The following is a 199,716-nucleotide window of genomic DNA, read 5'->3' as shown; positions in this document are numbered from 1 at the left end:
AGAACCACCAAGATCAGATCCACCGTTCATCTGACAGACCCTTGGAGTGCGCGTCACGCCTCGTTCCGATCGCGAAAGGCACCTGATCAGGCGACTTCAGAGTCGGCCTTTGTCGACGGCAGTCGAATACTGAGCAGGGCGCGGCCTTGGGTTCGAGCATTGGTCGCAACATCCTCTGTTAATAAGGATCGGGTGAAGATGGGACGACCGGGCCGTAAGCGGCGGTTTGCGCTGAAGATGAGTATTGGAAGATGTTGGCCTCGGGAGTAGGCACCGTGGAGGCGTGTCGACGGCTGGGGATCTCCCGGACGACCGGCTACTACTGGCGGTCGCAGCGTGGTGGCCTGGCGCGGACGGCGCTACCGGAGGACTCCCGGTCTGGCCGGTATCTGTCGCTGCTCGAACGAGAGCGTATCGCCGTGCTGCGCGGGCAGGGGGTGCTCGATGCGTGAGATCGGACGCCGGCTCCGGCGCGCGCCGTCCACGATCTCGCGGGCTCGCGAAGCCCACGGCGGGGAAGGCCGCATCCGCTCGGCCCGCTTCCCGGCCCGCAAGAGCCTGGAGGAGTTCGACCTCAACCACCAACGCTCGCTCAAGCGGGACACCATCACCCACCTCGGCACCCTCGATTTCATCACCGGCAAGGACAACGTGGTCTTCCTCGGAGCGCCCGGCACCGGCAAAACCCACCTGTCGATCGGGCTCAGGATCCGAGCCTGCCAGGCCGGGCACGGGTCGCCGCCTGGCCGAGCCTCACCACGCCGGCCGCCTGCAAACCGAGCTCGTCAAGCTCGGCCGGATCCCACTGCTCATCGTCGACGAGGTCGGCTACATCCCTTCGAAGCCGAGGCCGCGAACCTGTTCTTCCAACTCGTGTCCAGTCGCTACGAACGTGCCTCGCTGATCGTCACCAGCAACAAGCCCTTCGGCCGCTGGGGCGAGGTCTTCGGCGATGACGTCGTTGCCACCGCCATGATCGACCGCCTCGTCCACCACGCCGAGGTCGTCTCACTGAAGGGAGACAGTACCGGCTCAAGGACCGAGACCTCGGCCGCGTCCCAGCGGCCAGCAAGACCAACGACTAATGAACCACCGGGTGGGCCAACATTCGCCCGGAACAGACGGGGCAGGATTCAGGCGGCGTTGACAGCACATGCCTCATCTGCGGCGCCCAGTGGTGCCCGCTGCGGGGCGGGACATCAGACCGGGCCACGTGCGGCTCCCAAGAGTGCGTCACCGCGCTCCGTGCGCAGCGCCGCCACAGCCAGCGGATCACACCGGAAAGACCGCGAACCTGACCAGCTCGAGCGGCAGCAGCGCCGACCTAGCCGCCGTCCTCAACGTTCTGCTTCAGCGAGGAAGACAGCATCGCGTCAGCGGGGCCGCCATCGCCGGGAGTGAGACTCCATGCCAGGCTGCCCTGGACGTCGCGTGCCGCGACGGCCAGGTCCTGCAAGGGGACAGTCGGGCCATCCGAAGGGGTTCTCAGGCAGGCGAGAACGATGGCGAGGTAAAGATCGTCATCCTGGAGCGAGTTCGTGCCGTTCCTGGACTACGACGCCGAGATCCGGCGAGTCATTTGCGGCACGAACGCGATCGAATCGGTCAACTACCGGCGTGGGATCCGCGCACGCGGCCACTTCCCGACCGAGCAAGCCGCCCTCAAGTGCCTCCACCGCACCACCAGGTCACTGGGCCCGACCGGCCGAGGCAAGGCACGATGGGCCATGCGGTGGAAACCCGCGCTCAACGCCTTGGCCATCACCTTCGAAGGCCGCATCACCCCGANTCAAGTGCCTCCACCGCACCACCAGGTCACTGGGCCCGACCGGCCGAGGCAAGGCACGATGGGCCATGCGGTGGAAACCCGCGCTCAACGCCTTGGCCATCACCTTCGAAGGCCGCATCACCCCGAGCGCGAACTAACCAATCCCAAGATCGGATCCACCGTTAATCGGACACTCCCATATCGAAGACCCGTGCGCCGGTCCAGCTCTGGTGACGATATGGGTGTCCTGCGTGGCGGAGCTGCCCTAGTACGACAGTAACTTCTGCCTCAGTTGCTACTGCGCGTGTGATGTCTCGCGGGTGATGTCGGGGGCTTCTCCATTTGGACCGACAAGGTGGCAGGCAACGAGGTGGTGCCCCTGGCCGCTGATTTCCCTGAGCTGTGGTTCTTCGATCCGGTTGCGTTCTTGTACTACGGGGCATCTGGTGTGGAAGGAGCAGCCGGTAGGTGGAGCGACGGGGCTGGGGATGTCACCGGTTAGGACTATGCGCTGCCGGTGCCTCTGTGCCTTCGCGTCGGGGACGGGTACCGCGGACAGCAATGCTTGGGTGTAAGGATGCTTGGGATGGACGAAAAGTTCCTTCCGTGGCGCCATTTCGACGATCTTGCCCAGATACATCACCGCGACGCGGTCGCAGAGGAACTCCACGGTTGACAGATCGTGTGCGACGAACAAGCAGGAGAAGCCGAGTTCCGCCTGGAGATCCTTCAGCAGGTTCAGGATCGATGCCTGGACGGAGACGTCGAGGGCCGACACTGGTTCGTCGGCGATCAGCAGCGGCGGTTGCACGCTCAGGGCTCTGGCGATCGCAACCCGCTGGCGTTGCCCTCCGGACAGCTCGTGGGGGTAGCGGTGTCGCAGCTCCGGCCGCAGCGCCACCATCTCGAGCAGCTCGGAAACCCGACGTTCCAGTTGGCTTCCGTCGACCAGGTTGTGCATCCTAAGCGGTTCCCCCACGATGCGCCCGATCGGCATCCGGGGGTTCAACGATGAGTAGGGATCTTGGAAGACCATGTGCATCTTCCGGCGCAGTGGCCTGACGCGGCGCCGGGGCAACCGAGTGATGTCGGTTCCCTGCAGTGTGATGGTGCCGGCGGTGGGTTCCAGGAGCCGGAGGATGCATTTGCCCACCGTCGACTTGCCGCTGCCGGATTCTCCGACGAGGCCCAGCACCTCGCCGGGCGCGATAGAGAACGACACGCCGTCGACCGCGTGGACGATCTCCTTGCTCGACCTCAGCCCGCTGTCCACAGGGAAGTGTTTCTTCAGGTTGTCGACCTGGAGGACAGGAGCAGTCACGAGTACGTCCTCTCGTCGCCGGGATGGAAGCAGGCGACGGCGTGCCCTGGCCGTACGTCTCGCAACTCCGGCAGCTCGGAAAGGGTGAGTTCGTCCGCCCGGGAACAGCGAGGCGCGAAGGGGCAGTGGCTCGGAGGTGCGCTGAGCGAGGGCACCATTCCTGGGATCTCGGCCAGGCGATCCCGCTCACCGTTCGGCTGCTCACGCAGGCGGGGAACCGCGGCGAGCAGGCCCATGGTGTAGGGATGCTGGGGGTGTTCGAACAGTTCCTCGGCCGTGGCCTCTTCAACCTTACGCCCGGCGTACATAACGATCACCCGCTCGGCGACGTCGGCCACTACGCCGAGGTCGTGTGTGATCAGCAGGATGGCGGTTCCGAGCTTGTCGCGCAGGTCCCGCATCAGGTCGAGGATTCCCGCCTGGATCGTGACATCGAGTGCCGTGGTGGGCTCGTCGGCGATCAGGACCTTCGGATCGCAGGAGACCGCCATGGCGATCATCACTCGCTGGCGCATGCCGCCCGACAGCTGGTGCGGGTACTCGTCGACACGGCGCTGTGGGGCCGGGATGCCCACAAGGTCGAGCAGCTCGATCGCGCGGTCACGGGCCGCACGCCGGGACAGGCCCTCGTGATGTCTCAGGACCTCCCCGACCTGCCGGCCTACCGTGAACACGGGGTTGAGGGACGTCATCGGCTCCTGGAAGATCATCGACAGCTCCTTCCCCCGGATGCTCCGCAGCTCCTTGCGAGGCAGCGTCAACAGATCCCTGCCCTCGAGCGCGATCCGTCCCGAGATCGCGGCGGTGGAGGGAAGGAGCCCGAGGATGGACATCGCAGTCACCGACTTGCCGCACCCCGACTCGCCGACGATCGCCAGGATTTCGCGCTCCTCCAGCGCGAACGAGACGTCGGACAGGGCCTGGACGGGATTGTCCTCGGTACGGAAGCGCACCGACAGCCCCGAGACGTGCAACAGTGTCATGTCAGAGCCTTCGGGTCGAGCACGTCACGCAGTCCGTCGCCGAGCAGGTTGAAGGACAGCGTGGTGAGGAAGATCGCGATCCCCGGGAACAGCGCGAGCCAGGGGGCCTGCGTGATGAAGGACTGGGCCGACGAGAGCATCACGCCCCAGGAGGGGGTCGGCGGTTGCACACCGAGCCCGAGGAAGGACAGCAGGGACTCGCCAATGATCGCCGTCGGTATGGTGACCGTTGCCTGGACCAGCAATGGGCTGACGGTGTTGGGCAGGATGTGGCGCGTGATGACGACGCGGTCGGTCGCCCCATCGGCGACGGCCGCGACCACGTAGTCCTCCTCTCGCAGGCCGAGCACCTCGCCCCGGGTGACGCGGACGAAGGCAGGGACGGCGGCGATGCCGAGCGCGAGCGTCGCATTGGTCAGAGACGGTCCCAGGATCGCGGCGAGTCCCACGGCCAGCACGAGAAAGGGGAACGAGAGGAGCAGGTCGGTGAAGCGCATGATCACCGGATCCCAGCCGCCCCGGAAGTAGCCGGCGATGAGGCCCAGCGGAACCGCGACCGCCATCGCGAGCAAGGTCGCGACGACCCCGGCCTGGATCGATGCGCGGGCACCCCAGATCACCCGGGACAGGACGTCCCGCCCCAGCTCGTCGGTTCCCAGCAGGTGAGGCCCTCCGGGCTGCGCCAGGGCTGCCCCGAAGTTCTGCGCGTCGGGGCTGTAGGGCGCCACCAGCGGCGCCAGCAGCGCGATCAGGATCGCGGTGATCGCGAATGCCAGGCCAGCTACAGCGGGAGGGCGCCTGAGGAACCGCTGGCGCAGCCTGACCCTCCGCCGCGTTCGCCAGCCGACGACCTCGATCGGCGCGCTCATGTCGCCGCCCCCGTGATCCTGATCCTCGGGTTCAGCAGCGAGTAGACGATGTCGACGACGAAGTTGACCAGAATGTACCCGGCCGTTGTGACGATGATCGCTCCCTGGATCACCGGAAAGTCCCGCTGGAACACGGCGTCGACGATCAGCTTTCCAAACCCGGGGATGACGAAGATCTGCTCGGTCACCACCGCTCCCGAGATCAGCGCCCCGAGTTGCAGCCCAACGACGGTGGTGACGGTAATGAGACTGTTGCGCATCGCGTGGGAGGCGACAACGGTGAACTCGCCGAGCCCCTTGGAACGCGCCGTCCGGATGTAGTCCGCGGTCAGGGACTCCACCATGGCCGAACGCATCTGCCGCATGACGACGGCCGTGAACGCGGTACCGAGCACGAACGCCGGCAGGACCATCCGCATCAGGTTCCCTATCGGGTCCTCCAGCGGGGAGACGTAGCCGGAGGCGGGGAAGATCGGAAAGTAGATGGCGAGGCCGAGGATCAGCATCAGGCCGAGCCAGAAGTTCGGAATCGACAGGCCGAACAGCGCGATGCCGCTGCTCGTGTGGTCGATCCAGGTGTCCTTCTTGACCGCGGCCAGCACGCCTGCGGGAATGCCAAGAACGACCGCGACCAGAACACTGAGTACCGAGAGTTCGATCGTGATCGGCAGCTTGCTGAGCAGGATGTCGGTGACGTCGATGCCGGTACGAATCGACTCACCGAAGTCCCCCTGCAGGGCTAGTGTGAGCCAGTTCCAGAACTGCACCAATATGGGCTCGTCGAGGCCGTACTTGGCCCGGATGGCCGCCAGCGACTCCGGGTCCCGCTCCTCGCCGGCGAGCGCCAGCGCCGGATCGCCGGGAAGGGCGCGTACCCCGGCGAACACCACGACGGCGGCCAGGAACAGGACCACCAGCGACGCGCCAGCGCGCCGGAGTAGATACCTTCCCATCTGGGGACCTATCCCTGCTCGGCTGCGAAGCCCGCATTCGTGACGCGGATAAGGCCGTCCCCGAAGTATTCCAGTCCCACGATCTCCTGAGCAGCTCCTAGGAACAGATTCTCGTGGTAGAGGTAGATGATTCCCCGCACCTCGCTCGCGCGCTCGACCGCCTGGCGGTAGAGCTCCTTCCGCTCCTCCGTGCTCTGGGCGGCCCGCGCTTCATCGAGCAGCCGATCGATGTCCGCGTCGTTGGTCCCGGCCCAGTTCAACGATCCCGAACTGTGCTGGAACTGGTGAACGTTCTGGTCTGCGTCGATCCGCCCCGACCAGCCGATCCGGAACGTGTCGAAGTTGCCGGCCTCGGCCTCGTCGAGCGCCGCGGCGAACTCCGTCGGGCGGACCGTGACCGCGAAGCCCGCTTCCTTCGCCATGGACTGGATGACCTCACCCACACGCACCTCCTCCGCGTTGTTCGCGGTGATGAGCTCCACCGGAATCGGGGTGGGGATCCCGGACTCCCGGACCAGTCGCTTCGCCGCTTCGACGTCATGCGGGGTGCACTCGAAGCCCTCAACGGCCCATGGACTGGCCGGCGACAGGGGGGTGCAGCCCGGGGTGTGCCTACCGTCGAAAACGATCTTGTTGAGCGCGTCGCGGTCCAGCGACAACTCGAAGGCCTCTCGCAACTTCTCTTCAGAGGCCAGCGGCGTGCCTGGCTTGGTGAATGGAGGGCCGACCCCGTCGCCGTTACCGATGTTGACCGTGATGCCCTGGTATCCGATCGAGGTCGTCTCGACCACCTGGAAGTTGGCGTCGTTCTGGATGGTGGCGACGTCCGTGGGGGCGACGTCCTCGGCCACGTGTATGTCGCCGGAGCGCAGGTTGGACAGCCGCACGTTCGGCTCGGCGATGGTGCGGTAGACGACCCGGTCGAGGTTCACCTTGCCGGCGTCGTAGTAGTGCTCGGATTTCGTCACCACGATCCGGTCCTGCGCCTTGCGCTCGGCGAAGGAGAACGGGCCGACACACACCGGCTCGTCCGCGAAGTTCTCCCCCAGCTTGTCGAGCTGGGCCGGCGACATGATCATGCCGGCACGGTCCGCGAGGGCGGCAGTCAGGGGGGCGAAGGGTTCGGACAGCCCGATCTCGACCGTCGTGTCGTCGACGACCCTGACCTCCTCGATGGGGGCGATCTCGCTGGCGCGGGCCGACCCCGAGATCTCGCGGTGCCGGTCCAGGGACCTCTTCACGGCCTCGGCATCGAAGTTCGTACCGTCGTTGAAGGTGATTCCCTCCCGCACCGGGATCCGAACGGTCAGCCCGTCGTCGGACACGTCGGGCAGGTCGGCGGCCAGCTGGGGGACGACCTCCAGGTTCTCGTCCACGTCGTAGAGCTTCTCGCAGATGCTGGAGAAGACGATGCGGCCGACGAAAGTTCTGGCGAGCGAGGGGTCGAGCCGGTCAGGTTCCTCCGAAAGAGCCACGACCAGGTCGCCGCCCTTCCTGGCCTGCCCCGTTCTGGGGTCCTCGGTTCCCCCACCCCCGTCCTGCCCCACGGGGCTGCAGGCAGCGCCAAGCAGTGCGGCGACCGCGAGCGTCGCTAGCGAAAGCCTGTGCTTGGTCATCACGAGCCTCCCGTCGTGCTGAAGGGGGTGTGCTCCGCTCGGTAGGCGGCCGCCTGCTCTCGGAAGCGGACGTGGGTGCCCCGATAGGGGTCGTGGTCGCTCGGAAGGTATTCCTTGGCGATCTTCGCCACCACCGAGTACGTCGGATTGCACACGTTGGCGATCGGTGTCAGGGCGAGCTGGGAGACCAGCTGGTAGGCATCGAGCCGGTCGAGCCCGCATCGGCTGCCGACCTGCGCGACGAGGTCGACGTGTGCGACGCGGAACGCGTCCTCCAGGGGTTTGGCCGACCCGACCGTCATGATGTGGGTGTCGGACTCGATGCGCGGCCATGGGGTGGGCGTCCCGGCGATCAGGTCGACCACGACGACCGTGTCCATTGCAGACTCCAGCGCGGTGCCGCACGACTCGCCCTCGCCCTGGCGCCCGTGGCCGTCGCCGAGCGCGAACAGCGCTCCCTCGACGTTCACTCCGAAATAGACGGTCACGCCCGCACGGACCTCAGGTGTGTCCATGTTGCCGCCGTGGGAGCCCGGGACGATCGCCGAGCGAGCCTCCATCCCGGCCGGGGCGACACCGACCGTGCCGTGCATCGGGTCGAGCGGCATGACGACCTCGCGGCCCCCGCTGCGGGGCCGGTACGTCGCGGTTCGTCGGGCTCGATCGAGCTCGTACATCCACACGACCTCGGGGAGCGGATCCTGCAGCGTGGCTGTTTCGTGGGTCGAGGTGAGCGCGCCGAACAGCGGCACAGTGGTCGACGCGGCGTAGTCGCGGGAGGGCTCGATACTCACGAAGTGCAGGGCCAGGGTGTCACCTGGCTGCGCGCCCTCGACATAGAAGGGACCGGTCTGCGGGTTGAGGAAGGGGAACTCGCACACCCGTGACACCAGGTCTGTGGCCGCGCGGACGTTGCCTCCGTAGCAGTCTTCGGTCCACAGCTCGACCACATCGCCTGGGCGCAGTCGCGCCACAGGGGGACAACCACCGAAGGTCCACGAGAACTGGTCCGGGGTTGGCTGATAACGGACCACCGGCAGGTCGCCGCTGCGATCACGGACCGCCTCGCTCATGGCGCCTCCTGGTTGCCGCTGGCTTCTACCGCGTCCTTACTGCAATCCGTCCAGAGTAAGTAGTTTCTGAGGAAAATTATCCTGCGGAAAATACCAGGGCCTTGTCAAGATGTCACGCCGCGGGAGCGCCGAATCCTGCGACGACGCGGAAGTCCAGCCCGTCGGCGTGGGCGAGGTACGCGGTCTGAGGCACGTGCCGGTTAGCGATGTACACGCGACCGCGCGCGCCATCGGCGCAGGCTCCTTCGGCAGCGGCGTCGAATGCCGCTGGATGCAGCGAGCCCGCCCGCGCCGCGACGGCTGCGAGGACACCCACGCCCTCGTAGCAGGACTCAGCGTGCGCGCTGGTTACCGGGGCATGGGGGCCGAAAGCGGCGGCATAGCGCGCGTCGAACGCGAGACTGGCGTCGGTGGCCAGTGTGGGGAAGAACCCCATGGTGGTCCACAGCTCTCCGCTGTCGTCACCACCCAGCCCGAGCAGGGTGTTTTCCTCGAGACAGGCACTGAGTCGCAGGACCCTCCGAGCGAGGCCCGCGCCGCACGCCGCGCGGTGGAACCGCACGAGGTCGTCGCCGATCAGGTTGAGCAGCAAGGCATCAGCTCGTCGGGAGACGAGCCGCGTCAGTGGGCGGTCGAAGTCGGACGCGCCCAGCGGCAGCAACTCCTCCCCGACCACGGTCGAGCCCAGCTGGTGAAGCATGCGCCCCGCGAGCGCGTGCACGGCCCTGGGCCAGCGGTAGTCGCTACCGAGGAGGAACCATCGCCGCGCCCGCCGGTGTTCGACCAACCAGGCCAAGGCAGGGCCCAGCTGCCGGCCAAGTGTCTCCCCGGTGCAGAGCAGGCCGAGGCGCTGCTCCCCGCCCTCGTAGGGCGGCGTGTAGACATAGGGCACCAGACCGGCCACGGCGTCGGCGATCGCGACACGTGCCGCGCTGGTGTGCATACCTACGACCGCGTCGACCTCCCCGGCACGCACCAGCCAGTCAACCTCGCGCGCCACCTCGCGCGGCGCGCGCCCGCCGTCGACTCGAACGAGGTCGAGAGGACGACCCAGGATCCCGCCCCTGGCGTTCACCTCGGAGCAGGCGAGCAGCGCGCAGTTGAGGCTGGCTGGCCCCATCAGGCCCAATGGGCCGCTACTCGGTGTCACGAGGGCCGCGCGCACACTGCCCGACGGCCCGCCGGCAGCGCGGGAAAGCAACTCTTCACCCGTCACGGAGGGGAGGAAGGCGCCAAGACCACGATGACCGAGCGTCTCCTGAGCTGCCATCGAAGCCCCTATCCAGGTGCGAGCGGTCTACGATAGTACGGGTGGACCAGGTCGACGTCGAGGAGATGAGGGTATGATCGCGACGCGTAATGAACCCCTGGTTTCCCTGCTGTCGCGGGTTGCTCGCGACCTTCAAACGGAGCTGACCGACCTCCTGGCCCCCTACGACGTCAGTGTCGACCAGTGGCGCATCCTCGACGTGCTCGGAGACGGGCAGGGGCGGCCGATGGGAGAGCTTGCCGGCGCCACATTCCTGCACGGCCCCACCCTGACCAAGGCTTGTGACCGGCTCATCGAGCGTGGCCTTCTCTACCGGCGTCCCGACGAGTTGGATCGTCGGCGCGTGATCGTTGACATCTCCCACGACGGCCGCCGACTCCTGCGCACCCTGACGTCGCACGTCGTAGCGCAACAGCAGCGACTCGAGGCTGATCTCGGAACCCAGCAAGCAGCCCTGGTCGACGCCTTGCGGTGCCTCGACCCGCTGACCGTCGAGTCGCGGATGGAGTAGCCGCCATCGGTGACGCCTGAGACGTTCCTTCCTGAATGAACCCGGCCGCGCGTATGTTCGCCAGGACATTGGTCCATGAGCTTTAAGGTCCGGGTGGCCGAGAGGGCCCCAGTTGCTCATGGATGGAGCCCTGCGGGCGGACGCGAATGGCCCGCAGCCTGATGCCCGTACTGCAACGAGCCCGCGACCCCGAAGGGTTCGCTCTGCTGCGCAAGATGTGCGCTGCGACTCGGGTATCTCCGTGGCTAACGGCAGTATGGCGTCGGGGATCGGGGTGATGGTGGCCGCCAAGGGCGGCCTGGTCCGCGATGTCACCGTCGGCGACTGCGTCGAACTGCTCGATACCCAAGCCGCGGGCCAGCAATTCACCGGCTCCGGCATGGTCTGCTTCTACCGGCTGCTGCACACGACGAGGGTCTTTCCCGACGACGCGCCACCCAGCATCCGGATGTTCCGCTCACCAGGACAGCTCACCTGCGACGAGCTGGTCGATCGCTACCAGATCGCCTGCCGCCCTATCCGCGACCTGCTGGTGGACTATCTGCGGGAACGCCAGCCCGCGATGGACTACAGCAAGCCTCAACCTAATCAGCGGGTTCGGGGTTCGAGTCCCTGATGGCGCACCATCATCCCAGGTCATCCGCCTGGGTTTCATTGTCTGCTTGCTCGCCTTCTTCTGGCAGGCTATTCCCTTGCGGCTCCGTTTTCACTGCCGCGCCTGGTCACCTCTCGTGAGTGTGCAGCCGAGTTAGAACACTGTTACGCACTCACGACCGGCGACCTGCAGAAACAGTGCGTCCTACTCCGCAGGGCGAGCGAGATGCGTACCGGCCGTAGCCGCTACAAGGCTCGCGCGAGCCGGTTGGCCATCAACGAGACCAGCCGGGCCGGCTCGCGGACCTCACCGCCCTCGGCGAGCAACGCCATGCCGTACACGAGCTCGGCCGATTCGGTCAGCCCCTCGTCCGCGCCGTGTTCCTGGTAGGCCCTGCGCATCTCGCCGACCAGCGGGTGATCCGGATTGAGCTCCAGGATGCGCTTGACCCGGGGCACCTCCTGCCCCATCGCGCGGTACATCTTCTCCAGCGTCGGGGTCATGTCCTGGGCGTCGCCGACGATGCAGGCCGGTGAGCTGGTCAACCGCGACGAGAGGCGCACCTCCTTCACGTCGTCCTGCAGCGTCGTCCCCATCCAGGACAGCAGGTCGGCGAAGTCCTCGCGCTGCTGGGCGCGCTCGGTGCCCTCCTGCGCGTCGTCCTCCTCGGAGAGATCCACCTGCCCCTTGGCGATCGACTGGAACCTCTTGCCGTCGAACTCGCCGACCGCGTCGACCCACATCTCGTCGACCGGGTCGGTCAGCAGAAGCACCTCGATACCCTTGTCCCGGAAGGCCTCCATGTGCGGCGAGTTCTCGACCTTCGATCGGGACGGCCCGGTGAGGTAGTAGATGTTCTCCTGGTCGTCCTTCATTCGCTCGATGTACTGGCGCAGGGTCGTCTGCCGCTCGGCATCGGCCGTCGAGTCGAAGGAGGCGATCTCCAGGATCGCTTCCTGGTTGTCCGGGTCGCTGACCAGGCCTTCCTTCACCGCCTGACCGAACTGCCCCCAGAAGGTCCGGTAGCGGTCGTCCTCGGCGTCGCGCATCTCCTTCACCGTGGACAACACCCGCTTCACCAGACGCTTGCGCATCATCTGGATGTGCCGGTCCTTCTGCAGGATCTCCCTGGAGACGTTCAGCGAGAGGTCCTGCGCGTCCACCACTCCCTTGACGAAGCGCAGGTACTCGGGCATCAGGTCTTCGCAGTCCTCCATGATGAACACGCGCTTGACGTAGAGCTGAACGCCGCGCTTCGCGTCCCGCATGAACAGATCCATCGGTGCATGCGAGGGAATGAAGAGTAGCGCCTGATACTCGAAGGTACCTTCCGCTCGCATGTGGATGGTTTCCAGCGGGTCGGCCCAATCGTGGCTGATGTGCTTGTAGAACTCGCGGTACTCGTCCTCGCCGACCTCGGCCTTCGGCCGCGCCCACAGCGCCTTCATCGAGTTCAGGGTCTCGGTCTCGGTGACCGTCCGCGTGGTCTCGCCCTCGGTGACGGTGCGCTGCACGTCCATCCTGACCGGCCAGGAGATGAAGTCGGAGTACCGCTTGACGATCTCCCTGAGGGTGCCCGTCCTCGTGTAGTCGTGCAGCGAGTCCTCGTCGTCGGCCGCCTTCAGGTGCAGTGTCACCGCGGTGCCCTGCGGCGCCTTATCGATCGTCTCGATGGTGTAGGTGCCCTCGCCGGTGGACTCCCAGCGCGTGGCGGTCTCCTCACCCGCCCTGCGGGTCACCAGCGTCACCTTGTCGGCGACCATGAAGCTGGAGTAGAAGCCGAGCCCGAACTGGCCGATCAGCTCCTGCGCCGCCGCCCCCGCCTGGGTCTGTTTCAGCTCCCGCAACAGCTCCGCGGTACCCGACTTGGCGATGGTGCCGATGAGGTCGACGACCTCCTCGCGGGACATGCCGATGCCATTGTCCCGCACGGTCAGTGTGCGCCGCTCCACGTCCGGCTCGAGCCGGATGTGCGGATCCGAGATGTCGACCCCGAGGTCCTTGTCCCGAAACGACGCGAGACGCAGTTTGTCCAGCGCATCCGAGGCATTGGAGATGAGCTCCCGCAGGAACGTATCCTTGTTCGAGTAGATCGAATGCACCATCAGCTGCAGCAGCTGACGCGCTTCAGCCTGGAACTCGACTGTCTCTGCCTGCGAACTCACTTCAGCTCCCACCCGAAACACGACTCCGTTCAGACAACCGCGTGGCGACCAAGGCGTGGCCATTATAGGAGCCGGGTCGGCGTTGATCTGGTTCGTGGTGGTGTCGACTCCTCGGTGGTCCGGGCGCGCGACACCGGGCCTCCCCCGGACCGTCACGTCCCGCAGGTGTGATGGTCGCGGTGTCGGCTTCCCGTGTGCTCCGATGTCGCAGCGGGGCAGGAAGCTCGCTGTCCGAGCGCGCCCGGTCAGCCCACTCGTGCCTCCGCGACGCGATCGCGGATCTCCGCCGTCTCGGCGTCGTCGGCGTCGAGACGGCTCCTGGGCACCTTGGCGAACTCCAGGAAGTGTGAGAGAGGCCCGTCGTGAGTGAGGTGGAGCTCGTGCATGGCCCTGGTGCACGCGATGTAGAGCATGCACCTGTCCATCTCGTTGGCGTAGTTCTGCTCGTCCACGTGCGGGACGATCACGGTGTCGAACTCCAGTCCCTTCGAGATGTGCGCTGAGGTGACGACGATGCCGCCTTGCGAATGCTGTGCTGTCGTAGTCGAGGAAGGTCAGCTCGACACCGGCCTCTGACAAGGCGCGATGGAGTTTTTCCGCCTGAGCGGCGGTCTTGCAGATGATGCCGAGGGAGCGGTGATCGCTGTGCGTGTGCTGCTCGATGAGGGTCAGGATCTGTGCCTCCTGGCCCGCCGGTCTGCGCAGGCGATGATCTGAGGTGACAGCCCATGGCGCGCGAGCGGGACGAGCTTGTCGTTCCTGGAAATGTTCTGGGCGAAATCCGTGATCTCGGCCGTGGAACGGTAGCTCTTGCACAGCTCCAGACAGTCGGCCTCCGGGAACATGCCGTGGATTGTCGACAGTGACGACGAGCTGAACGGGTTGACCGACTGGTTGGAATCTCCCCAGAATTGTCATCTGGCAGGAGAAGAGCCTGCGTAGCGCCGCGTACTGGATGGGCGTGTAGTCCTGCATCTCGTCGACCAGGAGGTGGCGGATGTGGCCGTAGCTCTCCTGTCGCGAAGTTCTGATCATGGTGTAGATCAGCGGGAACACGTCGGCGTACTCGATCTCCTTCCGGCCGCGCGGCCTGAACAAACCACGGCGGGCAGGGTCGGCGTAGAACGCCTTGTACATCGCGAGCGCGTCCTTGTCGGGGAACATCGCGCGGACCTGCCTGCGGACGCTGGCGGTGTCGGCGGCCGCCCACTTGCCGCCCCGGTCCAGAACATCGTGCTTGAGCTTGTGCGCAGCGGCATTGGCGACGCGGTCGAGCCGCGTGAGGACCGGAACGGTCGGTGCCTCGTGGAAGATGTCCGCAACCCATTCAGCCGAGAGTCGTTTGTGCTTCCGCTCGATCTCCCCAGGGGTGAACTCCTCGTGCGCGCGGGAGGTGATCCAATCGTCGAGACAGGTGACGAACTCGGGCGTCGCCTTGTAGCGCGTACGCTCGGCCGCCGCCTCGTCGACCTGGTCGAGCAGCTTGACCACCTGTTCGCTGAACCTCTCGTAGTCGGTGACCTTCGCGAGGAACCTGCCGGCGATCGTGTCGAAGTCGATCTCCGCGACCTGCTCCTCACCCAGCTCGGGAAGCACGTCGGCGATGTAGTCGCCGAAGACCTTGTTGGGCGAGAGGATCATGACGTTGTCGGAGGAGAGGGTGTCCTTGAAGCGGTAGAGCAGGAATGCCACCCGATGCAGAGCGATCGACGTCTTCCCTGAGCCGACCACACCCTGCAGGATCAGTACCTGCGCCATCTCGTTGCGAATCACAGCATTCTGTTCTCGCTGGATGGTCGCGACGATGTTCTTCATCCTGTCATCGGCGGACTGGCTCAGCTCCCGCCGCAAGACCTCGTCACCGATGTTCAGCGCGCTGTCGAACATGTACTCCAGGCGCCCACCCCGGATCTTGTACTGGCGCTTGCCCGTGATCTCACCATGGGCAAAACCCCCCGGCGTCTCGAAGAACGCCTCCCCCGACTCGAAGTCGTAGTAGAGACTGGACACCGGGGCCCGCCAGTCATGGCTCACGATCTCCTGGGTCTCCGGGTCCGAGAAATTGTGCACACCGATGTAGTGGGCCCTGGCCCCCGTGTCGCCCGTCGGGTGAAAGTCGACGCGACCGAAGTAGGGAGACTCCAGCAACCGTTCGACGCGCCTCCGGTACATCACCGCGTGCTCAGCCAGCCGGGTCGACATGTCCACCGCACCGCGATAGTTGGCCTTCTCGGCAAAGTCCATGTCACGCAGGTTCGTCCACAGGTGCGCCTTCTGCTCTTCGATGGTCGCGGCGGACTTGTCGATCTCCCCGATGAGGCACTCCAGCTCCGTCGCCAGCAGATACACCACCTCGGCCAGACGCCGGCGCTCCTGCTCCTCATCTCCTGCCTGCGCGTCCGTCAATGCCACCTCCCGTTCGAGCATCCATCCCCGCCACATACCGCAGAAACTACTGTAACGTTAGGGTAGAGTAGCTGGCACGGATGCGGCGCCGGCCGGTGCACCCGCAGAGACATCACGGTCCTCCGTTCGTCGTGTGGAATAGGTGTCGGCGACCGGGCACCACTCCGCGGGATGCGCCTCACCGACAGGTAGATCCGGCGGCCCCCGCAACGCCGCGAACACAACCGGCCTGGCGTGGCTGCTGGATCGCCGCGTCGAGTACGCGGTTCAGCCGACCCGGGTGGAGCGCGGCGCCTGCTGTGCGAGCCGTTCCCGCAGCATCTCGGCGAACCCCTCCGCCTCCTCGAGCTTCGCGCTCAACTCGGCACAGCGCCGCTCGGCGGTGTCGGTGAAACCGCGCAGCCGTTCGCGCTGCTCCTTGCTTGGCTTGCGCGACTTGGCCGCACCGGCGGTTGCCGGGTACAGCAACGCCAGCAGTTCGCGCATCTCGTCGAGCTGGAAGCCCAGCGGCTTCATCCGCTTCGCGAGCCGCAGCCGCGCCACATCGGGCTCGGTGTAGAGCCGGAAGCCGCCCTGGCTGCGCGCGCTCGGCGTGACCAGCCCGGCCTCCTCGTAGTAGCGGATCGTTCGCAGTGACAGGCCCGTGCGTTCGGCAACCTCGCCGATCTGCATGTGCTCGCTCACCTGCACCCTCACCTTCTCGACACCGATCCCGCCAACGGGACCGGTCCCACCGCCGTCCGGCGGACGTGCCGACCGTCACGACGACCCTACCCTCACGTGAAGGTAGAGCCGTCAGGCGTGGCAGACACCCGGCGTGCCGCACTCTACCGCGACGTCAGGGTATGGTGATGTCCGTGGAAACGGCGTTCGGCGACACCGATGACTCGCGACGACAGAGCCGAGGGCCTGCTGCTGGGCGTGGCCCTCGGTGACGCACTCGGCGCACCACTCGAGGGCGCACCACAGGTGGCGGAAGCCGACATCCTCGCCGACGAGCGGTCGACCCGGCGGCTGGTGCACACCGACGACACCGCGCTGACACTGGTGCTGGCCCGGCACCTCGCGCAGCGCCGGGACACGACCGGCCTCGAGGAAGATGTTCTCGCGCACGAGTTCGCGCAGGCGTGGAGCGCCGAACCGTGGCGCGGCTACGGCGCCACCGTGACCCAGGTGTTCCAGTTGCTCAACACCGGCGTGCCGTGGCAGCAGGCCACGCGCACGTTCTTCGACGGCGAGGGCTCCTTCGGCAACGGCGCCGCCATGCGCGTCGCGCCGATCGCGCTGGTCGGCGCAAGCCCGCACGACACCGCCGAACTCGCCCGGCGCAGCGCGGTCGTCACCCACGCACACCAGCACGGCAAGGACGGCGCCGCCTGCCATGCGGTCGCCGCCTACCTCGCGTTGACCGGCGACCCCGCTCGACCACTCGAGGTCACCCCATTCCTGCAGAACCTCGCCAGGGTGGTGCGGTCGCGGCCCTGGCACGAGAAGTTCGACCGCATCGCCGAACTCGCCCACCGCGGCGCCGACCCGGACCACGCCGCACGTGTCCTCGGCAACGATGTCTCCGCCCTCGGCTCGGTACCGCTGGCCCTGCTCGCCTTCCTCCACAACCCGGACGACCCCGCCGCCGCGATCCGGTACGCCCTGCGCGGTGGCGGTGACGCCGACACCATCGCCGCCATGGCAGGCGCACTCGCCGGCGCCCGCAACGGCGCGGGCAGCCTCCCTCAGCAGTGCGTGCGCCGACTGGAGGCCAGGCAGGCCCTGACCGAACTCGCCGGCCGCCTCGCCTGACCCGCCCCGACTCGTGAGTGCGTACACGAGTTCTAACTCGTGTACGCACTCACGAGCGCCGGACGAGCCCCGATCCTGGCGTGCGAAGGTCAGTGGCGTCAGGAACGTGCCCGCCGTGCCGCGCCGAGGCCGCGGGTGATGAACGCGTACATCTGCTCGACACCTCGTCTGGCATCTCGCGCGGCTCGGGGCCGTCTCAGCGAATCCACGCACAGACGATGTCCGCAGAGAACACGACAGGATCCGGTGACGCCGATGAAAAGCCCGTGGCCCGGATCAGCTCACGCTGGTGCTCCCGGAACAACACCCCGAGTGGTGCCGCCTGGCGGAGCCGAGGGGAAGGCGGAATCGGCGGCCTCCGCAAGGTCGAGCAATCGACGTCCCGTGTTCACCGGATGCTCTCGCGACGCAGCTACAGTCGGCGTGTGGAGTTACGCCACCTGGTTTCCTTCCTCGCCATCGCCGATGAACTGCACTTCGGCAGGGCCGCCGCGCGCCTGCACCTGGCACAGCCGTCGCTGAGCCACCACCTCCGCCGGCTGGAGCGCTCGGTCGACGTCGAACTGGTGTCCCGCAACTCGCACGAAGTCAAGCTGACCCCGGCGGGCGAGGCCATGGTCGACCTCGCCCGCGACATCGTGTCCCGAGTCGAGCGCGCGGGCCAGGCCGCCCGCGCGGCCGCCGCGGGACGCGCGGGTACCCTCCGGATCGGCTACAACTTCCCGGCGGGCCAACGCGCGCTGCCGGCCGCGCTCACGACATTCGCGGCGAGCCATCCGGCCGTCGATGTGGACATGGTGGAGCAGCGCACCGGCCCGCAGCTCGCCGCGCTCGGCGAGGGCAAGCTGGACATCGCGATGGTGTACGGCAGGCCGAACGCGCCGACGATGCGCAGCAAGCGGCTGCTGCGGGTGCCGCTGGTGGCGATCGTGGGCACGCGGCATCCGTGGGCGCGCCGCGAGCGCGTGCCCTTCGGCGAGCTGGCGGGCGAGCCTTGCGTGCTCTTCCACCGGGCTCAGTCGTCGGCCATGTACGACACGATCCTGTCGGCCGCGCAGGCCAGTGGGATCCGGCTCACGGTGGCCGAGGAGGTCGACGATCCGGGTGCGACCGCCATCCTGGCCGCCATCAAGCCGGTCGTCGGGTTCGCGTCGGCGCCGAGGGGCAAGGTGGCCGCGCGTGGCCCCCGCACGGCGGCGGTGGCGCTCTACGACCCGGTGCCGCTGCTCGACCTGTACGCCGTATGGCGGGCCGAGCCCGGCCCGCTGGTCGAGGCGTTCCTGCCGTGCCTGCCCGGTGAGGACGCCCCCGTCACTTGAGACCCGACCGCACGAACGCGTTCACGATGTGCCGCTGCAGCACCAGGTACAGCGCGAACACCGGAAGGCAGGCCAGCCCTGCCGTGGCCATCAACGGGCCCCAGTCGTTGCCCTCGGTGCCCATGAAGCTGCGCAGGCCCAGCTGCACCACGGCGTTGCTGCGCTGCAGCACCATGGCAGGCCAGAAGTACTCGTTCCACGCCGTGATCGCCAGGAGGATGCCCAGCGCGGCCAGCGCCGGGCGCAGCGCGGGAACCACGACCGTCCACAGTGCCGTCCACGACGACCGGCCGTCCATCCTGGCCGCGTCGAGCAGCTCCTTGGGAAAGCTCTTCAGATGCTCCCGCAGCAACAGCACGCCCAGCGCCGAGCACAGGTTCGGCACGATGACACCGGCCAGCGTCTCCAGCAGGCCCAGGCGGGCCAGCAGCACGTAGTTCGGCAGCATTGTCGCCTGGAACGGCACCAGCCAGGTGCCGACGAACAGCAGGTAGATCAACCGCTGCAACGGGAATCGCCACGCCGCGAAGGCGTAGGCCGCGAGCAGGCCGACCAGCAGCTGCCCGAACGCGCTGAGCACGGCGACGATCCCGGTGTTGAGCAGCATCGCGGCGACGTCGTTCTTCTCCAGCGCGTCGGCGTAGTTGTCCGTGGACAACGGCCACGGCAACGGAGACAACTCGCTGACGTCCCCGGGCACGCGCAGCGACGTCGCGTACAGCCAGTAGATCGGGAACACGCACAGCAGGCTGAGCAGCCCCAGCACGAGATGCCCGGCGATGCGGTGCACGCTGCTCGGCCCGCCGACCGGCTCAGTCGTCATGGTGACTCAGCCTTTCCGCCAGCCGCGTCAGCAGTGCGGCGACGACGATGAAACCGACGAAGAACAAGACACCCGCGGCGGCCGCCAGTCCCGCATCGTGGCTGCGGAAGCCGTACTCCCACAGCAGGTAGTAGAGGTTGGTGGTGGACCCGGCGGGTCCGCCCTGAGTGAGCGTGTCGATGAGCGGGAACGTCCACTGCGCCGACAACAACACGGTCATCAGCGCGAGGAACGCCAGAGTCGGCGACAGCAGCGGGAGCGTGACCCACCGGGTCACCTGGCCGCGCGAGGCACCGTCCACCTGGGCGGCGGCCGCGTAGTCCGGGTTGATCCCGGCCAGACCGGCCGTGACGACGAGCACCGCGAAGCCCACCACGTGCCAGCCGGTGATCACGATGATCGCCAGCTGCGCCGTGCCCGTGGTGTTGAGCCAGTTGACGCCCGTGCCGAGCACCCTGTTGACCGCACCCGCCGACGGGTCGAGCAGCCACTGCCACACCGCGGCCCCGGCGACCGGCGCCACGAGCATCGGCGCGAACACCAGCCCCCGGTAGACGGCCTGCGCCCGGCCACGCACGCGGCCCGCGAGCAGCGCCACGACGACCGGGATCAGCACGGTGAACGGCAGCATGCCGGCGATCACCACCGCCGTGCGCCCGACCGACGCCCCCAGCTCCGGCGCGGTCAGCAGCCGCTCGTAGTTCGCCGTGCCCACCTCCACCATCGGCGTGCTCGGCACCAGGTTCCAGGAGTGGAAGGACAGCACGAACGTCTGCGCCAGCGGCTGGTAGGTCCACACGACGAGCAGCGTCAGCGCGGGCGCGAGGTAGAGGTAGGGCGGTGCGCCCCTGCGCAGCCTCGTCCACAGCCGCACGCGGGAGGCGGGTGCGACGCCCGCCTCCCGCGGCCTCGGCTGCGCGACTTCCACGAATGTCCCGCCGGCCCCGCTCACCATGCGCCGACGACCTCCCGCACGAGCCGCAGGCGGTCGGCCTCGTCCACGTCGTACACCTCGTCGGCCCGCGACATCGGCACCGCCGTGGCGACGATGTCCTCGCCGAAGACGTCGATGCGGCTGAACGCCGCGTCGGCCCCCGCGCGGAGCCTCCCTCGCGGCGGCACCGCCGCCACGCCGTAGGCCATGGCGGGGCCCACCCACACCGGGACGCCGGCGAGCGCGCCGCAGCCGGCGTGGTGGGCGTGGCCGGAAACGACGAGCCGGACGTCACTGCCGTCGAGCACCTCCGCGAGCCGCTCGGCGCCGCGCAACCGCAGCAGGTGCACGGTCGGCACCGGCGACGGCAGAGGTGGGTGATGCACCACGAGCACGCTTCCCCACGGCGCCGGCTTCGCCAGCACGTCGGCGAGCCACTCCAACTGCGCGGGCGAAAGGTGCCCGTCGTGCCTGCCCGGTTCGCTGCTGTCCAGCACCGCCACCCGCAGCCCGCCGACCATCCGCACGTGGTCGCAGTCGCGGTCGGACCTTGGCTCGCCGAGCAGCTCCGCCCGGAACGCGCCGCGCTCGTCGTGGTTGCCCATCGCGTAGACGACCTCGGCGCCGAGCCGTTCCGCGGCGGGCTCCACGATCTCCCGCAGCCTCCGGTAGGCGGCCGGGGCGCCGTTGTCGGTGAGGTCACCGGTAAGCAGCAACCCGTCGACCGGCCCCGCCGAGGCCTCGATCATCTCCACCGCGGCAACGAGATTGGCCGTGGTGTCGACGATGTCGTGCATCAACGTCCCGGGCGGCAGCAGGTGCGTGTCGGTGAGCTGGACAAGCGAGAGATCCGGCCGGGTGCCGTCGTTCACCGGCCGCCTCCCGGCAACAGCTTCGACAGCTCGCCCTGCTCGGCACGCAGTGTCGCCTCGGCATCGGCGCCCTGGAACACCACGTTCTCGACCGCCTCCATCATGCCGTCGCGGATCTGCAGATAGCTGGTGCCCGGCATCGACACCCATGGCTCGAGCCGCCCCAGCTGCTCCAGGTTGGGCTCCAGGTAGGGGTTCTGCTCGGCCCAGCTCTTCAGCCCGTCCGGGTCCTCGACCAGCCCGGTGCGCAGCGGCAGGTAGCCGATCTTGGATGCGATCGTGGTGTAGGCCCGCTCGCTGGTGAGAAACTTGATCAGTTCCCACCCGGCGCGCTGCTTGGCCTGGTCCGCCGAAAAGACGAACAGCGCGGCTCCGGAGTTGGTGGGCACGGCCTGCGTGCCCTCGAAGCTCGGCATGGCACCCGCGCCCAGCTCCCACTCGTCCCCGGCGCCTTTGAGGAAGGTGCCCTGGATGGCGCTGGACTCCACGATCATGCCGAGATCACCCCTGGCGAACGCCTCGACGGCCTGCATCTGGGTGAGGTTCGGCATGGCGCCGCCCTTGACCATGTCCTGCATGGTGCTCACAACCTCGACGACGGGCTGCTCGGCGAAGGTGAGCTTCGAGCGGTCCTGCGAGATCACCCGGCCACCGTTGGAGCGCACGATCGACTGGAAGCACCAGTCCTTGGCCGCCTTGGTCAGGCAGTCCACGTAGACGCCGTCCTTGCCGGTCCTGCCCGCGACGGCCTTGGCCGAGTCGCGGACCTCGGACCACTTGGCGGGCGCCTGCTCCGGGTCGAGCCCGGCCTGGCTGAACAGCTGCTTGTTGTAGTAGAGCATCGGGGTGGAGAACACGAACGGCACGCCGTACGTCTTGCCGTCCCAGTCACCGAGCTTGCGCGCGGCCTCGGCGTAGGGGTATTCCTCACCGTCGAAGTTGGCCTGCACGGCGTTCTCGCCGACCAGGTCGTCCAGGGCCTTCGCGCCGAGCTGGTTCACCGTGAAGTCCAGGTCGGAGAAGCCGAGCTGCACGACGTCGGGCGGGCTGCCCGCGGTGAGCTGGCTCTGCAGGCTGGAGATCGTGTCGGTGGCCGGGTTGGCACTGTTGCCCTGCGGCTTCTGCGCGGTCACCGAGATGTTGGGATGTTCCTTCTCGAACGCGGCGATCAGCTCGTTGAACGTGTCGGTCCACGCACCGGCCTGGCCGAAGTTGTAGCTCTCGAACACGATCGACACGCGCTGGTCGGCACCGAGTTCGGGCACGGGGCCGGTGTTGCCCTCGGAGCCCGCGTCGCTGCTGCCGAGCCCGCAGGCCGCGGTGACCAGGGCGAGCATCGCCGCGGCGCCTGCCGCGAACAGGGACCTTCTCATCGGGATTCTTCCTTTCTGGTGGTACGTCGGTGCTTCGTCAGGCCGGGGCCGTGACCGAGGCGGGGCGCCAAGCCAGCCTCCGGCCGCTGCCGGGGGCGAAAAGGTGCAGGTACCGCGGTTGGGCGGCGAGATGGACGCGGTCGCCCACGGCGACGCCGAGCGGCCGGGGGCCGCGCACGGACACGCGGCTCTGCCCGGCCAGGCAGTGGGCGACCTCCTCGCTGCCGAGGTTCTCCACCGCCGTGACCACCGCGTGCAGGTCACCGCGGTCGGCGGTGGTGAGGGTGAGGTGTTCGGGCCGCACGCCGAGCAGCACCGGCCGCTCGGGCACGTCGGCGTCGATGCCGAGTGGCACTTCGAGTTCGGGGCCGTGTGCGGCGAGCGTCCCGCAGGCGGAGCGCACGGTGGCCTCGACGATGTTCATCGCCGGGGAACCGAGGAAGCGCGCGACGAACACCGAAGCGGGCTCGTCGTAGACCTCCGAGGGCGTGCCGAGCTGTTCGAGCCGTCCTCCGTCGAGCAGCGCGATCCGCGTCGCCATCGTCATGGCCTCGACCTGGTCGTGGGTGACGTAGACGACGGTCGCACCGAGCCTGGAGTGGAGTTCGGAGATCTCCGACCGCGTGGTGGCACGCAGCTTGGCATCCAGGTTGGACAGTGGCTCGTCCATCAGGAACGCGCCGGGATCGCGCACGAGTGCCCTGCCGAGTGCCACCCGCTGCCGCTGCCCGCCGGAGAGCTCCTTCGGTCTGCGGTCCAGCAGCTCGGTCAGCTCCAGGGTTGCGGCGACGGCCGCCACCTTCGCCTTGATGTCGGTCCGCGACCATTTGCGGGCGCGCAGCGGGAACCCGATGTTGCGGGCCACCGACAGGTGCGGGTAGAGCGCGTAACTCTGGAACACCATCGCCAGGTCGCGCCGCTGGGGCGGGACGTGGGTGATGTCGGTGCCTCCGAGCAGCACCCTGCCCTGCGAGGGCGGCAGCAGCCCGGCGATCATGCGCAGCAGCGTGGACTTGCCGCAGCCACTCGGGCCGAGCAGCACGAGGAACTCTCGGTCGGCCACGTCCAGCCACACGTCGTCGACGGCGGTCACCGCGCCGAAGCGGCGCGTCAGACCCTCCAGTTGAATCCGGCTCACCGCGACAGCGCAGCAGCCGTGTGTGGCCGTGCGGTGAACGGCCGATGTCATCGAACGTGCGCTCGCCGGACCACCAGCCTTGACCTGCGGGAGTACTGTGCCACGTGGACAGTCGACGGGCCTGCGATCGGATAACCCGATCGGCCGATAGAGCCATCGGCTCTTGGTAGAGCCGAGTACAAGCGGCGCGGTACCCGCTCGGGACACGCACACGATGCCGGGCGCTGTTTCGATGAACTCACCGAACGCGGCGTACCGTTCGGCGACGAGCGCGCCGTCGTGGAGCAGCTTCGCCGCACCCAGGAACGGCCGGACGTCCAGCTCCTCGATCACGGCCGCTACGTCCTGGCGAGTAGCCGCGACGGTGCTCGAGCTCAGCCTGCCGAGTGGTACAGCCGGGACAGTACGGCGAACGGGTCGGCGGCGCCGCCGTTGCCCACCGCGACGATCCGGCGGGTGAGGTTGAGCTCGGTGTCTGGCGCGATCTCCACCGGCAGCATGCTCATCACCCAGTTGCCCGTCGCCGCGGTCAGCAGTCCCGGTGGGTTCGTGTCGTAGATGAGTCCGTAGGTCTGCGGGCTGCTTCCGGTCATGCCGATCCACGGCTCGGCCGGCGCGTACTCGTGAGGGCTGCCGTAGGGCGTGGTGATGGTGCCGTGCCCGGGGACACCACTGCGCTGTCCCCCACCGTCGTGATCGATCGCGTCACCGACCCATGCCGAGACCGGGCTGTCGCCGGTGTTGCGGAACACCGACTCGGCGACCACCCAGGAGGTGCCCGGCAACAGCGTGTACGTCGTCGTCACCGTCAGTGCCGGGAAGTCGGTGGACGCGCCGGTCGCCCGGACCACCGCACGCCGCGTGCCCGCCTCGGCCACGTCGACGCGTTCGTGACGAACGCTGACCTGCTGCCAAGCCTCGGTGCCGGTGGGCCGTACGGCCGAGGCGTAAGCCACGTTGATCCAGTCCAGCTGGTCGGTCTGCCCGCGCCGGGCCATGTCCAGCACCTTCCCTCGCGTGGTGCCGAGCAGCTGTCCGTCCTCGCTCACGACCGCGATCGCCATCGCCAGCTCCGCGTTCTCGATGACGATGTCCGCCTCGCGCGCCTCGACGAGGGCGCCGGCAAGCCGTTTGCCCGTCCCGGCCAGAGCTCCGGTGACGCGCGGCAGCGCGAGGTCCACCCGCTCCAGTCGTCCCTCGGCCAGTGCGACAGTGCTGCCGGCGGTCTGGTAGCAGCCCGCCGTGGCGGTGATGTCGTAGGTACCGGCGGTAACGAGTAGCCGGTACCCGCCGTCGGCGTCAGTGGTACTGGCGCTGATGACGGTTCCATCGCTTGTGCGCGCCTGGACGACGACGTTCGCCAGCGGCGCCTCGTCAGTGCCGTCGGTGACCCGCCCCGCGATGCCGTCGCCCGCGCCGTCCACCCGGCGCGCCCCGGCCGCGCCGTCGGCGACGACGAAGGACGCCAGGGTGAACGCGGGCGCGGTGGAGCCGGCCGGGTCGTTGACGACCCGGATGTCCGTTCGCCACCGATCGGGCGTCACCGTGCAGCGGGTGTAGCCACGGTGGTCGCCGTCGAAGAACTTCACATGCGGGTTCGCTCCGAGCGCCGCGGCCACGCTGTCGCGCCAACCGCAACCGGAGCTGATCGACGTGCCGACGAACTCGGTCGCCAGCGTTTCCGAGGACGGATCGGCGAAGTCGGCCTTGAGGTCGTTGACCCACGACGAGTGCCAGTCGCCGGACAGTACGACCACATTGGACGGTCGACGACCGGCGATGAAGGTGAACAGGCGTTCGCGGGCGGCGGCATAGCCGTCCCATTGGTCATGGTTGATGCTCACGCCATCACCTGTGTCGTAGTCGTAGAACGCCATGATCGTCTGCTGCGCGATGGCGTTCCACCGTGCCTTGGAACCGGCGAGGATGTCGAACAACCAGCGCTCCTGCTCGGCTCCTGTCATCGTCCGCGCCGGGTCGAGCGCATCGGGATCGCGGGGGGCGATGAAGCGGCCGTCGGCCTGGTCGGTGCGGTGCTGCCGGGTGTCGAGCAACGTCAGCGAGAGCAGGTCGCCGAAGGTCAGCGACCGGTGCAGGGTCATGTCCGCGCCCGTGGGCCGGGCAGCGACGCGAAGTGGCAGGTGCTCGTAGTAGGCGTGGAAGGCATTCGCCCGTAGCTCGACGAAATCCGGTGTCGAGTCCTGCGGGACGTCCCCGGCCCAGTTGTTGTCGACCTCGTGGTCGTCGAAGGTCGTGATGAAGGGAAATGCCGCGTGAGCCGCACGGAGGTCCGGGGAGGTCTTGTACCTGGCGTGCAGGATCCGGAAGTCGGCGAGCGTCCGGGTGGCCGCGCCCTCGTAGACGTAGTCGCCGACGTGGACGACGAAGTCGAGGTCGTCGGTGGCCATCGTCCGGTACGCCGCGTACCGGCCGCCGATCCACGCCTGGCACGATGCGAGTCCGAACGTCACCTTGTCCACCGGGGCGCCGGGTGCGGGCGCCGTTCTCGTACGGCCGACCGGGCTCACCTCGTTGCCCGCGAGGAACCGGTAGAAGTACTCCCGGCCCGGCTGCAGCCCCGTGATCTCGGGGTGCACGCTGTGCCCCAGCTCCGGGGTGGCCTCAGCGGCGCCGCGGCGCACCACGCGCGTGAACCGCTCGTCCTCGGCCACCTGATACCGCACCCCGAAGGACTCCTGCGGCATGCCGCCGTGGCCGTCCGCCGCCAGCGGGTCGGGAGCCAGCCGGGTCCACAGCACCACACCGTCCGGCAGCGGATCGCCGGAGGCGACGCCCAGCGTGAACGGGTTGCCTAGCGCGGGAGGAAACGCGTGTGCGGTGCCGCTGTGCACCGCGCCGGTGCCGAGCAGGAGCGCGGTGGTGCTCACACCGCTGATCTCCAGGAACCGCCTGCGATCGAACTGCCTTCCGCGGTGACGTTCAGACATCGAATCCTCCTGCCGGGCGTTCGGGTCCGTCGGCGGAGGACCCTGCCCTCGTCAGGCATCGCGCAGGTGTCGCCCAGGCCACTGTGGAGTGAAACCTCGGCGCGGCGTTGCGACGTCTCCCCGGCTCTCAGGCACTCCCGAGGTGATCCCCGGAGCGTTCGCCGTCACCGCCGCCGATGGTCGCGGCCCAACGGTCCATCAGGATCGGCAGCCCGGTGAACTTCCAGAAGTGCAGCGAGACATACCCGTCGCTCATACCCGACCCGGTGGCCAGCTCCTTCCGGTACACCGTGTCGTCCCGCTCCACGATCCCGTCCAGGCCGACTCCCACGATCTCGGCGAAGGTTCTCTCCAAGAGGTCGCGAGCGGCGAAGAAGCCGGGCGGCATCTCCTTGCCGCGCAGCCGCTCCCGCATCGCCTCCCACACCCGGGGATCCCCTCGCAGACCCCAGGTCAGGGGCCTGCGAGCGAACAGCTCGTCGACAGTCATCCCACCCGCTCCGAGGTCGTCGGCCCGTTCGAGGTTCCGCGATCATTCCAGGCCCGGGATTCGGCTGTCGATCAGCTGAACGCGGCGTCGAACATGCCGGGCTCGTAGGAGCCTCCCTGCTGGTGCACGATCACGGCGAGCCGGTTGGCCGCGTTGATCAGGGCGACCGCGGAGACCAATGCGGCGATCTGGTCGTCGTCGTAGTGCTTGCGCACCCGGGCCCAGGTCTCGTCGGACACGCCATCGTGGGCGTCGGCCAGCCGGGTGCCCTCCTCGGCGAGCGCCAGCGCGGCCTGCTCGGCCTCGGTGAACACGGTGGACTCGCGCCAGGCGGCGACCAGGTTGAGCCGCACCGCGGTTTCACCGGCGGCCGCGGCCTCCTTGGTGTGCATGTCGATGCACCAACCGCAGCCGTTGATCTGGCTGGCGCGCAGCGCCACCAGCTCCTGCGTGGACCTCGGCAGCGGCGACTGGGCGATCACCAGGCCGGCGTTGGCGAACCGCTTGCCGAACTTCGCGGCGATCTCGTTGTCGAACATGTTGAATCGGGCATCCATGACTTCGTCCTCACTCGTGGTGTTGCACTGGACGAACACCAGACACCGGCGACCCGATCCGTGTGACAGCGTCATCGGTGATGTGAGCCACAACACGGATTGCAGGCGTCCCGGTGTCACACAACGGCGCGGTCCGGTGTCTGGTGGGTGGCAGAGTTGCAGCGCAGCCGAGAGTGAAGCGAGGTACCCATGGCCGGCACATCGCGGACCGCGCCCGACGACCGCGGCGGGGACGAGGGCCAGGACGACTGCTCTGATACCGCCACCGAGGCGTTCCTCACCCACCGCAACCTGCTGTTCACCGTCGCCTACGAGATGCTCGGCTCGGCAGCCGACGCGGAGGACGTCCTGCAGGAGACCTGGTTGCGGTGGGTGGGCGTCGATCTCGGCACCGTGCAGAATCAGCGTGCGTACCTGGTCCGGATCACCACCCGCCAGGCACTCGGCAGGCTGCGAGCGCTCGGCCGCCGCAAGGAGTCCTACGTCGGCTCCTGGCTGCCCGAGCCGCTGCTCACCACGCCCGACGTGGCCGAGGACGTCGAGCTTGCCGACAGCGTCTCGATGGCGATGCTGCTGGTGCTGGAGACACTCGCGCCGACCGAGCGAGCGGTGTTCGTGCTGCGCGAGGTGTTCGCTCTGGCCTACGACGAGATCGCGGAGGCCGTCGACAAGACCCCGGCCGCGGTCCGCCAGATCGCCCACCGGGCACGGGCACATGTCGCCGCCCGCCGACCACGCGGGGTGGTTTCCGCGGCCGAGGCCCGGGACGCCCTGGACGCGTTCCAGCGGGCGGCCGCGACCGGCGATCTGCAGGGCCTGCTCGACATCCTTGCGCCCGATGTCGTCCTGCTGGGTGACGGTGGCGGAGTCAAGCAGGCCGTGCCGCGCCCCATCGTGGGGGCAGACAAGGTGGCCCGCCTGCTGGCCGCCGGGCTGGGCAGGATCACCGCGGAGTCGCTGCGGCCAGCACAGGTCAACGGCTACCCGGCGCTGATTCTCCAGCTCGATGGCGAGATCGACACCGTCCTGGCGGTGCGCATCGACGACGGTCTAGTTACCGGGCTCTACGCCGTGCGCAATCCCGAGAAGCTGTCACATATGGAGAAGGAGACCGCCCTGCGTCGCTGAGTCCCGCAGCCTCTCGGCTCAGCCGGGCGCGATCGATGGCGGACCGCTGCCCAGGCACGCCGAGAATCCGCGCGTCAGTTCAGCTTCGCCGCCCGAGTTGATCCAGCCCGCGCACAGCATCGCCGAAGACAAGGTCCAGGACGGCCTCACTGCGCTGAGCGTCGGCGCCTGCGGCGATGATCGTCTGCACCGCCGGATAGCCGCGCAGCCCGACCTCGGTCGGCCGCCCAGCGGAGATGATCGTGTAGACCTCGCGGACCGGGTAGGTGTGGACGGCCCTGACCTGCTGGGCAAGCTCGTCGGCGGCCGCGCCCTCCAGGAGATCGCCGATCACGCCCTCGTTGCGCACCGCCAGCTCGATCCAGCCAAGGTAGGTCTCGTCGCTGGGCCATTGGTGCGGCACACCAGGCGAGGCCATCACCGACTGGTCGTAGGGAGGAAGCGGCTCGACCCGCAAACGCAGGACACCCGGATACTCGCTCCACGGACGTGCGAGCTGCTCGGTCAGGTAGCGATGGAACGCCTCCGCCGACGCGGCTCCCGCTCTCGGAACGAAGCAGAGTACGAAGGTCGGCACCGGCGGAGGGCCCTGCATGACGGGTCGTCGACGAGGTCGACGAACGTGCGGCCGCTGCCGGGAGCCGACAGCTGGGCACCGATGCGGCCGATGAAGTTGTGTGCGTCGTCGGGAATGGTCTCCCTCGGGAGCGGATTCCTGCCGAACGCGACCAGGTCGGCCTCGGACAGGAAGAGCCCGTGCGGCATGCCCTGAGGCTGAGCCACCTCCGGCGCATCGAAAGAGACGCCCTGGACTGCAGGCCAGAGATCGGGACGGTTGGCCGCAAGGCGCAGCTGCCGGTACTGCCAAAGGCCCGGAGCGCGGGCGAACATGATCCCGTGTACGTCGCGCCAGTAGGCCTCGCATACGTCCTGCGGGATATCGGCGCGCCACCAGCAGAAGGCCGTCAAGGCGAGTTCGGCAGCGTTCTCAAGGTCGGCCGTGCGCACCACGTCGAGCGATTATTCGTTGTCCAGCGCAGGCTCCGCAAGCACCATTTCCGCACGTGCGGATGCGGGCTGCTCTGTGCCGCCTCGTGCCCGCGACGCACATCAGCCGAGCAGGAACGTCACGACCGCCCCGTCCTTGTCACACAGATAGCGGAGAGCCGACGCTCCGGCACGCTCGGAGCGGCAGGAGAAGCCGTGCACCTGGCCGGGCTCCGGCCCGCCCTCCTTCACCGCGGCGGTGGCGATGTCGCGGGCAACCTGGCAGCCAGTGTCCTTGGCCCGGATCGAGCCGGCGTGGTGCAGTGGGTCGATGTTCACGTCCCTGCATTCGCGCCCGAACCCGGCGAAGGCACGGGGATGCGCGACGTCAACGGCGAGTCGCGGAGGATCGGAAAGTTCCTGGACACGGAACCCGAGGCGCGTCGCCGCTCCGATCCCCCACTTGGTCACCGCCTCGAAGCCGCCGCGAACTTCACCGCGGCGATCGCGGGCAGGTCCGGCCGCAGCGTCGTCCGACCGTCGTAGGAGCGGAGGGTCTGGCCGTTGCGGAAGATGATCTCGAGAGACTGGTCGCCGGGGATCTCGACGCGTCTACCCGACCCGGGTTCGTCCAGCTGGTCGTAGCTGACCTCGTAGGCCGGCCGGCCGCCGCGGAACTCGAAGACAGCTCGGTCGAAGGTCGCGTGCCGGCCCACCCGGACGTCGGCCAGCCGAGCGGTTCGCTGGGTCGTACCCTGGCCCGACTCCTTGGCGGCACCGATGGGCGGCGCCGGCTCACCGTCCTGCCGGGGCGCCGTACCGCCCGGCGTCGTGGTCCCCTCCGCGTCCCCGGGCGGTGTGGTGGTCGCGGTCGGCGAGCCGTTCTCCGTGGGGCGCTCGTCACCGGGCGCGGTCTGGCCGCCTCCGTCGCCGCACGACGCGAGCGTGACCACCGTTGCCGCCCCGACGGCTACCAGGCTCCGACCGGGACGGCGCCGACCGCGTCGCCGGTCGAGGTCCCGAGATCGCATCCTGACTCCGATTCGGTCCTGGGCCTTCGGCCCTGGCTCCGAGATCCCTTACACCCGTCATCGCGTGCCCGTGACGAGTGCCACCCAAACACCTGCCGCGCATCAAGTCGTCCGGTCCTTCCACTGGCCCGACACACCCGCCAGGATCAGCCAGGGCTCGATCACCAGGTTGATGCCGACGTGCGCGACGATGGCCGGCAGGACGTTGCGGTCCCCCACGACGTACGTGATCGCGAGCAGGGCGCCCAGTACCGCGGTGGACACGACGACCGGCAGCACGATCGCCAGCTCACCGCGCAGCAAGACCCACGCGGCGTGCGCCACCCCGAAAACCACGGCCGAGAGCAGGACCTGCCAGACGACATGCGTTCCCCAGGAGGGGAGCAGGTCCATCAGCTTCTGCCGGAAGACAACCTCCTCCACGATCCCACCGACGATCGCCGTGCACACGGCGATCGCCTTCAGCGGGGACAGCTCGAACTTGTGCCGTTGACGAACGGAACCGCCGCCAAGGTGTAGAAGGTGTAGCCGACCGCCGTCAGCGCGGCCAGAAGCCAGGCGAGAGGGATGTCGAGCACGCCGTCGGTGAATCCCAGCGTCTCCCTGGCGAAACGAGCGGGATCGGGCCACATCCAGAACAGGATGACCGCGGTCAGTGCAACGTTTATCGCCGACAACACCAGCGCGGTCCGGCGCCGGTTCCGGGCTGATTGGTCCACCTGGTCCACGGCACTCCTCATCACACCGGCTCACCTCGAAGGCGGGCGCTCGTGAGTGGCGACACGAGTTAGAACTCGCGTAGGCACTCACGAGCGGCTAGCGCTGGTCGCCGAAGTCCTCCGGGTCGGCTTCCTCCAGCGCGGCCCGGAAGTCCGCGATCTCCGCTTCCCGTTCCCGGGTTTCCATCGCCGCGGCCGGGTCGCTGGTGTCGACCACGTCGATCTCCACCGCCGCCTCGTCGAGCACGGCCTCCTCGACCTCGACGGGCGCGTCGGCCCGCACGGCGATGGCGATCGCGTCACTGGGCCGCGCCGAGACGCGGGTACCGCCTTCGAGCACCAGGTCAGCCACGAAGGTGCCCTCGTGTAGACCGGTCACCTCGACACCGGTCACCGCACTGCCCAGCGTGTGGAGCACCTGGCCGATCAGCTCGATCGTGCTCGGCCGTACGTTCTCGACACGCTGCGCCGCCTCCATCATCGCCGTCGCCTCGGGGGCGCCGACGGCGATCGCGAGCCATCGGCGTTCACCGTAACTCTCCCGGAGTAGCACCACCGGCGCCGAGTCGTCAGGCAACATGGCGACTCCTTGGACATCGACCGGAATCACGACACTCACCCGCGCTCTCGCCTGGTCGGACTCTGCTGCTGCCCTGGGTACCCAGCCGCCGCTGAGCGTCAACGTCGGCCCGAACGACGCCGTGACGGCCGCTGCGCCAGCCGTTGCCGGACTGCCCACGAAGATACGCTGATTCTGCCCTCGCTTCATTGCCGACAGGGCCGGAATGTGCTGTTGTGTTTGGGCCACGCCGCCGCGGGAAACCGTACCCGGTCCTGGCCGGGAACGGACCCACGAGCCGCACAGCGAGGAGACACGATGACGAACGGGGCGGCGAGCCGGCACACCGCTCGCTGCAGGTTCTGCGGCCGTCCACCCGCCCCCGGCCAGCACCGGCTGCCCGGGCCCCTCGGCCCGATCTGCATGGAGTGCGTTCAGGCGGGCCTGTATCTGGTCGGTGACGGCGAGGAGCGCGTCAGCCACGGCGGTACCGACCTGGTGCGCGTGCAGTCGTCGGCCGAGACGGTGTGCGAGTTCTGTGGCCGCGGTCAGCGGCACTCGTTTCTCGGCGTGCGCCGCTCGCTGAGGCGCATGCGGTGTCGCCAGCTCGGCTCGGTCATCTGCGTGGACTGCCTCGACCGCGGCGGCGACCTGCTCAACCGGGCACTGCGGCAGTGACGGCATGTCCGTTGTAGACGGCCAGCGCCGCCGGACCTCAGCGTGCGACGGAAAGCGCGACGCGGAATCCGACGTCGTCGACCCGGAAGGTCGGGTGGCTGCGGCGGCGCACCGATGCACGGCAGCTCCAGTGCTCGTCGAACCACCCGCCACCGCGCAGCACCCGATAGTCCGGGTGGTCCTCGGCATCGAAGCTGTCCCAGCACCACTCCCAGACGTTGCCCAGCATGTCGTACAGGCCCCATGCGTTGGGCTGCCTGCCGCCCACGTCGTGCATCCGCTCGTGCGAGTTGCCGCGGTGCCACGCGATCTCGTCGAGCGGCCCGTGCCGCGCGCCGGTCGTACCGGCACGGCAGGCGTGCTCCCACTCGGCCTCGGTCGGTAGCCGGTATCCGTCGGCGGACACCTCCCACTCGACGTCCTCGGCGCCGGCCCGCAAGCGATATGCGGGCACCAGCCCCTCGCGCCGGGACAGGGCGTTGCAGAAGCGGACCGCGTCCCACCAGGAGACGCTTTCGACGGGCGACCGATCGTCGTGCGCCGCGCTCGGCCGAGTGCCCGTGACCTGCGCGTACAACGCCTGGGTGACCGGAACGGCGGCGAGCCGGTACGGCGCGAGATCGACCGGCCAGCTGCGCCGGGTCCGCCGGTCCGCCAGCGTCACCCGCCCGGGCGGGACGGCGATCATCCCGCTCCCCGCGCCCACGTCCATGGACGAACGATCATACCGGCCCCGAGCACGGCGACCGAGCCGTGAATCGCCGGCCGCGGAGCAGTCCGCGTGCGGCCACCAGCACGATGCCCGCCGCGGTGATCGAGCCCGCGGCGACGGGAACCCAGTCGCCCCAGCGAACGTAGGGAGTGGTCCCCTCGTACACCGGCACGTCGACGACGAAGGTCCCGCGCTCGTCCGGCGGCATCCAGGCCAACCGCCTGCCCCGGGCGTCGAACGCCGCCGACGTGCCACTCTGCTGCACCAGCACGGCGGAACGGCCGGACTCCACCGCCCGGATCGCCTCGACACTCGCCTGCTGCGGCTGCGCCCAGCTGCCGTGGAACGACGTGAGCGAACCCTGCACCACGGTCACGTCGGCGCCGAGGCGGACCAGCTCCCGGCGCAGGTCAGGAAAGATCGACTCGTAGGAGATCAGCGGCCCCGCCCGTACACCGCCGACCCACAGCAGCACCAGCCGGTCGCCGGGTACGCGGTCCTCGTCGGCGATCTCGGTTCCCCGGAGCAGCTCGCCGAGCAGCGGGCGCATCGGCACGTACTCACCGAACGGCACCAGCCGCTGCTTGACGTACGTCCCCGACAACCCGTCGGCGCCGTACTGCCGGGTCGTCTTCCGGACCCGGCCGTCCGGTGCCCGGGCGTCGACGTTCACCAGCACGTCGCTGCCCACGGCCTCGGCCACCTCCCGCAGCCGGGCCACCGCGCCGGGCCGCCGCGCGGGGTCGAACTGCATGCTGCTCTGCCCCCACACCACGACGTCCTGACCGGCACCTTCGGCGCCGCGGGTCAGGTCCAGATGCGCGGCGAAGCGTTCGTCGACGTCATGGACGACCCCCGGCTGCACCCCGAGCACGCGGACACTGTTCGTCGCCGCCGGTTCCGGGCGGAGCAGCCCGTAGCCGAACATCAGGGCGACGGCGACGACGGCGAGGCCGCCCCCGCAGAGCCGGGCGGCACGGCCGGCGCCGGGCAGGACCACGGTGGCGATACCGACGTTGACGGCGACCAGCACGAAGCTGAGCAACCACACACCGCCGAGCGAGGCGACCGCCAGCACCGGCCGCACCTGCCATTGGCTCGTGCCGAGGACGCCCCAGGTGCCGCCGAGAGGTGCCCAGGAGCGCAGCACCTCGACCGTGACCCACACCGACGGCAGCACGAGCACCGCCAGGGCCACGCGCGCCGCGGACGGTTGCCGCAGCAACCGGTGCGTCGCCAGGCCGAACGGCACCCACACCACACCGGCGACGAGGGCCACCAGGAGCGCGAGGATTCCCGTGTACGGAAGCAGCCAGTGAAAGAACGTCAGGAAGAAGCCCGCCGCCGTCGACGAGCTCCGCCAGGTGGCCTCACGGTGGGAGCCCGCGCACGCGCACAGCAGGACCAGCGGGACGAGCCCGGTCCAGCCAAGCCACCACACGTCCGCGGCAGGAAAGGCCATCGCCAGCACGCCCCCGGACGTCGCCGCGAGCCCGCGCATCGCCCATCGGCGCGCACGCACGGCTCCGGACATGCCGGCACGCTACCCACCCGGCCCGCTGAAGCGCTCACGGAACGCGGACACGCGTGCACGGAACGCGGACACGGCACGGCGGGTCAGCGGTGGCCCGACGGCAGTACGCGGCGTTCGAGCCAGTCGGCGACGGCGCCGCTCAGGGTGCTCTCGTCCGTGGTTCGCGGGTCGACGTTGTCGGCGTGCAGCTCCAGCACCGGAATGCCCGCCCGTTCCAGTGCCCGGGTCGTGAAGTGGCTGCCGCGTGCGTCGTCGGAGACCAGCTGCACGGCGCCGTCGATGCCGTGCAGGCGGGCTTCCTTGACGTACCACTCCGAGGACCAGGGGGGCGTGTAGAGCTGGTCGGAGAACGCGGCGAAACGCGCGGCGAGGGCGCGCAGCGGGTCATCGCCGTAGCGCTGGTAGCCGTCCGCCGCGATCCCGAGATACATCGACCATACGAACACCGCGCCGTACTCGCGCTGGAAACGCTGGTAGAAACCCATGTCGAACCAGAGCCCACGGCCTACCCACATGAGCCGGGCCCGCTCGTCCGGACACACGGCCGCGCCGGTCGCCGCCCGCTCGGCGACCTCGTCGTGGAAGGCCCGGGCGGCGTCGCGTGCCCAGGCTGTTCCGCGGTGCCACTGCGGGAGCATGACGCCGGGCACGTTGGCCATCACGTCGACCGGACACGGCCTGGTGGTGGCGATGAGGTCCCGCGAACGCCGGTTCCACTCCGCCTGCTCGTTGACCAGGCTCATGACCTCACGGAACCGCGACTCGGAGAAGGCGCGGCCGGTGTGCATCTCCAGAAACCGGATCAGCCCGGTCAGCTCGCCGACCATGAGGTCCAGCCGGTCGCTGCCGATCGCCTCCTCCCAGTGCTCGGGCATCAGCTCCCACCAGTTCGGCGGGGCCTCGCAGGCCGCCCCGCTCTCCAGCGCGTAGAACGTGGTGCCGGGGAGCTCCTCCCACACGTCGAAGACCTTCCGGGAGGAGTCACCGGTGGTCTCGGCGAGCACGATCGACGGTCTGGGAAGCCCGCCCCAGGGGGCGGACTCGGGGTCGGGATCGAAGGCCGACGCCAGCGCGGTCGAGCTGTACTGCTCGGTGTAGTCGGGATACCCGCGTGCGCGCAGCAGCTCCAGGTGGGCGGTGGTGCGGCGCTTGGCCGCGACGATCGAGGCCCACCACTGGTTGACCACATACGGAATGCCCATCGTGCGGAGGATCTCCTGCGGCGCGTCCGCGTTGACGACGGCCAGCGGCGTTCCCCGGGCCACTTCGGCGCGGAGATCGGCGAACCACTGCCGCTGGTGGCTCCTCGCCGCGTCGGTGGCTGCCAGCCTGGTGCTCATCGGGCGATGTCTCGCTGTGCCGTCGCCTCGCCGAGGGCGAGGCGGAGCGCATCGACATCGACGACGCCGTACGGTTGCCGTTCCAGCAGCACCGCCGGAAGCCCGGCTTCGGCGCGCTGCCGCGGGAAGTCCCACGGCGGGCCGGGATCCTGCACCCGGCAGTAGCTCAGCAGGATCTCCGCCCTGGATGCCGCGGCGGACGAAGCCGTGTGCGCGGCACGCCGCCGGATCGAGGCACGCGGACCGGTGGGGCCGTTGTGCTGGTAACGCTCCGCGAGGGCGAGTTCGGTGGTTCCGCCGACGGGTCGGTGGAACAGCAGATCGCCCCAGTCGTGATCCTCACCGACGACGAGCAACCCGGCCCTCTCCAGCGCCGCGTACACGTCCGGACCGTCGTGACTGCTGCCGGTGACGAACACGCGGTCGCCCGTGGCCACGGGCAACCGGCCGGCCTCGTCGAGCAACCGCTCCAGCAGTTCGATCGCCCGCGGCACCGGCAGCACGGTCGTCGCGGCGACGACGCCGAGCGCCTGCACACCGGAGAGGCGGGCAGGCTCACGGCGGCGCAGTTCCGAAAACCGGCTCAGCAGCCCGCGTAGCCGATCGTGCGCGGCGATCGCGGCGGCCAGGTCCGCGTCGCGGATCGGCTGCCCGGCCAGCTCAGCGATCCACGCCCTCAGCTGCGCGACCTTCGCGAGGACGTACCCGGTGGTGGTGCGGTGCGGCAGATGGAGCACGTCCACCAGGTAGGCGGGCGGCAGCGCCTGCTCCGGCTCCAGCCGCCGCAGCTCCCGGACGGCATAGAACAGCCGCCTCGATGCCTCACAGTCACTCGACACGATCAGCGCGTCCAGGTGGCCGTAGCCACCTTCGAGCAACGTGCTCAGCACCGACCGTGCCACCGGGTCCACCCCGGTCCCCAGGTACCGGTCGCCGAGCGCCGCGTCCGCGCCGGGTGTTCCGGCCAGTCGCACCGGCAGCATCCCAGCCGCCGTCAGCAGCTCGACCGGAACGTCCGCACCGACGTATCCGGCCACCGCGCGGCCCGCGGCCGACCAGCGGCGCGCGGCCGACGTCCGGTCGGCGGCGTGGTCGAGCAGCTGCGCGAGCGCGGCGGGCATGTTCGTCCTCCCGGTCGTCTGGTCGGCTCGGTCTTCTGGTCAGCCCGGTCAGATCACGGAGTTCGCGGCCAGCGTGGCGATCCGCTCGGCGCTGTAGCCGAGCAGGCCGCCGTACACGTGGTCGTTGTGCTCACCGAGGCGTGGTGCGGGCCGGTCGAGGCCGGCTCGCGCGGCGGAGAACCGGATGGGCACCCCGGTCGCGGACAGCCCGTCGACAAGGCCGTACTCGGGATGCAACAGGGGGACCACCTCCTCGCGCCGGCGAACCAGCGGATCACCGACGGCATCGCGCGGTGTGCGAACGGGCGCGGCGGGCACTCCCTGCCCGGTCAGCGCATCGAGCACCTCCGCGACCTGTCTTTCCGCGCACCAACACCCGATCAGCTCGTGCAGCTCGTCGGCGTGACGGACTCGCCGGTCGCGGGTGCGGAACCGCTCGTCGTCGATCAGGTCGTCGCGGCCCATCGCGCGGAGCACCCCGTGGGCGAAGGCGTCGACAGGGGCGCAGAGCGCGACATGCCCGTCCGCAGCGGCCAGCACCCCGAACGGGGCCAGGCGCGGAACGGTCTGCCCGGTGCGCTGCGGGATGCCCACCGCGTCCAGCGCTTCGAACGGCTCGCACGCCACGAAAGAGGTCAGCGCGCCGAGCATGGAGACGTCGACGTGCTGACCTTCGCCGGTGCGGTCGGCCTGCAACAGCGCGGAGACCGTGCCGATCACGGCGAACAGTGGAGCGAGGAGGTCACCGATCGGCAACCCGGAGCGCACGGGGCCGTCGCCGGGCTCGCCCGCGGTCATCATGATGCCGCTGAGCGCCTGGATGATCGTGTCCATCGCCTTGCCCGACCCCGGTCCGCCCTCCGCGCCGAACCCACTGATCGAGGTGTAGACGATCCGCGGATTCAGCTCGCGCACGGCCGGATAGTCGATGCCCAGCCGCTGGGTCACGCCAGGGCTGTAGTTCTCGACGACGATGTCTGCGTCGCGGACGAGATCCGCGAACACACCCTCGGCTCGCGGGTGTTTCAGGTCCAGCGTCACGCCGAGCTTGTTCCGCCCCCGGGCCAGGATCGACACCGAAAGGTCCGTGTCTTCCTCCCTGGCGAGGCGGAGACCCGCACGGCCCAGATAGGGAGCGTTGCCGCGCGCCGGATCCCCGCCGGCCGGATTCTCCACCTTGATCACCGTGGCACCGAGGCCGGCGAGCAGCAGCGTCGCGTACGGCCCGGCGAGGGCGGTCGTCAGGTCGATCACGGTACGACCTGCGAGCGGCTGGTCGGTCATGGGCTCCCCTCGGCGGGCATACCGGCGTCCGACACTCACTCGACAGCATCGGCGTCATAACGAAGACGATCGTTACATCATTTGACTACTATTTCAACCATGGCGTACGGCGAGGAACTGCTGAAGTGGCGGTACCGTGTGCGTCGTACGACAGGCAGTATCCGAACCGGCGCCTCCGGTAGCTCCGAGACCGCCACCGACGAAGGCCACGGCAACGCATGACACCGACCCCGTCGCATCGCCGCTCCAACGGCGCGAAGCCCCAGCAGATTCTCACGTCGTTGCTCGGCGACTTCTGGTACTGGCGCGAGGAGCACATCCCGTCCGCGGCGCTGGTCGACCTGCTCGGCGAGTTCGGGATCACCTCCGCGGGCGCCAGGACCGCGATGCGCAGGCTCGCCGCCAGGGGCCTGCTCACAGTCGAACGCAACGGCCGGACGACGGCCTACGGCATCCCGCCCCGGACCGTGGCCGTGATCGTCGAGCACGCGTACCGCATGCTGACCTTCGGCACGTCGACGCCGCAGTGGGACGGAATGTGGACCGTGGTCGCGTTCTCGGTACCGGAACAGGAACGCGCCCTGCGCACGGCGCTGCGGGCACGGCTGCGCCTGCTGGGCTTCGCCGCGCTCTACGACGGCGTCTGGGTCACGCCGCACGACAGGTCCGAGGCCGCCGCGGAGACGTTACGCGAGCTCGGAGTCACGACCGCGACCGTGCTGCGCTCCACCGCCGTGTGGCACAACCCGGAGGCGAGCGGCCCGGGTGAGGCGTTCGACCTGCACTCCCTCGCCCGGAGGTACCGGCGTTTCGCCGACCACTACGAGCCGCTGCTCGAACAGGTCGACGCGGGCCGGATCGGCCCCGCGGAGGCGCTGCGCACCCGCACCGAACTCGGGGCCGAATGGCGCGAGTTCCAGGACCTCGACCCGAACCTGCCCGCCGAGCTGCTGCCCGCGGCATGGGCACGCGAACGTGCGCAGCGTGCCTTCATCCGGATCTACGACCGGCTCGGTCCCCTTGCCGAGCTGAGGTTCCGGGAGGTACTTGGGCGGACCGCCCCCGAGCTGGCCGAACTCGTGTCCCGGCACGACCTGGACAGCGTGACCGAACTGCTGCACACCCTCGCCGAACGGCCCCAGGGCGACACCCCGTTCGAACGTGCGACCGAGGCCCGCAGGCTCACCGAGGCTGAACGCGCGTCATCCTGAGGGGCCAGCCCTGGCGGCCGAGGGTGCGTCTCGATCCAACCCGATAGGCGTCAAATTGTTGACGACCGACATCCGTTCGGCGATAGTGTCGGTGCCACATCCACTCGCGTTGCTCTTGCCGCCAACGCTCAAGGAGGGACCGGACATGGACGTCCAGTCCACGAGAAAGACGCCGGACCCGGTCGTGCGGGTCGAGCACCTCGCCAAGCGCTTTCGTCGCAGGGACGGCTCGACCGTCCATGCGATCGACGACGTCTCGTTCGAGGTGCACGCCGGTGACTTCGTCGTCCTACTCGGGCCGAGTGGCTGCGGCAAGACGACCCTGCTGCGATCGATCGCGGGGCTGGAGACGCCGGACCAGGGAACGATCAGTTTCGGCGACCGGGTGCAGTTCTGCGCGAGACGGGACATCAACGTGCCGCCGGAGCGGCGGGGCATCAGCATGGTCTTCCAGTCGTACGCGCTGTGGCCGCACATGACCGCGTTCCGCAACGTCTCCTACCCCCTGGAGAGTCGCAGGTCCGGCAGGAAGCACAAGCCCACGATCGCGAGCCGGGTCCGCGAGGCACTCGAGCTGGTGGGGATCCCGGAGCTGGAACAGCAGTACGCCGCGCAGATGAGCGGTGGCCAGCAGCAACGGGTCGCGCTGGCGCGCGCGCTGGTCAGCAACGACTCGCTGGTCCTGTTCGACGAGCCGCTCTCCAATGTGGACGCCAAGGTCCGCGAGCAGCTGCGCATCGAGCTCCTCGCACTGCAGCGGGAGCTGGGCTTCGCGGCGATCTTCGTGACGCACGACCAGTCCGAAGCCATGCAGCTCGGCAGCAGGATCGCCGTCCTCCAGGAGGGCCGGGTGGCGCAACTCGCGTCGCCGCTCGATGTCTACACGAAGCCGGCCAGCCGGTATGTCGCGAAGTTCATCGGAACGATGAACGAGGTGTTCGGCCGCGTCACCGCGATCAAGGCGGAAACGGCGGTGGTGGACACCGTGCTCGGCGAGCTGACGGGGCGGATCGGCGCCGAATCGGTCGCGGTGGGCGACAGGGTGGCCGCCATGTGGCGCCCGGAGAGCGCCACGGTCTCCACTTCGGACCCTGTCGCGGCGAACCGCCTGCGCGGCGAGCTCAAGGCCTCCCTGTTCGTGGGCACGCACACCGAGCAGGTCGTGCACGTGGACGGCCGCGATGTGCACGTGCTGGTGCCCGGTGCCGACGTGCTCGGCTCCGGCAGCGATGTCTGGGTCGAGGTGTCCGATGTCGACATGCTGGTGCTGCCCGCGGAGGACGCATGACCGCCCCGGCGCAGGCCCGCTCACCGCTCGGCAGGGCGGGCAGGCGCCTGCGCTCCCGGACGCCCCGGCCATTCGAGGCGACCAGCCTGGTGATCGGCCTGGTACTGATCGCCATCGTCATGGTGCCGCTGCTTCGGATGCTCGTCGGCATGTTCTGGGTGGACGGCGAGCTCACCACGCGCCCGATCCGGCGCACGCTTGCGGCGCCCGGACTTGCCGAACTGCTGCTCAACACCGTCATCGTCGTGGTCGCCAGCAGCGCGATCGCGTTGGTCGTCGGGGTGGGGCTGGCGTGGCTCAACGAGCGGACCAACGCGCGGATGGGGCTGCTCACCGACTCGCTGCCACTGCTGCCGTTCCTGCTGCCACCGGTCGCGGGTGCCGTCGGCTGGGTGATGCTGCTGTCGCCTCGCGCCGGACTGCTGAACGACTGGATCCGGGGAGCCCTTTCGGTCGTGGGCATCTCCGTCGAGGACGGCCCGTTCGACATTCACAGCTGGTACGGCCTGATCATGGTGTACGCCTTCTACGCCGTGCCGTTCGTGTTCATGAACGCCGCGGCCGGCTTCCGCAATCTGGACTCCTCGCTCGAGGAGGCGTCCCGGCTCAGCGGAGCGGGCATGCTCCGCACCCTGCGGCGGGTGACCCTGCCCGTGGTGGCGCCGAGCCTGGGAGCCGGTGTGCTGCTCAGCATCTGGTTCGGCGCCGGGATGTTCTCGCTGCCCGCGATCGTCGGCACCCCCGCCGGGATCGAGGTCCTCTCGGTGCGCATCGTCGAGCTCCTCACCTTCACCTATCCGCCGGACACCGAGGTCGCGGTCGGGCTGAGCGGGTTCGTGGTCGCGTTCGTCGGCCTCGCCTACTGGCTCCAGTTCCGCATTCTCCGGCGCGGCAGACATGCGGTGGCCTCCGGCAAGGGCGGCGCTGCCCGGCGCATCGACCTGGGTGCCTGGAAGTGGCCGATGCGCGCGCTGGTGCTCGGCTACGTGCTCGTTTCGACCGTGCTGCCGATGGTGGCGCTCGCGCTGGTCTCGCTCAACGGTTTCTGGACGCCGGACATCGCGTGGGGCGAGCTCAGCCTGACCGCGCTGCGCGACGCGGTCCTCGACGACCCCGTCACCCGCGAGGCGCTGGCCAACAGCCTGGGGCTCGGCGTCGTCGGCGGGCTCGTCGGCATCCTCGGGGCCGCGGCGGTCGCCCTGTACGTCGCGCGCAGGCGCGGCCTGCTCTCCGGCGCGGTGGACGCGGGGATCAAGCTGCCCGCCGCCGTGTCGAACATGGTGATCGCGGTGGGCATCCTGCTGCTGTTCGGCGGCCCGCCTTTCCTGCTCTCCGGCACGCTGGCGATCCTGTTCATCGGCTACCTCGCGCTGTACCTGCCACAGGCTTCGGTGGCGGCCGACGCCGCCGTCAGCGGTGTGGGCGGCGAACTGCCCGAGGCGTCGGCGGTGTCCGGCGCGAGACCGTTCCGCACGTTCCGCAAGGTCTACCTGCCCCTGATGACGCCGGGCCTGGTCGCGGGATGGGCGCTGCTGTTCATCCGCATGGTCGGCGATCTGACGGCTTCGGCGATCCTGGCAGGCACGGGGAACCCGGTGGTCGGCTTCCGCATCCTCGAGGTCTTCACGAGTGGTTCGTACGCGCTGCTCGCGTCGCTGTCCACGGTCCTGGTCCTGGTGACCGGCCTGGTGCTGGCCGCCGTGCTCGCCTACACCCGGCGCTCCTCGCGGCTGGGCGTCTCCGCCAGCGTGGGCGGTGTGTGATGCGGGCGGTGCTGCTGGGAACGAAGGGCGGGCCACGTCTGCTCGCAGACCGGTGCGGACCCGGGCAGCTGATCGAGCAGACCGGCCACACCGTCCTGGTGGACGCGGGCGAGGGCGTGGTGCAGCAGATCGTCCGTTCCGGGCGCAGCCTGGCCGATCTCGACGCCGTCTTCATCACCCACCATCACTGCGACCACAATGTCGCGCTGGGCAACGTCCTCATGGGCTACTGGGTCAGCGGCGGAAGCCGCCCGCTCACCGTGTACGGACCGCCACCGCTCGACCGCGTCGTCGAGCGGATCCTCGCCGCCCACGAGTACGACATCACCACCCGCGTCGCCGACGAGGGCCGGGTCGACCTGCGCGAGCTGGTACGGGTACGAACACTCGGTGACTCCGGTGACTCCGGTGCGTCCAGGGTCGAGACCGGCCCGCTGACCGTGACGGCCGTGCCCGTGTCACATCCGCCGGTGCACGCGCTCGGGTACCGCTTCACCGGCACGGCCCGCGGCTCGTCGATCGTCGTGTCGGGAGACACCGCCCCGTGCCGTTCGCTGGTCGAACTCGCGCACGGAGCCGAACTGCTGATCCACGAGGTTCTGCACCCTGACTTCATCCGTCCCGCCGCGTCCAACACCAGGTGGGCCGATCTGGAACGTCACCTGCTCACCTCACACACCAGCGTTTACGAGCTCGGCGCCGTCGCGGCCGCCGCGGGAGTCGGGACGCTGGTGATGACCCATTTCGTCCCCGCGACCGGCGTGGAGCCGCGGCGGTGGCTGGAACCGGTACAGGAGCGGTTCGGAGGCCGGGTCCTGCTCGGACACGACCTGATGCACATCGACACCCACAGCGTCAACACCCACAACGTCAACACCCACAACGAGGTGGAGGAACCCCATGAGAACCATCACTGAGCGCGTCGTCCCGATAGCCGCCTGCGCCGTGCTCGCTGTCACGTTGAGCGCGTGCGGATCCGGATCCGCGGGCACGGGAAGCGCCGAGGTGACCGATCCGGCTCTGCGCGAACTCGTGACCGCCGCCCAGGAGGAGGGCCGGCTGACCCTCTACGGTGTCCCGGACGAGGCCGTGCTGCGCACGCTCGGCAAGGAGTTCACCGAGCTGTACGGCGTCGAGGTCGAGCCGGTGCGCCTGGTGTCGTCCGATCTGTCGCAGCGATTCTCCTCCGAGGCCGACGCCGGAGCACCCGCCAGCGACGCGATCCTGCTGACCTACTCCGAGTTCTACCCCGACGCGCTGGCCAGCGAGTGGCTGGTCCCGATGTCCTCGGCGGGCATCCCGGACTACCCGGGCGACTATCCGGACAAGTACGTGAAGGACGACGCGAACGTCCCGGTCGTCAGCCTCGTCCCGACCAGCGCGGTGTACAACACCGACGAGGTCGCCGAGCCACCGACCTCCTGGGAGGACTACGCCGACCCGCGGTACAAGGGGCGGATCTCGGTGGCGGATCCGGCCACGTCACCGGCGAACCTCGCCTTCTGGCAGCTGATGCGCGAGACCTACGGCGACGACTTCCTCCGCGGGGTGGCCGCGAACGACCCGACCTGGCAGAACAGTGCGGTTCCCGGTACCCAGGCGGTCGCCGCGGGCGAGGACGTGCTCGGCCACCCTGGTGTGGAGGCGATCGTGCGCAATCTCCAGCAGTCCAACGCGCCGGTCGAGACCACGATCCCCGGCCCCACGACCGGGCCCGAGATCGCGCTCGGCCTGACCGCCGATGCCCAGAACCCCAACGCCGCCAAGCTCTTCGCACACTTCCTGCTCTCGGAGGAGGGCAGCACGCTGCTGGCCGAGTCCTCCGGCGCCGGCTCGCCGTACGGCGCGGGCCTGCCCGAAGGGTTCGCGGTTCCCGAAACGGTTTCCGACGAGCAGGCCCAGGAGATCAAGCGGCTGCTCGGGTCCCCCTGAGCGCCGAGCACGCCTTCCCGACACGGCCGCAGAGGAGTTGCCGACGATGGATCCTGAGTTGACCGACGACCGGGTGACCGCGAAGCGGGACCTGACCGACGACTTCGACCCCAAGGCTCCCGAGACGTTCACCAGCGCGCACGAACTGTACGCGGAGATGCGGAAACGGTGCCCGGTCGCGCACAGCACCGGTTTCGACGGCGGGTTCTGGGCGTTGTTCCGGTACGAGGACGTCGACCGGGTGCTGCGCGACTCCGGCACGTTCACCACCTCGGTGCAGAACACGGTGCCGAAGTTCGCGTTCACCGGCAGGCGGCCACCGTTGCACCTCGACCCTCCGGAGCACACCTCGTACCGGCGCGTCATCAACAGGTTCTTCACCCCGACCAAGATGCGTGCGCTGGGTCCGCGGGTGCGAGAGCTCGTCGTCGAGCAGCTCAGCCCGCTCATCGACGCGGGTTCCGGGGACATCTCGGTGGACTACGCGCAGAAGTTCCCGGCGATGGTCTTCGCCGAGTTCTTCAACCTCCCCCGCGAACTGGCGGCCCTGATCAAGGAGATCAGCGCGTCCTACGTCGCCGCGATCGTCGCTGTCGACGACGCCACGGTGAAGCGGCTCAGCGGGCGGTTGTACGAGATCGCGCAGGCGGTCATCGACGAACGCCGTTCCTCCCCGATGGCCCCGGAGGACGACCTCACGACGGCACTGATACACGCGACACACGACGGCGAGCCGTTGCCTGCCGACATGGTCCTCGGCTGTGTGAGGCAGCTTCTCGTCACCGGGATGGTCGCGCCGAGCGTGTTCATCGGCAACATGTTCGTCCATCTCAGCGAGGACCGGGAGCTGGCCACGGCGTTGCGGGCGGACCCGGCCCGGATCCCCGCCGCGGTGGAGGAGTTCCTCCGCCTGTACGGCCCTTACCGGGGCATGGCGCGCACGGCGAGGGAGGACGTCGTGTTCGGCGGGCGGCTGATCAAGGCGGGAGAACCCATCGCACTGGTCTATACCTCGGCCAACCGGGACGAGCGGATCTTCCCGGACGGCGAGAAGTTCGTCTTCGACCGCCCGAACCTCAACGAGCACATCTCGTTCGGCGCGGGCGTGCACAGCTGCCCCGGTGCGCCGCTGGCTCGCATGATGATGGTGATGACGCTGGAGGAGGCGCTGGCACGGACCAGTGACTTCGAGGTCAGCGGGCCGATCACCATGGCCAAATGGGCGGAGTGGGGAACGAACTCGGTCCCGATGCGGTTCGTCCCCGCCGCCGCGACGGGCGGGGAGGTGCCGTGACCGGGCCGGGTCCGCGACCGTCGCCCGGAGACGACTTCGACCCGGCGCGCAGCCAGGCGCCCGAGGACGTCTACGCCATGTACGCCCGGCTGCGAGAACGCTGCCCGGTCGCCTACAGCAGTGCCTACGGCGGTCACTGGGCACTGAGCCGCTACGCCGACGTCAGGGCCGCGGCGAGCGACGCGCAGACGTTCATCTCGTCGGTACGTGCCGTCGTACCGAGTGATCCGAGAGGGCTGCGCCGACCTCCGCTGAACTTCGACGCCCCCAGGCACACGCCGTACCGGCGAGCTCTCGACCGGACCCTCCAGCGGCAACGGGTCGCCGGTCTCGAAGGCAGGCTCGGCGCTCACGCGGCGCGTGAGCTGGAGCCGATGCTGGCCAGGGGCGGCGGCGACGTGGCGCAGGAGTACGGCGCCCGGTTTCCCGCCTGGGTGACGGTGGAATGGCTGAACCTGGCCCCGGACATCGCCCCCGTCCTCGCCGACCGCGCGACCCGCTGGGTGAACGCGTGGCGCGAGGAGGATCACGCGGCGGTCAACGAGCACAGCGAGCACATGTACCGGATCGCCCGTGACCTCGTGGCCGCCCGCGAACGCGAGCCGTTGCCGGTGGGCCAGGACCCGGCCAGCTCGTTGCTCGCCGAGCGGCACGACGGTGCGCCCCTCGACCGCGAGCAGATCGTGGGCGCCCTGCGGCAGTCACTGGTGGTGGGCATGGTCGCGCCGCCGATCCTGCTGGGTTCCATCTGCGCACATCTGTCCGCCGACCCCGCGTTGCAGCGGCGACTCAGGTCAGACCCGGCGCTCCTTCCGGACGCGGTCGAGGAGTTCCTGCGGCTCTACACCCCGTATCGCGGGTTCGCGCGAACCGTGTCGCACGAACAGGTCCTGCACGGCCGCACCATCCGCCCGGGCGAGCCGGTGACGTTGTCCTATGCCTCCGCGAACCGGGACGAGACCGTGTTCGACGAGCCCGGCACCTTCCGGCTGGGGCGGTCCAACATCCGGGAACACCTCGCCTTCGGCCGGGGACGGCACCGCTGCGCGGGAATGCCGCTGGCCCGCCTGGGAATCCGCGTCGCGCTGCGCACCCTGCTCACGCGCACCCGGCATTTCGAGCTCGCCGGCGAGATCGAGGGCGCGCGCATGCCGGAGGTCGGCGCGGTGTCCGTTCCGCTGACGCTGCGCCGCGCCGCCACCGAGGCCCACCCGGCTCGTGAGTGCGCACACGAGTTCTAACTCGTGTGCGCACTCACGAGTCCCGGCCCTAACCTCCTGTTACGTCACGGTAGGATTCCGCCGTCATCGGTGCGCACGGCAGGGAGGACGGATATGACGGCCGACGGAGGACCACCGCGCTTCGGCACGGTCCCGGCATACAACTCCGCCTACCCCGGACAGCCGATTCCCGTTGAGCCGAATGAGCGAAACGGCCTCCGCGGCTACCACGCCGCGATGACCGGCGTGGAGGACGACATCACCGGCGCGGGCGTCTCGCTCACCGTCGACTTCCTTCCCGGCGGCGCACCGACGCCCGACGAGCCCGACCGGCTGGGCAACGTCGTCGCCACGCACTGGGGCCAGGCCCCGATCATCGTGCTCGCCGAGGCCGTCTCGCTCCGGGACGCCTGGAAAGCCGTCATCGGCAGCTGGCCTGCCCGGCTCTCCGAAGCCATCACGGCCGTCGCCGCCCTCCCGTCCTACTCCGGAACGGATACCTGAGCTCGGCGAGCGAGCCCGGCCGCGTACGGCCGCCCGCGCACGTGCTGCGAACCCGCCCCGGCTGCACCAGGATTGGCTGGGCGGCCGCGCCATGCCCGGCGCGCGGCGCGAAACCGAAGGGACGGAAGGGATGCTCGACGTCGGCGCGATCACGTGGGCCGTCACGATCGGCCTGATCATCGCCCTGCTTGCGGTGGACCTGCTCCTGGCGGCGGCACGCCCGCACCGGGTCGGCTTCGGCGAGGCGACCGCCTGGTCGGTGTTCTACATCCTCGTGGCCATCGGTTTCGGTGTGTGGTTCACTCTCCAGCACGGCGGTGACTTCGGCACCGAGTACTTCGCCGGCTACCTCATCGAGAAGAGCCTCTCGGTCGACAACCTGTTCGTCTTCGTCATCATCATGACCACCTTCGCGGTGCCGCAGGAACACCAGCACAAGGTCCTCATCTTCGGTATCGCGCTCGCGCTGGTGATGCGCGCGATCTTCATCGCGCTCGGCGCCACCCTGCTGGCGCTGTTCTCGTTCATGTTCCTGCTCTTCGGACTGCTGCTGATCTACACCGCGGTGCAACTCTTCCGGCATCGCGACGAGGAGCCGGACGTCGAGGACAACGTCGTGGTGAAGGCCTCACGCCGCTTCCTGCCGGTCACCGACGACTACGTCGGCGGAAAGCTCTTCGCCCGCGCCGGGAACCGCAGGCAGGTCACGCCGTTGTTCATCGTGCTGATCGCCATCGGCAGCGTCGACCTGCTGTTCGCGCTGGACTCGATCCCCGCGGTCTTCGGCATCACCGAGGAGCCCTACATCGTCTTCACCGCGAACGCGTTCGCCCTGCTCGGCCTGCGAGCACTGTTCTTCCTGGTGAAGGGACTGCTCGACCGGCTGGTCTACCTGTCCACCGGGCTCGCCCTGATCCTGGCGTTCATCGGTGTCAAACTCCTGCTGCACTGGGCCCACGTCGACATCGACGAGAGCGTCCCGGAGATCTCCACCCCGGTCAGCCTCGTGGTGGTCGCCGCCATACTCGCCGTCGTCACGGTCGCGAGCCTGATCAAGACCCGGCGTGACCCCACGGCGAAGGCTCACCCCGGCTCCCTGCGGGCACACCCCGGCAAGGCCGGACGGCGCGCCGACGAATCCGATCCGGACCGCTCGGCCGGGCGGTGAACCGGGCCGGCCCACGAGACTGCCACCACATACGGTTGCTGATGTAGACCCGCTACGCGCAGATGACGACGTCCGCGGGCACGCACGCGAGCTACCATCACCGCGTGGTGACCGCGATCCGCCCGCGCACCCGGACACTCCTGGTCGACGTGGCTCTGGCCGTTCCGCTGGGGGCGGTCATGGTCGGCCCCCACTACGGATCCCCGGACAGGGCGGGCGGCCCGGCCGGTGCGATCGCGTTCACACTGATCGGGCTCGCGATCGCCGCCCTGCCCATCCGGCGCCTGCTCCCGCTCGTCGCGCTGGGAACGGCGACGACGGCCTCGGCCGCCCACCTCGCGCTCGGCTACCCGGACGGTCCGATCTTCCTGGCCGTTCCGGTGGCCATCTACGCGGTCGCGGCCGGGCACGGCATCCGGCGGTCGCTGCCCGTATGCGCGGCGAGTGCCGTCGTGCTGACGGCCGCCGACCTCGCCGACTCGCCGCGGTGGTGGGCGGAGTCGGGGCCGGTGGCGGAGTGGATGGTGGTCTTCGGACTGGCTCCCTGGGCGATGGGCACCATCATCCGGATGGAGCGGGAGTCGGCGCGGGCGGCGCAGGCCGAAGCGCGCCGGGAACGCGACTACCAGGAGCGCCTGCGCACCGCGCACGACGTGCATGACATCGTGGGCCACGGGCTCGCGGCGATCAGCATGCAGGCCGGGGTGGCGATGCACGTGCTGGATCGGTCGCCCGAGCGGGCCAGGGAGATCCTGATGACGATCAAGGCGAGCAGCGGGGACGCGCTCGACGAGCTCCGATCCACGCTCGCGGTGTTCCGCTCCCCCGACGACGAGCGGGCGCCCGCACCCGGCCTGGACCAGCTAGGAGTCCTGGTGAACCGGACCGCCGAGGCCGGGCTGCCGGTCCAGCTCGAACGCGTCGGCGAGCCCGGCCGGCTGCCGGTCGGCGTCGAGCTGACGGCGTACCGGATCGTGCAGGAGGCGCTCACCAACGCGCTGCGCCACGCCGGGCCGGCCACCGCGACCGTCCGGATCGGGCACGCCCCGGACGCGTTGACCGTCGAGGTCGTCGACACCGGCCAGGGCCGCGACAACGGCAGCAGCAGCAACGGCACCGGTGACGGCCAGGGCATCGCCGGGATGCGGGGGCGGGCGGCGGCCGTCGGCGGCACGCTGGAGGCCGGGCCCGGCCCCACCGGCGGGTTCGCCGTTCGCGCCCGGCTGCCGGTGGCGGGGCGACCGTGATCAGGTTGCTGGTCGCGGACGACCAGGCGCTCGTCCGCATGGGAGTGCGCGTACTGGTCGAGGGCGAGGACGACATCCTGCTGGTCGGCGAGGCCACCGACGGGGAACAGGCGCTGGAGCTCACCCGCGCGCACCACCCTGACGTGGTGCTGATGGACATCCGGATGCCCGTCCGCGACGGCATCGACGCGCTGCGCGAGATCGTCGCCGACCCCCGGCTGACCGGTACGCGGGTGGTGATGCTCACGACGTTCGAGCTCGACGAGTACGTCTTCGACTCGCTCGCCGCCGGCGCCTCCGGCTTCCTCGTCAAGGACGGTGAGACGGCCGAGCTGCTGCACGCCGTGCGCGTGGTCGCGGAGGGCGAGTCCCTGCTGTCCCCTTCGGTCACCCGCCGGGTGATCGCCGAGTTCGCCACGGCACCGCGGCACCGGGCCGACCCGCACCCGGGGATCCGCACCCTCACCGAGCGCGAGGCAGAGGTCGCCGGGCTGGTCGCCGAGGGAATGTCCAACACCGAGATCGCCGACCGGTTGTTCCTCAGCCCGGCCACCGTGCGAACCCACGTCGGCCGGGCCATGCTGAAGCTGGAGGCACGGGACCGGGCACAGCTGGTCGTCTTCGCGGTCCGGTCCGGGCTGACGAGATAGCACTACGCCGAGCCGCGTAGCGCGCATGCGCACTCCCGCCGATGCCAGGCGTACCCCGGCACGGCCAGCATCTGCACCGTGAACGATCAACCGGGAGCCGGCCGATGACAACGGCGATCAGCTGTGCGAACGTCAGCAAGCGCTACGGCGACGTACGCGCCGTCGACGGGGTCTCCTTCGAGGTCCACGAGGGCGAGATCTTCGGCATGATCGGCCCCAACGGCGCAGGCAAAACCACCCTCATCGAGTGCGTCGAGGGCCTCCGGGAGCGCGACGGCGGCACGGTCGAGGTGTTCGGGATGGACCCCGAGCGGCACACCCGCGCGATCCGCGAACGCACCGGCATCCAGCTCCAGTCCGCCGCCCTGCCCCAGCGCATCAGGGTCGGCGAAGCCCTGGACCTGTTCGCCGCGTTCTACCGGCGGTCCACCGACTGGCGCTCGCTGCTGGCCCGCCTCGGCCTGGAGGGTAAGGCCCGGTCCTACGTCGAGAGACTCTCCGGTGGTGAGCGTCAGCGCGTCTTCATCGCGCTCGCACTCGTCAACGCCCCGGAGCTGGTGTTCCTCGACGAACTCACCACCGGCCTCGACCCACAGGCGCGGCTGGCCATCTGGGACGTGATCCGCGACATCCGTGACGGTGGCACGACCGTCTTCCTCACCACGCATTTCATGGAGGAGGCGGAACGGCTCTGCGACCGCGTCGCGCTCGTGGACCACGGCAGGATCGTCGCGCTCGACACCGTGCCGGGACTCATCGCGTCGCTCGGCGCGGAGAACAGCATGAGCTTCACCCTCGACGGGGCCGTTCCCGCCGAGCGGCTGAAGGCAGTGGACGGGGTCACCAAGGTGGAGCAGGTCGACGGAAGGGTCGTCATTCACGGCAACGGCGCCCGCTTCCCGCACGGGGCCCTGAGCGTGCTCGCCGAGGACGGCCTGTGGGCACAGGACCTCCGCACCCGGCAGCCCACTCTCGAGGACGTGTTCCTCGCGCTCACCGGCCGCGAGCTGCGGGAAGGGGAAGCCGGATGACGGCCGTCGGCAAGCTCGTCGCTGTCCAGGCCAGAAGGACCCTGCGCGAACCCGCCGCCGCCTTCTTCATGGTCGCTTTCGCCCCCCTGTTCGCGCTGCTCATGGGCCTCGTCTTCGGCAACGAGCCGCAGGCGGAGTTCGGCGACCGCGGCTACATCGACGCCAACCTGGCGAGCTTCCCCGCCATCGTGCTCGCGATCGTGAGCTTCGTCCTCGTGCCGATCGACATCGTCAGCCAGCGGGAGAGCGGGGCGCTGCGCCGCTTCCGCGCCACACCGCTGCGGCCGGTCGGCTACATCGCGGCCGACGTGCTGGTGCGCTTCGCGATCTCCCTGCTCAGCATCGCGGCGATGTTCGCGCTCGGGATGCTCGTCTTCGGTGCGCGGCCGGCAGGAGACCTGGCGAGCGTGCTGCTCGCGGCCGTCCTCGGGGTGCTCGCCTTCCTCGCGGTCGGCTACGCCCTCGCCGCTGTCATGCCGTCCCAGGGCACGGCACAGGCGTTCGGCAACGTGCTCGTGTACCCGCTGATCATTCTCTCGGGGGCCGCCGTCCCCACGGCGGTGCTGCCGGAGGGCGTGCGGCAGGTCGCGCAGTTCTCGCCGCTGACCCAGCTCGTGGAACTGCTCCGGGGCCTGTGGGCGGGCCAGCCGTGGGCCGAGAACTGGGTACCGCTCGTCGTGCTGCTCGGCGTGCTCGGTGCCGCGACCGCGGTGGCCGCCCGGTTCTTCCGCTGGGAGTGAACCTGAGTCACTCAGGCTCAAGTTTGGGAACATGTTCGTGCTCAACCACGTTGTGACGGATGAGGACCCGCGAAGAGGCGGGTCGTCGGAAACCGTGACATCGCACCGATACCGCGGAGGTGATCGTTATGGCGCTGCCCGCTGTCCGGTCCTCCGGTTCCGTGGGTCGCTGGGACCCGTTGCGTGAGTTCGAGGACCTCTACAGCCGACTGGGCCAGTGGATGGACTCGATGACCGGCACCGTCGAGGAAGGCCGGCGAGCCTGGTCGCCGCTGGCCGACATCGCCGAGACGGACGGCGCGTACCTGGTCGACGTCGAGCTGCCCGGCGTCAAGCGCGAGGACGTCACGGTCGACCTGACCGGCCGGGAGCTGACGATCAACGGTGAGCGCAAGGAGAAGGAGCGCCAGGGCTGGTTCCGGCACCGCACCCGCCGCACCGGGCAGTTCCACTACAGCGTGACGCTGCCGCACGACGTCGACGCCGACAGGATCGACGCGACGCTCGCGGACGGGATCCTGACCGTGCGCGCGCCCAAGAGCGACGCGGCCAAACCACGCCGCATCACCGTCACCGGAGCCTGACGCCTCGCCGCGGCGAGCGCGTTCGCCGTGGCCGCGGAACCGGCCTCCGAACGCGCTCGTCGCGGCACCGGAACACGGACCAGCGAAACGAGTGACCGCCCGCGGAGCCGACCATGAGCACATTTCCCCTTGGAAAGGACCTGGCCAGACTGCCGGAGCCGTGCACGCGGGCGTGGCGTTCGACAACGCCAGGGCCGTTCACGACAGCCGTCGCCTGGTGGCGCAGTTGGGTACCGCCCCGCACACGCGGCAGACGATCGGCCAGGCGGAAGGGTTGCTCATGCGCCACCTCGGCTGCGACCGCCGCGAGGGCTTCGCGTTGGTCGACGCCCATGAGCAGGGCGATCGCCCGGCCGCACTGACCCGGTTCGACGTTCCCGATGAGCGGCCCGTCTACTCAGGACGGTGGTCCGGACCGCGCTGAGCATCCGCTGCCGAGGGATCGCGGCGGGCGTCCCCGCGGGAGGCTCCGGACCGGACATGCAACCAGGCGGCCACGGCGAGCGTCATCGCGCCGAGGAACACCAGGCCGAAATCGAGGGTGACCAGCCCGAGCAGGACGGCGGCACCGGCCAGGACGTCCAGTCCCGCCCGTGCGAGCCAGGACAACGGCCCCTTCCGCGACAGCACACCGTGCCCGAGCTCCTGTGCCAGTAGCGGATCGTCCGCCTCGAACCGCTGCTCGATCCTGTCCAGCTCACGACGCTCGTACTGACTCAGCATCACTGCTCCTGCGTTCGCTCGTCCGAGCCCGGAGTCGGGCTAGGGCGCCAGCCCGTGCCGCACCGGATCCGGGTCCGTCACCGGCGAACTGTCCCGCAGCTCGATCAACGCCAGCCCGCTGTGCTCGTCGAAGCGCCGCGCGACCTGTGCAGGCGACTCGGTCACCATCACCTCCAGCGTCGGACGCACCGCGGCCTCCCGCAGATGACCGCCCCGGGTGCTGCCGTCCCGCAACCCGAGTACCGCGTGCGCATGCACCTGCCAGTCACCGTCGGGAGCACGCACGATGTCGCCGACCAGCGACAGCACCTCCGCCTGCTCGTCCACCGGAATGTCCAGGTAACGCTTGCTCTCCACGTCGAAGTAGGCGAGGGTGCTCCGGCTGAACCCGCCGATCGCGGTGAACGAGGCGGCCTCCAGCCGCTGCTGCCGCGCGAACACCCGCAAGGTCTCGACGACCGGGTCATCGACGGCGGCCACCACCACGTACGTGCGGGGAGGTCCATCGCCCAACGTCTGAAAGTCAGCCACGACACTCACCAACCCGACATCCGGGAATACCTTTTCGTGGACTGCCCCACGAGCACCCCGGGCAAACCCGGCGGCAGGTATCGGATGCGCGGATCCGCCGTTTGAACACGGCGGCCGCGAGGAACTACCTGGAACATGGGTATAAGGCGCAAGCAGGCCCCGGCCGATCGCTGGACGGCGCCGATCGGCGCGGGTGTCGTCGCCGGTCTCCTCGGCACCGCCGCGATGACCGTGTCCAGCACGGTGGAGGCGAAGCTCAGCGGGCGAGGGTCGAGTACGACGCCCTCCGACGCCGCGGGCCGGGTCGCCGGTGTCGAACCTCGGGACGAGTCGGGTGAGCAGCGGTTCAACAGCCTCGTCCACTGGGCGTACGGCACCGGCTGGGGCGTGTTCCGCGGCCTGCTCGACATGGCACGCGTCCGCGGCCCGGCCGCCTCGCTCGCCCACTTCGCCGCCGTCTGGGCTGCCGAGCAGGCCGTTCTGCCCGCGCTCCGCGTCGGCTCACCGACACCGGCGTACGGGGCGAAGGCCACCGCGACGGACGTGCTGCACCATGCCGTCTACGCCACGGCCACCGGGCTGGTCTACGACCGGCTGCGCCGCGGCTAAGCTGTGTCCGAGAAGCGCGCGATCGACGAACCCGTCTACGGACCATGACGTGTCAGTGATCGGCGCCCTGGACGGTCGGGCGGCCCGCAGCCGCGTTCGCGAGGCCTCCGGTCCCGGGCGCGCCACGCATCACCGCACACAGACACCTTCTTGAACACGCCCTGAGCGACGCCGCTCCGAGCGATCCATCACGAGATTTTGCGGTTTCCGCAAAGAACTTTGTCAGGCTGCCGCCGCGCGGGCATGGTCGAGCTCGGAGGTGGTCACGGTGACCCGACAGGAGACGATCGTTCCCGGTGGGCGGTACGACGTGGTGGTCCTCGGCGGCGGTGCCGCCGGGCTGAGCGCGGCACTCGTACTCGGCCGCGCCCGGCGCTCGGTGGCGGTGGTGGACAGCGGCAATCCGCGCAACGCACCCGCCGCCCACATGCACGGCTTCCTTTCCCGCGACGGCACGCCGCCAGGGCGGCTGCTGGAGATCGCCCGCCAGGAGGCGGCCGGCTACGGCTGCGTGATCGGCACCGGTCAGGCGCTCGCGGCGGTGCGGGTTCCCGACGGCGGGTTCGCCGTCGACCTCGGCGACGGCGACACCGTGTACGCGCGCAGGCTGCTGGCGGCCACCGGGATCGTCGACGAACTGCCGGATGTCCCCGGGCTCGCCGCCCGCTGGGGGCGTGACGTACTGCATTGCCCCTACTGCCACGGCTGGGAGGTCCGGGACCAGCGGATCGGTGTCCTGGCCACCGGGCCGATGAGCCTGCACCAGACCATGCTGTTCCGGCAGTGGACCGACAACCTCACCCTGCTGCTGCACACGGGCCCGCGCCCCACCGAGGAGGAACTCGAACAGCTGGCCGCACGTGGTGTCACCGTCGTGCCCGGCGAGGTGGACTCGCTGGAGACCGCCGGCGACCGGCTCATCGGGGTCCGCCTGCGCACGCGCGAGGTGATCGCACTGGACGCGCTCGTGGTCGCGCCACGCTTCGTCCCACGCGCGGCCGTGCTGGGCACGCTGGGGCTCGAACCTGCGCCGCACCCGGCCGGCGTCGGCGAGTACATCGCCGCGGACGCGACCGGTCTCACGACGGTGCCCGGGGTATGGGTGGCGGGCAACCTCGCCGATCCCGCCGCGACCGTTCTGCAGGCGGCGGCGTCCGGCGCCAAGGCCGCAGCCGCGATCAACGCCGACCTCGTCGCCGAGGACACCCGGCTCGCCGTGCGGGCCCACCGAGCCCCCTTCTCACCCGCCGCCGAGGCCCGCAACTGCGAGGAGGTCGCGGGCGGGCGCAGGCATGGCATCTGAGCGAGAGGACGCCACGATGGACGAGCAGTTCTGGAACGAGCGGTACAGCAGCCGTGACCAGCTCTTCAGCGGCGCACCGAACGGGGTGCTCGTTACCGAGGTGGCCGGCCTGCCACCGGGTCAGGCGCTCGATGTGGGCTGCGGTGAGGGCGGCGACGCCCGCTGGCTGGCCCGGCGGGGCTGGCACGTCACCGCGGTCGACATCTCCCGGGTCGCCCTCGAACGTGCCGCCGGAGCCGGGAACGGCAACCCGGCGATCGCGTGGACCCACGCCGACCTGACCGTCACACCGCCCCCGGCCGGCACGTTCGACCTGGTGTCGGCACAGTACTTCCCGATTCCGCACCAGGAGCACCACACGGCCGTCCGTGGCCTGCTCGCCGCGGTGGCGCCGGGCGGCACGCTCCTGGTCGTCGGCCACGACCCGGCCGACCTGTCACCCCCACACGAGCACGGCTCCGATCCCGGCGACTACTACCATCCCCGGGAGATCGCCGCGCTCCTCGGCGACGACTGGACGATCGTTGTCGACGAGACCCGCCCGCGGACGGCACCCGCTCCGGAGGGCACCCGGCACACGCGCGACACGGTTCTCCGAGCACGTCGCCGGTGACGTGCTCGGAGAACAGCGTCGTCCACCCGGGGACGCGGCACGCGGGTGACATGGGGGAACGGGGACATCGATGACGCAGCAGTTCGACCGCAGGGCCGCGCTCGGCCTACTGCTCGCCACGCCGCTGCTCGGCGCCTGCGGCGCGGCACCGGCGGCATCGCCGGACCCGGTGGCCTCCCCGGCACCGCCGGAACGCGCCACAGCGGCCGCCGCCCGGCTCGCTGAGCTGGAGCGAACGCACGACGTGCGGCTGGGCGTGTTCGCAAGGAGCCTGGCGAGCGGGGCGACCGTGGTGCACAGGGAGAACGAGCGGTTCGCGATGTGCTCGACGTTCAAACCGCTCGCCGCCGGGGCACTGCTGCGAGCGCACCCGCTCCGCACGGGGTTCTTCGATCGGCTGATCCGCTTCACGAGCGACGACCTCGTGGAGTACTCGCCGGTCACCGAGACGCGGGTGGGCACCGGCATGACGGTGGCGGAACTGTGCGAGGCGGCGATCACGCGCAGCGACAACACCGCGGGCAACCAGTTGCTCGAGCTGCTCGGCGGGCCGCGGGCGGTGACCGGGTTCGCCCGTTCCATCGGCGACTCGGTGACCAGGCTCGACCGCTGGGAGACCGAGCTGAACAGCGCACTGCGCGGCGACCCGCGGGACACCACCACGCCCGCCGCGATCGGGACGAGCTATCGCGCACTGGTGACCGGCGACGCGCTCGGCGCCGCCGAACGTCGCAGGTTCACCGACTGGCTGCTCGCGAACACCACCGGCGACGACCGGATCCGCGCCGGCCTGCCGCAAGGGTGGACCGTCGGCGACAAGACCGGCTCCGGCTCGTTCGGGACCGCGAACGACGTGGCGGTGGCCTGGACGGACACCGGCACGCCCATCGTGATCGCGGTGCTGTCCGACGCTTCCACGGAGGACGCCGAGGCACAGGACGCACCGATCGCCGCCGCGGCCCGCGTAGTGGCGGCCGAGCTGGGCTGACGGCGTGTCCGCGCCCTGTGCACGCGCGACGTGATCGTACGGCGCGGACACGTGTGCGTGGGGTAGCCACTCACGAGGGGGTGGCGACGGCGCGCGGGTTCAGGTTCACCCGCCGCAGCAGTTGCGCGTTGAGGGCGACCACCACGGTGGAAAGGCTCATCAGCACCGCGCCGACGGCCATCGGCAGCACGAACCCGGCCCAGGCGAGCACACCCGCGGCCAGCGGGATCGCGGCGAGGTTGTAACCGGCCGCCCACCACAGGTTCTGCACCATCTTCCGGTAGCTCGCCGCCGAAAGGGTCCGGGCCGCGACGACGGCGCGCGGATCGTCGGAGGCGAGCACGATGCCCGCGGACTCGATCGCCACGTCGGTGCCCGCGCCGATCGCGATGCCCACGTCGGCGCGGGCGAGCGCGGGTGCGTCGTTGACCCCGTCCCCGACCATCGCGACGGTTTGCCCCCGCCGCTGCAACTCGGTGACGGCCGAGTCCTTGTCCTCCGGTAGTACCTCCGCGAACACCTCGTCGATGCCGAGGTCGGCGGCGACCGCCTCGGCCACCTGCCTGGCATCGCCGGTGATCATCGCGACCCGCACGCCGAGCCGGTGCAGCGCGTCCACGGCGACGCGCGACTCCGGCCGCACCTGGTCCTCCAGCGCCAGCGAGCCGAGGACCTCCGCGCCACTGAGCACGTGCAGCACCGCCGAACCGCGCGCCGTCCAGGCGTCGACGCGTGTCCGCAGCTCGGCGGGGATCTCGGCGCCTCGCTGGCGGAGCAGCGCGGGACCACCCACCGCGATCGCCCTTCCGTCCACAGTGGCCTCGACACCGCGGCCGGCCATGGAGCGGAAGGCGGTGGCCGTGCGCGGCGGCACGGCCCGTTCGGCCGCGGCGCTGACGATCGCGCGGGCCAGCGGATGCTCACTGTCCGACTCCACCGCGGCAGCCGTCGCCAGCAGCGCTTCCTCGTCCCCGTCCGCGGCCGCGACGCCGGTCACCACGTGCTCGCCCCTGGTCAGCGTGCCGGTCTTGTCGAACAGCACCGCGTCGACGACGCGCATCCGCTCCAGAGCCAGCCGGTCCTTGACGAGAATGCCGTTGCGCGCGGACTTCGCCGTGGAGATCGAGGTCACCAGCGGGATCGCCAGCCCGAGCGCGTGCGGGCAGGCGATGATCAGCACGGTCACCGATCGCACGACGGCCGCGTCGGCGTCGCCGAGCAGGGACCACGTCAGCACCGTCACCGCGGCGACCGCGACGGCGACGTAGAACAGCAGTGCCGCCGCCCGGTCCGCCAGCAGCTGGGTCCGGGAGCGGGACTGCTGCGCCTCGGCGACCAGCCGCTGGATCCCAGCCAGCGCGGTGTCGCCGCCCACGGCGTCCACCCTGACGCGTAGGGAGCTGTCGGTGGAGACGCTGGCCGCGATCACCCGGTCCCCCGGCCCTCGCGGCACCGGGGTGGACTCGCCGGTGAGCATCGACTCGTCGAGGTCGGCGGCGCCCTCGACGATCGTGCCGTCGGCCGGAACGCGGGCGCCCGGCCGGACGAGCACGACATCGCCGACGCCGAGCTCGCCGATCCGCACCGTCCGCACGGAACCGTCCGGCAGCACGCGCTCCGCCTCGTCCGGGAGCAGTTCAGCCAGCGCCGCCAGCGCGCCCTGCGCCTGCCCGATGGCACGCATCTCCATCCAGTGCCCGAGAAGCATGATCACGATCAGCAGGGAAAGCTCCCACCACACCTCCACGGCGAACAGGCCGAGGCTCGCGGTGAGGCTGGCGACGTAGGCCACGGAGATCGCCATCCCGATCAGCAGCATCATGCCCGGTGCCCGCTCCCGCACCTCCGCCACGGCGCCCACCAGGAACGGCCAGCCGCCGTAGGCGAAGATCACCGTTCCGAGGACAGGGGCGATGAGCTCCGAGCCCGGGAACGCCGGTGCGGTGTAGCCGAGCCACATCTGGATCATGTGCGCGTAGAGGACCACCGGAACGGTCAGCACCAGGGAGAGCCAGAACCGGTCCCGGAACATCGCGGGCGAATGCCCCGCGTGCTTGTCGTGGCCGCCATGCCCCGCATGCGCTTCACCTCCGGCGTGCCCGGCGTGGTGCGGTGCCTCGTGGTCGTGCGTGGCCACTGGACTGTCCTGCCCGTCCATGACGCGCCTCCTCGACTTCTCACATACCCCTGGCGGGTATATCGACGTGAGTATGTTACCCCCTAGGGGTACTAGCGGCAAGTCAGTGCGAATGCCCGTCCGGGTGCTCTTGCGGGGTCGTCGGCTCCGTGGATGACGGTGCGGTCCCGGAGCCGGGTGGCCGACTGGTTCCGGGGCCGGTCGTTCCGTGGTGTTCCGAGCCGCCCTCGTGGTGGCCGGTGCTTCCCTCGTGCTCACCGGTGCCGCCGTGTCCCGTGCCACCGTGCGAATGGTCGAGCGCTGCCACCACCCCGGGCGCCATCACCGCAGCGATCAGCATCGCCGCGCCGGCGAGGGCGAACCGGTAGCGCCACGGGCCGAACGAGGAGGCTCGCGCGCGCGGCTGCATCCCCCACGCGCCGGTCAGCACGACGGCGAACTCCAGCAGTGTCGCGAGGATGCCCGCGGGACCGACGGCCTCCGGCTCACCCGCGTGCGGACCGAACGGCATGCCCACGGCGCGCGTCACGGCCCACAGTGCGATCGCGCCGAGGTGCACCGCGACACCCGCGCCGATGACACCGCGGCGCGACGAGCGCAGCAGCACCGCGGCCCAGCCGAACTGGAAGAGCGCCAGGGCGGCGAAGAACACGCCGGACCACACCCATTCCCGCCAGTGATCGGGGATCACCGCGAGATGGATCAGCGCCGCGCCCGCCGAGGCGAACGCCGCGACGACCGTGGCCAGCCGGATATCGGTCTTGTGTTGCATGTCGAGACTCCTTGGTCGGTAGCGGATCCTGGTGACTGCCGGCTGCGCCGGAAGTCACGTCTAGACCCGCATCACCCGGAGTTCCCGCACGAGATCGGGCGGGGCACGCGCTCCGGCGGCACGCGCGCCGGCACCGGACGGGAACGGCGGCGCGGGGACCGCGACCGGGTGCGGCCAGCCCGCCACGGCTCCGGCGGTGCCCTGGCCGCCGTCCCGTGAGCAGAGATAGCCGCAGGAACCGTCGCCCGCGGAGTCGTGGTGCTGCGGCGGTTCGTGCGGCTGGTGCGGCTCGGACGAGGCATGGCCGGCCGGGGACGGATCGGCATGACGGAGGTAGGCCGCGCCGCCGTCCGCGTGCGGGCCGAGCAGATGAGCGACCAGCATCAGCGCGGCCACGCACGGTAACCAGGCCCGGCGCCGCGGCGTGGCGCCGACTGCCTGGCGTGCCGTTCGTCGCATGAACCACCGTCTGGCTCTCGATGTCGCCCGGAGATGCTACCCGCGCCCGGCCGGTGGTCACCGCCGCCGCCGCCGAGCGGGCCCTCGACCTCGTCTCCGGCCGCCGGTGACCGAGCACCAGCGCGGCGTGGCGGCCGTGTTTGCCTGATCATTCGGGGATGACCGGAATCACCGCCGAGCCAGGAGACCGGGTCGCGTTCGTCCTCTCCGGGGGAGCGAGCCTGGGCGCGATCCAGGTCGGCATGCTGCACGCCCTATACGAGCGCGGTATCGCTCCCGACCTCCTCATCGCCACCTCGGTGGGCGCGCTCAACGCCGCGTTCATCGCCTCACGGCCACCGACGGTCCGCACGGCGACGACCCTGACCGACGTGTGGTCGGGGCTGCATCACCGCGACGTCTTCCCGCTCAGCCCCTGGACCGCCCTGCTCGGCCTGCTCGGCAAGAGCGACCATTTCGTGTCCGCACGCAGGCTGCGGCGAATGGTGAAACGGCGGCTGGAGTTCGACTCCCTCGACCGCGCCCCGACCCCGCTGCACGTGATCGCGACGGACCTGCTCACCGGCGCGGAACGCAGGCTCTCCGCCGGGCCCGCCGTCGACGCCGTGCTGGCCAGCGCGGCGCTGCCGGGCGTCTTCCCGCCCGTCCGGTTCGGCGACCGGCGGCTCATCGACGGCGGCGTCACGAACAACACGCCGATCTCGCAGGCCCTCGCCCTCGGCGCCACCCGCGTCTACGTGCTGCCGACCGGCTATGCCTGCGCACTGCGCCGTCCGCCGGGCAGCGCGCTCGGCGTCGCCGCACACGCGCTGTCCCTGCTGATCCAGCAGCGCCTTGTCAACGACATCCAGCGGATTCCCGACGGTTTCCCGATGATCGTCCTGCCGCCACCGTGCCCGCTGGCGGTCACGCCGGCCGACTTCTCCTACTCGGCGGAGCTGATCCGCCGCAGCCTGGCGGGCAGCCGGGCCGTTCTCGACCTCGCCGGTGCCGCCGACGCTCCGCGCACCGTCGTTCCGGACAACATGCGCAGCCCGTATCACGAGCATCCCGGGTGAGCCGGGACGGTACTCGATACGACATAGCGGTAGTAGGCTCGAGCCGTGGGTCGCTCGGAGCGTGGTGCCGTCCTCGGACCGCTGGAGTCCGAGGTGATGAACGTGCTGTGGGGAGCGGGCGAGGCGCTGCCCGTGCGCGCCGTGCTGGACGAGCTGAACCGGGAACGAACCGCGCCGTTGGCCTACACCACGGTGATGACGGTGCTCTCCCGGCTGGCCGACCGGGGGGTCGCACGCAGGCGGCGCGCCGGACGCGGCTACGTCTACCAGGCGGAGCTGGGCAGCCCGGCGGATATCGCGGTGCGGCAGCTGCTGGACGACTACGGGGACGCGGCGCTGGCGTCGTTCGTCGACCACGTCGACGGCGACGAGCGGCTGCGGTCCCGGCTGCGCCGGCTGGTGGACGAGCCATGACCAGGGATCGGCCGCTGCTCGTCCTGCTGGCCGCCGCGGCGGCCAGCTACCCGGCACTGGTCCTTGGCTGGTGCGTGGCCGCACTGCTGGGCACGGTGCCTGCGGCACGTGAGCTCTGGCTGGCCGGGCACCCGGGCGCACTGGCAGCGGCGCTGCTCGTCCTGATGGCGGCGGTCGCCGTCGGCAACGCCGCTCGCGTGCTGGTCCGGGGCCTGTGGCAGACCTGGCGGTTCCACCGCTGGGTCGCGCGCCGGCGAGTGCCGCCCTCCGGCCGGGCGCACGCGGCACTCGCCGGGTGGGACGCGGTGGCGCCGGTCCGGCTGGTCGGCACGCGGCAGCCGCTCGCCGCCACCGCCGGGCTCTGGCGGCCGTACGTGGTGATCAGCAGCGGTCTCGTCGCCGAGCTGGGCGGCGCCGAGCTGCGTGCCGTGCTGGCGCACGAGGAGGCACACGCGCGTCGCCGCGACCCGTTGCGGTTGCTGCTGGGCCGCGCGCTCGCGGCTCATTTGTGGTTCCTGCCGCTGGCCGCCGAGATGTGCGGTCGCGCGCGCCGCGGGTACGAGCTGGCCGCCGACCGCCACGCCGCGGACCGGTGCGGGCGGGCCGCCGTGGCCGGCGCCCTGCTGCGGCTGGTCTCGGCGCCCATGTCCACGGCGAGTACCGCCGCGTTCGCCGACCCGGGGTTCCTGCGGGCCCGGGTGAGCCAGCTGGAGTCCGGGCAGCCACCCCGGGCGGGCGCCCTGCCCAGAGGACGGACCGCACTCACGATGAGCGGCGCGCTGGCCTTCGTGCTCACGGTGAGCGGTGCGTGGATGGTCATGCTGCTGACCTGTCCCGGCATGGCCGGGCTCTGACACCGGCGTTTGTGCTGGTCACCGCTCGTGAGTGGCTACGCGAGTTCTAACTCGCGTGCGCACTCACGAGGCATCAGGCGTTGAACCGCTTTCGCGAAGCCTGCGCATGGGCGAGGCGGCGCAGCGTGGCCAGCAGGGCGTCGCCGAACACCGTGCCGACGACGGCGCCCTCGACGATGGCCTCGGTGGAACCGCGGCGCGCGAGGGCGCCGACATCGGCCTCCGCGACCTCCTCGGCGGCTGCGAAGTAACGGTCGAGCGCGTCGAGCACCCAGTCGTGACCGACCTCGCGGAGCGTGCAGAGCACGCTGACGAGCGCCTCGATCAGCGGTGACTCCGGGAACAGCTCCCAGTCGCGCGCGACCGCCGCCGCCTCGATGCGCTCCATGGCCCACGCCCGGTCCTCGTCGCTCACCTCGCTCTTCAGCACCGGCAGGCCGTGCTGGGCGAGGCCGAGGACGTCGTGGGTCGATGTCGCCGGATCGTCGATCGCGGTGAGCACCTCGCGCACGGCCGCGACGGAGAGCCCGCCGATCTCCAGCAGGGCGCGGACGAGCTTCAGGCGGCGGACGTGTGTCGCGTCGTATCGCGCCTGGTTGGGGCTGGTGAGCTCACCGGGCGGAAGCAGGCCCTCGCGCTGGTAGTACTTGATCGTCGCCGCCGCGACACCCGACTCCCTGCTCAGCTCCGCCATCCGCATACGTTCGCGTTCCTTTCCGTGGACAGGCCGGTATGGATAGTGTAGCTTCTCATTTTGGATAGTGGAGCTATCCATTCAGGAGGCCGACATGACACCCACGAACGTTCCCGGCGGCGCCGTGCTGCCGCCCCGCTCCGCCACCCGCCGAGCGGTACGCCACTACGTCGAGATGTCCATCGCCATGGGCCTGGGCATGGCGATCCTCGGACCGCTGGTCCGGTGGGGATTCGCCGCTGCAGGCTGGTCGGCCGCGTTCGGTCACCCGGACCTGCGCGCGATGATCATGGCGACCGAGATGGCCGTCGCCATGGCGGGCTGGATGTGGTTCCGTGGCCACGGCCGGGCATTCGTCACCGAGATGACCGCGGCGATGTACCTGCCGTTCGTGGTGCTGCTCGTGCCCTACTGGGCAGGCATCCTCTCCGGCGGCGGGCTGATGGCCGCCGGGCACGCCCTGATGCTGGCGGCCATGGCCGCCTCGGTGTACCGGCACAGGCACGAGCACGCCGGAGCCTGACACCGGCACTCAGGGGCACATACCGCCCATCATCGAGCCACCCGCCGCCGCCATCGCGACGAACCCGGTGCTCAGCAGCAGTCCGGTGAGGAGCACCGCGAGCACACCGAGCCGCGGCCACCCGCGTGCGACGGGCTCCGGCCCGCGCGGCGGGGCCGGATCGGCCGGCAGGTCCGCGACGAGCGCGGCGAGGTCACCGGCCGTGCGAGCCGCGTAGGCGTCGGCACTGCGCTCGGAGAACTCGGCGAGCGACAGCCGCCCCTCGGCGGTGTGCTGCCGCAGGATGCCCACCACCTGTTCCCGGTCGACATCCGATACGCGCAGATGTGGTTCCATCAGTAACCTCCTCGGCGGGGTCACGGCTTGCGGGCCGCGAGCCGCTCGATGATGCCGAGCTTGAAGCGCTCGTGCCGTTCCACGCTGAATCCCTTGGCCCGCACATGGTTGATCGGCCGCCTGCGGAAGTTCTCCCCGCCGATCGGAATCATGACCAGTTCGAGCACCCGCTGGGCCGCCCGGACAGGTGCAGAGGTGCTGACCACGTGGTCGGCCAGCAGTAGGAGGCCGCCCGGCCGCAGCACCCGCCACATCTCGTCCACGGCGATCCGGTCGTCGGGGATCGCACACAGCGAGAAGGTGCTCACCACGGTGTCGAACGAGTCGTCCGGGAAGTCCAGCCGCTGGGCATCGCCCTCGTGCAGGTCGGCCGCGCGGCCGGTCTCCCCGGCCCGGCGACGGGCGTGCTCCAGCATCGCCGGGCTCAGGTCGACGCCGGTCACCCGCACGTCGTCGGGATAGAGAGGCAGGTTCAGGCCGGTGCCGACCGCCACCTCGAGCACGCTGCCGTTCGCCTGGCCGCAGATCCACTGCCGGGTGTCGCCGAAGAACTTCCGGTCGGCGAAGGTCATCTGCTTGTCGTAGGAGCGTGCGTGCTTGTCCCAGTAGCGCCGCAGGCGCGCCAGGTCCTTCGCCGCCGAAGACACCGGCCTCATCTCCTCTCACAGACTGACATCTGCCACACTACTACTTTCAGGTAGTAGATTCGACCCGGCGGGTGGCGGCGACCGCTCCCGCCCCGGGTCGGCCGGATCCGGAGGAGAAGGCGATGGCGGCATCGTCCGCGAGAACGAGAGTCGGACTGCGCCGCGGGCCGGCGCTGGCGGCCGCGGTGCTGCTCCTCGGCGCGTGCGGCGGCGAGCAGCAACAGGACGGCCACGGCGGCGAGCACGGCGAAGGGCACGGCGAGGGTCCCGGTGCGGTATCGCTGGCCCACGTTCACGGGCTCGGCATCAACCCCGCCGACGACACGCTGTACGTGGCGAGCCACCACGGCCTGTTCCGGGTCACCGGCGACACCCCGCCCGAGCAGATCGCCGGGCGCACCCAGGACTTCATGGGGTTCACGATCACGGGCCCCGATCACTTCCTCGGCAGCGGCCACCCCGGTCCCGGCGACACGGAACAGCCCGCCCACCTCGGGCTGATCGAGAGCACCGACGCCGGCCGGACCTGGCAGCCGGTCTCCCTCTCCGGCGAGGCCGACTTCCACGCCATGGAGGCCGACCACGGCCAGGTCTACGGCTTCGACAGCGTCTCCGGCCAGATCATGGTCAGCACCGACAAGGAGACCTGGGACCGGCGCGCCCAGGTGCAGGTGGCCGACCTCGCGGTGTCTCCCGACGAACCGGGGCACCTGCTCGCCACCACCGAGCAGGGTCCCGCACGCAGCACCGACGGCGGCCGCACCTTCACCCCGGTCGACGGCGCCCCGGTACTCGTCCTCCTCGACTGGCCCAGCACCGGCCGTCTCGTCGGCGCCGGCCAGGACGGACGGGTACACACCAGCGACGACGGCGGCCGGACCTGGACCGCGCGCGGCCAGGCGCCGGGCAGTCCGCAGGCCATCACCACGCAAGGCGAAGCCGGCATCTACCTCGCCACCGACAACGGCATCCACCACTCCGCCGACGGCGGCCGGAACTTCACCCTCTTCCAGCCGCTCTGACCGGCGGGGAACCGGCTACCCCGTGGTCGACTCGGTGGTGTCGATGACGGTCTCCGACCGGAGTGTGCGATGCACCGGGCACTTGTCGGCGATCTCGAGCAGCCGCCGCCGCTGCGTCTCGTCGAGATCGCCGTCGAGCCGGATCACCCGGTCGATGTGGTCCACCTTCCCGGCGCGGGTCTCGCAGTCGGCGCAGTCGGCGGCGTGCCTGTGGGAGTGCCGCAGCGACACGGTCACGCTCTCCAGCGGCCACTGCTTGCGCCGGGCGTACATGCGCACGGTCATCGACGTGCACGTCCCCAGCGCGGCCAGCAGCAGGTCGTAGGGCGAGGGACCGGTGTCGGCGCCGACGGGTGCGGGCTCGTCGGCTGCCAGCACGTGCCTGCCCGCCGTGACGTGCTGACCGAACGGCCCTGCGCCGCTCTCGGCGACCCGCACGAGCCCTTCCGGCGGTTGCTCGGCGGCGGGTTCGGCCCCGGACTCGAAGACGTAGCGGCCGGCCCAGGCGGCGAGCACGGTGGCGACATAGGCGGCGTCGGCGCTCCGGGTGAGCAGGTGGTCGGCACCGTCGATCGCGACGAACGACTTCGGATGCCGGGCGGCGTCGAAGACCTGCCGCGCGTTGTCCACCCCGACCAGTTCGTCCACGGGCGAGTGCAGCACGAGCAGCGCCGCGCCGAGCCGGCCGATGCGTTCGGCCTGCGGCTGCGCGGCGGCGTCGTCGAGGAAATCCCGGCGAATGCGGAACGTCCGGCCAGCCAGGCACACCTCGGCCGCACCACTCCGCTCGATCTCCTCGGCGCTCTCGCCGAGCAGCCGCTCGACGTGCGCCGGGTCGGCCGGTGCGCCGATCGTGGCCACCGCGCGGACCTCGGGCACCTGCTCGGCGGCGGCCAGCACCGCCGCGCCGCCGAGGGAATGGCCGATGAGCAGGGCCGGCGCGGCGAACCGCGACCGGAGATGGTCCGCGGCACGTACCAGGTCCGTGATGTTGGAGCTGAAGTCGGTGTTGCCGAAGTCGCCACCGGACTCCCCCAGCCCGGTGAAGTCGAAGCGCAGCACCGCGATGCCGGACTCGGTCAGCGCGCGCGAGACCCTGGACGCCGCCACGGAGTCCTTGCCGCAGGTGAAGCAGTGCGCGAACAGCGCGTATGCCCGCGGTGCCGTCTCCGGCAGGTCCAGGCGCGCTGCCAACGGCATGCCGTGCGCCCCGGTGAACTCGATCTTCTCGCTACGCCCCGTCATCGGCACCCCTGTCGGTAAAACTGGCCGGCCCCATCGTCGCACCGGGAGCCGTGTCGAGTTCGGCGGCGGCCGTTCGTCCTTGCGGCAGGACGGTCAACCGAAGGGAGAACGATCATGGAGACGATGGAGTCCTACCGGCACGCACAGGACGGTTTCGATGCCGTGCTGGCGGCGGTTCCCGCGGACGGGTGGGACAAGCCCTCCGCATGTGCGCAGTGGACGGTGCGCGACGTGGCAGGCCACGTCATCTGGGGCCAGGAGCAGCTGCGGCACTGGGCGACCGGTCAGGAGTACACCGGCACCACCGGGGCTCCGGGAACACCACATCCGGGTGAGCTGACGGGCGACGATCCCGTGGCGACCTGGCGGGCCGCTCGCGCACGTTGCGCCGAGACGCTCACCGATGAGGCGCTGGGCCGGACCGTGTCGATCACCGGGCTCGGGGACATCCCGCTGGCCGGGGTGGTGACGCTGCTGGTGACCGACCACCTCGCGCACACCTGGGACATCGGGCACGCGCTCGGTCTCGACGTACGGCTGGCCCCCGAACTGGTCACCGGCTCGTTCGCGTGGGCACGCGCGAACATGGTCCGGGCACCGGGCTACTTCGGACCCGAGCTGACGCCACCGCCGGACGCCGACGAGCAGACCCGCTGGCTGGCGTTCCTCGGCCGCGCGTGCTGGGAGCCGGTGACCGCCTAGGGCCGGTCGGGCTGCGACAGCGGCAGCGTCAGCCGGAAGCAGGCGCCTTCGCCGAGGGCGGTCTCCAGCTCGACGTCGCCGTCGTGTGCCCTGGCGAGGGAGCGGGCGATCGCGAGCCCGAGCCCCGTGTGGGCGCCGCCCGAGCGGTTCCGGGAGCGATCGGTCCGGTAGAACCGGTCGAAGACGCGGTCCGCCTGCTCGGCCGTCATCCCCGGGCCCTCGTCCGCGACCTCCAGCACGGCGCGGCCGCCGGCCGTGCCAATGCCGATGCGGACGGGGGTGCCCGGTGGGGTGTGGGCGGCGGCGTTGCCGACGAGGTTGGTGACGACCTGTCGCAGCCTGGCCTCGTCGGCGTGGACCGGGGCGGGGCCGGGCGCGCCGCTGCCGCCCGGCCCGGTGAGCTCGACCGGCCGGGACGGGTCGAGCGCGCGCAGATCGTGCCGGGCGTCGCCCGCGAGGGTGCGTAAGTCCATCGGGGCCCGGTCGAGCTGCCCTTCGGGCGCCTCGTCCAGCTGGGCGAGCAGCAGCAGGTCCTCGGTGAGCGCGCTGAGCCGGGTGGCCTCGCGGTCGATGCGGTGCATCGCCTCGTCGACGTCGGCCCGCTCGGGCAGCGCGCCCATCCGGTACAGCTCGGTCGAGCCCTTGATGCCGAAGAGCGGGGTGCGCAGCTCGTGACTGACGTCCGAGAGGAAGTTGCGCATCCTGGCCTCGGACGCGGCCCGGTCGGCGAAGGCCTGTTCGAGCTGGCCGAGCATGGTGTTGAGCGACGTCGCGAGGTGCCCGATCTCGGTGCTGGGCGGGGCGAGCCCGGGTACGCGCCGGGTGAGGTCCCCTTCGGCGATGGCGGCCGCCGTGTGCTCGATCCGGCGCAGCGGCCGCAGGCCCCGGCCGAGGGCGAACCAGCCGACCGCCGTCAGCAGGACGAGCAACACGGCGCCGCTGACCAGGCTGCTTGTCCGGAGCCGCGCGATGGTGGCGTCGGCTTCGGTGAGCGGCGCGGCCGCGATCACCGTCCCGCCCCCTCCGGTGGTCGGCCTGGCGACGGCCCGCCAGCGTCCCGAGCCGTCCGCGGCGCGCAGGTCGACGGCTGCTCCGTCGGCGGGGACCGCGCGCAGCTCGTCGCGCGGCGGCAAGGTCGCGCTGTCCAGCCGGGAGGAATGGACATCTCTCACCACCGCGCCCTCCGCGTCCAGGTACACCACGTACGGGGTGCCGATCAGGTCGAGCGCGGGATCGACGACTTCGGGGTGGGCGGCGGCGTCGGTGATCTCGGGCGGCCCGGTGACCGGCACGCGGGAGACGAGCGCGGTGAACGAGCGCAGCTGGCTGTCGATGCGGTCGAGTTGGTAGCGCTCCAGGTGGTCGGAGACGAGCGCGCTGACGAGGCTCAGTCCGGCCAGCAGCAGGCCGGTGGTGAGCAGCAGCAGCCTGGCCCGCAGCGAGAACCGGCTCAGCAGGCGCCTCACCGCCGGGACTCGCGCAGCACGTAGCCCACGCCGTGCACGGTGTGGATCAGCTTGGGCTCCTCGGCGTCGACCTTGCGCCGCAGATAGGAGATGTAGGTGTCGACGATGCTGGCGTCACCGCCGAAGTCGTACTGCCACACCCGGTCGAGGATCTGCGCCTTGGACACCACGCGCCCGGCGTTCTCCATCAGGTAGCGCAGCAGCCGGAACTCGGTGGGGGTGACGCGGACGGGCTGCCCCGCCCGCGTCACCTGGTGCCCCTCGGCGTCGAGGGCGAGCGGGCCCACCGTCAGCACGTCCGACTGGTGGCCCGTGGTGCGGCGGAGGATCGCGCGGATCCGGGCGATCAGCTCCTCCAGGTCGAAAGGCTTCGTCACATAGTCGTCAGCACCGAGGGAGAGCCCGGTGATCTTGTCGGCCTGACCGTCCCGGGCGGTGAGGAAGAGGACGGGCACCGGCCCGCTACGGCCCTCCGGCCGCTGCTCACGCAGCCGCCGGACCACCTCGAAGCCGTCCATGTCCGGCAACATGACGTCGAGCAGCACCAGATCGGGAGGCTCCGCGGCAGCCGCGGCGACGGCCTCGGTTGCGGTCGCTGCCGAGGTCACCCGGAATCCGGCGAAACGCAGCGTCGCGGAGAGCAGCTCACGGACGGTGGCCTCGTCGTCCACCACCAGCAGCCGCTCGGCACCTCCCCGGGGTGTCATCGCCTGTCCTGATCGTTCCATGTCGGCCAGGCTACGGAAGCCCGGCTCCGGAACCCGTCGACGAGCAGGCTTCCGGCGAGGCCCGCCACGGCGCCGCCCGCGAGTCCTGCGCCCAGAGCGAGCAGCGGGTTCGCCGCCACCTGCGCGTCGAGGACGGGGAGCGAGAAGCCGAACGCGTTGATGCCGAGCCCGGCGGAGACCCGGGACAGCAGCGCCATGGCGGCCAGTACGGCACCCACCACCGGGGCGAGCCGCACGGCGAGGTCCGCGGCACGGCGCAGCGGGCCGCCGGGCCGACCACCGGCGCTGGCGGCGGCGCTGGCGGCGACGATGGCGCAGCCCAGCAGCGCGGCACCGGACACCCAGATCAGGGGCCCGCCCGGGGACAGCGGCCCGGCACCGTCCAGCACGCAGGAGAGCATGCCCTCCGAGCTCACCGTCCACGGCACGCCGAGTCCGAGCAGCAGGGCGCCGAACACCGCCAGCGGCAGGACGAGCAGGACGCCACCGGCCGCAGCGGCGCCGCCGGATGCCCACGCGACGAGCAGGCCGACGACGGTGATCCCGCCCATCAGCCACAGCACCGCGCGCAGCCCTGCCGCGGCGACCCGGAACCGCACTGCCAGCCAGCACACTCCCACGACGGCGAGCGCCCAGCCCACCGCCGCCGCCGACGCCGGGCCGACGGCCACGGAGAATCCGGCATCGAGCGCGCCGAGAGGCCCGCCTCCGCCGAACGGCAGGCCCCCTGCCGCGGGAACCCCGCCCTTCGAACAGCCGGGCACCCCGAGCCCACCACCCGCCGCCGATGTCCCATCCGGCAGCCGGAACGTCACGGTTCCCCGCGCCGCCCATGCCACCATCGCAAGCCCCGCCGGAAAGGTGGCCGCTGCCGCCGCGCCGCGGACGAGCAAACCGTCCCTGCCGCGGCGCAGCAGTAGCGCCCCCAGCACCACCGCACCCACCAGGGAGACGCCCAGCGGCATCACGTGGACGCCACCCTGCACGGTGACGGGGAGCCCGCCGGCCGGCACCGCGCCGAACTTCGCCGAACCGCCGACCGCCAGCGCGACCACGGCCGCCGTGAGCGCGCCGAGCCCGCCGATCCGGTCGGCGTCGAGCAGGGACAGGCCGGCCGCGGCGATGCCTGCCATGGCGAGCAGGGCGGCAGCCGCCGCGGCCAGACCCTCGTACACGTCCCGTGGCGTCACCCGCACGTGCATCACACGTCGCGGCGGCGGAAGACGACGAACGCGGCGACCAGAACGGCGGCGACCCCGAGGCACATCCCACCCAGGTTCAGCCAGGGGTGCGGGTAGTCGGGGTCCGGGACCGTCGCGAGAACCGCGACCGCACCCTGGCTCGGCCAGAAGTCGAAGAGACCCTGGAGCCACGAGGGGAACAGGCCCGAGACGGCGGGTAGCAGGAAGACGATCCCCACCAGGGTGGCGAGCGCTCCCGCCGTGGCTCGCATGATCGTGCCGAGACCGATCGCGAGCAGCGCGATCGCCGAGAGGTAGAGCCCGCCACCCGCCACGGCGGAGAGCACACCGGGATCGCCGAGCCCCGCGTTCGGCACGTCCTGCACGGCGAGCAGCGCCTGTCCGGCGAGGAAGGCGGCGAACATCAGTGCCTGACCCGCCACCACGGCGACGGCGGTGGCCACGACGACCTTGGCCGCCAGCAGCCGGTGCCTGCGGGGCGTGGCGGTGAGCGACGTCTGCATCAGGCCGGTCGCGTACTCGGAGGTGACGACCAAGATGCCCAGCACACCGATGATCAACTGGGCGACGATGTAGGTCCTCAGGCTGAGGTTGGTCGGATCCCACGCCTGCCGCTCCGCGGCGGTGAGGCTCTCGTACTCCTGCGCCAGGGAGCTCATGGAGAGGAGCGTGATGCCGAGTCCGACCACGAAGAGGCAGGCGAGCGTGTACCAGGTGGAACGCAGGCTGCGGAGCTTGATCCACTCCGCGCGGAGCGTGTTGGCGAAGGTCACGTTGGACGCGGTGGACATGTCGGGCACGGTGGCGAGCGAGCTCATGCGGTTGTCCCCTGGTACTCGACGCTGTCCCTGGTCAGTTCCATGAAGGCGTCCTCAAGCGAGGCCCGCTGCGGGGTGAGCTCGCTGAGCGTGACGCCGTGGTAGGTGGCGAACTTGCCGATCTCCTCGCTCGTCATGCCGGAGACGACGAGCGAGGACTCGGGCCCTTCTCGCACGGTGGCCCCGCCAGCGGTCAGCCGGAGCGCGAAGGGGCCCGGGTCGGGCGTGCGGACGAGCACGGTGCCCTCGCTGCTGGCGCGCAGGAACTCGCTCATGCTGGTGTCGGCGATGAGCCGGCCCCGGCCGATGACGACCAGGTGGTCGGCGGTCTGCGCCATCTCGCTCATGAGGTGGCTGGAGACCAGCACCGCCCTGCCCTCGCGGGCGAGCGAGCGCATGAAGTCCCGGATCCAGCGGATGCCCTCGGGGTCGAGCCCGTTCACCGGCTCGTCGAAGATCAGCACCTGCGGGTCGCCGAGCAGCGTCGCCGCGAGGCCGAGCCGTTGCCGCATGCCGAGCGAGAACCCTCCGGCCCGCTTGCCGGCCACGCCCTCGAGTCCCGTCCGGGCGAGCACCTCGCCGACCCGGCGCCGGGGGAGGCCGTTGCTCACGGCGAGCGCGAGCAGGTGGTCGTACGCCTTCCGGCTGCCGTGTACGGCGCCCGCGTCGAGCAGCGCGCCCACCTCGGTCAGCGGTACGGGGAGGTCGCGGTAGCGGCGGCCGCCGATGGTGACGGAACCACGGGTGGGAGCGGCCAGCCCCAGGATCATCTTCATCGTCGTGGACTTGCCTGCGCCGTTCGGGCCGAGGAAACCGGTCACGTGCCCCGGTTCGACGGTGAACGACAGGTCGTCCACCACTGTGTCGGGCCCGTACCGCTTGGTCAGTCCCTGTACTTCGATCACTGTCATGGGTGCGATCGTGCCGAGCCGGACTGGCCGGTTTCTGGGAGCTTCTTGGCGAATTCTGAGAATCCGGCGCCCCGGCCGTGCACCAGCGCACGGCTGCCCGCCGCCACGGCAGCCCACGCACAGGAAACCCCAGGACCGACCCAGCCAGAGCTCGTGAGTGCGCAGACGAGTTCTAACTCGCGTAGGCACTCACGAGCCTGCCTGCGCGCCGCCGCCCGCCGCCTCGATAACGCCGTGGACGGCCCGGCCGATCCGGTCCGCGGCCTGGTCCGGATCAGGCTGGCCGGCATCGAGCCAGGCGATCACCGCTTCGAGGGTCATCGTGGGCAGCAGCCGGGCCGCCCACCGGGTCCACGGCCCGTCCGGCAGGACCATGCTGAGGTTGCGGTGGGTCACCTCGGCCGAGCCCTCGTTGAACGAGTCGATCAGATCCCGGAACTCGGGCTCCCTGGCGGCGTGGCGGAACAGCAGCCGGAACCCCTCCGGGTTCTCCGCGGCCGCGCGGACGAGCGCCGGGATGCTGGTCTCGTCGAAGTCGTCGGCCCCGACGGCGTCGAGGAGCCGGGTGCGGGCCCGATCGAGAACAGCCCGGTACAGGTCGGCCTTCGAGTCGAAGTGCCGGTAGAGGATCACCCTGGTGACGCCGGCCTCCACCGCCACGTCTTCGAGGTTGGTGGCGGCGTACCCGCCCCGGGCGAAGGCCCGGGTCGCCGCGTCCACGATCTGCGCGCGCCGCTCGGCGCGGGCCATGCGCCGGGCGGGCCGGTGCTCCGCCGTCATCACACCCCCTTGTTTACGGCAGAGTGTACATCTACGGTTGTTTACACCGCTGTGTACAACCGCCTGTAAATCAGAAGGGGGCCATGATGCGCACGCCGATCCAGCTGCCCTTCGAACAGGGGCATCCACTCGAGGTCCCGCCGCTGCTGCGGGAACTCCGCCCTGGAGGCACGATCCACGAGGCCCGCACCGCCGTCGGCCACCGGGCCTGGCTGGTCACCGGCTACGCCGAGGTGCGACGGCTGCTGAACGACGACCGGCTCGGCCGTTCCCACCCCGCCCCGGACCAGGCCGCGCGCACCGGTGAGTCGGTGCTGTTCGGCGGCCCGGTCGGCGCCTTCGACACCGAGCAGGCCGACAACGCCCGGATGCGCTCGCTGCTCCAGCCGCACTTCACCCCGAAACGGATGCGCGCCCTGCGACCCCGGGTCGAGGCGCTCACCACGCGACTCCTGGACGAGCTGGCCGAGCAGCCGCGACCGGCGGATCTGCACGCCCTGCTCGCGCTTCCGCTGCCGATCCTGGTGATCTGCGAACTGCTCGGCGTGCCCTACGAGGACCGGGACACCTTCCGCGCCTGGACCCAGGAGGCCGCCGACATCCGGGACCGCGCCCGCTCCGAGCGCGGGCTGGCCGAGCTGTTCGGCTACGGCAGGCGCCTGGTCGCCCGCAAGCGCGAGCAACCGGGGGACGACGTGATCTCCCGGCTGTGCGCCACCGAAGGGGTCGCCGACGACGAGATCGCCGTGCTTTCGATGGCGCTGCTGTTCGCCGGCCACGAGACCACCGTCGTCCAGATCGGACTCGGCGTCCTGCAACTGCTGACCGGTCCCGGCCAGTGGCAGGCGCTCGTGGACGATCCCGGACTGCTGCCGGGCGCGGTCGAGGAGCTACTGCGGGCACCGGTCAAGACGAACGGCGGTATCCCCCGCTACGCCAGGACGGAGCTGGAGATCGCCGACGTCACCGTCCACAAGGGAGATCTCGTGCTGCTGGACAACGGTGCCGCCAACCACGACCCCGCCGTCTTCACCGACCCCTATGACGTCGACATCACCCGCCGGGCCGGCGGCCACCTCACGTTCGGGCACGGCCCCCGCTACTGCATCGGGGCGCCGCTGGCCCGCATCGAGCTGCAGACGGTGTTCGGCGGGCTCGCCTCGCGCTTTCCGACGCTGCGCCTCGCCGAGCCGGTGGAACGGTTGCCGATCCGCCGCGACGTGCTGACCGGCGGGCTGGCGCGGCTCCCGGTCAGCTGGTGAGCGTGCGATCCCCTCCCCGCCCGGGGCTCCCGCGGTGTCAGTCGTCGTCGGCGGCGAGCCGGCCGAGCGCCGTCATCAGGCTGCCGGGCCTGGGCAGCTGCCCGAGCACCGCCTGCTCGACCTCGCCCACCTTGCGCGCGATGCGGTCGTGCTCGGCCCGGCCGCGCGAGCTGAGGTACACGCGCACCTTGCGCCGGTCCTCCGGGTCGATCTCGCGGTAGGCGGCGGCCGCGGTGACCAGCCGGTCGACCACGCGGGTCAGCGTGGGCCCGGTCGCCATGGTCCTCGTCGTCAGCTCCGACATCGTGAGGCCGCCCTGGGTGGCGAGCGCGTGCATGACCAGCCACTGGTCGAAGGTGACGCCCTCGGGCCGCAGTACCTGCTCCACACGCGCGGTCACCGTCCGCGCCGCCCGTGTCAGCGTGCTGCTCAGCCGCATCCCGGCGGCGTCGCGTACGTCCATGTGCACGTGTCCTCACCCTTGCGCGAGTTCAGTTCCGATTGTAATACTTTCATCTGGAACTGCTTCAGTCGACGGGGAGGCGACCCGGCGTCCGTTCGGAGTCCTCATGGCAACCGGCCTGGCCATCGATGAGCGCGGTCGCACCGATGTCTGGCGCGTCGCGATGGTGATCCCCCTGCAGGGGCCCGCCGGCCTGTTCGGACCGTCCTGCGAGGCGATCACCGATCTCGCCGTGTGCGAGCTCAACGAGGGCGGCGGGATCCTCGGCCGCGAGGTCGCCGTCGAGCTCGTGGACGGTGGCGCGCCACCTGCCCAGGTCGCCGCCGAGCTCCGTGACCTCGTCGATCGCGGCGCGGTGGACGCGGTCAGCGGCTGGCACATCTCGTCGGTGCGCCACGCGATCGCCCCGGTACTGGCCGACCGGGTGCCCTACGTCTACACCTCGCTCTACGAAGGCGGCGAGCGCAGGCCAGGGGTGTTCTGTTCGGGTGAGACGCCGCGCTGCCAGATCGCACCGGCGCTGCGCTGGCTGCGGGACAACGTGGGTGCCCGGCGTTGGTTCGTCGTCGGCGACGACTACGTCTGGCCGCGCGGATCGACGGCGGCCGTCCGCCGGTACGCGCACGAGTTCGACCTGCGGATCAGCGGCGAGGCCTTCGTCAGCCTGGGTACGGCGGACATGGGCCACGTGGTCGACCTGGTACAGCGGACGCCGTGCGACGGCGTGCTGATGCTGCTGGTCGGGCAGGACGCGGTCGAGTTCAACCGGTGCTTCGCCGCTCGCGGCCTGCACGAGCGGCTCGTACGGTTCAGCCCGCTGATGGAAGAGAACATGCTGATCGCCAGCGGCGCGGGCGGCACGAGGAACCTGTTCGCCGCGGCCGGTTACTTCCGCTCGCTGGTGTCGGCGGATGCGATGGACCTGCTCGGCTCGTACGTGCGGCTGCACGGCCCGAGCGCACCGCCGCTGAACAACGCCGCGGAGTCGTGCTACGAGGGCCTGCGCGCCCTTCATCAGCTCGCCCACCGGGCCGGAACCGCCGATCTTCGTGAGCTCAACGCCGCGGTCGACGGCACCGCCTACCACGGACCGCGCGGCACCGTGGAGTTCCACGGCCCGCAGGCCGCGCAACGCGTGCATCTCGCGGTGGCCGACGGCTACGAGTTCGACGTCGTGACCCAGCTGTAGCCACCGCGCCCCCTCGCACCCCTTGACCGCAGGCCTCCACCCACTTACTTTCACATGAAAATAGACCATGTGAAAGCGATTCGGTCGGTTCCCGGGAACCACGGAGGCCACGATGAACAACGTCGGTCTGCTCTACGTCGGCGCGGTCCTGCTGATCAACGGGCTGATGCTGCTGGGCCGCGTGCCCGCCCGCTCGGCGGGCGCGCTCAACCTCTTCGTCGGCGCCCTGCAGTGCCTGACACCGACCGTGCTGATCGTGCAGGCAGGCGGCGACACCGACGCGATCCTGGCGGCTTCCGGGCTCTACCTGTTCGGCTTCACCTACCTCTACGTGGGCGTGGCGAACCTGGCGGGCCTGGAACCGGAGGGCGTCGGCTGGTTCTCGCTGTTCGTCGCTGCCTGCGCCGTCGTGTACGCCGCGCTGTCGTTCTGGCGCGACGGCGACCCGGTGTTCGGCGTGATCTGGCTCGCGTGGTCTCTACTGTGGACACTCTTCTTCCTCGTCCTCGGACTCGGCAGGCAGCGGCTGACCCGGTTCACCGGCTGGACGGTCGTCCTGCTCAGCCAGCCCACCTGCACCGTGCCCGCGTTCCTGGCCATGACGGGTGCCTACCGGTCGAACACCACCACCGGCCTGATCGCCGCGGCCGCCGCCGTGCTGCTCGTCGGCGTGGCCGCCCTGCTCGCCTCCCGCCCGCGCGAGGTCCCTTCCGCGACCGCGCGCGCCACCGCCCCCGCCTGAACACTCCACGCAACCGTCACCACAACCGAAGGAGAGCCCCAATGCGACACGGTGATATTTCCGCCAGTCCCGACACCGTCGGCATCGCGGTCATGAACTACAAGATGCCGCGCCTGCACACCAAAGCCGAGGTCCTGGACAACGCCAACCGGATCGCGGAGATGGTCGTCGGCATGAAGAGCGGCCTGCCGGGCATGGACCTGGTCGTGTTCCCGGAGTACTCGACCCAGGGGATCATGTACGACCCGGACGAGATGTTCGCCACCGCCGCGACCGTCCCCGGGGAGGAGACCGACATCTTCGCGGCCGCCTGCAGGCAGGCCCGCACCTGGGGCGTCTTCTCGATCACCGGCGAGCAGCACGAGAGCCATCCGGACAAGCCGCCCTACAACACGCTCGTGCTCATCGACGACCGCGGCGACATCGTGCAGAAGTACCGCAAGATCCTGCCGTGGTGCCCGATCGAGGGCTGGTACCCGGGTGACACGACCTACGTCACCGAGGGACCCAAGGGCATGAAGATCTCGCTGATCATCTGCGACGACGGCAACTATCCCGAGATCTGGCGCGACTGCGCCATGAAGGGCGCCGAGCTAGTGGTGCGCTGCCAGGGCTACATGTACCCGGCCAAGGACCAGCAGGTGCTGATGGCCAAGGCGATGGCGTGGGCCAACAACTGCTACGTCGCCGTCGCCAACGCCGCAGGTTTCGACGGGGTGTACTCCTACTTCGGGCACTCCTCGATCATCGGCTTCGACGGGCGCACGCTCGGCGAGACCGGCGAGGAGGAGTACGGCATCCAGTACGCACAGCTCTCGCTGTCGGCGATCCGGGACGCGCGCAGCCACGACCAGTCGCAGAACCACCTCTTCAAACTGCTGCACCGGGGCTACTCGGGCGTGCACGCGGCCGGTGACGGCGACCTCGGTGTGGCGGACTGCCCGTTCGACTTCTACAAGCTGTGGGTGACCGACGCGCAGAAGGCGCAGGAGAACGTTCATGCGATCACCCGCGACACGGTCGGGGTGGCGGAGTGCCGGGTCGGCTCGCTGCCGGTCGAGCAGGTGCGGGAGGCGTGAAGGGAGCCGGCAACCGAGCGGAGTGCACGCGATGCCGTACCTGACCGACAGGTATCACGACCAGAACCGGCACCGGCGGGAGGCCGCCGCCCCGGCGCCCGCGGACGTGGCGGCCCGGCTACGTGGCCGGGTGCTGGGCCAGGACCGTGCGGTGGACGCGGTCGTGCGTGCCGTGGTGCTGGCCCGCGCGGGTACGCACGACCCCGATCGGCCACTGGCCAGCCTGTTGCTGGTCGGTCCGACCGGGGTCGGCAAGACGGAGCTGGTGCGGCGGCTGGCCGCGGAGCTCAGGTCCGGCCCGGACGATCTGTGCCGGGTGGACATGAGCGCGTTCGCCCAGGAGCACTACGCCGCCTCGTTCACCGGCGCGCCGCCGGGCTACGCCGGGAGCAAGGAGGCGTTCAGCGTCTTCGACCGATCCACTGTGGAGGGAGATCCGTACACGCCGGGCATCGTGCTGTTCGACGAGGTCGAGAAGGCGCACCCGACCGTGCTGCGCGCCCTGCTGCACGTGCTGGACACCGGCGTGCTGCGGCTGGCCAGCGGCCAGCAGATCATCTCCTTCCGCAACAGCTTCGTCTTCCTGACGTCCAACCTTGGCTCGGCGGAGCTGGCCCGGCGCCGGGCGGCGTGGTGGCGCAGGCTCCACCCCGGTGGCGAGCACGAGGTGATCTCCCGCGCCCTGACCCGGTTCTTCGACCCGGAGTTCCGCAACCGGATCGACGAGGTCGTCGAGTTCACCGAGATCGGCTCGGCCACGGCCGTGGAGATCACCGGGCTCGAGGTCGAGCTGCTGCGCCGCCGCCTGCACCGGCGCGGCGTCCTGCTGGACGTCGAGGACGCCGCGGTCCGGCTGCTCGCGCGGCACGGCTTCGACCCCGTCTACGGCGCGAGAGCCCTCCGCCGCTGCCTGCGCACGGAGCTCGCCGCCCCGGTCGCCGCCGAGCTGCTCCGCGTCCGGCCCGTCGGCACCGACCCGGTACACGTGACCGCGCGCGTGTCGGGCGAGCGGCTGGTCGTCCGCGGGGACCCGGTGTAGCGGGCAGAAACACTCACAGGGTCCGGTACATGATGTGCAACCCGACGTATCCGTGCACGGGATGCTCGAACCCCTCGGGCACCGTCGCGATGATCTCGAAACCGAGTGAGCGCCACAGGGCGACGGCGCGGGTGTTGGTCTCCACCACGGCGTTGAACTGCATCGCCAGGTAGCCGTCGGCGCGCGCGAGGTCGAGGACGTGCTCGCCGAGCGCGCGGCCCACGCCGCGCCCGGCGTGTCCTGGTGCGACCATGAAGCTCGCGTTGGCGACATGCGCGCCCGGTCCCCGCTGGTTGTGCCCCAGCTTCGCCGAGGCGATCACGGTGCCGTCCTCCTCGACCGCGACGACCGTCCGGCCCGGCGGATCGACCATCCAGATCGCACGTGCGTCGTCCTCGCCGAGGTTCCGGGGCAGCGTGTAGGTCTCCCCGGTGGCGGCCACCTGGCGCACCAGCGGCCAGATGACGGCCCAGTCGCCGGGGCGGGCCTCCCTGAAGCGCATGCGGCCATTGTGCCTGGCGTCAGGCACTCCGCCCCCGGTGTTCGGCGACGGCGGCGCGCACGGCGGGCGCCACCTCCTCGGCGAAGGTCCGGACCTGGCCGACGTCGTCCCCGTCGGTGCCGAAGACGAAGGTGTCCATCCCGTGCTCGACGGCGAACCCGGTCAGCTGGTCGACCCACTGGCTCACCGGCCCCTCCAGGAAACCGGAGGCCCCGGAGCCGGTGATCTTGCCGAAGACGTTGTAGATCCGCTGGATCCGGGCGGGATCCCGGCCCGCCTCGGCGGCGGCGGTGTCGATCCGGTCGTGCTTGTCGGCCAGCGCATCCGGCGGTACATAGCTCGCCGACGGCACCCAGCCGTCGGCGCTGCGGCCGACCTCGGCGAGCAGGCGCGGGCCACGCACCCCGAGCCACAGCCCGATCGGGTGCGCGGGCCGCGGGCCGGGATGCACGCCGGAAAGCGGGTAGAACTCGCCTTCGTGGCGCACGGCGCGTTCGTCCGACCACATCAGCCTGATCACCCGCACGGCCTCGATCAGCGCGTCGGCCGCCTGCCGCGGCGAGCGCACGGGGCCGCCCATCGCGCCGATCGCGTCCCAGAACCCGCCCGCGCCGAGCCCGAGCTCGAAGCGTCCGCCGGAGAGCACGTCCATGCTCGCCGCGGCCTTGGCCAGCATCGCCGGTGGCCGCAGCGGCAGCACGGCGACGTCGGGGAACACGCGCACCCGCTCGGTGCGTGCCAGCACGGTCGCCATCAGCGACCACGTGTCGAGGAACCGCCGCTGGTAGGGATGGTCCTGGATGCCGATCAGGTCGAGCCCCCCGCGGTCCGCCGCCTCGGCGATCTCCAGGATCCGCTCCACCGAGTCCGCTCTCGGTGTCGGGAAGACGCCGAACTGGATGTCGCGCCCGTAGTCGGTCATGGCTGCTCCCCTCCCGGCGCCGACAGCGCGGCGCGCCGTCCGGCGTGGGTCGGCGCGCCGGGCACGTGCGCCGGACGCTTGGCGTCGAGTTCCTTCCGCAGTACGGGGACTACCCGCTCGCCGAGCAGGTCGAGCTGCTCCAGCACGGTCTTCAGCGGCAGCCCGGCGTGATCGACCAGGAAGAGCTGCCGCTGGTAGTCACCGAAGCTCTCGCGGAAGGTCAGCGTCTTGTCGATCACCTCCTGCGGGCTGCCCACGCTCAGCGGCGTCTCCGCCATGAAGTCCTCCAGCGAAGGTCCGCCACCGTAGACCGGGGCGTGGTCGAAGTACGGCCGGAACTCGGCGACGGCGTCCTGCGAGCGCTCACGCATGAACACGTGCCCGCCGAGCCCGACGATCGCCTGGTCCGCGGCGCCGTGGCCGTAGTGTTCGAACCGGCCGCGGTAGAGGTTCACCAGGCGGATGAAGTGCTCCTTGGGCCAGAAGATGTGGTTGGCGAAGAAGCCGTCGCCGTAGTAGGCGGCCTGCTCCGCGATCTCCGGGCTGCGGATCGAGCCGTGCCAGACGAAGGGCGGCACGCCGTCCAGCGGGCGCGGCGTCGAGGTGAAGCCCTGGAGCGGCGTGCGGAACCGGCCCTCCCAGTCGACCACGTCCTCGCGCCACAACCGGTGCAGCAGGTGGTAGTTCTCGATCGCCAGCGGGATGCCCTGGCGGATGTCCTGGCCGAACCACGGATACACCGGCGCCATGTTCCCCCGGCCCAGCATCAGGTCCACCCGGCCGTCGGCGAGGTGCTGGAGCATCGCGAAGTCCTCGGCGATCTTCACCGGGTCGTTGGTGGTGATCAGCGTCGTCGAGGTGGAGAGGATCAGCCGCCGGGTACGGGCGGCGACGTAGCCCAGCATCGTGGTCGGCGAGGAGGGCACGAAGGGCGGGTTGTGATGCTCCCCCGTGGCGAAGACGTCGAGCCCGACCTCCTCGGCCTTCTGCGCGATGGTGACCATCGCCTTGATCCGCTCCACCTCGGACGGCACCCGCCCGGTCGTCGGATCCGCGGTGACGTCTCCGACGGTGAAGATCCCGAACTGCACGACGGCTCCTCAACTAGTTCAACGCTCAACTGATGAGGGCAACCGTATCCCACGGCCGGCTATTCCGGTGCCGGCCCCGCGCCCAGCTTCGCCAGGTAGACGGTGTTCGCCGCGTCGCGTTCCTGCAGCGGGTTGGCGAAGCCGACGACCTCGGCCCGCACCTCGGTGAACGTCCGGGCGAGCGCGGCCGTGAACTCCTCGTCCGGCGGGTCGTTCGACCAGAGCGCGAAAACCCCGCCGGGATGCAGGAAGCCGGCCAGCCGCCGCAGGCCCGCCGGTTCGTAGAACTCCGCGTGACCGGGATGCAGCACGTGCCGCGGCGAATGGTCGATGTCGACGATGATGGCGTGGAACCGCCTGCCGGTGGCCGCGGGATCGAGTCCCGCGGGCGAGCGGAGCAGCGCGAAGAAGTCGCCGTGCACGAGGCGGCAGCGTGCATCGGGGGTCAGCTTGGCTCCGGCCGGTATCAGCCCTCGCTCGTGCCACTCGATCACCTCGCCGAGCGCCTCGATCACGACGAGCGAAGCCACGTCCGGGTTCTCCAGCACCGTCTGCGCGGTGTAGCCGAGACCGAGGCCGCCCACCGCGACCTCGGGCGCCGGTTCCGCCACCTCGGCCAGGGCGAGCCGCGCCATCTCCACCTCGGCGACGGTGAACAGGCTCGACATCAGGAAGTCGTCGTCGAGCTTGATCTCGTAGATCTCCTTGCCGACAGTGGGATCCCGGCGGCGGCGCAGGACGAGCTCGCCCATCGGCGTCGGCCGCCAGTCGAGTTCCTGGAAGCGGGCGCTCACCCGGTCGCCCTCATGCGCATATGCATCCCCGCACGGTAGCCGCCGCCAAGGGCCGTCACGTAACCGCGGCGCACCCGGACAGGCCGTCACGGAGGTCACAGCAGGTAGCGACTTACGGTCCCCGGGAGGATGACGAGGCGAACCAGGTCCGCGGCCAGCATCCCGGCGAGGTCGTCGGCGCGGGCCGGGTCGTCGAGGTCCCAGTAGCGAGCGGCCAGGCGGGTGCACAGGTCGTATGCTCCGTCGGGTTCCACCGTGGTGCGGCCGGCGACCGACAGCCAGCGTTCGCGTTCACCCACCGGGGCGGCGACGACGATCGAGGCGCGGGGGTCGCGGCGTAGGTGCCGCACCTTGGGCGAGTCCGGGCCCGTGAACAGTTCGATCGTGCCCTCGGCAGTGGCCTCGAACCACACCGGCCGGGGCTGCGGCGGCAGTGGCCCCCGGCTACGGACAGGAACCCGTGCAGGGGGCGCCGGAGGAACTCGAGGTCCTGGGTGGTCAGCGAACTGGCGTCGGTGCTCATGACGCCGATTGAACACGGCCGGCTCGGACAAACCCATAGGTGAGAAGCCGGATCGCCTGTGTGTTCGTCTAACCTCGCTAGGGTGGACGTCTTCAGTGACCTGATCCGCGGGGTGCGCGCCCACGGCTCGTTGTTCGGCAGCTCGACCCTGTCACCGCCCTGGGCACTGCATTTCGTGGACGGCGCGCCGCTGACCCTGTGCACCGTCCTCACCGGGGCGGGCTGGGTCGTGCCGGAGAACCGTCCGCCCGAGCCGCTTCGCGCCCGGGAGACGATCGTCGTACGCGGCCCTGCGACGTTCACCTTCGTCGACGAGGTCGGCACCCAGGCCGAACCGATCGCGTGCGGCGAGCACTGCGCGACGCCCGAGCAGGGCGGGACCCGGCACCGGCGCGGCTGGAACGACCGCGGTGGAGACGGCGGTGACGTCGCTGGTGCGACGACCCTGATCACCGGCGCCTATCCGGTGCGCGGCGAGATCAGTCGCCGACTGCTGGACGCGCTGCCCGTCGTGCTGCGCGTGGACGCCGGGGGCACCGCTGACGCCGTGCTGGACCATCTCGCCGACGAGGCCGCCGTCGACACGCCGGGCCAGCAGGTGGTGCTCGACCGGCTGCTGGACTGGATGCTGGTCTGCACGCTGCGCGAGTGGTTCGACCGGCCGGGCGGCGAGCCCCCGGCCTGGTGGGCCGCCCAGCGGGACCCGGTGGTCGGCGACGCGCTGCGCCTGCTGCACGCCGAACCGGCGGCGCCATGGACGGTCGCCGCACTGGCCGAGCACACCGGAGTGTCGCGTTCGACGCTGGCCAAGCGGTTCGCCGACCTGGTCGGCGAACCGCCGCGGACCTACCTCACCCGCTGGCGCATGACGCTCGCGGCGGACCTGCTGGTCGAGCAGGAGGCCGCAACCCTCGCGCAGATCGCCCGCACCGTGGGTTACTCCGATCCGTTCGGGTTCAGCGCGGCGTTCAAACGGGTCCGGGGCGCCAACCCGAGCGAGTTCCGAAACAATCAGGTGCAGGGCACTAGAACACCACCGCGTTCAGAACCGGGATCAGGTGCTCCTCCTCGTAGTCGAGGTGGTCCTCGAGTTCGGTCGTGAGCCGCTCCACCTCGGTGAGCACCACGGCCGGGTCCGCGTCCTCGGCGGCGACGAGTTCCTGGAGCTCGTCGAGCAGCCGTTTGATCGCCTGGTGCTCCTGACGCAGCCGCACCAGGGTCGCCGCGAGCTCCGGATGGTGCTCGTCGAGGAAGGGATACATCTGACCGTCCTCGACGGAATGGTGGTGGTGCAGGCCCTCGCACACGGTGAGGCAGTTGATCCGCAACTGCGCGCCCAGCCCAGGGCCCGACGCGGCGACCTCCTTGCGGATCAGCGTGAGCTCGTGGCGGAACGCGTCGTGGATGGTCTTGAGCGCGTCGCCGAGCGGCTCGGCGTTCGGCCCGCCTTCGAGCGGGTTCAGTGCGACCACCGGGATCGTGCGGGTCGTCCTGGCCTGGTAGTCGGCCCATCCCGGGTCGGCCTCGGCCGCACGGGCGAAAACGCGGTCGCGTTCCTCCCCCTCCAGCACCACCGCCCCCGCCCGGAAGGTGAACACGCCGGTCTCCACGGTGACCTGCGGATCGGCGAGCACGTTGTGGTACCAGGCCGGATGGTGCGGCGCACCGGCGGCGGAAGCGATGACGAGCAGTCGCCCGCCGCCGTCGTGCAGGTAGCCGAGCGGGACGGTGCGCTGCGCGCCGGTCCTGGCTCCGGTGGTGGTGAGCAGGAGTAGCCGAGCTCCCTCGAAGGGGCCGCCGACGTGCCCGCGGTTGGCGCGAAACTCCTCGATGATCTGCTGGTTGAAGTCGATGGACATGCTGTTGTTCTGCTCCAGGGGTGGGTGCGGCGACGGCGCGCGGCAGGGGTGGAAGGCGAGAGGCACGTGGCGTCGGCAGGCGCCGCCGGGCGCGCGGGAAAGACACGCGCGCACGGGAAAGTCAGAAGAGCACTGGAGAATCAGGAGAGAAGGGCGGCCCTCTGGCCCGCCTGGCGATCACGCCGTGGCCGGGTAACCCACTCGCTCATGGCACTCGGCCGACCCGGCAGTCACGCGGCAACACTAGCACGAACCTCGTGAGTGCCTACGCGAGTTAGAACTCGGGTAGGCACTCACGAGGTGACGGGGAAGTGGCACGCGACGCTGTGGCCGGGCGTGATCTCCCGCAGCACCGGTGCCTCGTCGGCACACCGCGCGGCCGCGCGCGGGCACCGGGTACGGAACCGGCAGCCGCTGGGCGGCGAGATCGGCGACGGCGGCTCGCCGTGGATGCTCAGCCGCGCGCGATGCCTTGCCGCGGACGGATCCAGGTCCGGGATCGACGCCAGCAACGCGACCGTGTACGGATGCAGCGGGGTCCGGTACAGCGTCTCCGCGGGCCCGATCTCGCACAGTTGCCCGAGGTGCATCACGGCGACCCGGTCGCTGACCTGTTTGACCAACGCCAGGTCGTGGGAGATGAACAGATAGGACAGACCGAGCTCGCTGCGCAGCTGCTCGAACAGGTTGAGCACCTGCGCCTGGATCAGCACGTCGAGCGAGGAGACCGCCTCGTCGCACACGATCAGCGCCGGGTCCAGCGCGATCGCCCGCGCGATCGCCACCCGCTGGCACTGCCCGCCGGAGAGCTCGTGCGGCCGCCGCCTGCCGTAGCTGTCCGGGTTCAGCCCCACCAGATCCAGCAGTTCCCGCACCCGCCGTGCGCGGGCGCCGCCGCTGCCTGCGCCGTAACCGATCAGCGGCTCGGCGACGATGTCGGAGATCCGCCAGCGCGGGTTGAGCGAGCCGAACGGGTCCTGGAACACCATCTGCATGTGCCGCCGGGCCTCCGCCAGCCGCCCGCGCTTGCAGCGCACCAGATCGGTGCCCTTGAAGTGCACCTCACCCGACTTCGGCCGCGGCGCCTGGATGATCGAGCGCGCCAGCGTCGACTTGCCCGAACCGGTCTCCCCCACCACGCCGAGGGTCTCGCCGACGTTGATGTCGAACGACACCCCGGACACCGCGTGCACCACGCCGCCCTTGACGCCGCCACGGCCGCGCACGGTGAACTCCTGCACGAGCTCGCGCGCCCGCAGCAGCGGCTCACGCTCGTCCACAATGGTCATCGCTGGTCACCGTCCTCCTTCTTCCGCCGGGCCGCCGACCTCACAGGGATGCCAGCACGCCCACCAGTGACCGGGTTCGTGTTCGGCGAACGGCGGCGGCTCGGCGTGGCAGTCGTCCTGCGCGCGGGAGCACCGGGGCGCGAACGGGCAGCCCGGTGGCAGCGCGGTCAGGTCCGGCGGCTGGCCGGGGGTCACCGGCAGCAGCGAGTGCGGAGTCCTTTCCAGCCGCGGAATCGCGCCGAGCAGCGCCCGCGTGTACGGCATCCGGACGTGTGAGAACAGCGTGCTCGCCGGTGCGTACTCCACCGCCCTGCCCGCGTACATCACGATCACGTCGTGGGCGTAGCTCGCCGCGAGCCCGAGGTCGTGACTGATCATGATGATCGCGGTGCCGAGCCGCTCCTGTAGCTCCAGCAACAGCTCCATGACCTGCGCCTGCGTGGTCACGTCCAGCGCGGTGGTGGCCTCGTCGGCGATGAGCAGCTTCGGGTCGGCGGCGAGCGCGATCGCGATCATCACGCGCTGACGCATCCCACCGGAGAGCTGGTGCGGGTACTCGTAGAACCTCCGCTCGGGCGCGGGCAGCCGGACCAGTTGCAGCAGCTCCATCGCCCGGTCGAACGCGGCCCGCTTGTCCACGTCGCCGTGCGCGCGCACCGCCTCGGTGATCTGCGTTCCGATGCGCATGGTCGGGTTGAGCGAGCGCGTCGGGTCCTGGAAGACCATCGCCAGGTCGGCCCCACGGTGCCTGCGCATCTCCCGCTCGGAGAGGCTCAGCAGGTCGGTACCGAGGAACCGGGCTGAGCCGCTGATCCGCGCGGTCGGCGGCAGCAACCCCATCAGCGCGCGGGAGCTGACGCTCTTGCCGGAGCCGGACTCGCCGATGATCGCCAGCATCCGGCCCGCGTGCACGTGATAGCTCAGCCCGTTGACCGCGTTCACGCGGCGGCCCTTCGCGTCGAACCGCACCCGCAGGTCGCTGACCTCCAGCAGCGGTTCCGCGCCGCCGTACACCGGGGCGGGCGAGGCGAGCTCGCTGACTTCCTCGATACTCATCGGCCGCTCCAACGGGCACGCAGGGTTTCGCCGAGCAGGTTGAACGCCAGCACGGTCAGGAAGAGCACGACGCACGGCCAGACCACCAGCATCGGCGTGGCCGAAAGGGCCTGCTGTCCCTGGGAGATCATGTTGCCCCAGCTCGGCGCGGGCGGTGGGATGCCGAGACCGAGGAAGCTCAGCGCACCCTCGATCACGATGATGATGCCCATGCTCAGCATCGAGAACGTCACCAGCTGCGGCGTGATGTTCGGCGCGATGTGCCGGAACAGCATCCGCCGGCCACTGGTGCCGGACAGCCGCGCCGCGGTCATGAACGGCTGCTCGCGCAGCCGCAGCGTGGCGGCACGGGACACCCGCGCGAACGCCGGTACCGAGAAGAACGCCAGCGCGAAGATCGTGTTCACCTGGCTCGGCCCGAGGCTCTGCGCCACCGCCAGCGTCAGCACGAGCGAGGGGAACGCGATGAGCACGTCGAGCACCCGCATGATGACCGCGTCGAGCAGGCCCCCCACGTGGGCGCTCACCGCGCCGAGCGTGCCGCCGACGATCAGACCGAGCACGTTCACCGCGACGCCCACCACGAGCGAGGCCCGCCCGCCGTAGAGGATGCGGGACCAGACGTCGTTGCCGTTGGGGTCGGTGCCGAGCAGGTGCCCCTCGGAGAACGCGGGCAGGTTCGACTCCAGCACGTCCCCGCCGACCGGGTCCGGTACCGCCGCGACCAGCGGCCACACGAAGCAGCCGCCGATGATCAGCACCAGCAGCGCGCCGGGGAAGATCAGCTCCAGATGCCGCAGCCAGCCGCGGAACCGGCCCTGGCCGGCCTCCTCGAGTAGCGCAGGCGACGCGGACGCCTCAACGATTGCCATATCGGATCCTCGGGTCGAGCACGGCGTAGAGCAGGTCCGTCACGAGGTTGGCCAGCACCGCGACCACGGCGAACACCACCACGCACGCCTGCACCACCACGAAGTCGCGGGTGTTGATGGCCTGCAGCAGCAGCTGGCCGATGCCGGGCAGCGCGAAGATCTGCTCGATGATCACCGTGGCGCCGATCAGCGTGCCCAGGTTCAGCCCGACCACGGTGAGCAGGCCGAACGAGGAGTTGCGGAAAGCGTGCCGCAGCAACACCTGCCCCGGACCGATGCCCTTCGCCCGCGCCGTCACGATGTAGTCCTCGCCCCGCAACTGGTCCACCAGGTCGCCGCGCAGGAACCGGGTGTAGAAGCAGAACAGCGGGAAGGCGATCGACACCGCGGGCAGGAGCATCGAGCGCAGGTTCTCGCCGATCCCCTGGCCGATCGGGACGAAGCCGATCGCGGGGAAGAACGCGAACTGCACCGCGAACACCAGCACCAGCAGCAGCGCGATCACGTAGTTGGCCACCGCGAGGCCGGTGATGCTCACCAGCATGCTCACCCGGTCGAACAGCCGGTTCGGCTTGTACGCGGCGAGCAGCGCGACCGGGATCGCCAGGCCGAGCGAGAGGACGAAGGCCAGCCCCACGAGCTCCCCGGTGACCGCCAGCCGCGAGCCGAGCTCGCCGGTGACCGGCTGCCCGCTGACGAGTGAGTTGCCGAGGTCACCCGTGAGTGCGCCGCCCAGCCAGCCCAGGTAACGCTGCACGGGCGGCTGGTCCAGGCCCATCTGCCGGTGCATCGCCGCGATCTGCTCCGGCGTCGCCTCCGGGCCGAGCAGCAGCTGCGCGGCGTCCCCGGGGATGAGGCTCAGCACGATGAAGGTCAGGATGCTGACACCGAGCACGATCGGCACGGCCGCGACGAGCCGTCTGGCGATCAGCCGCACGCTCGGCGAGTGCACGAGGCGGGCGACGGCGCCCGGGGCGGCTTCCCGGGCGTCGTCGGTCACCGGTTCGGTCGTCGTCACTGGCTCATCCACACCTCGTCCCACTGGATCCCGGTATTGACGAGGACCGGCGGGATCTTGGTGGTGACGCCAGGTCCGTGCACGCCTTCGGCCGCGATGTTGGTCGGGGCGAAGGCCAGGATGAACGGGGCGTAGGCCTTGTCACTGATGAGCTTGCCCGCCTCGGCGTAGAGCTCGTCGCGCTCCTGCGGCTCGATCGTGGCGGCCGCGTCGTCGAGCAGGGTGTCGAGCTCGGGATCGGCGACACCGCTGAACGGCGCTTCCGAGTCGAACCGGAAGCCGACGCCCACACCGGCCGCCGGGTCCCAGGCGCCCGCGGTCTGCAACATCGCCTCCCACTCGCCCGAGTTGAAGTTGCCGATCAGCGAGTTCAGCTCGTGCGAGTCGATGGTCGTCTTGATGCCGACCTCCTCCCACTGGCTCTGCAACGCGGTGTTGATCTGCTCGGCCACGTACTGCTTGATCGTGCCGAGGTGCACGGTCAGCCCGCCGAGCTCCTTGACGAGCTGCCTGGCCTTCTCCGGGTCGTACGTGCGGTAGCCGGGCACCGTGTCGTCATGGAACATCCCGCCGGGACCGGTGAACGTCTGGGCGGCCGGGTACCGGTTGCCGAACAGGCCCTTGCGGATCGCCTCGACGTCGGTGGCGTAGTAGATGGCCTCGCGCGCCTTCTGCTCGTCGAACGGCGCCTTCTTCGTGTTCAGCTGGATCACGTACGGCGACGTCGGCGGCTGCGGTGTCACGGTCACCTGCGGGTTGCCCTGCGCCTGGTCGATGAGCGGCGTGGTCACCATGCCCTCGAAAACCTGTGCCTGGCCGGCGAGCACCGCCTGGTAAGCGGGCTGGTCGCCGCCGACCGACTTGATGATCAGCTCGTCGAGGTAGGGCCGGCCCTGTTTGTGGTAGTTCTCGTTGCGGGTCAGCCGCAGTTCGGAACTGAGCCGGTTGCTCACGACCTTGAACGGTCCCGCGCCCACCGGCTTCATCTTGAACTTCTCCTCGCCCATCTTCTCCAGCGCCGTCGGCGAGGCGATCCAGTTGGCATTGGAGACGACCATCGAGTTGATCACGGCGGCGTAGGGCTGCGTGAACTTCAGCACCACCGTGTTGCCCTCGACGGTGATGCCGCCCTCCTCGACCAGCGGCCAGCGCGGAGCACAGGTGCAGGACGAGTCGACCGCCCGCTCCCAGTTGAAGGCGACGGCCTCCGCGTCGAACGGCGTGCCGTCGCTGAACTCGATGCCCTCGCGGATCGAGACCTTGACGGTCTTGCCGCCGTCCTCGAACTCGTAGCCGCTCGCGAGTTCCGGCTCCACGCGGGCATTGCCGCCGTCGTCGTCGGCCACCAGCTTGAACAGCCCGCTGAAGATCGCGTTCATGTGGCTGAGGTTCGCGCCGCCGGTGGTGTTCGTCGCGGGATCCAGCCCGCTCGGCCAGGAACCCGCGAAACCGGACGTCACCAGGGTGGTGAGCGAGCCGCCCTGCTGCGGCGGGCCCGCCGGTCCGGCACTCGTGCCGGCCGGGCCACCCCCGCACGCGGCGACAACGAGAATCACCCCCACGCACGCGATCAGCTGCTGAAGTCTTGTTCTCACGAGCATCTCCAGTTTCGGTAGCGCCGTTGGACCGAGGTAACATCGATGCGGCTACAGACTCCCCACTCGCTGCGGACGCGGGCAGCGACCTTTCGTGGGGTGGAAGAGAAATTCGGCCGTCGGCGCCTCGGCCGCGGGCGAACCGCGGGCGGACTCCCCGTTACGCGGCGCCCGGACCGGGCAGCACGTCGACATCGGTGGCGTGCATCGGCAGGCCACATTCCGAGCAGACCAGCTCGACGTGACCGATCCGCCCGCAGCCGTGGTGCAGGTAGCGCACCGGCGGTCCGGCCTCACCGGACAGCCACCGGTCGCCCCAGCGCACCATCACCAGCAGCAGGTCGCACAGCTCAATGCCCTTGGTGGTGAGCGTGTACTCGTACCGTGGCGGCCGGTCCGAGTACTGCCTTCGCTTCAGCACACCGCTCTCGACCAGCCACTTGAGCCGCTCGGCGAGCACCTTGCGGGAGACACCGAGGTCCTGCTGGATCTGCTCGAAGCGGGACACGCCGACATAGATGTCGCGCAGGATCAGTGGCGACCACGGCTCGCCGATCACATCCAGGGCGCGGGCGATCGAGCACGCCATGTCGCCGAACCGGGTGCGCTGCATGGAGCCAGTCTAGAACACATAGTTCCCTGAAGGAACTGATCCGTGCTACCGTCAGTCCGTTCCGCGAAGAAACCAACCTGGGAGCGGGCATGAAAAGACCCGAGGTCGTCTTTCACCACCGGCCGCGGCGTGGACCGGCTCAGGCTCGACTTCAACCTGCTCGACCTCACGCCCTACGGCAGGCAGGAACTGTGGGAGGACTCCCCGCCCGGCTGGCCGCAGGGCCCGGCGATGAGCTGGCTGAGGGCGCACGAGGAGTACGGCGACTGAGACCGGACCAGCACCCACGGACGAGGCATCCACAGAGGAAGGTAAGACCGGCCATGCCCAGAACCCTCACCACGACCGAACGCGAACAGTTCCTCGCCGAGCCGCACACCGGCGTGCTCAGCGTCGCCGCCGACAACGGACGGCCACCGCTCACGGTGCCCGTCTGGTACGCCTACCAGCCCGGCGGTGACCTCACCTTCTTCACCGGTACCGAGGGGCGCACGGCTCGCAAGACCCGCCTGCTGGAGCGGGCAGGCGGGTTCAGCTTCTGCGTCCAGCAACCACGGTCGCCGTACAAGTACGTGACCGTCGAATGCACACTCGTCCGCGCCGACCGGGCGCCCACCGCCGAGCAGGTCCGCGCCGTCGCCACCCGCTACCTGCCCGAAGATGTCGCCCGCGAGCTCGCCGAAACCGAAACCGCCGATCCGACCGGCACCTTCGTCCTGTTCACCGGCAGGCCCGACCGCTGGCTGAGCTTCGACTTCGCCGAAGACGAAGTCGAAGCTCAGCCGTGAGCGGCCCGGCGTCAGGTCATCTCGACGCTGCGCCGCCGGAACCCCGCCAGGCCGAGCACGATCAGCGCCGCGGCCAGCAGGGTGAGCACAACCAGCGGGGTCCAGGTCAGCTCGTCAGCGGGCAACTGCGGCACATGACCGAACGGCGACAGGTTGTTCATCCATCCCGGGAACTGCAGGATCTGGCCGAGGTAGCCGACGACGAAGCCGTACACCGGCAGCGCCCACGCCAGCGCCGCTCCCCGCGGCAGCCAGCCGAAGAGGGCCACCGCGACACCGGCGACGAACCACAGGGCGGGCACGTAGGCCAGCGCGGCGCCGAGGATGTTCCACAGGAAGCCGGTGTCGCCCATGCTGGATGCTCCGCTGAGGCCGAAGCCGAGTCCGAGGAGCAGGGCCATCACCACGGCGCCGCCCAGCACGACGACCAGGTGGCCGCCCAGCCACCGGCCCCGGGAGAGCGCGGTCGCCAGGACCGGTTCGGCCCTGCCTGCGGTCTCCTCGGAACGGGGTCGTAGTGCGGCCATCACCACGTAGATCGAGGCGACGATGACCATCACGACCATGACCATCGAGGCGAAGGACTCGGCGATGCTCGCGCCACCGATCTCCGCGAGGGCTTCGTTGAGGACGTCGACGCTGCCGAGCATCTCCTCCGCGTCGCCGATGATCGAGCCGTAGGAGGCACCGAGCAGCAGCATCGCGACGCCGAACCCGATCAGCAGGCCGCGGTGCAGCCGCAGCGCCAGCCCGATCGGGTGGGCCAGCACGTCGGACGCCGCCGCCTTGCCGGGCCGCGACTGCCGCAGACCGGAACCGACGTCGCGCCGGGTGCTCAGCTCGAACCCGGCGACGACGAGCACCGCCGCGAGCGCCAGCCCGAGCAGCAGTGGCCACCAGCGGTTGTCCACATAGGCGTAGGTCCGTTGCGCCCAGCCGATCGGCGAGAGCCACGAGATCGCCTCGTTGCCCACGTCACCCGAGGCGCGCAGCACGTAGGCGACGCCGATCGCCGCGAGGCCGAGCCCCGCCGCGCCGCGGGAGTGCTCGGTGATCTGCACGGTCACCGCGGCGACCCCGGCGAACACCAGCCCCATCATCGCGTGCGCGGCACCGTAGAGCAGCGACCCGCTCCACGTGATCCCCTCGACCCCGAGACCACCGAGGCCGAGCGTGAGCAGCACGGCCAGCAGGATGTTGGTCCCCGCCACCACGCTCAGGGCGGCCGTCATGTGGGCGTGCCGCCCGACGATGCTCGCGCGGACGAGCTCGGCCCGTCCGGTCTCCTCCTCGGCCCTGCTGTGCCGCACGAGCAGCAGCACGCTCATCAGGCCCACCAGGACACCCAGGAAGCCGAGCATCTGGTGGCTCAGCATCGAGCCGAAGTTGTAGTCCTGCAGGTAGTGGCTGGGGCCCGTCATCGCGAGCCCGGCCGGGGAGTTCATCGACTGGGCGGCGGCCTGCCGGGCCGCCGCGTCCGGGTACAGGTCCCCGAAGCTCTGGGCGGTGGCGACCGTGCCCAGCGTCAGCGCGGCGAGCCATACCGGGATACGGACACGGTCCCGGCGCAGCATGAACCGGATCAACGTCGCGGTGCCGGCGAGATCGTCGCGGCGGGTGGACATCTTCGGTGCGGCCCGCGGCATGGTCGTGGTGCTCACCGGCCACGTCCGTTCGTCGCCTCGGCCAGCTCCTCGCCGTAGTGGCGCATGAACAGCTGCTCCAGCGTCGGCGGCTGGCTCACCAGCGAGCGGATGCCAAGGCCGTGCAGGTGCCCGACGGCGGTGTCCAGGTGCTCGGTGTCCACATCGAAGTGAACCTTGCCGTTGCTGACCGCCACGTTGTGCACGCCCGGCAGGTCGCGCACCCCGTCGGCGGAACGGTGCGTCTCCGCCTCCACCGATGTGCGGGTCAGATGCCGCAGCTCGGACAGCGTGCCCGACTCCACGATGTGTCCCTGCCGGATGATCGAGACACGGTCACCGAGTGCCTCCACCTGCGCCAGGATGTGGCTGGAGAGCAGCACCGTGCGGCCGGCGCCCTTCACCTCGCGGATGCACTCGGCGAAGATCGTCTCCATCAGCGGGTCGAGTCCCGCCGTGGGCTCGTCCAGGATCAGTAGCTCCACATCGGACGCGAGCGCGGCGACGATCGCCACCTTCTGCCGGTTGCCCTTCGAGTAGGTACGGCCCTTCTTCGTCGGGTCGAGGTCGAACCGTTCGCACAACTCGTTGCGCCTGCGGCGGTCGAAACCACCGCGCAGCCGGGCGAAGAGGTCGATCGCCTCGCCGCCGGTGAGGGTTGGCCACAGGTTCACGTCGCCCGGCACATAGGCGAGCCTGCGGTGCAGGGCGACCGCGTCGTGCCACGGGTGGCCACCGAGCACGGTCGCGCGGCCCGAGTCGGCCCGCAGCAGGCCGAGGAGCACCCGGATGGTCGTCGACTTGCCCGCCCCGTTCGGGCCGAGAAAGCCGTGCACCTCACCCGTGCGCACGTTCAGGTCGAGCTGGTCGAGCGCCTTGGTGGCGCCGAAGGACTTGTTCAGGCCGGACACCTCGATCGCGGTGTCCCCGGCCCGGAGTTCGGCTGGTTCAGGCATGGCGGATTCCTCGTCTTCATCGTGTGACAGGGGCGGATACGCGGCGCCGGCGATGCGTGCGGAGCACGCGCCGACAGGACCGCTTCACGAGGTGGTGCCCACCGGACACGGCGCACGGTCCGGTGGGCAGGGCTACCTATCGCGGTGGATCGGAGTCCGCCTTGCGTGCCCCCGCGTGCGACGACGACAGGCGGCCAACCCGGTCCAGGGGCAGGCCCCTGGCAGCGGTGAGCGGCGTGATCGTCATGTCCCGGAATGTACAGGTCTTTCAGGATGTTGTGAAGTTAAGAAAGTGTAGAAATACGCTAGCCGTCACCCACCCGTGGGGAGCTGCCCCGGCCGAAGCGTGGGTCCACAGTGACCGAGCGACGCCCCATGCGCCGCCGCCGTGGCTCTGGCCACCTCGTCCCGCGCATAGGCTCGCAGCTCGGCCAGCTCCGCCGGACCGGATACGGCATCCCTGCGCACCCAGTCACCGCTGCCCTCCGACGTCGACCGGATCAGCGCGTAGTCCCGGTCCAGCCGGGGGTCCCGCACGATTCCGGTGCGCCCGCCCCACACGCCGTGGGCATGGATGAATGTCGGCCGCAGCTCGTCGTAGACGTGGTCGCGCAGCGCGGTCCACTGCCGGTTCGACCAGAACTCCGCGATCCTGGGTTCGGTGAGCCCTGCCAGGTCGACCACGCGCAACCGGCTGATCAGTGCCGTGGCGCCGACGTCGGGAAGCAGCAACGAGCCGCGCTCGATCCCGGCGATGTCGGCATAACCGTTGAAGGCGCGGCCGAACCGCTCGGCGACGACGCACATCGGCACTGTCGGCGCGGCGCGGAACTTCTCCGAAGCGGACGCGAAGAGGGTGCCGGACAGGGCGAGCGCGACGGCCAGGATCGCGCTGAGCACCACGCGGCCGCGGATCCCCACCTGCCGCAGGGCGGCCGCCCCCGCGAGCGCGCCGGCAGGCGCGCCGAGCGCCCAGACCGGGGTCGCGAAGCGAAGCTCCCCCATCCAGTCCGGTTTGAGCATGGCATAGGCGCCCACGGCCAGCAGCCCGGTCACCAGCAGCGGGATCATTCCGGTACGCGCCGCCGACGGCCGGGACAGCACCAGGCCGACGAGCACCGCGAAGGCGATCCCGGCGGGCGCGCCGACGTACTCGACGAGCTCCCCGCTGCGAGCCAGGTCGGCGAACTCGGGCAGCTCCTGGTTCTTGGCGACCGCCGGCAACGACAGCAGGTGACCGAACTCGAGGTATCGCCAGCCGAGGTAACCGCCGACCGGGAAGGCGAAGGCGATCGAGGACAGCAGCGCCGACCGCGCGCTCGCACCGAGAGTCGCACGCTCGCCCAGCACCAGCAGCGCAAGCGGGTACGCCAGCGCATAGATCAGGCCGTCGGGCCTGGTGAGCGCGGCCAGCGCGGCGAGCGCTCCGGCGATCACCGCGATGCCCGGCGCCGCGAGGCGCCCGTCCACGGCCGCGCGGAACAGCACCACGGCCAGCCAGGTCACGGCCAGCGCGAAGAGAGCGTTCTCCAGGCCGGAGAAGCTCCAGATCACGAAGGACGGGTTGGCCGCGAGCAGCACGCCGGCGACGAAGGTCACCACCGCCGGCCTGCTGGTGACCCGCGCCGCCGCGTAGTGGCAGGCGGCCACGATCCCGGCACAGCACACCAGCGCGAGCGCCTTCGGAAAGACCACGTAGTCGGGAACACCCAGGATCCTCCCGTGGTCGAACAGGCCGAGCAGGCGGCCGAGGGTGAGCAGCAGGAGCCAGGACGGGTTGGAGAAGCCCTCGCTCGGTTCCGCGCCGGGCTGGAGCACGGGGCCGTGCCCCTCGGCGATGCTGCGGGCGTAGGCGAACGTGATCGCGGCATCGTCGACGATCCAGTTGCCGAACCGGGACCCGTGCCAGCCGATCAGCGCCGTCGCGCCGAGAACGGCGGTGACGGCGCCGAGCCCTGGCGGACGCAGGGCAGTGCTCCTCTGCTCAGCGCTCCTGTGCTCAACGCTCCTGTGCTCAACGCTCCTGTGCTCAGCCAATCCTTCCCCTCCGGCGAGCATCAGCCGATCGTCAGCGGCACCGGCAACACTCGATGCCATGACAGCGACCGTGCTTTTCCTCCTCCTCATGATGACCGTGCTGGCCGTACTCGGCCGGGTGACCCGGCACGGCTCCGGCAACCTCCTGCTCGACCTGCGCGCGGGCCTCGGAGTGCTCCGCAGGCTCGGCGACGCCTACGCGAGCCACGTCGACCGGTACGCCCGCGCATCCGGCGGCAAGAGCTGAAAAACGGCTACGCCAGGGCCCCAGAGCCCCGTACCCTTCTGGTATGCGGTTCGAGATCCTGGGCGGGCTGGCCGTCCGGGACGGGGACACCAGTGTTCCGGTGCCCGGGGCGAAACAGCGCGCCCTGCTCGGCTTCCTGCTCGTACACCGGAACCGGCCGATCGCCGCCGAGCGGATCATCGACGAGCTCTGGGGCGCCAACCCGCCCGCGAAGGCGCTGAACGCGTTGCAGGCCAAGGTGTCCAGTCTGCGCAGCGCGCTGGCACCCGGCGACCCCGACCGCGGCCGGGCCATACTGGCCGCCCGGGACGGCGCCTACCAGCTGAACGTGCCCGTCGACATGCTCGACGCCGCCCGCTTCGCCCACCTCGTCGGCGACGGCAGGCGTGCGCTCGACGCGGGCCACACCGCCCGCGCCTACGCCCTGCTGGAGGATGCGCTCGCACTCTGGCGGGGGCCGCCGCTGCCCGAGTACCAGGACTATCCCTACGCCGTCGCCGCAGCCGAGGCGCTCACCGCGCAGTGGCTCGGCGCGGTGGAGCTGCACGCCACCGCCTGGCTGGTCACGGGCGGCAGGCCCGGCGTGCCGGACGAGCTCGCGCTCCTGCTCGCCGAGCACCCGCTACGGGAGTCGTTGCGGGCCCTGCTGATGCGGACGCTCGCCCGCCAGGGCAGGCAGAGTGAGGCGCTGACGGTCTTCCAGGAGGGCCGCCGGCTGCTGCGTGACGAGCTCGGCATCGACCCGGGCCCTGACCTGCGCGCCGCTCAGGCGGAGGTGCTCGCCCAGCCCGAGTCCGCAGGCGCCGCCACCGCGGTCCCGAGCCGGCTGCCCGCCGAATCGACCACCTTCGTCGGCCGTGTGCGACAGCGGCAGCGGCTGCGGGACCTGCTCGCCCGCGAACGGCTGGTGACCGTCACCGGTCCGGGCGGCATCGGCAAGACCAGGCTCGTGGTGCACACGCTGCACACGATCACCCAGCCCGCCGACGGGGTGTGGTTCACCGACCTGCGCGCGATCGGCGACGGCACCGACCGGCTGACCGCCGTCGCCGAGGCGACCCTGCGGGTGCTGCGCGACCGGACCGGCGCCGACCTCGGTGTCGACGAGACCGTCCGCGCCGACCCCGGCCGGGACGCGCTCACCCGGCTGTGCGACCGGATCGGCACCAGCGACCTGGTGCTCGTGCTGGACAACGGCGAGCACGTCAGCGCCGAACTCGCCGCGTTCGCCCACCGGCTGCTCGCCGACTGCCCGGGAGCGCGCGTGGTGACCACCACCCGGGTGGTGCTGGGTCTGCCGGAGGAGTCGGTGCTGCGGCTGGAGCCGCTGCCCGCGCCGGAGCCGGCCGCATCCCGCGAGGCCCGGCTCGCCTCGGAAGCCGTCGCGCTCTTCTGCGCCCGCGCCCGGCTCGACGGCGAGACCCTGTCCGAGGACGACCTCGGCCACGTGGCCGGGATCGTCCGCCGGGCCGACGGGGTGCCGCTGGCGATCGAGGTCGCGGCCGGCCTGCTGCGCGGCCTGACCCTCGCCGACCTCGACGCCCACCTGCACGCCGAGCAGCGCCTCACGCTCACCGACACCATCGACCGGAGCTGGCAGCTGCTCACGGACGAGGAGATCGACCTGCTCAGCAGGGTGGCCGTGATCGAGGGACCGTGGTGCCTGGACGCCGCACACGCCCTCGCCGCGCCACAGGCCACGCACGGCGAGGTCGTCAGCGTGGTCGCGCGCCTGGTCGACCGCTCGCTGATCAGTCATCAGCCGGAGAACACCGACCTGCCGTACCGGCTGCTGGACAGCATCCGCGCCTACGCGCTGCGCAGGCTCCGGGAAAGCCCGCACCTGCGTGAGGTCGAACTCGCGCACGCCACGTACTTCCAGGTGCTTGCCGAGCGCACCGACCGGCTGCTCCGCGGCGCCGAGCAGCCCACGGCATTCCGGCGGCTCACCGCCGTCCATGCCGATCTGGTCACCGCGATCGGCACGTTCGGCAGGCACGGTCGCGCCGCCGACGCGCTGCGGCTGGCGAGCTCGCTGGGCTGGTACTGGTGGCTGAGCGGACGGCGCCAGGACGGGCGCGTCGTGCTGGAACAGGCCATCGCCGCCGTCGACGAGCAGACGCCGGACCGGGCGGCCGCGCAGGCCTGGGCCGCTGCGCTCGCGTTCAGCGACTCCGACAGCGCGCTGCGCACGGCGGCGGCCGTGCTCGACGCGACGAGCTCCGACCACTGGGACGCCGGGCTGCGGATGGTCGCGATCCTGACCACGGACCGGCTGTTCCAGCGCGGCGACCCGGTACAGGCGCGCGCTCTGCTGGACGAGATCAGCAAGATCGCGGAGCGGTTCGACGACGAGTGGCTGACCGCCGCCGCACGACTGATGGCGGGCATCGGAGCGTCGCTGTACGGAACGCCGGGGCAGGGCCGGCACTGCGCCGAGGCCGCGCTCGCCGGCTTCACCGCGGCCGGGGACCTGTGGGGCCAGGCGCAGTCGCTGGATCTGCTGGCCGGCATCGACGAGATGATCGGCGACTACGACGCCGCCCGGCGAGCCAGGGAACGCGTCATCGAACTCGCCGACCACCTCGGGCTGGCGGACGTGCGTGCCTACCAGCTTGTCCGGATCGGCAACCTCTGCGGGCTGGCAGGCGAGCTGGACGCGGCCGAAGCGCACCTGCTGCGGGCGAGGGACCTCAGCCGTGAGCTCGGCCTGGCGAGCACGACCGCCTACGCGGTGAACGGCCTCGGCCTGATCCTGCGGCGGGCGGGCAGGCCGCACGAGGCGAAGGTGCACCATGAGGCGGCGCTGCGGCACTACCGCCGGGTCGGCTCCCCCTCAGGCGTCGCCTTCACCTGCGCCGCGGCGGGACTGGCGGCCGCCGCCACCGGAGACCTCGCCGACGCACGAACGTGGCAGCGCACAGCGCTGGCCGCCGCGTTGCGAACCGGTGACCAGCGAGCCGTCGCGCTCGCGCTGGAGGGGCTCGCGGTGGCCTGCCCGCAGCTGCCCAGCGCCGCGGTGCTGCTCGGTGCCGCCGCCGCGCTGCGCGACGCCGCCGGGGCGCCGCGGCCCGCCGGTGAGATACCCGAGGCCGACCAGGCCGCCGCCGCGGTGCGCGAGGAGCTACCGGCCGCCGCCGCACGTGCGGCGGCGGCCACCGGTGCCGAATGGGCGGACAACCTCCCCGCGCTCACCGAGCGGGTCGGACAGCTCGCGCTCGACTGACCCAGCGCCAGAGCCATCAGCGCACCGTCAGCGGCGCCGCGCACAGTGAACCGGTCAGGCAACAGAGGAGGTCGGACCATGTTCGCCGTGTATTGCCCCGAGCACGATGCCGAGGTGCTGCTGAGCCAGCGCCGGGTCAAGCGCCTGGTCAATGTCGAGCCGGGGGTGATCGCCGTCGAGCTCGTCTGCTACGACGGGCAGCTGCTGACCGTGCTCACCGGCGCCAGGGTGACGGAGGCAAGTCAGGCCGGGGCCGCCAGGGACGAGGCCGCAGCCTGATCCCGCGTCAGAGCAGGCGGAAGTCGGCGAAGTCGAACCCCGGTGAGACCACGCAGGACACGAGGACCGCCTCGGTTCCGGCAGGCCGCGCGGCCTGCCAGCAGCCACCGGGCACGAGCGCCTGCGGCCGCTCCCCCCGCTCGGCCGCCGGCCCGAGGGTCACCACCTCCGGTCCCCGCGACGGCCGTTCCCCCTCGCCGCCGAGCAGCAGGTTCAGCGGCCCGCCCCGGTGCCACAGCCACAGCTCGTCGCCGCGCACCTGGTGCCACCGCGACTCCTCGCCCGGTTCGAGCGCGTAGTAGATGGCCGTCGCGGCGGCGCGTTCGCCCGGGTAGCCGGGCGGCCGGAACGCGGCCTCGGTCCGCCACGTCTGCCGGTACCAGCCTCCCTCCGGATGCGGAAGCAGGTCGAGGGCTTCGGCGAGCGGCGGGCGGCCCGCGGGAGTCGCTGACGTCACGCCCGGCACTGTAGCGCCGCCGGTCTCACGACAGGCGCTGGGCGAACTCGACGATGTTGCCGTCCGGGTCGGCGACGTGCAGGGTCCGCTCGCGCCAGGGCCGGTCCACCGGCCCGGTCAGGATCTCGGCACCGGCCTCCCGCAGCCGTTCGGCTTCCGCGTCCACGTCGTCGACGATGAATCCGACCTCCCCGCACGGGGGGCGGCCGCCCTCCCGGCCGATCAGCTCGGGCAGCTTCGCACGCTCGAACAGCGAGAACTTGGTGTTGTCCATCGCGAACTCGACGTAGCCGTCACCTTCGATCCGCACGTCGAGCCCGATCACGTCGCGGTAGAACGTCACCGACCGGGCGAGGGACTCGACGTAGAAGATCATGTAGTCGATCCGGCGCATACCCGCACGGTAAACCCGGCGCGCGACACACGCCCGCCTCGATCGTTCCCGTCCGGCCGCCGCACCTACCGCGGAGGTGGAGTCAGCACCTTGCGCAGCTTCGCGAGGGCACGATGCTGGGCCACCCGTACCGCGCCCGGGGTCGAGCCGATGGCGCGGGCCGTCTCCTCGGCAGAGAGCCCCACGACGATCCGCAGGGTGAGCAGTTCCCGTTCCCGGCCGGTGACGTGGTCCAGCAGCCGTTTCAGGTACCGCCCGCGTTCGGCCTCGAGGCAGCGCGCCTCCGGACTCCGCTGGGGATCGGCGGTCTCCGGTAGCACGTCGCAGGCGGTCTCCCTGTTCACGCCGGAGCGCCGGTAGTGATCCACCACCTTGTTCGACGCGATCCGGTAGGCGAACGCCGTGAAGGAATGCCCGAGCGGCTGGTAGTGGGACAGCGACCGGAAGACGCCGAGGCAGGCTTCCTGAGCCACGTCGTCGGCCGAGTAGTAGGCGCCCTCACTGCCCCCGCTGCGCCCGATCCGCGCGCGGATGTACCGCACGAGCATCGGGCGGATCGTCGCGAGCAGCCGGTCCGCCGCGGCACGGTCGCCCCCCGCGGCCGCGCGTGCCAGCTCGTTCAGCGGGTCGTCGCTCGCATCCGTGGCATCGGACCGGGACCTGTGCGCCGTTGCCGAGGTCATCAGCGTCGAATGCTCCGATCGTCCGCGCCCATCCCCGATGCACGCGGTAACAGTAACCGAAACACCGGTTTCGAAAGTCGCATTGACGTAACGAACCGCGATCGCTGAAGATTCGTGAGTGCGTCACCCGCTCGCCATGGCCGTCGCCCAGCCACTGTGCGTGTCCCACGACGTCGCGGCGAACGCGGTGCGGCATGCGGACACGGTGCGCTCGGCAGGCGCCAGGGTGGTGGTCTTTCCCGAGCTCTCCCTCACGGGATACGAGCTGGCCGCCGAGGCGATCACGGCAGGCGACCCGCGGCTGTCGCCCGTCGTCGAGGCCTGTGCCGAAACGACGGCAACGGCGCTGGTCGGCGCTCCGGTCCGGGACGACACCGGCGGGCCGTACATCGCGACGCTGGCCATCGACGGCACCGGCGCCGCGGTGGCCTACCGCAAGATGTGGCTCGGCGCTGCGGAAGCCGAACGGTTCGCCGCGGGCACGGAGCCGGCCGTGCTCACCGTCGACGGCTGGCGGCTCGGTCTCGCCATCTGCAAGGACACCGGTGTCGCCCGCCACGCGGCCGACACCGCGGCGCTGGGAATCGACGCCTACCTCGCCGGCACCGTCAAGTCGGCGGAGGAGGCGGGGCTGCAGGACGAGCGCGCCCGGCGGATCGCCACCGAACACGGCGTCTGGGTCGCCGTGGCGAGCTTCGCCGGGTCGACCGGTGGCGGCTACACCCAGGCGGCGGGCCGGTCCGGCATCTGGGCCGCCGACGGCCTCGCGGTCGCCAGTGCCGGGCCGGAGACCGGCGCCGTCACGCGGGCGACGCTGCGCTGAACGCGCGCTACTTCTTGCGGCCCAGCCCCGCCAGCGCGCTACTCGCCGCCGGTTCGTCGGCGTACTCCCTGGTCGCCGGGGACTCGCGCTCCTCGGGCCGCCACTGCGGAATCCACACCACGCCCGGCTCCACGAGTTCGAAGCCGTCGAAGAAGCGGGTGAACTCCGCCCGCGTGCGCAGGTGCAGGGCGGAGCTCGCCTGCTGGTACTGCCTGCGCACCTCGGCCCGTTCGCTCTCGCCCTCGGCGGGCACCCCTTCGTCCGTCATGTGCGAGGACAGCAGGTACGACCCCGCGGGGAGCAGGTCGCGGTACTTCGCGACGATCTCGTGCGGGCCGTCCTCCGGGCTCACGAAGTACAGCACGTTCACCAGGATCAGCCCGATCGGCTGCTCGGGATCGAGGATCCCGGTGGCGAGCGCGCGCCGCCAGATGTCCTCGGGGTTGCGCAGATCGCCGTGCAGCACCGCATGCCGGTCGAGGTCGCCCTCGCGTTCCAGCAGTACCTGCGAGTGCGCGACGGCGACCGGCTCGTTGTCGACATAGACACACCGGCTGTCCGGGTTCACCGAGTCCGCGACCTCGTGCACGTTGCCGACGGTGGGTACCCCGGAACCGAGGTCGAGGAACTGGGTGATGCCCTGACGGGCCAGGTAGTGCACGCCCCTGCCGAGGAACTCGCGGCCCACCTTCGCCATCGTTCGCACCATCGGGAAGGCCTCGACGGCCTTCGCGCCGAACTCGCGGTCGATCGCCCAGTTGGCGGTACCACCGAGGAACCAGTCGTAGATCCGGGCTGGGTTCGGCCGGTCGAGGTCGACTCCCTCGGGGACGAAATCGGGCTCCCTGTCGGACATGCGCGCTCCTCGGCCTCAGTGATCACCTTCACTCTATCGGGTGGCGGAGCGTCGGCTGGAAGGGCCCGGCGAGCTTACGGCGCACGTGCCCCGGTGCGCCACCGGCGCACGTGCGCGCCGCCCCGCCTAGCAGTCTCGCAGTTCGGGGCTCTGGTTGAGGAGCTGGCCACGCGCGGAGATGAAGGCGCGGTAGTCGGCACCGTCCACAGCGGACGTACGGAAAGCCGCGACACGGTGGCAGTTCTGAAAGGCCAGCTTGACGCCGAAGTGCCGTTCGAGCCCGCCGCGGATCGCGTCCGAGGCCAGCGCACGCAGCAGCTGCCCGCGCTCGGACTCGCTCGGCGGCGGGGTGGTGTCGTCGGCGAACCCGGCGCGCCCGGTCTCCAGGTCGGCGACGACGCCGCTGATCACCTGCCAGGCGTAGGGCAGCGACTCGCGCACACAGGCGACGAACTCGGCGTCGCCGACCTCGCCGCGTTCGGCGCTTTCGAGCAGTCGGGTGGGCACGTTCAGGGACATGGACCTGCCTCCAGGCGGATCGGTGTTCGGTCGTACCGGCCCTCTCAGTGCTACTGGCGATGATCGTCATTTGCAAGACGTCCCTCCGGTTGCCACCGGGACGGACCAGCGGCATCCCGAACGGGTGAACACCGACGCCGGTGCGCGGTGATGTTGTTGCCCGGCTTGCCTGCGTTCCCGAGCGCAGCGATCTCCGGTGCTCGCAAAGGGTGAATCGCGGGCGGCGGTATGTACGAACGCCCGCACAGGCCGGGAGACTGGTCCGTGGGTGCCGGCCCGGACGGGAGGCAGCGGACATGGCCGCGACGGAACTGACCCACCAGGACTGCATCAAGCTCATCCGCTCACCGGAACGAAGCCGGACGGGAATGGTCGCCGTCGACGGCCGGGACTCCGTTCCGCTCGCCTGTTTCGTGCTGGACAACGGCGACGTGCTCGTACCGACCGGGGAGAGCCGCGCACTGTTGCGGGCCGCCGCCGGATGTCCCGTCCGGGTCGAGTTCAGCCATCGCGACCGGGACGGCCACACCGCGTGGACCGTGACGGGCACCGGCCTCGCCCGGCCGTTGCACCGGCGCGACCAGCCGAGGCCCTTCCCGCACACCACGGGTGCGCTGGCCATGCTCCAGGCGTTCCAGAACGGGATCCGGGTACGCGTCGCGCGGCTGACCGGCGTCCGGGTCACCGCCGACCCCGGCGGCGAGATCCCCGATCAGCGGACCGCCCGGGACGCGCGGCCCGGCACCGGCGGGGTCTCCGGTCACCGGCGGACAGGGACCTTGGCCCCTGGTACCGGGGACGTCACGTTGGCAAGGTCGGATACGTGACGATGCCGCCTCCCCAGGATGTCGACGCGCCGGCGGTGCAGGTCCTCCTGCGACCCGGCGTCGAACCAGGCTGCCTCGGCTCCGCGCTCGAGCATCTGCGCGCGCGGGCGGCACTCAGCCTGAGCTGGGCCGACCGGATCGAGGTAAGACTCGCCCGCGGCGCCCACCCGGCGATGCCGACCGCCCTGCTGGCCGACGCCAGCCTGCACCTGGGCGCCCACGTGATCCGGGCCAGTGGCATCGCCGCGGACCCGCACGAGGCGATCGACCGGGTCTGCGAGCGACTCGCCGCCAAGTTCGACGTCGTGCCACGGCAGCGGGATCGTGCCTTCGCCGACGGCGAGGTGGGCTGACGGCGCTCTCGGCCGCTCGGTCAGCCCCCTTCGGCGACGAGCGGCTCGAGCGCCAGGTCGGGATGCTGGCGCTGCAGGATGCGCATGGTCATCTCGTCCTCGAACAGCGCGAGCTCGGCGCCGTCCGTGCGGGTGAGCACCTCGCTGCGGCGGCCACCGTCCACCAGCTGCCGCTGTGCCGGGTCGCCCAGCCTGCGCACCGCGCGGTAGGACAACCGGTCCAGCCGCACCGGGCAGCTGAACTCGTGCTCCAGCCGGTGCTCCGCCACGTCGAACTGCATCGGCCCGACAGCGGCGAACACCGGCACCGCGTCACCCCGCAGATCGGAGCGCAGCACCTGCACGACACCCTCGGACTCCAGCTGCTCGACCCCCTTGCGGAACTGCTTGGACCGGCTCAGGTCGGCCGGGCGCGCGGTGGCGAAGTGCGCGGGTGCGAAGCTCGGGAGGCCGGGGAACCTGACCGCGGGCTTGCCCGCGTACAGCGTGTCCCCCACCCCCAGCGCGGAGGCGTTGACCAGGCCGATCACATCGCCCGGGTACGCGACGTCCACCGTCGAGCGCTGCTGCCCGAACACCTGCTGCGCGTACTTGGTGGCGAACGGCCGCCCGGTGGTCGCGTTGGTGACCACCATGCCCCGTTCGAACATGCCGGAACACACCCTGGCGAAGGCCACCTGATCCCGGTGCGCCCGGTCCATCCCGGTCTGCACCTTGAACACGAACGCGGAGAACGGCGAGTCGAGCCGCCGCGTGACTCCGTCGACGTCGACCCTCGGCTCCGGTCGCGGGGCCAGGTCCAGCAGCAGATCCAGCAGGTGCCGCACGCCGAAGTTCAGCACCGCCGCGCCGAAGAGCACCGGCGTGCCCGACCCGGCGGCGAACGCCGCAGGATCGAACTCGCCACCCGAGGCGGTGAGCAGCTCCGCCTCCTCGTGTGCCTGCAGCCAGTCGGCGCCCTCCTCGGCCTCGGCCCGTGCCGGGTCCAGCCGCTCCTCCGGCGCCACCGTGGCTCCGCCCGCCGTCCGCTGGTAGCGGATGAACGAGCCGTCGGCCAGGTCCAGCACGCCGCGGAAGTGACCGGAAACGCCGACCGGCCAGGTCAGCGGCATCGGCTGCAGGCCGATCCGCTCGACCAGCTCGTCACACAGCTCCAGCGCCTCCCGGCCGGGCCGGTCCCACTTGTTGATGAATGTGATCACCGGGATGCCCCGGTGCCTGCACACGTCGAACAGCTTCAGTGTCTGCGGCTCCAGGCCCTTGGCCGAGTCCAGCAGCATCACCGCGGAGTCCACCGCCGAGAGCACTCGGTAGGTGTCCTCGGAGAAGTCCGCGTGCCCCGGGGTGTCCAGCAGGTTGATCACCGTGTCGCGGTAGGCGAACTGCAACGCCGCCGAGGTGATCGAGATACCCCGTGCCTGCTCCATCTCCAGCCAGTCCGACACGACGCCCTGGCGCCCCGACTTGCCGTGCACCGCACCGGCCTCGGAGATCACCTCGGCGTGCAGCGCCAGCGCCTCGGTGAGCGTCGACTTACCGGCGTCCGGGTGGCTGATCACGGCGAACGTGCGGCGGCGAGCGGCTTCCGAGGCCACGTCCTGCATCGTGGCGGACGCGGTACTACCTGCGGTCACTTGACCCCTTACTGACTGTGCGCATGTATCTCAACCCTACCCTCACGTCACGGTATGTTTCTCGCGGAGCCCCGGCCGGTCGAGCCGAGCCGTTCGCGCAGCAGCCCGGCGAACTCCTCCGCCGCCGCGAGCTCGGCGCGCAGCTCCGCGCACCGCCGCTGCGCCGCGTCGGAGAACTCACGCAGCCGGCCGAGCTGGTCCTTGCGCAACCTGCGGACGTTCGGGGTGCCTGCCGCCTCCGGGTCGAGCATGCCGAGCAGCTCCCGCATCTCGTCGAGCTGGAAGCCCAGCGGCTTCATCCGCATCACGAGCCGCAGCCGCGCCACGTCCGGCTCGGTGTAGAGCCGGAAACCGCCCTGGCTGCGCGCACTCGGCGTGACCAGCCCGACCTCCTCGTAGTAGCGGATCGTCCGCAGCGAAAGGCCCGTGCGCTCGGCCACCTCGCCGATCCGCATGTGCTCGCCCACGCGACAACCTCACTTCTCCGGCACCGATCCCACCAAGGTACCGGCCGTACGCGCGGCTGCTCCGGGCGCGCGCCGCTTGAGCCAGGTCACATCGGTCGTAGATCACATCCGCCCATCATTACCCTCACGTGAGGGTACGGTTCACCGGAGTCCCTGGTCGAGCCCCATCGGAGCGGCTCCTCTTCTCCAGCTCTTCGCTTTCTCACTCCTTCTCGCGAAAGAAGATGATGTCGCTTCCCGCTGCGCTGCGCCCGAACGTCGCCCGCCCCGCCTGGCTGTCTCCCCGCGTGTTCCGCACCGAGGCCCTCTCCGGCCTGGTCGTCGCCCTCGCCCTGATCCCGGAGGCCGTGTCGTTCTCGATCATCGCGGGCGTCGATCCCCGCATCGGGCTCTTCGCCTCGTTCACGATGGCCGTGACGATCGCCTTCACCGGTGGGCGCCCGGCGATGATCTCCGCCGCGACCGGCGCGATCGCACTGGTGCTCGCCCCGCTCGTGCGGGACCACGGCGTGGAGTACCTGCTGGCCGCGGTGGTACTCGGCGGCCTCATCCAGGTGCTGCTCGCGGTGTCCGGTGTGGCGCGGCTGATGCGCTTCCTGCCGCGCAGCGTGATGGTCGGCTTCGTCAACGCGCTGGCCATCCTGATCTTCCTCGCGCAACTGCCGTACCTGATCGACGTGCCGTGGGCGGTCTACCCGCTGCTGGCCGTGGGGCTGGTCGTCATATTCGGCCTGCCCCGGCTCACCAAGGCGGTGCCCGCACCGCTGGTCGCGATCGTCACGCTGACCGCGTTCACCGTCGTCGCGGGCGTCGCCGTGCCCACCGTGGGCGACGAGGGGGAGCTGCCCAACAGCCTGCCCGTGCTCGGCGTCCCGGCCGTCCCGCTCAACCTCGAGACGCTGACCATCGTCGCCCCGTTCGCCTTCGCGATGGCGCTGGTCGGGCTGATGGAGTCGCTGATGACGGCGAAGCTGGTCGACGACATCACCGACACCCACTCGGACAAGACACGCGAGTCCTGGGGCCAGGGCGTGGCCAACATCGTCACCGGCTTCTTCGGCGGCATGGGCGGCTGCGCCATGATCGGCCAGACCATGATCAACGTGAAGTCCGGTGCCCGCACCCGCGCGTCGACGTTCCTCTCCGGAGTGTTCCTGCTCGTCCTCGTCGTCGCCCTCGGCCAGGTCGTGGGCCTCATCCCGATGGCCGCGCTCGTCGGCGTGATGATCATGGTCGCGATCGGCACGTTCGACTGGCACAGCATCCACCCGAGGACACTGCGGCGGATGCCCAAGAGCGAGACCATCGTGATGGTCTCCACGGTCGCCGTCACGGTGCTCACCCACAACCTCGCCATCGGCGTCGTCGTCGGCGTGCTCGTCGCGATGGTGCTCTTCGCGCGCCGCGTCTCCCACCTGGTCACCGTGGACAGCGTCCTCGACCCGGACGGCAGCACCAAGATCTACACCGTCACCGGGCAGCTGTTCTTCGCCTCCAGCAACGACCTCGTCTTCCAGTTCGACTACGCGAACGACCCGCCCGAGGTCGTGATCGACCTGTCCGACGCCCACGTCTGGGACGCCTCCACCGTCGCCTCGCTCGACGCCATCACCACCAAGTACGCGGCGCGCGGCACCCACGTCACGATCAGTGGCATGAACCACGACAGCGAGCAGCGGCACAACACGCTCGCCGGCAACCTGACCGGCGCACACTGAGCCACCCCGGAGCCGGCGTGCACGATGGAGGTATGCGCACGCCACGGGAGGAGCTGACCGGCGACGGGATCGTGCTGCGCCGGTGGTCGTCCGCCGACGCGACCGAGCTGCGCAGGGTCGTGTCGGACACGATCGAGACCCTCAAGCCGTGGATGCCATGGGCGGCCAACGGCTACGGGCCGCGCGAGGCCGCCGGGTTCCTGGCGCTGACCGAGCGGAACTGGGCGCAGGGCGTGTCGTTCGACTACGCGATCGTGGCCGGCGACCGGATCATCGGCAGCTGCGGGCTGATGAACCGGATCGGTGGCGCCGGCCTGGAGATCGGCTACTGGCTGCACCACGACTGGCGGGGCCGGGGCCTGGCCACGGAGACGGCCGCGCTGCTGGTGGACGAGGCGTTCCGGGTGGGCGCCGAGCACGTCGAGATCGTGCACGACGAGCACAACGAACGCAGCGGGGCCGTCCCGCGGCGGCTCGGGTTCGCGCGGCTGCACCGGCGCGCGGCGCAGGCGGCGGGCGGATCCGCGAGCAACGGCTACGTCGTCGTGTGGCGCCTGGAGCGAGCGTCGCGCGAGATCGGCGACTAGGCGCCGTGCGCTGAAGAAGAGCGGCGATCTCGCCTGCCGTTCGGGACTCGCTGTACACCTGACCCGTCACCCGAGGCCGACGTGGAAATCGCCCGGCTCATCCCCGTGCTGAACACCTCGTCCCCGTTGCCGGACGGCGCGTGAATCCGGGCGGTCGAGGGAAGTGGCGCGGCGTTTCTGACTCGCCGTAGGCATGACCGGTCGCGCCGTCACTCGGGCGGCGTTGGTGTGGTGGTGGGTGTGTGGTGTTGCGGAGGGGCTTTCGTTGAGGGTCGAGTCGTGCTGGTGGGAGGAATTCGGGGAGCCGGTCGGTGGGGTTGTGGCGGGCGTGCCACTCGGTGTGGTGCAGGATCCAGTGGTGGTGGGTGCAGACCAGCACAAGATTGTCGAGGTCGGTGCCGCCGCCGTGGGACCACCAGGTGATGTGGTGGGGCACGCACCATTTGGTGGGGCGGGTGCAGCCGGGGAGGCGCAGCCGCGATCGCGCAGCCCGAGCGCGCGGCGCTGCGCGGGTGTGGCGGAGCGGGCGGCGCGGCCGAGGTGGAGGATTTCGCCGGTGGCGTTGTAGATGGCGGGCACGATCTTGGCGTGGCAGGCCAGCCGGCGTAGCTGCTCCAGGCTGGTGTGACCGGGCAGGTCCAGCACCGCCGCACGGGTGCGCCGCTGCAGCTCTGTGACCTCGATGGTGGCGGTGAGCACGGCGTGTTCACCACCCTGCACGGTGAGCTCGTCGGCGCGGGCGGCGCAGTCGATGATCTCGGCCAGCGCGTCACCGTGCCGCTCAGCGCTGCCGCGCACATCCGGGCGCCCGTCCTCATCGCTGCCGCGGGGGCAGGCCAGCGGCCCGAACAGGCCCTCCAGCGTCGCGGCGGTCTCGGCGTCCAACTCGCCGGTGAAGCGCATCCGCCCGCTGGCAGGTAACGATAGCGCAGCTCCCGCCGCGGCCATGCCAGCTCGGCCGCCTCCCGCTCGGGATCGGCGTGCTCGTGCTGCCAGTAGCCCAGCAGCCGCCGCCCCACCTGGCGCACCGTCTCCGGCGGCGCCTGCACCGCCACCCCCAGCAGCGTCGCCTCATCACTGGCGCGCTGCGCCGCGGGCACCACATCCGGATAGCGCGCGAAAACCCGGCCGATCTCCTGCACGTGCTCCGGCCCGACCTCGCCGCGCGCCAGCGCCTCCCCGGTGGCCGCCAGCGGTGCCGGCCGCGGATCACCACCCAGCGCCCGGCCGGGCTCGACCGCGACCGCCTGCGCCACCCGCTCCCGCGCCTCCCGCCCAGACAGCCGCGCCTCCGTGCGCAGCAACGCCACCAGATCCCGATACCCCAACCTCGACGCCAGCCCCCGCCGCTCCGCCTCCCCCACCAACCGCACCGCGCGGGCATACTCCCGCCGCAACACCCCCTCCCCCTCGACCAGCGCCGCCGCCAGCTCCGCATCCGGCCACCGCCACAACGCCTCCGCGCCCAACCCGCCCAACCCGGCCAGCCCCGCCGTCTCGTCCACACCATCACTGTAGCGCGATACTCGAACAAGTATTCGATACCGATCGAGTGAATTCACCGACGGAACGATCTGTCCACAGTAGACATACGGAAATCCCGTTGTCGAAACATTTTCGGACACAACAATCACCGACCAGCTCTTGACCATTCGCATTCCCAAGTCAAAATAAGCGGTGCCGTGAACACCGGATTACGAAACATTTCGGCGCAAGTCGTCCGCCTCGCCCAATCGTCACGGAGACCGCACGATGCAGAGATCACTGAAGTCGCAACCCTTACGGCTACTGGTGTCCTTGTTCGTCCTCGCCTCGATCACCGTCGCCACCCCGGCCGCGGTGGCGAGGCCGTCCGGTAGCCCGGCCGGCGACCGGCACGACCAGAGCGGCTACATCAGCACCACCGCCAGACCCGGCCATTTCCCCTTGGTGGCGAAAGGAAAGGCCGCGCCGCTGGTGGTCAGCACGAAGGACCACACCGGCGTCGTCCGGGTGGTGGACGACCTGCAGGCCGACATCGAGAAGGTCACCGGCGTACGGCCCTCCGTGTCGAAGAACGAGGTCCCGGCAAAGCGGGACGTCGTACTCGTCGGCACCATCGGCGACAGCCCGCTCATCGACGACCTGGTGGTGCGCGGGAAGCTGGACGTCTCCGGAATCGCCGGCAAGTGGGAGACCTCGCTGCAACAGGTGGTCCACAATCCCCTGCCGGGCGTGCGGCGCGCGTTCGTGGTCGCGGGCAGTGACCAGCGCGGCACCATCTTCGGCGCCTACGACGTCTCCAAGCGGATCGGCGTCTCACCGTGGTACTGGTGGGACGACGTACCGGCACAGCAGCACGATGAGCTCTACGTCATGCCCGGAAGGCACAGCCAGGGCACGCCCGCGGTGAAGTACCGCGGCTTCTTCATCAACGACGAGAACCCCGCACTCGGCCGCTGGGCACCGGAGTACTTCGGTCCAGGGCACGCGCCCGGCCATCCCAACGGCTTCAACCACAAGTTCTACGCCAAGGTCTTCGAGACGATGCTCCGGACCAAGGCCAACTACCTCTGGCCCGCGGTCTGGGGCCGGGCCTTCGCCGAGGACGACCCGCTCAATCACCAGACCGCCAAGGATTACGGCGTGGTGATGGGCACCTCGCACGAGGCGCCGATGATGCGCGGCATCGAGGAGTGGAACCGGCATGCCACCCCCGCCAAGCGGGACGAGGACGGCGAGATCGTCGAACCCGGCCAGGATCCCTACGGCGGCACCGGCGAATGGAGTTTCCGCCGCAACGCCGAGGCGATCAAGCAGTACTGGGCCGACGGGATCCGCCGCATGATGGACGAGGACTTCGAGGGCGTGGTCACGCTCGGCATGCGCGGCAACGGCGACGTCAGCCTCCCCGACGGTGACGGCATCGGCCTGATGGAGGAGATCATCGGCACCCAGCGCGAGATCCTCGCCGAGGTCGCCGAGCAGGACATCACGAAGATCCCGCAGGTACAGACCCTCTACAAGGAAGTCCAGCGGTACTGGGACAAGGGCCTGCGTCCGCCGGACGACGTGACCGTGGTCTTCTGCGACGACAACTGGGGCAACATGCGCAAGCTGCCCGACGCGAGCCTGCCCGAGCGTAGCGGTGGCTACGGCCTCTACTACCACTACGACTACGTGGGCGGCGGCCGCAACTACAAGTGGGTGGACACCAACCTGCTGCCCAATATCTGGGACCAGCTCAACCAGGCCTACACCTCGGGTGTCGACCGGCTCTGGGTCGTCAACGTCGGTGACATGAAGAACGAGGAGATGCCGCTGCAGTTCTTCCTCGACTACGCGTGGAACCCGGACCGCTGGCCGGTGGAACGGCTCGACGAGTGGGAACGGCAGTACGCGGCGCAGAACTTCGGCCCGCAGCTCGCCAGGCCGATCGCCGACGTCCTGCACACCTACGCCAACCTGCAGTCGCGCCGGAAGCCCGAGCTGCTGAACCGGCGCATCACCGTCGACCCGACCAAGGACATCACCACCGATCCGGACGCCGTCGTCTACGACGACGAGAACACACCGTTCAGCCTGGTCAACTACCGCGAGATCGACCGGGTCACGGAGGAATGGAAACGCCTGGCCGCGCGGGCCGAACGGATCGGCAGAGCACTACCCGACAAGTACGACGACGCCTACTACCAACTCGTGCTCTACCAGGTGAAGGCGACGGCCAACCTCTACGAGCTACGGCAGGCGGAGTTCCGCAACCTCCTCTACGCCGAGCAGGGACGGGCCGCAACGAACGACCTCGCCGAGGTTACCGAGGCGCGCTTCGCCGACGACCAGGCGATGTCGGACTACTACAACAACACGCTCGCCGACGGGAAGTGGCACGGCTTCCAGACGCAGCCGAAGATCGGTTACGGCGACGTCGAACGCTACGGCCCGAACGCGCCATGGCAGCAGCCCGAGCGCAACCACGAGGCGCTTCCCGACGCGATCTACCCCGCGGTGCAGCGCATCGAGGTGCCGGAACGCGCCGAGATGGGCGTCGCCGTCGACGGATCGCGGGAATGGTGGCCACACGCCGAGTCCCGCCCGGTGCTCCCGGAGTTCAGTCCGTACCAGAGCGGGCCGCAGCAGTACATCGAGGTGTTCAACCGCGGCTCCGTCGGTTTCGACTACCGCATCGAAGCCGCGGAACCCTGGGTGCGCGTCGACAACCACCGGGGCCGCGTCGACAAGCAGGTGACCGCCACCGTGCGCATCGACTGGACACGGGCGCCGAAGGGCCGGACCACCGTGCCCATCACCGTCTCCGGGCCGGACGGCACCGAGGTCACCGTCGACGCGGTCTTGCACAACCCCGACGTGCCACGGCACCGGCTGAAGGGCTTCGTCGAGGCAGGCGGCTACGTCTCGATGGAGGCCGAGCACGCCACGCGGGTGATCAACGGCGGTGACGGCGGAGCGCACTGGAAGCACATTCCGGACCTCGGGCGTACCGGCGCGGGCATGGAGGCCTTCCCGGTCACCGCACCCCGTCAGGAACCGGGCGGCGACGGTCCCCGGCTGGAGTACGAGATGACCCTGTTCACCACCGGGCCGGTCGACGTGCACGCGTACCTGTCACCACGGAACAACGTGTTCCCGACGGACGGGCTCAAGTACGCGGTCTCGATCGACGACCAGCCGCCGCAGGTCGTCAACATCACCGAGGCCACCGGGGCCGACGACACGAGCATGAACCGGCAGTGGGAGCGCAACACCTCGGACAACGTCAACCTGACGTCGACCACCCACGAGATCACCGAGCCGGGCAGGCACACGCTGAAGTTCTGGATGGTCGATCCGACCGTCGTGGTGCAGAACCTCGTCGTGGACACCGGCGGGGTGCGGCACAGCTACCTCGGCCCGCCGGAGAGCCGCCGGTTCGGCCCGCGCTAGCGCGGCATACGTCCCCAATGCGGCATCGGGTGCGTCCAGCGCACCCGATGCCGCATTGGGGACACCGCCTGCCGGGGCTGTTCGCCCTCAGTCCGCGGTGCGGTAGTGGTAAGCGCAGAGCTCGCGGAAACCTGTCCGCTCATACAGCTGGACAGCCGGGACGTTGGCGCACTCTACCTGCAGATACATCCGGCCGACTTCGTTCGCGCCTGCCCAGCGGGCCAGCGCGGCGAGCACTTCCCTGGCCGCGCCCTTCCCGCGTGCCTGCGCAAGCGTGGCCATGCCGAACACTCCGGCCCAGCCGGTGTCGGCGACAGCGCGGCCCACCGCGACGACATCGTCGCCGATCATCGCGCAGGCGTAGGCACACGGCAGCCGGACCCGGCCGAGCAGATCCCACTCGGCGCGAGTCTCACGGCCATGGCCGTGCACGGCGTGCCAGGTGTCGAACCACGCGCGATCCGGGCGGTCGGCCAGCCGGACCCGCAGTGAGCCCACATACGCCTTCTCGAGCACCCGCGCGGTCGATGCCACCTGCAACGACATCGAGCTCAGCCGGCGATAGCCCCGGTCCGCCAGTTCCGTGTCCAGGGTTTCCGGACACGCACCCGGGCTGATCTGGAAACGCGCGGCCGCGCCTCGACCGGTATAGAATCTCTCCGCGCGGGCGACCCGGTACGCCAGCTCATCCGGACCGGCGGGGCCGTGCGGCAGCACGGTTCCCGTCCACCACGCACAGCCGGGGGAACGGCGCAGCCGCCATCCTTCGACTTCCTCGACGTGTTCGGCCGGAAGCGCACTGGCTGCCCTCTCCTGCAGGCCGCGCACCAACTCCGAGCCGCTCCCCATGGTGGACACGGGCAGATCCTGGCGCATCCCGAGCCACCCGGGAAACCGTTTATGCGCCCGCCGCCGCCGGGGACCGCCGGTTCGGCCCGCGCTGACCGGCACACGTCCCCAATGCGGCATCGGGTGCGTCCAGCGCACCCGATGCCGCATTGGGGGCACAGCCCGCCGGGGGCTGCGTGCTCACGAGCGGTCCAGCAGTTCGGCGACCGACTCCTCCAGCAGCTCGCGGAAGGCCGCGCACTCCGGCAGGTCGTGGCCGAACACCTCGCCGACGCCGAGCAGCCCGTGCACGACGGACCTCGCTTCGCGTCCGCCGCCCGCGGCCTGCCGCAGCCGGTCCGCGAGCGGATCGTCCAGCGGCAACGGGCGGCCGAGCCGGTCGCGGCCCACGGCGACGTAGACCATCCAGGCAGCCACCGCCCGCGTCGCCCAGTACGGCGTCGCTCCGGCCGCGAGCCGGTCGCGGATGGTGCCGAGCAGCCGCAGCGGCAACTTCTGCGAACCGTCCATGGCCACCTGCGTGGTCCGGTGGCGCAGCGCCGGGTTGGCGAAGCGCGCCAGGATCTCGGCGGCATAGGCGGTCGCGTCGACCCCGGCGGGGACGGTCAGCGTCGGCAGCACGTCCTGCTCCTGCAGTCCCGCCGCGGCCTCCGCGATCGCCGGGTCGGCGACGGCTCCGGCGATCGTGTCGTGCCCGGCGAGCGCGCCGAGGTAGGCCAGCAGGGAGTGCGTGCCGTTCAGCAGCCGCAGCTTCATCGCCTCGTACGGCGCCACGTCGGTGGTGAACTGCGCGCCCGCCTTCTCCCAGGCGGGGCGCCCCGCGGCGAAGTCGTCCTCGATCACCCACTGGCGGAACGGTTCGGCGACCACCACCGCCTCGTCCCGCACGCCGAGCCGGGCCCGTACCTCGGCCACGTCCGCCGCCGTGGTCGCCGGGACGATCCGGTCGACCATCGTGCCGGGGAAGCGCACCTGCTCCTCGATCCATCCGGCGAGCTGGTCGCCCTCGGCCGACGGCAGCGCCGCGCAGAAGTCGGCAACGAGGCCGCGCACGACCTCGCCGTTGCCGGTCAGGTTGTCGCAGCAGAGCACGGTCACCGGCGCGGCGGAGGAGGCGCGCCGGGCCTGCAGCCCGCGCACCAGTTGCCCCACGACGGTACGTGGCGCGCTCTCCCCGGCGAGGTCCTGCCGCACCAGCGGGTCCGTGAGGTCCAGCCGCCCCGAGCCTGCGCGCCGGTACCCCTTCTCCGTCACCGTGAGCGATACGATCCGCACGCGCTCGTCGGCGAACCGGTCCCGCAGCCGCTCGGCCTCCCCGGCCGCGAACAGGACCTCCCGCACGGAGCCGATCACCCGGCAGCCGGCCAAGTCGCGGTCCCGTTCCAGCACGGTGAACAGGCAGTCCTGCGGCCGCAGCTGCTCCACCACCGTCGCCGTGCGCTGGGTGACTCCGCAGATGCCCCAGTCGCCGGAACCGGCGTCCTCGGTGAACACCGCCTGGTGCGCCCGGTGGAAGGCGCCGAGCCCGAGGTGGAGGATGCCGACGGCCGACGGACGCGGCGCCGCGGAGACCGTGGCCTCGGACAGCCGCGGTACGGCGTCGTGAGTCATCGGGTCGCCTCTTCCACGCGAGCTGCCGAGCGTGACTCGGCCAGCGACGGCAGGTATCCCGTTCCGCCCTGCCCCTGCACGGAGAGCGCGGCCGCGGCGACGGCGATCCGTGCCGCGGCCCGCAGTTCCTCGCCGAGCGCGAGGCGCGCGGCAACGGTACCGGTGAACACGTCGCCCGCGCCGGTCTGGTCGACCACGTCCGGTGGCGGGGTCGCCGGCAGCTCCTCCACCGACTCCCGCATGCCGAGCACCACGCCGTCCGGCCCGCAGGTGAGGGCCACGGCGGACGCGCCGAGGCCCAGCACCGCGGTGGCGGCCTCGCGCGGTGACGACTCGGGGCCGAGCCCGAGCAGCTGCCGTGCTTCGCCCGGCCACGACGGCGTGACCAGCTCCGCCAGCGGCGCAAGCCGGCTCAGCGCGGCGGCCGCGCTCGCGGCGTCGGTCAGCCGTGGCCGGAAGTTCGGGTCGTAGACGAACCGCCGTGCCAGCCGGCCCGCCCGCTCGACGGCGGCGGCCGCGGTGGCCGAGATGGCACCGGTCACCCCGCTCGACACCACCACCGACGTCGCGGCGATCAGCTCCTCGGCGACGTCGGCGGGTGCCAGCGCGGAACCGGCACTGCCGGCGCGGGCGTAGGCGAACTGGCGCTCGCCTGCCGGGTCGATGTGGGTCAGGTAGACGCCGTGCTGGCCGGCCACGCGGATCAGCGCGCTCGTGTCGATGCCCAGCTCGGCGATCCGGGCGACCATCGCGTCGCCCAGCTCGTCGGCCGGGATGCGCGCCAGCAGTGCGGTGCGGGCGCCCGCGGCGGCGGCCGCGGCCGCCGCGTTGAGCGCGTCCCCGGAGAAGCCGAGCCGCAGCTGCGCCTCGTTGCGCAGCGGCAGCGGCGACGACAGCTCGACAAGCGGCTCCCCGATGACCAGTACGTCCAGTTCGGACACTGTTACTCCTTCCGGCTCACAGCGCTCACCACGGATGCATCGTGCCGTCCTCCAGCCGGTTCACCGGCAGCGAGGCGGGCCGGTACGGATACCGGGCGGCGGCGTCCTCGTCGATGTCGACGCCGAGACCTGGCTCCTCGCTCGGGTGCAGGTACCCGTCGGCGAAGTGGTACCCGTGCGGGAACACCTCGTCGGTGGCGTCGGTGTGCCGCATGTACTCCTGCAACCCGAAGTTCGGGATGCTCACGTCCACGTGCAGTGCCGCCGCCAGGCACACCGGCGACAGGTCGGTCGCGCCGTGCGAGCCGCTGCGGACGTGGTGCAGCGCGGCGAGATCGAAGATCCGCCGCAGTTGCGTGATCCCGCCCGCGTGCACGACGCTGCACCGGATGAAGTCGATTAGCTGCTCGCGGATCAGCCCGGCGCAGTCCCAGATGTTGTTGATCACCTCGCCGACCGCGATCGGCGTGGTGGTGTGGTTCCGGATGAGCCGGAAGCCCTCCTGGAGATCCGCCGGAACGGGATCCTCCAGCCAGAACAGGCCGTACGGTTCGAGGCTGCGGCCGAGCCGCGCCGCCTCGATCGGCGTCAGCCGGTGGTGCACGTCGTGCAACAGCGCCAGGCCCGGCCCGAACTCCTCGCGTGCCCGGCGGAACAGCGTGGGCGCGAAGTCGAGGTACGCCGCCGTCGACCACTCGTTCTCGGTCGGTATCGCGGCGTCGGCGGGCTCGTAGAACATCTTGTCGCCGCTCACGCCGTAGGTCGAGGCGAGGCCGGGCACCCCGCACTGCAGGCGCACCGCGCGGTAACCCAGGTCGACGAACCGCTCCACCTCACCGAGCATCTCCTCGACGGTCTCCCCGTTGGCGTGCCCGTAGACGGTCACGCCCTCGCGGCTGCGCCCGCCGAGCAGCTGGTACACCGGCAGCCCGGCCGCCTTGCCCTTGATGTCCCACAGCGCCGTGTCCACGGCCGCGATGGCGGTCATCGTCACCGGGCCGCGCCGCCAGTAGGCACCCTGGAACAGGTACTGCCAGGTGTCCTCGATGCGGTGCGCGTCGCGGCCGATCAGCAGCGGCAGCACGTGCTCGCGCAGGTACGCGGCGACGGCGAGCTCCCTGCCGTTGAGGGTCGCGTCACCGACCCCGGTGACGCCCTCGTCGGTGCTCAGCTTCAGCGTGACGAAGTTGCGGCCGGGGCAGGTGACGATGACCTTCGCGTCGGTGATCTTCATTCCGGCTCCTCCTTGACCCGTGCCACCAGCTGCGTCGGGTTCACGAAGCGCAGTGCGAGCACCAGCAGCGTCAGCATCATCGCCATGTAGACCACGGCCATCGCGTCCACCGACTGCTGCGCACGGATCCCGGCCGAGGACATCGAGTAGAACAGCGCCACGATCAGCGTCTGCGAGTCGGGACCCGCGGTGAGGAACGTCAGCTCGAACATGCCGACCGTGCGCACGAGCACGAGAATGCCCGCGGCCAGGATGCCCGGGACCAGCAGAGGCGCCAGGATCCGCAGGAACACCGACCGCAGCCCGGCACCGCACATGCGGGCCGCGCGTTCGATCGCCGGGTCGATCTGCTCGATGAACGGCGTCATGGTGAGGATCACGAACGGCACCGCGGGCACGAGGTTGGCCAGGATCACCCCGGACAGGTTGCCCGCGAAGCCGAACTTGTAGAGCACTGTCGCGAGTGGAATGCCGTAGGTGATGGGCGGCATCAGGATCGGCAGCAGGAACGAGAGGTACACCAAGCGCTTGCCGGGAAAGTCGCGCCGAGCCAGCGTGTAGGCGGCGGGCACGCCGATCAGCAGCGACAGCGCCACCACCGCGGCCGACACCTCGACCGTCACGAAGATCAGCTCGGTGATCCCGAAGTCGCTCCACGCCTCGGTGTACCACCGGGTGGTGGCGCCTTCGGGAAACCAGCCGCCGAACCACCTGGTGCCGAACGAGTTGACCAGTACCGATCCGACCACACCCAGCAAGCTGAGCAGGAAGAACGCCACCGCGCCCCACACGAGCCAGGCGCCGGGACTGGCGACGATCCTGCGCCGCGACCGCGTGCCGCCTGCGAGTCCGAGGGTCATCCCTTACCTCCCGTCGTGCCCGTGTAGAAGCGCGAGCGCCACACGAGGACCGCGGCGATCACGATCAGCTCCACCGCGCCCATGACCATCGCGATGGTCGAGGCCATCGGGTAGTCGTACTGCTCGTAGGCGGCCTGGTAGGCGGCGATCGAGATCACCCTTGTCTCCCCCGCCGGCTCGCCGACCAGGATCGCCGAGGGGAACACGCTGAACGCCAGCACGAACGTCAGGCAGAACGTGGTGGCGAGCCCGGGCGTCAGCAGCGGCAGCGTGATGTGCCGGAAGCGGTCCCACCAGCCCGCGCCCATCGTGGCCGCCGCGCGTTCGAGCGAGGGGTCGATGCCGGACAGGTACGACGAGATCAGCAGGAACGCGAACGGGAACCCGGTGATGATCAGCGAGAAGAACACGCCCCAGTAGTTGTTGATGAGGCGGATCGGCTCATCGACCAGTCCGATCTCCAGCAGGGTGCGGTTGAACCAGCCCGCGGGCCCGAGGAAGTTCAGCAGGCCCTCGGCCGTGAGCACCGTGCCGAGCGTGATCGGCACGACGAGCACGATCGTGAGCAGCCGCTTGCCCCGGAACCGGCCGCGCATGCGATAGGCGATCGGCACCGAGGCCAGCACGTTGAGCAGGGCGGCCGGGATCGCGAGGCCGAGCGTCTTCCAGATCGTGTTCCGCTGGTAGGGGTCGGTGAAGAAGCGCTCGTAGTCGGCGAAGGGGCCGCCGCCCTCCTTCGGCTGGAACGACAGCCCCAGCCCGTAGAGGAACGGGTAGATGAACAGCCCCACGATGAACACGATCGCAGGCAGGATCAGCAGCAGGTTGCGGTCGATGCCGCGCTCGGCGAGGCGATGCCGCAGCCCTGGGTCTTCTTGCCGGGGCGGCGGTGGAGCCGCCTCCGGCCGGGAGGCAACCGGTGCGCCGGTCATCCCGCCGACTCCCGCCCGGACATCGCGGGCACGCCGTCGAGCGTGGAAGCCTCTTCCGCGACGTCGCCGTCGTCCTCGGGGAAGGCGAGCAACCGGTCGACGGCGACGTCGAGCGTCACCTCGTCCCCCGGTGCCAGCCGCTGCTCGCTGCGTACGTGCAGCAGCACGCCGTCCGCGGTCCGCGCCTCCACGGCCAGCTCCCGGCCCTGGTACTCCACCACCTCCACCGTCGCGCCGATCCGGTTCGGTGCCGCCGCGCCCGTACCGCCGGTGACCACCAGGTCCTCGGGACGGACCGCGGTCAGTACCGGGGTGCCCGGAGGCACGCCACCGACCGCGGTGGCGACCAGGCTCAGGCCGCTGCCCTCGACGCGCACGCCGTCGCCCACCTTGTCCCCGGCCGTGAGTCGCAGGAGGTTGCGGTAGCCCATGAAGTCGGCGACATGCCAGTTCGCGGGCCGGTTGTGCAGGTCCTCGGGCGTACCGATCTGCTGGACCTCGCCCGCGCGCAGCACGACGAGCCGGTCGGCGAGCGACAGCGCCTCCTCCTGGTCGTGCGTCACGTAGACCGTGGTCAGCCCGAGGCTCTGGTGCAGCCTGCGGATCTCGGTGCGCATCTCCAGCCGCAGCTTGGCGTCCAGATTGGACAGCGGCTCGTCCATCAGCACCAGCGAGGGTTCCAGGACCACCGCCCGCGCGATCGCGACGCGCTGCTGCTGGCCGCCCGAGAGCTGGCCGGGCAGCTTGTCCGCGTGCTCCTGCAGCTGCACGAGCTGAATGGCCTCCTCGGTGCGGCGCGTGACCTCGCTCTTCGCCAGCCGGCGCATCCGGAGTCCGAAGGCGACGTTGCGGCGTACCGACATGTGCGGGAACAGCGCGTAGTTCTGGAACACCATGCCGAAGCCCCGCCGCTCGGGCGGCAGCACGTCGACCCGCGTGTCGTCCAGCCAGATGCTGCCCGCGGTGAGCGGCAGCAGCCCGGCCAGACAGTTCAGCGCAGTGGACTTGCCACAGCCCGACGGCCCGAGCAGCGCGATGAACTCACCCTTGCCGATCTCCAGGTCGAGGTTCTTGAGCGCATCGGTCGCGCCGAACCTGCGCCCGACGCCGCGCAGGGTCAGCGTCGCGAACTGGTCCTGTCCCTTCACTCATCCACCTTTCCCCCGCCGATCTCCCGGTCCCAGCGGTCGAAGGCCGCGACCATGGCCTTGGCGTCGATCGGGGTCTCCTTGGGGTTGTCGGCGATCAGCGAGTCGTAGGAGTCGCGGCCGAACTGGTTGATGACGTCCTGGCTGGACTGCGGTGCCATGGACAGCTCGACGTCCTTGATGGCGGGGCCCGGGTAGAAGTAGCCCTCGTCGTAGGCCTTGGCCTGCTGCTCCTTGGTGAGCATGAACTGGATCAGCTGGAGCACGGCGGCCTGCTGGTCCGCGGTCGCGCCCTTGGGCACCACCGCGTAGTGCGCATCGGTCACCCAGTGGAAGCCGTCGAGCGCGCCGACCTGGGCCTCCGCGGGAACGGTGCCGAGCGCCCGCGGGTTGATGTCCCAGCCGGTCGTCGTGACGATGATGTCGGCGGTTCCGTTGGCCAGGTCCGTCATCGTCTGCGTGGTGCCCGACGGGTAACGGTTGATGTGCTTGTCGAGCTCACCGAGGTAATCCCAGGTCTTGTCCCAGCCGTTCTCCGGGTCCTTGGGATCACTGTCGCCGAGGATGTAGGGAAGTCCCATCAGGAACGTCCTGCCGGGGCCGGAGTTCGAGGGCCGCGCGTACTCGACCTTGCCGGGGTTCGCCTCGGCGTAGTCGAGGAGTTCCTGCGCGTTCTTCGGCGGGTTCGGCACGCGCGAGGGCATGTACTCGATGAGCGGCCCCGACGGGTAGTAGGTCACGGTCACGCCGTGGTCGTCGGCGAGCTCCTGCATCTGCGCGGCGGGCTCCAGGTAGTCGTTCATGCCGGGCAGCCGGTCGGCGTGCTTGGGCAGCAGCTGCTCCCACAGGCCCTGCTCGAGCCCGGCGGCGAGACCGTCCACACCGGTCAGCACGAGTCCGATGTCCACCCGGCCCGCACCCTGCTGCGACTTGATCTTGCCGATCAGGTCGGGCGCGGGCGCCTTGCTGTAGGTCACTCGCTCGATGACGTCGGGGTTCTGCTCCACGAACTCGTCGATCATGCCCTGGGTGAGCTGGAGGTTGCCGGCGACGTCGAGGATGTTGAGCGTGACCGGGTTCTCCGGTTTCTCCGGCACCGGCCCGGACGAGTCGGCGGGATCGCCCGTGTCCGGCGCGCCGCACGAGGCGAGCAGCGCCCCGGCCAGTGCGGCCGCGATCAGGGATATGGGGCGTCGGGTCTTTCGCATCGATCGAATTCCCTTCTCTCCCGCCGGGCGGTCATCGGCCGGCGGCGAGGCTCTTACTGACGAGCGACGGCAGTGGTGTCCCGCACGAGTAGCTGGGTGGGGATCTCGCGCCGGGACGGGTTACGGGCACCGGGGTTGCCGAGCAGCTGCAGCAGCAGCTCCACGGCGGCGCGCCCCGACTGCGCCTTGGGGATGGACACTGTGGTCAGCGCCGGGCTGAACATGGCCGACATCGCGATGTCGTCGATGCCGACCACGCTCATGTCCCGCGGCACCTCGATGCCGCGTGCGGCCAGCCGGGTGAGCAGGCCGAGCGCGACGACGTCGTTGTAGGCGATCACCGCCGAGACCTTTGCGGCGACCACGAGATCCGCCGCGGCAACGCCGCCCTCGAACTGTGGCGGCACGTTCCCGATCTGCACGAGCTCGACGCCCTCGGCCTCGGCGGCCGTGCGAACGGCCCGCAACCGCTCCCGGTTCGACCAGCTGCTCCGCGGCCCGGCGACGTAGCCGACCCGCCGGTGCTCCAGCGCCGCGAGATGCGCGACCGCCTGGCGCATGCCGTCCGCGTTGTCGATGGTGACGCCCGGAACGTGCGAGCCACGCCGGTTGACCGCCACGAGTGGCGCGCAGTCGACGGCGGCTCGCAGGTCCTCGGCGCTCATCCGCGGCGAGCACAGGATGATGCCGTCGACCTGCTTGGCGAGTGCGCGCACGAGGCCGAGTTCGGCCGCGGGGTCCTCGTCGGTGTCGGAGAGGAAGACCGAGTAGTCGGCCTCGCGCGCCCTGGCCTGGATGCCCTTGACGACGTCGGGGAAGAACGGGTTCGCCAGGTCGGGAACGATCAGCCCGAGGTTGCCGGTGCGGCCGGTGATCAGGCCACGGGCGGCCCGGTTGGGCAGGTAGCCGAGCTGTGCGGCGGTCCGTAGCACCAGCTCCCTGGTGCCCTGTTCGACCAGCTCCGACCCGGACAGCGCGCGGGACACGGTGGCCGGTGAGACTCCCGCGGCCTTCGCCACGTCGCGGATCGTTACAGCCATGACCTTGGTCCCGCTTCTGTCGGCAACGTGCTTCGGTGCACGTGGTGGAGAGAGGATGCAATCGTTTTCATAGTCTTGTCAATGGGGCTGCCTCAATTCGTCTCGGTTCGCGATCTCTCTTGCCACAGCACGGCTTGCCCGGTGACCGGCGCGCATGCAACCCTTTTCATCACATCACCGCGCAACGTGGAGGATCCTCACCAGATGGCCACACCTCTCGCTCCGCACCCTGACCGGGCGCTGCCCGCGGACCCCACGACCAGGTCGGTCGCCCAACGGCTCTACGCCGAGACCCGGTCGCTGCCCCTGGTGTGCATGCACGGGCACGTCGAGGCGCAGGTGCTTGCCGACGACGAGCCGTTCCCCGACCCGGCCCGGCTGCTGGTCGTGCCCGACCACTACGTCACGCGAATGCTGATGTCACAGGGCGTCTGCCTGGAGGACCTCGGGGTGGCCCGCCGCGACGGCGGCGCCTCCGAGACCGATCCGCGCCGGATCTGGCGGCTCTTCTGCGAGCACTGGCACCTTTTCCGGGGCACACCGTCCCGGTACTGGCTCGAGCACGAGCTTTCCGAGGTGTTCGGCGTCAGCGTCCAGCCGAGCGCCGCGACCGCCGATCGGATCTACGACGAGATCGCAACCGCACTCGCCGCGCCGGAGTTCCGGCCGCTGGCACTGCTCGACCGCTTCGACATCGAGCTGATCGCCACCACGGACTCCGCGACGTCGGACCTGCGGCACCACGCGCGGCTACGCGAGAACGGCTTCGGCGACCGGGTCATTCCGACGTTCCGCCCGGACTCCGTTGTCCACATCGGACATGAGGGGTGGCGCAAGCAGGTCGAGGAGCTCGGCACACTGGCCACTGTGGACGTCTCGACCTACGACGGCTTCCTGGCGGCGTTGCGCCGCAGGCGGGAGGACTTCGTGGCGGCCGGTGCGCTGGCGACCGACCACGGCCACCTCGGTACCGACACGACACCGCTCGACGACCGTACGGCCGCCGAGATCTACGCGCGGGCCAAGGCGGGCGAGGTCAGCGCCGCCGAGGCGGACGCGTTCGCCGGGCACATGTTGTTCGTGCTCGCGGGCATGTCCTGTGACGACGGGCTCGTCATGCAGCTACACCCTGGCGTGCTGCGCGACCACCACGACGCCACCTACCGGGCGTTCGGCTCGGACAGGGGGCTCGACATCCCGGTCGCGGCCGAGTTCACCAGGGGGCTGCGGCCGCTGCTGCGGGAGTACGGGCACAACCCGGACTTCCGCATGGTCATCTACACCACGGACGAGACCGTCTACAGCCGCGAGCTCGCCCCGCTGGCCGGCGGGTATCCGGCGGTCCGGCTCGGCGCGCCGTGGTGGTTCCTGGACAGCCCCGACGGCATGCGCCGGTTCCGCGAGCTGGCCACCGAGACGGCGGGGTTCTACAACACCTCTGGCTTCGTGGACGACACGCGGGCGTTCCCGTCGATCCCGGCCCGGCACGACCTTGCCCGCCGGATCGACGCCGGCTACCTCGCGCGCCTGGTGACCGAGCACCGGCTGAGCGAGGAGGAGGCCGCCGAGACCGCGGTCGACCTCGCCTACCGGCTGCCGAAGCTCGCCTTCCAGCGCCCCGCCTCGTGAGTGGCTACCGGCGTTCTAACTCGTGTGCGCACGCACGAGTCAGAGCTGGCGGCGGACACCGGCCTCCCGGGTGACGCTGGCGGCCTGGTCGTGCAGGTCGGTCTGCATGGCACTGCGGGCCTCCCCCAGCCGGGGGAACGGGAGGACGGTGCGGTGCGCCGTGTCCTCCAGCACCAGGGCCAGCCCGCCGTAGACGCCGAGCACGAGGATGAGTGTTCCGGTCGCGGCGGACAGCAGCTCCACGACGCCGCTGCCGGTGAACTCGACGGCGGCGTTGAGTGCGTAACGGGTCGCGCCGAGCAGCACGACCGTGCCGACCACCGGCTTGCCGCGGATGCCGACCGGTACGAGCAGTCCGAGCACCAGCGCGATCAGCGCGTCGAGTGCCCCTGCCAGCGGGCTGGTCGAGTCGCCGGGTGGCGCGAGCACGGTGACGAGCGCCGCCGCGGGCCAGGAGAAGGCGATGATGCTCAGCGCGGTCGCGGCGATCGGCTCCCGGCCGAGGAACGCGAAGACTCCGGCCAGCAGCTGGGCCGGGAACACGAACACCGCCAGCAGCAGCGCCAGGTTCCGCTCCTGCCCGGAGCCGAGCAGACCGAACTGCTCCATGCTGAGCAGGCCCGAGCCGATCGCGAACGCGAAGAAGCCGAGAGGAAGCGGGCTGGCGATGGGCCGCAGCATCAACCGCGTCGCCCGCGCGACCTCCGCCTCGTCATCAGGCATGCTCCTCCACGACCATCGTCCCGTCCCGTCTCGTGAGTGCGTAGCCGCGTTCTGACTCGGCTAAACACTCACGAGCAGGGAGCAGTGCGCGGTGGCGCGGAAGCCGTCGAGGGCGGCCTGCTCGCCACCGCCGTCCACCACCACGGTGTGCTCCCGGTCCAGCGGCGTCCAGTACGAGAACGGCGCGTGCCCCACTTTGGAGTGGTCCACCAGCACATAGGACTCCCGGCCCGCGTGCAGCATGCCGTGCTTGAGCTGCGCCTGCTCCAGTGTCGGCGAGCACAGCCCGCGCTCGGCGGTGATGCCGTCGGCACCGAGGAACACCCGGTCCGGCCTGATGTACTTCAGCTGCTGCTCCACCGGCCCGCCGATGATCGCCTCGTTCGGGTACCGCAGCCGCCCGCCGAGGACGACCACCTCCACCTCCGGGCTGTCGGCGAGCGCGAGCAGCACGCTCAGCCCGTTGGTGACCACGGTCAGCCCCGGACGGTCCGCGAGGTGCCTGGCGAGCCGCCCGGTGGTGGTGCCGGCGTCGAGCAACACCACCTCTCCCTCGCCCACCAGCTCCGCGGCCGTCCGCGCCACGGCGTCCTTCTCCTCGGCGTTGCTGGCGTCCTTCTCCCAGAGCGTGCGCTCGACGCCGTGGCCGGTGTCCAGCGCGCCACCGTAGGTCCGGACGACGTGCCCGGCCCTGGCCAGCTCGGTCAGGTCCCGCCGGATCGTCGACGACGACACGCCGAACTGCTCCGCGAGCTGCTGGATGCTGCGGTCACCGCCACGGACGGCGGCGAGCAGCATCGTCCGCCGCTGGGTCGTCGTCTGCCGGGGAACGGTCACGCCGCGACCTTACGACCGCTACGACGATGCCGGCGGGTAGACCTCCCGCAGCCGCCCGGCGAACGGGGCGAGCTCGACGGCAGCGCGGAAGGCCGCGTGCATGGTGCCCGGGTCCGCCTTGCCGGTGCCCGCGATGTCGAACGCGGTGCCGTGATCCACCGAGGTACGCAGGATGGGCAGCCCCACCGTCACCGAGACGGTGCCGTGGAAGTCCACCGTCTTCGAGGCGATGTGTCCCTGGTCGTGATACAGCGAGAGCACGCCGTCGTAGCGGCCCTCGAGGCCCTGGTGGAACACCGAGTCGGCCGGGACCGGCCCGGCCACGTCGAGCCCGTCGGCACGGGCCGCCTCCACCGCCGGGCCGATGGCCACGATCTCCTCGTCGCCGAACTTGCCGTTCTCGCCGCCGTGCGGGTTCAGCGCGGCGACGGCGAGCCGCGGCTCGCGGGTGCCGAAAACCTCCAGCGCCGTGTAGGCCTCCCGGATGGCGTGCTCGATGTTCGGCTTGGTGATCTGGTCGAGTGCCTCCCGCAGGGACAGGTGGCGGGTGGCGAAGAAGATCTTCAGCCCGCGCACCCAGAACATCGTGTTGAACCGGCGGGAGCCGGTCAGCTCGCCGAGCATCTCGGTGTGCCCGAGATGCTCCGAGCCGGCCGCCCAGATCGCCTCCTTGTTGATGGGCGAGGTCACCACCGCGTCGACGGCACCGTCCAGCGCCGCCTTCGTGGCCGCCTCGATCGCCGCGACCGCGGCGGCACCCGCCACCCCGTCGACCACCCCCCACGGCAGGTCGGCCGGTGCGATGCCCAGGTCGAGCACGTCGATCACGCCGGGCTCGAACCGCGCCGCGGAGACCGCGCCGACGGGGCGGACCCCGACGTCCAGCCTGCACACGTCGACGGCCCTGCGCAGCACCGCGGCGTCCCCCACCGCCAGCGGCCGGGCGCCCTCGGTGGCCGCGGGGTCGGCGAGCGTGCGGGCGGTGATCTCCGGGCCGATACCGACAGGGTCGCCGAGGGTGACGGCCAGGATCGGAGGCTGAGTTGTCACAGCGGCATTCCTCTCTCTTGTCGTGCGATGACGCCGATCAGGTGTTCCAGGCAGGCGACCGCCGCGGCCCGGTCGCCGATCAGCCCGCCCTTGGTGGCGAAGGGCAGGCCGTCGTGCGGGCCGCCGACGAGCCGCCCGGCGACCGCGAGCGGAAGCACCTCGGCCTCGATGGCGAAACCGTCGCTGGCCAGCGCCGCCGTGGTGGCCTCGGCGATGTCGCCGCCGGTGGCGTACAGCCCGCCGAACCGGTGCTCGGCGAGCAACCGCGCGGCGGCCTCGGCCAGTACTCCCGGAATGCGCGCGGCCAGCGCAGGATCGGCCCGCTCGTGCCGCCCCGGCACGCTGGTCCGGATCCCCACCACGCGGCCGCCGGAACGCAGCAGCTCCGAAACGCGGCTCGCGATCGCGGACGCATCGAGTCCGTCCGGTGCCACGTCCACGAACCGCGCTCCCAGCAGCTGCTCGAGTTCGAGCACCTGGTCGCGAGTGGTCTCGGTGATACTGCCGACCACAGCCAGCACCGGCGGGTCCGCCCGCGCCGCGGAGCCGATGCCCAGTGCCGTCGCGAGCTGGACCGCGAATGGCCCGCTGTCGACCGAGACCCACCGTGTCCCGTCCGCGGCCCGCACCCGCGCGGCCGCCTCGGCGATCACCCCGAGATGCCGGTTCGACGTCGCGTCACAGACCAGGAGCTGCGCGTCGGCCGCCACCAGTTCGCGGACCACCGCCGCCACCCCGGCCTCGACGACGTCCAGCGGAACCTCCGCGATCGACCGCCGTGTCCCCAGCCGCAGCACCGTCGCCACCCGCGAGCACCCCACCGGGGTGAGCGGGTCCCGCGCGGCGGGGGTCTCCGCCAGCGGAACCCCGTCGACCAGGTGCAGCCCGCCGACGGTCGTGCGGCCCGCTTCGGGGAACGCGGGTACCACCAGGGCGCGCGTACCGGGTGCGGCCTCGTCGAGCAGCGCGTCGACCTCCGCTCCGACGTTGCCCCGCAGCGTGGTGTCCACCCGCTTGGCCAGCAGCGCGGGATCGGGCAGTGCCCGCACCGCCTCCCGCACGATCGCCCGCGCCCGGTCGGCCGCGCACTGCCGGGTGCCCACGTTGAGCACGACGACGTCGGCCTCCGTCGTACACGAGAGCCGGTCGAGCCCGCTGACCGCGATCGTGCGCAGCCCGGCGCGCGCGAACCGCGCACCGGTCGCGTTGCTGCCGGTCAGGTCGTCACCGATGACGAAGACCTGGGGCACAATCAGCCTCCCCGTCACAGCACCGCGCTCGCGAGCAGCACGAGCGGCAGCGAACCCAGCCACACGGCGGTGGTGATGCCGGACCACCCGCGCAGCGCGGCGACACCGTCGAGACCCGTGAACCGGGTGACCACCCAGAAGTACGAGTCGTTGAAGTAGCTGAACACCATCGAACCCGCGCAGCAACCCAGCGCCGCCACGAGTGGCGAGATACCGAGCCCGCCGACCAGCGGGGCGGTCACCGAGGCGGCGGTGATCATGGCGACCGTGCCCGATCCCTGTGCGACCCGCACCAGGGTCGCGATCAGGAACGGCACCAGCACGCCGGGCAGGTTCCACGACGCGATGGCCTCGCCCACCGCGTCGCCGACCCCCGTGTCGCGCAGCACCTGGCCGAACGCCCCGCCGGCTCCGGTGATCAGGATGATCAGCCCGGCGGACGCCGCGGCCTGCGAGAGCCAGCCGCTGACCTGACCACGGGTCGTCCACCGGGGCAGCAGCACGTACACGGCGAGCACGATCCCGATCAGCAGCGCCACCATCGGGTCGCCCACGAACGCCAGCACGGCCGCGATCGTGGAAGGTTCGTACTCGTCACCGCTCAGCACGCCCTGAGCGTTGCGGTCGATCGCGGTCGCGACGGTGTTCGCGACGATGAGCAGCAGCGGCACCAGCAGCGGCAGGAAGCCGAGGCCCGCGGACATCCGATGCGCGCGGGCCCCTTCCGGCGGGGTGCCGAGCGCGGAGACCGGCTCCTCGGGCGGCTCGGCGGTCTCGCCGAACTCGGTGGACTCGGCATGCTGGGTGGTGTCCGTGGCATCCGTGGCTTCCCCCGCGCCCGACGTGACGGAACTGTGCGCGGTGACCGGGCCGTACACCTCGGCGCGGACGTCCGGCACCACCCGCGACTCCAGCTTCGGCCCGACCCAGCGGGCATAGCCCACGACGACCGGAACCAGCACCAGCGTGAAGACCAGGCCGGCGAGGATGAGCCCGCCGAGGTTGGCGCCGAGGATGCCGGCGACCGCGAGCGGGCCCGGCGTCGGCGGCACGAGATGGTGGGTCAGCGTCATGCCGCAGCCGAGCGCGAGCGCGAGCGTGACGTAGCCGGCCCGCTTGCGGCGCGCGATCGACCGGGCCAGCGGGTTCATGATCACGTAGCCGGAGTCGCAGAACACCGGGATGGACACCAGCGCGCCCGTCCCGGCCATCGCCCACGGCTCCCGGTCCTTGCCCAGCGCCCGGACGAACGCCCTGGCCAGTGCGTCGGCGGCGCCGGAGACCTCGAGGATTTTGCCGAGGGCCACCCCGAGACCGATCACGATGCCGATGGCACCCATCGTGCTGCCGAACCCGTCGGTGATCGATTCGAGCACGTCCGTGACCGGTGCCCCGGCGACGAAGCCGGTCAGCAGCGCCGCGACGAGCAGGGCGACGAAGGCGTCGAGCCGGGTCCGCAGCACGATCACCACGATCGCGCCGATGCCCAGGACGAGCGCCGCCAACAGCTGGAGATCCACGATGATCCTCCTCTGGCGAGTTGAGCGAGGCAGTCATCATGCGCTGCCATACATGCTCAGAACAAGCATCCAGAAGAGGAAAGTTGAGAAAACTGCGCAACTACGCTCGTGAGTGCGCACGCGAGTTAGAACTCGGCTACGCACTCACGACCCGGTCGGCCAGCTTCTTGTCGAGGCTCACCCGCACCAGCGCGGCGGAGAACACGGCGAGGTCGTCCTCCGGCACCAGCTTGGTCAGCTCGTCGGCGTCCTTCGGCAGCCCGACGCGGGCGGCGCCGTCGCGTGTCTTGCGGTCGAGGAAGGGGCGCAGCTCTGGCCACACCTGCTGCGCCTCGCGGAGGAAGATGTCGACGCCGACGGGGCCCAGCCTGGGCACTTCGCGCAACATCTCACGCAGTGCGCCGATATCGCCGCCGGCCCGATCGCGCATCTTCCGCACGTCGCCGGAGTAGCGGTCGAGCAGCAGCCGCGCACCTTCGCCGAGCGCCGTGGCCGTGCTCTCGTCGTAACGGACGTAGTGGCCCCAGCCCAGCGCGTCGACCCGGTCCTGCCACGACGCCTCCAGCATCCGCTTCGGCGTGCCGCACCCGGCCGCGAACAGCTCGCGGGCGGCGGCCACCGCGATGTCCGCCTTGATCCTGGTGGAGAGCAGCACCGCCAGCACGAGCAGCCGGTACAACGACGCCGGCTTGTCCTCCAGCCGGATGCCCGCCTGGTCGGCGTAGGTCCGGCCCGCGACGTCCAGCAGCCACCGCACCCTGCGATCGGTGTCCTTGCTCATTCCCGCTGCCTACCCGGGGCCGAGCCGCGCGACACTTCCCGGCCGTGACCGGTGCCACATAAGGTGAGCGGAACACGTAACCGAGGAGGCCGGTGTTGACCATCCAGAAGTCCGTCGCGAGCGAGGCCGAGGGCCTGACCATCCCGAGACTGGTGCGCCGCAACGCCACCGAGTTCGCCGACCTGCCCGCCCTGACCTCGCTGGACATCGAAGGGGAACCCACGCTGACCTGGTCGGCGCTGCGGGAGGAGATCGCGGCCGTCTCGCGCGGGCTCGCCGATCTCGGCCTCCGCGCAGGCCAGCGCATGATCATCATGGCCCCCAGCTGCCCCGAGCACCTGATCGCCGACCTCGCGGCCACCCACCTCGGCGCCATCCCGTGCACCGCCTACGCCACGCTCAGCAGCGAGCAGGTGCACTACGTCGCGGGCCACAGCGCCGCCCCCATCGCGGTCCTGGCCGGTGGCGGCGAGCTCGAACGCTGGCTGCCGGTGCTGGACGACCTGCCGAACCTGGAACACGTGGTCGTGATGGACCGGTCCGCGATCCCGGCAGGCGACGAGCGGTTCCTCGGCTTCGCGGCGCTGCGCGACCGCGGGGCGGCCCTGCACGCCACCGAGCCGGAGGTGTTCGAGCGGACCACCGACGAGATCAAGCCCGACGACCCGCTCTCGATGATCTACACGTCCGGCACCACCGGAAACCCGAAGGGCGTGGTGCTCTCGCACCGCAACGCGATCCACGAGGCGCTCGCCGCGCACTCGCTGCACGGCCTGCCGAAGCACCTGACCAACATCGCCTACCTGCCGCTGGCGCACATCGCCGAGCGGGAGCTGTCCATCTACATCCCGGTGGTGTTCGCGGGCCACGTGCACACGCTGGCCGACCCGACGACGGTCGTCGCCGCGCTCGGCAGGGTGCGGCCGCAGTCGTTCTTCGGTGTGCCGCGCGTGTGGGAGAAGATGGTCGCCGGCCTGAAGAACATGCTCGCGAGCCAGCCCGAGGAGCGCCGGGACGCGCTGCTACGGGCGAACGAGCTGCTGCAGCGGGGCTACAAGCTGCGCAGCGCGGGCGAGGAGGTGCCACCGGAGCTCGCGGCGCGGATCGCGGAGACCGACCGTGAGGTGATGGCACCGATCCGGCAGCTTCTCGGGCTGGACAACCTGCTGCTCGCCTCCAGCGGCGCGGCCGCGCTGCCGCTGGAGGTGCTCTACTTCATCGCCGGGCTCGGCATCGAGATCCAGGAGGTCTGGGGCCTCTCGGAGACCACCGGCGCGGTCACGTCCAACACCGCGAGCGCCTTCAAGGCGGGCACGGTCGGCCGGCCGCTCGCCGACATGGAGGTACGCACCGGCGAGGACGACGAGCTGTTCGTGCGCGGGCCGATCGTGTTCCTCGGTTACCTGAACGAGGACGGGGCGATCGAGCCAGCGACCGACGCGGACGGCTGGTTCGCCACCGGTGACATCGGCACGATCGACGAGGACGGCTTCGTCACGATCACCGACCGCAAGAAGGAGCTCATCATCACCTCGGGCGGCAAGAACATCGCGCCCACGCGGATCGAGGGGTTGCTGAAGGAGCACCCGCTCATCGGCCAGGCCGTCGCGATCGGCGACGACCGGCCCTACGTCACCGCCCTGATCGTGCTCGACGACGAGATCGCACCGGCATGGGCGTCGGCACGCGGCATCGAGGCGGCGGGGTCCGCGGAGATCGCCGCACTCGTCGACCATCCCGAGGTTCGCGCCGAGATCGACCGCGCGGTCGAGGCGGCCAACAGCAGGCTCTCCAGGGCCGAGCAGGTCAAGCGCTACCGGCTGCTGGCGAAGACGTGGACTCCGGAGAGCGGCGAGGTGACCCCCACGCTGAAGCTCAAGCGCCGCGTCATCGCCGAGCGGTACCTGCCCGACATCAACTCCCTCTACGCCGGGTGACGCGGCCCGGCGTGGTCAGGCGCTGCGCAGTGGCGTGGGGGTTCCCTCCGTCCACTTGCGCAGCCGCGGTGGTACGCGCTTCTCCAGCCCGTAGGGCTCCAGATGCGCGCTGAACACCTCGTCGAAGGCGCGCTGCACGCTCTCGGTGTCCCAGACCTGCCGTTCGAGGATCGGCGCCTTGAGGTACGGCTGGCCGACCAGGTGCAGCTGCGGGCCGTTGCACCGGATGAGCTGGCCGGTGATGTCCCGCGAACCGTCGCCGAGCAGGAACAGCACCAGCGGCGCGACCCGCGACGGGGTCCGGTCCGGCGGGCAGTTGCGCAGCGAGCGTTCCGACTTCCAGACCATCCGGGTGTGCGCCAGCGGGCAGACGGCGTTGACGCGGATGCCGATCTCCTCCATGTCCAGCGCCCAGGAGTACGTCAGTGAGGCGACCGCTCCCTTGCTCGCCGCGTAGGCGCCCAGCTTGCGCTGGCCCAGCGAGGCGCCCGAGGAGATGTTGACGATCGAGCCACCGCGGCCGTGCTCGGCCATCGCCTCGGCCGCCGCCATCCCGGTGTAGATGACGCCGAGGACGTTCACCTCGATGAGCTCCCGGACCTGTCCGGGGTCGTCCTGCCACGGTAACGCTTCGTAGTTCAGCCCGGCGTTGTTCACCAGGCCGTCGATCGTGCCGTACTCGGCGACGCACAGGTCCACGATCGCGCGCGCCTGCACGGGGTCGGCGACGGTGTGCGCGCTGGCGACGGCGCGACCACCGTGGGTACGGATGTTCGCCGCCGTCCGTTCCGCCAGGTCGGCGTCGACGTCGTTCACCACGACGGCCGCTCCCGCCTGCGCCGCGTGCACGGCGAATGCTTCGCCGAGCCCCCTGCCCGCGCCGGTCACCACCACGGCCTTGCCGTTCAGCAGCATGTCCATCGTCCTTCGTCTCCCACCGCCGGCTTCGGCACAGCTCGACCGCGTGCTGCCACCGGCTCCTCCACCAGTGTTGGCCAGTGCACGCGGTTCAAACCCCCCGATAGCGGCGAGCGGTGCCTCTACTGCGCCGAACGAGTGAGCGGTGATCGGCTCCGGGAAAGTGCCCGGCGGGTCGCGAACCCGTGGCGCACCAGTCCGGTCGGCGGTGGGCACGCTCCGTGGCCCCCGTACTTTGGTCTGCGGACAGATGGCTCAACGGTCGCGGCCGTTAGTCCGATTCGGGCATGGTTCACTGTTCGGCTCCGCGTAGCCGCGGGCATACTTAACGTTGTCATAGATGTTGCGTGCGGTAATGACTCGGCACAGGTGGCCAAGACGGTGAGTAGCAGTACAGCGCCCAGGATGGGCACGGCGCTCGGCAACTCCGAGTTCCGGGCGCTCTGGCTCGCCGAGGCGCAGTCCGTCGCGGGTGACCACCTGACCACGGTCGCACTGGCGATCATGGTCTACGGCCGGACCGGCTCCGCGCTCTGGGCCGCCGCCGTCTACGCGCTGACCTTCCTGCCCGCGCTCGCCGGCGGGCTCGGGCTCGCCCAGGTCGCCGACCGCTTCCCCCGCCGGACCGTGCTCACCGTGTCCGCGCTGCTCCAGGCGGTGCTGGTCGGCAGCATGGCGATCCCGGGTACGTCGCTGCCCGTGCTGTGCACGCTCATCGTGCTGGTGCGGCTGGTCGGCGCACCGGCCAACGCGGCACAGAACGCGCTCACCAGGGAGGTATTCACCGACGACGACGTCTACCTCCGCAGCCAGGACCTGCGCGGCATCACGACGAACATCGCGATGCTGGTGGGGCTCGGTGGCGGCGGCCTGCTCGTCACGCTCGTCGGCCCGTCCTGGGCGCTCGCGCTCGACGCGCTGACGTTCCTGGTGAGCGCGCTCGTCGTCCGCCTCGCGGTGTGCTGGCGGCCGGCGGCGGGAGATCCCGCAGACGCATGGTTCGGCGCCGTCCAATGGGTCTTCGGCCAGCGCCGGCTGCGTGTGCTGCTCGCCCTCTCGTGGCTCGTCGGCCTCGCCGTGGTCCCGGAGGGACTCGCGGCGCCGCTGGCGCATCAGATCGGGGCGTCGGATCAGGCCGTCGGCTGGCTGCTGGCCGCCGACCCGCTCGGCTTCATCGCCGGCGCCTTCGTGCTGTCCCGTTTCGTGTCGGCGGAGAACCGCAGGCGGGTCATGGGGGTGCTCGCGACCGCCGCGGCGGCGGTACTGATCGCGTTCGCCGCGGAACCGAGCCTGCCGCTCGCGCTGGTCCTGCTCGCGCTCGCCGGTGGGGCGGGCGCGTACATCATCACCGTCGGTGCCACGTTCATCACGTGCGTCCCCAACGAGCTCCGTGGTGGAGCGGGCGGCGTCTACCGCACCGGGCTGCGCGTCGCGCAGGGCCTGGGCGTCGCGCTCGGTGGCGTCGTCGCGGAGTTGGTGGGTTCCGCCACCACCGCGATCGCTCTCGCCGGCGCGGTGGGAGTGATCGTCACCGTGCCGGTCGCGCTGTCCTGGGCGCGGGTACGTGTCGCACCGGACGCGGCCGCCGTCGGTTCCGCATAGCGGAGACGGTCACCGATGGTCAATCAGAAGTCACGGCCGGACAAGACGAGCACCTCCTCGTTAAAACGCGCTGGAATCCAGGATCACCGGGTTTTCAGAAATCGCGGCCACGCACGTGGAACACCTCCCGCATCAATCCACTTCGAGCACTTCGACACCGGTCCAGATCAGAAATCACGGCCCGCCACGAGACACCTCCTTCGCCACAGCAAACGAACACCTGACCTACAGTCGACAGTTCAGAAATCACGACCAGTCACCGAAAACACCTCCTTCACCTCGCCGACACGGCATGGTCACGGACTGCTGGATCAGAAATCACGACCGGACACGGGGCACCTCCAATGCGAGCGCAAGCAACCAACCTGCAGTTGTTCTAGATCAGAAATCACGACCCGACACGGGAGAACACCTCCGATCGTTTTCCGGCTTCGGGATAGACGCCCCGACACTACAGCCAGCGTCCTCGCCTACACGACAGTTCCGGTGCGATGAGATGATACTCGCTGTGGATAGCGTCCGGTTCTCGAGCGGACGCCGGATAGGTTACGCAGCCGCGGGAACGAACACATCGGGGAGGTTTGGCGAGTGCCGCTCGTACCTCGGGACCGGCCACCCCCGGCGCCTTCTGCCCCAGGTGGACGGCCTCGATCCGGCGGGCACGGCCCCAGAACCGTGACCGGCGCGGCCCCGGCCGGGGACGAAGGCGGCGCCGGCACGGACCGTGACGAGGCGGGTGGGCGGCGCCCCTGGGACATCCGTGGCTGGGCGCTGTGGCGCAGACCGAAGCGGTTCATCGCGTTCCTGATCATCATGGAGGTGCTGGCGCTCGGCGGCTTCGCCGCGGCGTTCGCCGGCACGCCGGCGCCCACCGCCGTCGACTGGGTGCGATTCGCCATCCTCGCGGTCGGCGCGACGGTTCATATCCAACTCACGCAGCGGCAGGAGGAGCGGCGCCGCAGCCGCACCAGGACTGTCCTCATCGACCTGATCGCCGTGTGGGTCTTTCCCGCGGTACTGGTGCTTCCGGCGCCGCTGGTGGTCCTGGTCGTGGTGCTGATCCGGGTGCAACGGTGGTTCACCGCGCGGCGGCCCGCGCACAACTTCGTCTTCTCGTCCATTTCGCACAGTCTCGCGGCGGCCCTCGCCCACCTCGTCTACACGGCACTCGGCCCGCATGACTGGCATTCCCTCACCGGACTCGGCTCACTGCGTGAGTTCCTCCTGGTGATCGTGGCGGCGCTGGTCTACGAGGGCGTGCAGGTGATCTACGTCGGCGGCATCCTCGCGATCAGCTCACCCCACCCGACGTTACGCAGCGTGCTGGGCAGTAAGGCCGACAACCTGCTGGAGGCCATCACCACCGGACTGGGCGCGATCACCGCGGTGCTGCTGGTCACCCTGCCGCCCGCGGTGGCGCTGATGGCGGTGGTGACCGTCGTGTTCAACCGGCTGGCCGAACTCGATCAGTTGCAGGACGACGTGGTCACCGATCCCAAGACCGGCCTGCTGAACATGCGCGGCTGGTCGGAGGCCGCCGAACGGGCGCTGAACCGGGTGAGCCGCGCCGGTGGCGACCTGGCCATGCTCATGATCGATCTCGACCACTTCAAGTGGATCAACGACACGTTCGGCCATCCGGCCGGTGACGACGTGCTGATGTCCGTGGCCGACGTACTCGGCGAGGTGACGAGGCCGAGCGACATCGTCGGCAGGTTCGGCGGCGAGGAGTTCCTCGTACTGTTGCCGGACACCGACGCGGCCGCCGCGGAGATCGCGGCCGAGCGTGTCCGCAGCACGATCGCCGGGCTGCGAATCGAGACCACGGACAAGCGGGGCGCGCGGACCACGGTGACCGGCCGGACCACGTCGATCGGTGTGGCCGTCTATCCCGAGCACGCGAGCACCATGCGGGCGCTCGTGCAGGCCGCCGACGCGGCGGTCTACGAGGCGAAGGAGAACGGCCGCAACCAGGTCCGCTTCGCCCGGCGGGGTTGAGCTACCCCGAGATCACTCCGGGGGTTACCCGGATGTCCCGCTCTCACGTGCACTGAGACCCTTGGGCCGTGCCCGAACCGACCGAGCCTGCGCCGCCTGTGCCGAAGCACCGGCGGCGTCTCACGACATCGGCCTGGCTCGCGCTGCTCGTGCTCGCGGTCACCGGGTTCGGCTTCCTCGCCTCCCGCTCGGCGGCGCCGCCCGAGCAGGGACCACCGACGGGCGACGTGGCCGCGGCCCAGCGCGCCGTCGAGGCGCTGCTGGAGCCGGAGTCCTCGGCCACCGCGCTGGAACTCCTGCCCGCGGACTTCACCGAGGTGACCGGCGTTGCGCCGGGCAGGGCGGTGGCGCGCGACGGCACGGTCCGGGCGGTGCACGTCGACGGTGGCTGTTCCACGCCCTGGGGCGACGACGACACCCGCTGGGACTACGGCACCCCGTGCAAGTCACACGACCTCGGCTACGACCTGCTGCGGTATGCCGAGCAGAAGGGACATCCGCTCGCGCCGGAGTTCCGGGCGGCGCTGGATCACCGGCTGTCCGCGGACATGCACGGCACGTGCGAGTCCAACCCGCAGAACTCCGGGCGGCTGTGCTCCGCCGTGGCCTCGCTGTACACGGCGGGCCTCGACGTCAACTCGTGGCACCAGCGCTGGGGCCCGCCGGTCGGTGAACCGATCGCGCCGATGCTCGCCGGGGTGGCGGCGATCGGCTTCCTGCTCACCTTCCGGCTGCGCGGCTGGCTGACCGCATGGCGGACCCGGCCCGCGCGGGCGGCACCGGTATCGGCGCCGGCGACCACCCCGCCACGGGGCGGCCGCTGGGCACTGCTCGCCGCGGGCAGCATCACGCTGCTGGTCCTCGGCGACGCGGGCGTGTCACTCGCCCGCTGGGCAGGCGCGGGCGACGGCTGGCTGTGGCCGTTGACCTGGCTGACCCAGCTGGCGTTCGTCTTCTTCTTCGCGGGCGGGCACGCCAACGTCGCGGGGTGGCGGTCGGTGCTGCGCGGGGGCGGCGGCTACCGCGAGTACCTGGCGCACCGGACGAGCTGGTTGCTGCGGCTGACCCTGGTGTTCGCCGTCGTGGCGTTCGCCGTACCGCTCGCCCTCGAACTGCTCGGCGTCCCGGAGGGCACGGCGGCGGAGGTCGTGCGGATCGCGCTGCATCCGCTGTGGCTGCTGGGCCTGTACGTGCTGACCGTCGTCGCCACTCCGGCGATGCACGCGCTGCACCGGCGCTCGCGGCTTGCGGGCGTGGGGTCGGCCGGCACCCTCCTCGGCGCGGCGGAGCTGTCGGCGAACCTGCTGGACTCGCCGGTGCCCCACTACGCCGCCGCGCTGGCACTGGCTCTTTTCGCGCAGCAACTGGCGTTCGTCCACGCCGATGGCCGCCGCCCGAGCACCGCACTGCTGTCGGCGGTCACGGCCATCGGCCTCGGCGGGCTGGTGGCCGGCGCGGCCACGGGCGGGGTGCCGCTGACCCTGCTCGGCACCCCGGGCACGCTCCCGGCGCTGGCCGCACCGACCGTGCCTGTGCTGCTGCTCGGCGTCGTCCATCTCGGCCTGCTGACGCTGCTCAGGGAGCCGCTCGGCCGACTGGCCCGGCGACCCGCCGTACTGCGGGGCACCGGGCTCGCGACCCGTGCCCCGATGAGCCTCTACCTCGGCTTCCTGGCCGCCATGTGCCTGCTCGTCGCACTCGTCTACCTGCCGGGCCGGCTCACCGCGGGCGGCGACTGGCTGCTGCGGCCGCAGTCGCTGCTCGCCACCGCGCTGCTCGCGGTGCCCGCCGCACTGGTGTTCTGGTGGTTCGAGCGCCACCTCGGCCACCACCCGGTGCCGCGGAACGCACCGCCGAGCGTGCCGGACCGGCTGCACCGGCCGCTGGCCCACGCCGCGGTCGCGATCGGGATCGGCTACGCGACGGTCGGGGTGTTCGGGCTCGCGCTGACGAGCTTCACCGGCACGGACGTGCTGGGGCTGGCGCTCGATCCGATCCAGAGCCTGGTGCACCTGCTGCTGGGCATGTCGCTGCTGCACACCGTGCGCATCGGTGCGAGTGCCGCCCCGAGCACCTGGCTGCTGACGGCGCTGGCTTGCGTACCACCGTTACTCTCCGGAGCGGCACAGCCGGATCCGTTCGCGTTGAGCGTCGTCGCGCATGGGGCGACCGCACTCTTCGCGGTGGCGGCAATGCTGGTGACCTCGGTGATCTCCTGGTCGGGCGGACGGATGGCACTCGGGGCGGCACGGTGAGCACCGTTACGGAGAGTGAGAGGCACGTGCGCCACGGGGTGGGCTGACCAAGATCGGCGCACGCGTATGCCACGCTACGACAACCTCCGCAAGCCGTGAAACGTCCCCGGAGGGGATCAAGGCACCGGACGAAAGGAGCCGCCGGCGTGGAGCACCCGCCGCGGAACGGGCGTGGGGACCGGCGTCCCGCGAGGCCGTGGCAGGACGACCCCGGCGGTCGCCGGGCGGGGCCACCGGCACGCGGCGGCTCCGGGGACCGTCCGCCGCCGCGCCGCACGCCGCCTCCCGCCACGCCCCCGCCGGCACGGCCGGAGCGCGCACCGGCTCGCGGGCGCGCGCCGGAGGCCGCCGGGCGGCCGCCCGCGAGCCGCAGCCGCAAGGCGCCGCCACCACCCCGGCGGCCGCGCCGCAGGTACGGCGCGAAGGTCGCCCTCGCGCTGGTGTCCGCGCTGGTGATGAGCCTGACCGGGTACGCATGGGCGGCGATGCAGGGGCTCGTCGACGGCCTGACGGTCGCCGACGTGATCGGCACGAGCGGGGGCGGCGACATGCCCGCCGACGGTGCCCGCGACATCCTGCTCGTCGGCATGGACAGCCGCACGGACGCCCAGGGCAACCCGCTGTCCGAGGAGATGCTGGCGAAGCTGCGGGCGGGCGTCGCGGACGGTGAGCTGAACACCGACACACTGATCTTCGTCCGCATCCCGAACGACGGCAGCAAGGCCGTCGCGGTCTCGCTGCCCCGCGACTCCTATGTCTCCATCCCCGGTTACGGCAAACACAAGATCAACTCCGCGTACGCGCGCGCGAAGTTCGACGCGATGGACCGGCTCAGGTCGGAAGGCGTCACCGACCAGCGCGAACTGGAGGTGCAGGGCAACCAGGAGGGTGCGAAGACGCTGATCTCGACGGTGGAGAAGCTCACCGGCGCGACCATCGACAACTACGCGTCGATCAACCTGCTCGGCTTCCACGACATCACCAAGGCGATCGGCGGCGTCGACGTATGCCTCAACGAGCCCGTGAACGATCCCTACTCCGGCGCGAACTTCGAGGCCGGGAAGCAGACGATCGCCGGGTTCGAGGCGCTCGCGTTCGTCCGGCAGCGGCACGGCCTGCTGCGCGGCGACCTGGACCGGGTCGTGCGGCAGCAGGTGTTCATGGCCGGGCTGGCCAGGAAGGTGCTCTCCGCCGGAACCCTCGCCGATCCCGGCAAGCTGAGCGATCTCATCGACGCGATCAAGAAGTCCGTGGTGCTCAACCAGGGCTGGGACATCCTCGGCTTCGCGCATCAGCTGAAGGGGCTCTCCGGCGGCCAGATCGAGTTCCGCACCGTCCCCGTCGAGAATCCGGAGTACGAGACCGGGGACGGCCTGGCCATCCAGGTGGATCCGACCGAGGTGCGCCGGTTCGTGCAGGGTATGGCCGGCGCCCCGCCGGAGCAGGAGGCACCAGCACCGCCCAACGAGCAGATCACCGTGGATGTGCTCAACGCGTCCAGCATCACCGGCCTCGCCGGCAGCGTGTCGGCTTCGCTGGTCGGGAAGGGCTTCGCCGAGGGCGAGGTCGGCAACGCGACCTCGCGGGACACCTCGCTGGTGCAGGTACCGCCCGGTGCGCGGGCGGCGGGCCGCAAGGTGGCCGATGCGCTCGGTGGCGATGTCGGCATCGAGGAGGAGCCGTCCGTGCCCGCGAGCCATGTCACGGTGCTGCTCGGCCCCGACTACTCGGCCGACGCGGCTGACAGCGCTGAGCCGGCGGCCCAGGACGACACCGCGCCGAGCGGCGGGCAGCAGGCCCAGGCCCCGCCGGAGAAGCCGCCGATCACGGCCGAAGGCGTCACCTGCGTGAACTAAGCGGCCGCTTGCAGGGTGAGCCCATTTGGAGTCTTTTGCTACTCCATTCGACTTACTCGCGCGGCTCTCGTCAAGTTTTCTACTGAACCTGCGTAAGACAGGGCTTCCCAGCGCCTTTCATTCGCGTGAAGAACGCGTGCATGGTGCCGGCACGGTCGTGGCGGCACGCGGCATCGCAAGCGGTGCAAGCAGGGGACCTGGAGTGCTGATCGACGCGGACGCCTACCAGCGGATACTGGGCGAGGAGCTGCGCAAGCTCCGGAAGAAGCGAGGATGGACGCGCAAGGAGCTGAACGAGCGCCTGCAGAGTGAGATCTCGCTGCAGACGCTCGCGACGTACGAGCTGGGCACGAGACAGTGCTCGGTGGTGCGGCTCGCCGAGCTGTGCCTGGCGATGGACGAGCAGCCGCAGGACCTGCTGGCGCGGGTGCACCGGCGGGTGTTCACCGACGAACCGGGCCGCATCCGGCTCAACCTCTCCAGGGTGGCCGCCGACGACCAGGCGGAGCTGCTGCCGCTGCGCCGCTGGGCCGAGGACCGGCTCGCGCAGACGGGCCCCGCGTCGCCTGAGGTGCAGCTCGACCTCTCCGCGATCGACCGGATGGCGGAGCTGTGCGGCATGGACACCGCGGAACTCCTCCGCAGGCTGGAGAAGCTGGGCGGCATCGCGGCGGGCGCCTGAGCCGGACGGCCACGAGGTGGCGCTCGTCAGCCCGGCCCGGCGGCCCCGGTCAGCGCAGCAACTGGAAGTCGCTGGTGCGGAGCCTGCGCGTCTTGAGCCAGTAGCGCCATGTGAAGCCGGGCCAGATCGTCCGGTTCACGCCGGTCGCGTCGAGGTACCAGCTCTTGCAGCCGCCCTGCGTCCAGATGCCCTTCTCGAGCTTGCGCTGGATGTCGGCGTTGAACTGCTCCTGCACCTCGGTGCGCACGTCGATCGCCTCGGCACCGGCCGACTCGGTGTAGCGGATGGCCTCCGCGATGTAGCGGACCTGCTGCTCGATCATGAAGACCACCGAGTTGTGCCCGAGGCCGGTGTTGGGGCCGAGCAGGAAGAACAGGTTCGGGAAGCCGGCGACGTTGATGCCCATGTGGGTCTGCATGCCCTCGACCGCCCACTTCTTGCCGAGGTCCGTGCCGTCGGCTCCGATGATCTCCAGGTGCTCGAAGGCGTCGGTGACGTGGAAACCGGTGCCGAAGATGATCGCGTCGACCTCCCGCTCCACGCCGCGGGTGTCGACGATGCTGTGCTCCTTCACCTCGGCGACGCCGTCGGTGATCACCTCGACGTTGTCCTTGTTCAGTGCCGGGTAGTAGTCGTTGGAGATCAGCACGCGTTTGCAGCCCATGACGTAGTCGGGCGTGAGCTTCTCCCGCAGTGCGGGGTCGGAGACGTGCTTGTCGATGTTCCACTTCGCGAGCTTCTGCGCGAGCTTCATGATGCGGGGGTTGCCGTTGAAGCCGATCGCGCGGAGCTCGAGCATCCAGTACAGGAAGTCGCGGTAGGCGCGCTGCGCGCCGGGCAGGCGGGCGAAGAGCCGCTTCGCCCACCGCGGCATCGCGTGGTCGGGTTTGGGCATGATCCACGGAGGCGTGCGCTGGAACACGCTCAGCTCCGCGACGTCGTCGGCGATCTGCGGCACGAACTGGATGGCGCTCGCGCCGGTCCCGACGACGGCGACCTTCTTCCCGCGCAGGTCGTAGTCGTGCTCCCACTCCGCGGAATGGAAGGACCGGCCCTGGAAGCGCTCGATGCCGGGCAGGTCCGGAATCTGCGGGATGTGCAGCGCGCCGACGCCGGAGACCAGGTAACGGCCGACGAGCTCGTCGCCGTTCGCGGTCGACACGTACCAGCGGTTCTCGTCGGTGTCCCAGCGGGCGCCGGTCATCTCCTGGCCGAAACGGATGAACCGGTACAGGTCGTGCTTGCGCGCGACCCCCCGCAGGTAGTCGAAGATCTCGGGCTGCGGCGAGAAGGAGCGGGACCAGGACGGGTTCTGCTCGAACGAGAAGGAGTACATGTGCGACTGGATGTCGCAGGCGCAGCCAGGGTAGGTGTTGTCGCGCCACGTGCCGCCGACCTCCTGCGCCTTCTCCAGGATCACGAAGTCCTCGCGCCCCTCCTTGCGGAGCTGGATCGCCATGCCGAGGCCGGAGAAGCCGGTCCCGACGATGACGACGCCGGCTTCGGTGCGCTTACCCATCTGCTGCCTCCATGCCGCAGTTACTGTTACCCAAAGTCCATCTTACCGCGAGTAGGTTACTTCCGGTAGAATAGCGTCCGTGAGCACGAGTTCCAAGACCCCGGCACGCCGCAAACGCATGCCCCGGGCCGAGCGCGAGCGCCAGATGATCGATGTCGCCGAGGCCGTGTTCGCCGAACTCGGGTACGCGGCGGCGTCGATGGACGAGATCGCCGAGCGCGTCGGTGTGTCGAAACCGATGCTCTACGAGTACTTCAACTCCAAGGAGGGGCTGCTGCTCGCCTGCATCCGGCAGTCCCGCGCAGCACTACGCACGGTGACCGAGCAGGCCGTCACCGGAGCCGTCACCGCCGAGGACGCGATCCGCCGCGGGCTGCTCGCCTTCTTCGTCTTCATCCGCGACCGCAGGCAGGCGTGGTCGCTGCTGCGGCAGGAGATGGCTCTGATCGGCACGTCGGCCGCGGACGAGATCGAGGCCACGCGTCAGCAGCAGACCGACCTGATCGCGGCGCTGATGAGCGACTACATCGACGGCTCCGACCAGCTACGGACCGAGGCACTGGCGGAGTTCGTGGTGGGCGCGTGCGAGCGGCTCGCGATCTGGTCCGAGCGGCACGAGGAGGTCACTCCCGAGATCGTCACGGGGTACGCGATGGACCTGCTCTGGGGCGGACTCGAAAGCCGGGCTCAGCACTGAGCCTTCGTGATCGACATTGCGCAGCCGGGTGGTGACCACATGCGGTCGTCCACTGAGAGTGTTCTCACGCTCAGTAGTTCCTGACGCGTTGCCGTATTGCTGTATCCATCGGTGCGATACAGAATTCAATGAGCGCCGGGACGATCCACACCCGATCGGATTGTCTTCCCGACGGCGTCATGAGGCGCCGGCGATGCGGTCTTCACTAGCGGAGCCTGCTGCTGAGGAGAGGGGTGAGACTGGTGGTTCAAGCGATCACCGCTACGTACGTGCAGGAAGACGACGACTGGACGATCACGGTCGCCGGCCAGGGCAAGGAGCTCAACGGCCGCGCCCCGGGCATCATCGCCGCCCGCGATCGCGCCGACCAGCTCGTCGAGAAGCTCGTCGCCGAGGGGGAGGGCTCGACGGTGGTGCACCTGCTCAACGGCAGCGCACTCGAGTTCACGACGGCTTACATCACGGCTCGCCTGGCCCGGCCGGAACCGGCCGCCCCGGAAGCCGGAACAGAGACCGAGACCGAGACCGAGCCTGAGGTGGCGGCCGCGCCCGAAGCCGAGGCTGCGACCTCGGCGACCTCGGCGACCTCGGAGCAGGCCGACGCGGAGGCTCCGCAGGCGGAAGACGAAGAGTCCACGCCGCAGGCGAAGCCGGTCGTGCCGAGGAAGGAACTCAGCAAGGACCCGGCCGAGGCCGAGCAGGTCCCTACCGCGCGGTCGGCCGAGGACGAGCACCAGCCCAAGGGTGAGGCGGCCGACATGGCGACCGCCTCGGGCGCGCGGCAGGCCGCCACCGGCTGACGCGTCAGCGCAGGAGCTTGCGCACCAGCAGCGCGCCGATCAGCACCCCCACGCCGATCAGCGGGTACTTCACCTTGGGGTCCTCGAACCGCGCGCGCAGGCTCGTCTTCGCGGAGTCGGCGAGCCGTTTGGGGTCCGCCTTCGTGCCCAGTTCGTCCAGGGTGGACGCCAGGGCCTCCCTGGCCTTCTCGATGTCTCGCTCGATCGTCTCCGGGTCACGGGCCACGTGTCCTCCTCCAGGCAGGCTTTCGCAGGTTGACCACGGTAGATCACCGCACCCGCCACCGCCGCACCGGCCACGCCGACAGCGGCGTCCCGCCCCGGCGCGGGCACGCGCTAGGCTGCTCCGGTCGGGCCCGTAGCCCAATTGGCAGAGGCACACGGTTTAGGTCCGTGCCAGTGTGGGTTCGAGTCCCACCGGGCCCACCTTCAGCTCCACCAGCGCGGCGTTGTGCCTGGTCACCTCTCGTGAGTGCGCACGCGAGTTAGAACACTGCTACGCACTCACGACCTGGTAGTCGGCGGTGCGGGCGGCGCCCGTGGTCCGGTATTCGAGCAGCAGCAGGCCCTGTGCCGTGGCTTCGTGCCGGACGAGTCGCAGGCCGGTCGCCGAGTTCGGGTGCGTGAGCAGACGCCGCCCCGACCCGATCACGACGGGTGCCACGACGAGTCGCAGGGTGTCGATGAGGCCCGCGGCGAGCAGTGCGTTGCCGAGCCGGGCACTGCCGTGGACCTGGAGCTCACGTCCCGGCCGCTCGGTGAACTCGTGGACGGTCCGCGTGGCGTCACCGCGGAGCACGGTGGTCGGCCGCCAGTCTCCGGTCGTGAGCGTGTTCGACACGACGTACTTCGGCAGGGAGTTCATCCGCTCGGTGAAGGGATCGCCGGGATCGGTGATCTGTGGCCAGTCACGGGCGAATGCCTCGTACGTCCGGCGTCCGAGTAGCAGGCCGTCGGCGAGGTCGAGCCACTCGGACGTGCGCCGGACGAATAGCTCGTCGAGGTACGGCACGAGCCAGCCGCCACCGCCGAAACCTTCACTCGTGTCCTCGGTGCGCGAGCCGGGACCCTGGCTCACCCCGTCGAGGGTGACGAACTGCGTCATGGTGATCTTCATCGCGTGTTCTCCGCGAACCGGGCGAGCTGGTCGGCGACGGTGCCCCAGCCTTCCGCGAAGCCCAGTTCGGCATGGTGCTTCCTCGCGGCCGGGTCGCCATGGCGCACGATGATCCGGTAGTCGGTGCCGTCCACGTGGTCGCGCAGCGTGATCTCGGCGGTCATCGTGACGGGGTCGGGATTCGCCGGACGCCACCCGCTGTCCACGGTGTTGGTGAACACGAGGCGCTCGAGCTCGTCCACCAGCAGGAAGCACGCGTCGACATGCGGGGCGAACGTGACGCCGTCCTCGCTCATCCGCGTGACGAACGCGCCGCCGGGGCGGACCTCCAAGCGGTCGACGCGGCACAATGCCGGGGCGGGTATCCACCACTGCGCCAGGCTGGCCGGATCGGTCCACGCGTCCCATACCGCCATGCGGGGCGCGTGAATGACCCGTTCGATACTGAGGTCGAGATCGGGGTTCATGTCGTGTTCCTCTCCTTGGAGTTGGTGACGAACCGCTCGAGCCGATCGGTGCGCTCACCCCAGAGGCGCCGCTGTTCCGCCAGCCAGTCCTCGACGACCGCGAGCCGTTCCCGGTCGAGCACGCAGGTGCGCACGCGACCGGACTTCGCCGTGCGGATCAGCCCGTTCGACTCGAGCATCCGCACGTGTTTCATGAACGAGGGAAGCGTCATCGTGGCCTCGCGGGCCAGTTCGCCGACACTCGCCGGGCCGCGCCCGAGACGGTGGATCACCGCCCGTCTCGTCGGGTCCGCGAGAGCGAGGAAGACCCCATCGAGCTTCGCCGAATACTGTGCCACATGGCTAAGTATCTACCTTCGCGATACTTAGCGCAAGGGCAAAGTGTTGAGTTGCGGGCCGCGCTACGCGGCATCCACAACGGACGCCGCGGCCATCAGCGTGCGCGGTCGTAGACCATGGCCATCTCGCCCAGCTCGCCGGTCTCCTGGAGCGTTAGCGTCCACTTCGAAGCCGGCAGGCCGTCATCGAACAACCGCTGCCCGCCTCCGGCGATCTCGGGGAAGATCATGAGATACAGCCGGTCGAGCAGGTCCGCCGAGAGGAGCGCCTTGATGAGGCTCGCGCTGTTGTTGACGAGGATGTCGCCCTCACCGGTGGCCCTGAGGTCGGTGACGACGTCGGCGACGGGGGCGTTCACCACGCGGGTCCGTTCCCACGGCGCCTCGGTCAGAGTGGTCGACAGGACCACCTTCTCCGTGCCGACCAGCCACTTCGCGTATCCGCGATCACGCGGATCGGCGTTCTCGTCGTCGGCGACCGATGGCCAGAAACCCATGAATCCCTCGGCATTGAGCCGGCCGAGCAGCGCTGTCGTCGCCGTCTGCCAGATGCGGTCGAGGTGGCGTCGCGCGACCTCGGTGGTCGCGTACGGGATGATCGCGCTCAGATCTCCGGGCCCACCGGGGCCGTTGTAACGCCCGTCGAGGGTGAGGTTCATGTTCGCGGTCACCCTGCGGGCGGTCGAGTTGGTCATGACTGTGGTTCCTTTCCCTTGGTCACTGCCCTGGTGGTGCGCTGGGAGGCACCGACGGCGCCGGCGAGGTTGTCGAGCACCTGGCCCCAGCCGGTTTCGATCCCGGCGATGTAGGGGACGGCCTCGACCGCCGTCTCGGTGATGCGCAGGCCGAGCCGCAGCCGGGTGCCGTTCGGCGCCGCGGTGAGCGTCAGGTCGTAGTGGCCGCTGAACGAAACCGCACCCGCCGCGTCCAACACCGAAAGGTCGAACACGAGGCGCTCAGGTTGCTTCGCGGTGTGGACCTGTCCTTCGGAGCGGTACCGCCCTTCGGCATCGCGGTACTCGAGAACGGCGCGGCCGCCCGCCCGCGGTTCGAGAGCGCAGTCGGTGACCGTCATCGGCGGCGGGGTCCACCAGGACGCCAGCAGGTCCGGGTCGACCCAGTGCCGCCAGACCACGTCCCGGGGCGCGGCCAGCACGCGCTCGAACGAGAAGGTGCGCCCGTCCGCCCACCGCTCCCGGTCCGCGACCGCGGACTCCGTCTCGATGGCAGCGCGGTAGCGCGCGATGACATCGCGCTCGCCCTCGTGAGCCTCGGTGGCCTCGACCAGTTCCCGCAGCCGCCGCGCGAGAGCCGCCAGCGGCGCCGTCTCGACCGCGTAGACGCGACGTTGCCCGAGCGGGAAGACGGTGACGAGCCCTGCGCGGGCGAGGGCCTGGAGGTGTTTGGTGGTCTGCGGCTGCCGCAGCCCGGTCAACTCGGCCAGTTCACCGACCGACCGGGGACGCTCGGCAAGGAGTTCCACGATGCGCCACCGCGCGGCGTCCGCCAGTGCTGATGCGATCTGCTCCACGGGCCGTAGTATTCACTTACAAGAATATTCTTGTCAAGGAATACCTTAGCGGAGCCGGTAGGCGTCGATGATGGTCTCCTCGACAGTGTTGCCGTCCGCGTCGCCGGCGGTCACCCGCAGCGATACCGTGTCCGCCTCCTCCGGGTGGTGCAGCACCAGCAGCGAGTTGGCGACCACCCTGGCCGGTGACCAGCTCTGGCCGCTGTCGTAGGAGACCTCGGCGCTCAACTCGGGTGGCCGCTCCGTCCGTGCGCTGCCCTGCTCCTGCATGGCGACGGGCACGACGAACGGCACGCCGGAGGGCGCGGAACCGTTGGCGTCGAGTTTCGGGAAGTACCGGACGGTCGAAAGCGGCAGCCTGGTGGGCTCGTCGGTCCGGCTCGACCGGAACGTCCAGGTCACCGCCACCCGCGTGCTCAGCCCGAACTCGGGTGCACGGCGAGCCTCGGTGGTCAGCCGGTACTCGGCGTCGTCGGGCGGAACGGTGAACGTCCCGCGGCCCGCATCCGGTTCCTGTCCGATCAGGACCCGGCCCTGGAACAGCCGGGTGTACGCCGAGGGCACGGTCGCCGAACGGCCCCAGTTGCCCGCCCCGTCGCCGAACAGCGGCGCGTCGATCTCGATCGTGTTCCTGTCGCGGATCACCCACCGGCGTGGGTGGTGGGTGCGGGGAAGGACGGGACCGAACACCGCCTGGTTGAACGACTCCCGGTAGTGGCGGGGCGGCTGGTACTGCCGGGGCGGCGCGTGCAGGCGGGACAGGGGCAGCGGCAGAGGTGTTCCGGTCTCCTCCACGTTCATGTAGCGGTTCCAGTCCACCGTGCCGTCGCCGGTGTTGTAGTACTCGGTGCGCGTGCCCGGGGCGGAGACGTCGAGCGGGACGGAGGAGCCTTCCCGGAAGGCGGTCCCGTGCGGGGACGGCGAGGCGCCCGCCACGTGCGCCATGCCCTCCTCAGGGGCGCCGTAGCGAACCTGGACCTTCGCGACGTCGTGCCGTCCGACCTCGCGGCTGAAGCCGGTCGGCACGTGTCCGTACCGGTACCAGGCCAGCCCGTAGAACTCGCCCGACGAGCCCGTCCACTGGGTGTTGACCAGCGACCTGAGCTGGTCGCGTGACAGCCGCGGACCCAGGTGTGCGGTGCCGATCCGGTCGAGCGGCCCGTCGTAAGTCACCACATCGAACGGGATTCCCAGGTCCGCGTCAGTGCGCATGAACCGGACCTGGCCGAGTTCGGCGGTGGCGTCCGGATCCGGCGGGGACACCCGGATCGGCTTCGTGCGGCGCACGTCGAGGTCGATGGTCCTGCCGCCGTCGACCGTCAGGTTCGGGTAGGCGAGCAGGTACTGCTTCCGCGGCCCGCCCGACCGGCCGGTGATCTGGCTGCGCAGCACGTAGTTCCCGACCGGCAGGCGCACGGTCGCCGTCCCGTTCTCGCCCTCGGGGGTGTGGACCTCACCGCTGTCCACGTCGACGATCTCGGTGTGGTACCTGCTGGTGGGCGTGCCGTCGGCGCCGATGTGGCGGAGAGTCAGGTCGTAGCTCTCCTTCTCCCGGTACACGGCCACCGGGGTGCGTACCGTCGACTCGCCGTCGTCCGCGACGATCGCCCCGGTGTAGTGGCCGGGGGCGCCGACGGCGGTGACGTCGCCGAGCACGGTGACGCTCGCCGACTCGCCGGCGGGGACCGTGAGCCGGGGCGCCGACGTGGTGAACAGGCCGCCGGGCGCGGGCTCACCTTCCGGGTCCTTCGCTTCGACGCGGAACTCGACGGTGGTGTCGCTGTCGGTGATGTTGGTGTAGGTCAGCGTCTCGCGGGCCGGCTCCTCGCCGGCGTGCGGCCAGCGCTGGATACCGAAGTCGACGTTGGCGGGCTCGGCCAGCAGTGGCTGGTTCAGCACACCGGCCGCATCGACCCGGCCGGAGCCCTGCTGGAACAGTGTCAGTCCTTCCGAGGGCTCGGCCGAACCGACCAACAGGCGCTTGAGCTGCTCGCGGGTGAACCCGGGATGCTGCTGCAGAGCGAGCGCCGCGGCCCCGGCGACGTGCGGGGTGGCCATCGAGGTGCCGTTGCGTACGGTGTAGTACACGTCGCTGGGCGAGGCGTCCGAGCTGAGCGCGGCCCTGATGGCCACGCCAGGGGCGGTGAGGTCGGGCTTGGGCGCACGGCGACCGGGCAGCGGGCCCCTGCTGGAGAAGGTTGCGAGTTCGTCGTTGTCATCCAGCGCGCCGACGGTGAGCGCGGCCCGCGCGCTGCCAGGGGACGTGATCGTCGACGGGTCCGGGCCGTCGTTGCCCGCCGCGACCACGAACAGCGTGCCGTGCTCGGCGGACAGGCTGTTCACGGCCTGCTCCATAGGCTGTATCTCGGGCGAGTTGTAGCCGACGATGCTCATGTTCACGATGTCGGCGCCCCGCTCGGCCGAGGCCCACTCCATACCGGCGATGATCTGGGATTGCAGGCCGGAGCCGTCGTCGCCGAGGACTTTCCCGTCGAGGAAACCGGCGTCGTGGGCGACGCCGGTGTACGTCCCGTCGGACGCGGCGCCGCTGCCCACGGCGGTCGAGGCGACGTGCGTGCCATGGCCGTTTCGGTCGTCGGTCGTCGGGGAACCGGAGAAGTTCCGCTCGGCGCGCTGCCGCCCGGCGAGGTCGGGATGGCTCTCGTCCACCCCGCTGTCGAGCACGGCGATCGTCACGCCCTCACCGGTGTAGCCGCTGTCCCAGACCTCCGGGGCGCCGATCTGCGGCACGCTCCGATCCAGTCCGGCGCGGTACCGGCCGTCCAGCCACACCTTCTCCAGTCCTTCGGCCAGCGTCGTCGCCGCACCGTCGCCGGTGATCCCGCTCCACAGCTGGCCCACGGACGACTTGTCGGCGGTCACGGCCACGCCGTTGATGCTCGACAGCCCCCGGTCGACGCTGGCACCCGGCGCGCCCTCGATCGAGGCGGAACCGTCCGCGCCGTCCGGGAACGTCACCAACAGCGGCAGGGTCGCGCGGTGCGTGTCGTCGAAGCGGGACCGGACCAGTTCCGTCACATCGAAGAGTCGTTCGTCCAGCACGCCCGCCGCTACGCGCGGGCCAGCGTCGGAGGGGAGGACGTACTGGTGCCCGTTCCGCTGGTAGGTGGAGAAGGTCACGGTCGACCTGTCCTCTCCCGGAACGATCCGCAGTACCCGGCGGCCCTCGGTGCCCGTGACAACGCGGTCCCCGGTGAGCAAGGTGACCGACCGCCGGGCGAAGTCCGCCGAGGACGGCTGCTCGGAAGCTCCCGCCTCGGGGGCCGGGTGACCGACGGCGATCAGGATCACCGCGACGAGCAACACCGCCGGTTTCCTCAGTGAGAAGCTGTTTCCACCAGGCACGACCGATATCCCAACTACGTCGACGCGGTGGTTCGGACGCTAGTGGCGGCGCGGCGACGGTCACAACCGCTGGCCGAATGGACGACGGACAGAGGCGTCGTCGTCGCTGTGGCCCGGAACCGCGCGACTCGTAATGGGTCGTCGTGCCGTTCACTGTCCTACCCCCTTGCCCCGCCGTGTCCGCCCGCCACACGCACGTGTCCGCCTTCCACGAGACCACCAGCCGGGTCGTGGAGCCGGTCCCCTCCCTATCACCGGCGGCCAGGCCCCTGCCGGGTGTCCCTGCCGCGCGGTCCGGTAGCCGGGCGGGCGGCGACCGGCGCGCCGAAGCTACGATTCGACCACCGCGACCGGGTCCGAAGGAGTGGCCGTATGCACAGGGAACCGCGGGCGCAGCCCGTCACCGGCACGACCGGCGACCCGATGCGCTGGACCGAGGTGGTCGGCCCGCTCGCCGAAGCGGGAACCTACTGGCTGTCGACCACGCGAGCCGACGGCCGCCCGCACGCGATGCCGGTGCTCGGCGTGTGGGTCGACGACGCGCTGCATTTCGCCTCGGGACCCGCCACCCGCAAGAGCAGGAACCTCGCGGGCAACGCCTCGTGTTCCATCACCGCGAGCCGGTCCGGGCTGGACCTCGTCGTCGAGGGCGACGCGGCTCCAGTGAGCGATACCCAGGTCCTGCAACGGGTGGCCGCCGCCTACCGGTCGAAGTACGGCTGGTCGCCGAGCGCGCACGAGGGTGCGCTGCACGCCGACGCCGGTGCGCCCACCGCGGGACCGCCGCCGTGGCGGGTCTACCGGGTGGAGGTCGTGAAGGTCTTCGCCCTGCCGTCCGACGGCGATTTCACGCCAACGCGATGGTCGTTCTGACGCGCACCCGGTTCGATCGCGCACCCGCTCACGGCAACTCGGGTTTCTCCGTGGCGACCGCGCCGGCACAGGCGAGGCGGAAGCCGAGCGCCATCCGCGAGGTGGTGCCGAAGCGTTGCTGGAGCTGCGCCACCACGTTGCGGACCGTACGGCTGCTCACGCCGATGCGCTCGGCCACCTGCTGATCGGTCGCACCCTGGAGCAGCAGTCGGATCACGTCGAGCTGCCTGCCGGAGAGGCCCTCGCGGACGGACTCCGCGGTGGGCCGGCGCGCCGCCGACCACTTGAACTCGAACAGCTCGCCGCACGAGCCGGCGAGCGGCGCGCGCAGCACCAGCGCACCGCCGTCCCAGTCGGCGCGGTCCAGCGACAGCACCGCGTACCGGTCGTCGAAGACGAGCATCGGCCGCAGTGGCTGCCCGTACACCCGCACCTCCAGTTGCCGTGCGATCGCCTTTTCCGCCATCGAGTCGGCGTGGGTGAGCTGCGGCCCGACCAGTAACCGGCGCTGCTTGCCCGCGCCCGCCAGAACATCGAGCAGTGGCAGGTCCGCGTGTCCCCTGCGGCTGCCACGGCCGGCGAGCGCGCCGTCCACCGATGTCACCGAGCAGGCAAGTTGCTGAACTCTGCGCAGCACCGCGGGGTAATCGGGCAGCAGGCCGACGAATTCCGTGTGCGGCGCGAAGCGGGCTTGTGCCGATGAGGAGTTCCACAAGTCGGATTCGCCTCGCATTTTTGACATCGCATCCGTAAAATGATCCGGCCACCCTTTCTAGCAGCCGCACGACAGTCGGGACAGGTCCATCCAGGCGATGTAGACCACGGTTTCATGGCCCCCCGAAACGTGCCCGTTTCGCCGTACTGAGCGGGTGTTTCGCGAATTCGCATGCAACAGCGGACGCTCGTGTCGTCACGACACCGAGGTACTTTCGACATCAATTTCCTTCGCATTTCCAGAATAGCCGTCACGTAGCCCGCCGAGCACCAGGGTCCGGTAATACGAACTGTATTCGACCAGTTCCTCGTGTCTTCCGTCCGCGACGACCTTCCCCGCGTCCAGCACCACGATGCGGCCCGCCTGTCGCACCGTGGACAGCCGGTGCGCGATGACCAGCAGCGCGCACTCCTCGGCGGCCCGGGCGATCGCCCGGGCCAGCAGCGCGCGGGCGATCGCGATTCGCTGGCACTCCCCGCCGGAGAGCCGGTTGCCGCGCTCGCCGACGGGTGTGTCCAGCCCGAGCGGCAGCCGGTCGACGAGCTCGGTGAGGTTCACCAGTTCCACGACCCGTTCGATCTCGGCGGTCCCCGCACCGGGAACCGTGTAGCAGAGGTTGTCGCGCAGCGAACCGTGCAGTATCGGCGTGTTCTGGTCCACCAGCGCGATCCGGGAACGGCAGTCCGCGCGGGACAGCTCGACGATCTCCTTGCCGTGGAAAAGGATCGAGCCACCCCCGGGGTCGTAGAAGCGCTCGGTGAGCGAGAAGACGGTGGACTTGCCCGCACCGGATCTGCCGACCAGCGCCACATGCGAGCAAGGCGGCACCGCGAACGACACTCCGCGCAGCACCGGCCGGTCGCCGTACCGGAAGCGCACGTTCCGGAACTCCAGAACCGGTGCGCCGTCACCGGTGCCGCCTGCGCGCGCGACACCGCCGTCGTCCTCGACCGGAAGGGCACCGATTTCGTGCACACGCTGCATCGCGCCCATGCCCTTCTGCACCGTCCCGATGCCCTGCAGCACCGAGGCCAGCGGCACGACCAGGTACGTGGCGTACAGGAGGAACGCCATCAGCTCCCCGAGCGATGTCGCGTCCCGCGCGACCCGCGCGCCCCCGATCAGCAGCACCAGAAGCAGCGAACCGCGCAGGGCGAGTTCGACCGCCGGGCTCATCACCGAGGTGAGCTTCGCCGCCCGGACGCCGCTCCCCGAAGCTCGGCGACCTGCGCCGCGAACCGCGGGCGGCCTTGCACGGCACCGTGCACCCGCCCGACGACGAGGAGCTCTGGGTACGCGGCGCGGCCAGGGAGATCGACGACCAGGTGGGTCGGGAGGCCGCGATCGCCGGTGCCCGCGGTGGCGCGGTGCTCGCCGCCGACCTCGCGCTGTTCGAGTTCCGCGTCACCGAAGCCGGGTGGGCGCGCTGGTCCGCCGGCCGGCCGGTCCGGCGACGGTGGCGGGCCTGACGCCGCCGGACATGGTCACTGCGGCGGGCACTCGTCGTCGTGCCGGTCGGACTCGGTCGCCGTGAAGTCGTCGGCGTGGCCGTTGGTCGCCGGGGCCTGCGCGTCGGCGTGGTCGTCCAGGCTCTCCCCCGCCTCGATGAGCATGGCGGCGAACTCGTGCTGACGCAGCACCGACAGCCTGCCGTGCCTCAGCGCATCGATCACGCTGGGTAGCTCGTCGTGCAGCGCCGCGAGCGCCGCGACCACTTCCCTCGTCTTCTCGTTCATGCAAGCTGCTCCTACCTACGTACTCGCCCGAACGGACTACCTACGCAGACGTGCGAACCGGACAGCCATGACGCGCACGAGGATTACAGGTCAGGACGGCTACATCAGGTAACGATCACATACACCTGTACCCGGACGCGGTAGCCCCATTTACACTGACCGTCCAAAGATCCCCGCGGTGTACGAGGTGACCGTGCGTAATTTCCGATTGCTCGTGCCACTGCTTGCTGTGCTCTTCGTGGTGCTGGCTCCATCCGTCGCGGCGGCACAGGGCGACGAGGTGGTGACCGGGCCGGGCTTCATCGACCGCGCCCTCCAGTCACTGCTCGACGGCATCCAGTTCGGCGCCATCATCGCGATCACCGCGGTCGGCCTTTCCCTGGTCTTCGGCACCACCCACTTGATCAACTTCGCGCACGGCGAGCTGGTGACCATCGGCGCCGTCGTCGCCTTCTTCCTCAACGTGGGCGGCCTTGGCCTGCACATCATCCCGGCCGCGCTGATCGCGGTCGTCGTCGGCGCGGTGCTCGGCGGGCTGCTGCAGCTCGGACTGTGGTCGCCGCTCCGGCGCCGCGGCACCGGGATGATCAACATGTTCATCATCACGATCGGCCTCTCGCTGCTGCTGCGGCACGTCGTGCTGGTCATCTTCGGCACGCGGCCGCAGTCCTATCGGGAGTACGACATCCAGCGGGCGTTCGACCTCGGCCCCGTCGGCATCACCCCGCGCGACCTGGCCATCTTCAGCATCTCGTTGCTGGTGCTCCTGGGCGTGGCGTTCATGCTGCAGAAGACGCGCATCGGCACCGCCATCCGCGCCGTGTCCAGCAACCGGGAGCTGGCGGAGGCCTCCGGCATCGACGTGCAGCGCGTTGTGCTCGTGGTGTGGGTCCTCGGCGGTGGGCTGGCGGCCCTCGGCGGGGTCTTCTTCGGGCTCACCGAGATCATCACCTGGGACATGGGCTTCCGGCTGCTGCTGCTCATGTTCGCGGGCATCATCCTCGGCGGTCTCGGCTCGCCCTACGGCGCCATGGTCGGCAGCTTCGTCATCGGCATCGTCGCCCAGATGTCGAGCCTGTGGTTCCCCATCGACCTGCAGAACGCATGGGCGCTGCTGGCGCTCATTCTGGTATTGCTCATCCGTCCACAAGGGATTCTCGGCCAGCGGGAACGAGTAGGCTAGGCGGTTCGCACGAAATGGACTGGGAAGTAATCCTCTCCGACGCGCTTCGGTCGGGCATCGGGCCGATCGCCGCGGTCTACGCGCTCGCCGCCATCGGGCTGAACCTGCACTTCGGCTACACCGGCCTGCTGAACTTCGGCCAGATCGGCTTCATGCTGGTCGGCGCCTACGGCGTGGCGGCCTCGGTGTCGACGTTCGGGTTGTCGCTGTGGGCCGGCGTGCTCGTCGGCCTCGCCTGCTCGGTGGTGCTCGCGCTGCTGCTCGGCATGCCCACACTGCGGCTACGGGCCGAGTACCTCGCCATCGCCACCATCGCCGCAGGCGAGATCCTCCGGCTGTTCTACCGATCGACCTGGGCCGAGCCGGTGACCGGCGGGGTGTACGGCCTGCAGCAGTTCGCGGACGACTTCTTCGACGCCAACCCCATCCCGCGCGACTCCTACGGCTTCTGGCTGATCAACTTCAGCTCGCGGGACCTGTGGGTGCTGCTGGTCGCGTGGGGACTCGTCGCGCTGTTCGCGGGCATCATGGCCCTGATGGTGCACAGCCCCTGGGGTCGCGTCATCCGGTCCATCCGCGAGGACGAGGACGCTGTGCGCAGCCTCGGCAAGAGCGTCTACGCGTACAAGATGCAGAGCCTGGTGTTCGGGGGGGCGATCGGGTCGATCGCAGGCATGATGCTGGCCATCCAGAACCAGTCGGTGAACGCCGACACCTACAACCCGGTCGAGACGTTCTTCCTCTACACGCTGCTGGTACTCGGCGGCGCCGGGCGGGTACTCGGTCCCATCATCGGATCGATCCTGTTCTGGGCCGTGCTGACGTTCTTCGACAGCGCGCTACGGCAGGCGATCGGCGCCGGGTACATCTCACCGGACGTGCTCAGCGCCGGAGAGGTCGGCGCCGTGCGGTTCGCGCTCGTCGGGCTGGGACTGATGCTGCTGGTGATCTTCCGGCCACAGGGGATCGTCGGTAGCCGGAGGGAGATGCTGCTCGATGTCCGATAACTCGGCCACCACGGCGCTGGCCGGGCTCGACTGCGAGCCCGGGGTGCGCAAGCCCGACCCCCTGCTGGTGGTCGACGGCGTGACCCGCGCGTTCGGTGGGCTCACCGCCGTGCACGTGGACAACCTCGAGGTGCAGCGCGGCGCCATCACAGGGCTCATCGGCCCCAACGGCGCAGGTAAGACGACGCTGTTCAACGTCCTCAGCGGCTTCGATCGCGCCGACCACGGCCACTGGACGTTCGACGGGCGGGACATCACCGGCCGCGCGGCACACCGCGTCGCGCGGCAGGGCCTCGTGCGCACGTTCCAGCTCACCAAGACGCTGTCGAAGCTCACGGTGCTGGAGAACATGAAGCTGGCGGCGACCGGCCAGCGCGGTGAGCGCATGGCGCTCTCGCTCCTGCCACCGCTGTGGCGGGGGCAGGAGAAGGACATCGTGCGGCGCGCCGACGAGCTGCTGGAGCGCTTCCGGCTCTCGCACATGCGCGAGGAGTACGCCGGCACGCTCTCCGGCGGCCAGCGGAAACTGCTGGAGATGGCCCGCGCGCTCATGGTGCGCCCCAAGATGATCATGCTCGACGAGCCGATGGCGGGGGTGAACCCGGCGCTGACGCAGTCGCTGCTCGGGCACATCACCGACCTGCGGGACGAGGGCATGACCGTGTGCTTCGTCGAGCACGACATGGACGTCGTGATGGGTATCAGCGACTGGGTCGTCTGCATGGCGGAGGGTAGCGTCGTGGCCGAGGGGCCACCGCAGGCCGTCGGGAAGAACCCGGCCGTGATCGACGCCTACCTCGGCAGGCACCACGACGAACCGGAGAACGAGGCTGACGATGGATGAACCACTGCTGGTGGCCGACGAGATCGTCGCCGGATACGTCACGGGTGTCGACGTGCTCCGGGGCTGCGGCGCCGAGCTGGGCGCCGGCGAGATCGTCGGCGTGATCGGTCCCAACGGCGCCGGGAAGTCCACGCTGGTCAAGGCCATGTTCGGGCTGCTGCGCGTGCGCACCGGCTCGGTGCGGCTGCGCGGCGAGGACGTGACCAACAAGCCCGCGCACGAGTTGGTCTCACGCGGCATCGGCTACGTGCCACAGCGACAGAACGTCTTCCCCACGCTCACCGTGGAGGAGAACCTGCGCATGGGTACGTACCTGCGGCCGAAGCAGTTCGCGAGCAGGACGGAGTTCGTCGAGGAACTGTTCCCGCTGCTGGCGAAGCGCCGGCAGCAGAAGGCCGGGTCGATGTCCGGCGGCGAGCGCCAGATGCTGGCGATGGGCAGGGCCCTGATGATGGAACCGGAGGTGCTGCTGCTCGACGAGCCGTCGGCCGGCCTCTCCCCCGCCTACCAGGACCAGGTCTTCGCGCGGGTGAAGGAGATCAACTCCACCGGTGTCGCGATCTTCATGGTCGAGCAGAACGCCCGCCGGTGCCTGCAGATCTGCGACCGCGCCTACGTGCTCGACCAGGGCACCAACGCCTACACCGGCACCGGCACGAACCTGCTGCACGACGAGAAGGTCATCGAGTTGTACCTCGGCACCCTCGCCAGGGTGCGCTGAGCCGAGAGGCTGTCCTCGAACCTGCTGAAGCAGACCAGACACGCTGTCTGCGCAGGTCACCGGTCGTGAGTGAGGAGCCGCGTTCTAACTCGGCTGAACACTCACGAGAGGTGACCAGGCCGCCTTCCGTGCCGGGGCACGGAAGGCGGCCCTTCCTTCAGGGGGTTCAGGCCTCGCCGGTGCTGACCTCGGTGCGCACCGTCTGTAGCTCGCCGGAGTCGTTGTAGGTGTAGACCTCGATCTCCGCCTGACCAGGCTCACCTTCCTCGACGAAGTCGAGCGGACCGCTCACACCGTCGTAGTCGATGTCCGTGCCCTCGTCGATCAGCGCCTTGCAGTCGGCGAACGACGAGCACTTCTCGCCGTCCTTGGTGACACCGTTGACCTCAGGGGCGAACGTCCCCGGGTCGTCGGAGTTCGCCTGCTCGGCGGCGAGCGCGATGATGGTCACGCAGTCGAAGACCTGCGGGGCGAACTGCAGCTCCTCGAGGTCGGGAGCGAACTCCTTGAGCTGCTTCACGTACTCCTCGTTGGAGCCCGATGCGGGCGCGGTGCCCTTCATGCCCGAGATCCGCGAGGGATCGTTCGGCGCCACCAGCGACGCCAGCTCCTCGCTGCGCAGGCCATCGGCACCGTAGACGCCGATCTGCTGCGGCCCGGCACCCGCCTCGATCATGCTCTGCAGGATCTGCGTGCCCTCCTCGAACGCGACCACGACGGCCGCATCCGGGTTGGAGTTCTTGACCTGCTGCGCGAGCTGGTCGAAGTTGGTCGCCTCGGCGTCGTAGGTCTGCGAGAGCACGACCTCGGCCCCGTCCGCCTCCAGCGCCTTCTTCGTGGACTCCATCAGGCCCTTGCCGTAGTCGTCGGCTCGGGCGACGATCGCAACCCGGTTGTGCCCGTCCTCCCGGACCACCTTCGAGAGCACGGGGCCCTGCAACGCGTCGCTCGGCGCGGTGCGGAAGTAGAAGCCGCCGTCGTCGTAGTCGGTGAACGTGGGCGCGGTGTTCGAGCCCGAGCACTGCACGACGCCGGAGCCGGTCACCTTGTCGATGAAGGCCAGCGACATGCCCGAGGCCGCCGCGCCGATCACGGCGTCGACCCCGCTCGCGAGGACGCGGTCCGCGGACTGGGCCGCGACACCTTCCTGACCGGCCTCGTCACCGGCGACGACCTCGGGGATCTGCTGCCCGAGCACCCCGCCGGCGTCGTTGATGGTCTTGATCGCGTACTTCGCCGACTGGATCTGCGGTGGTCCCAGGAAGGCGAGCTGGCCGGTCTCCGGCAGGACGTATCCCAGCTTGAGCACCCCGTCGCCACCGTCGGACGACTGCCCGCCACCTTCATCACCACCGCCACATGCGGTGACGATCAAGGCTGTTGCGCTCAGGAGGATCGCTGACCGCCAGAGATTTGACGCCCGCATATCCGCCTCCCCTCATTCCAGGAATGAATATGGGCGGCCGACCGGCGTACAGCGTACGACGTCTTCCGCCCGCTTGATCCTCAAGAGCGTAGAGGTGTCCGTACGTTCGGTGAACAGCAAATGTCCGATTGATATGTGCCGTTGACCCGCGCCCGCCCTCTGCCATCCGGATCGTCACGTGGAGTAACGTCAGGGGCGCAGTACGCCGACTATCAGCGGAGGTCGCGCCATGCCGACACGCAACCCCCTCCGCTGGCTCGCGCGCTGGGCGGACTGGTTCGAGATGCGCGGCGTCTACGTTCCCGGCGAGGACAGCCGCACGGTGGACCCGTGGCGGGACTTCGGCTGGCTGATCGTCGCCTGGCTGACCGGCCTCGCCATGTTCGTTCTCTTCTTCGCCTTCGCCGTCTGAGCCTTCACCCCGACGTGACACCCTGACGTGACATTGGTCACGGGCGGTACCGTCACGATCACGGCGAGGACACAGGCGTACACCAGGTGCGCGTCGACGCCGCGATCATGCTGGCACGTGCCCGCGACCGCCGTCAGAGTGGAGCGGGGAGGCGGCTGTCGCCACCGAACGGACCAGTTACCCACAGCGACCGGAGTAAGGAGGGCGCGGTGCGAAGAACGCCCAAGCCCATCCTGGTGGTGCTGTGCGCACTGCTCGGCGTCACCGCGTGCGGCACCTCCGCCGCGGACGACGACGCGACGACCGCACCGGCAAGCGCCTCGAGCGCGCCGACCGCCGGCAAGGAACGCACGACGACCCCCAGCGGCACGGTCGTGGACTTCGGGTCCGACCACCGGTTCAGCTCCGGCCTCGTGGTCACCGTCTCTCCGCCGAACACGTTCCGGCCGAGCGAGAGCGCCTACCCGCAGTCAGCACGGGCCGCCGCCTTCGGCATTGCCATCTACAACAACGGCGAGAAGCCGTACCGCCTCTCCAGCCTTTCGGTGACCGCCATGATCGGCGACCGGACCGCGGAGCAGGTGGTCGACGCGACCCGCGGCTACAACGGCATCGTGGACGCCGACAAGGACGTACAGCCGGGACAGACGGTCAGGGTGGTGCTCGCCTTCGCCGTGCCGGAGCAGCCCACGCCGGTGCGGCTCTGCCTCCGCCCCGACGCGGCCACGTCCACGACGGCCGTGTACGGCGGCTCGGTGTGAGCGGCCAGTACCGGCCGATAAGCTTGCCGCATGACCGAGCAGAAACGGCTTGAGCCCGGCGACCCGGCGCCCGACTTCACCCTCCCCGACAGTGCGGGGAACAAGGTCTCGCTTTCCGGCTTCCGCGGCCGGTCCGTCGTCGTGTACTTCTACCCCGCCGCGGGCACGCCCGGCTGCACCAAGCAGGCGTGCGACTTCCGCGACAGCCTCGCCGAGCTGAACGACGCCGGCTACCAGGTGCTCGGCGTCTCACCGGACAAGCCGGAGAAGCTGGCCAGGTTCGCCGAGGCGGAGGGCCTGACGTTCCCGCTGCTGTCGGACCCGGACAAGACCGTGCTCACCGAGTGGGGTGCGTTCGGCGAGAAGAAGAACTACGGGCGCGTGGTGCAGGGCGTGATCCGCTCCACGTTCGTGGTGGACCCGGACGGCCGGATCGCCAGGGCGCTCTACAACGTCCGCGCCACCGGACATGTGGCCAAGCTGCTCAAGGACCTCAAGATCGCCGGCTGAGCTCGCGCAGGTGGGGCAGCAGGGCACGCAGCGCCCGGCCCCGGTGCGAGGCCACGTCCTTCTCCGCAGGCTCCAGCTCGGCTGAGGTCCGGGTCTCGCCCTCCGGCACGAAGATCGGGTCGTAGCCGAAGCCGTGCTTGCCGCGCGGCCGCCGGATCAGCGTGCCGCGCCACTTCCCGCACACCACGACCTCCTCGACGTCCGGCACGACGAAAGCGGCGGCGCAGACGAAGGCCGCGCCGCGGCGCTCGTCGGGCGTGTCCGCGAGCTGGTCCAGCACCAGCTCCAGGTTGGCCCGGTCGTCGCCGTGGCGACCCGCCCAGCGGGCGGACAGCACGCCCGGCATCCCGTTCAGCGCGTCGACGGTGAGCCCCGAGTCGTCGGCGACGGTGGGCAGGCCGGTGGCGCCGGCGGCGTCGTGTGCCTTGGCGAGCGCGTTCTCCTCGAACGTGGCACCGGTCTCCGGCGCCTCAGGGAACTCGTCCACATCGGACAGCCCGAGCACCTCGATGTCGCCGACGCTCGACCCGACGAGGATTCGTCGCAGCTCGTCGAGCTTCTTCGCGTTGCGGGTCGCCAGCAGCAGCCTGGCCGTCACTTGGCGCCCTTGGACTTCTTCGCCGGAGCCGGCTCGGGCAGCGTCCCGGGATACGGCAGCGCCAGCGCCTCCACCTGCTTGCGCGCGAGATCCGCGCAGCCGGCGAGGGCGATGTCCAGCATCTTGTCCAGAGTGGACCGGGTGAAGGTGGCACCTTCACCGGTGCCCTGCACCTCGATGAGGGTGCCTACGTCGGTGGCCACGACGTTCATGTCGACCTCCGCGCGCGAGTCCTCCTCGTAGGGGAGGTCCAGCCGCACCCGGCCGTCGACCACGCCCACGCTGATCGCGGAGACCGCCGCGGACAACGGCTTGGGGTCGGCCAGCTTGCCGGCTGCACCCAGCCAGGTGATCGCGTCGGCGAGCGCGACGTAACCGCCGGTGATCGCCGCCGTCCTGGTCCCCCCGTCGGCCTGCAGCACGTCGCAGTCGATGACGATCGTGTTCTCGCCGAGCGCCGCCAGGTCGATACAGGCGCGCAGGGAGCGGCCGATCAGCCGGCTGATCTCGTGCGTGCGGCCGCCGATCCGGCCCTTGACCGACTCGCGGTCACTGCGCGTGTTGGTGGCCGACGGGAGCATCGCGTACTCGGCGGTCACCCAGCCGAGGCCGGAGCCTGCCCGCCAGCGGGGCACGCCCTCGCTGACGCTGGCCGCGCACAGCACCCTCGTCGCACCGAACTCGATGAGCACCGAGCCCGCGGGCCACTGCTGGAATCCGCGCGTGATCCGTACCTCGCGGAGCTGGTCGTCGTTCCTGCCGTCTTTTCGTGCCACGGGGGCAGCGTAGTCGTTCGGTTGTCGGCCGAGGGCGAACGGGCTAAGGTCCGCGCATGCGTGCCGCCGTCGTCACGATCGTCGCCGTGCTGCTGTGCGTGGTGCTCGTTCCGCCGGCAGGCGCCGAGCGGCACGGCGCGGCCGGTTGCGCCGCGACCCTCGACTGCACGGCCGAGGACATCAACCTGATGACGATGCCGGAGCGGCTGGAGTTCCTCCGTGCCCTCTCGGAGGGTCCCGCCGCGGAGATCATCCCCGGCTACACCCACCGCTGGCGCAACATCGAGGGCATCATCGGCTTCTTCCGCGATCACGGCATGGGCGCACCCGGCAGCTGGGTGTCCTATGTAGACGCGGGGATCGTGGAGGGCATCGAGCGCGGGATCGCGATCGCCGCGGGCCGTGGTGGCGGTACCTTCGGCAACCCCGGCGCCGCGCTGTGGGCGGACTACCTGACCGGGTTGCGCGAGGGCAGGCTCGCCGGCCGCTCGGCGCACGACCGGGCCTGGAGCCTCGCCGAGCAGGCCTCCACCGAGCACGGCGTGGCCCTCGCCGAGCAGGTGCACGGTATCGCCGCGACGGCCGTGGAGCGGCGCTTCTTCGGCTACTCCGAGTTCTACCGCTGGACGCTGCGTAACCGGCCGTTCCTGCTCGATGTGATCTCCCCCGGCCCTGGGCCCGGCGAGCAGCGGCAGCTCACGTTCCTGGACTGGTTCACCGACGTCGGCAACGACGTGCCGAGCCGCAGGGGCGCCGAACTGGCGCTCGACATGGCGGAGTTCGACGCCGTGGGCGGCACGGTGAGCATGCTGGCCCTCTTCCACGCCTACGCCGCCGCCCTTTCTGGACCGAGCCGCAATGTTTCCGCAGCTCACCGGTCGTGAGTGCGCACGCGAGTTCTAACTCGTGTGCGCACTCACGAAAGGTGACCAGGCACGACGCCGCGCCTGCGGGGGACCAGGACAGGCGATGAGGGCGGCCTACATGTCGTACCGGGCGCCCTGCTCGGCGAGGTCGGCGGGACCGGAGAAGGCGGCACGGGCCTCCGCGAGCACGGCCCGCCGGTCGCACCACGGCGCGACATGGGTGAGCAGCAGGCGGCCTGCCCCCGCACGCTCGGCCAGCTCACCGGCGTGCCTGCCGGACAGGTGCACCCCGGGCGGGCGGTCGGGCGCGTCGGTCCAGGACGCCTCGGCGAGCAGCACGTCGACACCGGCGGCGAGTTCGTCCAGCGCCGCGCACGGTCCCGTGTCGCCGGTGTAGGCGAACGTCGTGCCCCCGGCCGAGACGCGTACGCCGAACGCCTCCGTGGGATGCACGACCGGGACCACCCGCAGCTCGAACGGCCCGATCCGCGGCGTGCCTGCCGCCAGCGGGTGGAACTCGTAGACGTCGGAGAGGTCGGTCTCCAGCCGCTCCGACTCGTGCGGCGCGTAGGCGTTGGCCAGCCGGCGCGGGGCCTCCTCCGGCGCGTACACCGGCAGCCTGCGCGGGCGCGTGCCGTACGGCGGGTCCGGGTGGTAGCGACGCAGCACGGTCAGCGCGCTGAAGTCCGCGCAGTGGTCGGGATGCAGGTGCGTGAGCAGGAGCGCGTCCAGGTCGAACGGGTCGCGGACGGCCTGCAGCTGCGCGAACGCGCCGTTGCCCAGTTCGACGCCCAGCACGAATCCATCGGCCTCGAGCAGGTAACCGGACGCCGCCGCGTCCGGGCCGGGGACGCTGCCGGAGCAGCCAAGGATGGTCAGTCGCACGATCGACACCCTGCCACGCGGGTGGCCGTCCGCGCGCGTCACGCGGGCGTGGGAACGCCCACTCCGCCGGGAAGGCCCATGAAGCGCTGCGCCAGGCGGGTGAACGGCTCGGTGGACCCGGTGGCGACGAACTCGTGCCGCGGCGCCTCCTGCCGCGCGGCGAGCAGGTCCCGTTCGGTGAGCACGCGGACCACGTCCTTCGCAGTCTCCTCGGCGCTGGAGACGAGGGTCACGTCGGCCCCCATCACGATCTGGAGCACGCCGGTGAGCAGCGGGTAGTGGGTGCAGCCGAGGACCAGGGTGTCGACCTCGGCCCGCAGCAACGGCTCCAGGTAGCCCTGCGCGAGCCCGAGCACCTGCCGGCCCGAGGTGATCCCGCGCTCGACGAAGTCCACGAAGCGCGGGCACGCGACGCTGCTCAGCCGCACGTCCCTGGCCGCGGCGAACGCGTCGTCGTAGGCGCGCGAACGCACGGTGCCCTCGGTGCCGATGAGCCCGATCCGCCCTGAGTGCGTCGCGGCCACCGCCCGGCGCACAGCAGGCAGCACGACCTCCACGACCGGGATGTCGTAGCGCTCCCGCGCGTCGCGCAGGCACGCGGCCGAGGCCGTGTTGCAGGCGATGACCAGGGCCTTGACCCCGTCGGCGACCAGGCCGTCCAGTGCGCGCAGTGCCAGCTCGCGGGCTCGCGCGATCGGCAGCGGGCCGTACGGGGCGTGCAGCGTGTCCCCGACGTAGCGCAACCGCTCACCGGGCAGCTGGTCGGCGACCGCGCGCGCGACGGTCAGCCCGCCTACGCCGGAGTCGAAGATCCCGATGGGTGCGTCGGCGTGGCTCACGTCTGGAGATTACCGGGTGCCTTCGACTGCCGGGCACGGTCGGCCCTGGCCACGATCCACGCCGCCAGCACGCCGCCGAGAGCGCCGAAGAGGTGTCCCTGCCACGACACGCCGGGAGTGCCGGGCAGCACGCCCCACAGCATCCCGCCCCAGACGAACAGCAGCACCGCGGCCACGGCGAGCTGGCCGACGCTGCGGCTGAAGACACCCCGCACCAGCAGGTACGCGAGCCAGCCGAAGGCGAGCCCGGACGCGCCGATGGTGATGACCGACGGTGGCGCGGTGAGCCACACCCCGAGCCCACCTACCATCCAGATCGTGGCGGTCACGGCGATCCACTGACCGATGCCACCCGCCAGCGCGAGGAAGGCGAAGACCAGCACCGGAACGGTGTTGGCGAACAGGTGCGACCAGTCGCCGTGCAGCAACGGAGCCCACGCGATGCCGTCGAGACCGGCAAGCGAGCGTGCCCGGATGCCACCGTGGTCGAGGTTCGCGGGCAGCAGCACGTCGATGAGTTCGACGAGGTAGAGCAGCACCACGAACGACAGCGAGATGATGCCGGCGGCCAGCGGTCGTGGCGGGAGGATGCGCTTGGCGCGGTCGGGCCGCCCGGGGCGGGCGTTACCTGCGGGCTGCGGCTGCGTACTCACCCCACCAGGCTACGTCGCGCGCACGACGCGGTCGTCGGGAGAAAACCCTGAGATCGCCCTGAGCTCAGGCCCAGAGCTGGCCGTCCAGGCGTTCGGCGGCCTCGTCGAGGGAGCCGCTGTAGGCGCCGGTGGAGAGGTACTTCCAGCCTGCGTCGGCGACGACGAAGGCCACGTCGGCCTGCTCGCCCTTCGCCACGGCCTTCTCGGCCACCGCCATCGCCGCGTGCAGCACGGCCCCGGTCGAGATGCCGGCGAAGATGCCCTCGTTCTCGAGCAGTTCCCGGGTGCGCCGCAGCGCGTCGTACGCGCCGACGGAGAACCGGCCGTTGAGCACGTCCGGGTCGTAGAGCTCGGGCACGAAGCCCTCGTCGAGGTTGCGCAGGCCGTAGACCAGCTCGCCGTAGCGCGGCTCGGCGGCGATGATCTGCACGTCCGGCTTCTGTTCGTGCAGGTAGCGGCCGACGCCGACGAGCGTGCCGGTGGTGCCGAGGCCGCCGACGAAGTGCGTCAGCGTCGGCAGGTCCTTGAGCAGCTCGGGCCCGGTGCCGTAGTAGTGCGCGTCGGCGTTGGCCGGGTTGCCGTACTGGTAGAGCATCACCCAGTCCGGATTGGACTCGGCCAGCTCCTTCGCGCGGCGCACGGCCTCGTTGGAGCCGCCCGCCGCCGGCGAGTACACGATGCGGGCGCCGTAGGCCTGCAACAACTGCTTGCGTTCCGCCGAGGTGTTCTCCGGCATCACGCACACCAGGCCGTAGCCCTTGAGCTTCGCGGCCATGGCCAGCGAGATCCCGGTGTTGCCCGAGGTCGGTTCGAGGATGGTCGAGCCCCGCTGCAGTCTGCCGTCGCGCTCGGCGGCCTCGATCATGGCCAGCGCGGGCCGGTCCTTGATCGAACCCGTCGGGTTGCGGTCCTCCAGCTTCGCCCACAGCCGCACGTCCCGCGAAGGGGACAGCCGGGGCAGCCCGACCAGCGGCGTGCCGCCGAGCGCGTCGAGCAGGGACTCGTAGCGAGTCATGGCCGTCAGCGGGCGCCGCCGGCAACCGCGGGCAGGATCGTCACCGTGTCACCGTCCTTGACCTCGGCGTCGAGGCCGCCTGCGAAGCGGACGTCCTCGTCGTTGACGTAGACGTTGACGAAGCGGTGCAGCTTCTCGTCCTTGACCAGGCGATCCTTCAGCCCACCGTGCTTGGCCTCGATGTCGTCGATCACCTCCAGCACCGTCTTCCCGGACGCCTCGACGGACTTCTCGCCGCCGGTGTGGGTCCGCAGGATGGTCGGGATGGAGACGTTCACGGCCATGGGGTTACCTCCGCTCGGGTTTTACGACAGGTCAGACGCTCGTGTACGCGGGGGTATTCCCGCGCGCTCCGCTCAGGCGTCGGGGAGGTCGTCACTGCCGGTGTTGGCGAACATGTACGACTCGACGACCTCGACCGGCTCCTCGGTGACGACACCGTTGACGATGCGGTAGGAGCGGAAGTCGTGCTCCTCCGGGTCCCGGGTGGAAACCAGCACGTAATGCGCGAACGGCTCCTGCGCGAGCTTCACGTCGGTACGAGACGGATATGCCTCGGTGGCGGTGTGCGAGTGGTAGATGACGACGGGTACCTCGTCGTTGGCGTCCATCTCGCGGTAGAGCCTGAGCAGGTCCGCCGAGTCGAACTCGTAGAACGTCGGCGAGCGCGCCGCGTTGAGCATCGGGATGAACCGCTCCGGCCGGTCGGTACCGTCGTCCGGACCCGCGATGACGCCGCACGCCTCGTCCGGGTGGTCCCGCCGGGCGTGCTCGACGATCGCGTCCACGAGGTCACGGCGGATCCGAAGCACGCTGCACATCCTACTTCGTGGGCCAGAGGTGTTCACACCGTGAGACGAACCACTCACCACGCTCGTGAGTGGCCACGCGAGTTCTAACTCGTGTGCGCACTCACGAGGGCGCCGACGTCTCGGGCCACACGTCGCGGTACGCGGGCAGCCCGGCGACGGAGGTCGCGGCCAGCAGCCCGTGCACCAGTGCTCGCGCGAAGACCCGTGCGGCGGCGGAGCACAGTGCGTCGAGCGCGGCCGCCCTGCCGACGTCGCCGATCGGCCCCTCCGCACGCGACAGTTCGCGCGCCCCGGTGGCCAGCGCGAACACGGTGTCGCCGTCGAACATGGTGTGCGCCGGGCGCACGGCGCGGGCGAGACCGTCCTGCGCCGCGACGGCGAGCCGCCGGCACTCCGCCTTCGACAGCGCGGCGTCCACCGCGAGCACGCCGATCGTCGTGTTCAGGTCCGGGGGCGCGGCGGACAGCTCGGCGGGACGGCCCGGCCAGCGGGCGACCCCGAACTCGCCTTCGTGCTCGTGGTCCGCGGCGAACGGCTCGCCGGTGTCCAGCCGCACGGCCTCGCCGGAGGCGTTGAGCACCGCAAGCGCGCCGACGACGAACCCGTCCACCACCTCGCTGGCCGTGCCGACACCGCCCTTCAGCGAGCCGACCTGTGCGCCGGTTCCCGCGCCGACCGTTCCCTGCCCGACCGGCCCGTCCAGGGCCGCCGCGCAAGCGGCGTAGCCGAAGGAGGTGTCCGGGCGGTTGCCCCAATCGCTCCGGGGCAGGTCGAAGATCACCGCGGCGGGCACGATGGGCACCACCTCGTGCGGCTCGCGGCCGACCGGAAAGCCCAGGTCACGCTCCCCCAGCCAGCGCATCACGCCGTCCGCCGCGGCGAGGCCGTAGGCGCTGCCACCGGAAACGCAGACGGCGTTGACCCGCTGCACGAGGTTCTCCGGTTCGAGCAGGTTCGTCTCCCGGGTGCCGGGAGCGCCGCCCCGCTGGTCGACGGCGGCCACGGCCCCGTCCGGCACGAGCACCACCGTGGTGCCGCTCGCCCAGCCCGAGCCGAGCCGGTGATGGTGCCCGACGAGGACGCCGGGCACATCGGTGATCGCGTTGTGCCTCACTCGGACAGCGCCTGTACGAGGCTCTCCTGCACCCAGGTCAGCCAGTGATAGACGCCGAGATGCGGCGCGCGGGGATCGTCCTCGGGCAGCTCTTCCGGCATGTCCTCGGCGACGTCGAGCGCGGTCCCCAGCGCCAGCCGCACGTCGTTGAGCGCGGAGAGCCACGCGTCGGCCTGCTCGTAGGTGAGCCGGACGTCGCCACCCTCGGGCGGCAGCGTGCGCATCATCTCCGCGGCGACGCCGACCTTCGCCTCCAGCACCTCGGGCTCGTGCAGCGAGCGCAGCGCCGCCGCGGAGTCGAGGTCCTCCTTGCTCGGGTTGTCCGGATCCAGCCTGTGGAAGTCCGGCAGCAGGCGCGACAGGACCGGGTCGTGGGGCGACTCGGAGGGGCCGGTACGGATTCCGGTCAGCTCGCTCAGCTCGTCCTCCGGCGCCTCGTCGCCACGAGCGCGCAGCATGTCGTCGACCTGGCTGACGAGGCCGCGCAGTACGGCGGCCTCCTGCTGCTCGAACTCGGCGAGCACCTTCGCGCCCTTGCGGCGCCAGCCCTTCACGGCTGCTCCATCGTGGCCCACAGGCCGGCAGCGTGCAGCTTCGCGACGTCGCCCTCGACCTTTTCCTTGGTACCGGAGGACACCGTGGCCTTTCCCTTGTGGTGCACGTCGAGCATCAGCTTCGTGGCGTGCTCCCTGCTGTACCCGAAGATCTTCTGCAGCACGTATGTCACGTACGACATCAGGTTGACCGGGTCGTTCCACACGATGGTCTGCCACGGTCTGTCCCCGGCACCCACATCGGCACCGAGTGTCTCTTCGGCCTCGACAGGCGTGGTCATGACTCCATGGTGTCACGACCAACACAGGGGGTGGGCGCCGAGGGTTGGCCATGTGGGTGAATCCCCGCGGTCGACGAGTCGTGGCGGTGAATAGGCTGACCGGCATGGCCCCATCGGATACCGCCGGAACCAGCACCGCTCTGCTCACCGACCACTACGAGCTGACGATGCTGGCCAGTGCACTGGCCGACGGCACAGCCGAGCGCGGCTGCGTGTTCGAGGTGTTCGCCCGCAGGCTTCCCGCCGGGCGCCGGTACGGGGTGGTCGCGGGAATCGCCCGCGTTCTCGACGCCATCGCGGACTTCCGGTTCACCGACGCCGAGCTGGCCCAGCTGGAGGCCACGGCCGTGGTGGGCGGCGAGACGCTGGACTGGCTGGCCGACTACCGCTTCACCGGTGACGTCGACGGCTACCCGGAGGGCGAGCTGTACTTCCCCGGCTCCCCGATCCTCACCGTGCGCGGCAGCTTCGCCGAGTCGGTGGTGCTGGAGACGCTCGTGCTGTCGATCCTCAACCACGACAGCGCGGTCGCCTCGGCGGCCGCCCGCATGTCGAGCGCGGCGCACGGCAGGCCGATCATCGAGATGGGCGGGCGGCGTACCCACGAGCACGCCGCGGTCGCCGCCGCCCGCGCCGCCTACCTCGCCGGGTTCGCCACCACGTCGAACCTCGAGGCCGGGCGCCGCTACGGGATTCCGACCAGGGGCACCGTCGCGCACGCGTTCATGCTGCTGCACGACACCGAGGAGGCCGCGTTCCGCGCGCAGGTCGACAAGATGGGTCCCGACACCACCCTGCTGGTGGACACCTACGACATCACCGCGGGCATCGAGACCGCGGTGCGTGTCGCAGGCCGCGAACTGGGCGCGGTCCGCATCGACTCGGGCGACGTCGGGCCACTGGCCCGCAAGGCCCGCGAGCAGCTGGACTCGCTGGGCGCCAAGGACGCGCGGATCGTCGTCTCCGGCGACCTCGACGAGCACGCCATCGCCGCGCTGCGGGCCGAACCGGTCGACGCCTACGGAGTCGGCACGTCGGTCGTCACCGGATCCGGCGCGCCGACCGCGGGCATGGTCTACAAGCTCGTCGAGGTGGCGGGCAGGCCGGTCGCCAAACGCAGCGAGGACAAGGCCTCCCGTGGCGGGCGCAAGTCGGCGCTGCGCAGGCACAAGCAGACCGGCACCGCGCTGGAGGAGGTCGTTTACCGGACGGCGTCGCCACCGGAGCTCGGACCGTACGACCGCGAGCTGCACATCCCGCTGCTGCGAGCTGGACAACCGGTGGAGGACCTGCCCACCCTGGACGATGGAAGGCAACGGCTGCGCCGCGCGCTGGTGAGCCTGCCGTGGGAAGGGCTGAAGCTCTCCGGCGGCGACCCGGCCATCCCGACCACCTTCAGCTGAGCGCCCGGTCTTCCGGGCAAGAGGAGGAGGATCCATGGCTACCGCGCTGATCGTGGTGGACGTGCAGAACGACTTCTGTGAGGGCGGCTCGCTCGCGGTGGACGGCGGCGCCGGAGTGGCCGCCGCCATCTCCGAGCACATCCACTCCAGCGACTACTCGCACGTCGTGGCCACCAGGGACTACCACATCGACCCCGGCGCGCACTTCAGCGACGAGCCCGACTTCGTGCGGTCGTGGCCACCGCACTGCGTCGCGGGCACCGGCGGCGCCGCCTTCCGTCCCGAGCTGGACATCACGCCGATCACCGCCGTGTTCTCCAAGGGCCAGTACAGCGACGGCTACTCCGGCTTCGAGGGCGAGACCGACCAGGGTGAGCGCATCGCCGACTGGTTGCGTTCCCGGGGCGCCGACCGGGTGGACATCACCGGGATCGCCACCGACCACTGCGTGCGCGCGACGGCCGTCGACGCCGCGCAGGCCGGTTTCTCCGTGCGTGTGCTGGCGGACCTCACGGCCGGAGTCTCGCAGTCCTCTGTGGACTCCGCGCTGGCGGAGATGCGGACCGCGGGGGTCGAGGTCACGGGTACCCCGCGGGTCGGTTCGTGAGCGGAGGCGGCCTGCTGACGTTCGGCGAGACCATCGCCGCGTTCAGCACGGAGTCGGGCAGGCTCCGTCATGCCAGCACGGTGAGCGTCGGCATCGCCGGGGCCGAGTCCACCGTCGCCATCGGCGTCCGCAGGCTCGGCTCCCTGGCCGCCTGGGCGGGGCGGGTGGGCGCCGACGAGCCCGGCTCGCTGGTGCTGTCCCGGATCCGCGCGGAGGACGTCGACATCTCCGGCGCCAGGACCGACCAGGATGCGCCGACCGGCCTGCTGCTCAGGGACTTCCGTGCGGCCGACGCCACGCGGGTGGCCTACTACCGCCACGGCAGCGCCGGTTCCCGGCTCAGCGCCGAGGACGTCTGCGAGGACCGGGTCCGCGCCGCCGGGGTGCTGCACCTGACCGGCATCACGCCCGCGCTGTCGAAGACGGCCGCCGACGCGGTGTTCGCGGCGATCGAGGTCGCGCGGGAGGTGGGCGTTCCGGTGTCCTTCGACGTGAACTACCGGCACGCGTTGTGGCCTCCCGAGGAGGCCAGGGACGTGCTGCGCGAGCTGGTGACGAAGGCCGACATCGTGTTCGCCGGTGACGACGAGGCACGGGTGCTCGGGTTCGAAGGACCCGCCACCGAACTCGCCGCCACGCTGGCGGCGATGGGGCCCGAGCAGGTGCTGGTCAAGCTCGGGCCGCGCGGAGCCGTCGCGGAGCTGGACGGGGCGCGCTACGACGTGCCGGTGTATCCGGTGCGGGCGGTCGATCCGGACGGGGCAGGGGACGCGTTCGTCGCGGGCTATCTCGCCGACCTGCTCGCCGGCGCGCCGCCCGAGCGGCGGGTCCGCACCGCCGCGGCGTGCGGCGCCTTCGCGGTCTCCGTGGTCGGCGACTCCGACGCGCTACCCGACCGCGACGAGCTCAGCCAGCTCTCCGGAGCGGGCCGCATCCCCCGCTGACCGCCTCGCGATCAGGCCGCGTAGGGATCGCAGGTCGCGGTGCCCACGAAGATGTCGCCGCCGCCCGGGCCACCCTGCGGGAACAGCTTGATGTGCAGGGCGTGCGTGGTGAGGCTGCCGTCCGGCGGGGTCGGCGCCACGAGCTCGTTGAGCACGAGCTCCGCCATCGGCGGGTCGCCCTCGGCCCTGCCGGGGATCGTGATGGTGTGCTCCGGCGGGATCTCCGAGGGCAGCCGGAAACCGGAGACACCGCTCAGCTCGACGTAGCCGCTGCTGCCGTTGCCGGTGGTCCGGCATTCGGCGGAGAAGTTGCGCACGCGCAGCACCGGTCCGCCGAACTGCCGCAGCACCTCGGTCTCGAAGCGCCTCCCGGATGCCTTCGCCGTGGAAACGCCGTCGGCGTCGCGGGCGCACGTCGTGTCGCCGCTGCCGTAGCTGGTGTGCCTGCCCGCGCCCGAGCCGCGCGAGGAGTTCTCCGTCGGCCCCTCGACGTCACACTGCGCGATCGGCTCGGCCCGCGCGGGCGTGCCTGCGACCACGATGTCGACCGCGCCGAGCGAAGCGCCTGCCGTCGAGACCGGCTCCTGGGCCTGCGCCCCGGCCGGTGCCGCCAGCGATCCGCCGACCAGTGCCGCCGTCACCGCCGCCGTCACCGCCGTCACCGCCGACCTGCCGAACCTCGACATGCGCCACTCCTCCCAGCATCTCGTGAACCACGTTGGCCCCTCATCGACATCGGTCACCGTGCGCGGGGCCCTGACCCGGGCGGGCGTAATCCACCCGGTCGTGTGAGGTATGAGAAAGGCGACTTCCACGATCACGAACGGTGAGACCGGAGCTAGCCTGCCCGGGAATCAGCGCACAATCTGGAGGTCGTCGTGTCTTCCCTGCCCCTAGCCGCCCGCAGGCCGGTGCTGGCCGACCTGGTTCCGGGCACCCTCGTCCGCGACATCACGCTGGTGACGGCCGCCGCGGCGGTGACCGGCCTCGCCGCACAGGTGGTGTTCCCGGTGCCGGGCAGCCCGGTTCCGATGACGGGCCAGACGTTCGCGGCGCTGCTCGCCGGCGCGGCGCTCGGCTGGCAGCGCGGCGCAGCGTCGATGCTGCTGTACCTCGTCGTGGGCGCGGCCGGGGTGCCGTGGTTCAACGGCGGCAGCTCGGGGCTGACCGCCAGCGCCGGCTACGTCGTCGGGTTCGTCTTCGCGGGCGCGCTGGTCGGCGCCCTCGCCGCCCGCGGCGGCGACCGCACACCGCTGCGCACCGCCGGCACGATGGCGCTGGGCAACCTGGTGATCTACGCCGTCGGCGTGCCGTGGCTGATGGCCGCCGCGTCGTTCGACGTCGCGACGGCGCTGGGGAAGGGCGTCCTTCCGTTCGTGCTCGGCGACGCGCTGAAGATCGCACTCGCCGCGGCACTGCTGCCCGCCTCGTGGGCGCTGGCGCGCAGGTTCCGCGGCGAGGAGTAGCAGCCGAGAGCCCGGGCGGCGCTCGCCGCGCCGTACGCGGTGAGCGCCGCCCGGGGAGCAGATCAGCCCGCCCGCAGGGTGGCGAGGTCACCCAGCAGCACCCGTTGCTGCTCCGGGGTGAACGCCGCAGCGCGGACCGCGCGCCCGGCCAGGTCCCAGCGGCCCGCGTCGACGTGCCGCAGGATGGTCACGGCGTGCTGGGTCGCGATGTCCGCCTCAGCCACCAGCACCCGCACCCCGGTCACGTCGACCAGCACGTCGAACGCCGAGCTCGCCTCGACGGTGCCGCCGGGTCCGCTCGCGGTCGCGGACAGCTTGTGGGTTCCCGCGGGCAGCGTGCGCAGGTCCAGTGGCGTGCCCGGGTCGATCGGCTCGCCGTCGAGCTTCACGGTCACGGTCTCGGCGTCGCGGGCATCGATCGCGACGGCCGCGGACTCGTGGCGGCGCAGCTCGGCGCCGTCGGCCGGCGCGGCGACGGACACCGCGGGCTCGGCCGGCCGCGCCTGCTCGCTGCGCTGCCGCCAGCCGGAGAACTCCCCGGCCCGGTTGGTGATGACGGCGTCGACCCCGGCCGCGGTGAGCCGCTGCCAGCGCGCGGCGTCGTCGATCGTGTAGGGCATCACGGCGATCCCGGCCTCGTTCAGGTCCGCGACCACTCCCGGCCTGACGAGCAGCGCGTTCGCCGACGGGTTGTACGCCACGGCATCGAGCGCGCGGGCGACGGCCACCGGGTCGGCGTCCAGGCTCGACCGCAGCAGGCCGCGCGGGATCTGCGGCGCGAGCTCACGGGCGTCGCGGAGCACCTGCTCGTCGAAGCTCTGCAGCAGCACCTGCCCGGCCATGCCGCGCTCAAGGACCTCGGTGACGATCCCGCTCGTCTCGGCCCGGGTCTCCGGCCCCTTGACCTCCAGCAGCAGCGTCGAACCGGTGTCCTCGACCAGATCGAGCACCTCGCCGAGGGTCGGCACGCGCTGGCCTGCGAAGGCCGGGGAGAACCAGGATCCGGCATCGAGCCCGGTGACGTAGTCGGCGGTCAGGGCCGAGACCGCGCCGGAACCGTCGGTGGTGCGGTCGACGGTGGCGTCGTGCATCACCACCGGCACGCCGTCCGCGGTGGTGTGCGCGTCGATCTCGACGTATTCCGACCTGGCGCGGATACCGGCCTCGACGGCGGCGAGCGTGTTCTCCGGCGCGACGGAGGAGTACCCGCGGTGCGCGACGGTGAGCGGCAGCGCACCGTCGGGCCTGGTGATCGGCAGCGGCTCCAGCTCGGTCACCACCACGTCGTCGACGCTGATCCGGGCGCCGTCCGCGACGAAGCCGAGCACACCGTCCGCGCTGCGTGGCAGCTGCGTCGTGGTCAGCACGGTCTCGCCGTCGAAGCTCCAGCTCGCGCGGCTTCCGTGCACCTCGACGGCGACCCGGACGTCGCGGCCGGTGCCCGCGTCGGACGGAGCGGCCGCCGTATCGGTCACGTTCCAGGTCTCCCCGGCGGTGCGGACGGCGAACTCGATGCCGTTGCTCGCGCTCGACTGCGAGCGCATGATGGCCTGGCTCCACGGCACCGAGCCCGATGGGGCGATGTCGAGGACGATACCGGCCCACCGGCTCGCGTTGTTCACGGCGTCGAAGCGGATGGTCGCCTCGGCGCGGTAGTCGCTCAGGTGCGGGCCGAACGTGATCCTGGACCGCGCGCCAGGCTCGGTGTTGACCAGCCTGCCGTCGCTGACCTGCCACGCTCCGGCCGCCGCCGTCCAGCCGTCCGGCAGCCCTGAGCCCCCTGAGCCGTCGAAGGACTCGTCGACGACGACGTCGCCAGGGGCCGCCTGCGCGGTCGTCGCCACGGGAGCGGTGAGCAGTGCGGTTCCTGCGACGGCCAGTACGGCGCCGAGCAGCCGGAACGGAGTTCGTTGTGCCATGCGGTTTCCTTGATCGGGGGGTTCGGCGAGGCGGACGGACCGACGTTAGGCCGGGTTTCTGACCGTCCGGTGAGTGACGAATGGAACGTTCGTGATGATTCGGCGACCGGCGGGCGCCGACCGAGGGCGATCCTGACGGTGGGTGGCGGTAACGTCTGTCCCCGTGTCCGGCGATCGTTCAGCACTGCCCAGCGTCCGCGACCTCCTGGCGCACGCGGTCGACGCCGTCGGCGGCACCGAGCGTGAGGGCCAGGTGCGGATGGCGGAGGCGGTCGGCGAGACGATCCGCACCGGTGAGCATCTCGCCGTGCAGGCGGGTACCGGCACCGGCAAGTCGCTGGCGTACCTGGTGCCCGCGATCCGGCACGCGGTCGAGCGGGAGGCCACCGTGGTGGTCTCGACGGCCACCATCGCCCTGCAGCGGCAGCTCGTCGACCGGGATCTGCCCAGGCTGGCGAAGGCGCTGAAGAAGCCGCTAGGGCGGGAGCCCACGTTCGCGATCCTCAAGGGCAGGCGCAACTACCTTTGCCTGCACCGGCTCGACACCGGCGCACCGGAGGAACCCGAGGACACGTCGCTGTTCGACCCCTACGCCGTCTCGCGCCTCGGCCGGGAGGTCAAGCGCCTCCACGAGTGGTCGTCCGACACCGAGACCGGGGACCGCGACGAGCTGGTGCCGGGCGTGTCGGAGCAGGCGTGGCGGCAGGTGTCGGTCACCGCGAAGGAATGCCTCGGCGTGGCGCGCTGCCCGATCGGCACCGACTGCTTCGCCGAGCGCGCCCGCGGCGAGGCTGGCCGCGCGGACGTGGTGGTCACCAACCACGCCCTGCTCGCGATCGACGCGCTGCAGGATCACCAGGTGCTGCCCGAGCACGACCTGGTGATCATCGACGAGGCGCACGAGCTGGTCGACCGGGTGACGTCCGTGGCCACCGACGAGCTGACCAGCTCGATGATCTCCGCGGCCACCCGGCGCTGCGGCAAGCTCATCGACGCCGACGTCGCCGACCGGCTGCTGGAGTCCGGCGACGGCCTCGCGCTGGTGCTCGACGAGCTGCCGCCTGGCCGGATGGACACGCTGCCGCAGCCGCTGAACGGCGCGCTGACCGCCGTGCGCGACGCCGCCCACGCGTGCATCACCGCGCTCGGCTCGGAACGCAAGGAGGACGTCGAGGAGGCCACGGTGCGCAAGCTCGCCAGGTCCCTGCTCGACGAGGTGCACGACACGGCGGTGCGGCTGCTCGACGCGTTCGACGACGACCGGGCCGAGCAGCGCGACGTGGTGTGGCTCAGCGGCGACCAGCAGTCCGCGACCCCGCGCCCGCCGACGCTGCATGTCGCGCCGCTGGCCGTCGGCGGGCTGCTGCGGGAGCGGGTGTTCGGGCTGAGCACGGCGGTGCTGACCTCGGCCACCCTCACCCTGGGCGGCACGTTCGACACCCTCGCCCGGCAGTGGGGCCTGCCGCCCGCGGCGGAGCAGCGGCGGGCCAAGGTCGCGGGAACGGCGACGGACAAGGCCCCGCCCGGCGAGTCGGACGGCCCGCACTGGACCGGCATCGACGTGGGCTCGCCGTTCGACCACCGGCGCAACGGCATCCTCTACGTCGCCAAGCACCTGCCGCCACCCGGCCGCGACGGCCTCAGTGTGTCCACACTGGACGAGATCGCCGAGCTGATCGACGCGGCGGGCGGGCGCACGCTGGGGCTGTTCTCCTCGATGCGCGCCGCCAAGCAGGCCACCGACGAGCTGCGCGACCGCGTCGAACAGCCGATCCTGTGCCAGGGCGAGGACTCCACCTCGCTGCTCGTGCGCAAGTTCGCCGAGGATCCGCGAACCTGCCTGTTCGGCACGCTCTCACTGTGGCAGGGCGTGGACGTGCCGGGGCCCTCGCTGCAGCTGGTTCTCGTCGACCGGCTGCCGTTCCCCCGCCCGGACGACCCGGTGTCCTCCGCACGCCAGCGCGCCGTGGAGGCCCGTGGCGGCAACGGTTTCCTCACCGTAGCCGCCACGCACGCGGCGCTGCTGCTTGCGCAGGGCACCGGCAGGCTGCACCGCACCATCACCGACCGTGGCGTCGTCGCCGTGCTCGATCCGCGCCTTGCGACCGCCCGCTACGGCGGTTTCCTGCGCGCCTCGCTGCCGCCGTTCTGGCCGACCTCGGACCCGCAGGTCGCCCGCGACGCGCTGCGCAGACTTGATGCGGCCGCCCCGGCCTGAACGCCGGCAGCGGAGGGGCTTACGGTTGACGGAATTCCAACGCCGAGGGAGAAGGTTGTTGTCGCAGGACTCATCCAGCGCACGATCCCGGTCGGTCCGCGTCGACGACACCGGGGTGCGGCGCCAGTTGGCTGACGGTAGCGAAGAGTCCGTCACCTGGTCGGAGCTGTCCGCGGTGGTCGTGCGGGTCATTCCCGAGGGGCCGTGGAACGAGGACGTTTTCCTCATGCTGGCCGCCGCCGACGGCACCGGCACGGCCGTACCCAGCGGCGATCCGGCTGCCGACGCGCTCATCGAGCGGCTACAGACCCTGCCCGGCTTCGACCACGACAAGTTCGTCGAGGCGATGACCACCGACGCCGACGAGGCCTACGTCGTGTGGAAGGCCAACGGCTCGTGAGTGCCCACGCGAGTTCTAACTCGCGTGCGCACTCACGAGGGCTGGACGCGCGGGAGGTCTCGCCACTGCGCCACCACGGTCACCGTGCCCGGCTCCACCTCGGTGAACCCGGCGTCCCGGACGGCGATCACGCGGTGCCGCCGCCACACGTCCCGCGGGTCGGCGCCGGGATGCAGCGTGGCCCACTCGGCCTCGTCCGGAGTCCGCACCGCGCAGCGGTGACCGTGCCCGGCCCAGGCGGCGAGGTCGTCGGCTCCCAGCAGCGACGCCAGCAGCATCGTGGCGTGTCCCACCTGGGCGGCTCCCTTGCCGACGGTCATCGTGACCCGCGGGTTCAGCAGGAGCAGCGGCAGGCCGGCCGGCGCGGGACCGGGCTCGTCCGGCGGAACTTCGCTGCCGGAGATCTGTAGCCTGGCGACTTCCCTGGGCAGGTCGGCGACGCGGCACGGGAGCAGCGCACGAACCTCGGCACCGGCCACGCTCACCGTCACCCCTGGCAGTTCCTGCACGGCACGCCAGTGCGCACCCCTCGCGCGGCGGGCGACCTTGCGGATGTGGCCGGAGACCCAGGTGCTGACGGCCTCGTGCCATTCGCCACCCTCGGCCGAGCGCTCGTCGAGGCACACCGCCACCGCGGCACTCGCGGCCGCTTCGAGCAGCGGCGTCCGCGACGGCGGGCCGGTGCGCTCCATGCGCAGCACCAGCGGCATTGCCCACAGCTCGTCGGGCGCGGCCTCCGGGATCGCGGTCCGCTCGGCGGGCAGCCCGAGCCACTCGGCGTACCGGGCGGCCAGCGGGGCGAGCACGCTCATGGCCGGAGCAGTTCGAGGCCGTCGGCCGCGTCGGCGGCCTCGACCTCGGCCCGGGTGACACCCAGCATGAACAGCACGGCGTCCAGGTACGGGTAGGACAGTGCGGCGTCGGCGACCTCGCGCAGCGCGGGCTTGGCGTTGAACGCGATGCCCATGCCCGCGGCGGAGAGCATGTCGATGTCGTTGGCACCGTCGCCGACGGCCACGCACTGGCCGAGCGTGATGCCGAAGTCGGCGGCGAAACGGCGCAGCGCGGTCGCCTTGCCGGACCGGTCGACGATCTCGCCGAGCACGCGCCCGGTGACTCTGCCGTCCACGATCTCCAGGTCGTTCGCCGCCGCGAAGTCCAGCCCCAGCTCGTCGACGAGCCGGTCGATGATCCTGGTGAAGCCGCCCGACACCACGCCACAACGGAAGCCGAGCCGCTTGAGCGTGCGCACGGTCGTCCGCGCGCCGGGGGTCAGTTCGATGGCGTCGGCGACCTCGTCCAGCGCCGACTCGGGCAGGCCCTCCAGCAGCGCGACCCGGCGTTCGAGCGACTCGGTGAAGTTCAGCTCGCCCCGCATCGCCGCATCGGTGATCTCCCGCACCTGCGGCTCCACGCCGACGTGCGCGGCGAGCATCTCGATCACCTCACCCTGGATCAGGGTGGAGTCGACGTCGAACACGACGAGGCGCTTCGCGCGCCGCGACAGCCCGGCCCGCTCGATGGAGACGTCCAGCCCGCCGCGGGCGGCGACGTCGGCGAGCATCGAGCGCAGCTCGGTGTCCGCCTCGGGCGTGTCCTGGGTGACCGAGACATGCACCTCGAGCCCGGTGACCGGGTAGTCGGCGATGCTGCGGATCGAGTCGATGTTGGCGTTCACCGAAGCCAGCCTGCGGGCGATCGCCGTGAACGCACGCGCGGTCACCGGACGGCCGAGCACGACCATGACGTGACTGGACCCCTGCTTGCCCGGCGCGAAGGGGTCGGCACCGATGGCCGACCCGATCCGCACGTCGACGTGCATGGACACCGTCGCCATCGCCTGCTCGACGGCCTCCTGCAGGGCCTCCGGGTCGCCGTCCACGCCGGCGAGGACGCCGAGTACCAGCTGGCCGCGGATCACCACCTGCTCGATGTCGAGTACCTCGACACCGGGCTGCGCCAGCGCGGCGAACAGCACCGAGGAGACGCCGGGTTTGTCCGGGCCGGTCGTGGTGATCAGGACGGGCGTCGGGGGCACCGGCTGCTCGCTCACTGCTCGCTCGCGTTGTCCTTGTCGTGCCGGCCGGGGATCGCGGCCTCGGTGAGCACCTCTGACGGTGCGGGGCCCGTCGTCCGGTGCGGCAGTGGCTTACCGGTGAAGGTGATGTGCCCCTCGCCGTGCAGTCGCTCGACCATGTGCGGGTAGTGCAGCTCGAACGCAGGGCGCTCGGAGCGGATCCGCGGCAGCTCGGTGAAGTTGTGCCGCGGCGGCGGGCAGCTCGTCGCCCACTCCAGCGAGTTGCCGTAACCCCACGGGTCGTCGACCGTGACGACCTCGCCGTAGCGGTAGCTCTTGAAGACGTTCCAGATGAACGGCAGCGTCGAGGCGCCGAGGATGTAGGCGCCGATCGTGGAGATCGTGTTCAGCGTGGTGAACCCGTCGCTGGCCAGGTAGTCGGCGTAGCGGCGGGGCATCCCCTCGTTGCCAAGCCAGTGCTGCACCAGGAACGTGCCGTGGAAGCCGATGAACGTGGTCCAGAAATGCAGCTTGCCCAGCGGCTCGTCCATCATCCGGCCGGTGATCTTCGGGAACCAGAAGTAGATCCCGGCGAACGTGGCGAACACGATCGTGCCGTAGAGCACGTAGTGGAAGTGCGCCACCACGAAGTAGCTGTCCGACACGTGGAAGTCGATGGCGGGCGCGGCCAGCAGGATGCCGGTGAGGCCACCGAAGAGGAACGTCACGATGAAGCCGACCGAGAACAGCATCGGCGTCTCGAAGCTCAGCTGGCCCTTCCACATCGTGCCGATCCAGTTGAAGAACTTCACACCGGTCGGCACCGCGATCAGGAAGGTCATGAACGAGAAGAACGGCAGCAGCACCGCGCCGGTCGCGTACATGTGGTGCGCCCACACCGCCACCGACAGCGCCGCGATGCCCAGCGTCGCCCAGACCAGGCCCTTGTAGCCGAAGATCGGCTTCCGGCTGAACACCGGGAAGATCTCCGACACGATGCCGAAGAACGGCAGCGCCACGATGTAGACCTCGGGGTGGCCGAAGAACCAGAACAGGTGCTGCCACAGGATCACGCCGCCGTTGGCGGGGTCGAACACGTGGGCGCCGAGGTGCCGGTCGGCGAGCAGGCCGAGCAGGGCCGCCGTGAGGATCGGGAACGCGAGCAGGATGAGCAGGCTCGTCACCAGGATGTTCCAGGTGAAGATCGGCATCCGGTACATCGTCATGCCGGGGGCGCGCAGGCAGACGATCGTGGTGATCATGTTGACGGCGCCGAGAATGGTGCCGAGACCGGACACCACCAGGCCGGTGATCCACAGGTCGGCGCCCGCGCCGGGCGAGTGGATCGCGTCCGAGAGCGGCGTGTAGGCGAACCAGCCGAAGTCGGCGGCGCCACCCGGCGTGATGAAGCCGGAGATCACGATCAGGCCGCCGAACAGGTACAGCCAGTACGAGAAGGCGTTGAGCCTCGGGAACGCCACGTCCGGCGAGCCGATCTGCAGCGGCAGCACGAAGTTCGCGAAGCCGAACAGGATCGGGGTCGCGTAGAGCAGCAGCATGATCGTGCCGTGCATGGTGAACAGCTGGTTGTACTGCTCCTGCGAAAGGAACTGCAGTCCCGACTGGGCCAGCTCGCTGCGGATCAGCATCGCCATCGCGCCGCCGACCATGAAGAAGGCGAACGACGTGACCAGGTACATGATGCCGATTTGCTTGTGGTCCGTCGTGCGGAACAACCGCAGCAGGTACGAACCCTTCACCGACTCTCGCGCCGGATATGGACGCGTCGCGATCGGCTGGGGGGCTACGGCCGTCACTCCTGCCTCCTGCACTCAAACCCTGTGATGGTCACCGCCGCCACGGGCAGGTACCCCACGGCGGCTAGACGGATCGTAGCCTTCACCGTTTCCGGCCCTGCGCACCGGCTGGGAAGATCACACCGGCACCGGCCGGTGCCCCGACCTCGGCGTTCCCTCGCCATCCGGTCCGCGCCTGGTCAGCGGGCTGCCGGTGCCGCGCCGGCGTAACGTTCGTCACGGACCTCAGGGCAGCCAGTCGAGGATCGCCTTCACCACGCCCTCCGGGTCCTCCAGCGGGGTCAGATGTCCCGCTCCCGGCAGCACGACGAACGTGGCGTCCGGCAGTACCCCGGCCAGCCCCCTGGCCGCGTCCGGTGGCGTCAGCTCGTCCTCCTCGCCGACGATCACGAGCGCGGGCACGGTCGCCTCGCGCAGGAGGTCCGTCGAGTCCGGCCGGGCCGCCATCGCACGCTGCGCCCAGGCCACGCCCGCGGCGGGCTGGTCCTCGACCAGCTCCCTGGCACGGTCCACGAGGTCGGTCCGCGTGGTGCGGGTCGTCTCCCCGAGCACCTTGGGCAGCATGGCGTCGGCGAGCCAGCCGGAGATGCCCTCGGTCTCGGCCCGCTCGGCCACGGCCAGCCGGTTCTGCCGGGCCTCCTCGGTGTCCGCGGTCGCCTTCGTGTCGATGAACACCAGACCGCCGATCCGCTCCGGCGCCGCGCGCAGCACGGCCTGGGTGACGTAGCCGCCCATCGAACAGCCACCGAGCACCACCCGGTCGAGCTCCAGCTTGTCGAGCATCGCGAGCACGTCGCGGGCGGCGTCGTCCAGGCTCGGGGCGCGGTCGGTCTCGGGCAGCTCGGTCCGGCCGAAGCCGCGCTGGTCGGGGGTGATCAGCCGCGTCCGCGCGACCAGCGGCTCGCGCACGCCGTTCCACATGCGCGCGTCCAGGGGGGAAGGCATGCAGCAGCACGAGTGGGAGTTCAGCCATGCCCGCATTGTCCTCGACGGCCGCGCTCCTTTCAGTGCGCGGCGGGACCGGGCGTGGCCTCGTCAGCGGCGCCGGGTCGGCCGCCGCCGCTGCCTTGCCTGCCAGCAGGCGCGATGCCAGTGCCGCCGGTCCGCCGACGATCCGACGCCCTCCGCGGGCCAGGCCACCACGTGCGGGGTGCCGGGCCGGATCTCGTGGTCACAGCCGGGGCAGCGGTAGAACTTCGTGGCCTGCACACCCGGCACCGTGCGCACCAGCCAGTCACCGTCGGACCCCGACTCCGCCTGCGCCCAGCCGGTCGCCGCTCCGAGTGCGGGCGCGGGCGCACCGGGACGACCGCGCCGGGAGCGGTTACGTCGAGGCATGACTTCACGGTAGCGACCTACGCGCCGAAGTACGCACCGGGCGGCACGCCGACGGCACGCCGGAACGCGGCGACGAACGCGCTCGGCGCCGAGTACCCGACCCGGCGGGCGACGCCGGACAGCGGCATCCCTGCGGCGAGCAACGGCAGCGAAGCCCGCAGTCTGGCCCGGGTGCGCCAGCTGCCGAACGTCACGTTGGTGTCGCGCAGGAACAGCCGGGCGAGGGTGCGCTCGCTCGCCCCGGCCAGCGGCCCGAACTCGGCGAGGCCACGCGGATCCGCCGGGTCCGCGATCAGCGCCTCCGCCACCAGGCGCGCCCGCGGGTCCGCCGGCATCGGCACGCCAATCGGGGTGAGCGCGACCGGCTCCAGCACGTCGAACACCACCGCCTCGGCTCGCAGCCGCGGCTCGGCCTCGACGTCGCCGCTGAGGTACTCCAGCAGCTCGCGAAGCAGCGGAGAGATGCGGACCATCCGCGGCTCAGCCCACGTGATCGGGCACCGGGCCGGATGCGCGTAGATGCCCCGCAGGGCCGTCCGGCCGGACGCGCCCGTGCGGTGCACGGTGCCCTCCGGCAGCCACAGCGCCATGGTGGGCGGCAGCACCCAGTGCGCCGCGCCGACGTTCACGACGGCCGCGCCCCGCGACGCCCACACCAGCTGATGCTGGTCGTGCACGTGCCACGGGATCCAGGTTCCGTTCGGCAGCTCGAACTCGCCGAGGACCAGAGCGCCGGTGCCGACCGGCACCGGACCGGATACGTGACCGTCTGACGACACGACTTGGCAGCATAGCGTCTTCCGGACACGGCGTTGGCTTCGTAGCGTGCCGGACATGGCGATGAACCTGGTCCACCGATGGCTGTGCCGCTCCGAACGCTGGGCAAGGAAGGTCGAGCACGAGATGCTTCCCTGGACGCTCGCCGGCGTCGAGCTGGGCGAGCGGGTGCTGGAGATCGGCCCCGGCTACGGCGCGAACCTGCGCGTGCTCGTCCGGCAGGTGCCGGAGGTGACCGCCCTGGAGATCAGCGCGGAGCTCGCCGAGGGACTCCGGCGCCGCTACGGCGGCCCGGCCACCGTCGTCCACGGGGACGGCGCCGCGATGCCGTTGCCGGACGACGACTTCAGCGCCGTCGTCTGCTTCACAATGCTGCACCACGTGCCCACGCGGCAGCGGCAGGACGCGCTGTTCCGGGAGGCGTTCCGGGTGCTGCGCCCTGGTGGCACCTTCGCGGGCGGCGACGGGGTGCACGGCCTCGCGTTCCGGCTGCTGCATCTCGGCGACACTTACAACCCGGTGCCTCCCGCAACGCTGCCGGGCCGCCTGGCCGCGGCCGGGTTCACCGGTATCGAGGTGAGCACGGCGGGTGGCCGCGCGCAGCGCTGGCGGGCCCGCAAGCCGGCCGAGCCGCCACCTCAGCCGTAGGCGACCGCGAACGGCACCAGCTGCTCGGCGGTGGTGAACGAGCCGTGCTGGCCGGTCAGCGAGGACTCCAGCGGCTCGGCGAGCTCGCGCAGCATGCCCGAGCGTCCCCGGGCCGCCGCCACGACGTCGCCGATCCGCGGGCGCACGTGGTCGGCGACGCGCGGGCCGAACCAGCCGTGCTCGATCGCCTGCTCCCGCTCGACCACCCACGCGCGGGCACCCAGCCTCTCGCGCCAGGCCGCCAGCACGTCCGGTGCGGCGCCGTCCTCGGTGTAGACGTGCCGGGCACGTACCTCGCCACCGACCGCCCGCACGCCGGTGAGCAGTTCCGGTTCGGCGTCCAGATCCACGGCCGTGTCGTCCACCGCGACCATGCCGTGGTCGGCCACCACGGCGAGCAGCGCTCCCGCGGGCAGGCCGTCCACCAGGGCCTCGACGAGCCGGTCGACCTGGCGCAGCTGCATCCGCCACGGGGCGGAACCGGGGCCGTGCAGGTGGCCGAGCAGGTCCAGATCACCGTGGTAGGCGTAGCAGAAGGCACCGGCAGGGCGCAGCGCGTCGAGCGCCGCCGCGGTGAGATCACCGAGCGCGTGCACGCCGACGTAGCGACCGCCGTGGAGCACGGCACGGGTGAGCGCGGTTCCGGCGAACCGGGCGGCGGAGACCACGCGCACCTCCAGCCCCGCCGCGTCCGCGCGGGCGAACGTGGTCGGCAGCGGCTGCACCTGCTCCGGCGGTGCCGGTCCGCGCAGGTCGGCGCCGGTCACGTGATCGCACCAGGTCAGCGCGTTGAGCAAACCGACCTCGGGCAACTCGAAGGTGTAACCGGCGAAGCCGTGCTCACCCGAGGCCAGCCCGGTGCCGAGCGCGGCGAGACCGGCGGCCGTCGTCGCCGGGTACCCGACGCGCAGCGGGGTGCGACGCAGGCCACTGAGCACGGGCGCGTCGGCGGCGTGCTCGGCCAGCAGTTCCCAGCCGAGGCCGTCGATCACCAGCACGCAGGCTCGCGACACGCCGGGCAGCTCCAGCGAGCCGGAGAACCCGGGCGCGCCGAGCGCGGCGAGCAGCGAAGGCACCACCTGGCTCAGGTGCGGCGTTTCCTCGTCCACCAGCGGTAGATCCACGTGCCCAGCTTTCCACCCGAGGGCGGCCGGGCGATAATACCGGTATGCCGACCTACGCGTACCGCTGCCGGGAATGCACCGAGACGTTCGAGCTGAACCGGCCGATGAGTGAGTCGGGCGCCCCCGCACCGTGCCCCGGTGGCCACGCGGACACCGTCAAGCTGCTCACCACGGTCGCGCTGACCGGCTCCGCGAGCACCCCCACCCCCGCACCGGCCGCCACCTCGGGCGGCTGCTGCGGCGGCGGCTGCTGCGGCTAGCTACTGGGTGTAGTCGCGGAAGCCCTTGCCGGTCTTGCGGCCGAGACGGCCGGCGGTCACCAGGTGTTCGAGCAGGGGCGCCGGAGCGAACCCGGCCTCCCGGAACTCGTTGTAGAGCGTCCGCTCGATGGCCAGCGACACGTCGAGCCCCACCACGTCCAGCAGTTCGAACGGTCCCATGGGCAGCCCGCAGCCGACCTTCATCGCGGTGTCGATGTCGTCCGCGCCCGCGTAGTGCGCCTCCAGCATCTTCACCGCGTCGTTGAGGTACGGGAACAGCAGTGCGTTGACGATGAACCCGGCGCGGTCGCCGCAGTGCACCGGGTGCTTGCCGACGGCCTCGCACACCGCGTGCACGGTCGCCGCGACCTCGGGAGCCGTCGCGATGGTGCTCACCACCTCGACCAGCTTCATCGCGGGCGCGGGGTTGAAGAAGTGCATCCCGACCACGTCGCCCTGCCGGGAAGTGGCCGAGGCGCATTCGATGACCGGCAGGGAGGACGTGGTGGTCGCCAGGACCGCGCCGGGCTTCGCCACCTCGTCGAGCGCCGCGAACACGGCCTGCTTGACCGAGAGCTCCTCGGCGACCGCCTCGATCACCAGGTCGGCGCCTGCGAGCCGCTCGAACTCCACCACCGGTGCGATCCGGCCGAGCGCGGCCACGGCATCCTCTTCGGACAACCGGCCCTTCACCACGGACTTGTCGAGCGACTTCCGCACCTTCGCGACGGCGGCATCCGCCTTGTCCCCGCTGCGTGCCCGGAGCACGACGTCGTAGCCTCGCTTGGCGAAGACCTCCGCGATACCGGTGGCCATCGTGCCCGTGCCGATCACGCCGACCTCGCGCACCCGCCGCGCATCCACACCGTCCACAATAGATGGCGCGGCGGAAGCGGCGTCCGCGACCACGGTCGGCGAGTCCGGCGCGTCGTAGCTGTAGAAGCCGCGTCCGGACTTGCGGCCGAGCAGCCCGGCCGTGATCATCTGCTTGAGCAGCGGCGCGGGCGCGTGCAGCCGGTTGCGCGACTGGTGATACATCGTGTCGAGGATCTCGTAGGCGGTGTCGAGGCCGATCAGGTCGAGCAGCGCCAGTGGCCCCATCGGGTACCCGCAGCCGAACCGCATGGCCGCGTCCAGGTCCTCGCGCGTGGCGTAGCGCTGCTCGTACATCCGCACGGCATGGTTGAGGTAGCCGAAGAGCAGGGCGTTGGCGATGAAACCCGCGCGGTCGCCCATGACCACCGGCGTCTTGCCGAGCCGCCCGGCGAAGGCCACCACGTCCTCGACGACGTCCGGCTCGGTGACCACCGTCCGCACGACCTCGATCAGCTTGAGCACCGGCGCCGGGTTGAAGAAGTGCATCCCGACGACCTTGCCCGGGCGCGAGGTGTGCACCCCGATCTCGGTGACCGACAGCGACGACGTGTTCGAGGCCAGGATCGTCTCCGGCCGCGTGATCTTGTCCAGCTGGGCGAACACGTCGGCCTTCACCGCCAGGCTCTCCGGGATCGCCTCGATCACCAGGTCGGCGTCACCGAGGTCGGACAGCGACGTGCTGTAGCGGATCCGGCCGAGCAGCGCGGCCCGGTCGTTCTCGTCGAGCTTGCCCTTGCTCAGCGCCCGGTCGGTGGAATGCTCGATGTGCCCGCGGCCGCGGGCGATGCTCTCCTCGTCCAGCTCGACGCCCACAACGGAAAGACCGCTGCGGGCGAGGACCTCGGCGATACCGGCCCCCATCGTGCCGAGACCGACGACTCCGATGGTCGAGAACTCACGCGCCACGGCCTGCCTCCAGCGGTTACCGGCTAGTAAGAAGCACTGATCGTGCCACGGCAGGGCGCCACTCGGCAGTACGGAATCGAATCAGGTGGCCGGAACCGCTCGTGAGTGCGCACACGAGTTAGAACTCGTCTACGCACTCACGAGGGCTGACCAGCGCGGTCGTCTCAGGCCGGTGGCAGCTTGCCCCAGGCGATCTCGGCCAGCTCCCTGGCGACCGGACAGGGCTCGCCGCCCATCGACGCCGGGAACAGCAGCCTGACCACCGCGAACTCGCGTTCTCCCCCGACCGCGCGTGCGAACTCGATCTGCTCGGTCGAGACGGTGCACGTCGCGACACTCGACGTGGTGGCCTCCCGTACCGAACTCGGCCGCCCCGCGATGTCCTCGGCCATGTCCCCCGGCGGCTGGACCGCCGTCACGAAGTCGAGCTGCACGTTGGGTTCCTCGCCGCCGAGCGAACCCCAGGTGCACTGGTGCTCGGCGGGGTAGAGCGTCACGTCGCCGGCCGCGACCCCCGCCTTCGCCGCCACCACACCGGGCGGCAGCAACGCGCACGCGGACAGCCGAACCAGGGAGTTGTGCGGTGGCTCCCAGTGCTCGACCTCGCCGGCCCGTAGTGTCCGGGCGATGCCGTCGGCACCAGCGTGCGCGACGACGCACAACTGCTCGACGCCGAGTTCGGAATCCGAGTTCTGTGGCCGCGCCAGCACGGAGATCGCCATCTCGTCGGCGAGCAGGACCTCCAGCTCGCAGGGCATCTCGGCGCTGTCCGAGGTCTGCAGCACCCGCAGGCCACGGGGCAGGGTCCGCACCTCGCGCGCCGCTCCTCCGGCAACAAGTCGGCTGGTCGCAGCAGACCGAAATCGACCACCACGTTCTCCCGGCCGAGGGACACGGCGAGCCGGCAGTAGTCCAGCGACTCCCGCGCCAGCGGCCGCGCGGAGCCGTACTCGGCGAAGTCGCCGGCATCGGCGAGACCGCAGGGGTCCAGCGTTCGGAGGTCGCCCAGTGCGGCCGAGGTCAGTGGTCGCTCGACCCGTTCGTCCGGCACGGCGCTGCCCGGCACCGGACCGCCACATCCGCTGAGGGCGAACAGAACCACGGCGAGCAGCGCACCGGCGAGACGAGAGTCGGTCATTCCAGAGGGACGCCGCCCGGGCGGGTGCCGTTCCCTCCCCGGCACCGCTGTCACCCGGTCGTTGCCGGGAGGCGGGGAAAGGCCGGCTCCGCCGGGCCCGCGGGCGGAATGGGCGGCGCCTCCCGCGCGGAACCAGGGTTTCACCGGTCGATCCGGATCTACTCGTCGAAGTCGCGCTCGACCAGCGCCTCGATACGGCGCAGCGCCTCCTCCGCCTGTGCACCGGCAGCCCTGACCTCGATCCGGTCGCCCTTGCGCGCACCGAGAGACATCAGCGCGAGCACGCTGTTGCCGTCCGCCTCGTCGTCACCGAGCCGGATCCGGACGTCGGCGTCGAGGCCCGCGATGCTGCGCACCAGCAGCGCGGCGGGCCGTGCGTGCAGGCCGACTTCGTTGCGCAGGGTCAGCTCCGCGGTCCGCGCACCCTCGGCGGCGGCAGCGGGCTCGCTGACCTCGGGTGCGGCGCCCGCGGCGGTCGCGGCCTCCGCGACACCGGCCCGGTCGGCGCCGCCCTGCGCGGCCACCGCGGCGGCAACCGTGCCCTCCACCAGCGGCGCGTCGACCACCACGGCGCCACCCGGATCGGGCAGCGACTCCACGGCCATCTCCGCGGTCATCTGGGCGCTGCCGAGGTCGTAGAGCAGCACGGCCCCCGCACCGGTGTCCGCCTGCTGCACGGCCGCGAGCACCCCCTCGTAGTCGGTACCGATCTCCCCGTCGGGCAGACCACCGGCCGCGAGCACGGTGACGTCGGGCGCCATCTGCGCCGCCAGCTCCACCACGCCCTCGGCGAGCTTCGTACTGTGCGAGACGACGACCAGCCCGACCCTCATGCCCGGCCCGCCGCGGTCGCGAAGGCCCGCAGCAGCAACGCCGTCGAGCGAGCACCCGGGTCGAGGTGCCCGGCACTGCGTTCACCCAGGTACGAGGCCCTGCCCTTGCGCGCGACGAGCGGCACCGTGGACTCGGCACCCTTGTCGGCGGCATCCGCGGCCGCGCCGAGCAGCGCGGCGACGCCGTCGCCCTTGGCCGCCTCGGCGGCCTCCACCGCGGGGCTCAGCGCGTCCACCATCGTCGCGTCCCCCGGCTCGGCCTTGCCCCGCGCCACGACACCCTCCAGGCCGGCACGCAGCGCGGCCACCACCGCCTCGGCGTCCAGTTCGGACTTTCCGGACACCGCGGTCGCCGCCCGCAGGAACGCGGTGCCGTACAACGGCCCCGCGGCCCCGCCGACCTTCGAGATCAATGTCGTCGCCGCGTTCTTCAGCACCGCGCCGGGCGTGTCCGGCACTTCCTCCAGTGTGGACAGCACGGCGGCGAACCCGCGGTTCATGTTCTCGCCGTGGTCACCGTCGCCGATCGGCCGGTCGAGATCGGTGAGCTCGACCCGATGTTCCGCGATGACCTCCGCGGCTTCCCGCAGGGCGGCCACGACATCGCCTGCCGCGCAGGCCATCACATCCCCCACCGCAGCGCGGGCGTGTTCACCGGCGAGTCCCACAGATCCGCCAGCTCGCTGTCCAAGCGCAACACCGTCAGGCTGATCCCCTGCATCTCCAGGCTGGTGACGTAGGGCCCGACGAGATGCCTGGTCACGTTGATGCCCCGGTCGGCGAGCAGTCGCTCGGCGATCCCGTGTGCCAGGTAGACCTCCACCAGCGGGGTGCCACCCATCGAGTTGGTGAACAGCAGTACGTCGTCCCCGCGGGAGAACGGCAGGTCCTCCACGACCGCGGAGACCATCCGCTCGACGAGCGCGTCGGCCGGCTCGGCCTTGATCCGCTCCCGGCCGGGCTCACCGTGGATGCCGATGCCGAACTCGACCTCGTCGGGGCCGAGCTCGAAGCTCGGCTCGCCGATGTGCGGAACCGTGGGCGCGGTGAACGCGACGCCGATCGAGCGAACCTGGCCGATCACCTTGCGCGCCACGGCTTCCACGTCGTCGAGCCGATCACCACGCTCGGCCGCGGCACCGGCGATCTTCTCCAGCAGCACGGTTCCTCCGACGCCGCGCCTGCCCGCGGTGAAGGTGGAGTCGGCCACCGCCACGTCGTCGTCGATGACGACGGTCCGCACGTCGAGTCCATCAGCAGACGCCAGCTCGGCCGCGGTCTCGAAGTTGAGCACGTCGCCGGTGTAGTTCTTCACGATCAGCAGCGCGCCCGCGTCGACGGTCGTGGCCTTGATCGCGGCCTGCACCGCATCGGGTGTCGGCGAGGTGAACATCGCGCCGGGCACGGCCGCGTCGAGCATGCCGTGACCGACGAAACCGGAGTGCAGTGGCTCATGCCCCGAGCCACCGCCGGAGATGAGGGCGACTCTGCCGCGGACCACGGTGTCGGCGCGCAGGACCACGTCCGGGTCGTACTCCACCCGGAGCAGATCGGAGTGCGCGGCGGCGAGCCCCCGGAGCGAGTCGGTGACCACCGTCGCCGGATCGTTGATGACCTTCTTCACGCGAACCTCCAGCCACGGCCTCGTGCGGACACGGTGACCAACCTAGTCCCCCCGCACCCTTTCCCGCCAAGGGAGAAGCGGAAACGTCGGCGCCGCGCTCAGGGCGAGGGAAGTCCCGCGGCGATGTTCCTGGCGACCTCGGCCGCCTTGCCGCACGCGTCATCGCCATCGCCGTCCTCGCTGGCGAAGCTGAACGAGGCGGAGACGAGCTCCGCCTCGTCGCCGTCGACGAGCGGGCGATGCTGCCAGGAGACTTCACACTCGACGGTGTCGGTCGTGCCCTTGCGCTGGACAGCCGTCACGCCGTCGCCGAGATCGACCGGGCTGCCCTGGTCGGGCTCCACCGGGTAGCCGACCCGGAACCGCACATTCACACTCGGCCGCTCGTCCACATCGAACTCGCACGTGTGCAGTCCCATCGGGCGTTTGCGCAACTCCTGCTCGCCGAGCACGGTGGCCAGTACCGGATCGTCCACACTCGCGCACGGATCGACTCCGAGCAGCGAGCCCGGCTCCTCCGCATAAGTCACCGGCTCGGCGTGCAGTTCCCGGATCACCTGCTGCAGCACCGTGTATCCGGGCCCGCACGGGTCGCCGCCGCGGTAGTCAGCCTGCACGGCGATGCCCAGACTCGGGTCCCTCGCGGTCACCGCGGTGACGAAACACGTGGCCTCATCGGTCTCCTTCTCGATCAGCGGGAGACCTTCGACGTTGCCGGTCGCCTGATCGGGCAGGACCGCCGACTCACCGAGGTCCAGCACCAGGTTGATCGCCTTGCCGCCCGCGTCCCGCACCTCGATCCGGCAGGCGCCCCATTCGACCGCCTCGGGTTGCCCGGCCTGCCCGAGTTCGCCCGCCGCGCCGTCGAGCAGCGGGCACGGGTCGACCGTACGCAGCGCCGACGCGGCGACGGCCGGGTCGTCGATCGGCCCGGTGGGCACCTCGCCCTGCCCGCCGCTGCCCGGCGCGGCCGTGACCGTCGTGCGCTGGTAGTTGGCCTTGGCCAGGTCCTCGCCTCCGCACCCGGTGAGGAGGCCGAGCAGGACCACGCCGAGCAGGGCGGGAAGGGCAACGCGCATGCCGTGCACGTTAGCGGGACGGCCCCGCCGCTCGGCGCACGACCTGCCTACTCCTGCTCGGGCTCCTCCGGTACCCGCAACGGCCGTACCTTCACCCACAGCACGAACAACGCCGCGAACACCAGCATGCCGAGGCCCGCCCAGAGATTGATGTTGACGCCGGCGGACTTGGCGATCTCGGCCTCGGAGGTGAAGCCGATGCCCATCACGGTGGTGACCGCGCCGTACACGCCCATGAGCAGGGCGATGACCGTCCGGACGTCGAACACGCCCGCGCGGTGCGATCCGGATTCGGTTGCCATGGCTCGATCCTCCTAGAAGAAGATGATGTTCAGCGCGATCGTGATGGCCAGCGCGATGCCTGCCAGTAGCGCGGGCCTGCGGTACCAGCCCGCGTCCTCACCCGTGGTGGAGTGCTGGCGGGTGTCCTTCGGAGTCAGCGAGTAGACGAGCCCGACGAGCTGGTTCGCCGGCTTGGGCTGAGTCGCGTAGGTGGCGACGACGCTCACGGCGATGTCCACCACGAAGGCCGCACCGGCGCCGACGAACGCGCCGCCCTGTCCGGGCAGGTCCCAGACACCGAACTCGGTAAGGCCGAACACGGTCACCGCGGCGGCGGTACCGGTCACGAGGCCGAGCCAGCCCGCGGTCGGCGTCATCCGCTTCCAGAACATACCGAGGATGAACGTGGCGAACAGTGGCGCGTTGAAGAACGAGAACAGCTGTTGCAGGTAGTCCATCAGGTTGCTGTAGGTGGATGCGATGAACGCGGTGCCGATCGCCAGAATCGTCGCGGCCGCGGTGACCACGCGGCCGACCCGCAGGTAATAGTCGTCCGGCCGGTCCTTCTTCAGGTAGGTCTGCCAGATGTCGTAGGTGAACACCGTGTTGAACGAGCTGAGGTTGGCCGCCATCCCGGCCATGAACGACGCGAGCAGGCCCGCGATGGCGATGCCCAGCATGCCGTTGGGCAGCAGATCCCGGATCAACAGCAGCAGCGCGTCGTTGAACGTGGCGCCGCTGGGAGCCGACCCGCCCTGCATGAGGGCGGCCTTGTTCTCGCCCATCAGCTCGGTGACGGTAACCCCGGCGATCATGCCGGGGACGATCACGATGAACGGGATGAACATCTTCGGGAAGGCGCCGATGATCGGGGTCCGCCTGGCCGCCGACATGCTCTTGGACGCCATCGCGCGCTGGACCTCGACGAAGTTGGTGGTCCAGTAACCGAACGAGAGCACGAAACCGAGCCCGAAGACGAGCCCGAGCACCGAGAGGAAGTTGCTGCCGAACCCGGTCAGCTGGTTGCCGGGCCAGGTGCTGAGCTGCTCGGCACCGCCGGGGCCGCCGGAGACCTTGTCGGCGAGGCCCTCCCAGCCACCGACCTTGTAGAGCCCGACGATCGTGAGCGGCAGCAGCGCGGCCACGATGACGAAGAACTGGAGCACCTCGTTGTAGATCGCGGCGGACAGGCCCCCGAGCGCGGTGTAGGTCAGCACGATCGCGGCCGCGATGATCACCGAGACCCAGGTCGGCCAGCCGAGCAGCAGGTTGATCACGCTGGCGAGGAGGAAGAGGTTGATGCCCGCGATGAGGATCTGGGCCGTGGCGAAGCTGATGCCGTTGATCAGGTGCGCGGGCTTGCTGAAGCGGCGCAGCATGAACTCGGGAACGCTGCGCACCTTCGAGCCGTAGTAGAAGGGCATCATCACGACGCCCAGGAAAAGCATGGCCGGGACCGCGCCGATCCAGAAGTAGTGCGCCGTCGGCATGCCGTACTGGGCACCGTTGGCGGACATGCCCATGACCTCGATGGCGCCGAGGTTCGCCGCGATGAACGCGAGCCCGGTCACCCAGGCCGGCAGCGAGCGCCCGGAGAGGAAGAAGTCGAGACTGGTCGACACCTGGCGCCGGGCCAGGTAACCGATCCCGAGGACGAGCAGAAAGTAGAACGCGAGCAACAGGTAGTCGATCGCGTTCGCGTCGAGGCGTAGGTCCGCCTGGGCGAGCACGTGCACCCGATCCACCTCCGGAATCAACACCAGTCAACAACAAGCACCAGGATCAACCTGCGGGCGCACATTACCCCACGTTTTCGCGCACGTGAATCCCGCACCGGACACCGATGCATGTTGGCGACTCTCCGAGGGCACGCCCGCCTCGTGAGTGGCTACACGAGTTCTAACTCGCGTAGCCACTCACGAGGTCGTGCGGCGTTCAGAACAGGCGGAACTCGTCCGGCTCGATGCCGCGCAGCGCGTCGTAGTCCAGCGTCACGCAGCGGATGCCACGGTCCTCGGCGAGCGTGCGGGCCTGCGGCTTGATCTGCTGTGCCGCGAAGACGCCTCGCACGGGCGCGAGCAGCGGGTCGCGGTTGAGCAGCTCGAGGTAGCGGGTGAGCTGCTCGACGCCGTCGATCTCGCCCCGGCGTTTGATCTCCACGGCCACCGAGGCGCCATCGGCGTCCCTGGCCATGATGTCGACCGGGCCGATGGCAGTCGGGAACTCGCGGCGGACCAGCGAGTAGCCCTCGCCGAGCGTGCCGATGTGCTCGGCGAGCAGCTCCTGCAGGTGCGCCTCGACGCCGTCCTTGACCAGCCCCGGCTCGGCGCCCAGGTCGTGCGACACCTCGTCGATAAGGTCCTCGATCGTGATGACCAGCTTCTCGCCCGCCTTGTT

Annotated in this window: 199 protein-coding genes, 1 tRNA gene and 7 pseudogenes (1 of these 207 running past the window's edge); 80 read left to right on the top strand and 127 right to left on the bottom strand. The window is 70.6% G+C overall.

Annotation, left to right across the window (positions count from 1 at the left end):
• The first annotated feature begins 275 nt into the window (after nt 1-275).
• The 4 genes and pseudogenes from JAP66_RS32195 to JAP66_RS33490 form a co-directional block, all read left to right on the top strand.
• On the top strand, nt 276-452 hold the full coding sequence (locus JAP66_RS32195; protein WP_372448985.1) for a hypothetical protein: 177 nt from the start codon (nt 276-278) through the stop codon (nt 450-452).
• Entirely contained in the window at nt 445-1,401 is a 957-nt protein-coding gene (locus tag JAP66_RS33215) for an ATP-binding protein (protein ID WP_372448984.1), read from the top strand. The genes JAP66_RS32195 and JAP66_RS33215 overlap by 8 nt, the downstream gene beginning before the upstream one ends.
• A gap of 122 nt (nt 1,402-1,523) precedes the next feature.
• A pseudogene (locus JAP66_RS18095) lies at nt 1,524-1,778 on the top strand (transposase); the annotation flags it as partial.
• 13 nt (nt 1,779-1,791) lie between these two features.
• A pseudogene (locus JAP66_RS33490) lies at nt 1,792-1,926 on the top strand (IS256 family transposase); the annotation flags it as partial.
• Between the two features lie 137 nt (nt 1,927-2,063).
• Here JAP66_RS33490 and JAP66_RS18090 read toward each other — a convergent pair.
• The 7 genes from JAP66_RS18090 to JAP66_RS18060 form a co-directional block, all read right to left on the bottom strand.
• A complete protein-coding gene (locus tag JAP66_RS18090) occupies nt 2,064-3,089 on the bottom strand; it encodes an ABC transporter ATP-binding protein (RefSeq protein WP_199432926.1) in 1,026 nt (341 codons plus the stop codon).
• A complete protein-coding gene (locus tag JAP66_RS18085; protein WP_199432925.1) occupies nt 3,086-4,072 on the bottom strand; it encodes an ABC transporter ATP-binding protein in 987 nt (328 codons plus the stop codon). Before JAP66_RS18085 ends, JAP66_RS18090 begins: the two co-directional genes overlap by 4 nt.
• Entirely contained in the window at nt 4,069-4,941 is an 873-nt protein-coding gene (locus JAP66_RS18080) for an ABC transporter permease (protein ID WP_199432924.1), read from the bottom strand. The genes JAP66_RS18085 and JAP66_RS18080 overlap by 4 nt, the downstream gene beginning before the upstream one ends.
• Nucleotides 4,938-5,894 (bottom strand): ABC transporter permease, encoded by a 957-nt coding sequence (locus tag JAP66_RS18075; protein WP_199432923.1) that lies wholly within the window; start codon nt 5,892-5,894, stop codon nt 4,938-4,940. The genes JAP66_RS18080 and JAP66_RS18075 overlap by 4 nt, the downstream gene beginning before the upstream one ends.
• 8 nt (nt 5,895-5,902) lie before the next feature.
• Complete coding sequence (locus JAP66_RS18070) at nt 5,903-7,510, bottom strand: ABC transporter substrate-binding protein (RefSeq protein ID WP_199432922.1); 1,608 nt, start codon at nt 7,508-7,510, stop codon at nt 5,903-5,905.
• Nucleotides 7,510-8,583: an acetamidase/formamidase family protein gene (locus JAP66_RS18065; RefSeq protein ID WP_199432921.1), complete on the bottom strand. Its 1,074-nt coding sequence runs from the start codon at nt 8,581-8,583 to the stop codon at nt 7,510-7,512. Before JAP66_RS18065 ends, JAP66_RS18070 begins: the two co-directional genes overlap by 1 nt.
• 112 nt (nt 8,584-8,695) lie before the next feature.
• Nucleotides 8,696-9,853: a substrate-binding domain-containing protein gene (locus tag JAP66_RS18060; protein ID WP_199432920.1), complete on the bottom strand. Its 1,158-nt coding sequence runs from the start codon at nt 9,851-9,853 to the stop codon at nt 8,696-8,698.
• 73 nt (nt 9,854-9,926) lie between these two features.
• Between JAP66_RS18060 and JAP66_RS18055 the strand changes: the two genes are divergently transcribed.
• Together JAP66_RS18055 and JAP66_RS18050 are read left to right on the top strand one after the other, a co-directional pair.
• The gene (locus JAP66_RS18055) at nt 9,927-10,364 is read left to right on the top strand and encodes a MarR family winged helix-turn-helix transcriptional regulator (RefSeq protein WP_199432919.1); all 438 of its coding nucleotides are present in this window, start codon (nt 9,927-9,929) and stop codon (nt 10,362-10,364) included.
• Between the two features lie 241 nt (nt 10,365-10,605).
• The gene (locus JAP66_RS18050) at nt 10,606-10,980 is read left to right on the top strand and encodes a hypothetical protein (protein WP_199432918.1); all 375 of its coding nucleotides are present in this window, start codon (nt 10,606-10,608) and stop codon (nt 10,978-10,980) included.
• A 224-nt stretch (nt 10,981-11,204) separates the two neighbouring features.
• Here the strand turns inward: JAP66_RS18050 and htpG are convergent, their stop codons facing one another.
• The 3 genes and pseudogenes from htpG to JAP66_RS18035 all read right to left on the bottom strand — a co-directional run bounded on the left by htpG (nt 11,205) and on the right by JAP66_RS18035 (nt 16,202).
• A complete protein-coding gene (htpG, locus tag JAP66_RS18045; RefSeq protein WP_199432963.1) occupies nt 11,205-13,124 on the bottom strand; it encodes a molecular chaperone HtpG in 1,920 nt (639 codons plus the stop codon).
• Between the two features lie 975 nt (nt 13,125-14,099).
• Nucleotides 14,100-15,551 (bottom strand): annotated as a pseudogene (locus JAP66_RS33560) (HelD family protein); the annotation flags it as partial.
• 246 nt (nt 15,552-15,797) lie between these two features.
• Complete coding sequence (locus JAP66_RS18035) at nt 15,798-16,202, bottom strand: MerR family transcriptional regulator (protein WP_199432961.1); 405 nt, start codon at nt 16,200-16,202, stop codon at nt 15,798-15,800.
• Between the two features lie 210 nt (nt 16,203-16,412).
• On the opposite strand from JAP66_RS18035, the gene JAP66_RS18030 reads away from it, so the two are divergent.
• Together JAP66_RS18030 and JAP66_RS18025 are read left to right on the top strand one after the other, a co-directional pair.
• Nucleotides 16,413-17,330, top strand: a complete 918-nt coding sequence (locus JAP66_RS18030) for an ADP-ribosylglycohydrolase family protein (protein WP_199432917.1) — start codon at nt 16,413-16,415, stop codon at nt 17,328-17,330.
• A gap of 425 nt (nt 17,331-17,755) precedes the next feature.
• On the top strand, nt 17,756-18,649 hold the full coding sequence (locus tag JAP66_RS18025) for a LysR family transcriptional regulator (RefSeq protein WP_199432916.1): 894 nt from the start codon (nt 17,756-17,758) through the stop codon (nt 18,647-18,649).
• Here JAP66_RS18025 and JAP66_RS18020 read toward each other — a convergent pair.
• From JAP66_RS18020 to JAP66_RS17985, 8 genes are all read right to left on the bottom strand, one after another.
• Nucleotides 18,642-19,472, bottom strand: coding sequence for a carbohydrate ABC transporter permease (locus JAP66_RS18020; protein WP_199432915.1), 831 nt, complete (start codon nt 19,470-19,472; stop codon nt 18,642-18,644). The genes JAP66_RS18025 and JAP66_RS18020 overlap by 8 nt on opposite strands.
• Nucleotides 19,462-20,427 (bottom strand): carbohydrate ABC transporter permease, encoded by a 966-nt coding sequence (locus JAP66_RS18015; protein WP_199432914.1) that lies wholly within the window; start codon nt 20,425-20,427, stop codon nt 19,462-19,464. Before JAP66_RS18015 ends, JAP66_RS18020 begins: the two co-directional genes overlap by 11 nt.
• Entirely contained in the window at nt 20,421-21,278 is an 858-nt protein-coding gene (locus JAP66_RS18010) for a metallophosphoesterase (protein ID WP_199432913.1), read from the bottom strand. The genes JAP66_RS18015 and JAP66_RS18010 overlap by 7 nt, the downstream gene beginning before the upstream one ends.
• Nucleotides 21,275-22,651, bottom strand: coding sequence for an ABC transporter substrate-binding protein (locus tag JAP66_RS18005; RefSeq protein ID WP_199432912.1), 1,377 nt, complete (start codon nt 22,649-22,651; stop codon nt 21,275-21,277). Before JAP66_RS18005 ends, JAP66_RS18010 begins: the two co-directional genes overlap by 4 nt.
• Nucleotides 22,652-22,688: 37 nt before the next feature.
• Nucleotides 22,689-23,789, bottom strand: coding sequence for an ABC transporter ATP-binding protein (locus tag JAP66_RS18000; RefSeq protein ID WP_307849608.1), 1,101 nt, complete (start codon nt 23,787-23,789; stop codon nt 22,689-22,691).
• A 374-nt stretch (nt 23,790-24,163) separates the two neighbouring features.
• The gene (locus JAP66_RS17995; RefSeq protein WP_199432910.1) at nt 24,164-26,737 is read right to left on the bottom strand and encodes an alkaline phosphatase D family protein; all 2,574 of its coding nucleotides are present in this window, start codon (nt 26,735-26,737) and stop codon (nt 24,164-24,166) included.
• 127 nt (nt 26,738-26,864) lie between these two features.
• On the bottom strand, nt 26,865-27,227 hold the full coding sequence (locus tag JAP66_RS17990; protein WP_199432909.1) for a hypothetical protein: 363 nt from the start codon (nt 27,225-27,227) through the stop codon (nt 26,865-26,867).
• A gap of 71 nt (nt 27,228-27,298) precedes the next feature.
• Nucleotides 27,299-27,784 (bottom strand): carboxymuconolactone decarboxylase family protein, encoded by a 486-nt coding sequence (locus JAP66_RS17985; RefSeq protein ID WP_199432908.1) that lies wholly within the window; start codon nt 27,782-27,784, stop codon nt 27,299-27,301.
• A gap of 189 nt (nt 27,785-27,973) precedes the next feature.
• On the opposite strand from JAP66_RS17985, the gene JAP66_RS17980 reads away from it, so the two are divergent.
• Nucleotides 27,974-28,912 (top strand): RNA polymerase sigma-70 factor, encoded by a 939-nt coding sequence (locus tag JAP66_RS17980; protein WP_199432907.1) that lies wholly within the window; start codon nt 27,974-27,976, stop codon nt 28,910-28,912.
• Between the two features lie 79 nt (nt 28,913-28,991).
• Here JAP66_RS17980 and JAP66_RS17975 read toward each other — a convergent pair whose 3' ends face one another.
• The 7 genes from JAP66_RS17975 to JAP66_RS17945 form a co-directional block, all read right to left on the bottom strand.
• Nucleotides 28,992-29,369 carry a hypothetical protein gene (locus JAP66_RS17975; RefSeq protein WP_199432906.1) on the bottom strand — a complete coding sequence of 126 codons (378 nt, stop codon included), beginning with the start codon at nt 29,367-29,369 and terminating at the stop codon, nt 28,992-28,994.
• 47 nt (nt 29,370-29,416) lie between these two features.
• Entirely contained in the window at nt 29,417-29,923 is a 507-nt protein-coding gene (locus JAP66_RS17970; RefSeq protein WP_199432905.1) for a hypothetical protein, read from the bottom strand.
• A gap of 99 nt (nt 29,924-30,022) precedes the next feature.
• Nucleotides 30,023-30,238 (bottom strand): hypothetical protein, encoded by a 216-nt coding sequence (locus JAP66_RS17965; protein WP_199432904.1) that lies wholly within the window; start codon nt 30,236-30,238, stop codon nt 30,023-30,025.
• A gap of 128 nt (nt 30,239-30,366) precedes the next feature.
• Nucleotides 30,367-30,930, bottom strand: coding sequence for an AMIN-like domain-containing (lipo)protein (locus JAP66_RS17960; RefSeq protein WP_210770296.1), 564 nt, complete (start codon nt 30,928-30,930; stop codon nt 30,367-30,369).
• Nucleotides 30,931-31,032: 102 nt separating this feature from the next.
• The gene (locus JAP66_RS17955; RefSeq protein WP_199432902.1) at nt 31,033-31,380 is read right to left on the bottom strand and encodes a CPBP family intramembrane glutamic endopeptidase; all 348 of its coding nucleotides are present in this window, start codon (nt 31,378-31,380) and stop codon (nt 31,033-31,035) included.
• A gap of 11 nt (nt 31,381-31,391) precedes the next feature.
• On the bottom strand, nt 31,392-31,658 hold the full coding sequence (locus JAP66_RS17950; RefSeq protein ID WP_199432901.1) for a hypothetical protein: 267 nt from the start codon (nt 31,656-31,658) through the stop codon (nt 31,392-31,394).
• An 88-nt stretch (nt 31,659-31,746) separates the two neighbouring features.
• On the bottom strand, nt 31,747-32,229 hold the full coding sequence (locus JAP66_RS17945) for a bifunctional nuclease family protein (protein WP_210770295.1): 483 nt from the start codon (nt 32,227-32,229) through the stop codon (nt 31,747-31,749).
• Between the two features lie 297 nt (nt 32,230-32,526).
• Here JAP66_RS17945 and JAP66_RS17940 point away from each other — a divergent pair, with 297 nt between their 5' ends.
• Nucleotides 32,527-32,886: a hypothetical protein gene (locus tag JAP66_RS17940; RefSeq protein ID WP_199432900.1), complete on the top strand. Its 360-nt coding sequence runs from the start codon at nt 32,527-32,529 to the stop codon at nt 32,884-32,886.
• A 37-nt stretch (nt 32,887-32,923) separates the two neighbouring features.
• On the opposite strand, the gene JAP66_RS17935 is transcribed toward JAP66_RS17940, so the two are convergent.
• From JAP66_RS17935 to JAP66_RS17915, 5 genes are all read right to left on the bottom strand, one after another.
• Nucleotides 32,924-33,598 (bottom strand): formylglycine-generating enzyme family protein, encoded by a 675-nt coding sequence (locus JAP66_RS17935; protein WP_199432899.1) that lies wholly within the window; start codon nt 33,596-33,598, stop codon nt 32,924-32,926.
• A gap of 10 nt (nt 33,599-33,608) precedes the next feature.
• Nucleotides 33,609-35,132, bottom strand: coding sequence for an apolipoprotein N-acyltransferase (gene lnt / locus JAP66_RS17930; RefSeq protein WP_210770294.1), 1,524 nt, complete (start codon nt 35,130-35,132; stop codon nt 33,609-33,611).
• Nucleotides 35,133-35,215: 83 nt separating this feature from the next.
• Complete coding sequence (locus JAP66_RS17925) at nt 35,216-36,472, bottom strand: 2-hydroxyacyl-CoA dehydratase family protein (RefSeq protein ID WP_199432898.1); 1,257 nt, start codon at nt 36,470-36,472, stop codon at nt 35,216-35,218.
• Nucleotides 36,469-37,593 (bottom strand): 2-hydroxyacyl-CoA dehydratase family protein, encoded by a 1,125-nt coding sequence (locus JAP66_RS17920; RefSeq protein WP_199432897.1) that lies wholly within the window; start codon nt 37,591-37,593, stop codon nt 36,469-36,471. The genes JAP66_RS17925 and JAP66_RS17920 overlap by 4 nt, the downstream gene beginning before the upstream one ends.
• Before the next feature lie 48 nt (nt 37,594-37,641).
• Nucleotides 37,642-38,877: a CaiB/BaiF CoA transferase family protein gene (locus JAP66_RS17915; RefSeq protein WP_199432896.1), complete on the bottom strand. Its 1,236-nt coding sequence runs from the start codon at nt 38,875-38,877 to the stop codon at nt 37,642-37,644.
• A 218-nt stretch (nt 38,878-39,095) separates the two neighbouring features.
• On the opposite strand from JAP66_RS17915, the gene JAP66_RS17910 reads away from it, so the two are divergent.
• The 15 genes from JAP66_RS17910 to JAP66_RS31860 all read left to right on the top strand — a co-directional run bounded on the left by JAP66_RS17910 (nt 39,096) and on the right by JAP66_RS31860 (nt 53,933).
• Nucleotides 39,096-40,088, top strand: a complete 993-nt coding sequence (locus JAP66_RS17910; protein WP_199432895.1) for a PaaX family transcriptional regulator — start codon at nt 39,096-39,098, stop codon at nt 40,086-40,088.
• A gap of 145 nt (nt 40,089-40,233) precedes the next feature.
• Complete coding sequence (locus JAP66_RS17905; RefSeq protein WP_199432894.1) at nt 40,234-41,376, top strand: ABC transporter ATP-binding protein; 1,143 nt, start codon at nt 40,234-40,236, stop codon at nt 41,374-41,376.
• Entirely contained in the window at nt 41,373-43,139 is a 1,767-nt protein-coding gene (locus tag JAP66_RS17900; protein ID WP_199432893.1) for an ABC transporter permease, read from the top strand. Before JAP66_RS17905 ends, JAP66_RS17900 begins: the two co-directional genes overlap by 4 nt.
• Nucleotides 43,139-44,056, top strand: a complete 918-nt coding sequence (locus tag JAP66_RS17895) for an MBL fold metallo-hydrolase (protein ID WP_199432892.1) — start codon at nt 43,139-43,141, stop codon at nt 44,054-44,056. The genes JAP66_RS17900 and JAP66_RS17895 overlap by 1 nt, the downstream gene beginning before the upstream one ends.
• Complete coding sequence (locus tag JAP66_RS17890; protein WP_199432891.1) at nt 44,040-45,071, top strand: ABC transporter substrate-binding protein; 1,032 nt, start codon at nt 44,040-44,042, stop codon at nt 45,069-45,071. Before JAP66_RS17895 ends, JAP66_RS17890 begins: the two co-directional genes overlap by 17 nt.
• A gap of 46 nt (nt 45,072-45,117) precedes the next feature.
• Nucleotides 45,118-46,365, top strand: coding sequence for a cytochrome P450 (locus JAP66_RS17885; RefSeq protein ID WP_199432890.1), 1,248 nt, complete (start codon nt 45,118-45,120; stop codon nt 46,363-46,365).
• Nucleotides 46,362-47,606 carry a cytochrome P450 gene (locus JAP66_RS32945; RefSeq protein ID WP_307849607.1) on the top strand — a complete coding sequence of 415 codons (1,245 nt, stop codon included), beginning with the start codon at nt 46,362-46,364 and terminating at the stop codon, nt 47,604-47,606. The genes JAP66_RS17885 and JAP66_RS32945 overlap by 4 nt, the downstream gene beginning before the upstream one ends.
• A gap of 93 nt (nt 47,607-47,699) precedes the next feature.
• Nucleotides 47,700-48,089 (top strand): hypothetical protein, encoded by a 390-nt coding sequence (locus JAP66_RS17875; protein ID WP_199432888.1) that lies wholly within the window; start codon nt 47,700-47,702, stop codon nt 48,087-48,089.
• A 130-nt stretch (nt 48,090-48,219) separates the two neighbouring features.
• Nucleotides 48,220-49,257 (top strand): TerC/Alx family metal homeostasis membrane protein, encoded by a 1,038-nt coding sequence (locus JAP66_RS17870; protein WP_199432887.1) that lies wholly within the window; start codon nt 48,220-48,222, stop codon nt 49,255-49,257.
• Between the two features lie 104 nt (nt 49,258-49,361).
• Entirely contained in the window at nt 49,362-50,504 is a 1,143-nt protein-coding gene (locus tag JAP66_RS32940; RefSeq protein ID WP_199432886.1) for a sensor histidine kinase, read from the top strand.
• Nucleotides 50,501-51,154, top strand: coding sequence for a response regulator (locus tag JAP66_RS17860; RefSeq protein WP_199432885.1), 654 nt, complete (start codon nt 50,501-50,503; stop codon nt 51,152-51,154). Before JAP66_RS32940 ends, JAP66_RS17860 begins: the two co-directional genes overlap by 4 nt.
• 104 nt (nt 51,155-51,258) lie before the next feature.
• A complete protein-coding gene (locus JAP66_RS17855) occupies nt 51,259-52,185 on the top strand; it encodes an ABC transporter ATP-binding protein (protein ID WP_199432884.1) in 927 nt (308 codons plus the stop codon).
• Nucleotides 52,182-52,925, top strand: coding sequence for an ABC transporter permease (locus tag JAP66_RS17850; protein WP_199432883.1), 744 nt, complete (start codon nt 52,182-52,184; stop codon nt 52,923-52,925). Before JAP66_RS17855 ends, JAP66_RS17850 begins: the two co-directional genes overlap by 4 nt.
• Before the next feature lie 128 nt (nt 52,926-53,053).
• Nucleotides 53,054-53,509: an Hsp20/alpha crystallin family protein gene (locus tag JAP66_RS17845; protein WP_199432882.1), complete on the top strand. Its 456-nt coding sequence runs from the start codon at nt 53,054-53,056 to the stop codon at nt 53,507-53,509.
• A 172-nt stretch (nt 53,510-53,681) separates the two neighbouring features.
• Nucleotides 53,682-53,933, top strand: a complete 252-nt coding sequence (locus tag JAP66_RS31860) for an ANTAR domain-containing protein (RefSeq protein WP_235999092.1) — start codon at nt 53,682-53,684, stop codon at nt 53,931-53,933.
• Here the strand turns inward: JAP66_RS31860 and JAP66_RS17835 are convergent.
• Nucleotides 53,903-54,232 carry a DUF3040 domain-containing protein gene (locus JAP66_RS17835; RefSeq protein ID WP_199432880.1) on the bottom strand — a complete coding sequence of 110 codons (330 nt, stop codon included), beginning with the start codon at nt 54,230-54,232 and terminating at the stop codon, nt 53,903-53,905. The two genes, JAP66_RS31860 and JAP66_RS17835, sit on opposite strands and share 31 nt — an antisense overlap.
• Before the next feature lie 39 nt (nt 54,233-54,271).
• Nucleotides 54,272-54,763, bottom strand: a complete 492-nt coding sequence (locus tag JAP66_RS17830) for a PPC domain-containing DNA-binding protein (protein WP_199432879.1) — start codon at nt 54,761-54,763, stop codon at nt 54,272-54,274.
• A 135-nt stretch (nt 54,764-54,898) separates the two neighbouring features.
• On the opposite strand from JAP66_RS17830, the gene JAP66_RS17825 reads away from it, so the two are divergent.
• The 4 genes from JAP66_RS17825 to bla all read left to right on the top strand — a co-directional run bounded on the left by JAP66_RS17825 (nt 54,899) and on the right by bla (nt 58,276).
• On the top strand, nt 54,899-55,372 hold the full coding sequence (locus JAP66_RS17825) for a hypothetical protein (protein ID WP_199432878.1): 474 nt from the start codon (nt 54,899-54,901) through the stop codon (nt 55,370-55,372).
• 268 nt (nt 55,373-55,640) lie between these two features.
• On the top strand, nt 55,641-56,675 hold the full coding sequence (locus JAP66_RS17820; protein ID WP_199432877.1) for an NAD(P)/FAD-dependent oxidoreductase: 1,035 nt from the start codon (nt 55,641-55,643) through the stop codon (nt 56,673-56,675).
• A 16-nt stretch (nt 56,676-56,691) separates the two neighbouring features.
• The gene (locus JAP66_RS17815; protein WP_199432958.1) at nt 56,692-57,288 is read left to right on the top strand and encodes a class I SAM-dependent methyltransferase; all 597 of its coding nucleotides are present in this window, start codon (nt 56,692-56,694) and stop codon (nt 57,286-57,288) included.
• Between the two features lie 70 nt (nt 57,289-57,358).
• Nucleotides 57,359-58,276 carry a class A beta-lactamase gene (bla, locus tag JAP66_RS17810; protein ID WP_199432876.1) on the top strand — a complete coding sequence of 306 codons (918 nt, stop codon included), beginning with the start codon at nt 57,359-57,361 and terminating at the stop codon, nt 58,274-58,276.
• Between the two features lie 70 nt (nt 58,277-58,346).
• Here bla and JAP66_RS17805 read toward each other — a convergent pair whose 3' ends face one another.
• From JAP66_RS17805 to JAP66_RS17795, 3 genes are all read right to left on the bottom strand, one after another.
• Nucleotides 58,347-60,434: a heavy metal translocating P-type ATPase gene (locus tag JAP66_RS17805; RefSeq protein WP_199432875.1), complete on the bottom strand. Its 2,088-nt coding sequence runs from the start codon at nt 60,432-60,434 to the stop codon at nt 58,347-58,349.
• Nucleotides 60,435-60,516: 82 nt separating this feature from the next.
• Nucleotides 60,517-61,185, bottom strand: coding sequence for a hypothetical protein (locus JAP66_RS17800; protein ID WP_199432874.1), 669 nt, complete (start codon nt 61,183-61,185; stop codon nt 60,517-60,519).
• 60 nt (nt 61,186-61,245) lie between these two features.
• Nucleotides 61,246-61,644: a hypothetical protein gene (locus tag JAP66_RS17795; protein WP_199432873.1), complete on the bottom strand. Its 399-nt coding sequence runs from the start codon at nt 61,642-61,644 to the stop codon at nt 61,246-61,248.
• 158 nt (nt 61,645-61,802) lie between these two features.
• Here JAP66_RS17795 and JAP66_RS17790 point away from each other — a divergent pair, with 158 nt between their 5' ends.
• Genes JAP66_RS17790 through JAP66_RS17780 form a run of 3 tightly spaced genes read left to right on the top strand, consistent with a single transcriptional unit; the run spans nt 61,803 to nt 63,970 of the window.
• Nucleotides 61,803-62,702 carry a patatin-like phospholipase family protein gene (locus tag JAP66_RS17790; RefSeq protein WP_199432872.1) on the top strand — a complete coding sequence of 300 codons (900 nt, stop codon included), beginning with the start codon at nt 61,803-61,805 and terminating at the stop codon, nt 62,700-62,702.
• Nucleotides 62,703-62,747: 45 nt separating this feature from the next.
• A complete protein-coding gene (locus JAP66_RS17785; protein ID WP_307849606.1) occupies nt 62,748-63,116 on the top strand; it encodes a BlaI/MecI/CopY family transcriptional regulator in 369 nt (122 codons plus the stop codon).
• Nucleotides 63,113-63,970, top strand: a complete 858-nt coding sequence (locus tag JAP66_RS17780) for a M56 family metallopeptidase (protein ID WP_199432871.1) — start codon at nt 63,113-63,115, stop codon at nt 63,968-63,970. Before JAP66_RS17785 ends, JAP66_RS17780 begins: the two co-directional genes overlap by 4 nt.
• Nucleotides 63,971-64,043: 73 nt before the next feature.
• Here the strand turns inward: JAP66_RS17780 and JAP66_RS17775 are convergent, their stop codons facing one another.
• Nucleotides 64,044-64,670, bottom strand: coding sequence for a MerR family transcriptional regulator (locus JAP66_RS17775; protein ID WP_199432870.1), 627 nt, complete (start codon nt 64,668-64,670; stop codon nt 64,044-64,046).
• A gap of 88 nt (nt 64,671-64,758) precedes the next feature.
• Here JAP66_RS17775 and JAP66_RS17770 point away from each other — a divergent pair, with 88 nt between their 5' ends.
• On the top strand, nt 64,759-65,187 hold the full coding sequence (locus JAP66_RS17770; RefSeq protein ID WP_199432869.1) for a hypothetical protein: 429 nt from the start codon (nt 64,759-64,761) through the stop codon (nt 65,185-65,187).
• Nucleotides 65,188-65,196: 9 nt separating this feature from the next.
• Here the strand turns inward: JAP66_RS17770 and JAP66_RS17765 are convergent, their stop codons facing one another.
• Nucleotides 65,197-65,523, bottom strand: coding sequence for a DUF1707 SHOCT-like domain-containing protein (locus tag JAP66_RS17765; RefSeq protein WP_199432868.1), 327 nt, complete (start codon nt 65,521-65,523; stop codon nt 65,197-65,199).
• 20 nt (nt 65,524-65,543) lie between these two features.
• Nucleotides 65,544-66,170, bottom strand: coding sequence for a class I SAM-dependent methyltransferase (locus tag JAP66_RS17760; protein WP_307849605.1), 627 nt, complete (start codon nt 66,168-66,170; stop codon nt 65,544-65,546).
• Nucleotides 66,171-66,292: 122 nt separating this feature from the next.
• Between JAP66_RS17760 and JAP66_RS17755 the strand changes: the two genes are divergently transcribed.
• Nucleotides 66,293-67,192, top strand: a complete 900-nt coding sequence (locus JAP66_RS17755) for a F510_1955 family glycosylhydrolase (protein WP_199432866.1) — start codon at nt 66,293-66,295, stop codon at nt 67,190-67,192.
• A 15-nt stretch (nt 67,193-67,207) separates the two neighbouring features.
• On the opposite strand, the gene JAP66_RS17750 is transcribed toward JAP66_RS17755, so the two are convergent.
• A complete protein-coding gene (locus JAP66_RS17750; protein ID WP_199432865.1) occupies nt 67,208-68,437 on the bottom strand; it encodes a bifunctional alpha/beta hydrolase/OsmC family protein in 1,230 nt (409 codons plus the stop codon).
• Nucleotides 68,438-68,551: 114 nt separating this feature from the next.
• Between JAP66_RS17750 and JAP66_RS17745 the strand changes: the two genes are divergently transcribed.
• A complete protein-coding gene (locus JAP66_RS17745; RefSeq protein ID WP_199432864.1) occupies nt 68,552-69,139 on the top strand; it encodes a TIGR03086 family metal-binding protein in 588 nt (195 codons plus the stop codon).
• On the opposite strand, the gene JAP66_RS17740 is transcribed toward JAP66_RS17745, so the two are convergent.
• The 6 genes from JAP66_RS17740 to JAP66_RS17715 all read right to left on the bottom strand — a co-directional run bounded on the left by JAP66_RS17740 (nt 69,136) and on the right by JAP66_RS17715 (nt 75,044).
• The gene (locus JAP66_RS17740) at nt 69,136-70,605 is read right to left on the bottom strand and encodes a sensor histidine kinase (protein WP_307849604.1); all 1,470 of its coding nucleotides are present in this window, start codon (nt 70,603-70,605) and stop codon (nt 69,136-69,138) included. The genes JAP66_RS17745 and JAP66_RS17740 overlap by 4 nt on opposite strands.
• The gene (locus JAP66_RS17735) at nt 70,602-71,333 is read right to left on the bottom strand and encodes a response regulator transcription factor (protein ID WP_199432863.1); all 732 of its coding nucleotides are present in this window, start codon (nt 71,331-71,333) and stop codon (nt 70,602-70,604) included. Before JAP66_RS17735 ends, JAP66_RS17740 begins: the two co-directional genes overlap by 4 nt.
• Entirely contained in the window at nt 71,309-72,529 is a 1,221-nt protein-coding gene (locus JAP66_RS17730; protein WP_307849603.1) for a streptophobe family protein, read from the bottom strand. Before JAP66_RS17730 ends, JAP66_RS17735 begins: the two co-directional genes overlap by 25 nt.
• Before the next feature lie 5 nt (nt 72,530-72,534).
• Nucleotides 72,535-73,353 carry an ABC transporter permease gene (locus tag JAP66_RS17725; RefSeq protein WP_235999091.1) on the bottom strand — a complete coding sequence of 273 codons (819 nt, stop codon included), beginning with the start codon at nt 73,351-73,353 and terminating at the stop codon, nt 72,535-72,537.
• Entirely contained in the window at nt 73,350-74,264 is a 915-nt protein-coding gene (locus tag JAP66_RS17720) for an ABC transporter ATP-binding protein (RefSeq protein ID WP_199432861.1), read from the bottom strand. Before JAP66_RS17720 ends, JAP66_RS17725 begins: the two co-directional genes overlap by 4 nt.
• 189 nt (nt 74,265-74,453) lie before the next feature.
• A complete protein-coding gene (locus JAP66_RS17715) occupies nt 74,454-75,044 on the bottom strand; it encodes a TetR/AcrR family transcriptional regulator (RefSeq protein WP_199432860.1) in 591 nt (196 codons plus the stop codon).
• Nucleotides 75,045-75,130: 86 nt separating this feature from the next.
• On the opposite strand from JAP66_RS17715, the gene JAP66_RS17710 reads away from it, so the two are divergent.
• Entirely contained in the window at nt 75,131-76,306 is a 1,176-nt protein-coding gene (locus tag JAP66_RS17710) for a cytochrome P450 (protein ID WP_199432859.1), read from the top strand.
• Nucleotides 76,307-76,343: 37 nt separating this feature from the next.
• On the opposite strand, the gene JAP66_RS17705 is transcribed toward JAP66_RS17710, so the two are convergent.
• Entirely contained in the window at nt 76,344-76,769 is a 426-nt protein-coding gene (locus JAP66_RS17705) for a MarR family transcriptional regulator (RefSeq protein WP_235999090.1), read from the bottom strand.
• Between the two features lie 106 nt (nt 76,770-76,875).
• Between JAP66_RS17705 and JAP66_RS17700 the strand changes: the two genes are divergently transcribed.
• The 4 genes from JAP66_RS17700 (at nt 76,876) to JAP66_RS17685 (ending at nt 80,818) form a co-directional block, all read left to right on the top strand.
• Nucleotides 76,876-77,958 (top strand): substrate-binding domain-containing protein, encoded by a 1,083-nt coding sequence (locus tag JAP66_RS17700; protein ID WP_235999089.1) that lies wholly within the window; start codon nt 76,876-76,878, stop codon nt 77,956-77,958.
• Nucleotides 77,959-78,070: 112 nt separating this feature from the next.
• Nucleotides 78,071-78,700: an AmiS/UreI family transporter gene (locus JAP66_RS17695; RefSeq protein ID WP_199432858.1), complete on the top strand. Its 630-nt coding sequence runs from the start codon at nt 78,071-78,073 to the stop codon at nt 78,698-78,700.
• 41 nt (nt 78,701-78,741) lie between these two features.
• A complete protein-coding gene (locus tag JAP66_RS17690; RefSeq protein ID WP_199432857.1) occupies nt 78,742-79,779 on the top strand; it encodes an aliphatic amidase in 1,038 nt (345 codons plus the stop codon).
• Between the two features lie 31 nt (nt 79,780-79,810).
• Nucleotides 79,811-80,818: an AAA family ATPase gene (locus tag JAP66_RS17685; RefSeq protein ID WP_199432856.1), complete on the top strand. Its 1,008-nt coding sequence runs from the start codon at nt 79,811-79,813 to the stop codon at nt 80,816-80,818.
• Nucleotides 80,819-80,831: 13 nt separating this feature from the next.
• Here JAP66_RS17685 and JAP66_RS17680 read toward each other — a convergent pair whose 3' ends face one another.
• From JAP66_RS17680 to JAP66_RS17660, 5 genes and pseudogenes are all read right to left on the bottom strand, one after another.
• Nucleotides 80,832-81,320 carry a GNAT family N-acetyltransferase gene (locus JAP66_RS17680; RefSeq protein WP_199432855.1) on the bottom strand — a complete coding sequence of 163 codons (489 nt, stop codon included), beginning with the start codon at nt 81,318-81,320 and terminating at the stop codon, nt 80,832-80,834.
• Between the two features lie 19 nt (nt 81,321-81,339).
• Nucleotides 81,340-82,242 carry an LLM class flavin-dependent oxidoreductase gene (locus JAP66_RS17675; protein ID WP_199432854.1) on the bottom strand — a complete coding sequence of 301 codons (903 nt, stop codon included), beginning with the start codon at nt 82,240-82,242 and terminating at the stop codon, nt 81,340-81,342.
• Entirely contained in the window at nt 82,239-83,333 is a 1,095-nt protein-coding gene (locus JAP66_RS17670) for an LLM class flavin-dependent oxidoreductase (RefSeq protein WP_199432853.1), read from the bottom strand. The genes JAP66_RS17675 and JAP66_RS17670 overlap by 4 nt, the downstream gene beginning before the upstream one ends.
• Before the next feature lie 59 nt (nt 83,334-83,392).
• Nucleotides 83,393-84,127, bottom strand: coding sequence for a polyamine aminopropyltransferase (locus tag JAP66_RS17665; RefSeq protein WP_307849602.1), 735 nt, complete (start codon nt 84,125-84,127; stop codon nt 83,393-83,395).
• Between the two features lie 95 nt (nt 84,128-84,222).
• Nucleotides 84,223-84,650, bottom strand: a pseudogene (locus JAP66_RS17660) (pyridoxamine 5'-phosphate oxidase family protein).
• An 82-nt stretch (nt 84,651-84,732) separates the two neighbouring features.
• On the opposite strand from JAP66_RS17660, the gene JAP66_RS17655 reads away from it, so the two are divergent.
• Nucleotides 84,733-85,752, top strand: a complete 1,020-nt coding sequence (locus JAP66_RS17655; protein WP_199432852.1) for an AraC family transcriptional regulator — start codon at nt 84,733-84,735, stop codon at nt 85,750-85,752.
• On the opposite strand, the gene JAP66_RS17650 is transcribed toward JAP66_RS17655, so the two are convergent.
• The 7 genes from JAP66_RS17650 to JAP66_RS17620 form a co-directional block, all read right to left on the bottom strand.
• Complete coding sequence (locus JAP66_RS17650) at nt 85,676-86,509, bottom strand: nitroreductase/quinone reductase family protein (RefSeq protein WP_199432851.1); 834 nt, start codon at nt 86,507-86,509, stop codon at nt 85,676-85,678. The two genes, JAP66_RS17655 and JAP66_RS17650, sit on opposite strands and share 77 nt — an antisense overlap.
• Nucleotides 86,510-86,802: 293 nt before the next feature.
• Nucleotides 86,803-87,798 carry an ABC transporter ATP-binding protein gene (locus JAP66_RS17645; protein WP_199432850.1) on the bottom strand — a complete coding sequence of 332 codons (996 nt, stop codon included), beginning with the start codon at nt 87,796-87,798 and terminating at the stop codon, nt 86,803-86,805.
• A 6-nt stretch (nt 87,799-87,804) separates the two neighbouring features.
• Nucleotides 87,805-88,854 (bottom strand): ABC transporter ATP-binding protein, encoded by a 1,050-nt coding sequence (locus tag JAP66_RS17640; protein ID WP_199432849.1) that lies wholly within the window; start codon nt 88,852-88,854, stop codon nt 87,805-87,807.
• On the bottom strand, nt 88,851-89,726 hold the full coding sequence (locus tag JAP66_RS17635) for an ABC transporter permease (RefSeq protein ID WP_199432848.1): 876 nt from the start codon (nt 89,724-89,726) through the stop codon (nt 88,851-88,853). The genes JAP66_RS17640 and JAP66_RS17635 overlap by 4 nt, the downstream gene beginning before the upstream one ends.
• A complete protein-coding gene (locus JAP66_RS17630; RefSeq protein WP_307849601.1) occupies nt 89,713-90,744 on the bottom strand; it encodes an ABC transporter permease in 1,032 nt (343 codons plus the stop codon). The genes JAP66_RS17635 and JAP66_RS17630 overlap by 14 nt, the downstream gene beginning before the upstream one ends.
• Nucleotides 90,741-92,345 carry an ABC transporter substrate-binding protein gene (locus tag JAP66_RS17625; RefSeq protein WP_210770293.1) on the bottom strand — a complete coding sequence of 535 codons (1,605 nt, stop codon included), beginning with the start codon at nt 92,343-92,345 and terminating at the stop codon, nt 90,741-90,743. The genes JAP66_RS17630 and JAP66_RS17625 overlap by 4 nt, the downstream gene beginning before the upstream one ends.
• Before the next feature lie 154 nt (nt 92,346-92,499).
• On the bottom strand, nt 92,500-92,952 hold the full coding sequence (locus tag JAP66_RS17620; protein ID WP_199432845.1) for a winged helix-turn-helix transcriptional regulator: 453 nt from the start codon (nt 92,950-92,952) through the stop codon (nt 92,500-92,502).
• Between the two features lie 123 nt (nt 92,953-93,075).
• Between JAP66_RS17620 and JAP66_RS17615 the strand changes: the two are divergent.
• Nucleotides 93,076-93,222, top strand: a pseudogene (locus tag JAP66_RS17615) (DUF899 domain-containing protein); the annotation flags it as partial.
• Between the two features lie 53 nt (nt 93,223-93,275).
• Entirely contained in the window at nt 93,276-93,740 is a 465-nt protein-coding gene (locus JAP66_RS17610) for a pyridoxamine 5'-phosphate oxidase family protein (RefSeq protein ID WP_199432843.1), read from the top strand.
• A gap of 11 nt (nt 93,741-93,751) precedes the next feature.
• Here the strand turns inward: JAP66_RS17610 and JAP66_RS17605 are convergent, their stop codons facing one another.
• The 3 genes from JAP66_RS17605 to JAP66_RS17595 form a co-directional block, all read right to left on the bottom strand.
• Nucleotides 93,752-95,401 carry an ABC transporter permease gene (locus JAP66_RS17605; RefSeq protein ID WP_199432842.1) on the bottom strand — a complete coding sequence of 550 codons (1,650 nt, stop codon included), beginning with the start codon at nt 95,399-95,401 and terminating at the stop codon, nt 93,752-93,754.
• Nucleotides 95,398-96,339, bottom strand: coding sequence for an ABC transporter ATP-binding protein (locus JAP66_RS17600; RefSeq protein ID WP_199432841.1), 942 nt, complete (start codon nt 96,337-96,339; stop codon nt 95,398-95,400). The genes JAP66_RS17605 and JAP66_RS17600 overlap by 4 nt, the downstream gene beginning before the upstream one ends.
• Nucleotides 96,340-96,651: 312 nt before the next feature.
• Complete coding sequence (locus JAP66_RS17595; protein ID WP_235999088.1) at nt 96,652-98,376, bottom strand: hypothetical protein; 1,725 nt, start codon at nt 98,374-98,376, stop codon at nt 96,652-96,654.
• Between the two features lie 58 nt (nt 98,377-98,434).
• Between JAP66_RS17595 and JAP66_RS17590 the strand changes: the two genes are divergently transcribed.
• From JAP66_RS17590 to JAP66_RS17580, 3 genes are all read left to right on the top strand, one after another.
• Nucleotides 98,435-98,623: a hypothetical protein gene (locus JAP66_RS17590; protein WP_199432840.1), complete on the top strand. Its 189-nt coding sequence runs from the start codon at nt 98,435-98,437 to the stop codon at nt 98,621-98,623.
• Nucleotides 98,624-98,666: 43 nt separating this feature from the next.
• The gene (locus tag JAP66_RS17585; protein ID WP_199432839.1) at nt 98,667-101,849 is read left to right on the top strand and encodes an AfsR/SARP family transcriptional regulator; all 3,183 of its coding nucleotides are present in this window, start codon (nt 98,667-98,669) and stop codon (nt 101,847-101,849) included.
• 78 nt (nt 101,850-101,927) lie between these two features.
• A complete protein-coding gene (locus JAP66_RS17580; protein ID WP_199432838.1) occupies nt 101,928-102,128 on the top strand; it encodes a hypothetical protein in 201 nt (66 codons plus the stop codon).
• Between the two features lie 7 nt (nt 102,129-102,135).
• Here the strand turns inward: JAP66_RS17580 and JAP66_RS17575 are convergent, their stop codons facing one another.
• The 3 genes from JAP66_RS17575 to shbA all read right to left on the bottom strand — a co-directional run bounded on the left by JAP66_RS17575 (nt 102,136) and on the right by shbA (nt 103,662).
• Nucleotides 102,136-102,585, bottom strand: a complete 450-nt coding sequence (locus tag JAP66_RS17575) for a cupin domain-containing protein (protein ID WP_199432837.1) — start codon at nt 102,583-102,585, stop codon at nt 102,136-102,138.
• 25 nt (nt 102,586-102,610) lie between these two features.
• Entirely contained in the window at nt 102,611-102,979 is a 369-nt protein-coding gene (locus tag JAP66_RS17570) for a VOC family protein (protein WP_199432836.1), read from the bottom strand.
• 65 nt (nt 102,980-103,044) lie between these two features.
• The gene (shbA, locus tag JAP66_RS17565; protein WP_199432835.1) at nt 103,045-103,662 is read right to left on the bottom strand and encodes an RNA polymerase sigma factor ShbA; all 618 of its coding nucleotides are present in this window, start codon (nt 103,660-103,662) and stop codon (nt 103,045-103,047) included.
• A 118-nt stretch (nt 103,663-103,780) separates the two neighbouring features.
• Between shbA and JAP66_RS17560 the strand changes: the two genes are divergently transcribed.
• The gene (locus JAP66_RS17560) at nt 103,781-104,485 is read left to right on the top strand and encodes a carbon-nitrogen hydrolase family protein (RefSeq protein ID WP_199432834.1); all 705 of its coding nucleotides are present in this window, start codon (nt 103,781-103,783) and stop codon (nt 104,483-104,485) included.
• 7 nt (nt 104,486-104,492) lie between these two features.
• Here JAP66_RS17560 and JAP66_RS17555 read toward each other — a convergent pair whose 3' ends face one another.
• The gene (locus JAP66_RS17555; protein WP_199432833.1) at nt 104,493-105,341 is read right to left on the bottom strand and encodes an SAM-dependent methyltransferase; all 849 of its coding nucleotides are present in this window, start codon (nt 105,339-105,341) and stop codon (nt 104,493-104,495) included.
• A gap of 126 nt (nt 105,342-105,467) precedes the next feature.
• Nucleotides 105,468-105,860: an SCO5389 family protein gene (locus JAP66_RS17550; protein WP_199432832.1), complete on the bottom strand. Its 393-nt coding sequence runs from the start codon at nt 105,858-105,860 to the stop codon at nt 105,468-105,470.
• Between the two features lie 296 nt (nt 105,861-106,156).
• Here JAP66_RS17550 and JAP66_RS17545 point away from each other — a divergent pair, with 296 nt between their 5' ends.
• Nucleotides 106,157-106,687: a hypothetical protein gene (locus JAP66_RS17545; protein WP_199432831.1), complete on the top strand. Its 531-nt coding sequence runs from the start codon at nt 106,157-106,159 to the stop codon at nt 106,685-106,687.
• Nucleotides 106,684-107,040 (top strand): hypothetical protein, encoded by a 357-nt coding sequence (locus JAP66_RS17540; RefSeq protein WP_199432830.1) that lies wholly within the window; start codon nt 106,684-106,686, stop codon nt 107,038-107,040. The genes JAP66_RS17545 and JAP66_RS17540 overlap by 4 nt, the downstream gene beginning before the upstream one ends.
• Before the next feature lie 20 nt (nt 107,041-107,060).
• Here JAP66_RS17540 and JAP66_RS17535 read toward each other — a convergent pair whose 3' ends face one another.
• Entirely contained in the window at nt 107,061-108,644 is a 1,584-nt protein-coding gene (locus JAP66_RS17535; protein ID WP_199432950.1) for a peptide chain release factor 3, read from the bottom strand.
• A 77-nt stretch (nt 108,645-108,721) separates the two neighbouring features.
• On the bottom strand, nt 108,722-109,129 hold the full coding sequence (locus JAP66_RS17530) for a MerR family transcriptional regulator (RefSeq protein ID WP_199432949.1): 408 nt from the start codon (nt 109,127-109,129) through the stop codon (nt 108,722-108,724).
• A 239-nt stretch (nt 109,130-109,368) separates the two neighbouring features.
• On the opposite strand from JAP66_RS17530, the gene JAP66_RS17525 reads away from it, so the two are divergent.
• Nucleotides 109,369-110,859 carry a SulP family inorganic anion transporter gene (locus JAP66_RS17525; protein ID WP_199432829.1) on the top strand — a complete coding sequence of 497 codons (1,491 nt, stop codon included), beginning with the start codon at nt 109,369-109,371 and terminating at the stop codon, nt 110,857-110,859.
• A gap of 32 nt (nt 110,860-110,891) precedes the next feature.
• The gene (locus JAP66_RS17520) at nt 110,892-111,446 is read left to right on the top strand and encodes a GNAT family N-acetyltransferase (protein ID WP_199432828.1); all 555 of its coding nucleotides are present in this window, start codon (nt 110,892-110,894) and stop codon (nt 111,444-111,446) included.
• Nucleotides 111,447-111,512: 66 nt separating this feature from the next.
• Here the strand turns inward: JAP66_RS17520 and JAP66_RS32715 are convergent, their stop codons facing one another.
• On the bottom strand, nt 111,513-112,349 hold the full coding sequence (locus JAP66_RS32715; RefSeq protein WP_268963250.1) for a DUF222 domain-containing protein: 837 nt from the start codon (nt 112,347-112,349) through the stop codon (nt 111,513-111,515).
• A gap of 38 nt (nt 112,350-112,387) precedes the next feature.
• Nucleotides 112,388-113,098 (bottom strand): annotated as a pseudogene (locus JAP66_RS33210) (DUF222 domain-containing protein); the annotation flags it as partial.
• 100 nt (nt 113,099-113,198) lie between these two features.
• On the opposite strand from JAP66_RS33210, the gene JAP66_RS17510 reads away from it, so the two are divergent.
• Nucleotides 113,199-116,366: a glycosyl hydrolase 115 family protein gene (locus tag JAP66_RS17510; protein WP_199432826.1), complete on the top strand. Its 3,168-nt coding sequence runs from the start codon at nt 113,199-113,201 to the stop codon at nt 116,364-116,366.
• 87 nt (nt 116,367-116,453) lie between these two features.
• Here the strand turns inward: JAP66_RS17510 and JAP66_RS17505 are convergent, their stop codons facing one another.
• The 9 genes from JAP66_RS17505 to JAP66_RS17465 form a co-directional block, all read right to left on the bottom strand.
• Nucleotides 116,454-117,215, bottom strand: coding sequence for a GNAT family N-acetyltransferase (locus tag JAP66_RS17505; protein ID WP_199432948.1), 762 nt, complete (start codon nt 117,213-117,215; stop codon nt 116,454-116,456).
• Between the two features lie 180 nt (nt 117,216-117,395).
• Nucleotides 117,396-118,826, bottom strand: coding sequence for a mannitol dehydrogenase family protein (locus tag JAP66_RS17500; protein ID WP_199432825.1), 1,431 nt, complete (start codon nt 118,824-118,826; stop codon nt 117,396-117,398).
• Nucleotides 118,823-119,767: a PfkB family carbohydrate kinase gene (locus JAP66_RS17495; protein WP_199432824.1), complete on the bottom strand. Its 945-nt coding sequence runs from the start codon at nt 119,765-119,767 to the stop codon at nt 118,823-118,825. The genes JAP66_RS17500 and JAP66_RS17495 overlap by 4 nt, the downstream gene beginning before the upstream one ends.
• Nucleotides 119,768-119,792: 25 nt before the next feature.
• Complete coding sequence (gene manD / locus JAP66_RS17490) at nt 119,793-121,001, bottom strand: D-mannonate dehydratase ManD (protein ID WP_199432823.1); 1,209 nt, start codon at nt 120,999-121,001, stop codon at nt 119,793-119,795.
• A complete protein-coding gene (locus tag JAP66_RS17485; RefSeq protein WP_199432822.1) occupies nt 120,998-121,861 on the bottom strand; it encodes an ABC transporter permease in 864 nt (287 codons plus the stop codon). Before JAP66_RS17485 ends, manD begins: the two co-directional genes overlap by 4 nt.
• Entirely contained in the window at nt 121,858-122,793 is a 936-nt protein-coding gene (locus tag JAP66_RS17480) for an ABC transporter permease (protein ID WP_199432821.1), read from the bottom strand. Before JAP66_RS17480 ends, JAP66_RS17485 begins: the two co-directional genes overlap by 4 nt.
• A complete protein-coding gene (locus JAP66_RS17475) occupies nt 122,790-123,941 on the bottom strand; it encodes an ABC transporter ATP-binding protein (protein WP_199432820.1) in 1,152 nt (383 codons plus the stop codon). Before JAP66_RS17475 ends, JAP66_RS17480 begins: the two co-directional genes overlap by 4 nt.
• Nucleotides 123,938-125,149, bottom strand: coding sequence for an ABC transporter substrate-binding protein (locus JAP66_RS17470; protein WP_199432819.1), 1,212 nt, complete (start codon nt 125,147-125,149; stop codon nt 123,938-123,940). The genes JAP66_RS17475 and JAP66_RS17470 overlap by 4 nt, the downstream gene beginning before the upstream one ends.
• A gap of 53 nt (nt 125,150-125,202) precedes the next feature.
• A complete protein-coding gene (locus tag JAP66_RS17465) occupies nt 125,203-126,189 on the bottom strand; it encodes a LacI family DNA-binding transcriptional regulator (protein ID WP_199432818.1) in 987 nt (328 codons plus the stop codon).
• 204 nt (nt 126,190-126,393) lie between these two features.
• Between JAP66_RS17465 and uxaC the strand changes: the two genes are divergently transcribed.
• Nucleotides 126,394-127,818: a glucuronate isomerase gene (uxaC, locus tag JAP66_RS17460; protein ID WP_199432817.1), complete on the top strand. Its 1,425-nt coding sequence runs from the start codon at nt 126,394-126,396 to the stop codon at nt 127,816-127,818.
• Between the two features lie 39 nt (nt 127,819-127,857).
• Here uxaC and JAP66_RS17455 read toward each other — a convergent pair whose 3' ends face one another.
• From JAP66_RS17455 to JAP66_RS17430, 6 genes are all read right to left on the bottom strand, one after another.
• Nucleotides 127,858-128,541 carry an acetate uptake transporter family protein gene (locus JAP66_RS17455; protein ID WP_199432816.1) on the bottom strand — a complete coding sequence of 228 codons (684 nt, stop codon included), beginning with the start codon at nt 128,539-128,541 and terminating at the stop codon, nt 127,858-127,860.
• A 60-nt stretch (nt 128,542-128,601) separates the two neighbouring features.
• The gene (locus JAP66_RS17450) at nt 128,602-129,378 is read right to left on the bottom strand and encodes a DeoR/GlpR family DNA-binding transcription regulator (protein ID WP_199432815.1); all 777 of its coding nucleotides are present in this window, start codon (nt 129,376-129,378) and stop codon (nt 128,602-128,604) included.
• Between the two features lie 18 nt (nt 129,379-129,396).
• Nucleotides 129,397-130,428, bottom strand: a complete 1,032-nt coding sequence (pdxA, locus tag JAP66_RS17445; RefSeq protein ID WP_199432814.1) for a 4-hydroxythreonine-4-phosphate dehydrogenase PdxA — start codon at nt 130,426-130,428, stop codon at nt 129,397-129,399.
• The gene (locus JAP66_RS17440) at nt 130,425-131,678 is read right to left on the bottom strand and encodes a four-carbon acid sugar kinase family protein (RefSeq protein ID WP_199432813.1); all 1,254 of its coding nucleotides are present in this window, start codon (nt 131,676-131,678) and stop codon (nt 130,425-130,427) included. Before JAP66_RS17440 ends, pdxA begins: the two co-directional genes overlap by 4 nt.
• A 14-nt stretch (nt 131,679-131,692) precedes the next feature.
• Nucleotides 131,693-133,198, bottom strand: a complete 1,506-nt coding sequence (locus tag JAP66_RS17435; RefSeq protein WP_199432812.1) for a GntP family permease — start codon at nt 133,196-133,198, stop codon at nt 131,693-131,695.
• Between the two features lie 136 nt (nt 133,199-133,334).
• On the bottom strand, nt 133,335-133,979 hold the full coding sequence (locus tag JAP66_RS17430; protein WP_199432811.1) for an endonuclease: 645 nt from the start codon (nt 133,977-133,979) through the stop codon (nt 133,335-133,337).
• Nucleotides 133,980-134,074: 95 nt separating this feature from the next.
• Between JAP66_RS17430 and JAP66_RS17425 the strand changes: the two genes are divergently transcribed.
• Complete coding sequence (locus JAP66_RS17425; RefSeq protein WP_199432810.1) at nt 134,075-135,916, top strand: AMP-dependent synthetase/ligase; 1,842 nt, start codon at nt 134,075-134,077, stop codon at nt 135,914-135,916.
• Between the two features lie 15 nt (nt 135,917-135,931).
• Here the strand turns inward: JAP66_RS17425 and JAP66_RS17420 are convergent, their stop codons facing one another.
• Nucleotides 135,932-136,837, bottom strand: a complete 906-nt coding sequence (locus JAP66_RS17420; protein WP_199432809.1) for an SDR family NAD(P)-dependent oxidoreductase — start codon at nt 136,835-136,837, stop codon at nt 135,932-135,934.
• A gap of 402 nt (nt 136,838-137,239) precedes the next feature.
• Between JAP66_RS17420 and JAP66_RS17415 the strand changes: the two genes are divergently transcribed.
• The 5 genes from JAP66_RS17415 to JAP66_RS17395 all read left to right on the top strand — a co-directional run bounded on the left by JAP66_RS17415 (nt 137,240) and on the right by JAP66_RS17395 (nt 145,227).
• Nucleotides 137,240-138,436, top strand: coding sequence for an MFS transporter (locus tag JAP66_RS17415; protein WP_199432947.1), 1,197 nt, complete (start codon nt 137,240-137,242; stop codon nt 138,434-138,436).
• Nucleotides 138,437-139,249: 813 nt separating this feature from the next.
• Nucleotides 139,250-140,434 (top strand): GGDEF domain-containing protein, encoded by a 1,185-nt coding sequence (locus JAP66_RS17410; RefSeq protein ID WP_199432946.1) that lies wholly within the window; start codon nt 139,250-139,252, stop codon nt 140,432-140,434.
• A 68-nt stretch (nt 140,435-140,502) separates the two neighbouring features.
• Nucleotides 140,503-142,689 (top strand): phospholipase A2, encoded by a 2,187-nt coding sequence (locus JAP66_RS17405; RefSeq protein WP_199432808.1) that lies wholly within the window; start codon nt 140,503-140,505, stop codon nt 142,687-142,689.
• 146 nt (nt 142,690-142,835) lie between these two features.
• Nucleotides 142,836-144,545 (top strand): LCP family protein, encoded by a 1,710-nt coding sequence (locus tag JAP66_RS17400; RefSeq protein WP_199432807.1) that lies wholly within the window; start codon nt 142,836-142,838, stop codon nt 144,543-144,545.
• A gap of 202 nt (nt 144,546-144,747) precedes the next feature.
• The gene (locus tag JAP66_RS17395; RefSeq protein WP_199432806.1) at nt 144,748-145,227 is read left to right on the top strand and encodes a helix-turn-helix transcriptional regulator; all 480 of its coding nucleotides are present in this window, start codon (nt 144,748-144,750) and stop codon (nt 145,225-145,227) included.
• Nucleotides 145,228-145,276: 49 nt separating this feature from the next.
• Here JAP66_RS17395 and JAP66_RS17390 read toward each other — a convergent pair whose 3' ends face one another.
• Nucleotides 145,277-146,746, bottom strand: coding sequence for a flavin-containing monooxygenase (locus JAP66_RS17390; protein ID WP_199432805.1), 1,470 nt, complete (start codon nt 146,744-146,746; stop codon nt 145,277-145,279).
• Between the two features lie 118 nt (nt 146,747-146,864).
• Here JAP66_RS17390 and JAP66_RS17385 point away from each other — a divergent pair, with 118 nt between their 5' ends.
• Together JAP66_RS17385 and JAP66_RS32170 are read left to right on the top strand one after the other, a co-directional pair.
• Nucleotides 146,865-147,443 carry a TetR/AcrR family transcriptional regulator gene (locus tag JAP66_RS17385; protein WP_199432945.1) on the top strand — a complete coding sequence of 193 codons (579 nt, stop codon included), beginning with the start codon at nt 146,865-146,867 and terminating at the stop codon, nt 147,441-147,443.
• Between the two features lie 242 nt (nt 147,444-147,685).
• A complete protein-coding gene (locus JAP66_RS32170; protein ID WP_307849600.1) occupies nt 147,686-148,243 on the top strand; it encodes a hypothetical protein in 558 nt (185 codons plus the stop codon).
• A gap of 4 nt (nt 148,244-148,247) precedes the next feature.
• Here the strand turns inward: JAP66_RS32170 and JAP66_RS17375 are convergent, their stop codons facing one another.
• A complete protein-coding gene (locus tag JAP66_RS17375; protein ID WP_199432804.1) occupies nt 148,248-148,469 on the bottom strand; it encodes a DUF3618 domain-containing protein in 222 nt (73 codons plus the stop codon).
• Between the two features lie 126 nt (nt 148,470-148,595).
• On the opposite strand from JAP66_RS17375, the gene JAP66_RS17370 reads away from it, so the two are divergent.
• Nucleotides 148,596-148,669: transfer RNA gene (locus JAP66_RS17370), tRNA-Leu, on the top strand.
• 70 nt (nt 148,670-148,739) lie between these two features.
• Here the strand turns inward: JAP66_RS17370 and JAP66_RS17365 are convergent.
• From JAP66_RS17365 to JAP66_RS17340, 6 genes are all read right to left on the bottom strand, one after another.
• Nucleotides 148,740-149,360 carry a dihydrofolate reductase family protein gene (locus tag JAP66_RS17365; protein ID WP_199432803.1) on the bottom strand — a complete coding sequence of 207 codons (621 nt, stop codon included), beginning with the start codon at nt 149,358-149,360 and terminating at the stop codon, nt 148,740-148,742.
• The gene (locus JAP66_RS17360; RefSeq protein ID WP_199432802.1) at nt 149,357-149,827 is read right to left on the bottom strand and encodes an SRPBCC domain-containing protein; all 471 of its coding nucleotides are present in this window, start codon (nt 149,825-149,827) and stop codon (nt 149,357-149,359) included. The genes JAP66_RS17365 and JAP66_RS17360 overlap by 4 nt, the downstream gene beginning before the upstream one ends.
• On the bottom strand, nt 149,824-150,165 hold the full coding sequence (locus tag JAP66_RS17355) for an ArsR/SmtB family transcription factor (RefSeq protein ID WP_199432801.1): 342 nt from the start codon (nt 150,163-150,165) through the stop codon (nt 149,824-149,826). Before JAP66_RS17355 ends, JAP66_RS17360 begins: the two co-directional genes overlap by 4 nt.
• A 95-nt stretch (nt 150,166-150,260) precedes the next feature.
• Nucleotides 150,261-150,860, bottom strand: a complete 600-nt coding sequence (locus JAP66_RS17350; RefSeq protein WP_199432800.1) for a dihydrofolate reductase family protein — start codon at nt 150,858-150,860, stop codon at nt 150,261-150,263.
• Nucleotides 150,857-151,696: a metalloregulator ArsR/SmtB family transcription factor gene (locus JAP66_RS17345; protein WP_199432799.1), complete on the bottom strand. Its 840-nt coding sequence runs from the start codon at nt 151,694-151,696 to the stop codon at nt 150,857-150,859. Before JAP66_RS17345 ends, JAP66_RS17350 begins: the two co-directional genes overlap by 4 nt.
• A 45-nt stretch (nt 151,697-151,741) precedes the next feature.
• On the bottom strand, nt 151,742-155,023 hold the full coding sequence (locus tag JAP66_RS17340) for a S8 family peptidase (protein WP_199432798.1): 3,282 nt from the start codon (nt 155,021-155,023) through the stop codon (nt 151,742-151,744).
• A gap of 411 nt (nt 155,024-155,434) precedes the next feature.
• Here JAP66_RS17340 and JAP66_RS17335 point away from each other — a divergent pair, with 411 nt between their 5' ends.
• Complete coding sequence (locus JAP66_RS17335) at nt 155,435-155,935, top strand: pyridoxamine 5'-phosphate oxidase family protein (RefSeq protein ID WP_199432797.1); 501 nt, start codon at nt 155,435-155,437, stop codon at nt 155,933-155,935.
• A gap of 28 nt (nt 155,936-155,963) precedes the next feature.
• Here JAP66_RS17335 and JAP66_RS17330 read toward each other — a convergent pair whose 3' ends face one another.
• Together JAP66_RS17330 and JAP66_RS17325 are read right to left on the bottom strand one after the other, a co-directional pair.
• Nucleotides 155,964-156,668, bottom strand: a complete 705-nt coding sequence (locus JAP66_RS17330; protein WP_199432796.1) for a helix-turn-helix transcriptional regulator — start codon at nt 156,666-156,668, stop codon at nt 155,964-155,966.
• 177 nt (nt 156,669-156,845) lie between these two features.
• Entirely contained in the window at nt 156,846-157,826 is a 981-nt protein-coding gene (locus JAP66_RS17325; RefSeq protein ID WP_199432944.1) for an ATP-binding cassette domain-containing protein, read from the bottom strand.
• 86 nt (nt 157,827-157,912) lie between these two features.
• Here JAP66_RS17325 and JAP66_RS17320 point away from each other — a divergent pair, with 86 nt between their 5' ends.
• The gene (locus tag JAP66_RS17320) at nt 157,913-158,119 is read left to right on the top strand and encodes a hypothetical protein (RefSeq protein WP_199432795.1); all 207 of its coding nucleotides are present in this window, start codon (nt 157,913-157,915) and stop codon (nt 158,117-158,119) included.
• A gap of 15 nt (nt 158,120-158,134) precedes the next feature.
• Here JAP66_RS17320 and JAP66_RS17315 read toward each other — a convergent pair whose 3' ends face one another.
• Nucleotides 158,135-158,386, bottom strand: coding sequence for a hypothetical protein (locus tag JAP66_RS17315; RefSeq protein ID WP_199432794.1), 252 nt, complete (start codon nt 158,384-158,386; stop codon nt 158,135-158,137).
• A 193-nt stretch (nt 158,387-158,579) separates the two neighbouring features.
• On the opposite strand from JAP66_RS17315, the gene JAP66_RS17310 reads away from it, so the two are divergent.
• Genes JAP66_RS17310 through JAP66_RS17295 form a run of 4 tightly spaced genes read left to right on the top strand, consistent with a single transcriptional unit; the run spans nt 158,580 to nt 162,141 of the window.
• Entirely contained in the window at nt 158,580-159,569 is a 990-nt protein-coding gene (locus JAP66_RS17310) for a branched-chain amino acid ABC transporter permease (RefSeq protein ID WP_199432793.1), read from the top strand.
• Nucleotides 159,570-159,583: 14 nt separating this feature from the next.
• Nucleotides 159,584-160,576 (top strand): branched-chain amino acid ABC transporter permease, encoded by a 993-nt coding sequence (locus JAP66_RS17305; RefSeq protein ID WP_199432792.1) that lies wholly within the window; start codon nt 159,584-159,586, stop codon nt 160,574-160,576.
• On the top strand, nt 160,566-161,420 hold the full coding sequence (locus JAP66_RS17300; RefSeq protein ID WP_199432791.1) for an ABC transporter ATP-binding protein: 855 nt from the start codon (nt 160,566-160,568) through the stop codon (nt 161,418-161,420). The genes JAP66_RS17305 and JAP66_RS17300 overlap by 11 nt, the downstream gene beginning before the upstream one ends.
• A complete protein-coding gene (locus JAP66_RS17295) occupies nt 161,413-162,141 on the top strand; it encodes an ABC transporter ATP-binding protein (protein ID WP_199432790.1) in 729 nt (242 codons plus the stop codon). The genes JAP66_RS17300 and JAP66_RS17295 overlap by 8 nt, the downstream gene beginning before the upstream one ends.
• A 166-nt stretch (nt 162,142-162,307) precedes the next feature.
• On the opposite strand, the gene JAP66_RS17290 is transcribed toward JAP66_RS17295, so the two are convergent.
• Nucleotides 162,308-163,567, bottom strand: a complete 1,260-nt coding sequence (locus tag JAP66_RS17290) for an ABC transporter substrate-binding protein (protein ID WP_199432789.1) — start codon at nt 163,565-163,567, stop codon at nt 162,308-162,310.
• Between the two features lie 229 nt (nt 163,568-163,796).
• On the opposite strand from JAP66_RS17290, the gene JAP66_RS17285 reads away from it, so the two are divergent.
• From JAP66_RS17285 to bcp, 3 genes are all read left to right on the top strand, one after another.
• Nucleotides 163,797-163,979 (top strand): hypothetical protein, encoded by a 183-nt coding sequence (locus JAP66_RS17285; RefSeq protein ID WP_199432788.1) that lies wholly within the window; start codon nt 163,797-163,799, stop codon nt 163,977-163,979.
• 209 nt (nt 163,980-164,188) lie between these two features.
• A complete protein-coding gene (locus JAP66_RS17280; protein WP_307849599.1) occupies nt 164,189-164,740 on the top strand; it encodes a DUF4352 domain-containing protein in 552 nt (183 codons plus the stop codon).
• A gap of 30 nt (nt 164,741-164,770) precedes the next feature.
• Entirely contained in the window at nt 164,771-165,250 is a 480-nt protein-coding gene (gene bcp / locus JAP66_RS17275) for a thioredoxin-dependent thiol peroxidase (protein WP_199432787.1), read from the top strand.
• Here bcp and rdgB read toward each other — a convergent pair.
• Complete coding sequence (gene rdgB, locus JAP66_RS17270; protein ID WP_199432786.1) at nt 165,234-165,848, bottom strand: RdgB/HAM1 family non-canonical purine NTP pyrophosphatase; 615 nt, start codon at nt 165,846-165,848, stop codon at nt 165,234-165,236. The genes bcp and rdgB overlap by 17 nt on opposite strands.
• Nucleotides 165,845-166,624, bottom strand: a complete 780-nt coding sequence (gene rph / locus JAP66_RS17265) for a ribonuclease PH (RefSeq protein WP_199432785.1) — start codon at nt 166,622-166,624, stop codon at nt 165,845-165,847. Before rph ends, rdgB begins: the two co-directional genes overlap by 4 nt.
• 56 nt (nt 166,625-166,680) lie before the next feature.
• Between rph and JAP66_RS17260 the strand changes: the two genes are divergently transcribed.
• Nucleotides 166,681-167,508, top strand: a complete 828-nt coding sequence (locus JAP66_RS17260) for a hypothetical protein (RefSeq protein ID WP_199432784.1) — start codon at nt 166,681-166,683, stop codon at nt 167,506-167,508.
• A gap of 96 nt (nt 167,509-167,604) precedes the next feature.
• Here the strand turns inward: JAP66_RS17260 and JAP66_RS17255 are convergent, their stop codons facing one another.
• The 9 genes from JAP66_RS17255 to clpS all read right to left on the bottom strand — a co-directional run bounded on the left by JAP66_RS17255 (nt 167,605) and on the right by clpS (nt 173,643).
• Nucleotides 167,605-168,375: an MBL fold metallo-hydrolase gene (locus JAP66_RS17255; RefSeq protein WP_199432783.1), complete on the bottom strand. Its 771-nt coding sequence runs from the start codon at nt 168,373-168,375 to the stop codon at nt 167,605-167,607.
• Between the two features lie 38 nt (nt 168,376-168,413).
• On the bottom strand, nt 168,414-169,214 hold the full coding sequence (murI, locus tag JAP66_RS17250) for a glutamate racemase (protein WP_199432782.1): 801 nt from the start codon (nt 169,212-169,214) through the stop codon (nt 168,414-168,416).
• Complete coding sequence (locus tag JAP66_RS17245; RefSeq protein WP_199432942.1) at nt 169,211-169,804, bottom strand: rhomboid family intramembrane serine protease; 594 nt, start codon at nt 169,802-169,804, stop codon at nt 169,211-169,213. Before JAP66_RS17245 ends, murI begins: the two co-directional genes overlap by 4 nt.
• A gap of 127 nt (nt 169,805-169,931) precedes the next feature.
• Nucleotides 169,932-170,882: a PLP-dependent cysteine synthase family protein gene (locus JAP66_RS17240; RefSeq protein ID WP_199432781.1), complete on the bottom strand. Its 951-nt coding sequence runs from the start codon at nt 170,880-170,882 to the stop codon at nt 169,932-169,934.
• 5 nt (nt 170,883-170,887) lie between these two features.
• Entirely contained in the window at nt 170,888-171,166 is a 279-nt protein-coding gene (locus JAP66_RS17235; RefSeq protein WP_199432780.1) for a MoaD/ThiS family protein, read from the bottom strand.
• 72 nt (nt 171,167-171,238) lie between these two features.
• Nucleotides 171,239-171,703, bottom strand: a complete 465-nt coding sequence (locus tag JAP66_RS17230; RefSeq protein WP_199432779.1) for a M67 family metallopeptidase — start codon at nt 171,701-171,703, stop codon at nt 171,239-171,241.
• Nucleotides 171,704-171,794: 91 nt separating this feature from the next.
• A complete protein-coding gene (locus JAP66_RS17225) occupies nt 171,795-172,808 on the bottom strand; it encodes a P1 family peptidase (protein WP_307849598.1) in 1,014 nt (337 codons plus the stop codon).
• Nucleotides 172,805-173,362: a DUF2017 domain-containing protein gene (locus JAP66_RS17220; protein WP_199432778.1), complete on the bottom strand. Its 558-nt coding sequence runs from the start codon at nt 173,360-173,362 to the stop codon at nt 172,805-172,807. Before JAP66_RS17220 ends, JAP66_RS17225 begins: the two co-directional genes overlap by 4 nt.
• Nucleotides 173,359-173,643, bottom strand: a complete 285-nt coding sequence (clpS, locus tag JAP66_RS17215) for an ATP-dependent Clp protease adapter ClpS (RefSeq protein ID WP_199432777.1) — start codon at nt 173,641-173,643, stop codon at nt 173,359-173,361. The genes JAP66_RS17220 and clpS overlap by 4 nt, the downstream gene beginning before the upstream one ends.
• A 104-nt stretch (nt 173,644-173,747) precedes the next feature.
• On the opposite strand from clpS, the gene JAP66_RS17210 reads away from it, so the two are divergent.
• Genes JAP66_RS17210 through JAP66_RS17200 form a run of 3 tightly spaced genes read left to right on the top strand, consistent with a single transcriptional unit; the run spans nt 173,748 to nt 176,597 of the window.
• The gene (locus JAP66_RS17210) at nt 173,748-175,046 is read left to right on the top strand and encodes a nicotinate phosphoribosyltransferase (protein ID WP_199432776.1); all 1,299 of its coding nucleotides are present in this window, start codon (nt 173,748-173,750) and stop codon (nt 175,044-175,046) included.
• A gap of 34 nt (nt 175,047-175,080) precedes the next feature.
• Nucleotides 175,081-175,653, top strand: a complete 573-nt coding sequence (locus tag JAP66_RS17205) for a nicotinamidase (RefSeq protein WP_199432775.1) — start codon at nt 175,081-175,083, stop codon at nt 175,651-175,653.
• On the top strand, nt 175,650-176,597 hold the full coding sequence (locus tag JAP66_RS17200) for a sugar kinase (RefSeq protein WP_199432774.1): 948 nt from the start codon (nt 175,650-175,652) through the stop codon (nt 176,595-176,597). The genes JAP66_RS17205 and JAP66_RS17200 overlap by 4 nt, the downstream gene beginning before the upstream one ends.
• An 11-nt stretch (nt 176,598-176,608) precedes the next feature.
• Here the strand turns inward: JAP66_RS17200 and JAP66_RS17195 are convergent, their stop codons facing one another.
• The gene (locus JAP66_RS17195; protein ID WP_235999087.1) at nt 176,609-177,283 is read right to left on the bottom strand and encodes a hypothetical protein; all 675 of its coding nucleotides are present in this window, start codon (nt 177,281-177,283) and stop codon (nt 176,609-176,611) included.
• 192 nt (nt 177,284-177,475) lie between these two features.
• Here JAP66_RS17195 and JAP66_RS17190 point away from each other — a divergent pair, with 192 nt between their 5' ends.
• Nucleotides 177,476-178,063, top strand: a complete 588-nt coding sequence (locus JAP66_RS17190; RefSeq protein ID WP_199432773.1) for a biotin transporter BioY — start codon at nt 177,476-177,478, stop codon at nt 178,061-178,063.
• Nucleotides 178,064-178,125: 62 nt separating this feature from the next.
• Here the strand turns inward: JAP66_RS17190 and JAP66_RS17185 are convergent, their stop codons facing one another.
• The gene (locus JAP66_RS17185; protein WP_199432772.1) at nt 178,126-179,982 is read right to left on the bottom strand and encodes a glycerophosphodiester phosphodiesterase; all 1,857 of its coding nucleotides are present in this window, start codon (nt 179,980-179,982) and stop codon (nt 178,126-178,128) included.
• A gap of 163 nt (nt 179,983-180,145) precedes the next feature.
• Between JAP66_RS17185 and JAP66_RS17180 the strand changes: the two genes are divergently transcribed.
• Nucleotides 180,146-182,200 (top strand): ATP-dependent DNA helicase, encoded by a 2,055-nt coding sequence (locus JAP66_RS17180; protein WP_199432771.1) that lies wholly within the window; start codon nt 180,146-180,148, stop codon nt 182,198-182,200.
• Nucleotides 182,201-182,327: 127 nt separating this feature from the next.
• Nucleotides 182,328-182,600, top strand: a complete 273-nt coding sequence (locus tag JAP66_RS17175; protein WP_235999086.1) for a hypothetical protein — start codon at nt 182,328-182,330, stop codon at nt 182,598-182,600.
• Between the two features lie 32 nt (nt 182,601-182,632).
• Here JAP66_RS17175 and JAP66_RS17170 read toward each other — a convergent pair whose 3' ends face one another.
• The 6 genes and pseudogenes from JAP66_RS17170 to JAP66_RS17145 form a co-directional block, all read right to left on the bottom strand.
• The gene (locus JAP66_RS17170) at nt 182,633-183,412 is read right to left on the bottom strand and encodes a peptidyl-tRNA hydrolase (RefSeq protein ID WP_199432769.1); all 780 of its coding nucleotides are present in this window, start codon (nt 183,410-183,412) and stop codon (nt 182,633-182,635) included.
• Nucleotides 183,409-184,638: a phosphoserine phosphatase SerB gene (gene serB, locus JAP66_RS17165; protein WP_199432939.1), complete on the bottom strand. Its 1,230-nt coding sequence runs from the start codon at nt 184,636-184,638 to the stop codon at nt 183,409-183,411. Before serB ends, JAP66_RS17170 begins: the two co-directional genes overlap by 4 nt.
• 11 nt (nt 184,639-184,649) lie before the next feature.
• Nucleotides 184,650-186,434 (bottom strand): aa3-type cytochrome oxidase subunit I, encoded by a 1,785-nt coding sequence (ctaD, locus tag JAP66_RS17160; RefSeq protein WP_199432768.1) that lies wholly within the window; start codon nt 186,432-186,434, stop codon nt 184,650-184,652.
• Nucleotides 186,435-186,659: 225 nt separating this feature from the next.
• Nucleotides 186,660-187,407: pseudogene (locus tag JAP66_RS17155) on the bottom strand (alpha/beta fold hydrolase).
• Nucleotides 187,408-187,469: 62 nt separating this feature from the next.
• On the bottom strand, nt 187,470-187,772 hold the full coding sequence (locus JAP66_RS17150; protein WP_199432767.1) for an Rv1322 family protein: 303 nt from the start codon (nt 187,770-187,772) through the stop codon (nt 187,470-187,472).
• Nucleotides 187,773-187,789: 17 nt separating this feature from the next.
• Nucleotides 187,790-188,551, bottom strand: coding sequence for an AraC family transcriptional regulator (locus JAP66_RS17145; RefSeq protein ID WP_372448983.1), 762 nt, complete (start codon nt 188,549-188,551; stop codon nt 187,790-187,792).
• Nucleotides 188,552-188,606: 55 nt separating this feature from the next.
• Between JAP66_RS17145 and JAP66_RS17140 the strand changes: the two genes are divergently transcribed.
• Nucleotides 188,607-189,197 (top strand): class I SAM-dependent methyltransferase, encoded by a 591-nt coding sequence (locus JAP66_RS17140; protein WP_199432765.1) that lies wholly within the window; start codon nt 188,607-188,609, stop codon nt 189,195-189,197.
• Here the strand turns inward: JAP66_RS17140 and JAP66_RS17135 are convergent.
• Nucleotides 189,188-190,321: an alkaline phosphatase family protein gene (locus JAP66_RS17135; protein ID WP_199432764.1), complete on the bottom strand. Its 1,134-nt coding sequence runs from the start codon at nt 190,319-190,321 to the stop codon at nt 189,188-189,190. The two genes, JAP66_RS17140 and JAP66_RS17135, sit on opposite strands and share 10 nt — an antisense overlap.
• A 44-nt stretch (nt 190,322-190,365) precedes the next feature.
• Between JAP66_RS17135 and JAP66_RS17130 the strand changes: the two genes are divergently transcribed.
• Nucleotides 190,366-190,581, top strand: coding sequence for an FmdB family zinc ribbon protein (locus tag JAP66_RS17130; protein ID WP_199432763.1), 216 nt, complete (start codon nt 190,366-190,368; stop codon nt 190,579-190,581).
• On the opposite strand, the gene JAP66_RS17125 is transcribed toward JAP66_RS17130, so the two are convergent.
• The 9 genes from JAP66_RS17125 to nucS form a co-directional block, all read right to left on the bottom strand.
• Entirely contained in the window at nt 190,582-192,363 is a 1,782-nt protein-coding gene (locus JAP66_RS17125) for a 3-hydroxyacyl-CoA dehydrogenase family protein (protein ID WP_199432762.1), read from the bottom strand.
• 164 nt (nt 192,364-192,527) lie between these two features.
• Nucleotides 192,528-193,175 carry a hypothetical protein gene (locus JAP66_RS17120; RefSeq protein ID WP_199432761.1) on the bottom strand — a complete coding sequence of 216 codons (648 nt, stop codon included), beginning with the start codon at nt 193,173-193,175 and terminating at the stop codon, nt 192,528-192,530.
• Between the two features lie 484 nt (nt 193,176-193,659).
• Nucleotides 193,660-194,334 (bottom strand): dihydroxyacetone kinase phosphoryl donor subunit DhaM, encoded by a 675-nt coding sequence (gene dhaM, locus JAP66_RS17115; RefSeq protein WP_199432760.1) that lies wholly within the window; start codon nt 194,332-194,334, stop codon nt 193,660-193,662.
• Entirely contained in the window at nt 194,331-194,957 is a 627-nt protein-coding gene (dhaL, locus tag JAP66_RS17110) for a dihydroxyacetone kinase subunit DhaL (RefSeq protein WP_199432759.1), read from the bottom strand. The genes dhaM and dhaL overlap by 4 nt, the downstream gene beginning before the upstream one ends.
• The gene (dhaK, locus tag JAP66_RS17105; RefSeq protein ID WP_199432758.1) at nt 194,957-195,958 is read right to left on the bottom strand and encodes a dihydroxyacetone kinase subunit DhaK; all 1,002 of its coding nucleotides are present in this window, start codon (nt 195,956-195,958) and stop codon (nt 194,957-194,959) included. The genes dhaL and dhaK overlap by 1 nt, the downstream gene beginning before the upstream one ends.
• A 98-nt stretch (nt 195,959-196,056) precedes the next feature.
• Nucleotides 196,057-197,037: a DUF3558 domain-containing protein gene (locus JAP66_RS17100; protein ID WP_199432757.1), complete on the bottom strand. Its 981-nt coding sequence runs from the start codon at nt 197,035-197,037 to the stop codon at nt 196,057-196,059.
• A 47-nt stretch (nt 197,038-197,084) separates the two neighbouring features.
• Nucleotides 197,085-197,339 carry a hypothetical protein gene (locus JAP66_RS17095; protein WP_199432756.1) on the bottom strand — a complete coding sequence of 85 codons (255 nt, stop codon included), beginning with the start codon at nt 197,337-197,339 and terminating at the stop codon, nt 197,085-197,087.
• Nucleotides 197,340-197,351: 12 nt separating this feature from the next.
• Nucleotides 197,352-199,055 (bottom strand): sodium:solute symporter family protein, encoded by a 1,704-nt coding sequence (locus JAP66_RS17090; RefSeq protein ID WP_199432938.1) that lies wholly within the window; start codon nt 199,053-199,055, stop codon nt 197,352-197,354.
• Between the two features lie 199 nt (nt 199,056-199,254).
• Nucleotides 199,255-199,716 carry the 3' portion of an endonuclease NucS gene (gene nucS, locus JAP66_RS17085; protein WP_199432755.1) on the bottom strand. The gene runs 198 nt beyond the window's last position, so 462 of the gene's 660 nt are visible here — the last part of the coding sequence; the start codon falls outside the window, past its right edge — the gene reads right to left on this strand; the stop codon is at nt 199,255-199,257.

The organism is Qaidamihabitans albus (assembly GCF_016464705.1).
Taxonomy (GTDB): domain Bacteria; phylum Actinomycetota; class Actinomycetes; order Mycobacteriales; family Pseudonocardiaceae; genus Qaidamihabitans; species Qaidamihabitans albus.
This window is presented reverse-complemented; position numbering and strand designations above follow the sequence as displayed.

Bases quoted from the DNA above. Each gene is read 5' to 3' on its own strand.
- bla (WP_199432876.1), top strand. From the start codon at position 57,359: ATGACGCAGCAGTTCGACCGCAGGGCCGCGCTCGGCCTACTGCTCGCC.
- JAP66_RS17500 (WP_199432825.1), bottom strand. From the start codon at position 118,826: ATGACTCACGACGCCGTACCGCGGCTGTCCGAGGCCACGGTCTCCGCG.
- JAP66_RS17775 (WP_199432870.1), bottom strand. From the start codon at position 64,670: ATGCGGATGGCGGAGCTGAGCAGGGAGTCGGGTGTCGCGGCGGCGACG.
- JAP66_RS17745 (WP_199432864.1), top strand. From the start codon at position 68,552: ATGGAGACGATGGAGTCCTACCGGCACGCACAGGACGGTTTCGATGCC.
- JAP66_RS17910 (WP_199432895.1), top strand. From the start codon at position 39,096: ATGACACCGACCCCGTCGCATCGCCGCTCCAACGGCGCGAAGCCCCAG.
- JAP66_RS17750 (WP_199432865.1), bottom strand. From the start codon at position 68,437: ATGACGGGGCGTAGCGAGAAGATCGAGTTCACCGGGGCGCACGGCATG.
- JAP66_RS17455 (WP_199432816.1), bottom strand. From the start codon at position 128,541: ATGCCTGATGACGAGGCGGAGGTCGCGCGGGCGACGCGGTTGATGCTG.
- JAP66_RS17430 (WP_199432811.1), bottom strand. From the start codon at position 133,979: ATGAGCAAGGACACCGATCGCAGGGTGCGGTGGCTGCTGGACGTCGCG.
- JAP66_RS17725 (WP_235999091.1), bottom strand. From the start codon at position 73,353: ATGAGCTCGCTCGCCACCGTGCCCGACATGTCCACCGCGTCCAACGTG.
- JAP66_RS17295 (WP_199432790.1), top strand. From the start codon at position 161,413: ATGGATGAACCACTGCTGGTGGCCGACGAGATCGTCGCCGGATACGTC.
- manD (WP_199432823.1), bottom strand. From the start codon at position 121,001: ATGAAGATCACCGACGCGAAGGTCATCGTCACCTGCCCCGGCCGCAAC.
- dhaM (WP_199432760.1), bottom strand. From the start codon at position 194,334: ATGAGGGTCGGGCTGGTCGTCGTCTCGCACAGTACGAAGCTCGCCGAG.
- JAP66_RS17580 (WP_199432838.1), top strand. From the start codon at position 101,928: ATGTTCGCCGTGTATTGCCCCGAGCACGATGCCGAGGTGCTGCTGAGC.
- JAP66_RS18065 (WP_199432921.1), bottom strand. From the start codon at position 8,583: ATGAGCGAGGCGGTCCGTGATCGCAGCGGCGACCTGCCGGTGGTCCGT.
- JAP66_RS17150 (WP_199432767.1), bottom strand. From the start codon at position 187,772: ATGCCTCGACGTAACCGCTCCCGGCGCGGTCGTCCCGGTGCGCCCGCG.
- JAP66_RS17710 (WP_199432859.1), top strand. From the start codon at position 75,131: ATGCGCACGCCGATCCAGCTGCCCTTCGAACAGGGGCATCCACTCGAG.
- JAP66_RS17350 (WP_199432800.1), bottom strand. From the start codon at position 150,860: ATGACCAACTCGACCGCCCGCAGGGTGACCGCGAACATGAACCTCACC.
- JAP66_RS17130 (WP_199432763.1), top strand. From the start codon at position 190,366: ATGCCGACCTACGCGTACCGCTGCCGGGAATGCACCGAGACGTTCGAG.
- JAP66_RS17825 (WP_199432878.1), top strand. From the start codon at position 54,899: ATGGGTATAAGGCGCAAGCAGGCCCCGGCCGATCGCTGGACGGCGCCG.
- JAP66_RS17765 (WP_199432868.1), bottom strand. From the start codon at position 65,523: ATGGAACCACATCTGCGCGTATCGGATGTCGACCGGGAACAGGTGGTG.
- JAP66_RS17645 (WP_199432850.1), bottom strand. From the start codon at position 87,798: ATGACCATTGTGGACGAGCGTGAGCCGCTGCTGCGGGCGCGCGAGCTC.
- JAP66_RS17705 (WP_235999090.1), bottom strand. From the start codon at position 76,769: ATGGACGTACGCGACGCCGCCGGGATGCGGCTGAGCAGCACGCTGACA.
- JAP66_RS17885 (WP_199432890.1), top strand. From the start codon at position 45,118: ATGGATCCTGAGTTGACCGACGACCGGGTGACCGCGAAGCGGGACCTG.
- JAP66_RS17620 (WP_199432845.1), bottom strand. From the start codon at position 92,952: ATGCAGCGCACCCGGTTCGGCGACATGGCGTGCTCGATCGCCCGCGCC.
- JAP66_RS17715 (WP_199432860.1), bottom strand. From the start codon at position 75,044: ATGACGGCGGAGCACCGGCCCGCCCGGCGCATGGCCCGCGCCGAGCGG.
- JAP66_RS17845 (WP_199432882.1), top strand. From the start codon at position 53,054: ATGGCGCTGCCCGCTGTCCGGTCCTCCGGTTCCGTGGGTCGCTGGGAC.
- JAP66_RS17415 (WP_199432947.1), top strand. From the start codon at position 137,240: ATGGGCACGGCGCTCGGCAACTCCGAGTTCCGGGCGCTCTGGCTCGCC.
- JAP66_RS17520 (WP_199432828.1), top strand. From the start codon at position 110,892: ATGCGCACGCCACGGGAGGAGCTGACCGGCGACGGGATCGTGCTGCGC.
- JAP66_RS17305 (WP_199432792.1), top strand. From the start codon at position 159,584: ATGGACTGGGAAGTAATCCTCTCCGACGCGCTTCGGTCGGGCATCGGG.
- JAP66_RS17510 (WP_199432826.1), top strand. From the start codon at position 113,199: ATGCAGAGATCACTGAAGTCGCAACCCTTACGGCTACTGGTGTCCTTG.
- JAP66_RS17635 (WP_199432848.1), bottom strand. From the start codon at position 89,726: ATGGCAATCGTTGAGGCGTCCGCGTCGCCTGCGCTACTCGAGGAGGCC.
- JAP66_RS17915 (WP_199432896.1), bottom strand. From the start codon at position 38,877: ATGACCGACCAGCCGCTCGCAGGTCGTACCGTGATCGACCTGACGACC.
- JAP66_RS17990 (WP_199432909.1), bottom strand. From the start codon at position 27,227: ATGACTGTCGACGAGCTGTTCGCTCGCAGGCCCCTGACCTGGGGTCTG.
- JAP66_RS17890 (WP_199432891.1), top strand. From the start codon at position 44,040: ATGAGAACCATCACTGAGCGCGTCGTCCCGATAGCCGCCTGCGCCGTG.
- JAP66_RS17195 (WP_235999087.1), bottom strand. From the start codon at position 177,283: ATGTCGAGGTTCGGCAGGTCGGCGGTGACGGCGGTGACGGCGGCGGTG.
- JAP66_RS17285 (WP_199432788.1), top strand. From the start codon at position 163,797: ATGCCGACACGCAACCCCCTCCGCTGGCTCGCGCGCTGGGCGGACTGG.
- JAP66_RS18055 (WP_199432919.1), top strand. From the start codon at position 9,927: ATGATCGCGACGCGTAATGAACCCCTGGTTTCCCTGCTGTCGCGGGTT.
- JAP66_RS17850 (WP_199432883.1), top strand. From the start codon at position 52,182: ATGACGGCCGTCGGCAAGCTCGTCGCTGTCCAGGCCAGAAGGACCCTG.
- JAP66_RS17290 (WP_199432789.1), bottom strand. From the start codon at position 163,567: ATGCGGGCGTCAAATCTCTGGCGGTCAGCGATCCTCCTGAGCGCAACA.
- JAP66_RS17855 (WP_199432884.1), top strand. From the start codon at position 51,259: ATGACAACGGCGATCAGCTGTGCGAACGTCAGCAAGCGCTACGGCGAC.
- JAP66_RS17675 (WP_199432854.1), bottom strand. From the start codon at position 82,242: ATGACCGACTACGGGCGCGACATCCAGTTCGGCGTCTTCCCGACACCG.
- JAP66_RS17390 (WP_199432805.1), bottom strand. From the start codon at position 146,746: ATGGGTAAGCGCACCGAAGCCGGCGTCGTCATCGTCGGGACCGGCTTC.
- JAP66_RS17545 (WP_199432831.1), top strand. From the start codon at position 106,157: ATGGCCGCGACGGAACTGACCCACCAGGACTGCATCAAGCTCATCCGC.
- JAP66_RS17480 (WP_199432821.1), bottom strand. From the start codon at position 122,793: ATGACCGGCGCACCGGTTGCCTCCCGGCCGGAGGCGGCTCCACCGCCG.
- JAP66_RS17720 (WP_199432861.1), bottom strand. From the start codon at position 74,264: ATGACAGTGATCGAAGTACAGGGACTGACCAAGCGGTACGGGCCCGAC.
- JAP66_RS17230 (WP_199432779.1), bottom strand. From the start codon at position 171,703: ATGTGCAGCGTGCTTCGGATCCGCCGTGACCTCGTGGACGCGATCGTC.
- JAP66_RS17700 (WP_235999089.1), top strand. From the start codon at position 76,876: ATGGCAACCGGCCTGGCCATCGATGAGCGCGGTCGCACCGATGTCTGG.
- JAP66_RS17685 (WP_199432856.1), top strand. From the start codon at position 79,811: ATGCCGTACCTGACCGACAGGTATCACGACCAGAACCGGCACCGGCGG.
- JAP66_RS18075 (WP_199432923.1), bottom strand. From the start codon at position 5,894: ATGGGAAGGTATCTACTCCGGCGCGCTGGCGCGTCGCTGGTGGTCCTG.
- JAP66_RS17795 (WP_199432873.1), bottom strand. From the start codon at position 61,644: ATGCGACGAACGGCACGCCAGGCAGTCGGCGCCACGCCGCGGCGCCGG.
- JAP66_RS17260 (WP_199432784.1), top strand. From the start codon at position 166,681: ATGCGTGCCGCCGTCGTCACGATCGTCGCCGTGCTGCTGTGCGTGGTG.
- JAP66_RS17985 (WP_199432908.1), bottom strand. From the start codon at position 27,784: ATGGATGCCCGATTCAACATGTTCGACAACGAGATCGCCGCGAAGTTC.
- JAP66_RS17470 (WP_199432819.1), bottom strand. From the start codon at position 125,149: ATGCGAAAGACCCGACGCCCCATATCCCTGATCGCGGCCGCACTGGCC.
- JAP66_RS17920 (WP_199432897.1), bottom strand. From the start codon at position 37,593: ATGCCCGCCGCGCTCGCGCAGCTGCTCGACCACGCCGCCGACCGGACG.
- JAP66_RS17690 (WP_199432857.1), top strand. From the start codon at position 78,742: ATGCGACACGGTGATATTTCCGCCAGTCCCGACACCGTCGGCATCGCG.
- JAP66_RS17505 (WP_199432948.1), bottom strand. From the start codon at position 117,215: ATGGGGAGCGGCTCGGAGTTGGTGCGCGGCCTGCAGGAGAGGGCAGCC.
- JAP66_RS17210 (WP_199432776.1), top strand. From the start codon at position 173,748: ATGGCCCCATCGGATACCGCCGGAACCAGCACCGCTCTGCTCACCGAC.
- JAP66_RS17935 (WP_199432899.1), bottom strand. From the start codon at position 33,598: ATGGACGTGGGCGCGGGGAGCGGGATGATCGCCGTCCCGCCCGGGCGG.
- JAP66_RS17465 (WP_199432818.1), bottom strand. From the start codon at position 126,189: ATGGCTGTAACGATCCGCGACGTGGCGAAGGCCGCGGGAGTCTCACCG.
- JAP66_RS17895 (WP_199432892.1), top strand. From the start codon at position 43,139: ATGCGGGCGGTGCTGCTGGGAACGAAGGGCGGGCCACGTCTGCTCGCA.
- JAP66_RS32715 (WP_268963250.1), bottom strand. From the start codon at position 112,349: ATGCGCTTCACCGGCGAGTTGGACGCCGAGACCGCCGCGACGCTGGAG.
- JAP66_RS17940 (WP_199432900.1), top strand. From the start codon at position 32,527: ATGACGAACGGGGCGGCGAGCCGGCACACCGCTCGCTGCAGGTTCTGC.
- JAP66_RS17640 (WP_199432849.1), bottom strand. From the start codon at position 88,854: ATGAGTATCGAGGAAGTCAGCGAGCTCGCCTCGCCCGCCCCGGTGTAC.
- JAP66_RS18035 (WP_199432961.1), bottom strand. From the start codon at position 16,202: ATGCAGATCGGCGAGGTTGCCGAACGCACGGGCCTGTCACTGCGAACG.
- lnt (WP_210770294.1), bottom strand. From the start codon at position 35,132: ATGTCCGGAGCCGTGCGTGCGCGCCGATGGGCGATGCGCGGGCTCGCG.
- JAP66_RS17335 (WP_199432797.1), top strand. From the start codon at position 155,435: ATGCACAGGGAACCGCGGGCGCAGCCCGTCACCGGCACGACCGGCGAC.
- JAP66_RS17420 (WP_199432809.1), bottom strand. From the start codon at position 136,837: ATGGACATGCTGCTGAACGGCAAGGCCGTGGTGGTGACCGGCGCGGGC.
- JAP66_RS18060 (WP_199432920.1), bottom strand. From the start codon at position 9,853: ATGGCAGCTCAGGAGACGCTCGGTCATCGTGGTCTTGGCGCCTTCCTC.
- JAP66_RS17095 (WP_199432756.1), bottom strand. From the start codon at position 197,339: ATGGCAACCGAATCCGGATCGCACCGCGCGGGCGTGTTCGACGTCCGG.
- JAP66_RS17735 (WP_199432863.1), bottom strand. From the start codon at position 71,333: ATGGAACGATCAGGACAGGCGATGACACCCCGGGGAGGTGCCGAGCGG.
- JAP66_RS17525 (WP_199432829.1), top strand. From the start codon at position 109,369: ATGTCGCTTCCCGCTGCGCTGCGCCCGAACGTCGCCCGCCCCGCCTGG.
- JAP66_RS18070 (WP_199432922.1), bottom strand. From the start codon at position 7,510: ATGACCAAGCACAGGCTTTCGCTAGCGACGCTCGCGGTCGCCGCACTG.
- JAP66_RS18080 (WP_199432924.1), bottom strand. From the start codon at position 4,941: ATGAGCGCGCCGATCGAGGTCGTCGGCTGGCGAACGCGGCGGAGGGTC.
- JAP66_RS17805 (WP_199432875.1), bottom strand. From the start codon at position 60,434: ATGGACGGGCAGGACAGTCCAGTGGCCACGCACGACCACGAGGCACCG.
- JAP66_RS18005 (WP_199432912.1), bottom strand. From the start codon at position 22,651: ATGAGAAGGTCCCTGTTCGCGGCAGGCGCCGCGGCGATGCTCGCCCTG.
- JAP66_RS18085 (WP_199432925.1), bottom strand. From the start codon at position 4,072: ATGACACTGTTGCACGTCTCGGGGCTGTCGGTGCGCTTCCGTACCGAG.
- JAP66_RS17925 (WP_199432898.1), bottom strand. From the start codon at position 36,472: ATGAGCACCAGGCTGGCAGCCACCGACGCGGCGAGGAGCCACCAGCGG.
- JAP66_RS17325 (WP_199432944.1), bottom strand. From the start codon at position 157,826: ATGAGCCCGGCGGTCGAACTCGCCCTGCGCGGTTCGCTGCTTCTGGTG.
- bcp (WP_199432787.1), top strand. From the start codon at position 164,771: ATGACCGAGCAGAAACGGCTTGAGCCCGGCGACCCGGCGCCCGACTTC.
- dhaL (WP_199432759.1), bottom strand. From the start codon at position 194,957: ATGGCCTGCGCGGCAGGCGATGTCGTGGCCGCCCTGCGGGAAGCCGCG.
- JAP66_RS17780 (WP_199432871.1), top strand. From the start codon at position 63,113: ATGACCAGGGATCGGCCGCTGCTCGTCCTGCTGGCCGCCGCGGCGGCC.
- JAP66_RS17535 (WP_199432950.1), bottom strand. From the start codon at position 108,644: ATGCAGGACGTGGCCTCGGAAGCCGCTCGCCGCCGCACGTTCGCCGTG.
- JAP66_RS17680 (WP_199432855.1), bottom strand. From the start codon at position 81,320: ATGCGCTTCAGGGAGGCCCGCCCCGGCGACTGGGCCGTCATCTGGCCG.
- JAP66_RS33215 (WP_372448984.1), top strand. From the start codon at position 445: ATGCGTGAGATCGGACGCCGGCTCCGGCGCGCGCCGTCCACGATCTCG.
- JAP66_RS17530 (WP_199432949.1), bottom strand. From the start codon at position 109,129: ATGCGGATCGGCGAGGTGGCCGAGCGCACGGGCCTTTCGCTGCGGACG.
- clpS (WP_199432777.1), bottom strand. From the start codon at position 173,643: ATGACCACGCCTGTCGAGGCCGAAGAGACACTCGGTGCCGATGTGGGT.
- JAP66_RS17360 (WP_199432802.1), bottom strand. From the start codon at position 149,827: ATGAACCCCGATCTCGACCTCAGTATCGAACGGGTCATTCACGCGCCC.
- JAP66_RS17625 (WP_210770293.1), bottom strand. From the start codon at position 92,345: ATGCTCGTGAGAACAAGACTTCAGCAGCTGATCGCGTGCGTGGGGGTG.
- JAP66_RS17610 (WP_199432843.1), top strand. From the start codon at position 93,276: ATGCCCAGAACCCTCACCACGACCGAACGCGAACAGTTCCTCGCCGAG.
- JAP66_RS17365 (WP_199432803.1), bottom strand. From the start codon at position 149,360: ATGAAGATCACCATGACGCAGTTCGTCACCCTCGACGGGGTGAGCCAG.
- JAP66_RS17770 (WP_199432869.1), top strand. From the start codon at position 64,759: ATGACACCCACGAACGTTCCCGGCGGCGCCGTGCTGCCGCCCCGCTCC.
- JAP66_RS17800 (WP_199432874.1), bottom strand. From the start codon at position 61,185: ATGCAACACAAGACCGATATCCGGCTGGCCACGGTCGTCGCGGCGTTC.
- JAP66_RS17875 (WP_199432888.1), top strand. From the start codon at position 47,700: ATGACGGCCGACGGAGGACCACCGCGCTTCGGCACGGTCCCGGCATAC.
- JAP66_RS17235 (WP_199432780.1), bottom strand. From the start codon at position 171,166: ATGGCCGTGAACGTCTCCATCCCGACCATCCTGCGGACCCACACCGGC.
- JAP66_RS17385 (WP_199432945.1), top strand. From the start codon at position 146,865: ATGCCCCGGGCCGAGCGCGAGCGCCAGATGATCGATGTCGCCGAGGCC.
- shbA (WP_199432835.1), bottom strand. From the start codon at position 103,662: ATGACCTCGGCAACGGCGCACAGGTCCCGGTCCGATGCCACGGATGCG.
- JAP66_RS17170 (WP_199432769.1), bottom strand. From the start codon at position 183,412: ATGAGCGTGCTCGCCCCGCTGGCCGCCCGGTACGCCGAGTGGCTCGGG.
- JAP66_RS17315 (WP_199432794.1), bottom strand. From the start codon at position 158,386: ATGAACGAGAAGACGAGGGAAGTGGTCGCGGCGCTCGCGGCGCTGCAC.
- JAP66_RS17330 (WP_199432796.1), bottom strand. From the start codon at position 156,668: ATGCGAGGCGAATCCGACTTGTGGAACTCCTCATCGGCACAAGCCCGC.
- JAP66_RS17980 (WP_199432907.1), top strand. From the start codon at position 27,974: ATGGCCGGCACATCGCGGACCGCGCCCGACGACCGCGGCGGGGACGAG.
- JAP66_RS17650 (WP_199432851.1), bottom strand. From the start codon at position 86,509: ATGTCCATCGACTTCAACCAGCAGATCATCGAGGAGTTTCGCGCCAAC.
- JAP66_RS17555 (WP_199432833.1), bottom strand. From the start codon at position 105,341: ATGTCCGACAGGGAGCCCGATTTCGTCCCCGAGGGAGTCGACCTCGAC.
- JAP66_RS17835 (WP_199432880.1), bottom strand. From the start codon at position 54,232: ATGCTGAGTCAGTACGAGCGTCGTGAGCTGGACAGGATCGAGCAGCGG.
- JAP66_RS17695 (WP_199432858.1), top strand. From the start codon at position 78,071: ATGAACAACGTCGGTCTGCTCTACGTCGGCGCGGTCCTGCTGATCAAC.
- JAP66_RS17205 (WP_199432775.1), top strand. From the start codon at position 175,081: ATGGCTACCGCGCTGATCGTGGTGGACGTGCAGAACGACTTCTGTGAG.
- JAP66_RS17300 (WP_199432791.1), top strand. From the start codon at position 160,566: ATGTCCGATAACTCGGCCACCACGGCGCTGGCCGGGCTCGACTGCGAG.
- JAP66_RS17815 (WP_199432958.1), top strand. From the start codon at position 56,692: ATGGACGAGCAGTTCTGGAACGAGCGGTACAGCAGCCGTGACCAGCTC.
- JAP66_RS17590 (WP_199432840.1), top strand. From the start codon at position 98,435: ATGACAGCGACCGTGCTTTTCCTCCTCCTCATGATGACCGTGCTGGCC.
- JAP66_RS17945 (WP_210770295.1), bottom strand. From the start codon at position 32,229: ATGTTGCCTGACGACTCGGCGCCGGTGGTGCTACTCCGGGAGAGTTAC.
- uxaC (WP_199432817.1), top strand. From the start codon at position 126,394: ATGGCCACACCTCTCGCTCCGCACCCTGACCGGGCGCTGCCCGCGGAC.
- JAP66_RS17100 (WP_199432757.1), bottom strand. From the start codon at position 197,037: ATGCGCGTTGCCCTTCCCGCCCTGCTCGGCGTGGTCCTGCTCGGCCTC.
- JAP66_RS17185 (WP_199432772.1), bottom strand. From the start codon at position 179,982: ATGGCACAACGAACTCCGTTCCGGCTGCTCGGCGCCGTACTGGCCGTC.
- JAP66_RS17240 (WP_199432781.1), bottom strand. From the start codon at position 170,882: ATGACTCGCTACGAGTCCCTGCTCGACGCGCTCGGCGGCACGCCGCTG.
- JAP66_RS18015 (WP_199432914.1), bottom strand. From the start codon at position 20,427: ATGGTGAGCGGGGCCGGCGGGACATTCGTGGAAGTCGCGCAGCCGAGG.
- JAP66_RS17410 (WP_199432946.1), top strand. From the start codon at position 139,250: ATGGAGGTGCTGGCGCTCGGCGGCTTCGCCGCGGCGTTCGCCGGCACG.
- JAP66_RS17960 (WP_210770296.1), bottom strand. From the start codon at position 30,930: ATGCGATCTCGGGACCTCGACCGGCGACGCGGTCGGCGCCGTCCCGGT.
- JAP66_RS17485 (WP_199432822.1), bottom strand. From the start codon at position 121,861: ATGACCCTCGGACTCGCAGGCGGCACGCGGTCGCGGCGCAGGATCGTC.
- JAP66_RS17755 (WP_199432866.1), top strand. From the start codon at position 66,293: ATGGCGGCATCGTCCGCGAGAACGAGAGTCGGACTGCGCCGCGGGCCG.
- JAP66_RS17790 (WP_199432872.1), top strand. From the start codon at position 61,803: ATGACCGGAATCACCGCCGAGCCAGGAGACCGGGTCGCGTTCGTCCTC.
- JAP66_RS17995 (WP_199432910.1), bottom strand. From the start codon at position 26,737: ATGTCTGAACGTCACCGCGGAAGGCAGTTCGATCGCAGGCGGTTCCTG.
- JAP66_RS17600 (WP_199432841.1), bottom strand. From the start codon at position 96,339: ATGCCTGAACCAGCCGAACTCCGGGCCGGGGACACCGCGATCGAGGTG.
- JAP66_RS18020 (WP_199432915.1), bottom strand. From the start codon at position 19,472: ATGACGACTGAGCCGGTCGGCGGGCCGAGCAGCGTGCACCGCATCGCC.
- JAP66_RS17140 (WP_199432765.1), top strand. From the start codon at position 188,607: ATGGCGATGAACCTGGTCCACCGATGGCTGTGCCGCTCCGAACGCTGG.
- JAP66_RS17550 (WP_199432832.1), bottom strand. From the start codon at position 105,860: ATGTCCCTGAACGTGCCCACCCGACTGCTCGAAAGCGCCGAACGCGGC.
- JAP66_RS17870 (WP_199432887.1), top strand. From the start codon at position 48,220: ATGCTCGACGTCGGCGCGATCACGTGGGCCGTCACGATCGGCCTGATC.
- JAP66_RS17900 (WP_199432893.1), top strand. From the start codon at position 41,373: ATGACCGCCCCGGCGCAGGCCCGCTCACCGCTCGGCAGGGCGGGCAGG.
- JAP66_RS18030 (WP_199432917.1), top strand. From the start codon at position 16,413: ATGACTCGCGACGACAGAGCCGAGGGCCTGCTGCTGGGCGTGGCCCTC.
- JAP66_RS17905 (WP_199432894.1), top strand. From the start codon at position 40,234: ATGGACGTCCAGTCCACGAGAAAGACGCCGGACCCGGTCGTGCGGGTC.
- JAP66_RS17570 (WP_199432836.1), bottom strand. From the start codon at position 102,979: ATGCGCCGGATCGACTACATGATCTTCTACGTCGAGTCCCTCGCCCGG.
- JAP66_RS17585 (WP_199432839.1), top strand. From the start codon at position 98,667: ATGCGGTTCGAGATCCTGGGCGGGCTGGCCGTCCGGGACGGGGACACC.